We start from the raw sequence: 222,260 nt of genomic DNA on the forward strand, positions 1-222,260 counted from the left end.
TGTGCAACCTTTTTATGTCAAAAAAGACAATTAATTTAATACAAAAGCCTTTTTGTTCACATAACAAACAAAAACACCTTTTTTAGAGTGTTTTTTAATCAAGTCAAAACAAAAAAGCCCATTCCATGGACAGGAATGGGCTTAGCCAACCTTGAGAGTCTAGTTTTGGTTTCCCGATATTTCTCTACGTCGCTTCACTTCGTAGACAATAGCCAACAGCACGGTCACCGAGATCATCACTAAACCCAAAGCATTCACCGCAGGCGTCAATCCGGTTCGAACTTTAGAAGCAATGTAAACCGTCAAGGTTGTGTCATAGCCTTTTACGAACAAGGTTGTGTTGTAATTTTCAAAAGACTGTAAGAACGCGATACCCGCAGCGGAAATAATTGCCGGTTTCAAATAGGGTAAAAGTATGCGTCTAAAAGCTTGCCATTGAGTTGCTCCTAAACTTAACGCGGCATTTTCCAAGGTTCGGTCAAAGCGCTGCAATCTTGCTAATACCATGAGCATTACATAGGCAGCAATAAAAGTAGTTTGCGCCACAACCGTCAAGAATACTCCGCCGCTCACCGACAAGCTTTTCCAGAAAATCAGTGTAGAGATACCCACGATCACTCCTGGAGTTAGCAAGGGCGACATCATCAAAGTATAAAGGAAGGTTTTACCACGCCCTTGATAGGTTGAAAGTAATAGCGCACAACAGATACCAATGGGCACAGCAACCAACAAAACACCTAAAGCAACAATACCACTGGTCCATAGAGCCTTCCACATGGCGCCATCTTGAGCCAAGGCTTCAAACCACTTAAGTGTGCCCCCTTTCCAAGGAGAGACAGTGGGAAAGCGACTGTCATTAAATGTCGCCACACCCATGATAATAAGCGGTGTAAATAAATATAGAAAAAAGACACCTATATAGAAGCGTACCCCAATACGCATAATGGTTTCTGACTTCATTTGGCGATATCTCCTAATCCAACTTTAAAGACACGCATAACAAAAGCAATGAAACCAATACACATGACGAGCAACAAGAAGGCATAGGCCGCCCCTTGGTTCCAATTACCGCCTTCAAAGAACCAGTTGTAGATAATTTGCGTAAACCAACGACTACCCGGCGAGCCTAATAATGCTGGTACGGCGTAACTCCCTGCAGCCAACATAAAGGTCATGATGCAACCTGTGGCAATACCTGGCTTCGCATGAGGAATGACTACCCGCCAGTGTGTCCGAATCCAGCCAGCTCCTAAATTACGAGCCGCTTTGATTTGATTGGAATCTAAACTCTCGATAGCGTTATAAATTGGGAAAATCATAAACAAAATGTAGGCATAAACCATACCAATCAAAACACCACCATCACCAGACAAAAACCGAATTGGACGATCGATAAAACCTAAACCTAGCAGCAAGGCATTCAAAGGGCCTTTATAAGCAAGAATGATATACCAAGAAAATGTACGTAAAATTTCATTGATCCAAAAAGGAATAATTAACAAAAGCAAACACAGCGCCGCCTTTTGTGGCGTTGCAACTTTCGCTAAATAAAAAGCAATTGGATAGCTCACTAACAAGGTTAATACTGTTACTAAGACACTTGACCACAGTGTTTTAAAGAAAATCGCAAGGTGAATATCATTATTAAATAAGGTCTCATAGTTCACTAATGAAAACGTATCTTTTGGCCCACCTATCTCTGAAGGTAGTAAATTCGGTTTCAAAGAATAATCAATCATTAATATTTGAGGAAGTATCACTAAAATAATAAGCCATACAGCAACCATTCCCAGAATACCAAGCGCTAATCCACTACCAAAACGGGACTTAAGCTGATTAAACATGATCCTCTCCAGCAATAATGATGGCGTTTTCCTCATCATACGAAAGGCTAATAGGCGCACCAATTTTTAATGCATCAGAAAATTGATGAGTACCTAGCTGAATCGATAACGCTTGCTCAGCCGACGCATTAGCATGCAAAGTCAGGTATGCACCTTCAAAATTGACTTCATCAATATTAGCATGGACAGTGTGCATCCCCTCTTCAGACTGAAGTCTAAAATGTTCAGGACGAATAAATAAGGTTGCTTCACTACCCTCAACCAAGTTGCCATAAGACCGTCCAGCCAGTTTTCCCATCGGTCCACAATCTAATACAGCGACGCCAGAACTAGCCGACAAAACCTTACCCCTAATACCATTATTTTCCCCAACAAAAGAGGCAACAAAAGCTGTATGAGGGTCTCTATAAAGCGTAATAGGGTCCGCAACCTGCTGAATTCGACCAGCAGACATAACCGCCACACGATCAGACATCGTCAAAGCTTCACCCTGATCATGGGTGATATAGATAAAGGTAATACCCGTTTTACGTTGAATCTCTTTTAACTCTGTCCTCATATGTTGGCGTAGCTTTAAATCGAGGGCTGAAAGAGGTTCATCAAGTAATAACACTTGAGGCTCAACCGCTAAAGCTCGAGCAATAGCGATACGCTGCTTCTGACCACCAGACAGTTCTGAGACTCGCTTTGTCCCACTACCTTCTAAAGCCACCAACTCTAACAAACGATCTGATGTCTTTTTACGTTCGGCTTTGGGTACACCTCGGACTTCTAGGCCAAACTCGATATTTTCGGCCACTGTCATCAAAGGAAACAAAGCTAGATTTTGAAAAATCATAGAAGTGGGACGCTTGTTGGCCGGAACACCCTGCATGGATTGACCACCAATTTTCACATCACCTTTGGTTGGGTCTAGAAAACCACTAATCATATTCAAAATGGTCGTTTTACCACAGCCAGATGGACCTAGAAAACTAAAGAACTCGCCCGACTTAATCTGTAAGTCGGTAGGTTGAATGGCGGTAAAGTCACCAAACTGCATGACGACATTATTCAAATGAACACTGCTATCCATGAGACTCCTCGAAAATTAATAAATAAGAATAAAAAAGCCCCTCGCAGAGGCAAAGTCTGCGAGGGGCTTTTGAAACAAGTTAAGCAGACAAGAAACGGTCTTGGTACTCGTTACGAAGTGCCACATACCATGGTTCCTGAATTGGCCACCACCAAAGGTTTGCCAAGTCTTGCTCAGAATAAGAGTCTTGGAAGAATTGTTTTGTTTCAGCAGGCAACAAAGCGTCAGCACCTTTCGATGTAGAGTTATAACCTGTTGATTTAACAAACATCGCTCCGGCTTCTGGCGTGTAATACCAGTTAATGAACTCATATACAGAATCCACGTTGTTCGCGTTTTTCGGAATAACAAAGCCTTCCATCCAAGCCAACGCACCTTCTTTTGGCGCACCGTAGGCGATGGGCTCACCTTCAGATTTCAATTTAAAGGCTGTGCTATCCCAAGTTTGGCCGATTATCGCGCCATTGGTTCTGAAAGCACCTTGCGCTTCATTTTCAGTTGACCAGAACTGGGCGATAGACGCTTTGTTCTCTGCCGCTACTTTTAGAATCACATCGAAGTTAGCGCGCATGGCTTTTTCATTTTTGTAAGAATCTAATAATGGGTAAGGTAGTTTGCCTGCTTTCTCTAACCACAAACCGATGCCAACCAAAGATGAATGGCCACGTACAGTAACGCCACCAGCGTTTTCAGGTAGCCACAAGTCACCGTAGCTTAAATTCTTAGGATCAACTTTTGCGTATTCAGTGTTATAAGCAATCGCCTCTGTTCCCCAGTCAGCTGGAGCAAAGTAGCGCTTGCCATTCACAATCCCACCAACATCCGAGCCAGCCAACGCACTTTCTAAACAACCATCCCAATTCACTCTTTTTACGTCTAAAGGTTGGACTAAGTCGTAGTCAACATAACCAGGAACACGGTCAACAGTTGGCATAATGATATCAAATCCAGTGCCATCTGTAGCACGCAGCGAGTTCATTAGCTCATCATTGGTTCCGTAAGGCGTAAAAGTTGCATTAATACCTGTTTTTGCTTTGAAGTCAGACAGCATTTCATCCGTGATATAACCCGCCCACGCATAGATTCGCAGCTCTTTATTCGCTGCGATTGCACGGTTGATTGAAAACGGAGTTGCTGCAACAGCACCAGCTGCAGTGGCACCTTTTACAAATTGACGACGAGAAAGAGTCATTCTTGAGCTCCTGTATTTTTAAATGGTTGTGTTGCGTTAAGAAAGTAGCACTTAAATCTAATTACCTATAAAACATATTTTTATTAAACATGCTTTTAATAAAAAACCAATCTAATACAAGATAATGACCAATTTGTGACAGGGACAGCTTTTTTTTCACAGAAATGACATATTTGCACTAAAGACGTCGCTTTTAACAATCTTTACGTCGCAAATGATGCAAAATAAAAAATATCTCATTTATTGGAAAATATCGCCAATAAAGCCGAAGTAAGAGCACAAGAAGTGGCCACTTATGCTACCGATACGAATACTGAAATAACGCACAGTGCCGATCAAGCCACCTTACTCACCGCACTCTAATCAAATCACCATAGACAGACTCAATAGCAGTAAAAGAACACTAATTAATTTGGAGTCTTCCGTATCAAGCACCTCAACAGCAAAAATCAGTCTTACACAAGCACTTGGGCTATCGCTCTTGAAAAGCTGGAACAAGCTAATGAATCCGAAGAGCTCATGACTAGAATGGCAAGCAACATAAAAACTAAGATCCAAAATATCACGACAACCTTCGACATTAGTCGCTAGTTTCACATTAGATTTTAGACATAAAAAACCAGCCGATTTGGCTGGATTTTTTATTTGATAAACCCAAAACGTGAAAACTAGAACAAAAGTCTGGCTTTAATGGTGCCATCTACTTCTTTCATTTTCTCAAGGGCAAGTTCACCAGTTTCTACATCCACATCCATTACCATGTAGCCTAGTTTCTCCGTTGTACGAAGGTATTGACCAGTAATGTTAATATTGTATTCCGAAAAGATTCCATTGATCTTAGAAAGCACACCCGGACGGTTTTCATGAATATGCAAAATACGATGATTATCGGACTGAGCTGGCAACGCCACTTCAGGGAAGTTAACCGCTGCAATGGTTGTCCCAACATCAGAGAACTTAATTAGCTTCTCAGCCACTTCAACACCGATATTTTCCTGTGCTTCCATTGTACTACCGCCAATGTGTGGTGTAAGAATCACATTGTCTAAGCCGCGCAAAGGAGAAACGAACTCTTCATCATTGCCTTTTGGTTCAACAGGGAATACGTCTACGGCTGCACCACCTAAATCGCCCGCTTTAATCGCATTTGCAACAGCGTCCAAATCTGCAACTGTACCGCGTGAAGCATTAATGAAGATAGAGCCTTTCTTCATTTGTGATACTTCTTGTTCACCAATCATTAGTTTTGTAGAGTTTGTTTCAGGTACATGCAAACTAATAATATCACTGGTAGAAAGAAGCTCTTTCAAGCTTTTAATTTGGCGAGCATTACCTAATGGCAATTTAGTCACGATGTCATAAAAGCACACCTCCATACCCAAAGACTCAGCCAAAACACTCAACTGCGTTCCTATGCTACCGTAACCAATGATACCCAAACGCTTACCACGAGTTTCATAAGAACCCACTGCAGACTTAATCCAGCCACCTCGATGACATGCGGCGTTTTTAGCAGGAATACCACGAAGCAATAAAATCAACTGACCAAGAACAAGCTCAGCCACACTACGTGTGTTCGAGAAAGGTGCATTGAAGACTACAATGCCTTTTGCACTTGCCGCGTCTAAATCAACTTGGTTAGTACCAATACAGAAACACCCAATACCAACTAACTTGTTAGCGTGCTCTAGTACTTTTGCTGTTAGCTGAGTACGAGATCGAATGCCGATAAAATGCGCTTCCGAAATTTTCTCGATTAGCTCATCTTCTGCTAAGGCTGTTTTATGGTACTCAATATTAGTGTAACCAGCGTCATTCAATGCATCTAATGCAGATTGATGAACACCTTCTAATAGCAAGATTTTGATTTTATTTTTGTCTAGTGAGTTATTACTCATGGCTCGTTCGACTTCTCTATGGTTGTGGGGGGAAATTTTGCGCTTATCTTAACACAGAATAATTTGTAACCTAGTGTCGATTCTCTCATTAAAACAAGAGCAAGATTCATAGCAAACTCTATCCATAAAGCTTGCTACTTCACTCCTTTAAAGCTGCACTTTTCGTTGCAAATACACACCCGTTTCAACGTGATGTGTATAAGGAAACTGATCAAACATGGCATATCGAACCACTTCATGTGTGCTGGATAGCGTCTCTAAATTGGATTTTAGTGTTTCTGGATTGCAGGAAATATAAAGAATAGCATCAATTTTTCTCACTAATTCCACTGTTGCATCATCTAAACCAGCTCGCGGTGGGTCAACAAGAACAACGGAAGGAGACAATTCGCTTACACCAGCCTGAACCAAGGTCTTTGGTAGCTCTATATCACCGTTTAAAGCAGCGGAAACATCTTCACTGGCCATTTTCACAACTTGAATATTCTGCATGCCGTTTATGGCAATATTAAGCTGCGCGGAATTAACAGACACTTTTGAAATTTCTGTCGCAACCACTCGATCAAAACGTCGAGCCAAAGGAATTGAAAAATTACCATTGCCACAATACATTTCTAATAAGTCACCAGAAGCATTTTCGGTGACATCCAGCGCCCATTCCAACATTTTTTCACTGATACCTGCATTCGGCTGAGTAAAGCTATTCTCAACTTGTTGGTAATGGAATTTCTGGCCGTGAACCGTCAATGTCTCCATAACAAAGTCGCGGGTCAGAATTTGCTTCTTTTTGCGGCTTCGACCGATAAAGTGACAAGCAGGAAATGCAGCGTCCAAACCTTGGGCTGCAAGATTCCATTCTTCATCAATCGGCTTATGGTAAAGCAAGCTGATTAATGCTTCGCCTGTTGTGGTCGTTAAAAAATCCACTTGAAAAAGCTTGTGACGCAATACTGGAACATCTCGAACCGCATCAATTAGCTTTGGCATTAAATCATTAATAAGAGAAGACGCAGCGAGGAATTGGTCAGTACGAATTGGCGTGCGTGGATCGGCAGAATCAAACATGGCGTAGTACAAGTCATCGCCTTCATGCCAGATACGGAACTCGGCTCGCATACGGTAATGGGACGATTGACTTCCATACACTTCCATTTCCGGTAAGGACAAATCCGCCATTAACTCGGCCAATGCAACCTGTTTATCTTGCAGTTGCTGTTCATATAATTCTGGTTGGATTTGATCCGGTCTCATGGCTCATTCTCTTAAAAAGTACTAAGGTTCTTAAAACGTGGCATTATACGAATTCCCTCCACACAAATCTAATGACTTCCCGGCATGCGAGAAAAGAGGATCGAACAGTACTAGTTCAAATATTCTGGTCCAAGCAGAATCGCAAGAGATAAAGTCAATGAAAACACGCCTTCATAACCATCTTCCGCTTCATGAGTAAATTGCGGCTTTACCTGACCAATTAACCAGTCCTTGTATAAAAAACATTCATATTGGAGATTATATAGAAAGGAATCTGATGAGAGCTGACGCTCACCTGACTGAAGAAAACTCAGCTGATAATTGAGTCGATTACGATCATTAATCACATGATGAAGGAAAAGGTTTTCTCGTGCATAGAAAAGTCCTTCACTATCTAACCAGACCAAACTAAAGTCAGTACCATAATTCACCGACTCAGTCTGTTTATAATCCACGCCTAAAACATAGCGAACACCAACACCTTGAGAATAATAAGCGAATGCTTCCTGCTTTTGCCACCAACCAAGCCGAGCATTATCTTTTTCTTGTGTGAACCGCAGGCGTACAAAAGGGTCGAGCGGAAAGTCCAGCAAGACGCCGGCGTCAAAATCTGCTCCTAAATCAGAGCGTACAAACCTAACCGCCGCCGAAAGACTGGACTCTAATGCTGAACTAAGCACATTGTTTTGCTCTGATACTTCATTCCTCACATTTTCCGGTGTCAATGAATCACCGTTAGATTCAATAACTAAATGAAGACGATCTTTTGTATTCGGCAGTTCCCACTGAGCATGCAGATCAAAAAATCCGGTTGTTGATCCCTCTTCCAAAATCGAACCAAAACGTATCTGAACCTGACTTTCGGAAGAGGACAAGCTTGGCCTTCCGGATAAAAAAGCATCCATGTTGTTTGACCAACTGCCAATTGTCTTTGATACAGCACTATGGGTTGTTTGCCACCAAGGCAGATCTTTTATTTCGTCTTCAGCAAAGGAATCACTCTGTATCTCATTTTGCTTTAGAGGCTGTGCCTCTAAAGCATCTTCAGACCAAGCAGGACTGGACAAAAAAACGGTCATCCATGTCAATAAAGTGCATTCCTTGCAAGGCAGCATAAATTAATTGTCTTTTAACATTTCTTGAATAATCAAAGAGGAATTTTCCGCCGCCACTTTTAGGTACTCTTCAAAACTTTTTGATGACTCTTTGCCAGCGATATCCGATAACGAACGCACAACAATAAAAGGCACTTCAAATTTATGGCAAACCTGAGCAACGGCCGCGGCCTCCATTTCAACCGCCACCAATGACGGAAAGGTTTCTCTTACCTTCTCAACTCTCACAGGGTCGTTCATAAAACTGTCCCCTGTTCCAATCAAACCGACCTTGGCTTGTACATCAGTTACCGCTGAAAATGCCTTTTGGGTTTGGCTAATCAAAGAGGTATCAGCCGCATAGGTTTCTGGCATATTTGGCACCTGCCCCATTACGTAACCAAACGCAGTAACATCGACATCATGGTGAACAACCTGATCTGAAATGACCACGTCGCCTACTTGCAACTCTGGATCATAACCACCAGCAGAACCAATATTGATAACGTATTCTGGCTTAAACTGAGACAACAATAGTGTTGTAGACACGGCCGCATTTACCTTACCAATACCAGACTTTAATAGAACAACATCTTTTCCTTCAAAGTGCCCTATAAAAAAGTCGCAACCAGCAATGCTCTCTTCACGAACATCTGTCATCCATTCTTTAATAACAGCCACTTCTTCATCCATGGCGCCAATTAATCCAATTACACTCATTCTTTACTCCTAATGTTTAGACTTCCTGAGTCACGTACTCAGTAAATCGTCGTATCTGCTCACCCGAGTAAGGCTGCTTCATTTCAAAAATAGCCACATTATCCGGCATTTCATCCCACCTTTGTACTGAAAAGAAGCGCACATCAGGAAACGAGGTTTGAATCGCTTGTAACAACAAGCTTGGCTGAGACTCTAATAGCACTAGAGATGCCAGAGGATGATAAGAAAGCATGGCCGAGTAATTCGATAAATCGGCTAACCACTGCACACCTAAATCACAGGTCTCTAGTTCGGCATGCCAGATTGCTTTACTCACTCGACTGCCACCAACGATGACCCAAGAGTTCGTTTGATTGTTAGATTGAATCGGCATAATGCCTTCAAGCTGACTTGCTCCCAATAGAGCCTTATGTAGAACATAGTCCGAAGGGCATCCCACTAAACTAAAAACATCCGGATCTACACATTTGGGGAAAATACTATTAAGCCAAATAATCGGTAGCTTATCTCTTTGGTATTTAAGCTTGAGCGCCTCAGTCATATTTCTTTGCGAATCCATATCTTGATCACAACTAATAAGAACAACATCGAACTTCACTACTTCACTGGTTTGGGTAAAGAAACTATCCGTGGAAGCGTATTTCTCAACAGAGGCCCCCAGTTTGGCCAAAGACTCCTGAACCACACTTGCATTTGGGTAATCAGTCACGATCCAAGCAACAAGGAGTTCATTCGGCAAAACCTCCAACTCCTCAACCGATTCAGTTTCTTCCAGTCTTAAGTTCAGTTGCAATGCATTATAACGCAAGACTTTCTTCTCACCTTCCAAGGAGTCTAATACCGCCTTAATCATCCAGAAGAACAATGGTCTAGATGCCATGTCATGCATTACGACTAATTCAAATTCAGAGCCCCTAGTTTTAATACTTAAACGTCGTTCTTCCATGTCATTCGACATCACCATCATAAATAGAACACGCATTAAACTTCTTAAGTGGGTGTTCACTGCAACCACTCGAACACCAACCTCTAACGGACAGTCTAACAACATTCTATTGGCTTCAATTCCCATGACCTTAACAACATGAGCACTTTCTTGAGCAAGAAGCTCACCAAATGGTAAGTAAGCAACACCTTCATCTACATTGCCAATGTCATCCAACACAGACGTCAGCAAAGCAATCCAGCCCCTTAGTTGTGCGGCTGTTATATGTTGTGGCAATCGCGATAAGTAAGTTAGCTCACTCTGCATCGCCTCTGTATTCACTCTTTTCTCGGCGGCAACAGAAAGCGGTTGCAACTGTTCTAACTGCCAGATCAAGCTGATTTCTTTCGTCATATCTAGGCCAATTAATAACAGTCCTTGATAGCCACTTTCATTGACAAAAGAGTGGGCCTGCCATTTATAAATACATCTTTGATCCTCAGAAGTGATGTCAAACTTCACCCCTACTTCACCTTTTAATGCCGCTTGGATATTTTGATGACAAGAAATCGGCATAAAATCAAAAATAGTCCGAGCTTTCTTCGAGTCAGGGAACAGCTTTCTTGCTTCCGCATTAATCGTTTCTATTTCTGTCACTTCATTGCAAAAAATAATGGCGCAATGAACCGATTCCGTAAGAAGCTGGAAACGTTGCTCTTTCGACTCAAGAAAGGTTTTATCCGCTTCAGCTCTTTGCTGTAATGGAAGTAATTCTTTGTAGGGCAACAAATACTTATTGCTCCGATGAGCCATCTGCTCAATCGGCACAAAAACATACCGCCTGATTTGGTACATAAGTAAGAAATAGAACACCAGCATGACAAAGCCAACAGCCAGAACAAAAGGCAGCACTTTAATAGCAAAACCTGGTAGCGCTTTGTTTCTCTGACCCACTTCTAGCTCAAGATCAGCCTGAACAGAAGACATCAAAGGCCAACTGGAGAATAAAACTTTTCCAGTTGCATCCTGGTCTATTTTACTTTCTTCTAATAAAACTTTAGTTGTCCCGCTAGATTTATCAGAGATACGAACCGCAGCCACTTGGCCGCTACCCAGCAATACACTTGCAAAGGTGACGTTTTCCTTTAATGAAATAAAACCATACAAAAAGCCAATATTTCTTTTCTCATCAGAAACGATTTTTTTCTTATGCATCAAGAAGACCAAATTATCTTCCGTGGTAACCGACACCCATTTATTGATCAGCCCTTTTTGAAGCAAAGGCCGAAATTGCGCCTGGGTAAATAAACGCGCTCGTGGATCCATCGTATGCTGGCCGTGACTCCATTCAATATAAAAGAAATCCAATTCACCAAAAAACAACGCATCATGATGACCAAATAAAAGGTCCAGCTCTCGCCCTGATGTGTAATTATTCAAAGATAGGTCTTGGGTAATTAACCGCATTTCATCTTCGGCGTGATCTAGGTAATTATTAAAAGCTTGCTCTACAGATTTATGCCTTGAGGCAAAATTGTTTTCCAAGAAAGACTGATGTAGAACCACAGCCAAATAAAAAACAATCAGACACATACAAGCAAAGATCACAGACAATAAAGCGAAAGCTTTACTCTGCAAGCGATGCCGTAAACTAATCGGAACTACTTCTGCCATAACATCACCGAATATGGGTAAGCTTGACTCACCATCAAGCGTAAACTGTCAAAGTCTAATTCTGAAGGCACCAAAGTTGAACGAGCGACATAAAGATTTGGCATGTTTTTTCCTTCCAGATCCAATTTGATTGCCTCTGCGAGCGCAACGGATAGGTAATCTTTCATAAACAGTACACTGACTTTTATTCTTGGATTAGCGAGCCCTTTGACCCCCTCTCGAGTAAGCCCCCAACCATTGGTTTGCACTCTTTGATTGTCCGTTTCTTTTAAGGCCGCAAGTACGCCTTCGGAAATATGAGCCGAGCAACTAAAGATAAAATCGACCTCAGTCTCTGCCAATAAAGCCCTCGCTGATTCAGCCGCTTGCTCTCGCGAATTTTGAACAATATCAATCGTATGAATAGTGCGACCAAGCTGTGTTACCTCATCCAAAAAAGCGTCACAGCGCATGTGCCCAAGGTATTTATCCGGCAATACTAGCGCCGACATTTTCACCTGTTTAGGAAGTTGGCGATCTAAATAACTTGCTAGCTGCTTTGCCGCTTGTTTTTGATCAAACCCGATATACATGAGCGGAGATCGATCCACCCAATGTATCAAAGGTGTTGAAAAATCATACAGAAGCACTTTGGTTTTATTTCCATATAAAAAACGCTCCAAAAAACGTCGTTGCACAATCCCTAGTTTTGTCATCACAATATAATCTGGCGCACTTTTTTCAATTTTCATATAAGAACTGACATCACCATCATCTTCTAAATTAGAAATATAAATATCTAATCGATAGTCGATGTTTAACTCTCGCATCCTTTGCTTAAAAGACAGTAACAAAGCCTCATTCGCCAAGGTGTCTGCTTCACCAAATAGTAGCACCGCAATACTGATAGGCTTATTTTGAGTCCTTAGAATGGAAACCGGAGGAGAATGAACAATAGAAGTAAAAAGCTCTATCAAAGGGCCTTGTCTAGGCATCAGCCGTTGAAAGACGTCGTCGCTCATTAAATCACGCGTCAGATTCGAGGCTTGAACAGAAAACACAGAGAAAATAAATAAAACCAAAAACCACAGTCTTCGCATGAATCAATCCGATGAAGGCACATAAAGGTGTCATTCTAACCAAATTAGCGAAATTTCGTGAGGACGTGAATAACTAATTAAAAACAAATGTAAAAAACACTCGTTTAAAACGAATCCTGAGACTTAAAAAGCATAGAGACAAATTACAGACGAAAAAAAAGCTGACATAAAATCAGCTTTTTTAAATATGGTGCGGAAGGAGAGACTCGAACTCTCACGCCGTGAAGCACTGGAACCTAAATCCAGCGTGTCTACCAATTCCACCACTCCCGCAAGGAATGGCGAGCATTATAGGTAAATGAATTTTCTGGTCAATAGTTTTTTTACTTATTTATCAAAAAACTTAAAAAATATTGCCTTTCACCTTTGCTCGCACAATAACTAAACAATTTGCTTAGAAAATACGTCCGTTATTGTATTCACCACGCTCGTAACGAACTGCCATTTCTTCTAGATCGAACGTATGAATGCGAGAAGCCTGACCAGCAGAACCAAATGCTTCATAACGGTCAATACAAACAGCCTTCATTGCACGAATACTTTCTGTTAAATACTTACGAGGGTCAAAGTTACCTTTGTGCTCAGCCAAACTACGACGAATCGCACCAGTTGCTGCTAAACGTAAATCTGTATCAATATTCACTTTACGAACACCGTAACGAATGGCTTTCACGATTTCTTCAATCGGCACGCCATACGTTTCAGGAATATCGCCACCAAACTCGTTGATAATAGACAACCAATCCTGAGGAACAGAAGAAGAACCATGTAATACAATGTGTGTATTTGGGAGAAGCTCAACAATTTGGCTGATGCGTTCAATATCAAGAATGTCGCCAGTCGGTGGACGAGTGAATTTATAAGCGCCATGACTTGTACCGATCGCAACCGCAAGCGCATCAATGCCTGTTGCATTAACGAAGTCTACGGCTTCTTGAGGGTCGGTTAACATTTGATCGTGCGACAAAATACCTTCCGCACCAACACCATCTTCTTCGCCCGCTTGACCAGTCTCCAATGAACCAAGGCAACCCAATTCGCCTTCAACTGACACTCCACATGCGTGAGCAAACTCAACAGTACGACGAGTCACATCAACATTGTATTCATAGCTTGCAGGGGTTTTACCATCTGCTTCTAACGAGCCGTCCATCATGACAGACGAAAAACCAAGCTGAATCGAACGCTGACAGATAGCAGGAGACGTTCCATGATCCTGATGCATTACCACAGGAATGTGTGGGTAATCTTCAATAGCAGCAGCAATCAAATGACGTAAAAAGTGTGAGCCAGCATATTTACGAGCGCCAGCCGATGCTTGCATGATAACAGGTGAATTCACTTCATGGGCGGCTTCCATAATAGCCTTAACCTGTTCCATGTTATTCACATTAAAAGCTGGCAGACCGTAGCTGTGCTCAGCAGCATGATCCAGCAGTTGACGCATACTAATTAAAGGCATACAAGGTTTCCTCTGACTATTTGTCTTATATTGTATTTATAACAGGCGACGTTAGGGTGTTGGCTAACAGTTCATCCTGTTGCATGATCTGCTTCACAGCAGTCACGTGGCTTACGCCTTATTTCCATTCGATCTTAGCGTCGAATATGTCACTCTCTAGTTTTCATAATAGCTGGCCTTGTTTGCTTTTTTGGAGCAACAAACAAGGCCAGTAATTGGACTTTTCGCCCTTATAATATATTTAGAATGCTATTTTTGCATTTTGTAATACTAATTTTGCGCGCGTGACTCCAACATCGCAACAGCTGGAAGCACTTTTCCTTCAACAAACTCTAAAAAAGCACCGCCGCCCGTCGAAATATAAGAAATCTTATCCGCTAAACCATACTTATCAATCGCGGCCAAGGTATCACCGCCACCAGCAACAGAAAACGCATCGCTATCTGCAATGGCTTGAGCAACCACTTCTGTACCTTTAGAGAAGTTATCAAACTCAAATACGCCACATGGACCGTTCCATAAAATGGTTTTCGCGTTTTTCAAGATATCTGCCATAACTTGAGCAGAATCCGGACCTAAATCCATTATTTCCTCGTTGTCTTCAACTTGGTCAACAGGCTTAACTGTCGCAACTGCTGTTTCTGAGAATTCCGTACCAACACGAACGTCAGTCACTGCCGGAATATCCAGATCCGCCATTAGCTTTTGAGCCTGAGGAATAAGGTCTTTTTCGTACAAAGACATACCAACATTGTTACCGCGAGCAGCAACGAAAGTATTAGAAATACCGCCGCCTACAATCAATTGATCACAAACTTTAGACAGAGATTCTAAAACCGTTAACTTTGTTGATACTTTAGAACCACCAACTACAGCCACCAAAGGACGAGCTGGGTTATCAAGTGCTTTACCCAATGCATCAAGCTCTGCCGCTAATAAAGGGCCAGCACAAGCAATAGGTGCAAACTTCGCTACGCCATGAGTGGAAGCGTGTGCACGGTGCGCGGTACCAAATGCATCCATCACAAACACATCACATAATGCCGCCATTTTCTTAGACAAGGCTTCATCGTCTTTCTTTTCACCTAGGTTGAAACGTACGTTTTCAACTAAAACCAGCTGGCCGGCTTCAACTTCTACGCCATCCAACCAGTCTTTTACAAGAGGAACCTCTTGTCCTAGCAAATCAGATAAATACGCAGCTACAGGCTGGAGGGAAAACTCTTCCTCGTACAGACCTTCTGTCGGACGACCAAGGTGTGACATAACCATCACTTTAGCGCCTGCTTCTAATGCCAGCTTAATAGTTGGTAATGCCGCACGAATACGAGCATCGCTCATTACTTTTCCGCCTTTGACTGGCACGTTTAAATCTTCACGAATCAATACGCGCTTGTTCGTCAAATCTACATCTTTCATATTCATTACAGTCATGTACGATGTCCTCGTCATTTAATTTTTAATATTGTAATACAAATACTAGTCTTTAATCACATTTGCCCAGTATTTCGCTACATCCAGCATTCGATTAGCATAACCCCATTCATTATCAAACCAACACAGCAACTTAACCATACGCTTATCAATGACTTGGGTCTGTGTGCTGTCAATGATCACAGAACGTGGATCATGATTAAAATCAACAGAAGCATGCGCCTCTTTAGAAAAACCCATTAATTCGGCGTATTTACCATTAGAAGCTTGTTCTAATTGTTGGTTTATTTGCTCCACCGTTACATCTCGATCCGTACGTAATACAAGATCAATTACGGAAACATTTAACGTCGGCACACGCACTGCATTACATCCCATTTTCCCGCCAAGCTCTGGCATCATTCGAGTAATGCCTTTCGCCAAACCAGTATCAACAGGAATAATCGAGCTCAACGCGGCACGGGTTAAACGTAAATCTTTCGTGTGATAACCATCAATCACAGGCTGATCATTCATTGCAGAGTGAATCGTTTGAGTTGTGCCATGCACGACACCTGCAAACTGCTTAATAACATCCAATACTGGAATCAGGCAATTGGTTGTGCAAGACGCGGCGGAGACAATTCCGTGGCTCACTTGTATTTCTTCATGATTAAAGCCATACACAATCGTTGCATCCACATCTGATGCCGCAGGTTGGGAAAGCAGAATTCTTGGCGCGCCAGCGTTTAGATAAGCTTGTGCACCTTCTCTGTTCGAGAAACTTCCAGAGCATTCAAACACCATATCAAGATCAAGAGACGACCACTCTAGCTCTTCAGGTTGAGCGCAAGAAAAACAGGCGATTTCATCACCACCAATTAGAAGCGTATTGCCTTTTGTCGATACAGATTGAGGAAAGCGACCATGCGTTGTGTCATAGCGCGTAAGATAGCTGATTGTCTCAATATCAGACAATTCGTTGATTGCCACCACCTGAATGTGGTCGCGGAAACCGTTTTCATAAAGTGCTCTTAAGACCGAGCGCCCTATTCGGCCATAACCATTAATAGCGACTCGCAACATATTCTCACTACTTCATCGCAACGAAAACCGATTAAACACCGTTTTTCATCTTATAAAAAAGGAAAAAGAGGCGTACAAAATACCGCCTCTTTTTCTTATTAGCCATTCAATATTTAAACGGCTAGGATTTTTTCTGCTGTCGCGACAACATTATCAACCGTAAAGCCGAAGTGTTTCAGCAAATCACCGCCAGGGGCAGATTCACCAAAGGTTGTCATAGCAACCATAGCGCCATTAAAGCCAACATACTTGTACCAGTAATCTGCATGAGCCGCTTCAATAGCAACACGTTTGGTTACAGAATATGGTAAAACAGACTCTTTGTACGCAGCATCCTGAGCATCAAACACACTCGTTGACGGCATAGATACTACACGCACTTTTTTGCCTTTCTCTGTTAAAGCTTCTGCAGACGCAACGGCCAAACCAACTTCAGATCCAGTTGCCAACAGAATAAGATCTGGCGTGCCAGTGCAATCTTTCAAGACATAAGCGCCTTTTGCCACATTCGCTAATTGCTCAGCAGTACGCGCTTGCGCAGGCAAACCTTGGCGAGAGAAAACCAATGACGTAGGACCATCACGACGTTCGATAGCGGCCTTCCAAGCCACGGCTGTTTCCGCTGCATCACATGGGCGCCACACAGACATATTTGGTGTCATACGCAAGTTAGCAAGCTGTTCAACAGGCTGATGCGTTGGGCCATCTTCACCTTGTCCAATAGAGTCATGTGTATAGACAAAGATGTTTTGAATGCCCATTAAAGCCGACATACGAACGGCATTACGCGCATATTCCATAAACATCATGAAAGTCGCACCGTAGTTAATGAAACCGCCATGCAAAGACACGCCATTCATAATACCGCTCATACCGAATTCACGCACACCGTAGTAAACATAGTTACCAGCTGCGTCATCTTGGATACCTTTAGAACCAGACCATAATGTCAAGTTAGAGCCAGCAAGGTCAGCAGAGCCACCCAGCAATTCAGGTAAGATAGAACCAAAAGCACCAATCGCATTTTGTGACGCTTTACGGCTGGCAATGTTTTCACCTTTGTCTTGGCTTTCTTGAATAAAAGCTTGTGCTTTCGCTTCAAAGTCAGATGGCAATTCACCCTTGATCACGCGACGTTCAAATTCGGCAGCCAGTTCAGGGTAAGCCGCTTTGTATGACTCGAACTTCGCTGCCCATTCATCTTCATGAACAGAGCCTGCTTCTTTAGCATCCCAACCTGCATAAACGTCAGCCGGAATTTCAAAAGGTGCATGTGGCCACTCAAGGAATTCACGAGCCGCAGCAATCTCAGCGTCACCCAATGGCGCACCGTGACAATCATGACTACCAGATTTGTTCGGCGAACCAAAACCAATCACTGTTTTGCAGCAAATCAAGGTAGGTTTGCCAGTTTCCGCTTTAGCCGCTTCGATCGCTGCTTTAATCGCAACAGGATCATGGCCATCCACATCCGCAATTACATGCCAACCATAAGATTCAAAACGCTTAGGTGTATCGTCAGTAAACCAGCCTTCAACATGACCATCGATAGAAATACCATTGTCATCCCAAAACGCGACCAATTTACCAAGCCCCAAAGTGCCTGCTAATGAACAAGCTTCATGGGAAATACCTTCCATCAAACAACCATCACCAAGAAAACAATAGGTGTTGTGATCAACAACCTCATGGCCTTCACGGTTAAATTGAGCCGCTAATGTTTTCTCAGCGATCGCCATACCAACCGCATTGCTGATACCTGCTCCTAAAGGACCCGTTGTTGTTTCAACGCCATCGGTATAACCATATTCTGGATGACCTGGTGTTTTAGAATGCAATTGACGGAATTGCTGTAATTCTTCAATAGGTAGTTTGTAGCCAGATAAATGCAATAGAGAATAAATAAGCATGGAACCATGGCCGTTTGACAATATAAAGCGGTCACGATCAACCCATTTTGAATTGTTTGGGTTATGCTTTAAAAAATCATTCCATAACACTTCAGCAATATCGGCCATTCCCATTGGCGCGCCTGGATGACCTGAATTAGCTTTTTGCACTGCATCCATACTTAATGCGCGTATGGCGTTAGCAAGTTGTTTACGAGACGGCATGGTTATTCCACTCCTGATAGCTTAACAAACAATAGAAAAAACATTCTCTACAGAATAGAGCCACCATGCAATGCTGGCACCACCGTTATGCCCAAACAATGGGCAAAGAAAATGAAATGACATAAAACTGCACCATCGTAACAAAAAAACCACCTTTTGACTCACTAAAATCTAACGAATGGGTTGATATTTAAACAACTCTAGTCCATCATTCGCGACTTAACAGCGTCGATTTGTCTCGGCTTGCGGGCGCTATATAAACTCAGCTAAACAGATACGTAAGAACCTGTTTAGCATTTTTATGCAAAACAGGTTTTTTTATGCCTGTTTAGCAACCAACTCAGCTAAAGAGGAAGACTCATCATGTCAGAATATTCTTTATTTACTTCTGAATCCGTTTCAGAAGGTCATCCAGACAAAATCGCAGACCAAGTCTCTGACGCTATTCTTGATGCCATTCTTGCAGAAGACAAAGAGGCACGCGTTGCCTGCGAAACCCTAGTGAAAACCGGCATGGTATTGGTTGCGGGCGAAGTTCGTACAAATGCTTGGGTCGATATTGAAGAAATCGCGCGCGGTGTTATTCGTGAAATAGGCTACAACAGTTCAGACATGGGATTCGATTGGGAGTCTTGCGCGGTAATGAATGCCATCGGCAAACAATCTGCTGACATCGCAGTGGGTGTTGATGAAGCTAACGAAAAAGAACTCGGCGCTGGCGACCAAGGTTTGATGTTTGGTTTTGCGACTAATGAAACCGACGTATTAATGCCTGCACCTATCACTTACGCTCACCGTCTTGTGCAACGCCAAGCAGAAGTGCGTAAAAATGGCGCGCTTGATTTCCTTCGTCCAGACGCCAAAAGTCAAATTACTTTCCGCTATGATGAAAACGGCAAACCATGTGCAATTGATGCTGTGGTTCTATCCACTCAGCACAGCGCATCGGTAAAACAAGCCGACCTACGTGAAGCCGTGATGGAAGAAATCATCAAGCCTGTTCTACCGGCTGAGTGGCTATCAAAAGAGACCAAATACTTCATCAACCCAACAGGGCAGTTCATCATTGGTGGCCCTGTTGGAGACTGTGGTTTAACAGGCCGTAAAATCATAGTAGATACATATGGCGGTATGGCCCGTCACGGTGGCGGCGCTTTCTCGGGCAAAGATCCATCAAAGGTTGACCGTTCTGCGGCTTACGCTGGGCGTTATGTAGCCAAGAACATTGTCGCAGCGGGTTTAGCGGACAAATGTGAAATCCAAATTTCCTACGCGATCGGTGTGGCTGAACCAACGTCAATTAGTATCAATACGTTTGGCACAGGCCAAGTAAGCGACGCTGTCATTTCGCAATTGGTTCGTGAACATTTCGAATTACGACCAGCAGGCTTAATTGAAATGTTGGATCTAAAACGTCCTATTTACTTACCAACCGCTGCCTACGGCCACTTTGGTCGCAAAGGTGAGAACTTTACTTGGGAAAAAACCGACAAAGCCGACGCTTTACGTAAAGCCGCTGGTTTATAAGTTTTCTTTTTTCCGTTATAAAGCCCTCTGTGATGTTAAAGCGTCGCAGAGGGCTTTTTTATTTCTATCTTCTCAAACTTAGGACAAGGCATGCGTATTCCACGAATTTTTATTGATACAGACCTCAACGAGAATACTAAAATCAATTTACCTGATTCGACCTTTCAGCATGTTTGCAAAGTCCTTCGCCTCAAATCAGATCACCCGGTTCGTGTATTTAATGGCAAAGGTGGTCAATATCATGCCACTTTATGCGACGTAGAAAAACGTTCAGCTAGCCTGGCTATTTCTCATTTCGAGCCACTGCACAACGAATCCCCTATTCAAGTCACCATAGGTCAAACTCTCTCTCGTGGTGAGCGAATGGATTACGCCATTCAAAAATCAGTAGAAGCTGGCGTTTATGCAATCCAACCTTTATTCAGTGAACGATGCGAAGTAAAGCTACAAGACAACCGAGCAGAAAAGCGCCAACAACATTGGCAACAAGTAGCAATCAGTGCGGCAGAGCAATGTGGTAGAGGTATGGTTCCTATTGTCTATCCCCCTATAAATCTTGCGGATTGGCTAGACAATTGTAACGAAATGTTAAAGCTAACTCTGCATCACCACAGTGCAAAACCGATAAATCAGCTCCAATGCCCAGAAAATAAACAAGTCTGTTTACTTATTGGACCAGAAGGAGGCCTAACTGAAAACGAGGTTCAACTGTCTGAAAATAAAGGATTTAAAGCTATTACTTTAGGACCAAGAGTTTTAAGAACAGAAACCGCACCAATTGTTGCTTTGAGTGTAATAAACACACTTTGGGGGGATATTTAAAGCAATCTAGATAAAATATAAAAAAGCTGCTAACTCACATAACTACAACATATTCATGGTTTAAATGATTTTAAAATTTGGGCAGATACATTTATTAAAGGAACGATGGCTTTATGTTTTACCGACTTGCTCTGATTTCAACCTGTTATCTCAGTATTGCTTTACTATCTTCGACTGCTCATGCCATTACGCTTGAAGAAGCAGCTTACATCGCTATAGAAAATAGCCCTGAAGTCAGACAAGCTATTGCACAATATCGTGAGCTGAAAGAAGACGCAGAAGTGGCGCGCCGCACAGGCTACTACCCAAGCGTAGATCTGTCTGCTGGTATCGGACATGAAACAACTTACGCAGATGACTCCTCATCAGACGATGTAGACCTAACTCGACGAGAATTAACACTGGCATTAAACCAGCCTATTTTTAATGGATTCTCCACTCGCAACGAATTAAAACGACTCAGCAGTGAAGCCGAAGCTGACCGTTGGAACGCTCTTATTTCTGTTGAAAACACAGCGCTGGAAGTGGCTCAGGTGTTTGCAGATGTCTTACGCCACCGAGAACTTCTTGCGCTTGCCGACCTAAATTTAAAAGCCCATCAGCGCATTCATGAGCAGATTAAATTAAAAAGCGACACTGGCATTGGTCGTCAATCTGACTTTAGCCAGATCTCTGCACGCCTTTCGAAAGCGTACGCTAATAATTTAGCGGCAATTAATAACCTTAAAGACGCTGAAAGTAGTTATAAAAGCATCGTTGGAGAACTGCCTCCTGAAGAGATGATTTATCCAATTCCAGATCGCGCACTATTACCACAAGACCTTAACTCTGCGATCAGCGAAGCGCTTAAAAAAAATCCAGCAATTGAGGGCGCTTACTGGGATGTTCTTGCAACAGAAAGCCTGCAAGCTATAACTGATGCCGAGAAATACCCAACAATTAATTTCGTTTTAGAACGGACTTGGGACAACAATATAGACGGTGACGAAGGCCCTAGTGAAGACCTACTCGCCATGGTTCGACTTAATTACAACCTTTACAGTGGAGGCTCATCCAAACGCAAACAAGAAGCGGCTGTACAGCAAAACATCCAAGCTACAGAGATTCGTCGAAACACGATTCGTGACACAGAGTTAACCGTTCGATTGGCTTGGGCAGCTTATGAAGCAACTACAAAGCAGAAAGAACACATTCGACAATATGTTATTTCGACTAAAGAATCACAAGTCGCTTACGAAAAACAATTTCGTTTAGGTCGCCGCTCCTTATTGGATGTTTTAGACAGTGAAAATGAACTATTTGAAGCACGCCAAGACTACGTAAATGTTGACTACGATGAATTATTTTCTGAGTTTCGCTTATTCAACGCCAAAGGTGAGCTAATGAGAGCTCTTCGTATCTACCGTCCATCATTGCTCGGCTTTAATGACGAGTTTGATAAGAAAGGCTCTCTCACGGTAAAAAACAGTGTGGTTGAAGAACTAGTAGAGACCGAAAACTCGACAATTCAAAATGAGCCTAGTGCTGCGTCGCCAACCACTACTGACACAACAACGAAAACAGACCAAGAAAGTTTAGAAAACGAACTTTTCCTTGAGGCCAATGAAAACAGCAGTAGCTGGTAAATTTTATTAGAATTTATTTGTTAGAACCAAAAAGCTAGATGAGTGAAAGCCATTCACTCATCTAGCTTTTTTATCTCTCCATGCACCATCTATAAAAGCAACTATCTGCAAAACAATGGTGTTTTTTTCTTCTCAGCGTCCCCATATTTCTATAGCATCAATACTTATTAATATATTTTCAAAATACGAAGGTATTACTTCGTTTTAGGAATCACCCTATGACTATCAAACTCGGCATTGTTATGGATCCTATTTCATCCATAAACTACAAAAAAGACACCTCACTCGCCATGCTTTGGGCCGCTGCTGAAAAAGGCTGGCAGCTCATTTATATGGAGCAAAAAGATTTATTCATAGAAGAGGGAAAAGCATTCGCCATGACTCGCCCTCTCAATGTCTACAAAGACTCATCACACTTTTATGATCTAGGCGAAGAAACAAAAATACCGCTTGGCGACCTTGATGTCATTTTAATGCGCAAAGATCCACCGTTCGACAGTGAGTTTGTTTACAGCACCATGATTCTTGAGCAAGCAGAAAGAGATGGCGCATTGGTTGTGAATGACCCCAAAAGCCTTCGCGACTGCAACGAGAAACTCTTTGCAACCCAGTTCCCTCAATGTTGCCCACCAGTGTTAGTGACACGCCGTGCAGACTTACTAAAGTCCTTTCATAAAGAACACGGCGATGTGATTTTTAAACCTTTAGATGGCATGGGTGGAACCGCTATTTTTCGCCTCAAATCAGACGATTCAAACGTCAGTGTGATTATCGAAACCCTAACCAACATGGGTGCAGAACAAATCATGGCGCAGAAATTTATCCCTGAAATAAAGCAAGGCGATAAGCGCATCTTAATCGTCAATGGTGAGCCAGTTCCTTTCGCGTTGGCACGTATTCCAGCTTCAGGAGAAACTCGTGGTAATTTGGCAGCAGGCGGACGAGGCGAAGGCCGACCACTGAGCGACAGAGATCGTTGGATTTGCGAACAAGTTATTCCTTCTTTGAAAGAGAAAGGGCTAATGTTTGTTGGCTTAGACGTTATTGGCGATTACCTCACTGAAATAAATGTTACGAGCCCTACTTGTGTGAGAGAGCTAAACGACCAATTCGGTTTAGACATCGCCATGACATTAATTGAGGCAATCGAAGCACGCCTTCAGTAATATTAAATGATGCGAACACTCGATAAATTTTCCATCACGCTTTTCATTGCCATTAGCCTTCATGTGCTAATGGTGATGATTGTTGGCTTTGACTTCACACTTCCATCGCCCAAACCTAAAACCTTGGAAATCACTTTAGTTCAACACACAACAAAGGCACCTGTTGATGCAGACTTTATCGCCCAAGCTAACCAACAAGCCAGCGGTACAGAGTTACGCAAACAAAAGCTGACAACTACAGAAAACTCCCGTTTTTTATCAGATACTATTCAAGAAATATCACCACCGATTCAACCACAACTGGCCTCAGCTGAACCCATTGATGAGCCTAGAGTACTTGCTACAAGCAACCAAGAAGCGATTTTTGAAGTACTTGATGAGTCTGAACAAGAAGTAAAAACCTTAGAAGAAAGGTTTCGTGGTGAGACTCAACTCCCTAGTCATCTTTCTACTGACATAGCAACCTTAGAAGCGCTACTCGACCAGCAACGCCAATCTTATGCTAAGCGCCCACGTATTCGCCGTTTGACCTCTGTTTCAGCAAAAGCGGCAGTCGATGCTCAGTATCTAGATGACTGGCGACGCAGAATTGAACGAATAGGCAACATTCATTACCCAGAAGAAGCCAAGCGAAATCATTTATACGGGGAATTACGTTTGGCCGTCAGCCTACTTCCAAACGGCTACATTGATGATATTGAAATCTTACATTCATCAGGAAAAAGAGTATTAGATGACGCAGCTATGCGCATTGTTCGATTGGCAGAACCTTTCCAAGCCTTTCCAAGCGAACTCAAAAAGGAAGTAGATAAGCTCGAGATTATTCGGACCTGGCGCTTTGTGCCTGGCAACCAATTAAGAAGTCAGTGAGCACTCTCTTCTACGCCAAAAAGCGAACCTCACAACACACATTCTAAAAACAAAAAAGCCTTCTTTATGGTGATCACAAAGAAGGCTTTTTTTATCTCAAGAAAGAAAGATCAATCGAACTGACCTTCCCCCATTGCAACACGTATTTTTTTCATAGCGTTTTTTTCGAGCTGACGAATTCGCTCAGCTGAAACACCATATTCATCGGCCAAATCATGCAAAGTTGATTTGCCGTCTGACAACCAACGTTGCACTAGGATATTACGGCTACGTTCGTCCAAATCAGCCATTGCAACTTCAAGGCGCTGGTTAGAATCTTCTGTCCAGTCACCATTTTCAAGCAAAGTTGCTGGGTCGTATCTATGATCTTCTAAATACTGAGACGGCGCCTGAAATGCGCTTTCATCGTCGTCATCAGCAGAAGCATCAAAAGCCATATCAGAAGAACTTAAGCGCCCTTCCATCTGACGAACCACCTCAGGCGTTACGCCCAAATCACTCGCAACAGACTCAACTTCAGAATTACTGAACCAAGACAAGCTCTTCTTCGCGCTACGTAGGTTGAAAAACATTTTACGTTGAGCTTTGGTTGTCGCAACTTTTACGATGCGCCAGTTTTTCAGAATGAACTCATGAATCTCTGCTTTAATCCAATGCACAGCAAAAGAAACAAGGCGCACGCCCACTTCAGGGTTAAAGCGCTTAACAGCCTTCATTAGGCCAACATTGCCTTCTTGGATTAAGTCGCCTTGTGCTAAACCATATCCGGAATAACTTTTCGCGATATGAACAACAAATCTCAAATGCGACATTACCAATGTACGTGCTGCTTCGAGGTCTTCTTGATAGTAAAGACGCTCAGCCAATGCTTTTTCTTCATCAGCGGATAAAATCGGAATTCTACTAACGGCCTGTATGTAGGACTCAAGGTTTTGACCTGGAATCATCATGTCCGTAGGTTGGAGAGTTTTAGCCATCTCTATTTCCACCTTTTTAATTGCTCATACTGAGTATGAGAAAAATATTACCAAGTAAGTGCTTTCCATGTGTGACATAAATGTGAATAAACCATGGCTATTATCTAATGACTGATATTAGCCTTTTATGATCACTGCAATTCAATATTTGCTATATGACGATTCACTGCAATCCAAGAGCCAATCACGCCAACAAAAGCACTAATAGTTAAACACAAAACAATCTCATCTGCATTAAAAGACTGCAACTCAAAGCCACTTTGGTAGGAATCTATCAAACGCTCTGCAGGCGCACTAATCCACCAGCTGAGCAAGAGAACACATAGGCTGGCAAAGAGCCCGCCTAAGGCACCAAACCAAAATCCCATGTATAAAAATGGGCGACGAATATAACCATCTGTCGCACCGACTAATTTCATAACCAAAACTTCATCGCGACGACTTTCTACCGCCATTCGAATCGTATTACCGACAATTAAAAACACTGCCACCACCAATAAAACAGACAACGCATAAGAAAAACGCTGTCCAAAACTCAATATATTGGCAAGACGCTGTAACCATTGTGCATCTAATTCTGCGTATTCCACTTCTTGTTGACTAGCCAATTGATCACGTAATACCTGTAAGTTCGGCAAAGTCGTCACATCCACCATTTCGCGAGGGATAACTCGTAACACAATCGGCAAAGGGTTCTCTGGTAAAGAAGATAAGATCTGTTCGTAGCCACTGGATTGCTCGAAATATCTTAACCCCTCCTCCTTAGAAATATATTCCACCGATGCCACGTCCGCTTGTGCAGAAATACGATGAGACAAAGCAAGCGCCTGAGTGTCTTCTAAACCAGGGAACAAATACAAAGTAATGACTGACTGCTGCTCCCATTGATCTGTCACCGATTGCACGTTTTTCAACAAAACATACAAACCACTAGGCAAAGACAAAGCAATGGCAATCACCATCACCGTCATCACACTAGACAAAGGATAAGACACCAAACGCATGAAGCTTTCAGTCAATGTCGTTTGATGCTGTCTTAGATACTTACCAAGATTGAATGAAGAGCGAGCAGGCCAATGATGCTTTGTCGCCTTTATCGATTCTCTTGTAGCGCCACGCTGATTGGGTTTCTGTGCCATTTAGCCAAACCCTCCATCGTTAACCATTCGTCCTTGATTAAGAGTAAGCACTCGATGACGCATGCGAGCAACCAAAGCCAAATCGTGACTGGCAATCAACACTGTCACACCCACTCGGTTAAACTCTTGAAAAAGATTCATGATTTCAGCGGATAATTTAGGATCTAAGTTACCTGTAGGCTCATCGGCCAATAGAAGTTGCGGCTTATTGACGACTGCTCGAGCAATACCGACACGCTGCTGCTCACCACCAGACAATGCCATCGGATTATATTTTTCCTTATCCAACAATCCGACTTTGTCCAATGCAGCACGCACACGCTTCGCAATTTGTTGTGGATCTGCGCCGCTCACCTGCAAAGGCAAAGCAACATTATGGAAAACACTCCTATCAAATAAAAGCTGGTGATTTTGAAACACCACACCCACTCGACGTCTGTGCTGAGGAATCGCCCGTCGACTTAACGTTCGCAGATCAACACCATCGACAAGAATTTGCCCTGATGTCTGGCGCTCAATCATCATCATGAGTTTCATTAAGGTACTTTTACCTGCACCAGAATGCCCAGTAAGAAACGCCATTTCACCTTGGCGCAAATGAAAACTCACCTGCGACAATGCTTCCTGCCCGCTCTCGTACTTTTTACCCACTCGCTGAAATTCGATTTCCACCTTGATCCACTATCCTTAAATTAAAATAAGAAACGCCAGTTTATAAGGCGAATCGCTCAAAATTTTATTCACTTTCAAACAATGCGTCTACGAACTCTTGCGCAACGAAAGGACGTAAATCATCCGCCTGCTCACCCACGCCAATATAACGTATAGGCAAACCGAACTGTTTGGCAATCGCAAAGATAATCCCGCCTTTTGCTGTGCCATCCAATTTCGTCAAAGTAATACCACTTACGCCAACGGCTTCAGAGAAAAGCTTAGCTTGGCTAATCGCGTTTTGACCAGTGCCGGCATCAAGCACAAGCATGACTTCATGGGGTGCGTTTTCATCAAGCTTTTTCATTACTCGAACGACTTTCGACAACTCATTCATTAAGTTTTCTTTGTTTTGCAAACGACCCGCTGTGTCAGCAATAACAACATCAACACCTTTGGCTTTAGCGGATTCAAGCGCATCATAAATAACAGACGCAGAATCTGCACCTGTATGTTGTGCGACAACAGGAACATTATTACGTTCACCCCAAACCTGAAGCTGCTCAACCGCTGCGGCACGGAATGTATCGCCCGCCGCCAACATAACACTTTTGCCTTCTGCCTGATATTTTTTAGCCAACTTACCGATTGTGGTTGTTTTCCCAACACCATTCACGCCAACCATTAAAATAACGAAAGGACCTTCTTTACTCACAGGCTCAAGAGTTTTCTGTGAGTTGCTCAGAATATCGGCCATATCAGATTTAAGCGTTGTCAGTAACGTATCTGAGTCTTTCAACTCTTTACGATTCAACTTATCCGTCAGCCCATTCACCAACGCCTGAGTAGCATCAATGCCCACATCCGCCATCAGAAGCTGAGTTTCAAGCTCTTCTAACAGGTCATCATCAACTTTTTTGCTGCCCAAAATCACAGACGATAAACCGTTGCCTAATCCGCCGCGAGTACGAGACAAACCGGCTTTAATTCTTTGCGCCCAAGAAAGCGTCGGAGTTTTTGGCTCTTCTTTCACTTCTTCTGCTTGAGGCGCTTCGTCTTCCACCGTTTCAGCTTCGACTTCTTCTACAGGTTCAGCAACTTCTGGCTCTTCAGCAACAACAGGTTCTTCTACGATCGCTTCTGTCACATCTTTCGTAGCAATTGGTGCTTGCTCAACTTCAGGCGTTTCTGCCGTTAATTCTTTTTCAGAAACGGCCAACTCTTCCACTAAATCACTTTCTGCAATCGGTGCTTTTCCGGTCACAATGTCTGCTTCAACAACAGAAGGCTTATCAATAGGTTCGCTTACTGGCGCATCTTGAGCAGCTTGGTCTTTTCTTTTCGCTGCTTTAATTTCTGCATTCATCTTATTCACAAAACGACGACGAATAACAAAAGCAACGATCGCTAAACTTGTACCAATCGCAATTGGTACATAACGAGCGTATTCCTCACCAAGATAAGGCGTAAAAAAAGCAATAATTTGATTAACAATTTCCATTAAATTTGTCTCTTTATTTTGACTGATGCAGTAAACACCAGTGAAATGCTATGATTAGAAGCAACGCCACAAGATTGGGCGCGTAAAAATGAGTATTTTACCATCATTCTAGCTAGCAAACAGGTCTAGTTTCACGCAAAACGACATATAACACACACCTTAAGGTGCTTTATGCCCGATAATAGTAAACCTCTGTTCAGTCGACCTGTTTTAGCCATCATTATGGTTTTCTGTACATTAGCCGTTTGGGTGCTACAACTCACTGCGCCAAGCAGCAAACTCCCGACGCCGAATATAGAAACATCCGAAACGGATTCCGGTATTCCCATTATTTGGCTTGAGCAAAACAGTTGGGAAGGTGGTGACAAAGTTGAAATTCGCTTTACCTTCCGAACGCCAGTTTCTCAATCAGCACCAACAGACGCCAATCTGGCCCAAACAACACTTGCCATGCTAATGAGTGATTCCTTGCCACTTAGCACGGCATCCATAAACCAAAGGTTAGCGCCTTTAGCCGCGCAAGCCAGTAGCCATTATGACTATGAAAGTCAGGTCATTGGTTTAACGCTCAGCAGCCAAACAACTTATCTCATGCGCACGCTATCATTAGTGGACAACTGGTTGGCAGAACCTGCATTTAAGCATCGCACATTAGATAATTGGCAACGACGCCACACAGAAACGGAGCCATACAAAGCAGAAGAAAGACTGTTTCAGGATCAGGACAAGCAGGAAAATAACACCGATGTGGTAGCCGTCACATTGGAGCAAGTCAGCCAGTATTACAAAACAATACACTCAAATGCGTCTGCCATTTACGTGATCGGCAACTTAAATACAGAAGCAAAAGCCGCTATTGAAGAGGTTCTTAATAATGTCAGCGAAAACGATCAACTCGCTGTGGAATCAACGTCAATAGAAGAATATGAGCCTGCCTCTCACACAGTTGAATTTAACAAAAAGTCAGCATCAAATTATCTATGGCAAACTCAAAGCGCTGTTGCTTTGGAGCCTATTGCATCGGTCAAAGAATGGATCAGCTTACAAATATGGGGCGCAGATTTAGTCTCAACATTGAATAAACAAACCAATATGGATTTTGTACAGCTTGCCTTTACCTTATCGCCAAAACACCCTTGGGCTCGTTGGAACATTCAATATTCCGCTGCGCTAACTCAAGACGCCGAGAACCTAAACACAAAAATGCTCGATGCGAAAAGCTTCCTAACACAACACAACATCCCATCAGCTCAAAACCAAGCCACTTTTAACAGACTGTTTGATAGTTTTAAAACACAATTGGAAATACAAACTCAGTCTCCAACATGGTGGAGCTATATGGCGACCCAAGTCATCCATTTAGACGGGCAATTAACCTTGGAAGAATTTGTAAACTCCTATAAAAAAGCCATCGACACTTTTACCCAAACCGATTACCAGAACGCCTTAACAGGTTTATTAAAGGCATCGACTTACCAAGAGATTCAGGTTTACCAATGAGAAAGAAAACACCACAGCAAGCTTCCAAAAGCAGCAAAGCTAAGGCTTCTAAACTCCGAATAATTGCCGGTGAATGGCGCTCACGTCAGTTGCCTATTCCTAATATTGAAGGCTTAAGGCCCACACCAGACAGAGTGCGCGAAACCCTCTTCAATTGGATTAATCATTTCGTTCCCGGTGCGACATGCGGCGACTTTTTTTGTGGCTCTGGCGCATTAGGTCTAGAAGCCTTATCCCGCGGCGCCAAGCATCTTACCTTTGTTGATAACTCTCGTGTCGTTTCTCAACAAATGACGGCTAACCTCGCCACATTAGGCGCGACCAATGCCGAAGTCATCACACAAAATGCAGCAGCGTTTCTAGAAACAGCCACGCCTCAGCCATTAGACATCATCTTCTTAGATCCGCCTTTTCGCAAAGGTTGGTTGGCGCAAATCATTCCTCTACTAGAAAAAGGCTGGTTAGCAGAACGCGCTCTGGTCTACATCGAAATGGAAAAAGAAACCGCGATTCCTTCTTTACCGAACAACTGGACATTACAAAAAGAAAAAACAGCAGGTCAATTAGTCTATCGGCTCTTTGAGGTATCCAATCCACTGAGTGGAACTCATTAACACCACAATAAAACGCCCTACCCAAGATAGGGCATTTACATAAATCAACACCACTTCACGCACTAAAACCATACACCCAACGACAATGGACCAACCTCTTCCCTTGTAAAACGCTCGATCTAACGTGCTCCATTACTGGCGTAATGCTTGCTTAGCTCTCTTTGTCATATGCATATTTATGTGCATAGTTCGTCGATATTAAAAGGGAACCTCGTATGTTGGCAAATCTATCCTTTAAAGCGAAACTACTACTTTTACTTTTTATCGCCATCATAGGCTTTATCACCGTCACTTTTGTTGCGATGCAAAGTCTATCAGAAGAAAGAAGCGCTAATCAGGAACTTAGAACGCTTTCCAAAATTCAATCATCTAACGATCGTTTAAATATTCAAATGTTAGAAATCTCCGATGGTTTGAGATCTATTTCAGAAGACAGTTATTCTGATTACGTCAATGCAACAAACCAACAGATAGAAAAGAATGGCATTATCATTCATGAAAACATCGAAAAAGCTAAAAATTTAGAACTAAAACAAACATTAGAAGATAGTCTCATCACGATCAACGACTACAGTGAAGCACTGCTCGCTCTTATTGAAGAACGTCATCTCATGGGGTTTGACTCAGCTTCCGGCCTACGTGGAAAAATAAATAATATGGGCATAGAGATCAGTGAAGACATAAATCATCTTAGTCTATTAAACAGAGAATTCACTAATGTTCGTAAAGCAGAAGCAGGATACTTAGCCGATCCAACAGATGAGATCTTTGAAGAGCTCTCTAGCAGTTTTTCCCGTTACGAAAATCGTGTACTAAACTTCGGATTCGAGGATACTCATGGGGTAAAAGCCTATGCATATCGTGATGCTCTTATTCAATACGGGGAAGAGTTTAAAAGACTCAATCAAGTCGAAACTGAATTTGAATTGCAAAGAAAACGCTTCAATGAAAACCAACTACAATCTAGTCTGCTTATTGAAAGTGTCATATCGAAGGCCGAATTAAGTACTGAAAGCAGCGCCCAAAAAGCAAATATCATGCTCCTCAGCGTGAGCGCAGCCGTCATCCTCATCGCAACACTTTTAATGACCACTATTGGACGTAGTGTAAACAAGACTCTGCAAAGCATCATTACAGACTTGAACAAAGTGAAACAAGGCAATATGACAGCCAAAGCGCAAGTTAACAACAAACGTAACGATGAATTTGATCAATTAAGTCAATCGCTTAATGAAATGACGACAGGGTTAGGCGGGGTTTTACATGATGTAGTTTCCACCACTGATAGCGTTGGCACAATGTCGGTTGATTTGAATAATACGATTAACAACATAGCCAGCAGCAACCATCTAGTGAACCAACGTACTCATTCATTGGCTAGCGCTACTGACAACATATCCAATCGACTGACCGAATTATCCAGTACAACAGATTCTCTTCGTCTCCAATCTAACAACACATACCAGTCTGCTAAATCTGGTGCGGAGACGATAAAAGCAGTACTCAATAGTATTAGCGACACAGTTAATGTCGTAAATACCACCAGCGGTCAGCTAAATGAACTAGGTAAATTATCAAAAGACATTGATGACGTTATTGGTATGATCAACGATTTGGCAAACCAGACCAACCTACTAGCCTTAAACGCTGCCATTGAAGCAGCACGAGCAGGAGAAGCTGGACGAGGCTTTTCAGTGGTCGCCGACGAAGTTCGCGCCTTAGCTGAAAAAACAGTCGATGCAACATCCAAAATCACCGAAATCGTCAACACTATCCAAAGTTCGACTCAAACAGCAATCTCGACAATGCAAGGCGGGCAAGCCAACTTAAAAGTAATCAGTGCAAATGGTGGACATGCAGAAGAAGCTATGCGAGAAATCGAATCCAGTGCAATGACAGGTTCACAGTCTACCGATGAAATGGCTAATGCCATTCAGGACGTCGCCAGCACAGCAATACAAATGAGTTCAGAAATGGAAGAAATTGCACGACAATTGAATCAAGACACTGACTCAATCGATATATTGGCCGATAAGACAAAGCAAATTCAAAACCTATCTGATCAACTCGCTAATAAAACACAAGTGTTTACTCTGGCATAATCTCTCCATAAAGTGCTTCTTATTGCTCTAGCGACACTTCTGAGTAATAAGAAGCATTTTATCACCTTTTGATATCCGATTCTTCCATTCTCACAGATACGATCAAGCCTTGATGCTATGCAACGCAAACGCTAGACTGTGTGCCATTATTCATCAATAAAGTTTCCCATTTTTCTTCACGGGAATTCGAGCATTTTCATTAGGATTACCGAAAACTATGCCGGACGTTATTCCAGCCGACTCTGTAGGACTTGTTACGCCACAGATTGCAAAGTTTGAAACCTCACTGGACCTTTCCTGTGGGCAAACTTTGTCAAGTTACCAGCTTGTTTATGAAACCTACGGCACGCTCAATGAAGACGCTTCCAACGCGATTCTAATTTGCCATGCATTAAGCGGCGATCATCATGCGGCTGGCTTTCACTCTATGGATGATAAAAAGCCCGGTTGGTGGGATTCGGCTATTGGCCCAAACAAAGCCATTGATACGAATGAATTCTTTGTTATTGCCTTAAATAACTTAGGCGGTTGTTGTGGTTCTACTGGGCCAACCAGTATCAACCCAGACACGGGAAAACGCTGGGAAGCCGATTTCCCAATGGTTACTGTCGAAGACTGGGTAGAAAGCCAAGCTCGCCTAGCGGATTTATTAGGTATTCAAACCTTTGCTGCGATCATTGGCGGCAGCCTTGGTGGCATGCAAGTATTGGAATGGAGCATTCGTTATCCAGATCGCCTTAAATCAGCCGTTCTGATTGCCTCAGCGCCTAAATTGTCCACACAAAACATCGCCTTCAATGAAGTAGCGCGTCAATCTATTCGTCGCGATCCTGAGTTTTTCGATGGCAACTATCTTGGCAACGAGGCCATTCCAACCAATGGTTTAGGTTTGGCTCGCATGTTAGGACACATTACCTACTTGTCAGATGACGCCATGGGCGCGAAATTCGGTCGTCAAATGCGTAATGACACATATCAGTACAATTACGACATCGAATTTGAAGTAGAAAGCTACCTAAGATACCAAGGCGAAGCCTTCACTAAACGCTTTGATGCCAACACGTATATGTTGATGACAAAAGCCTTGGATTACTTCGACCCTGCATCAAAAACCGATAATGACTTAGCAAAAGCCCTCAGCCATACACGCTGTGAATTTTTACTGGTGTCTTTCACAACGGATTGGCGCTTTGCCCCAGAGCGCAGCGAAGAGATAGTCAACGCCTTAATCAAAGCAGGCAAACCTGTTTCGTATGCCAAGATCGAAGCGGCAGAAGGTCACGATGCTTTTTTATTCCCGATTCCTCGTTATATGGCCGTGTTGAATACGTTTCTAACACGTGTTTCCAATAACCTAACCACGGAGGCCAAATAATGCGCAGTGATTTAGAAATGATCGACGAATGGATTCAGCCCAAAACCCGTGTTTTAGATTTGGCGTGTGGCCCGGGTGAATTGCTTCACCATTTAATCCAGAACAAACAAGTCAGTGGTTATGGCTTAGAGATCCGTGACAAGGATCTAAACACTTGTATTGAAAAAGGCATTCCTGTTTTAGAGCAAAACATTGACGAAGGTTTGCAAAATTTCGACGACCAAAGCTTTGATGTGGTAATGATGACACACGCTTTGCAGCAATTCCGTCGCCCTGATTTATTGATCGACGAAATGCTCCGCATCGGCAAAGAGTGCATCATTACGTTCCCGAACTTTGGCCATTGGCGTAACCGCATACACCTTGCCATAAAAGGTCGCATGCCAGTGTCTGAGTTTTTGCCTTATAACTGGTACGACACTCCAAACATTCACTTCTTTACCTTTCAAGATTTTGAACGTTTATGTCGCGAAAAAAACATCAAAATTTTACGTTGGGCCGCCGTAGATGGCCAATTAAAAGACCACTGGTGGATACGCAGCATGCCTAACTTATTCAGTGAAACAGCGATCTTTCACATCAGCCGTTAAACCACACATTTCTATTAGCTTTAAAGGTATTCCCATGAGCCAAACCATTGTTTTAGCCAGTAACAACGCTGGAAAAATCAAAGAATTCAACGCACTACTCAGCAACATGGGGATTGATGTTAAGCCTCAAGGAGAGTTTCAAGTTGAAGAAGCAGATGAAACAGGTCTGAGCTTTATTGAAAATGCCATTTTAAAAGCGCGCCACGCTTGCGCGAAAACAGGCTTGCCAGCCTTGGCAGACGACTCCGGTATTGAAGTCGATTACCTTAACGGAGCCCCGGGCATTTACTCGGCGCGTTTTGCTGGCGAACATGGCAACAATGCCGCCAACAATGCTTTATTACTGGAAAAATTAGACGGCGTGCCAGACATTGAGCGTACCGCTCGTTTTCACTGCGTATTGGCTTACATGCGCCATGAAAATGACCCAACACCTCTCGTATTCCATGGCACATGGGAAGGTCGGATTTTAGAGTCGAGCGCAGGTCAAGAAGGCTTTGGTTACGACCCTATTTTCTATGTTCCAGAATGCGGTTGTAGTTCTGCCAGCTTACCAAAAGAAGTCAAAAATCAGATCAGCCATCGCGCGAAGGCCTTAAAACAATTGGTCGCAGCCTTTCAGCAAGGCAATGTATTGTGAACAAAGGCCTGCCTCCGTTAAGCCTATACATTCATTTACCTTGGTGTGTCAAAAAGTGCCCTTATTGTGATTTTAATTCACACCAAGCCGACCGCTTTTCGGACAATGGCGAATTACCAGAAGACGCTTATCTTGCTCAACTACTGGCGGATCTAGACACAGATTTGCCTTATGTTGCAGGTCGCCCAATTCAAAGTGCTTTTATTGGTGGCGGCACACCAAGCTTAATGAGCGAAGATTTCTACTATCGCCTTATGGACGCTCTCAGGGAAAAGCTTGTTTGGGTCGACGATGCAGAAATCACAATGGAAGCGAATCCAGGAACTTTTGAACAAGAAAAGTTTCGTCATTTTCGCCAAGCGGGCATCAATCGCCTCTCTATTGGTATCCAAAGTTTCCAGCCAAACCTGTTGAAAACCCTAGGAAGAATCCACAACCGCGACGAAGCCATTCACGCTGTGGATAAATCCAGAGCCGCTGGGTTTGATAATATCAACATAGATTTGATGCATGGTTTGCCAGAACAAAGCCAAGCCATGGCGATGGAAGATTTATCCATCGCGATAAATTTGAACCCTGAACACCTTTCTTGGTATCAGCTGACAATAGAGCCTAACACCGAGTTTTATCGTCGCCCTCCCACCTTGCCAGAAGACAACACCTTGTGGGATATCCAAGATGCAGGTCAAAAATTACTGCAACAACATGGCTACAAACAATATGAAGTATCTGCGAATTCGAAACTAGGTTGCCGTGCCTCACACAATTTGAATTACTGGCGCTTTGGCGATTACATTGGCATTGGTGCAGGCGCTCATGGAAAAATCACGTTAGTTAATGGTCAAATATTTCGAACTCGAAAGACTCGACACCCAAATCATTACCTCAACAATTTACCAGAAGCGCTAGTCATTAAAGAAGAAATAGCCAAGGAAGACTTACCACTTGAGTTTATGATGAATCGCTTACGCTTGTTCGAAACCTTTGACCTTAAAGATTATGAGCGTTTCACCTATCAAACCCTACCAGATTCGTTGATTAGAGCCTGTAAAACCGCCATAAAACAAGGCTTGTTAGACGCTGAAGAATGGAAAAAGCACCGAGTAAAAACCACCGAAAAAGGAAAATTATTCCTTAATGAATTGCTCGAATTCTTCCTTCCTTAGTCCCGTCACTTTGCTTACTATAATTTGACATCTAACTAAATTACTGTACTCTTTGCAACCTCGTAAAAAAGGCCTTATAGATGGCCTTTTTTCGTTCCATTGCTAACCACATTGAAAATACGAAATGTATCTACTCGTTTTACTTACGACTCAAACCTATAACAATTTATTGTGTTCACGACACGCGTTTGAACTATCTAAAGCAGCTTAAACAGACCGACACAGGTCGTATTAAGAACAATCAAATGATAAGAGTTCTTTTAGGATGACGTAACGAGATGGCATAACGATGTACGAATGCCAGTTTGTATTGATCAGTTTGGAACATGGTTTAGCAACATTTCACTCATTCAGGAGAATACTTATGAGCACGAAAGTGCCTGAAAATGGTCGGAAAGAATACAACACAGCTTACAAGGTAGGACAAGACAACGTTCAGTTTCTTGGCCTAGACGTACTGAATCCTGTATTCAGTACCAGTGCTGTTATCATTTTTGCTTTTATCCTCGGAAGCATCTTATTTCCTAATGACGCAAGCGAACTTCTATCGAGTGCCAAAAGCTGGTCTATAAATAACTTTGACTGGTTCTTCATGGTATCTGGCAACATTTTTGTGCTGTTCTGCTTAGCGTTAATCGCTCTTCCGTTTGGTAAAATTCGCCTTGGTGGAACGCAAGCAACCGCTGAACACTCGACCATCACTTGGTTCTCAATGCTTTTTGCCGCCGGCATGGGCATTGGCTTGATGTTTTGGAGTGTCGCAGAACCTGTGGCGTATTACACAGGCTGGTACGGCACACCGTTTGAGGTCATGAAAAACACGCCGGAAGCCAAAGACTTAGCTATGGGTGCAACCATGTTCCATTGGGGTCTTCACCCTTGGGCTATTTATGCAGTTGTTGGTCTTTCTCTTGCTTTCTTCGCTTACAACAAAGGTTTGCCGCTAACGATTCGTTCTGCGTTCTACCCTTTATTAGGTGAAAAAGTCTGGGGGAAAATCGGTCACTTGATCGATATTATTTCTGTTATCGCGACTATTTTTGGTTTGGCAACATCACTTGGTTTTGGTGCTCAGCAAGCAACCAGTGGTCTGAACTTCTTATTCGGTATTCCAAACACACTAACAACGCAAATCCTTGTTATTTGTGCTGTAACGGCCGTTGCCATTGTTTCGGTTGCTCGTGGTTTGGAAGGCGGTGTTAAGCTGCTGTCTAACGTCAATATGATCATTGCTGCGGTATTGGCTTTGTTTATTGTGATCGTTGGTAACACAGGCGCGATTTTCGCGGCGATGGGTTCTTTCTTCCTTGGTTACATTGAAAACATCATTCCACTAAGTAACTGGATTGGTCGTGAAGACGAAACCTTCTACCACGGCTGGACTGTGTTCTACTGGGCTTGGTGGATTTCCTGGTCACCATTTGTCGGCATGTTTATCGCACGCGTTTCTCGTGGTCGTACAGTGCGTGAGTTTGTTGTGGCTGTGTTACTTGTGCCAACAGCGGTTTCATTGGTTTGGATGTCTATCTTCGGCGGTTCCGCATTGGACCAAGTCGAAAATGGCGTAGGCGCTTTGGCAAACGGCATCAGTGATTCTTCACTGGCGATGTTCCAAATGTTTGCAAGCTTGCCATTAACCTCTTTGACTTCTTTTGTGGGCATTGTTCTTGTCTTGGTGTTCTTTGTCACCTCTTCTGACTCTGGTTCTTTGGTTATCGACGGTATTACAGCCGGCGGTAAAACAGATGCGCCAATGATCCAGCGCGTGTTCTGGGCGGTTCTTGAAGGTGTTATCGCCATTGCCTTGTTAATTGGTGGAGGTTCTGAAGCACTTGGCGCTATTCAGGCTGCAGCAATCACCATTGGCTTACCTTTCACTTTGCTGATGCTCATCATGTGTATCAGTTTGTGGAAAGGCTTACGCAGCGACATACACCTTTATAAATAGTCGAGTTTAATAAAGATCAATGTCACTTAAAGCAATGCGAGTGAGGGCTTAACCTTCCCTCGCATTGTTTTTTCTAAGTAAGTATTTTATTATCAGCGCCCTCTTAGGGGAGTAATCTTCTTTGCTTTTTGCAAAGATCCTTTGTCAACATAATCGAGCCTCAAGCTCGTGGCAAAGAAGTCCTGATTCTATATTTTTTGAACAGTCAGGATTGATGAGACTTAAGACAGTAACTTGGCTCTGGTGGGCACAAGTCTATTGTCTTTTGTTTATGCCCACCTAGGATTTTTTATATGGATGCGTTACTCACTTCTATTTCTACCGTTGCTCTTGCTGAGATGGGTGATAAAACCCAACTCCTAGCGCTCTTCCTCGCAACACGCTTCCCATCAAAAATATCGATTGCTCTAGGTATTTTAGTAGCAACACTGCTCAATCATGCGATTTCTACTTGGCTTGGTGTGGAAATCAGTCATTGGTTGCCAATGAGCGCGGTGAATTGGGTGGTTGGCATCAGCTTTATCGCCGTTGGTTTGTGGTTACTCATTCCTGACAAAGACAACATCGAAGACAACAAGATACTGAAATACGGCGCATTCGGTGCAAGTTTTATGCTGTTTTTCCTCGCCGAAATTGGCGATAAAACTCAAATAGCGACGGTTTTATTAGGCGCTCACTATGGTAATGTTTGGATGGTTCTCATCGGTTCTACCGTAGGAATGATGCTAGCCAATGTACCTGTGGTATTTGCTGGTCGCTGGATAATGGATTGCATCAACGCGAAACGCACTCGTCAGCTGGCTTGCTTGCTTTTCCTCATCATGGGCGTTGCGACTATTGTGTCTCCATTGCTCAACTCATAAGGCTTTCTGATGGACGTCGAATTAACCGAAATACTCGAAGCACTTTGTCAGCACGCACCGTTTAATGACATTGCAGATGACCTACAACTCCATGATATGGTTAAAGAAATTGAAATTCAGTATCTGCGATCAGGAGAATACATCATTGCCCCTGATACATTGAACGACACGCTGTTTTTTATTCGTAGTGGTGCGATAGAAAACCTCAGTAAAGAGCAAAAGCTTATTCGACGCATGAACGAAGGCGAACTTTTTGGCTACGCTTCCATCTTACGTGGCGGGAAGTCATCGCAATCAATGCGCACCATAGAAGACAGCTTGCTGTATCGCATCCCAGCACGCTGGTTCCTTAAGTTCTACGAAGAGAATGACAACTTTTCTGACTTTTTTGAACTTGAACGTCAAGCTCGCTTGCGTCTTGCGATGGATTCCCAAAGCTCAGACATTTCACTCATGACTTGCCCTGTGATTAGCCTGCTAAGACGCCCTCCCATTAGTATTCAAATGGATTCTGATATTCGTATGGCTGCGCAAACCATGTCCGAACATCGTGTCTCTAGCTTATTAATCACAGACAATGACGAGCTGATCGGCATTGTTACTGACCGAGATTTGCGCACCAGAGCCGTCGCTCAAGGCTTGGCTTATGAAACGCCGGTGTCCGCCATTATGACTCGCGACCCAATTATCATGGACAGCCGAGATTATGCCTCCGAAGCCGTCCTAAAAATGATGGAAAGAAACGTCCACCACATTCCTATTATTAAAAACGGCCGCCCGATTGGTGTGGTCAGTACTGGCGATATTGTTCAAAAAGAAAGCCATGGCAGCGTGTATTTAATCAGCGATATTTTTAAGCAAAACAGCATCGAAAGCTTACGCGCCATCAGTCAAAAAATGTCTCACACCTTCACGCAACTTGTCCTTGCCGATGCCAATACTCAAATGATTGGCAACGCCATGTCGTATATTGGGACGGCCTTTGTAAAGCGACTCTTGCAGCTTGGCGAGGAAAAGTTTGGTCCAGCGCCCGTTCCTTATTGCTTCGTGGCTTTGGGCTCACAAGCGAGAGAAGAGCAAACCATCAATACAGACCAAGACAACGCGCTTATTCTAAGCGACAAATACGACAAAGAACGACACGGAAAGTACTTCGAGAATTTAAGCGATTGGGTGTGCCAGAATTTAGACAAATGCGGCTATACGCTTTGTACGGGAGATATCATGGCGTCTAACCCTCGCTGGCGCCAACCTTTATCTGTGTGGAAAGATAACTTCAGCGACTGGATACAAAACCCAAAAGCAGAAGCTTTGTTACGCCTGTCGATTTTCTTTGATTTACGAGGAATCTACGGCGATAAAACCCTCGCTAAACAACTGAATCAGCATATTCGAAAAGAAGCTCAACAACACTCTGGCTTTTTAACCCTCATGGCTCGTAACGCTAACCAGAGAAAACCGCCTTTGGGCTTTTTTAGACAATTTGTTCTAGACGGCGAAGGTAAGCAATCGCGAACCTTTAACCTAAAAGAAAGAGGCATCGCCCCGATTATCGACATTGTTCGCGTACACGCACTCGCCTGCGGCAGTGACAAGCTGAACACTTTAGAACGCATAGAAGACATCGAAGCCGCTGGTTTGCTGCCTGATGGTCGAGCAAAAGATTTAGCCTTAGCGCTGGAAATGATCGGCATGGTACGAATCAAAAACCAAAAAGACCAAATCGAAGCCGGTGACAAACCAAATAATCACGTTAACCCAGAAAACCTCTCCTCTTTTGAAAAACGCCACCTAAGAGACGCTTTCAACATTGTTACCCGACAGCAAGAATTTATTAAATTCCGTTATGCAGGGAAGCGCAGCTAAATGGCTTTTTTTAAGAAGAAACCACCAGCCGAAATACAAGACTGGAAAAGTCTGTTTGCAGAGTGGGCAGAAGAAGCGCCGGAAGGCCCTTTGAAACGCTACTATCAAGCCGGCATAATTCCCTCAAATACTAAGCTGGAAGACACGCCATTGTTAGCATTGGATTTGGAAACAACAGGGCTGGATTCCGAAAAAGACGAGATTATCAGTTTAGGCTTAATTCCCTTAAGTACCAAAACCATTCGCTGCAAGGGCGCGCAATATTGGATGGCCAAACCAGAACATTTGTTGCATGCGGAATCCGTCACCATTCATGAAATTACGGACACAGAATTGGAGCAGGCGCCGCCACTGAAAGCCATACTTGATGAAATTTTAGAAGCCATGAGCAAACAGGTCGTTGTGGTGCATTGTGTGTCGATTGAGCGCCAGTTCCTTCTAAAAGCCGCCATGAAAATATACGGTTATCCGCTCTATTTTCCGGTGCTAGACACGATGGGGATTGAACACCAAGTCATCCATAAACCTTGGTGGCAGCGCTTTGGAAAACAACCTTCGTTGCGTTTAGATGCCTGTCGTCAGCGTTATCGCTTGCCTCGTTACAAAGCGCATCACGCATTAACTGACGCTTTGTCATCTGCGGAGTTACTGCAGGCTCAAATCGCTTATCATCTCGACCCAAGCGCCGACATATCCGATTACTGGGTATAAAAAAAGCCAACCACTACTTAATCGCAATGATTGGCTTGTTCATGCGCCGAATCTTAAAAACGACTTAATTGTGCTTCCGCTTCTGCCAATGATGGTAAAGATGGGTACGCGCCAAGTTTGGTGACAGCATCTGCGCCACATGCGGCCGCGAAACGCACGATATCAACCAAAGTTTGATTCGATAACGCAGCCAAAGAAGCTTGATCACCACCTTGTGCCGCCAATTTGTAAAGCAAGCCACCAACAAACGCATCGCCTGCGGCCGTTGTGTCTTTCACTTCTACTGTTGGCGTGACAACTGTATTTTCGCCCTGCTCAGCCGTGTAGAAACGAATCGCGTTACCGCCGTCAGTTAAGACAAACAATGTCACGCCTGCCGCCAATGATTGATCAATAAGAGCAAATGGGTCTTCCGCTAACACTTCCAGTTCTTCTAAGCTGGCTTTGACAACATCACCACTTTGCATCCAATCGATGACACGTTCTCTGTTTACTTGGCCGTTTGGCCAAAGGTTGGTGCGCAGATTCACATCGACACTCACGATCCAATTCGCCGCACGCGCCATACGAACACCAGCTAATGTTGCTTTAGTGATGTCAGCGTCTGTCAATGTGTTAGAGCAAGTGTGGAAAACACCTTGGCTTTGAGTGAACCAAGCGTCGTTGAAGTCTTCTTCACGGAATAAGATATCGGCAGAAGGGCTGCGGTAGAATTCAAAACTACGCTCGCCCGTTTGATCCAAGCTAACAAACGCCAAAGCGGTTTTGGCTTCTGTTGTCATCAGCATGTTGTCGGTATTCACGCCGTAGCTGTCTAAAGATGTTTTCAAAAACTGACCAAAGGCGTCATCGCCTACTTGCCCAACAAAATGGCTATTACCACCTAAACGCGCCACAGCAACGGCGACATTAGCTGGTGCACCACCAGGAAACTTCGTAAAAGATTCAAGCTCTCCGGCCTGAGTCGCGCCATTAGATAGGAAATCGATTAAGGCTTCGCCAAATGCCATCACTTTTGTTGTCATTGTTTTGCTCTCTGTTTGGTACACAGCCACATGCCGTGCAAGTATAAATAAGGTTAGGCTAAAAATTATGCAGGGCAAGAGGCTTTAAATCAATTTAATTTATTTAAAGTTTTGTGTCTTTTTAAAGCCATGAGCCACATTTTCGTAATGCAAACTATGAGGCATGTGGTTCACCCTCAGTTTCTTTATTGCTAGACTCAAAGACACATAATAATTAAAACTTTTTGAGAAAACGTATGACCCAATCCAAATGCATCTATGTTGTGGACGATGACGATGAGATTCGCTCTCTGCTCAAGACTTACCTAGAGAAACATCAATTCACGGTATTCACAGCCGATTCAGGCGAAGCGTTTTTAGAGAGCTTCAAAGCGTCGCAACAGATTGATTTGGTTATCCTAGACATAATGCTTCCGGGGCAAGATGGTTTTTCTGTATGTCATTCACTGCGCACACAATCCCAAGTTCCTGTGATTATGCTGACAGCAAACTCCGATGAAACCGACCGCATTATTGGTTTGGAAATTGGCGCAGACGACTATCTTGCCAAGCCTTTTAACCCTCGCGAATTATTGGCCAGAATCAAAGCCATTCTTAGACGCATGGAACACACGGAGATCATTGAAGCTCCTTCTGTTGCTCATCGCTTTTATCATTTCGCCCACTTCACGGTGGACACGATTTCCAGAGAATTGCATATAGATGATGAAAAAGAGTCCTTATCTGGTGCGGATTACAACTTGCTCATGTTGTTTTTAAGCCATCCGGGAGAAGTGCTGACACGAGAACACATCGCGGAAAATACCCGAGGAAGAGACAGCGCCCCACTCGACCGTTTTATTGATGTTCATGTCAGCCGACTACGCCAGCGTTTACGAGAAGACGCGCGCCACCCGCAATTAATTAAAACTGTTCGTGGCCAAGGTTATATTTTAACGTCTGATGTTGAAGCCATTAACCATGTCAGCTAACGGGCCAGAAAGCCAAATTTCGCGCATAAAGCGCTGGTCGCAGTCATTAACTGGCCAACTTCTCATCATCATGGCATTAGGTGTGGCCAGCGCGCAATTCATTAGCTCCACCATTTGGTTACGTCAATTAGAGTCCGACACTGAAGAAAATGTCCGAGAAGTGTCCAAGCACATGGCGTTTCGTATCGCGGCAACCGTCAGTTACTTTAAATCGTTACCCACCAACTATCGTCATATTGTTATTGATCAGCTGCAAGACATGGGTGGAACTCGCTTCTTTGTCACCCTAAACAAAGAAGAAATCTTAATTAATCCGATTCCAGACTCACCACTTAAAGACATTGTGAAAAACGAAGTTCAATCTACCTTGATCAAACAACTTGGTATTCAAAATGCGCAAATCGCCTTTTCGAGCCCAAGCGATTTGCACGTTATCAACAATCACACTCGCCTTGCGGATTTACCTGAACGATGGGGACATCACAGTTTATTGGTCAAACCGCTTACGCCGCCGATTATTGTGATTCAAATTCCCATCAATGAAACGGATTGGTTGTATCTTGCCAGCTTAATGCCCGACCCTTATTTTCTCGATGGTACGTCTGCCCTGAGTGGCGAACGCCTGTTTTCTATGGCCATGTCTGTCATCACGGTGTTATTGCTGAGCATTCTGATTTTACGTCGCGTCACTCGTCCATTGGCGTCTTTAGCTCGTGCGGCCGAGCGTTTTGGACAAGGGGATTCTGAGCCTATCCAAGAAGTCGGCAGTGTGGAAGTACGCAATACTGCGAAAGCCTTTAATGACATGCAGCGACGTATTCAGCGCTATTTAAACGACCGAGAAAGGTTATTTGCGTCTATTTCCCACGATCTCAAAACGCCTATCACGCGTTTACATCTGCGAGCCGAAATGCTCGATGACGATACCGTCCGAGAAGCCATGATTCGTGATTTAGAAGATTTGGATATGCTGGTAAAAGGGGCGCTGCAAAGCGTAAAAGAAACGGATATTCATGAAAACCGCATCGAAGTAAATATTTCGAGAATGCTGAAAGACATGCAATATGCAGTCAATATTAACGGAGAAAGGCTCACCGTTATTGGCGAATTGGAACACACCTTCATCGGCAAGCCTCTGGCAATTAAACGCTGCTTAGGCAACCTCGTGGATAATGCCTTGTATTACGGAAAAACCGCCACGGTATTCATTGAAGATAACGAAGATGAAGTGTGTATCCGAATTTGTGACCAAGGACCCGGCATCCCGAGCGACAAGATAGATAAGGTTTTCCAGCCTTATACGCGCCTCACGCCCGACCATTCCGGTCACCCTGGCGGCATGGGATTAGGACTGAGCATCGCACGCAACATTGCTCGCGCTCACGGCGGTGAAGTCACCTTAAGCAATCACCCTCAACAAGGTTTAGAAGCCACCATCAAGCTGCCTCGCCATTAAGGTTCTTTTGTAAAGTCTTGCATGAATACAACCAATGCAAGACTTCGTTACAATAGGTTGCTCTACTTTACCCCGTACCAATCAATCCTTTGCTAAATTCTGTAACTCGACTGTATGCTTATGTTGATATTCAACTTGCTGCATCGAAATGATTAACGCAACGTCAATGCACTCTATGTCATTGGCTAGACGACATAACAATAAAAAAGGTCACTATCATGAAAAAAATTGCTTTCGGTTTAAGCGCTGTTGCCCTTTCTATCGCTGCGTCAACAGGTCACGCAGGTGAAGTAGAAGTTCTACATTGGTGGACATCTGGTGGCGAAGCTGCTGCGATCAATGTACTTAAAGAAGAAATGGTGGATGCAGGCCACACTTGGAAAGACTTCGCAGTCGCAGGTGGTGGCGGTGAATCCGCAATGACAGTTCTTAAATCCCGCGCTATTGCTGGCAACCCTCCTTCTGCTGCTCAAATCAAAGGTCCAACTATTCAAGAGTGGGGCGACCTCGGTTTCCTAACCAACCTTGATGATGTTGCTAAAGCAAGCCAATGGGATCAAGTATTGCCTCGTGTTGTAAGCGACACCATGAAATACGACGGTCATTATGTTGCTGCGCCTGTCAACGTTCACCGCGTAAACTGGATGTGGGCAAACCCTGAAGTCTTCCGCAAGTCTGGCGCGTCTATCCCAACCTCTTGGGAACAATTTATCGTTGAAGCGAAGAAAATCAAAGCCGCTGGTTTCACTCCACTGGCTCACGGTGGCCAAGCTTGGCAAGACGCAACGCTTTTTGAAGCTATTGCTCTTTCCAAAGGCTCTAAGTTCTACCGCGATGCTTTCATTGATTTGACAGAAGACACTTTACGCAGCAAAGACATGGTCAATGTGTTTGATACCTTTAAGCAAATGCGTGAATTCGTTGACCCAGGTTTCTCTGGCCGTGATTGGAACATTGCAACATCAATGGTAATCAACGGTGATGCAGCCATCCAAATCATGGGCGATTGGGCGAAAGGCGAATTTACGGCTGCAGGCAAAAAAGCAGGCATCGACTATGTCTGTTTCCCAGCACCAGGCACCAGCGACGCCTTCACCTTTAACATAGATTCACTGGCTATGTTTCAGGTTGATGGAAAAGAAAAGCAAGCCGCTCAAAAAGACCTTGCTCGTTTGATTCTTGAACCTAAGTTCCAAGAAACCTTCAACTTGAACAAAGGCTCCATCCCGACTCGCTTAAACATGCCTCGCGATAAGTTCGATACTTGCGCTCATTCAGCAATGGATTCTTTCTTAGCAAGCTCTGCGACTGGCAATTTGGTGCCAAGTATGGCGCACGGCATGGCTGTAAACTCTATGGTTCAAGGCGCCATCTTTGACGTTGTGACGAACTTCTTCAACGATGAGTCCATGACATCTGAAGAAGCCGTAGACAAGCTAGCTCGCGCAATAAAAGCAAGCATGTAACTCGAAACCTGCAACATTAGCTTGCAGTAAGCTCATGAGGCTGGCCCTCTCGCCAGCCTCCTCGTTTCTCCCTGTAGTGAAGCATCGATTATGAATAGTAAAGCCACCCATTCTGAGCCGAATCAGACTAGGTCAGGACGCCCTGCGCGCCTAAGCTTAGCGGACTGGATGCCGAAAATTGTCATGGCACCGACGGTGATAATCACCCTAGTCTGCATGTACGGTTATATGATTTGGACTGCCATTCTTTCTTTCACCAACTCTCGTATGTTGCCGTCTTATAAATTCGTCGGTTTCGATCAATACGAGCGTTTATTCAACAACGACCGCTGGATAGTGGCACTGACCAACCTGGGTGTCTTCGGCGGTTTGTTTATTATCATTTGTTTGTTTCTTGGCGTTGTATTAGCCATTTTTCTCGATCAAAAAATTCGTGCCGAAGGTGCTATTCGAACCATTTACCTTTACCCAATGGCAATTTCCTTCATCGTGACGGGTACGGCATGGAAATGGCTATTAAACCCAACCAATGGCATCGAAAAAATGATGGTGGATTTGGGCTTCGAAGATTTCAAATTTAACTGGCTTGCAGATCCCGACATGGTGATTTACTGCTTGGTTATCGCAGCGGTTTGGCAAGCCTCTGGTTTTGTCATGGCGCTATTCCTTGCGGGATTACGCGGTGTAGATGGCGACTTAATTAAAGCTGCTCACCTTGATGGTGCGAGTATCTTTACGACCTATCGCCGAATTATTTTGCCATCACTGAAACCTGTCTTCTTCAGTGCTTTGGTGATTCTGTCGCATATTGCCATTAAGAGCTTCGATTTGGTCGCTGCGCTCACCAATGGCGGCCCAGGTTACTCCTCCGATTTACCGGCTAACTTTATGTACGCGCACACCTTTACTCGTAGCCAAGTGGGCTTAGGCTCAGCCTCGGCAATGGTGATGCTCGGATGCGTATTAGCGATATTGATTCCTTATTTGTACTCAGAATTACGAGGTGAACGCCATGAGTAAGGTTAATTCTGTGAATATAAAACCTATTGGCCGTAAAACATCGGCTCTGGATAAAGCATTACGTGTCGCCTTGTACACAGTATTAATCACGGTGGCAGCTTTCTATCTCGTACCTTTTATCGTCATGTTAATCACTTCATTAAAAGACGTGGAAGAAATTCGCACTGGCACCTTACTTTCCTTGCCAAGTTCCTTGAACTTCGACTCTTGGGTAAAAGCTTGGTCTGGTGCTTGTACTGGTAGCAGTTGTGGCGGTATTTCTCCTTATTTCTTGAACTCGTTCCAAATCGTTATTCCAGCAGTATTGATTTCAACTTTACTGGGTGCGATCAATGGTTACGTGATTTCCCTTTGGAAATTCCGTGGTAGCGACTTGTTCTTTGCTGCTTTATTAATTGGTTGCTTCATTCCTTTTCAAGTTATTCTGCTACCAATGGCACGCACATTAGGTTGGTTAGGAATTGCAAACACAACAACCGGCTTAGTATTTGTTCATGTGGTTTACGGTGTAGCCTTTACGACACTGTTTTTCCGTAACTTCTATCAATCCATTCCGGGCGAATTAATCAAAGCCGCTCGTCTGGATGGCGCAGGCTTCTTCACTATTTTCTATCGCATTATTTTGCCTATCTCGACGCCAATTATTGTCGTCACTGTGATTTGGCAGTTCACGCAAATCTGGAACGATTTCTTATTTGGTGTGGCTTTCTCTGGGTTTGAAACTCAGCCTGTCACCGTCGCGTTGAATAACTTGGTGAACACTAGCTTTGGTGGCAAGGAATATAACGTGGACATGGCCGCTGCCATTATCGCCGCACTACCAACCTTGCTCGTTTACATCTTTGCAGGAAAGTACTTTGTCCGTGGCTTAACAGCAGGCGCAGTGAAAGGTTAATTCCACCAACGAATAAGAATAATAAGTGCTTACGCCTTTTCACTTCCACAGCGTAAGCCAAAGACAAAATTTGGAGTAATAACATGGCAAACCTCGTCATTGAAAATGTTAAAAAAAGCTACGGCGACACAGAGATTTTGCAAGGCATCAATATCTCTATTAAAACCGGAGAGTTCTTGATTCTCGTCGGTCCATCAGGTTGTGGTAAATCCACCTTGATGAACTCAATCGCAGGGCTTGAAGATGTAACAGAAGGTCGCATTTTAATCGCCGATAAAGATGTGACTTATACAACGCCAAAAGATCGTGACATCGCCATGGTGTTTCAATCTTATGCCTTGTACCCAAACATGACGGTCGAGCAAAACATCTCATTTGGCTTGGAAATGCGCAAAGTACCAAAAGAAGAACGCCAAGCAGAAGTACAACGCGTTACTGAAATGCTGCAAATAAGCCATCTTCTAAATCGTAAACCAGCGCAATTATCTGGTGGTCAGCGCCAGCGTGTTGCCATGGGGCGCGCTTTAGCTCGCCGTCCTCAGCTTTATTTATTTGACGAACCACTTTCCAATCTTGATGCCAAATTACGCGTCGAGATGCGCACAGAGATCAAAAAGCTTCATCAAAAACTTGGTACAACCATCGTTTATGTCACCCATGATCAAATCGAAGCCATGACCTTGGCCGATCGTATTGCGGTTATGAAAGACGGTGAAGTTCAGCAATTAGGCACACCGCAGGAAATTTACGATAACCCTGTTAACTTGTTTGTTGCCGGCTTCATGGGGTCACCTGCGATGAACTTTATTCCTGCCAAAGTCATCTCTCAAGACGGAAAGCCAATGTTAGAACTGGCCACCACATCAAATGTGGCTTTGCCATTTCCAAAAGCCGAAGCATTGGAAGATTATGTCGGCAAAACGGTTTTATTGGGGTTACGCCCAGAAATGATTACCGAGCCTCAGCCACACAAGGAAGGTCAACTTTTTGTGACGACAACAGAGATCGAAGTGGAGGTTACAGAACCTATGGGCGCCGATACTATGATTTTGACTCGTGTCAGTGGCGCTGAAATTAACTGCCGCTCTAATCCTATGTACCCTGCCGAAGCTGGTACCATTATCAAAATGATGTTCGATACGTCTAAAGCGGTTGTGTTCGACCAGAGCACAGGACAGCGCCTTGATAAGTGATTAAGGCGCGCTTTTATAAAAGCACTTTTACGACACTTTAAATCAAAACAAAAGATGCCTGTTTATGACAATCATGTTGTAAACAGGCATTTTTTTACTCAAAAAAGCATATATTACTGCACAAATGGTCAAAATTTATGCACAGTCTCTCGAACTTGTAACAAATATAAGATACATTTCTATACAACTGCCGTTTACATGACTGTGAAAATGCCGCTATGGAACAGGCTAAACAAAAAGTTATCGATTTTTAGATACGATAAGGAACCCTAAATATGAAAGTAACAAAGCGTTTTATCACTAACCTTGCACTAACGGGCGTTGCCCTGTCTGTTACAGCTTGTTCGGTCATGGGACCTCAACAAGGCTGGGAAGAAGACAAAGAATACCGTGTGACAATTTTGCACACCAATGACCACCACGGTCGTTTCTGGCAAAACAGCAAAGGCGAATACGGCATGGCTGCTCGTAAAACCTTGATCGATAACATTCGTGAAGAAGTTGCATTAAATGATGGCAGCTCTTTATTACTTTCTGGTGGCGACATTAACACAGGTGTACCTGAGTCTGACCTTCAAGACGCAGAGCCAGATTTCCGCGGCATGAACATGCTTAAGTACGATGCAATGGCATTGGGTAACCACGAATTCGACAACCCTCTTTCTGTTCTTAAACAACAGCAAGAATGGGCTGGTTTCCCTTTCCTATCGGCAAACATTCTTGATGAAAAAACAGGTAAGCCATTATTTGATGCTTACAAGATTTTCCAAGTAGACGACCTAAAAGTAGCGGTTGTTGGTTTCACAACAGACGACACAGTAAAACTAGGTAATCCAGAATACCTAGAAGGCATCAAAATTGAATCTCCAATCGAAGTAGCTTCAACATTGGTTCCTGAACTACGCAAAAAAGCAGACCTTGTTATTGCGGTAACACATATGGGTCACTATGCAAATGGCAACCACGGTGGTAACGCGCCTGGTGATGTTGCGCTAGCCCGTGCTGTTCCTGGTATTGATGTGGTTGTTGGTGGTCACTCTCAAAACCCATTGTTCGAACCTGATGAGCAAAATGGCACGCTTATTTTACAAGCACACGAATGGGGTAAATATGTTGGCCGTTTAGACTTCGTCTACAAAAATGGTGACATCGTAGATTCTACTTACGAACTGATTCCAGTGAACTTGAAGAAAAAAGTAAAAGATGCTGAAGGCAACTCAGTTCGCGTTTATATTCAAGACGAAATCGCACAAGACGCTGAAATGCTAAAAATGCTAACGCCTTTCCAAGAAAAAGGTCAGGAAGAGCTTAACGTAGAAATTGGCTTCGCTAACGCAGATTTCATTGGTGAGCGTAGCATTGTTCGTAACCAAGAAACCAACCTAGGTAACTTGATTGCCGTTGCAATGCAGGAAAAAGTGAACGCTGATATCGGCATCATGAACTCTGGTGGTATCCGTGACGATATGCCAAAAGGTATCATCACTTATAAGAGTGTTCTGCAGGTACAACCTTTCGGCAACATGGTTTCTTATGTTGATTTCACAGCAGTTGAATTAACGGATTACCTTTCTGCCGTTGCAGCTAAACAAGCTGGCACAGGAGCATTCGCTCAATTCAGTGGTGTTTCACTCACATTGAAAGACGGAAAAGCGACAGACATCCTTGTTGGTGGAAGCCCACTAGAAGCAGCTAAAACTTACCGCATTGCGATCAACAGCTATGTAGCAACAGGTGGCGATGGTTACCCTAAAGTGGTCGATCACCCTAACTATGTAAACTCAGGTTATGTTGATGCAGACCTTTTGGTGGAATACATCAAAACTAACTACCCACTTGATGGCGCGAAATTTGCTCCTACAGGTGCTGTTAAGCGTTAATAGTAAACGAGCATTTCGCTCATAAAAATCCCCCAACAGAGGACGCTCTGTTGGGGGATTTTTATGTCTAGAAGAAAGTTAAACGCGTGGGTAACTTTTCAGGCTCTAACTGCACGGTATACAACAATTCATGATCTGAGACTTTCTACCAAGTACTCGTTCGTTTGCCGCGTTCCGACTCAAATACAATCACAATGACTGACATTTAGCGCCACAGAGTCGAACTATAAACTCGTTAAAGGGAAGCGAATATCCGCACCTAAGCACTGACTTACAGCGTCTTCTTTAAGAGGAACGGAGAAATAATAACCTTGATAACGAGAGCAACCTGTTTGATCGAGCAGGACTTTCTCTTCCAAACTTTCCACGCCTTCTGCCAGAACAGATAACTGCATGTGAGACGCCATAGAAACGATGGTATTAATAATGGAGCAGTTACTGCTGCTACCTGTGAGGTCTCGGACGAAAGATTGATCGATTTTCAATTGAGTAAGAGGGAAATGCTGAATATAACGCAATGACGAATAACCCGTGCCGAAATCATCGATAGAGAAACGAATATTCAGTGCCTTGAGCTGCCTCATTTTTTCCGTCACAGAAGACATATTTTCCACCAGCATGCCTTCAGTGATTTCGAGATCCAACAAGCTGGCATCGATCTGGTGTTTCTTGATGATGCTGCTTACCGTATCAACAAAGCTTTCTTTGGCGAATTGATAAGGGCTGATATTAATCGCAATGCTTTCAAACAACGGCGGTAAACCTTGTTCCTGCCATATTTTCAATTGCTGGCAAGCGCGATCTAAAACCCAACTACCGATTTCATCAATCGCACCGGTTTCTTCTGCGACAGGAATAAAGCGACTTGGTGACACTTGCCCAAGTTCATCATTAAACCAACGTAAAAGCGTCTCGAAGCCGATCAATTGCCCATTTGAGTTAACCTGCGGCTGATACACCAAATAGAACTCATTTTTACTAATCGCTCCGAGTAATGCTTTTTCAAGCGCCAGTTTTTCAGCCACTTCCTGTTGCATTTCTTGTCGATAAAAGCAGTACTGATTGCGCCCTTTTACCTTGGCGTCGTACATGGCGGTATCAGCTTGACGCAGTATGTGTGTATCGTTTTCATTTTCAGCAGGAAACAAACTGATACCAATACTCGCTGAAATAAACACATCGGTTTCGTCTAGATGGAATATCTGCGACAATTTAAAGAGTAAGGTTTCTGCCAGCTGCGAAACTTTATGCTGGGCTTCTCCATAGCTTTGCCCCAAAACAGGAAGTAAAAGAACAAACTCGTCTCCGCCAATTCGTACTGCTATTTCAGGCTCGGTTAGAGAGGAAACAATACGCTTGGCAACTTCCTCTAAGAGCGAGTCTCCAACATGATGTCCCATAGAATCATTAATGCTCTTAAAGCGATCTAAGTCGAGAAACATTAAGCCGCCAATATGGCCTTTTGTACGCGCATCGATAATCACTGCTTCTAAGTTCTGATTCAGAAATCGGCGATTTGGCAAGCTGGTCAACGTATCGTAATAGGCTAAAAACTTTACCTTCTCTTCGCTTTTTCGACGTAGTGTAATGTCCCTAAAAGACGCTAAAAAGCACTCTTCTTGATCCAAAATAATAATGTTGCCACACACTTCAACCGGGAAGCACTCTCCATTCTGTCTAAAGTAATCGGCTTCATAAGTGCTTGCTTCTTCGGTTGAGGATTCAGACCATTGCTTAAGCAAATCTGGCGTCTGCTTTGGATCAATGTCTTGAATATTAAGCGTGAGCAATGTGTCTGTGTCGTAACCTAATAAATGAGAAGCTTGCTCATTAGTGTCTAAAATCCTGCCCTTCAAGTCAGTAAGCAACATAGATTCACAGGATTGCTGCACAACCGCTTTAAAATACGCCTCGCTTTTCTCCAGCTCTACTTCCACTTTTCGCCGCTTATGCCACAAAGCCGTTATAGTTTGCGCCAAAAACCCCAACTCATCTTCTCGAGCAGCTTCTTTAAACTGGAAGTGTTCTGGCTCAACTTCAGCTTCATCCAGCACGCTAAGCTGATTAGTTAAACGGAATAAAGGACGGGAAAGTTGAAAATACACTAATAGAAAGATAATTCCGCCCAGTAAAATAGCCGAACAAAATGCCACTAAAGAGCCATGAATATTGCGCCGTACAAAGCCACTTACGAGCTCTGCTGTATCAACATGCACCACCAACCGACCCACCGAGTAATCATCAACAATCAAATCCATGGTAAAAACTTTTGGTAGACCTCTTAGGAGCGCATCGGATATCCAACGAGTAGAAACCTCAGCCAACGGACGATAAGTACTGGCTAAAATTTTGCCTTCCACGTTTTCTAGTTTGGTTTCATAATATCCGCTATGGGACATTAATCCTTTTAGAACATTTTCAGCCGCAGTGACATCGGAAGACATCACAGCTTCAGACGCAAAGTACTCAACACTGGACAGGGAAGACAAAATCTGCTTCTGCAAGGCAACTTTTCGCTTTTGCCAATCGCTTCCTATGGATAACCCGCTAATCGCTAAAATTATCAAACATAGAAACAACAAGGCCTTTTTAATTTGACTATAGAAAAGGCTTTTTCGATGTGCTGTCATAGTACTCCATTTATTTTTTGTAGAAGTAACTCGCCACCCTACTTAAATCTAGCATACCTCAGAAAAGTCGTTTGATTTAATATTCCTTCATAAGCAAAAAGCAAACCAACAGGCAAAAAAAATCTAGCCGAAGCTAGATTTTCTATATAATCTAATCAGTTAATGCTCTTTCTTACTTTTCAAACAAAGCCGCACGTTGTGCTTCAATGATTTCGGCAATGCCTTTACGTGCCACAGCCAGCATGCCCATCATGTGCTCGTCACTGAATGCTTCGCCTTCTGCAGTGCCTTGGATCTCGATGAAACCACCTTTGTCATTCATGATCACATTCATGTCTGTTTCAGCATTGGAATCTTCTGGGTAATCCAAATCCAATACTGGCTCACCTTTGTAAACGCCTACAGAAATCGCCGCGATTTGAGAAACGATTGGATTCGCTTTGATCTTCTTGTTCTCAACCAAAGTACGCATCGCATCTGCCAAGGCCACAAAACCACCCGTGATAGACGCCGTACGAGTACCGCCATCTGCCTGAATCACATCACAGTCAATCGTGATGGTATGCTCGCCCAACTTTTTAAGATCCACAGCCGCACGTAAAGAACGACCGATCAAACGCTGAATTTCAACCGTACGACCACCTTGCTTACCACGCGCCGCTTCACGATCCATTCGACTGCCAGTAGAACGGGGCAACATGCCGTACTCAGCCGTAATCCAACCTTGGCCTTTGCCTCTCAAAAAACGCGGTACACCAGGAACAACCGTCGCCGTACAAATCACCTTAGTGTCACCGCACTCAATAAGCACAGATCCTTCTGCGTGTTTGGTAAAGTTACGTGTGATTTTCAATGGACGTAATTGGTCGACCGCTCTTCCGCTTGGGCGCATAGTTCTTCTCTCTATTCATTAACCGAGTTGTAAAGGCGCCATTATAACGAAGCCACATAAAATTGCGCCCCCAGCCATAGGAAAAAATCACAATAAGGGAAAGTGTCACCACCGTATTCAATACGTTACAATATCGCTTATTTACTCTATTTAGGTACTCGATATGACTGCAAGTATGACCGCCTTTTCACGCCAAGAAGCCACTTACGACTGGGGCACCATTAGCTGGGAAGTCCGTTCAGTCAACCAGCGTTATTTAGAGCCAAACTTTCGTTTACCAGACAACTTCCGTGAGCTGGAATTCTCCTTTCGAGATGTACTACGCAAAAAGCTCAACCGAGGCAAACTAGAATGCCAACTGCGCTTCCAATCGGTAGACAAAGCCGCCACCAGTCTAAACATCAATGCAGAAAATACCCAAGCCCTTGCCAATGCAGTCAACACATTAGGCACTTGGTTTAAAGACCTCGACCCTGCAAATCCACTCGACATTTTAAAATGGCCCGGCGTATTAAGTGACACAAGCACAGACGCGGAAATCATGAAAAATGCCGTGAAAGACCTTTTCCAAAAGAGTGTTGATGAATTGATCGATATGCGTTTACGAGAAGGCGCACAGCTAAAAGACATCATCGAACAACGCTTAGACGCCATCGACGCCATTGTTGTAGAAGTTCAAGCCAAACTGCCTGAGATTATCGCGGCACAAAAGCAAAACCTCATCGAAAAACTTGAAGCCGCGAAAGTCGAACTCGACCCAATGCGCGTCGAAGCAGAAATCGTCTTACTGGCACAAAAAGCCGACGTAGCCGAAGAACTGGATCGCCTAGCCACACACACCAAAGAAGTCCGCCGACAGCTCAAGCAAAAAGGTCCAATAGGACGCCGCCTAGACTTCCTCATGCAAGAACTCAACCGCGAAGCCAACACCCTTTCATCCAAATCAATCGTCGTCGAAACCACACAAAGCGCCGTGGAATTGAAAGTATTGATCGAACAAATGAGAGAACAGATTCAGAATATTGAGTGATATTTGAAAACAAAGTAATAATATTGCATCAAAGAAAATTAATTCTAGTATTTATCTTACAACTAAGCCTTGTACGCAGCGATTAAGCTACGCTGGCTGTTAAGGCGAAAACGACATTATGTCGGTTTTTCAATCCCCCTGATTGATTGCTTCTTATAAGCAAGTTTATCTGAAAACCTCTATAAAAAGAGATCAGCATTTTCCTGTCTTCGTTCGGCCAGCGTTTTGTTTATTGCCTTTGTAGTGGTTTGGCTGATGCCTTGTTGTTGAGCATGATTGGTAAACTGGCTCAGTGCTTCCGATACTTCTTGGATGACGTGTTTTGCGTCATTCCAGTTTGTAAAGCCAGCACTGGCTGCGAGCTTTTGCATGACCTTAAGCGTGGGGGCTTTGCCATGGCCTGCAAAGGCTGTGGCATGTTCATTAAATGGGTGTGGGCTGTAGGTAATATCGTAGAATGGTGCTGGCTGCCATTGGCCGTCATCTGCTTGTAAAAACGCCCAGTTTTTACTGTGGTCGTCTTGGTTGGCAGCAAATAGATTAAATATAGCGCGACGAAATTGAAGTTGTCCCGCGGCTGGCGATTTACACAACTGGCGGCTCGCTTTAATCAGGTCGCTGTAGTCTAGGCTTGGACTACGAAAGTCAGCGTTCAAAAGGCCACAAGCACTGTGCATATGTAAACGGCCTGATCTTAGTTCATCACCCGAAGAGGCTTTTTCTGTCATGTAGTCAAAGCGTTTAATGGCAAGCCATGCACTGGCTCCGCTATGGCGAGGTGCTTCGATCAACTGCCAATCAGGCGTCTGGCACCCTGCCTGTTCAGCCATTTGCAAATATACCGCTTCACACAGGCCTTCTTCGTGCCCAAGCGCTAAGTTCTTCGAAGTAAACTTGACCAACCAAGCTTCGTCTCCGGGTTGTGCAAAGGTTCGACAATGCTTGGTGTCACAAGACGGCATGTAAATTTGTGCTTTTGGCCTCGCACCACCAGAACTACCACCAGCGACTAGTGCGGCTAAAATTTGCTGGGGGTGGCCTTCTAAATCATTCTGCTCAGCTTGAATGAACTCTTGATAGTCAGGCAAGGATTCATCAAAGAGCGTTTGCGCTTCGAGCCCCAGTGTTGCCAAGTCCATATCAACTCGGTTATCAGACACAAACTCTGACGCTGGGGAAAAAGACAAGGCGCCCATTCCCTTATTGCCAACAAAAGCCAATCTGTCCATCGCTGTTACTTGAGCGGGTAAAATGCCCTGCTGGCGAAAGATACGATCCTGTAACAGCATCCCCCAACCATCAGGAAGGCTATCACCGAATACCCCATGAATTCCTTGGTGTGGTTGCTTTGGTGCAGCTTGAAGCTGTGTATTAGCTTGTAAGGTAAAAGGCGATAAATTGCCAAACCGTTGAAGATAACTTTCATCGTATTGAAAGAATGCACCTTGGCGGTTCTGCGCTAATACACCTACCGACACACGTTCACCTGTACTCAAGGTGCGAGCCACGTTTAGTTTTTGAATGGGTTTAAAATTCATCTTTTAATACCTCATCAATGCTCGTTGGCAGCACGTCACGCTGGCTCGTTTTCGTTAGTTGGAGCAGTCGATCCAACGAGTCGAGTGTTTGCCACAACAACAGTAATTGGCGAAATGAAATTTGCCCTGTCAGTTCAAATTTTTTAATAGTGGCCGCTGGCACACAGCTACGCTCCGCAAGTGCAGCACGAGACAGTTTTGCTTGCTTACGCAACTCACGTAAGTAATCGGCATAGGCTTGACTAACATCGGTATCATCAAGTAATGAAAAACTCATAAAAGAAACCATAATGGATACAGTAATATCCATTATAGGCAAAAAATATAAATAATGGATAATATTGTATCCGTTATTTATAAATTCCCTAATAAGATTTCTCTAAAACAATTGCTCTAGTTCTTCGATCACTAGCTTTGTGTTGTGCTCGCGGTTTAACCGTTCTCTCATGCGTTTTGCGACTTGTTCCGCTTGTATTGGGCGGTAGCGTTTGATGATGGGGATGTACTGCAATACGGCGTATAAATTAATAGCCAGTTGTTCGCCGAATCTAGGGTTAGAGCGTTTTCCAGCAAGGAAGGAGGGTCGAACAATGGTGATGTGTTGCCAGTCTAATGCTTGTAGGTTTTGTTCCAGTTGGCCTTTTAGGCGCAGGTAAAAAGAGGCGGATTTGGGGTTCGCGCCAGCAGAGGATACAAGTGCGATTTTCTGTACGCCATTTTGGTTGGCGTATTGGGCAATGTCGGTGGGAATGTCGAGGTCCACTTTGCGTTGGGCCGATTGGCTGCCCGCTTGTTTCAATGTGGTGCCTATACAACAAAAGAGTTCATCCCCTTTGAGTAAGGTTTGCCATTGGGAAATGTCGTCGAAGTTCACCAGATGGGAATGCAGTTTATGCTCTGGGTCTTGATATTCATCCGCCACGATTTCTCGACGTACAAAAACATGCACGGCCTGATACTTTTCATCCATTAAAAGCTGTTGTGTGAGTGATTTACCCACCAGCCCTGTTGAGCCAATCACCAAGGCTATCTTTTGCTTCATAGTAAACTCTATATTTGATCGTTTTTAATATTAAGACAAAACAGTTAAATATCTAGCATTCCGCCTTTCTTTAATGAGACAGTGATTAACTCACATCTGCTGTTCGGCTTTCTACTAAGTCGTTATACTTGTTCGTATTTTACTAGATAGATTAGGTATTCATTTATTGTTGGTGGACATGTAATAAGATAAACCTTCAAACATTATAAATATTTTTTGAGACTTCTATGACAGAAAAACATTACCGTTATTTACAACAATACTTTCACGATTTAATTCTCAAAAAAAAAATGCCATATGAAACAAAACTTCCCTCCGAACGAGAGCTTGCAGAGCAATTCAAAGTGTCCCGTGTTACGGCTCGTCAAGCATTGCAGCATTTAGAAGCAGAAGGTTTGATATATAGATCGAATCGCCGTGGTTGGTTTGTGACTCCGCCAGCTGTTATTTATGATCCTGCTAATAATGTAAGTTTTAATTTGTATGTAACAGAGCAAGGTTATACGCCCCACACTGAAAAACTGATGCAACAAATTGAATCTGCCAACCATAAAATTGCACTATTAATGAACATCCCTCTTGGGGCTCCTGTGCTTTTTTTGCATCGCCGCCGCTACATTAACCAACGACCAGTATTGATTGAGAAGTTATATGTCAATGTGGATCTTTTGCCAGGCATTGAGCATGAAGATCTCACTCAGTCATTAGGACAAATATTACGGACTAAATATCAAAGTCCATATCGTGATATGGACCTCTCCTTTAAAGCGACAGCCTTGCCAGACAATGAGGCGAAAGATTTGTCCACCTCCACAGGCCAAGCTGGTTTGCAAATAGAGCGAGTTAACTTTTCAGATGACAAGAGTGTCTTATCAGTCGACTATGAATTTTGGCGTCATGATGCGGTGACCATAGAAATTTCCATCCGAAACTAATGTTGTTAGAGTTATATGCTAAAAACCATATATTCTTTTTAATTATCATTAACTTAGCTTAAATCCCTCCGATAAATTTTCTTTGCTGTTTTTATTCACTGTTACATGAATGAAATATTTGGCTGCTATTTTGCATAATTAAATCTGGTATATACCAGATTATCACCCTGATGCATGGAGAAAGAAAATGATACAGAAGACCCTTATGAAACGTCTGGCTGTTTTAGCAGGCATCACTAGTCTATCGATTGCTGCGCATGCAGCGAAAACAGAATTGACTGTCTACACAGCGGTAGAAGCTGAAGACCTTAAGAAATACGCAGCGCGTTTTAATGCTGATTATCCAGATATTAAAATCAACTGGGTTCGTGACTCTACAGGGATTGTCACAGCGAAATTGTTGGCGGAAAAAAACAATCCACAAGCCGATATGGTTTGGGGGTTGGCGGCGACCAGTTTAATGCTGTTGAAAAACGAAGGTGTACTAGAAGCTTATAAACCGGTTGGTTATGAGAAACTTTCTCCAAAATTCAAAGATACAAGTAGCGAACCTGTATGGACAGGAATGGATGCTTGGATCGCTGCGGTTTGTTACAACACGGTTGAAGCTGGCAAATTGGGGTTACCAAAACCCACCTCATGGGCAGACTTAACGAATCCTGTTTATAAAGATCACATTATCATGCCGAACCCTAATTCTTCAGGTACTGGCTTTTTGGATGTGAGTAGCTGGTTGCAAATCTTCGGTGAAGACGATGGCTGGCAGTTCATGGATGGCTTGCATAAGAACATCAATCGTTATACTCACTCAGGCTCAAAACCTTGCAAACTGGCGGCATCAGGTGAAATTCCAATCGGCATCTCCTTCGCTTTTCGTGCTGCGAAGTCTAAGAAACAAGGCGCACCATTGGACATTGTTTTCCCAACAGAAGGTTTAGGTTGGGATATGGAAGCCACGGCTATAGTAAAAGGCACAGACAAGTTAGAAGCGGCACAAACCCTAGCGAATTGGTCTGTTTCTCGAAAAGCTAACGAGATGTATAACGAAGGTTATGCGGTAGTGGCTATGCCAGGTGTGGCGAAATCAGTTGAGTTCTTCCCTGATAACGCTGAATCTTTGATGATTGATAACGATTTTGAATGGTCAGCACAAAACCGTTCAGCGATCTTAGCTGAATGGCAAAAACGTTACGACGGCAAGAGTGAAGCAAAATAAGATACCTTCAAAAATGGGAATAAAGCACCGCTTTATTCCCATTTTTATTAAAAGTCTATGATTGCGTTTTTTGTAATAAACACACCATAACACCGATTATTTTTTGTATTTATTACAAAAAGCGCCTTAATTCGAGGAAAGTTAACAGTGTCCAGCCCAACGTATTTAGAAATGAATAACATCGACCAAATGTTTGGCTCATATCAAGCACTTAAGAATGTGTCCCTTAACATCGCAGAAGGTGAGTTTGTGTGTTTTTTGGGGCCATCTGGTTGTGGTAAAACCAGTCTGTTACGCATTATTGCAGGCTTGGACACGCCGACCAGTGGATCCATTCTGCAAGTTGGTAAAGACATCACGTATGCCCCGATCAAGCAACGAGACTTTGGCATCGTGTTTCAATCATATGCGCTGTTCCCGAATTTAACCGTCAGTGACAACATTGCTTATGGTTTATCGGCAAAGCGTGCTGCTGAACGCATGACGGCAAATGATCGACGAGCTCGAGTGACTGAATTATTGGCTACAGTAGGTTTGTCTGGTAGTGAAGGCAAATACCCAGCGCAACTCTCAGGAGGCCAGCAACAGCGTGTTGCCCTTGCTCGTGCGTTAGCTACATCACCGGGTTTATTGTTGTTGGATGAGCCGTTATCGGCATTGGACGCACGCGTTCGTGCGCATTTACGTCAGGAAATAAAACAGCTGCAAGAGAAATTGGGTGTGACCACCATCATGGTAACGCATGACCAAGAAGAGGCTTTAACTATGGCCGATAAGATCGTTGTTATGAACCAAGGTGTGATTGAGCAAATCGGTTCGCCTCAAGAAGTATACACAAAACCAAATACACCTTTTGTTGCTGACTTTGTCGGAGAAATGAATTTTCTCAGTGCTAAAGTGAGCGGTGTGGGTGAGATGGCTTCTGGCGGTTTGACATTAAACTACAGCCAGACATCCGATTTGGCTATTGGCGACAACGCTCAATTGGCGATTCGTCCAGAAGATGTGCGTTTTCACACAGAAGGCGATCAAGACAATATTCTCAATGCAACGGTACTCCATTTAGAATTTCTTGGCTCTCGTATGCGCTCGTTATTGCAGCTTGAGAACCATGAGCGTCCTATTTTGGCAGACATCTCGATGAATGAAATGTCACGCTTAAACTTCACACAAGGGCAAAAGATCACATGTCAGCTGCCAGCGGATCGTTTGCATGTTTTTGGAGGTTCTGTATGAGTGAATCTTCCATAACGCCTGCCATGTCAATGGACGCAAAAAAAGCCGCTAAAAAACCTTGGTATGGCCACCGTAGTATGGATGAATGGTCTCTTGGCGGTGTTTTAATCATTGGCGTACTGGGGTTGCTTATTTGCGTCGTGATGCCAATTTACACCTTGTTATCGAAGAGTGTTGAAGACAAAGACGGCCATTTTATTGGATTGGCTAACTTTGCTAAATTCATTGAAACGCCAAGCTTGTACAGCTCAATTAGCAACTCTCTCTTTATCGCCTTGGTGTCAACGTTAATTGTGACGAGCCTGTCTTTTCTCACGGCTTATGCGATTTGCCGTACACGTATTCCATTAAAAGGGTTGTTTCGTGTAATTTTGGTGCTGCCTATCTTGGCACCCTCTCTATTGCCAGCCATCAGTTTGGTTTACCTTTTCGGTAATCAGGGAATCTTAAAAGAAGTGTTAATGGGAGAGAGCATCTATGGACCTATTGGCATTATTATCGGTTCGTGCTTTTGGACCTTTCCTCATGCTTTGATGATTATGTTAACGGCATTGGCAAACACTGATGCTCGTTTGTATGAGTCTGCCGAAGTGCTGGGCGCTTCCCCAATGCGTACATTTTTCACAGTAACATTGCCAGCCGCTAAATACGGCATTATCAGTGTTGCCTTTGTTATTTTCACGTTAGTGATTACCGATTTTGGTGTGCCCAAAGTGATTGGCGGCCAATTTAATGTTTTAGCAACGGACATTTACAAGCAAGTAATAGGCCAGCAGAATTTCGAAATGGGCGCGGCTGTCAGTGTGATTTTATTATTGCCTGCCATTTTGACATTCATTACTGACCGCTGGTTACAGCGTCGTCAGTCGGCACTTCTTACCTCGAAAGCCGTGCCTTGGGTTGCTCCTATCCGAAAACGCATTGATAGCCTATTTTTTGTGTTATTAACCTTAGTTTCAGGTGTGATTCTGGGCGTTATTGCCATGGCGGTTTACGCCTCGTTAGTGACGTTCTGGCCTTATAACTTGAGTTTGTCATTCAAAAATTACAATTTTGATCTAATGGACGGAGGTGGCTGGGATTCTTATTTTAATTCCATAGAGCTTGCGCTTTATACCGCTGTTATTGGTACGGTTTTTATTTTCTTTCAATCCTATTTGGTTGCGAAACTCGCTGGATTTAAACTGTTGAAGTGGTTTTTTCATCTGTTTGCTATTTTACCTTTGGCGGTACCAGGGTTAGTGCTCGGTCTTGCGTATATCTTTTTCTTTAATGCGCCTAATAATCCATTGAACGGCATATATGGCACCATGATTATTTTAGTGGTTTGTACGATTAGCCATTTCTATACGGTGTGTCATTTGACGGCAACGACGGCTTTAAAGCAGATTGATGCTGAGTTTGAAGCGGTTTCTGCCTCTTTAAAAGTCCCTCAAATAGTTACTTTTTGGCGAGTCTCTTTACCTGTCTGTATGCCAGCGGTATTAGACATTGCGAGCTATTTGTTTGTGAATGCGATGACAACTGTGTCTGCGGTGGTATTTTTATATTCTTACAACACAAGTTTGGCGTCTGTGGCTGTGCTAAATATGGACGATGCTGGCGACATTGCACCGGCGGCGGCCATGGCGGTAATGATTATGTTGACCTGTATGGTAGCGCGCTTAGTCCACTGGATATTGGGTAATGTTGTTTTGAAATATACTCAAAATTGGCGCCAACGTTAGGATGTTGTTTTTATGTCATTAACGGCGATAGTGCTGATCTTAATATCAACTTTTATGCACGCAGGTTGGAATTTTTTTGGTAAGAAGAGCAGTCCAACGTTAGGCTTTTTCTTCCTTACTATGATTGGTGGTGTGGTTGTTTTTTCTCCTCTTTTCATCATTCACCTTGATCTCTTGTTTGCATTAAACCGACAGATTCTAGTGTTATTACTGTGTTCAGGCTTTTTTCAAGCGGTGTACCTTTGGGGGTTAGCAGAAGCCTATCGTTCAGGCGATATGTCAATTGCTTATCCTATTGCTCGCTCTTCGCCTTTGATTATTGTGGGCATATCGAGCTTTTTTCTTGGACAGCAAGAAAGCATTTCTCTGCAAGCGGTCATTGGTATCGTCATGATTGTTGTTGGGTGTTTGTTCATCCCTTTACCTAACTTTAGGGATTTTAAACTTAACAATTACCGCAACCGAACAACGGTGTTTGCTATCGTCGCGGCCTTCGCCACTGCAGGGTATTCCTTAGTGGATAATCAGGCAACAGGGCTGATGCGTGGTTTGATTGGGGAAAATGGTTTACCTGTTGCCAGTGCTGGCGAAGTGGCGTTGGTGTATGTCACCTTGCAAAGTGCATTTGCTGTTATCTGGATGGTCTGGTTTGTGCTGCGCACTGCCAAACAACGTCGTGATTTTTTGTTGCTGACAAAAGAGCAATGGAGAGTGGGGTTGTTAACGGCTGCGCTGATGTTAGGGACTTATTCCTTGGTTATTCTCAGCATGGCGTTTGTTGATAATGTGAGTTATGTCGTTGCATTACGTCAGTTCAGTATTCCTTTAGGGGTTTTATTTGCCGTCATTGGTTTTGGGGAAAGTCTTAAAGCGCCCAAAATCATTGGTGTGATGGTTACTTTTACCGGCTTGATTGCCGTAGCACTTGGATAGATACGTCATCTTCCTTTTATATTTTTACATTGGATAAGCAGTTAAGGAGCCGTCATGGCACTGGCATTTTTTGATCTTGATAACACTTTAGTGAAAGGCGATACCGCGCAAGCTTTTTCTGAATATTTGGCTGCAAGCGCCTTGCCTACAGCGGATGATTTTTTGGCGGTGAATGAAAAATACATGGAAGAATACGATGATGGCACCCTCAATTTGGAGGCCTATATGCATTACACTTTGGCGCCATTATTTACTTTAGATCGTGTAAAAGTGGGCGCTCTTATCCGTGACTTTATTGATACAGTTGTTAGTACCATGATTCCTGATAGCACCCATACATTATTGGCAAAACACAAAGACGCTGGCGATGACATTGTCATTATTTCAGCGACGGGTATTCATTTGGTTGAACCGATCACCAAATATCTGGGTGTAGAGTACGCACTTGGTGTGAATATTGAAATCATTGATGATTACATAACAGGGAAATTGATTGGCATACCTACCTTTCGTGAGGGCAAGGTAATACATGCGGAGCAGTGGGCGAAAGATCATGGCTATAAACTAGAGGAAGCTTACTTTTACAGCGATTCGCACAATGACCTCCCATTACTGGAAAAAGTCGGTTATCCCGTAGCGGTTGGCCCTGACCCTGTGTTGAAAAAAGTCGCTGAAGAGAAAAATTGGCCAATTGTCAAAATTGGCTAGGCTGTTCTATCAGAAAAAACATAGTCATAAGATAATATTTTACATCTTGTCTTATGACATATATTAGGGGGATATGTGAAATTAGATATTGAGAGTTTAGATTCTTCCCTTGAAATTAGAACAACAGTGATTAAAAACAAAGAATCATTGTTAGAGATGTATATTTTTTTTCCAAAAGATATGTCTATACATGAGCGTGACATTCAAGCTAATACCTTATTGGAGTCGAAAGCATCTCGATATCATTACTCCATTTCTAAATCGAAATTTCCACTATTGAAATTAAAATCCAAAAAGCCTGAAAGAAAGAGTGATTTCCCTATATTCTTAAAGGCTTTTAAATTACAGCTTTCTAACTTGATTCGAGATGTAAAATCGAACCATATTAAATACATAGAGACCGCTAAATCATTATTATTAGAACTAAGAAGCACCCCTACGACAGAAACTAATATTAAAGATTTCAAAATTGCTGATGAACTCTGTTCTTACTATGCCGAACAAATGTCGCTGGTTTACTATGATAAGTCTCTTAAGAAAAGAAATAGTGCAATGAATCTTGATGATCTAGTTAAGTTTGCTAGTGAAGAGCGCACATATAGAAAACTGAAATATGGATTAAAGTCCAAAGAAGCTCAACATATACGTAGAAAAGAAGATCATTTCTATAAATCAATTAATATATCGCAACAAAATCGTAAATTAGGAGTCGTTCGAGAGCAAATTGCTTTTAGTATTAGTGCTTTTTTATCTATGTTATTAACTACATTAATTGTTTTTTATTTCCAAAGAGGCTACGGAACAGTCTCATTTGCCGTTTTTATAGCGCTTTGTGTTAGCTATATTTTTAAAGATCGCTTTAAAGAAATTTTTCGTAATTATATAGTGAAAAAAATGAACAAAGGAAAGTACAATTTAAAAAGTATTTTGACTGATAGTGATAATAATATTATTGGAAATTGTTATGAGCTATCTGAGTTTAAAATACCAAATGATGATATTTTAAAGATTAGAGGTAAAGGAAAGTTTACAAAGAAAGAGGAAAATGAAGTTGTTATATATTATAAGAAAAAATATGATCTAAATGATAATTTTATAAATGATTTCTCTCAGTTAAGAGATACTATGAATATCAATATCAACCATCTTCTAGAGCTTTTACCTGACATCACATTAAGATATATGAGCCTGGATAAAAATGGTTTGATGAAACGAAAATTCTCTATGCTACACGACCTTAATATTGTTGTTCGCCTAAATGAAAAAAAAGTAGAGCGCTATAGGGTAAAACTTTCTCACTCAAGTATCGAAAAGTTAGAGAGAGTAAAGCTATCCTGAGTTTGAAGATAACAACTGACTGCTTGAAATGAAAAGTGTCGCACTTCGGACTTAAACTCGCGGAGAAGCTAAACCGTATCATTGGTGAAGGAACTCTCAACCATTGCTTACACATGGAATTATATTAGATAAAACAGAGCGATACGCCCTGTTTTACTGATTAAGTTAGTACTTACCCAATTCTAGTACTGTTTGCTCAAGAACTTTGTTGTCACCCATCGCTTTAATCGTCACGTAATACGCATGATCTTTACCGCCAGAGCAAGGTGGCATATAAGCACCCGCTTTATCCCAACCTGGACCGCGATGCTCTGCAATCATTTTGAAAGGCGCTGGCAAAGCGTATGTGTGGCCTAAAACAGAAGGAATTTCTACTTCCGATACAGAAGACGCTAACGTGTAACTCATCTGCCCATGACCGCCATTATTCATATTCTGGGAGTCACGGTCGCTGTATTCCATAACGATGACATCCGTACCTTTTGGTAACTTGCTAAGCGTCAAAGCTGGCGTCGCAGGACTAGTCCCACCAAATTTTTGACATTGCTCAGCAGCTGGCACGGTTGAGCCGTCCCAAAATGCATCCGTTAACTTAGCATCAAACGCCAATGCGCCACTACTGATAGCCGATAAACCAAGTGATATAGCTAATACTTTAAGTTTCATAACTGTGATCCCTTTTGTTCCGTTTAAATGACATTATTGATTTAATAACGAAGTTGTTACGTTAGATTACAGAAAAAATATCACTTTATGGTGACAAAAAAGAAAGAAATACATTTTCAATCTCATTCTTCGTTTTTACTCGAGAACCTCTCCTCTCGTTTATCTAAGTTTGTGATATAATGGCGAGTCATATAAAAAATATTAAAATGGCGGGTTCAAAAAAGCTCATGGATAAACACAAAGGCAACTTATTCATTTTATCGGCTCCTTCTGGCGCGGGTAAGTCTACCTTGTACAAAGCCTTACTAAAGCAAGATCAACAAGTACGCATTTCCATTTCTCACACTACAAGAACGCCAAGAACAGGTGAAGAAGACGGTCGTGAGTACTTTTTCACAGACCCGGAATCTTTCTTGGACATGATTGCGGAAGACGCCTTTTTTGAACACGCTCAAGTATTCGATAATTACTACGGCACATCAAAAGCATCCATTTTTGATATGTTGGAGCAAGGCTTAGATGTGATCTTAGAAATTGATTGGCAAGGCGCTCGCCAAGTCCGTCAACTTTACCCTGAAGCCATAGGAATATTCATTCTTCCACCGTCATTACAAACCCTAGAAGAACGCTTAAAAGGTCGTGCAACTGACTCAGAAGAAGTAATTCAAAGGCGTATGGCGAAGGCCGTTAATGAAATGTCTCATTACAACGAATACGATTTCGTCATCGTTAATGATGATTTAAATGAAGCTCTTTCTCAAATGGGGGCGATTTTTAAGGCTATGCGCTCAAAAACCCCGATTATCGAGCAAAAACATGGCAATCTTATAAATGATCTCTTGTCATTGTAAGAAGCCGTTAAGTAGAATTACCCTTGGAAAAATAGATAACTGAATACAGAGGTCAAAATGGCTCGAGTTACCGTAGAAGATTGTTTAGAAAATGTTGATAACCGCTTTGAATTAGTGATGGTGTCATCAAAACGTGCACGCCAACTAGCAACTGGTGGTGAAGAATCGAAAGTGCCTTTAGAAGGCGACAAAGTGACGGTTATTGCATTACGTGAAATCGCTGAAAACTTGATTAACGCAGAAAACGTTGATCAACAAAAACGCCCAGTTCACGAGTTTTAATTCAATGGTGTCGCTCATAACACAACCGTCGCACTTCTACTTTACCTTTGTGAGGTGAGCGATGTATACCATTGAAGATTTAGCACTGACACTCAGTCAGTACTTGCCGTACGACCAAGTTGCCAAGGTAAAACGCGCTTACTATTACGCCGAGCAGGCTCATGATGGCCAACGGCGAAAAAGTGGCGAACCTTATGTCACCCATCCTCTCGCTGTCGCCGAAGTTCTCTCTGAGCTCCGAATGGATTGTGATGGACTGACGGCAGCACTTTTACATGATGTCATAGAAGATACTGGCATCAGCCGCGAAGCACTCACTGAACAATTTGGTGCAGGTGTCGCAAGCTTAGTAGATGGCGTCAGTAAATTGACTCACCTTGAGTTCAATAACCAGCTCGAAAAACAAGCTCATAACTTCCAAAAAATGGCCATGGCCATGGCAGATGACATTCGAGTGATCTTGGTTAAATTAGCAGACCGCTTACATAATATGCGCACATTGGACGCCATGCCGGCCAATAAAAAGCGTCGTATCGCCCGCGAAACTCTAGAGATTTATGCGCCAATTGCAAACCGTTTAGGTATGTACAATGTTCGTGTTGAGTTAGAGTCTCTTGCTTTTCAAGCTTATTACCCGATGCGTGCTCGCATGCTACAACGAGCCATCCATAAAATGTATGGTCAGCAACGCATCAAGGACACTCAAAAGATTGAAGATACGATTCGATCAGAGTTGGCAGCAGATTATATCGAAGCCAGCATAAGTGTTCGTGAAAAGCACATTTACAGTATTTACCAGAAAATGGATAAAAAGCGCCGTTCATTGAATGAAATCATGGACGTTAATGGTGTTCGTATCGTGACTGATCGTCACGATAGCTGTTACCGCATATTGGGCGTTATCCACTCTCTCTTCAAACCGATTGAAGGTCGCTTTAAAGATTACATCGCTGTACCTAAATCCAATGGTTACCAGTCGCTTCATACCACTGTTTTGGGTACGAATGGTATTCCAATGGAAGTGCAAATACGCACAGAAGAAATGGATCTAGTCGCTAATAATGGCATTGCAGCTCATTGGGCTTATAAAGCCAATGGCACATCCAATACGCCAAATAATCACGACCGTGCGACAAAATGGGTGAAAAGCCTACTCGAAATCCAGCAAAAAGCGCGTAACCCTGTCGAGTTTGTCGATAACGTAAAAAGCGACCTGTTCCCAGATGAAGTGTATGTGTTCACGCCAAACGGGCAAATCATTGAGCTTCCTTCTGGCGCTACTCCGGTGGACTTCGCTTACGGCGTTCACACCGAGATAGGCAACACTTGTATATCTTGTCGCATTAACCGACGCCTTGCGCCATTAAGTACTCAACTTGAAAGTGGCCAAACAGTTGAAATCATTACCGCCAATAATGCTCAGCCAAATGTGGCGTGGCTAAGCTTTGCGATTACAGGCAAAGCACGAACTAACATTCGTCATTACTTGAAAGACAAACAGCGTGAAAACGCCATTTCTATTGGTTGTCGCCTACTCACTCGTTCATTGAATGCTTTCAAAACCAATATTGACGAATTAACCTCGGAGCAAATTGCGCAAGTATTAGAAAACCACCAGCTGACGTCTATGGACGACTTATTAGAATCCATTGGTAAAGGCCGTCATGTTGGCTATTTAGTTGCCAGAGAGCTTTTCCCGAACTTTGATGAAGAAACCTTGGTAACGCCTAAATCCTTTAAGGTAAACGGTTCGGAAGGCATGCTTATTTCTTATGCAAAGTGCTGCGCACCGATACCAGGTGACCCGATTGTCGGTTACGTCCAAGTAGACAAAGGCATCATCATTCACCATTTGAATTGCCCGAATGTTCAAGATCACTTATCCAGCCCTGAGCGTTTTATTCACATGGCATGGGGCAAGGAAATCGAAGAAGAATTGCATATCAGCTTGATCGTGAGTTACATCAATGAGCGAGGCGCTGTCGCCAAGATTGCCAGCTCGATCAGTGATACCGATTTCCAAGTTTCAAACTTAGACATTATTGAACGTGGCCGAGTCAGCCGTTTACGCTTGAACATTACCATTTCCAGCCGTGTTGGTTTGGCAGATGTTATGCGTCGAATCAAAGCCGTACGTTGTGTCGAAAAAGTATCACGCGAGACGATAGTGGGGCGCTAAACAAGTCGCTCTTATTCAACATTTCAAAATAGGATATTGATTATGCCAAAACAAGTTGTTCATACAGAAAACGCACCTGCCGCCATCGGTCCATACTCTCAAGCCGTTCGCGCAGGAAACACAGTTTACCTTTCTGGCCAAATTCCTTTGGTACCAGAAACAATGGAAGTCATCAGTGAAGACATTGTTGAGCAAACCACGCAAGTTTTCAAAAACCTACAAGCAGTTTGTGAAGCAGCAGGTGGTTCATTGGAAAACGTGGTTAAGTTCAATATTTTCATGACAGACCTAGGTAACTTCGCAACAGTTAACGAAGTGATGACGCAATTTGTTAAACAGCCATACCCTGCTCGTGCGGCTATGGGTGTTCGCGCTTTACCAAAAGGCGTGCAAGTTGAAATCGAAGGGATCATGGTTCTGGAAGACTAATCTCTTCAATCTATTGAAAACCATAAAAAGAGGCCTTTTATCGGCCTCTTTTTTTATACGTATTAAGACAGATTGCTATCATTTTTATATTCAAGCAATAGACTTTGATAACCCGAAACATAACTAGGATAACGAGGTCGCCAACCTTGCGACAAAAGATACTGACCTTGAATTCGCTTCCCTGACGTTGGGATAAAATCTAGGCCATTTTTGATCTCTGGCGTAACACCTAAACAGGTTGCAAGCCATAACTTCACTTCCCACATAGAAACAGGTGTTTGATCTGTAACAATTACTTGATTAGGTAACGCTTTTCCAGCAACAGCACATTCAGTCAAAGTCACCAAAGCAGACACAACGTCATCGCGATGAATGCGATTCGTCCAACTATTCGCTCCCCAGTCTTCGCCACTTTCTATTTTCTGTAGCAATCGAAAACGTCCTGAGCCATAAATCCCTGAACAGCGAACAGCCACGGTCGGAAATACCGAAGTCAGCGCCGACTCAGTTTCTCGAAGAACGCTCGATGTCACTGACTTAGGCCACGCAGGCGTTGTTTCATCAATCCACTCACCTTGGCTTTCACCATAAACACTCGTACTGGAAATAAAAAATATTTGAGGCAGCTTGCTTTGTGATTGATATCTACGAATCAAAACTTGAGCCGTATTAAAATAGGCGGTCCGATACGCTTCTTCCGTTCGCCCTTTGGGCGTCATGATCAAGAAAATGATATCGGCATCAGGAAGAGCACTGTCTTCCATTGCTACCAAATCACCAGTAATACCAGCCACACCAGCAGGGAATTCCACGCCTGTTCGACGAATACCAATGACATTATAACCTTGCGGAACAAGCTCATGACCTAGCCCCGAACCCAAATCACCACAACCAGCGATCAGTATTGTTGCCATTTTATCCTCCAGAGGGGTGATTGATTGCTGCCTACGTGTAACATTTAATAACACGCGATGACTCAAGAAATGTTCTGCAATAACAGAATCAACGAGTATACTTTATTGAATGGTGTATTATCATAGCTATTAACAATGAATCAACCTACTTTAAAAAGGTGAGTTATGACATTAACGGAATTGAAATACATAGTAATGCTAGCGGAAAAAAAGCATTTTGGACAAGCTGCAGAAAGCTGCCATGTTTCGCAACCAACGCTTAGTGTTGCAGTAAAAAAGCTGGAAGATGAACTGGGTACTGCCATTTTCGAACGCAGTAAAAGTTCGGTGTATATCACGCCACTTGGTGAACAAATCATTACTCAGGCGAAGCGCGTTCTCGATCAAGCAAACATGATCAAAGAACTAGCCGCATCTGGTAAAAACCAGCTGAAAGGGCCATTAAAGGTCGGCGCTATTTTTACCATCGCCCCTTACCTTTTCCCTTTTATGATTCCTTCTTTGCATAAAATTGTGTCTGGTATGCCGTTGTCAATTGAAGAAGATTTAACCGAGAACCTTCGACCAAAACTGCGTAACGGCGAGTTAGACGCTATTATCGTAGCTTTGCCTTTCCGCGAACCTGATGTCGTAACACAGCCTATTTATGAAGAAGAGTTTGTTGTTCTCATGCCAAAAGGACACCCTTGGACGACATTAGAGAGTATAGAAACCGATCAGCTATCTACAGACAACCTTTTATTACTAGGCAAAGGCCATTGCTTCAGTGAGCAGGTTTTAGAGGCCTGTCCTATTGTGACAGAAAGCGAGTTCGATGATGGCCGAACTGTCGTCAATGGCAGCTCATTAGAAACCATCCGCTATATGGTGGCGTCTGGCTTAGGCGTCACCGTGTTGCCAAAATCCGCTGTCACCAATATCGATCATAATATGTTAGAAGTTCGCCCTTTCACTACACCTGCACCGAAACGTACGGTAGCACTTGCTTGGCGAGCAAGCTTCCCACGTCCAAAAGCCATTGAAGCAGTAAGCCAATCCATTCGTGATGCTTGCAAGCAATTAAATCTGTAGGAAGCTCAGATGATTGACGGCTTAGATGCACAGGATGTGCGAGAATTAAAAGGAGTGGGAGATGCAATGTCCGAAAAGCTGGCCAAATTGCATCTACACACAGTACAGGATTTACTGTTCCACTTGCCTATTCGTTATCAAGACCGAACTCGTGTGGTGCCAATCGGCCATTTACGTTTTGGCGACGAAGCCGTTATCGAAGGCCAAGTGACTGGCTGCGAAATCAAAATGGGCAAGCGCCGTAGTTTGCTCTGTCGAATAAAAGATCACACTGGCGCGCTTTGCTTACGCTTCTTCCACTTTTCTGCGGCGCAAAAAAAGCAGCTTGAAGCAGGTAAACGCATTCGCTGCTTTGGTGAAATTCGCCGAGGAAGCACAGGTTTTGAAATCTATCACCCTGAATACAAAGTCATTGGTGATGATGAAAAGTTGGAAGAGTCAGCGCAGCTCACGCCTATTTACCCTCTTACAGAAGGTTTGACCCAAACCAAAATTCGTCAACTCTGTGAGCAAGCGTTAGAACGCCTAACCCCTTACAATTTACGAGAATGGCTTCCTGAGGAAATTCGTTCACAATTCAGTTTGCCGCCACTGAGCGATGCGATCTTGTTTCTGCATCACCCGTCTCGCGAAGCTGACTTAGCACAACTACGCTCCGGCTCACACCCTGCTCAATATCGCTTATCTTTTGAAGAGCTCATGGCGCATCAACTCTCGCTCATCGGCAAACGCATCAAGGCAAAACAAGACTTTTCAATCAAGGTGCCGAATGCAGGCGAACTGAGCAAAGCTCTTTTGAATCAATTACCTTTTTCACCAACCAATGCCCAACGACGGGTTTTTCACGAAATATTGGCGGACTTAAATACAGGCCACCCGATGTTGCGCTTGGTTCAAGGCGACGTGGGTTCAGGCAAAACTTTAGTGGCAGCCTTAGCTGCCGCCTCCGTCGTGCAAGCCGGTTATCAAGTTGCCATTATGGCGCCAACCGAAATCCTCGCAGAACAGCATTACATAAACTTTTCCCAATGGTTTGAGCCTTTAGGTTTAAATGTGGCCTGGATGATTGGAAAACTAAAAGGAAAGGCGCGAGAAAAAGAGCTGGCAGACATTGCATCTGGCGAAGCGCAAATTGTTGTGGGAACACACGCTCTATTTCAAGACACTGTTGAGTTCGATCGTTTAGCCTTAGCGATTATTGATGAACAACATCGTTTTGGTGTCCATCAACGAATGGCATTGCGAGAAAAAGGCATGAAGCACGGATTTCAGCCTCATCAGTTAATCATGACAGCAACACCGATTCCTCGCACATTGGCCATGTCTGCTTATGCGGATTTGGATTGCTCAATCATTGATGAATTACCGCCCGGGCGAACACCTGTCAATACAATTGTGGTGTCAGACCAACGCCGGCAAGAAGTCATCGATCGAGTAAAAAGTGGCTGCGAGCAAGGCAAGCAAGCTTATTGGGTATGTACTTTGATCGAAGAGTCGGAAGCGCTGCAATGCCAAGCTGCCGAGGACACAGCATTATTGTTGCAAGAGCAATTACAAGGCTTGTCTATTGGATTGGTGCACGGAAGGCTAAAAGCACAAGAAAAGGCCGACATTATGGCCCAGTTCAAAGCGGGTGAAATTCAGCTTTTGGTGGCGACCACAGTTATTGAAGTAGGCGTTGATGTTCCAAATTCAAGCTTAATGGTCATAGAAAACCCTGAGCGTCTAGGTTTAGCGCAACTACATCAATTACGAGGACGTGTGGGTCGAGGTCAAGCTGCCAGCCATTGCGTTCTGCTCTATAAATCACCATTAGGGCAACAAGGGAAAGAACGCCTTTCTACCATGAGAGAAACCAGTGATGGATTCAAAATTGCTGAAAAAGACCTTGAATTACGTGGACCAGGAGAGCTTCTAGGCACGCGACAAACGGGCTTGTGGGAGTTCAAAGTAGCGGATTTGCAAAGAGATAAGAGTCTATTGGATGATGTGCAACGCGCCGCTTCGATTCTATACGCTCAATATCCTGAAAGTATTTCCCCGCTTCTGTCTAGGTGGCTACCCAATCACGACCAGTATTTAAACGTATAACATACACACTGAAATACACGCCTTCCTCCATCGTTGGCCTTGTCGCTATTGGCTTTATATTTGCTTAGATATGTTCATAAAATTTTTCGAACTGGGTAGTTTCTTATATTCTGTTCAAGCCAATTCATCTCAAGGAGCTGATATGTCTTTTTTAGAACAAATAAATCAAGGTGTAGAATTATCAATACAAGGATGCGGTTACAAAATAGAAAACGACCGAGTTATGATTTCTGCAGACTTTATTGGAAGCAATAGAGATGAACTGAACATGAGCGGCACAATTCAAATCGCCTTTAGTGCCCAGAACCAACAAAATAGAGAACCTCAAAACCTGCTTCTCGCTTCTACGACAATAGGAGAATTAAGAGGGCAACATTTTCTGAGCGACTGCTCTTACGACTTGCTCTTTCAACATCCACCCACGGGCACTTGGCAACTCTCATTACAATTAAGGGAATGGGATGGTTTAGAGTATGCACTAATTGATGAAGTGTTTTTCGACCTTCTCTACCAAACCCAAGCTATGTCTGATGCTGCAGCTATCTACAGCAATGAACATACCACTGACCTAAGAGAGCTTCAGACAACCTCTCCAAAAGAATCCATTACTCACACCGAGTCAGTAGGCTCAGGCGATGGACATCGCCTTATCAATAAAATAAAAAAAGCTGAATTAAGAGCCGTTAAAGGGATCCCCAAAAAAGCGCTAGAAAGGATTATTACGGAGCGCCCTTTTCAATCCGAAAGAGCTATTGTCAATGTCAAAGGAATGGGGCCCAAAATGCTGAAAAAACTACTAGAAAAACTATCAAACTAAAGCAAAAAAGTTCAATGAAATGCAAAGTACACACTCAGGATTATGGGATATTTACAACCGTCGTGCTTTTCACTTCTTCCATTGCAACATAAGTTCGAGACTCTCGAACGTGCGGCAGAGTCAGTAAAGTTTCACCTAAAAGTAGACGGTAAGAGTCCATATTTGAAACACGCGCTTTTAAAAGATATTCAAAGTCGCCCGCAATCAAATGGCATTCTAAAATTTCTGGAATTTCAGCAACCGCTGTTTTAAATTCATTAAAGCCTTCAGGTGATGTTGTTTTCAGTCGAATTTCAACAAAGACCAACAAACCAGCGTCCACCTTTTTCGGATTTACCAAAGCACAGTAACCCGTAATGTAACCTGTTCGCTCTAAACGACGAACACGTTCCAAACAAGGAGTGGCACTCAACCCAACACGGCTCGCTAGTTCTACATTCGATAAACGGCCATTTACCTGTAATTCACGAAGTATTTTTTTGTCTAAGCGATCGAGTGGTTTTACTGAGTTATCCATTTGACACGGATCTCCTTACGTAGCTTCAATTAATGCCTAAGTCTATCATGCAGATTGCAAATTATGGAAAGAGCTTTATTCAATATCTTTAGTAGGGGCATAGTAAAAAAACCAAGAACAAGCACCAGAATTAAGCAAAAAATCACCTCCGCTACAAAATGGAACATTTTAAAAAGAATTTCGCACCACTTATGAACAATAATTAAGCGGTCAGCCTAATTCCCCGAAAACTAACGCTTTACAGAAAAAATAAATATTAAAGATATAAAAGTCACACCCGGAGATACGGAAAAAAGTGCAGATCACGTATAACTTATAATCTTTTCTGCTTGACTATGGCGAAAAAGAGTAATTCTATAGATGTATGTAGTGTCCTTTGTAGAGGAATCATCTACATATATCTGACAATAAGAACAATAGAGTGTTGGCACTAAGTTTGCTTAATAAATACTACAGATAATATAAATCTGACGTTAAGTTCAACAATATAACAACATATGTAAAAAATGCCCGGGAGGCTTAATATAATGAAATCGAATGTTAGTAAAATACTATCTACTGCAGCTGTTGCAGCAACTCTAAGCACAGCAGTGACTGCAGCTACACTAGATGACGTTAAATCTAAAGGCTTTATCCAATGTGGTGTTAGCCAAGGTGTTCCAGGCTTCTCCAACGCAGATTCTGAAGGTAACTGGACTGGTATCGATGTTGACGCTTGTCGTGCAGCGGCTGCAGCCATTTTCGGTGATGCTCAAAAAGTAAAATTCACTCCTCTATCTGCTAAAGAACGCTTTACCGCTCTACAATCTGGCGAAATCGATGTTCTTTCTCGTAACACGACTTGGACTTACACTCGTGATTCTTCTCTGGGGTTAGACTTCACAGCTGTTAACTTCTATGACGGTCAAGGTTTCATGGCTCGTAAAGACCTAGGCGTTGAGTCTGCTTTGGACCTTGATGGTGCAACCGTTTGTACTGAACAAGGCACTACAACAGAATTGAACATGGCTGACTTCTTCCGTAAACACAAATTATCTTACGTTCCAGTTGTTGTTCAAAAAGCAGACGAAGCACTAGCTGCTTACGCTTCTGGCCGTTGTGATGTGTTCACTACAGATAAATCAGGCCTTGCTGCTCACCGTTCTAAGCTTGCAGACCCAAGCGCTCACGTAATCCTTCCAGAAACTATTTCTAAAGAGCCTCTAGGCCCTGTTGTTCGTCATGGCGACAACCAGTGGAAAGACATCGTAACTTGGGCAATGTTCGTTCAGGTTAACGCAGAAGAAATGGGTATCACTTCTGAAAACGTTGCGAAAATCAAAAGCGAAACGAATGATCCAGGCATCAAACGACTTCTAGGTTCTGAAGGTGATATGGGGGCTCAACTTGGCCTTCCAGCAGACTGGGCTTACAATGTTATTTCACAAGTAGGTAACTATGGTGAAGTCTTCGAGCGTAACGTTGGCCCATCTACTCCAGTTGGTCTTCCACGTGGTATTAACAATCTATGGACTGAAGGTGGTGTAATGTACGCGCCACCAGTACGTTAATTATTAATACCTAAAGCAACCTGCTTCGGGTATTTATTCAGCGGCGATTTTTCATCGCCGCTGAATTTCTCCCCCCTTTCTTACACATCTGACGAGCATTCCATTTGCCTGAATTAAGATGAGCGATAAAACGACTTCAAATAACAAAAGCCTTTTGCATGATGCAGGCACCCGTGCCTTGATCTTTCAAATAGTGCTTCTAGCCGTGGTAGTTTTCGTAGGTTATTACCTATTCAGTAACTTACAAGCCAACCTAGCTAATCAAGGTATTTCCACTGGTTTTACATTTCTAAATCAGCCAGCCGGATTTCCCATCCTTATTCATTTGATTGAGTACACAGAAGCAAACTCTTATGGTCGTGCTTTTGTAGTTGCCTTAATCAACACTGTTGTTATTTCCCTGATGGGGATTGTGTTAGCAACTGTCATTGGTGTCATCATGGGTGTTGCCCGACTGTCGAAAAACTGGCTAGTCGCACGTTTAGCAACTGTCTATGTTGAAACCTTGCGTAACATCCCATTACTACTACAAATGTTCTTTTGGTACTTTGCGGTACTAGCGGCGCTACCTGCGCCTCGTAATAGTTATGAGTTTGCAGACTTCCTATTAAATAAGCGCGGTATTTATTCTCCTAACCCTATTTTTCAAGATGGTTTTGGTCTTGTAATCTCTGGCTTTATTTTGTCTATTGTTGCTTCTATCGCCGTGATTACCTGGGCTAAGAAGCGTCAAACTAAAACAGGCGTTTGGTTCCCAGCCTATTGGACTTCTTTAGGATTGATAATCGGGATTACCTTTTTATCCCTTGCTGTTGCAGGCTTTCCAATAGAGTTCGATTTACCACAAAAGAGCCGCTTCAATATCACTGGTGGTATGGTTCTACCTCCCGAGTTTGTCGCTGTTCTTGTAGCTCTATCTACCTACACAGGCTCTTTCATTGCTGAAATTGTCCGTGCAGGTATTTTGTCTGTTAACTGGGGGCAAACAGAAGCGGCAAGATCGTTAGGCTTAAAAGACAATTTGACTCAGCGTTTGATTGTATTGCCTCAAGCATTACGAGTTATCATCCCACCATTAACTAGCCAATATTTGAACTTAGCGAAAAACTCTTCGTTAGGTGCTGCTATTGCCTACCCTGAACTGGTTGCTGTTGTTATGGGCACGACGCTAAACCAAACAGGTCAAGCAATAGAAACCATTGGTCTTTGTATGCTTGTTTACGGTTCATTGAGTTTATCTATCTCTATGTTCATGAACTGGTATAACAAAAAAATGTCATTAGTAGAGCGCTAGGAGGCTAATCATGGCTATTATATTTAAACCATCACCAAGCCTCCCACCACCAGTTAATTCGGTCGGTGCAGTGGCATGGGTTCGCCAAAATTTATTGTCGTCCCCTCTTAATATTTTTCTGACACTGTTTAGTGTTTATGTTTTATACCTATTGCTTCCACCAATTATTCAATGGGGCATTATTGATGCAACATGGACAGGCGAATCAAAAGCAGCTTGTACTGGCGGCGGTGCTTGTTGGGCATTTATAGGGGTTTACTTCGAACAGTTTATGTATGGGTTATACCCATCAGAAGAAACATGGCGTATTAATATTGCCTTGATTCTACTGGTGGTAATGGTTGGTGCTTTCGCCATTAAATCTGTCAATAAACTCTACTTGTCCATTGGGATTATTGTTGTCTACCCTATCATTGCCTACTTCTTGTTTGCTGGTGGAGTGTTTGGGTTAGAAGTTGTTGAGACTTCTCTATGGGGTGGCTTATTCCTAACGACTCTTTTGGGTGTTATTGGTATTGTTGCTTCACTTCCTCTGGGTGTCTTACTGGCTCTAGGCCGTCAATCAAACATGCCGATTGCTAAGTCTGTTTGTATTGTGTTCATCGAGACAATTCGAGCGGTTCCACTAATCACCATCTTATTCATGGCATCAGTTATGATTCCATTGTTCCTACCTGATGGTATGAACTTTAATAAGCTAATGCGTGTATTGATTGGTATTACCTTATTCTCTGCCGCTTACATGGCCGAGGTAATCCGTGGTGGCTTGCAAGCTATTCCAAAAGGTCAATATGAAGCCGCTGACGCAATGGGGCTATCCTACTGGCAGTCAATGGTTTTGGTTATCTTGCCACAAGCACTGAAACTCGTTATACCTGGCATAGTGAACACTTTTATTGGTTTGTTTAAAGATACAACCTTGGTTTATATCGTTGGTATGTTTGACTTACTTGGTAGGATTCAAGCAGCAACACATGACTCAAGCTGGTTAGGTACAACAATAGAAGGTTATGCCTTTGCTGGATTCATTTATTGGGCCGCCTGTTTTGGTATGTCTCGCTACAGTATGAGAATCGAGCGTAAGTTAGAAACAGGGCACAAGCGAAATTAGTTAAGAATTTGAGGTCTATATAATGTCAAATACAAATATGGCTCGTGCTCAACTTGCGCAGGGCGAAGAAGCAATCATCGAATTTAACGATGTAAACAAGTGGTACGGTGACTTCCACGTATTAAAGAACATCAATTTCAGCATTAAAAAGGGTGAGCGTATCGTTGTATGTGGCCCTTCTGGTTCTGGTAAATCAACTATGACGCGTTGTATCAACCGTCTAGAAGAACACCAAAAAGGAACCATTCTGGTTGATGGCGTTGAAATGAACGATAACCTGAAGAACATCGAAGCGATCCGCAAAGATGTTGGTATGGTTTTCCAGCACTTCAACCTGTTCCCACACCTAACCATTTTGGAAAACCTGACTTTGGCGCCAATTTGGGTACGTAAAACACCAAAGAAAGAAGCTGAAGAAATGGCAATGCATTACTTGGAGCGTGTAAAAATCGCTAACCAAGCATTGAAATACCCAGGTCAGCTTTCTGGTGGTCAGCAACAACGTGTGGCGATTGCTCGTGGTTTGTGTATGCAACCTCGTATCATGTTGTTTGATGAGCCAACCTCTGCACTTGACCCTGAAATGATCAAGGAAGTATTGGACGTTATGATCCAATTGGCAGAAGAAGGTATGACAATGGTATGTGTGACCCATGAAATGGGCTTTGCAAAAACCGTTGCCGACCGTGTTGTGTTTATGGATGCCGGCGAAATCGTTGAAGCCAATGAGCCAAATGAGTTTTTCAACAATCCTCAGCATGATCGTACTCAAAACTTCCTAAGCCAAATCCTAAATCATTAATTCGAAACTCGAAACTTCGTTTTAAAATCTGGTATATTGGAAAAAGCCCCGACGAGGGGCTTTTTTATGTCTGATAGTTTTAATCGAGAACCTTTATGGAAGTCTTACCAGACCACCAACAAAATCAGAGAATACGAGTGGTGCATTTAGCAGATCACTCTGGTCGTTTGCAGGTTCTTTTCCCTGAAAGCAACATGCTCGATATTGCTGCTGTATCACGCATCACAAAACGTCGTTTAGAGCCCGTTGCTCACTTTCATCCATCGGGCGATGCTCTTATAAAACCCAACAGTGTAATAACAATTATAGAAAACAGCATATTGGAAAATGACCAAGCTTTTCTTATCTGTACCAAAACCAACGGACAATACCGAGAGATCACAGGAAACCAATTAAAAGAGCTGTTTTCAGGCCCTCTAAATCGTTTTGAAAGCATTTCTATTCACACTTCTGCAATCAACAAACCGGCAGAAAACCACGAAAATGACGAAGAGCAAATTCTTCAAGCACTCGGTAAATTTCAGTCCATACGACTCAAGCAACGTTTGGAAGAAACATTAGAGGTTCCGCCTTTACCCGCTTCTTCCCATCGCATCATCAAACTGTCATCAGATAAGTCCGCAGGAACAGATGAACTATGTGAAGTCATTGCATTAGACCCAAGTTTATCTGCACAGGTTGTTAGCTGGGCGTCTTCTCCTTACTATGGAGCGCCGGGGTCGATTGAGTCTGTAGAGGATGCCATTATTCGCGTGCTCGGCTTTGAAATGGTGATGAATTTGGCGCTTGGATTATCAATGGGTAACGCTTTTAAAACGCCTGAAGAAGGACCTCGTCATTATGAAGACTTCTGGTTAGATTCTGTTTCAAATGCTGTACTTATGGAATCCTTAGTAAAAGCGATGCCAATTAAAAACCGTCCAAAGCTCGGACATGCTTACTTAGCAGGCTTGCTACACAACTTCGGATTTCTTGCGATCAACGCTATTTTGCCACCTCATTTTTCCATTCTATCTCGCTACCAAGAAGCTAACGCGCATCTGGCAGCAGAGTTTACTGAAATGCACATACTGCATTTTAGCAAGGAACAATTGGCATCTTGGCTACTGCGTTATTGGAGCTTGCCAGACAATATTTGGATGGCCATCAGATACAGCAAAAAGCCTCATTATTATGGAGAGCACGCTGTATTAGCCAAACTGCTCTACGTGACTTATCAGCTCCGTCACGAAGCTGATATTGAACCTGAAGTGCTCAATGGAATAGGCTTAACACTTGAAGAAGCCGAAAACTGCGAAAAAGAGGTTTTCAAAAAATCAGCCGAATTGCATAAAATGGCGTCTTTAATTAACAAGATAAATGCCTAGCTTATTATGACATTGATGAATCAATCCGCGACCTTGCAGTTTGGCTATCGATGGGCACCTGTACATAGAGTCAACAAGGTAAAAGTGCCAACCACTCTTTGGCCTTGGCTGACTACCAAAGCCTCTTTAACAGCCAAACTACAAACGCTGGGAACACTAACGGTTGAAGTACTTGAAGACACATGGGGAACACCAACGGCACGAGAAAGGCGTCGACTTGCTTTGCGCCCTCGTGAGGCAGCTCGAATTCGCACCGTTTTATTAAAGGTTGATGGTGTCAGTGTTATTTATGCGCGTTCAATTATTCCAGCCAAATCCTTAAAAGGTCATTGGCGACAAGTAAAACATCTTAAAAACAAACCGTTAGGCGGATATTTGTTTAAACACAGAGCGCTTGTTAGAAGCTGTGTCGAAGTCACTCAACTGCCTAAACAGATGTTTCCAGATCAATCCAATACCGTATGGGCGAGACGTTCTGTTTTCCAACAATACGGAGTGGGAATCTTGGTCAACGAAGCCTTCTTTGATGATATCAACCAACTAAAATCACCATTTGGTTTTATATGAATAAATTGAAAGTTTACCTAGAGCTAACGCGATTCGATCGCCCTATCGGGTCTTTGTTATTGATGTGGCCAACATTATGGGCACTATGGCTCGCCTCTGATGGTATGCCTGATTGGCGCCTCATTGTTATTTTCATTTTAGGCGTATTCAGTATGCGCTCTGCTGGTTGTGTGATTAATGATTATGCCGATAGAAATGTAGATGGCAGCGTTGAACGTACCAAGAACCGACCATTGCCCTCGGGTCGCGTATCCGCAAAAGAAGCTCTAGCGCTTTTCGCAACTCTTTGCGCAGTAAGCTTTATTTTAATTCTTTTCACTGACGTTCGAACCATTTTATTGTCATTTATCGGATTAGGTCTTGCTGCACTTTACCCCTTTATGAAGCGATATACCCACTTACCTCAGCTGTTCCTAGGTTTGGCTTTTTCTTGGGCAATACCCATGGCGTTCAGTGCTCAAGGCGGTGACTTAAGAGACCCTATACTTTGGATGCTGTTCATTGCCAACTGCTTCTGGACGATCGCATACGATACCTATTATGCGATGACAGACCGTGAAGATGACCTCAAAGTCGGTATCAAATCGACGGCTATCTTATTTGGGGAACACGATCTGCTTATCATTCTTTGCCTGCAAGGTCTGACTTTGTCTCTCTTAACTTGGGTGGGGATACTGGCTGGATTAGATTGGCCGTATTTTATTGCTCTTGTGTGTTGTGTCGGATTATTTTATTTACAATTTAAACAAGCTCGAAGCCGTGATAAAGCCGCCTGCTTTCGATCATTTCTAGATAATAACCGCATTGGCTTTTGTCTCTTCATTGGTCTAAATTTAAGCTATTTTCTGTAATATATGGCAAAGTTGTGACACTTTAACCAAACTGTCACATTTGACAGCTTTAATAAAACCGTTCCTGAGGTGAGGGTAGATCCTGTGACCGGTAAAAAAGTATTAATTATTGATGACGAGTCTTCAATACGCGAAATGATCGCGATTGCTCTAGAAATGGCAGGCTATGAATATTTAGAAGCCGAGAATATTCAGCAAGCCCACGAAATTATCGTCGACCACCGACCAGATTTAATTCTTGTTGATTGGATGATGCCGGGGGGCAGTGGCATTGAACTCACTCGTCGCTTGAAGAAAGACAACACAACGGCTGAAATTCCAGTCATCATGTTGACGGCAAAAAGTGAAGAAGACAACAAAATCCAAGGCTTAGAGGTTGGTGCGGATGACTACATAACCAAACCTTTCTCTCCTCGTGAATTAGTTGCGAGATTAAAAGCCGTATTGCGCAGAGCAACACCCCAAGGCATTGATGAACCGATTGAAATTGAAGGGCTAATGTTAGATCCTATCAGCCAACGAGTCACAATAGGGGCTCGACCTTTGGATATGGGACCAACGGAATACAGATTGCTAAAATTCTTAATGACGCACCAAGAACGCGCCTATTCTAGAGCACAACTTCTAGATCAGGTTTGGGGTGGTAATGTCTATGTAGAAGAACGCACCGTTGATGTTCATATTCGTCGTTTACGCAAAGCCATTGGCAGCTCTCACGACTCTTTGATACAAACCGTTCGAGGAACAGGCTACCGATTTTCAGCAAAAAGGTCCGCATGAAAAACATTTGGCGAAATACCATACTAAGTTGGCTGTCAGGTCTTGCAGCTTGTGTTGTCATTGGCCTGATCATAGGTCAGTTATTAGGGGTATTATTGCTGTATGTTTTAGGGTCTTTGTACTGGCAGCTGTACCAGCTTTACCAATTCCATAGCTGGCTACGCTATTCCAGTAAGGCGTCGCCTCCAGAAGCCAGTGGAATTTGGGGAGACGTTTTTGATGCCGTTTATCGTTTGCAGAAAAAACAACGTAAATCAAAACGTCGAATGCGCCAAGCATTAACGCGTATCGAAAGCTCGACAACCGCCTTAAAAGAAGGCGTAATTATGGCGGACAACCAAGGAAATTTAGAGTGGTGGAACAATTCTGCAGCTCACTTTTTTGGTCTGATGCGCCCTGTAGATCGAGGTCAGATAATCACCAACATCGTTCGCAGTCCGGAGTTTTTCCGCTATTTCTCACAGAAACGCTTTGGAGAACCGCTGGTTATTAAGTCCCCAGCAAAAGAAGGCGTTTATCTAGAAATACAAACAACGTTGTACGATAAAAACGATCACCTTATTTTTATCCGAGATGTCACTCGTCTGCATCTTCTCGAACAAATGCGAAAAGACTTTGTTGCCAACGCCTCTCACGAGCTCAAAACACCTTTGACAGTGATTAAAGGTTATCTAGAAACCCTCGATATGTTTAAAGACAGCCTGCCGAAAAGCATGCAGAAAGGCATAGTGAACATGTCTGAGCAGTCTGAGCGCATGGAACACCTTATTGAAGACTTGCTTCTTTTATCTCGTTTAGAAAGCGATGAAAAACGTGAAGAGAATCAGTGGTACAAAGTTTTAGACATTGTGAATTCTATTCAAAGTGCAGTGGAATCCATTGTGACTGAGCAACACATCATTTCTGTCAAAATTCCTGCTGAAGCTTATATTTACGGCTCTTACAAAGAGCTGTATAGCGCTTTCTCGAACCTAATCGTAAACGCCATCAAGTATTCACCGGATGGTGGCGAAGTGAAAATCAAATGGGAGTCTAGCCATCTAAATGGCGTTTTCTCTGTACAAGATACTGGTTTAGGAATAGACCCTAGACACATTCCTAGACTCACTGAGCGCTTCTTTAGGGTAGACAAGGGTAGAGGCTCCAAAACCGGAGGAACAGGCCTTGGGTTGGCCATTGTGAAGCACGTATTGTTACATCATGACGCTAAACTTCAAATCCGCAGCCAATCAGGTCATGGCAGTACTTTCTCCTGCTATTTTCCAGCCAACCGAACACAACATGAGTCTGTCTCGACCCTCATTTTCAAAGGCAATGAAAGCTAAGCGGTCCACAAAAAAAATAGGGAAGCCATTTGCTTCCCTATTTATTACCTAAACACCTTCACGCCCGTTTATAAGCTGTTAAACAGTTGTGCGATAAAATCTTCTTTTTCCTTGTCTTGGTCGATTAAGCTCAAGGTCACGGTTAAGAAGGTTGAATCATGCTTCTTCTCTGTCGTGGATACTGATTGCACATAATAGTTTAAACGGTTCACTGCGCCCTTATGCTCCAAATCCAGCACAGCTTGCCCTAATACCTGAGGCACTACATCGTCACTTTTAATCAACATAGTGGCTTCTTGCTTACTAAATTGGATCACCATGCAGCGAAATTGCTTTTCTTCGAATCGGACAATCGTCGGCAACTTCACATCTTTCACTGTCACGACGGGGGCATCAGAGTGAGTAAATTTCGTTGCTTGAATAGGCTGAGAAGATTTTCCTCCTTCCATTAAAACATCAATAGAAGCGGTTTCCACGCTTTGATTTCCTGCATCGGCTTTACGGGGCTTCTGAGATACTAAGCGGCCATCCAGTTTGTGTTTCTTCGCGGCAGAAAGAACTTTATTGATTAACTGTTCACTTGAAAAAGGCTTACCAAGATAATCCGTTACTCCCGCTTGCACCGCTTCAACAACATGACTTTTATCGCCACGACTGGTAATCATAACAAATGGTACGTCCGCTTTTTGATATTGCGGCTGTTCGCGGCACCATTTTAATAACTCAACGCCCGTCATCTCAGGCATTTCCCAATCACACAGCACCATATGAAATTGCATTTTTGCCAGTAGTTGCTGTGCTTTTCGACCATTAATTGCATCTTCAATCTCAATCGAAGGAAACTGCTTGCGCAAGGTTCTACGAATCAAATCTCGAGTAAAAGATGCGTCATCTACTACTAATATTTTCAAGGTCATTACAATATTCCATTAGCATTATCTAACAAAGCAGAAAAGTCGCCATGTTCTGCTCTAAAAGTGGAGAGCCATAATAAAGTTGCTGCAACAACCGCAATAGGCATCATAAATAAATTCAACAAAGGGATCGCCAAACCAACCATGACAACGCCGCCGAAAGTCCAACACAGCAAGGGTTTGGAGCGAAGAGCCTGTCTCATGTCACCAAATTTCACCTTGTTGTTATCAAAAGCATAATCCATAAACTGCAAAGCGAGCATCCAAGCAGAGAACAAAAGCAACAACACAGGAGCAATAACATTCACAATGGGTATAAAAGACAATAGCAGCAATAATAAAAAGCGCGGCAGAAAATATAAAATTTTCTGACATTCTCTCTGTAAACTGCGCCCTATAATTTTCATTATCACATTTGCTGTTAATTGTTCTTCAAAAACCTTACCCGTTTCTTTTTCTTCCACTTTTTCAGCTAAAAAAGCCATAAATGGAGAGGCCAAAATATTAATTCCAACAGAAAAGCTGTAAAAAAGCAGAACGCTAATAATGGCACCAAAGATCAAATAGAACAGCCAATTCAGAAAAGAAAACCAATCTGGCACATAGTTCATTGCCGAATCCAACAAGCTTTGGAAGTAACTAAACGCAAGTATGTAAATTAATCCCATTAAGGCAAAATTGGCCAGCAATGGAATCAAAATAAATAACCTCAAATCTCTCGAGAGAAGTAAAGGAACGGCTTTCAGAAAAGCACCTACGACTTTAAAGGGCTGGGTAATCAAAGTAAAATTTGCCTTTTGGTAAAGTAAAAAACACAGAATATCACGGAGACTTTCTGGTCTCCACAAACTACTTCATGATTCACTTGCTATGCCATATTTTGTGTCTTTTTAGACTGAACAAGCCGCTGTTTAACAACACAAGCACTCTTTTTTTGTCTATCATAGACAAATCATCATTTACAAAAGAATTAAGGTTTGCCATGGGCTTGTTAACGCGTTCTCTATTATTGCTTTCCTGCCTTCTCTCTCTTTCTGTTTATGCGTTAGAGAAACCTTCTCATAAAGTCGTTTTAACGATATCTGGAGCAATTCACGTGACGAATGTTGATCAAGAAGCGGCGTTCGATATGACAATGTTAAAAGCGCTCCCTCAGTACGTCATAACAACAAAGAATCCTTGGACGAAAGAGGTGCATACTTATCAAGGATTTTCAGCGATAGACTTACTCGACTCTTTGGGAAATAAAGGCAATTTACTCCAAGTTACCGCCTTAAATAAATACATGACGGAAATTCCGCTTTCTGACTTCGCGGAGAAAGGGGCAATTTTTGCCACACACCAAGATGGCATACTGATGAGTGTTCGTAATCTTGGCCCAATTATGGTGATTTACCCTTTTGATACCAACGAAGACTTAAAGTCAGAACTGTATTACAGTCGATCTATTTGGCAAGTAAGCAGCATTAAAACTCTTATTGTCGCGGAGTAAAAAATGCTTTTGCCCAAACAAAAAGCATGGCTATCGAACTTCCGTAAAACGGTTCTGTATGCTTTCATTACCCTTATCATCACAATTTCTGTTTCTCTATTTGGCATTATCACCTACACAAGCAGTAGCGCTAAAGACAATAGCCGAAAAACCTTTGAAAGCTCACTCTGGTGTGCACTACAACTGCAAATACAGTCTTATCGTTTATTGGATTATCTGGTTGAGTTGGACGAAAGCGCTTTTCCGTTAAAAGGCGATGCGTTCTTTGAATACGATTTGCTGATGAGTCGAATCGACTTACTCAGAGAAGGCGAAATCGGTTCGCTTATTCGCAACTTTGAGAAAGGACGAGTTGTAAAACAACTTAATCTAATCAATGGAGAATTAGAGCTTTTAAGCTTCAACATTTCCAAGTTAGAGCAAGGTGACATTTCTTATTTAACAAACATCATTGAGCGTATTCAGCGCCTTCAACCTAAGATTGATGAGTTTGTCTCTTTGGTGAATAAAGGCAGCACAGAATACATAAATAAAGGCCGTAAAGATTTTGAGCACAGTCTAAACGCGATTCAGTTTTTGTCTATGGTGCTATTAATCTGTTTATTGCTCTTATCTTTCTTTACAGTGAAAGCTTTGATTAAGTTACAAAAGTCACTAAGAGAAACCAATGAGCTAAAAACAGGCATGCAGGCCATTCATGAAGATAAAGCCAATATGCTGTCGTTTATTCATCAAGAACTTAGGTCACCAATCCACGCTATCCAGGGCATTGCTCAGACAGTCAAAAACACGCCTTCCGCTCAATCATCTAGCGAGCTTTCCGAGCATATTGAAGAAGCTGGCGATCAGTTGCTTCAAAGCATCGAAATGTTCTCTGACTTAGCGCAAATTGAGACAGACAGATTCTCTCTTTTGCATATAACCGACAATCTTCAAAAACATGTCGAAGCCTGCTTGATGCAGTTTGAGTCGCAAATGGCCAGAAAAGGCCTACAAAGTATTGCTTACATCGATCCTCTATTACCAAAAGACATCACCATCGATTTCAATCGCTTCAAAGAGATCATTATAAGCTTGCTGCAAAACACCTTGATTCATACGCCTTCTGGCAGCATCAGTGTGCAAATTCGCCCTTCTATTCTTGCTATCCCGTTGATGACAACGCCGCCAGCCTCCACACAAGAAACAAGAATGCTACAAATTGCTGTAAAGGACACAGGTTTAGGAATGCCAGATCAGTTACAAGAGAACCTGAGAATGAATCCACTGCTTCCTCAAAACGAAGAATCCATATTAAGAAGAATTGGCTTAAACTTAGCCTTATGCAATAAATTAGTAAAATGCATGAACGGCGAAATTCATTTTTATAATACGCCTAAAAAAGGTTGCGAATTCTGGGTTGATATTCCCTACTATGTTGAACGCGACGCCACTCAAATCGACAAGCCAAAGAAGGCTCCCAGCCATCAACCTTACGCGAATAGACATGTACTTCTTATCGAAGAAGATTCACACTTAGCAAAGGTTCTATCCAATCAATTAGCAACATTCGGCCTTAAGGCAACTCTTTTCAAAGAAGGAAGCAATCCATCAAAAGAAAAGCTGGACGCTGTCATTCTAGGTAACTCAACTTGGCTAGAAAGAGATGGACTCGATATGATGGAGCAATGGAAAAAGCAAGGAACGCCTATTCTTAGCTACAGTATCGATGCAGTTAAACAAGACGAGCAACACATTACGCAGCTGTCATTCCCGCTGCTACAGAGCCAGATAGAAAAGAGAATAACTCAACTTTTTAAGTAATAAATAAATTCTGACAAGGTACCTTAAATGATCGACTACTCTTATCTCGACTCACTTGTTGAACTACTTGGAAAAGTAGCCATTAACGAGATACGCTTAGTTTATATAAATGAAAGTGCTGAAAAGCTAGAAGACTTATTCGCAGCATGGGAAGCTAAAAACTTCACAGAACTGCAAGACATCAGTCATTCACTAAAGTCGTCCAGCTTAAGTATGTCAATGACAGACTTTGCAGAGCAATGCCGAATGATCGAAGAGCTATCACAAACAGCGGATGAACAAGGCATTAAACTGATCACCGAAAACTTGTCTGTTGTCTATAACAAGTCCTTAGAAGAACTCGCAGCCTACTTCAAAGGCTGATAGAAAATAAACAACCTGAATTCGCTTAAATTGCGAACCCCCAATTCATATCCGTTGCGGAAACAAAAGTCGCTACGAGAAATTCGATTCCCGTTTGATCAGCTTCAGTAAAACGCCCAACCTTTGGGCTGTCCATATCAAAAACGCCCATCAACTTACCCTGTGAAATAACAGGCACTACCAATTCAGAAGCAGAAGCGGCGTCGCAAGCTATGTGTCCATCAAAAGCATGAACATCTTCGATACGTTGTGTTTCTTGGGTTTTCGCCGCTTCACCACACACCCCTCGACCAAAAGGAATACGAGTACAAGCCACTTTTCCCATATAAGGTCCAAGCACCAATTCTTCATTACGAGCAAAGTAAAAGCCAGACCAGTTAAGATCAGGAACAGTCTGCATGACAAAAGCGGAAAATTGAGCAGCGTTACAGATGAAATCTCGCTCTCCACTGAGTAAAGCTGCTAGTTGAGCGTTTAATTCTTGATAGGTTTCTTGCAGAGAGGACGTTGTATTTACTTCTATTGTAAACATGAAGGTTATCACCAAAAAAGACAAAACCAGATGATAACAAAGTCTGTATAAAAGAGAGAAACAGAACAAAGGGATTGATTAAGAAGGTATCGATCTCATGCTAGTCTGGAACAATAGCATGAGACCGATTGACACTATTACACGCCTTTTACTTCATCGGCTAAATCATTCACGTTCACGTGACGCACATCGACACCTTTCACCATGAAGATCAAATGCTGACAAGTGTGACGGGCATGATCACCAATACGCTCAAGTGAACGAAGTACCCAAATGACATTGATCACGCTCGAAATACTGCGTGGATCTTCCATCATATAAGTCACTAAAGAACGTAAAGCTGCTTCGTATTCACGGTCTACTTCACGGTCTTTTTTCGCTACCTTAATCGCGGCTTCGATATCTAGTCGTGCGTAAGCGTCCAATGAGTCATGAATCATTCGTGACACCATTTGACCAATACGGCTGATCTCAACATAACCTCGTGGAGATTCACCACAGTCGATCAAATCAGAAGTCAATTTGGCGATCTTTTTCGCTTCATCACCTATTCGCTCTAATTCGCTCACGGCTTTACTGATCGACAAAATCATACGTAAGTCAGAGGCAGCTGGCTGACGCTTAGCAAGAATGCGAGTACATTCTTCGTCTATCAAGCCATCTAGTTCATTAACAGAAGCGTCTTTTTTTCTGACTTCTTCTGCTAGTTCGCCATTAGCGTCTAACAAAGCTTGAACTGAATCTTGAACCTGAGTCTCAACAATGCCACCCATGGTCAAAAAGTGTTGGCGTAACATTTCTAGCTCGTTATTAAACTGCTGAGAAATATGATCCGTTGTTAATTCTTTCATAATCCGTCCTCCGCCTAGCCGTAGCGACCTGTGATGTAATCTTCAGTTTGTTGCTTACTTGGATTAGTAAACAAAGAATTCGTATCGCCAAATTCAATCAAATCCCCCATATACATAAACGCAGTGTAATCAGACACACGCGCTGCCTGCTGCATGTTGTGAGTTACGATCGCAATGGTGAAGTCGTTTTTCAATTCGTGAATTAGCTCTTCAATTTTCAATGTTGAGATTGGGTCCAAGGCAGAAGCTGGCTCATCCAACAATAAAACTTCAGGTTTTACCGCTACCGTACGGGCAATAACCAAACGCTGCTGTTGACCACCAGACATACCTAACGCACTTTCGTGTAGACGGTCTTTTACTTCGTCCCACAAAGCGGCTGAGCGCAATGCCCATTCAACGGTTTCGTCGATCACACGCTTTTGGTTAATGCCTTGAATACGCAAGCCATAAGCCACATTTTCATAAATACTTTTTGGAAATGGATTTGGCTTTTGGAACACCATACCAACACGACGACGCAATTCTGCAACGTCGGTGCCTTTTTCATAAATATTGCTGTCATGCAGGTTGATCTCACCAGTAATACGGCAACTATCAACCAAGTCATTCATACGGTTGAAACAACGCAATAGCGTTGATTTACCACAACCAGAAGGACCGATAAAAGCCGTTACCTTCTTCTCAGGGATAATCATATCCACGCCTTTTAGCGCTTCTTTTTCCCCATAGTAAAGATGCAAATCTTTAACAGAAAGACAAACGGTTTCGTCTTCAATGCGCAAAGCTTGCTGGCTACGCTGCATTGCTGAAATATCAATTGAGTGTGTTTTTGCTTCGCTCATAATCTTTTCTTCTCCGCTTACATTTCTAGCGATTTGTATTTTTCACGTAGGTGATTTCGAATCGTTACTGCTGAGAAATTCAACAAGGCAATAACCATCACAAGTAATAACGCTGTTGCATAAACAAGTGGTCGCGCCGCTTCCACGTTCGGGCTTTGGAAACCCACATCATAGATATGGAAGCCTAAGTGCATGAACTTCTGATCTAAATGAATGAACGGATAATTTCCATCAAGTGGCAAGGTTGGAGCCAGTTTTACCACACCAACCAACATCAAAGGAGCCACCTCACCCGCGGCACGAGCAACAGCCAAAATAACGCCTGTCATGATCGCAGGACTCGCCATCGGCAAAACAACACGCCATAGTGTCTCGGCTTTTGTTGCACCTAACGCCAAGCTGCCTTCACGAACGTTACGCGGAATACGAGACAAACCTTCTTCTGTCGCCACGATAACCACAGGCACAGTTAACAATGCCAAAGTAATCGATGCCCACATCAAACCACCGGTACCAAAGGTTGGTGACGGCAAGGCTTCTGGGAAAAACGCTTCGTCGATTCCTGACCCCAAAAAGTAGATAAAGAAACCCAAGCCGAAGACACCGTAAACAATAGAAGGCACGCCTGCTAAGTTGTTTACCGCGATACGAATGACACGAGTAATAACCCCTTGCTTTGCGTATTCACGAAGGTAAACCGCCGCCACAACACCGAAAGGAGTAACCAACACCGTCATCAGCAATACCATCATTACGGTACCGAAGATCGCAGGGAAAACCCCACCTTCTGTGTTCGCTTCACGAGGATCATCCGTTAGGAATTCCCATACTTTATTAAAGTAAAAGCCCAATTTAGCAAACACACCCATCGCATTTGGACGGAAAGCGTGAACAATTTTCGATACTTGAATTTCATGTACCGTGCCGTCCATTACTTGAACGGTGAACGAGTCACGATTGATCTGCTGATAAAGCGCCGCCAGATTAGCCTGCAAGCCTTTATATTCTTCATCGTACTGTGAACGCTCTGCCGCAAGGTCTGCTTCTGCTGCTGGTGTTAAATCACCATTCAGCTCAAGACGACGTTGCTTAAGACGAATACGCTCAAGGGCATGGTTAATTTTACCAATGTCACCCTTTTCGATGTCTTTGATTTCATCGTGAATTTGAGACGCACGTTCAATACTTGCTTCAAAGGCCGCCCACGTTGCCAAGGCAGAATCCGTCGGCGTTAAATCTGTCGTTTCCGACACAACCTGTCCGTCTTCTTTTACCGACATAAGGTAACCGTAAAGGTTGCCCCATTCATGGCGTTCAGCCGCAAACAGCATCTCAGGTGTTTGAATGTCGCTTAAGTACTTATCCAGAACCCAACCGAAATCCGCACCGTACACATCGCGGTTACCCATTTTCAACAAAGTACGTTGCAAAATAGCGTCGCCATCGTCCGGGAGGTTTACACCCGCTTCACGAAGCTGAGCAGAGGTTACGTCAACGCTCTCTACGCGCTCAGCTGCAACCGTGTACGGTTTTTCACCCGGCAATGAATACGTCGCTTGCATGACATCCGCAGGCCAAAAATGCCCTAAACCACGAACCGCAATCAACAACAATAAACCCACAACCATGATGACTGAAATCGCCACAGCGCCTGCATTTAGCCACACCCATGGATCGCCAGATTTAAACCACTCGGATACGGACTTCTTTTCCATTTTAATTTCGCTACTCATTACAATGACCCGTATTTTTTGCGTAGGTGCTGACGCACGGTTTCAGCGATCGTATTCACTATAAAAGTGAAGATGAACAGAACAAACGCTGCCAAGAATAAGATACGGTAATGTGAACTTCCCACTTCAGATTCTGGTACTTCCACGGCAAGGTTCGCCGCCAAGGTACGCATACCTTCGAAGATATTGAAGTCCATAATTGGCGTGTTACCTGTCGCCATAAGAACAATCATGGTTTCACCTACCGCACGACCCATACCAATCATTACCGCCGAGAAAATACCTGGGCTTGCTGTTGGTAATACAACGCGAGTCATGGTTTGCCAATAAGTCGCACCCAAAGCTAAAGAACCTTGAGTTAATGCTTTTGGTACACTGAAAATGGCATCTTCCGTGATAGAGAAGATTGTCGGAATAACCGCGAAGCCCATAGCAAAGCCAACGACAAGAGCGTTACGCTGGTCGAACGTAATACCAAGATCATGAGTAATCCAGCCACGAATATTGCCGCCAAAGAAGTTCAACTCAATGACAGGGCTCATCGCCAAACAGAACCACGCCAAGAAAATGATCACAGGGATCAAGACCAATGGCTGCCAACCTTCAGGAACCAACCAACGAAGCTTCGTCGGTAAACGAGACCAAAGGTAAGCAAACAACAAAATACCAACTGGTAAGACAACCAAGATACTAAAGGTTGCTGCCAAGTTTTCTTCTAAGAAAGGCGCGAAGAATAAACCCGCTAAGAAACCAAGAATAACCGTTGGTAGCGCTTCCATTAGCTCGATCACAGGCTTGATCTTACGACGCAAGGCTGGTGCCATGAAGTAAGCCGTGTAGATCGCGCCACAAATCGCCAAAGGCACCGCCATCAACATGGCGTAGAAAGCGGCTTTTAAAGTACCAAATGCCAAAGGCATTAAGCTGTATTTTGGTTCAAAGTCGTTGTTCGCTGCAGAAGACTGCCAAGTGTATGTTGGCTCTGGGTAACTTTCGTACCAAACCTGTCCCCACAAAGACGACCAAGACACTTCTGGGTGTTCGTTATCCACATAGTAAAAGTGCATACCTTTACTATCTTCTAATAACAAACCATTGGCGCGAGGCGAGAAACTGATCAAACGCGCGGTTTCGTCACTTAATTGCTCATCAATCACTTTACGAGTCGAGGTCGCATTGTAGATGGCCACAACACCGTTATCGTCAAGTGTCGCGAAGCCTTTACGACGTTGTTCCATGGCCACATCAACCAAAGCATTGGGTTGTTGTACATCACGGATAAAATGCAGTTTTTCTTCGTTGGTTTCATCATCTCGAACGTTAAACCATTGGCTCACACGCCCAGAAGAATCTGCAACCATGACAGAAGTCTGACCCACCAAATAGTTCATGGAAACCAGTTCAGCATTCTCAGCCACTAATGACGCGCTGTCTTTTAGGCTGATGTTATCGAAGTCGCGTAGGTCAAACTCACTGAAATCACCTGAATGCGTCGCCACATACAAAGAACGCTGATTTCCGCTAATCAGTAAGCTTTTAATGTCGGCGATAAAAGGAAGGGGTTCACGTTGCTCAGTCAACTCCACTTCTTCTGTGATGAAGTTAACATCTTTAGTGACTTGCAAAATGGCGCTTTGCGTCGCACCCGATGCCGCGATGGTTAAACCGTCTTCACTGTCACGAACCGCCAATTTTTCAATCGAAAAATTAGCCACATCAATCGCTTCTTCACCATAAGGGTATTCAACAAAAGGCGTGATTAAACGTGTTCCATCAGGGTAAGAAATTCGGTAACCGTGTTTTTTAATAACCACTTTACCGTCAGCGTATCCAAACGCCAGCAAACGACTTGTGTCCGATTCAACCGCAAAACTCGTCACCGCTTGTGCGCGTGCGTTTTCAACGGTATCAATGACGGAACCATCTGCAATAGAAAAGAATACGATGCTGCCATTAGAGGCAACGCGCATACCAATTTCAGATTGTTCTTCCGTGGTTAAATAAAGGCTTTCACCTTCACTTTGCGCTGGCAAAGAATAGCTTGCCTTAGGGTCGATAGAAGCACCTGAAAATAATGGTGCAACTTCATAAAGGAGATAGAAACAGATCAACAGTACAGCAAGAATTACACTACTACCGCCGATAGCAATCCCCATTCCAGCCGCTTTGTCTTTCAGGGCTCGAAGTTTGCGATGACGCTTCAAAGCTGGCGTGTTGAAATCCAGCTCAGGCATCTGATGGTCAGTTGGTTTAGTCATCCGAATTCATCTTTTTTGTGTGACAATTTTATGACAACGAGAAAGTAGCAAAAAGCAGGAGAGCGTTATGCTGTCCTGCTTAGGGCTTATTCAATGTCGCTTAGCCTACTTATTTAATACCTAGCGTTTTAAGGTATTTGTCAGCCACTTTCGCTGGTAGAGGTACGTAACCGTCTTTTACAACAACCTCTTGACCCATTTTCGAAAGAACCATTTTAACGAATTCACGTTGTAGTGGTGCTAATGGCTTGTTCGGCGCTTTGTTTACGTAAACGTAAAGGAAGCGAGAAAGTGGGTATTTGCCAGTCGCTGCGTTTGCAGGCGTCGCTTCGATCAACTTGCCACCTTCTTTCTTAGAAAGAGGTAAGGCACGTACAGAAGACGTTTTGTAACCGATACCAGAGTAACCAATACCGTTAAGTGATGTAGAAACAGACTGTACAACAGACGCAGAACCAGGCTGCTCGTTTACAGAGTTTTTGAAGTCACCTTTGAAAAGTGCGTTTGATTTGAAGTAACCATAAGTACCAGACACTGAGTTACGACCAAACAATTGAACGTCACGGTTAGTCCAAGCGCCAGTTAAGCCCGCTTTACCCCAGTTAGTGATGTCTTCGCTGTGTCCACCTTTACGAGTAGAAGAGAAGATTGCATCTACTTCAGGAAGAGACAAACCTTTTACTGGGTTATCTTTGTGTACGAAAACCGCTAGCGCATCGATTGCTACTGGAATAGCAGTAGGCTTGTAGCCGAATTTTTTCTCGAATGCTGCAATTTCTTTGTCTTTCATTGTACGAGACATAGGGCCGAAGTTAGATGTGCCTTCAGTCAATGCTGGTGGCGCAGTAGAAGAACCAGCCGCTTGAATTTGAATGTTTACATTTGGGTATAAGCGCTTGAAGTCTTCTGCCCACAATGTCATAAGGTTGGCCAACGTATCAGAACCAACACTTGAAATGTTTCCAGATACACCACTTGCTTTCGAGTAAGAAATCAAACCTGCGTCTACATCTGCAACAGCGTTAACAGAAACGCCCATTGCTGCAGCTACTGCCAAACTTGCAACTAGTTTTTTCATCACATAAACCCCAATGGTTATAGTCAAAAATTAATGAGCGGCTGCTCATATCTCGTTCGATGTTGAGGACTATAGAAAAGATGTGTGACAGTAATGTTACATAGCGAAATATTTCAAAATTATTTTTCAACCCGACCAAGAAACGAGAATTAAAATCGCACCAGAACGCCACTTTTTTCTAGTGATATCATCTCGAAACAAGCAAAAGCGCAATTTTTCACTTATAAAGGCGTATTTTATTCATAAAATGCCGCGAACTGCCGCGAGTAAGTCCCTGAAATATTCCCATAAGTAGCGTTATCCAATAGACTAGCTGTCCGGATTTTACTGGTTAGGTTTTAACCCTATAAAAAAACCTAAAAAGCATCCGTTAATAACGATTAAAAAACTCTGTGGGTATTTCAATGTTAAACAAACTAGTCTGTTCAGCCGAAGCTGTCTCCCATTACACAGGACGATGTGTGGCTTGGCTTACTTTATTTATGATGCTGCTTACTTGCCTGGTCGTACTATTACGTTATGGCTTTGATATTGGCTCTATCGCACTGCAAGAATCGGTTCTGTATCTTCATGCGTTAGTGTTCATGTTAGGCGCAGCTTATACACTTAAAGACGACGAACATGTACGCGTAGATGTGTTCTACCGAGACTTCTCTGCTACAAAAAAAGCATGGGTAAACATTCTTGGTGGCATTTTCTTTCTTTTACCTTTCACGATTTACACCACTTATTTAAGTTTAGATTATGTGAGTGCGTCTTGGCGTGTATTAGAAACTTCCCCAGAGCCAGGTGGACTGCCTTTTGTCTATCTATTAAAAACACTGATTCCTATCATGATGGTATGCCTAATTATTCAGGGCTTAGCTGATATTGCAAAAAACATAGCCGTAGTTAAGGCAAGAAAAACTTCAAAAGGACGTAACTCATGATTGAATTTATCCCTTTATGGCTCTTTGCAGCCGTTTGTATCTGCTTGCTGTTTGGCTACCCCGTTGCCTTTTCATTAGGTGGAACCGCGTTAATATTCGCAGCTGTTGGGTCATTGGCTGGCACATTTGACAGCGTTTTCTTAGAAGCTTTGCCAAACCGCTTATTTGGCATTGTTGGCAATGGAACCCTCATCGCGGTACCACTCTTTGTCTTGATGGGTGTACTCTTAGAAAAGTCGAAGCTTGCTGAAAAGCTACTTGAGTCCATGGCGATGTTATTTGGCACCATGCGTGGAGGTCTTGGTATTTCTGTTATTTTGGTGGGTATGCTGTTAGCTGCGAGTACCGGCATTGTTGGTGCGACGGTTGTCACCATGGGCATGATCTCTTTGCCAACCATGTTGCGCCGTGGTTATGACCCTGCGCTAGCAACAGGAACCATTTGTGCAACAGGAACATTAGGGCAAATTATTCCACCGTCGATCGCCTTAGTTCTATTAGGTGATGTAATGTCGAATGCTTACCAAAAAGCTCAATTGGAAATGGGAGTTTTCTCGCCTAAAACCATCTCGGTTGGTGACTTATTTGTCGGCGCCTTGGTTCCTGGTTTAATTCTGGTTTGTATGTATATCTTTTACGTTGTAATGGTCGCTTGGTTACAGCCTCACAAAGCACCAGCGGTTCCTCGCGAAGAATTACGCAACGGATCAACAGAGTCTTTAGCAGTTCAGTTAATTAAAGGCTTAGTTCCTCCTCTTATTCTTATTTTTGCTGTATTGGGCTCTATTCTTAGCGGTATCGCAACTCCTACAGAAGCAGCTGGTGTTGGCGCATTAGGTGCCGCTATTTTGGCTTGGGCCAGCGGTAAACTAGACTTCCAGACACTAAAAGACACTGTCTATTCGACGACCAAAGTCACCTGCATGGTGTTTATGATTTTGATCGGTGCTTCTTTATTCTCGCTAGTTTTCCGAGGATTTGGTGGTGAAGAGCTGATTCATGATTTCTTCTCTCAGCTGCCTGGTGGCGTTGTAGGCGCAATGATTGTTGTTATGTTGCTGATGTTCTTACTTGGCTTCATCTTAGACTTCATTGAAATCACCTTCGTAGTTGTGCCAATCGTTGCACCAGTTTTATTGGCAATGGGCTTAGATCCTGTTTGGCTTGGCATCATGATGGCGATAAACCTGCAGACGTCTTTCTTAACTCCGCCATTTGGCTTCGCATTATTTTACCTACGTGGTGTAGCACCTCCGGAAATCAAAACTCAGTCTATTTATAAAGGTGTACTACCCTTTATTCTTATTCAGCTCTTTGTGCTGCTATTACTATCAATATGGCCAGAGCTTGCGACTTGGTTACCGGAAAAAGTTTATGCTGATTAATTAAGCTGCTTGAGAAACAACAAATATAAATATCTACAGTGAGGGTTAGAATATGAAAGCAATGCAAATAAATGCCTATGGCCCAGCGAGTGATTTATCATTAGTCAACGCCAAAACGCCAAGTATTCATGCTGATCAAATCCTTGTTCAAGTCGGCGCAGCCGGAGTGAACCCTGTCGATACTTATATTCGTTCTGGCACCAATAACTACTCCACCACCTTTCCCCATACTCCGGGTTTAGACGGAGCGGGGACTGTTGTGGAACTTGGCTCTCAGGTCACTGGCTTTGAAGTGGGTCAACGAGTGTACTTTAGCCGCAACCTGTCTGGCTCCTCCGCCGAATTTGCTGTTTGTGCAGCGACTCACACTTATCCATTAGCTGACGCCCTATCCTTTGAAGAAGGTGCTTGCTTAGGCATTCCTTACACCACAGCTCACCGAGCTTTGTTTGGTCGAGCGAATGCCAAAACCGGCGACAAAGTTCTAGTTCATGGCGCAACAGGCGCGGTTGGTATCGCAACGGTTCAATTGGCGTTATCAGCAGGTATGGACGTGGTCGCCAGTGCAGGAACAAAAGCAGGAGTAGATCTTCTGCGTGCACAAGGCGTCAGCACAGTGATTATGCACAATGAAGACAACCACCTCGAAGCTTTTCAGTCACTGGAAACAGGTTTTGATGTAATTATCGAAATGCTAGCGAATCATAACTTAGACCAAGACTTCAAAGCCTTAACGACTGGCGGTTGCGTCGCTGTCGTTGGTAACCGTGGCACAGTAGAAATTAACCCTCGTGATTTAATGGCACGAGACGCTTCTGTTGTAGGTGTTGCTCTTGCGAACATCAAGCCAGTCGAATTGGCTTTGATTGCCAAAGTCTTGCGACCTCTTTTTGAAGAAGGCGTGCTTAAACCTGTGATTCGTCATTGCTACGACTTAACTGAACTGGCACAAGCCCATGAAGATGTTTTGAAGTCTGGCGCTTTAGGCAACCTTGTGGTTCGTGTTAGCTAATACAAGATTAGCGACGACAAACGCTAAGCACTAACACAGTAAACACGCTGCTTTCACCTGAAACGTCGTGTTTATTTTTATCGCTAATGCTATAACGCGCTATACTTTTTATTTACTCTGTACAAAAGGTCTATTTTGACTCAGCCTGATTCTGACATTATCAGCTTGCCAAGTGAAGCGCATGCCCATGATCACGACTACCACCAGCTGGTGGTTGTGCTTGATGGCAATACAGACTTCGATATTCAAGGTAAAGGTAAACAGCTCCATATTGGTGAAGGCTGTGTTCTGCCCTCAGCAAATAGTCATGCCTTCGCTGGACTGGGAGACAATCAGATCATGGTGGTCAACCTGCCGATTCCACCACAAAAAAGCATCACAGATGAAGAATATGAAGTGGTTTCGCGCTTATTCGATCAAGCGGCTTATTTTCAACTAAACCCTCGTTTACAGGTATTGGCCTCTGCTTTATCTGGTGAGTTGCAGCAATACCCGAATGACTCCATTCTTGCTCGTGCCTGCGGTAACACCTTACTCAGTGCGATTCGCCACCAAATGAACAGCAAAGACGTTCGTACTCGTGGTAACCAACTGGATATCGACAAGCTAGATCAATTTATCGAACTTAATCTTTCTCGCCGTGTTCATATTGATCAACTCGCCAACTTCTGCTTCTTGAGTGTGAGCCAATTCCATGAGCGTTTTAAAGATAAAACAGGCATGACGCCGCATCAGTATTTAATGCGAAAACGCTTAGAACGGGCTCAAGATTTACTTCGAGATGGTTTCCCTCCTATCCAAGTGGCAGAAATGTGCGGTTTCTCAAGCCAAAGCGCCATGACCAATGTTTTCTCCCAAACGCTAAACATCACACCGCTCAAATACCAAAAGCAATTTGGCAATCGTTAGTCTTTTTCAATATCACTGAAACGCCCTATTTATAGGCATTCCCCTCTTTTTTATCTATTTTGTGCACAACAACAAAACACGCCCGATTTTATTCTTCTCAAGCCGGACTTTCTTATAAAAAAAGACGATTTTTTCGAAAGACAGCGAATCCCCTCTGTCACTAAAGTGTCAGCATTATCCATATACGCATTACGCCACCGTGATTGATCAATAAGTGGCCAAAAAAATGCTTAATGCTCTATAACAATATGCGACCTTGGTAAAAAGCAACTGTGCTTTTTATGCAGCTCGGGAGACCCAATCATGTTTAAAGCGATTGATGTGTTACAACCAGAATTCATTCAAAAACCACTCAATGAATTATGGACGCTCATTTCCCCTCTTTACAAAACGGACGAAGAAAGCTGGTTAAAGGAACTTTTGCCCTTAGCAAAACCAACAGAGCAAGAGCTCGCCAACCATACTAATGCGGCGTCTCAATTAATCGCTGAAGTGCGAAAAGACGACGACAGCATGTCGATGATCGACGCACTTTTGTTGGAATACAGTCTAGACACCAAAGAAGGCATTCTATTAATGTGCCTTGCAGAAGCCTTAATGCGTGTTCCAGACAAAGAAACGGCCGATGCTTTTATCAAGGATCGCTTAAGCGTGGCCGATTGGGCTTCCCACGCGAAAAATTCAGACTCTTTCTTCGTTAATGCCTCAACTTGGGGGTTATTGTTAACGGGAAAAATTGTCACCATGGACGAAAACAAAGACGGCACACCAGCCAACCTTGTTAATCGTATGGTAAACCGTGTTTCTGAGCCTGTAATTCGTAAAGCGATGAACCAAGCAATGAAAATTATGGGACACCAATTCGTCCTAGGTCGCGACATCAAAGAAGCTTTATCTCGTGGTAAAAGCTACCGAGACAAAGGTTACACCTACTCTTTTGACATGTTAGGTGAAGCCGCTCTAACGGCCGAAGATGCTGAAAAATATTTGAGCTCTTACGAGCAAGCCGTTGAATCGGTAGGCAAAGACACTTATTCAAAAGGTTACCGCCCAACGATTTCAATTAAGCTTTCGGCACTTCACCCACGTTATGAAGTTGGTTGTGAAGAGCGTGTCATGACAGAGCTTTTCGAAAGCGTAAAAGGCTTAATCACCAAAGCTCGCGCATTAAATGTTGGCATTACCATCGATGCAGAAGAAGCAGACCGTCTAGAACTTTCCTTAAACCTATTTGAAAAGCTATACCGCGACGAAGCCTCTCGCGGATGGGGATTATTCGGCTTAGTCGTTCAAGCTTATTCTAAGCGCGCTCTGCCTGTTTTAGTTTGGCTGGCCGCCTTAGCGAAGGAACAAGGTGATCTCATTCCTGTTCGTCTTGTAAAAGGCGCTTACTGGGATTCTGAAATCAAGCTTTGCCAGCAACGCGGTATCAATGGTTATCCTGTTTACACTCGCAAAGAAGCAACAGACGTTTCTTACCTTGCCTGTGCCAATTTCCTTTTGAGTGAACACACTCGCGCGAATATTTTCCCGCAGTTTGCCAGTCATAACGCCCACACGATAGCGACAATACATTGTTTAGCGAATCAGCTTGGCGCAACATCAGAAGAGTTCGAATTCCAGCGTTTACACGGTATGGGCGATGCACTTTATAACCATTTAATCAAAGAGAATGACATCTGTGTCCGTATTTACGCTCCAGTCGGTAGCCATAAAGACTTGCTTCCTTACTTGGTTCGTCGTCTTCTTGAAAACGGCGCTAACAGCTCGTTTGTCCATCGCTTGATTGATGCCAGTTACCCGATTGCTGACTTGGTCGATCACCCTGTCACCACATTGGAAAACCGTAAATCATTGGCAAACCCTCACATCAATTTGCCTGCGAACTTGTTTGATGATCGCAAAAATTCATTCGGCCCAAACATCGAAATAGACTCTGAGTGGACGCCATTCAAAGCCAAGATAAAGGCTTTCATGGAGCAAGACACACAATGGCACGCCTTCCCTATTGTTGGTGGCGAAAAAGTCGAAACGGGGCATTCACATTCTATTGTCAGCCCTTACGATCATAGCCAAGCAACTGGCCAAATTGATTGGGCGGACACCACAACCGTTACTAAAGCCATTGATCTTGCTGAAGCGGCGTTTCCTGCTTGGTCGTCACGCTCTGCAACAGAGCGTGCAGATTGCTTGGAACGCGCAGCAGATTTGATGGAAGAAAACTACGCTGAACTGATGGCACTTTGTCATCGTGAAGCAGGCAAAACCATTCAAGACAGCATTGACGAAGTGCGAGAAGCAGTAGACTTCTGCCGTTACTACGCTCAACAAGCGCGAAGCCACTTCGCAACACCAACAACCTATACAGATTTCTTAGGAAACCAAAAAAAGGCACAGTTAAAAGGTCGTGGGGTTTTCACCTGTATCAGCCCTTGGAACTTCCCACTGGCTATCTTTATGGGTCAAGTCGTTGCAGCGCTTGTCGTAGGTAATACCGTGGTTGCGAAGCCCGCAGAACAAACCAGTTTAATTGCTTTTCGTGCCATTGAATTGCTTCATCAAGCCGGTATCCCAACAGATGTGCTTCATCTTCTTCCAGGCGACGGTGCAACAGTCGGAGCACCGTTAACCAGTGATAAACGTATTGCGGGCTTGGCGTTTACTGGTTCAACTGGAACAGCACAATTGATCAACCGCACATTGGCTGCACGTGGTGTCGCTCCAGTTCCTGTGATTGCAGAAACCGGCGGCCAAAACGCTATGTTGGTTGACTCAACTTCTTTGCCAGAACAAGTGGTTCGTGATGCCGTTCGCTCTGCCTTTGCCTCAGCTGGTCAACGCTGTTCCGCTTTGCGTGTTTTGTTTGTCCAAGCCGACATTGCTGATCGAGTCATTCCGATGATTAAAGGCGCAATGCAAGAACAGACTGTAGGTTTGCCTTACTTACACAGCACAGACGTGGGCCCAGTGATCGATAAAAAAGCGCAAAACATGCTACTTGATCACATTGAAAACATGAAGGCTGCGGGTAAATTAATCGCTCAAGCGGCTTTACCTGAGTTCGCGGATAAAGGCACTTATGTTGCGCCAACGGCGTTTGAAATTGACAGTATTGACCAGTTAACTGATGAGAAATTCGGCCCGATTCTGCATGTGATTCGCTACAAGGCTAGCAATCTAAACAAGATCATCGACACGATTAACAACTCAGGCTTTGGTTTGACACTTGGCGTTCATAGCCGTAACGAAACAACCTGTGCCAACATCGCCAGCCGAGCACGTGTTGGTAACCTCTACATCAACCGCGACCAAGTTGGCGCTGTTGTTGGCGTGCAACCGTTTGGTGGCCAAGGTTTGTCAGGCACAGGGCCAAAAGCAGGCGGCCCACATTACTTACAACGCTTCGCCATTGAGCAAGACCTTTAAGGGGAGACAACATTATGACAATCGTACAACCTATCCAAATTCAGGTCGCTCAAAATGTCTTCGAAGCATGGGACAAACTTGGCGTCATTGGTCGTGCTGAAAAGCTAGAGAAAGCATTAGCGTCTTTTTCGGACGATCAAGATAAAATGGCACAATGGCAAATTGATAACGCAAAGCGAGAAATTGCTGAAACTCGCGTGATGCCAGGGCCAACAGGTGAACGTAACGAACTTTCTTGCCAAGGTCGAGGACCGTTTCTGTGTGTTTCTCTACTCAATAACAGTTCAACAGACAAGAAAACAGAGACCGTAGGTTTAGTAGGTCAGATTTTTACAGCGCTGATTGCTGGCAACCCAGTAATTACTGTCGGTCAAGCAGGCCAAGATATCATGGACAAAATCACACCATATGTTGCAGAAGGCGTGATCCAAAATATTGCAGATTCAGCTTTAGATTCCTTGATGGAAGCAAATCACCTTGCTGGTATTGCTACCTTGTGTGATGAGGCTCAAGCACAGCAGCTCAATCAACGACTTGCGGCAAAAGGCGGCTTAATCTGTCAATTGATCGAAGAAACCGACAGCGAGAGCCTGAACACCATTGCGAAGCCTCACTACTTATTGAGATTTGTGACAGAACGCACCATATCTAACAACACCACAGCCATCGGCGGAAACGCCACACTACTCGAGCTGGGCAGCATGGATGATTAAAAATACGCGATAACAAAGCCTATTTTTTAATTAAAACACTCGATACAAAAAAGCCCCTTGGATCTCTCATCAGAGCGATTCAAGGGGCTTTTTTCGTTCGTAGTGATTACTTACTCAACTTCACGTCCGTTGATGTAAGCTCGCTCAGAGATTTCGTGCCATGCTCTTACTTTCTCGCCGAAGTCTTTGAATGAATTGTAGACCTTTGTACTTAATGCATCTGCCGCTGCCACTTCTTCTAGTGTCTCTTCAGATGCTTTCTTCAACGCAGATAACACATCGTCTGGGAAAGGCTTTAAGATAACACCATGCTCGTTCACCAAGGTATTCAACGCTTCATTATTCAATGCCGTAAACTCATCCAGCATTTCTGCATTGGCTTGACGAACCGCCGCGCGAATAATCATTTGTAGATCATTTGGCAATGCTTCAAAAGCGTCTTTGTTAAAGATGGCTTCCATAGAAGAACCCGGCTCATGCCAGCCTGGGTAATAGTAATATTTCGCGGCTTTATGTAGGCCAAATGCTAGGTCATTATAAGGCCCGACAAATTCAGTCGCATCAATCGTACCAGTTTGTAATGCGGTAAAAATCTCTCCACCAGGAAGGTTAACCGACGTGCCGCCGACTTTTTTCAAGACTTCACCACCTAACCCCGGTATGCGCATTTTCAAACCTTGAAAGTCCGCTAACGAGTTGATTTCTTTGTTAAACCAACCACCCATTTGAACACCGGCATTACCGGTTGCCATAGGAATGAGATTGAAAGGCGCGTAGATTTCTTCCCACAATGCCAAGCCACCGCCTTGATGAATCCAAGCATTAATTTCTTGCGCGGTAAAACCAAAAGGGACAGCGGTAAAAAACTGTGCTGCAGGCACTTTACCTTTCCAATAATAAGATGCTCCGTGGCCTATTTCTGCGGTACCACGAGAAACCGCATCAAATATTTCAAGTGGCGGTACAAGCTCGCCTGCGGCGTAGACTTTAATGTTTAAGCGACCGCCAGACATAGCGGTAATGTTTTTCGCTAATGTCTCAGCACCTGTTCCTAAAACAGGGAAATTTTTTGGCCAAGTTGTCACCATTTTCCAATTGATGACATCGGCTTTGTTATCTATTTTTTGGCTGATTTTCTCTTCATCTGACCCGCCACAAGCGACCAATGCAACAGCCGCTAAGCCAGCCAAAGCAAACTTTCCCCATGTTTTTATCATTCTCATTCGTTATTCCTCAAAATACCATTCGGTATGTTGTGTGCTTATCTAACAAAAAGCCCTTTCATCTAAAGATGAAAGGGCTTCCATGTCTTCAGAGACTTACAGAACTCTGTAAATCACTCATCATCTATTACTTAGTCATCAGCACGAGCATTGATAAACGCTCGTTCAGATACATCGTGCCATTTAGAAACAGAGTCTAAGAACGCTTTAAATGCATCATAAACTTTTTGGCTTTGTGGATCGTTAGCCGCAACCTTTTCCAAAACTTCATCCGATGCTTCTTTCAATGCATCGATAACATCTTGTGGATAAGGCTTAAGATCAACATTATGTTCAGTCAACAATGTTTCCAACGCTGTATTATTACGTGCTGTAAATTCACTGATCATATCCAAGTTGGCTTGTCTTACAGCTGTGCGAACAATCGCTTGCAGATCGGCAGGAAGTGCATTGAAAGCATCTTTGTTAAAAATCGCTTCAACCGCAGAACCTGGCTCATGCCAGCCTGGGAAATAGTAATATTTCGTTGTTTTGTACAAACCAAATGCTAAGTCGTTATAAGGACCAACCCACTCAGTTGCATCAATCGTACCAGTCTGTAATGCTGTGAAAATTTCACCGCCAGGTAAGTTTAATGGTGTCGCGCCAAGCTTTTTAAGTACTTCGCCACCTAGACCAGGCATACGCATTTTCAAACCTTGGAAGTCAGCTAGAGAGTTAATCTCTTTATTAAACCAACCACCCATTTGCGAACCTGGGTTACCAGCTAGCATAGGAATCAAGTTGAATGGTTCGTAAACCTCTTCCCATAATTCCAAACCGCCGCCAAAGTAAATCCAAGCGTTCAACTCTTGTGCCGTTAGACCAAAAGGAACCGTTGTGAAAAACTGAGCCGCTGGCACTTTACCTTTCCAGTAATACGCCGCAGAGTGGCCCATTTCAGCCGTACCGCGAGAAACCGCATCAAATACTTCTAGCGCAGGAACCAACTCGCCTGACGCATAGACTTTAATATCCAAACGGCCATTAGACATAGCCTTAATGTTTTTCGCTAACGCTTCAGCGCCCGTACCTAAACCTGGGTAGTTTTTAGGCCAAGTTGTCACCATCTTCCAATGAATAGTTTCAGCGGCATCTGTCGATGCTGCTTTTCCTTCTGTGTTCTCTGATCCGCCACAAGCGACCAAGATCAAAGCTAACAAACCAACAACTGTCAATTTGCTTAACTCAATTAGTTTACGCATGATTTCCCCTCTGGGAGCTAGTTTTCATTCGATAATAAGCGTCATCTAAGCCAATGCAGAACATGAAAATAGAACACTTTCAGCCGCACACAATATGAAACAATGAATGACTCAGACAAACAAAATCTCCCTTCTCTATATATAAAATAGGAAAGGGGCCAAGATGATAAGAATTGTTGCTATTTTGCTCAACCTTTTTTTCAAAAAATAAGGAATTTTAAAACACTTTTCTGACATTAAGGCTCTATACGCTCTCAAGCGAACCCATACATGATGACATCAATGATCAAAAGTTGAACATTGTCTTCCAAAATAGGGGAGATAAACTACAGTGTAACAACTGTAAGACTGCAAGCTGATACTAAAAAGCATCTGGGAGCGCTCGCCAATAAGCTTCAACGCAGTAAACAATTATTACTGAAGTCATAACAAGCAAGATGAAAGAGAGGATTTATGCTGACGCGTTGAGCTTGCGAAACAAGCGCAAATAAATGCTCTCTTTCATCTAACAACCATTAATAACAACCAAAACCTAAATCACTTCCAATTTAGCGAACGACAAGACTAGCCATTTTGTACCTTCGTCATCAAAGTTCACTTGTACACGGGCTTGTGGGCCTTGGCCTTCATAGTTCACCACTAAGCCTTCACCAAACACAGGATGACTCACTCGATCGCCCATATTCACCGTCACTTCTGGGGCTTTATAGCTGTTCAAGACATTGCTGTTTTGCAGTTTGTTTTTTTCAAACTGATAGTCTGGACGTTGCATAGAAACGGGTCGACTCACTTGAGATCGCAGGCGAACTTCTTCCAAACATTCCGGTGGAATCTCTTTGATAAAACGAGAAGGACTGTTGAAGGATTCGCTACCAAATAAACGACGAGACTCCGCATAAGTAATGTAGAGTTTCTCCATTGCGCGAGTGATACCCACGTAGCAAAGTCGACGTTCTTCTTCAAGCCTGCCCGGCTCTTCAAAAGACATTTTGCTTGGGAAGAGGTTTTCTTCTACACCCGTTAAAAACACCAATGGGAATTCCAAGCCTTTGGCAGAGTGAAGCGTCATCAATTGTACTGCATCTTGGTATTCATCTGCTTGCGCATCGCCAGCGTCTAATACCGCTTTATCAAGGAAAGCCACCAGTGGTGAACTGAATTCTTCGTCTTCATCGTTCCAGCTGAATCCACCTGCGGCGCCGACAAGTTCTTTCAAGTTTTCGATTCGAGCTTCGCCTTTTTCACCCTTCTCTTTTTCATGAAAAGAAATCAAACCAGCTTCTTCAATAATTTGTTCAAAGATGTCATTCAAGTTCAAATCTGGCTGCTGAACAGTCGTACTCAAACCTTCAATAAGGTGTAAGAAGGACTTAATCGCATTAGTGGCTCTTGCAGGCATAAGTGACTGTCGAACCACTTCTTGAGCGGCATCCCACATAGAGCAGCCATTATCACGAGCAATCTCCCGTAACGTCCCAATGCTACGCTCACCAATACCACGAGGCGGCACATTGACGACTCGCTCCATCGCGCCATCATCTTTAGGATCAAGCGCCAAACGTGCATAAGCTAAGGCATTTTTGATTTCTAAGCGGTCGTAGAATCTGTGCCCACCATAAATTCTATAAGCAATCTGTTCCCTAACAAGGCATTCTTCTATCACTCGTGACTGAGCATTCGAGCGATATAGAACCGCCATATCCGACAAAGATGTACCTTTGTCTCGCCATTGTTTGATGATGCCAAGAATAAAGCGTGCTTCGTCTTGCTCATTGAAGCCAGCATAAAGGGAAATCGGATCGCCTTCTCCGCTGTCAGTCCAAAGCTCTTTACCAAGACGGTCATCGTTGTTTTTGATCAAGCCGTTAGCTGCATTCAAAATATGGCCTGTAGAACGGTAATTTTGCTCCAATCGAATGGTACCAACATCTTTAAAGTCTTTCGTGAAACTCTGGATGTTTTCTATCTTCGCACCACGCCAGCCATAAATAGATTGATCGTCATCACCTACAGCCGTAATCGTGCCCTGATCACCAACCATAATACGCAACCAAGCGTATTGAATCGTGTTGGTATCTTGAAATTCGTCCACCAGCACATGGCGGAAACGATCTTGATAATGGCGCAACAATGCTGGAGTACTTAGCATTAGTTCATGAGCGCGCAATAGCAGCTCACCAAAGTCTAATAGGCCACCACGTTCACAGGCTTCTTCGTAGTGGTAATAGAGTTCACGCATGCCTTTGGTAAAAGGGTCATGGCTGTCTGGCACATGTGCAGCTCGGCGTCCTTCGTCTTTCTGGGCATTAATAAACCAAGACACTTGCTTGGGCGGCCAGCGCGTATCATCGATTTGTAGTTCTCGCATGATGCGTTTGATCAGACGAAGTTGATCATCGCTGTCCATGATCTGAAAGTTTTCTTTCAATCCAGCATCACGCCAATGCGCGCGTAGCAAACGATGAGCCAAGCCGTGGAAAGTTCCAACCCACATACCTTGTGGCGGAACGCCAACCAATTCTTCGATACGCCCTTGCATTTCACGGGCCGCTTTGTTGGTAAAGGTTACGGCCATCAGACTATAAGGTGATAATTCATAAGCGTGCATTAGCCATGCAATTCTATGTACTAATACTCGAGTTTTTCCTGACCCAGCGCCCGCCAATACAAGGCTATTTTGCAACGGTGCCGCGACAGCTTCTCGTTGTTTGTCATTCAGTGAGTCTAGGATAAAAGAAACGTCCATTACATTCCGCCATGATTAATTAATTTTTTTGTCATAAAAAACGCGTAAAAAAGAGATTGATTTTTGATCGATTTCCGTTTTTTATTAAGTAGAAAATGAGTTGTCTGTCTATTTTGACTTTTTTCCACTGCTGATAACAGTGATCTATGCGTTTCATCTGTTATTACAAAGCTAAAAGGGTATTACGATGAGCAATTATTCTGAAACTTTAACCGAAGTAAAAACTGATATCATGCATGCGTCTATTAGCTTAGACAATGAAATGAAAAAGAATAACCAAAAAGAAGACGCTGCGCGTATGCTAAAGGCACGACGAGCTATTGAACAGCATTTAGAACTAAAGCGTCTGCAAGACAACACTTCAAACGGTTGGGATGAGTAAAGCTCTACTCTCTTAAAACCAAACAAGCACATTCTTCTGCCTAACGACTATGCTTAGGCAGCGTGTGTTTTTCACTAAAAAAACCACACCTTTTGTAAAAAAACGTGTTTAGTCGTAATAATATCCTTCTTCTGTCTTTCAATTTATAGCGGTCAATGGCGTCTTGGAGTAACATTGGCCTTGATTTTTATATCTTCTAATTCCTAATAAAAACAGACAATAACCCTCTTGGGGGAGTTACCATGTTTGAACATATCCAAGCGGCTCCTGCAGACCCTATTCTTGGTCTAAATGACGCTTATAAAAATGACACTAATCCTAACAAAATTAACTTGGGCGTTGGTGTTTACAAAGATGAGCAAGGCAATACGCCCATTCTGAAAGCGGTAAAACAAGCAGAAGAGCGCTTGTTAACCAAAGAAACAACCAAAAGTTACCTTAGCATCGAAGGCGCGCCAGCCTATCGAAGCGCAGTGCAAAAACTTTTGTTTGGCGAAGACCACAACATCATCACCAAACAGCTTGCTCAAACTGCCCATACTCCTGGCGGTACAGGCGCATTGCGTGTTGCAGCAGAATTCATTAAAAAGCATTTACCAGAAGCCACGATTTGGGTCAGTAACCCAACTTGGGCAAACCACCAGTCTGTTTTTCAATCCGTTGGTTTGGAAGTGGGCAGTTACGCTTATTACGACGCTAATAATAAATCGTTAGATTTTGAAGCGATGTTGGCAAGCTTGTCTCAAGTCCCTGAAGGAGACGTGGTGTTACTACATGGTTGCTGCCACAACCCAACAGGTGTCGATCCAACACCAGAGCAGTGGTATCAATTAGCTAAGCTTTGCAATAAACAAGGCTTCTTACCTTTGTTTGATTTTGCTTATCAAGGTTTTGGACAAAGTCTAACCGATGATGCAAAAGGCTTACGTACTTTCTTAGAACACGTTTCAGAGATGCTGATTGCCAGCTCTTTCTCGAAAAACTTTGGCCTGTACAACGAACGAGTCGGTGCGTTAACCATTGTTTGTGATACAACAGAGCAAGCTGAAACCACGTTTACTCAAGTAAAACGCTGTATTCGTACCAACTATTCTAATCCGCCTTCTCACGGTTCTGCGGTGGTTGCTGAGATTTTGAATGACCCAGAGCTGTATGCATTGTGGGAAAGTGAGTTAGCTGACATGCGCACACGCATTCATGAAATGCGTAGTTTGTTTGTTAATACATTGAGAGCCAAAGGCGTTAACCAAGACTTCTCCTTTATTTCTCAACAGCAAGGCATGTTCTCTTTCTCTGGATTAACACCAGATCAAGTAGCTCAGCTTCGCCAAGATTACGGTATTTATATCGTAGGTTCAGGACGAATCAGTGTTGCTGGTATGACACACGATAATATGGAACCACTTTGTGATGCCATTGCTGCAATCTTAAAAAACTAAGTTTAAATAGTTTTTCTAAAACGGCTAATGAATAACTTCATTAGCCGTTTTTTTATGTCTATTGCGCTCAGGCGTATTGTTTTATCACTAAATAGGCTGTTACCTTATGGATCACTTTTTTGTCGATATTGAGAATTGGAGCCATAAATGACGGCCACATTAATTTACTGTTACGACCCAATGTGCAGCTGGTGCTGGGGATTCAGTCCAACTTGGACGAAATTACAAAAATCCTTACAAGGTTTAATCGACTCGGATCAATTAACAATACAACCGCTATTGGGTGGCTTGGCAATTGATTCTGATCTTCCAATGCCAGAAGACATGAAATACAAACTAGAAAGCACTTGGAAGAACATCCAAATGACGCTGGGGACAGAATTTAACTTCGATTTCTGGCGCACGGCTTCTCCTCGTCGTTCTACTTATCCAGCTTGTCGAGCCTGCTACGTAGCAAGAGACACAGGTTTAGAAGAAGAAATGTACCATGCCATTCAAAAAGCCTATTACCTTGAAGCGAAAAACCCTTCAGACATAGACACTTTAACGGAATGCGCAGAGCACATAGGGCTTAAAGCAGACAGCTTCCAGAAAGCTATGTCACACGTTAAAAATGAAAAGCTTCTTGAAGAAGAAATCGAACAAGCAAGACACCTTGGCTTAAACTCTTTCCCTTCATTAGCACTGCTGATTGGAGATAGACTTATGCCTATCCCGCTGGATTACAAAGACCACACCAGCATGTTAGAAACAATAAAAAAGGCGCTTTCATAGCGCCTTTATTCATTCTACTTTCTAACTAGCCAAAGTCGTGATTGATGAGATCAAGCATGGGATTATAAAGCGGCTCAGTGCTGGCATTGCGTGATTTCTTATCACTGTCTTCTGTTGCTTTGTCAGAAGATTCGCTCTCTACACTCCCTTCTGTCGCTTTAGCTTCAGGCGCTACTTCTTCAGACTCAATTTTCTCAGGTACAATTTTTTCAGAATCGGGCTCTTCAACTGTGATTTCTTCTACAGCCAAGCCTTCCTTCTCATGCTGATTAATTGCCAAATGCTCCGACAAAGCGTTTGCCAATGGTTCAACATCATCTAATGTTACATTCACGGCTAACCAGTGATTCGCATCTGGCTCATGACTCACTAATGCACCAGGAACAATCGCATGCCTAAACATCGCTAATAACGAGGTTAAACTACTGACATCTAAAGGCTCAGATAAATGCATCCAAAGTGACATTCCACCTTTGCTTGTCGCAAAGCTAATATGCTCACCAAGACGAGCTTCTAAATGTGCTTTTACTCGTTCAGAGTTTGCCCAAACATCTCTTGCTCGGCGTGTTAATGAGCGCTTACTATTGGGCTGCAAAGCCTCACTTAATGCCGTTTGTTGGGCATCGCTAAGCGCCATATCCGCACCAAGAAACGCACCTTCCAGCAAAGCCTGATATCGACCCGATAAACACCAACTAGCTGAGCGGCCAAAGCCTTTTGATTCAACACCTCCGATATAAACAATGTGATCCGATTGATCTAAAGACTTATAAGTCAAAATCGGACCAGCACGATAGGCAAGGTGCGAACACAAATCCCATTCGATCACAGGCAATTTCATTTCTTCGATTATGGCAAGCCAGCGACGTAAGCTTAAGTTACTAATTAGCTGCCCTGCCGGAAAAGAAAACTGACCCGGTAACACAATTAAGCTAATGGATTCGTCTCGTAGACAACGAATAGCCAAGTCCAAATCGACACCTCGATCACCTGCGCTTATTGTAATCACTTGCCTTCCAAGGCTCTGCAATGTCGTTGTCAATCTTGGGTCACAAGGCTCCAATACAAGCACTGTGTCGTCTCGCTTGGTTAAAATTTGAACGCTCTGAGTAAAAACTGCTAACGGAGAATGACCAAGCCAAAGTTGCGAAGCATGAGCCTTGATACCTAACCCTTTCAAATAGTCACTCACAGACTCACGAGCCGTTAATTGTCCTTTTCCTAATACAGGTAAATGAAAATCGTCTTGACGAGTAGCAGGGTTCAAGAAGGCATCGCTTTGATCAACTAATGCGCCACGATGAGTAAGGCAAGACCACGCTGGTTTCACGCCTTCGCTGGAGAGTTTTTGGAGAGTTTCACCTGCCAGCAATAAAGCAGGTTTAGTGTTGCTTCGATGACAAACAAAATAGCCAGATTTAGGACGAGATTCAATCCAGCCATCTTTCGTTAAAAGCTCATAACCATGTATGACTGTGTTTAAGCTCAAGCCCAAGTCTTTTGATAAGACTCGTAAAGATGGCATACGATCGCCGGGCACAATGGACTCTTGTGACATTTGATCTAAAAACCAATCCACAACACCTTTGTATAAAAAATCTGCCACTGTCTTGTACCTTTTCTATTTGTCATTTTATGATCTGTTATCAATCATTATATCTGTACAAAAAAAACGCAAGTAAAAGACCAATAATTGGCGATTTTTATGGCAGTTAATATACAATTCCTGCGTTTTACTAGTGAGATACGCAACGAACATGGTTTTTGATCCTTTATCTATTCGCTCTTCTTTTCCAATTTTGAATCAAATGGCCCATGGCCATCCGCTTGTGTATCTGGATAATGCCGCGACCACTCAAAAGCCATTAGCGGTATTAAACGCCATTCAAAATTATTATATGAGCGCGAACGCTAACGTTCATCGTGGCGCACACTTTCTCAGTGACAAAGCCACTAATCAATTTGAAGCCTCTCGCCAGACAGTCGCAGAATTTATCCATGCGCCACAAGATAGCCATATCATCTGGACAAAAGGCACAACAGAAGCCATTAACATGGTGACTTATGGTGTAGAACATTTATTAGAGAAAGGCGATGAGATTGTCGTAACCAGCTTAGAACACCATGCCAATCTAGTTCCTTGGCAACAATTGGCATTAAGAACAGGGGCTGTATTACGTATTTTGCCGATGCCGTTGAATGCTCAATGGCACAGTGAGATGAGTGATTACTTTAATAAGAAAACCAAAATAGTCGTGGCGACTCAGGTATCGAACGCTATTGGTGTACAAACACCTTTGTCAGAGATTTTACGTCACGCCAAACAATATGGCGCGCTGACGTTGGTAGATGGCGCGCAAGCGGTGGCGCATTATTCTGTAGATGTAGAAACCCTAGATTGCGACTTCTATGTTTTTTCTGGACATAAAATGTATGGTCCAACGGGCATTGGTGTTTTGTATGGAAAAACGTCTGCATTAGGCACCTTATCGCCTTATCAAACAGGTGGAGAAATGGTGCGAAAAGTGTCTTATCAGACGGCAGAATTCAACGATTTACCTTATCGATTAGAAGCTGGAACACCAAATATCGAAGGCGCGATTGGCTTGGCGGCGGCCTGTGATTTCATAAAGCAACAAGATCGAGAGGCGTTATTAGATTGGGAACAATCCCTCGCCGCTCATGTTTATAAACGACTTTCTCATAACGAAAACATTAAGATTCATTCGCCTGAAAACAACACAACCTTGGTTTCCTTATCTGTACCCAATATTCATATTATAGATTTAAATTCTTACCTAGATAGCCAAGGCATCGGCGTTAGATCTGGATCACACTGTGCCCAACCTTTAATGTCAAAGCTTGGTGTCGAAGGCACATTACGCGCTTCTTTTGCTTGTTATAATACGATGAAAGAAGCTGATCGCTTCTGTGATGTATTAACAGAAGCCATCGACTTATTGGGCGAGGATTGAGTTTCCCATGGCAAATTACCTAGAAATCAAACAACAGCTTCAAGCTTGTCGTAGCAAAGAAGACACCTTTAAAACGCTTGTCACGTTAAGCAAAACTTTACCTAGACTCTCAGCCGAAGAGAAAACAGAACAACACAAGGTGAAAGGTTGTGAAAGTGCGGTTTGGCTGATCATGGAAGAAATAGACGGCATTCGTCACTTTAAAGCCGACAGCGACGCCAAACTCATGCGTGGCGTGTTGGTCGCCATTCTAAGTTTGGTGGAAGGAAAAACCTTTGGTGACATTCAATCTATGGATTTAAAAGCAGAGCTTACTGAACTCAATTTATCCAGTTACTTAACCAGCTCACGCACTAATGGTGTATTTGGGATTTTAGACAAGATTACAGTTTCCGCTTGAATCTTAAACATTTAAAGCTTAAAAAATTTTAAGACTTAAAAAAGAGCCACTTTAAGAATGCACTATGAATTCAGGCATCAAAGGCACAACGCTTTTAATCGTCTGAATGAAGTTATGCAGTGATTCATGAGGCTTTATGTTTGTCGGATACGCCATGCCATATGGATAAGCAATATTCGGCTCAAACTCTCTCACAATCACGCCTTTTCCCTTCCAAGCATTGGCTGCAAAAGGTTCTAAGATACCAACGGATAACCCTGATGCAATAATGGCATAAGCCGTATGAGAGGTGTCGATATGAATATTTTGATGAATTTGATCTTTTATTGGTTCAAGGACTTTTTCGAGCTGATTCCAATAACCAGGGTATGTATCTATCACGGAAAGTACCGACTCCCCAACCAAATCATTCACCGTAACCCGCTTTTTATCTTTTAGTCTATGTTGTGTGTGCATAGCAAAAACAAAGCGCGCATCACCAATAAATTTTCGCTCTATTCCTGCCAGTTGAGGAAGCTCCAGACCAAAGGCTAAATCAACCGCATTGGTTTGCAATTTCATCGCAATTTCCGCCATGGGTAAGGTTTGAATACTCACCCTTTCATCTGGGTAAAACTTTTTATGCTCTTTCAAAGCAAGCGGTAATAATGAACTGGATATCGCCGAAGTACAGGCAATTTTCAGTTCATTTGGTGCCCTATTACGAATTCTATCAGCCACCGATTCCAATTTTTGTATTCCCAAAAAGCTTTCTTCCACGGAACGAAAAAACTCCGCCGCTTCAAGCGTTGGGTATAAACGGCCTTTACGGCGGTCAAACAAGGTAAAACCCAGAGAGCTTTCTAAATCACTTAATAACCGACTTACAGCGGGTTGAGATATATACATTTTTTCGGCGGCCGCTGAAGTCGTGCCCTGCAACATAGTGTATCGAAATGCTTCAATCTGACGAAATTTCATACATCACCCATAATGTTTTGTTATCAACTATTCGTAAATATAAGTAGATATAATGGCATTAAGTTTTCATTATAGAAATAAGCAAAGTGCAAAAATGATTATATTACGTCTAAATCTTAACCCTTTGCTAAAGGAACAAACCCAATTCGTTAACCTAAAACTATATTAACAAGGGACGATTCACCGTGATAGAAGACGCAAACTCGACCATCCTGACTGTCAAAAACTTATCCGTTCAATTCTCAGATTCTAAAGTAATTGAAGAATTAAGTTTCAATGTTCAACAAGGTAGAACACTCGCCATTGTAGGTGAATCAGGCTCTGGCAAGTCTGTTACATCACAATCTATTATGCGTTTAGCTGAAACAATGGGCGCTCATTACCCCGAAGGAGAAATACTCTTCTCCACGGACGAAGGAAAAGTCGATCTTCTGTCTTTATCGCAAGAGAAAATGAGATCAATTCGTGGCAAAGACATTGCAATGATTTTTCAAGAGCCAATGACCTCATTGAATCCTGTCTATACCATTGGAGATCAAATCTCTGAATCTCTTTCTTTACACAAGAAGCTCAGCAAAATGGAAGCGCGTGAAGAAAGCATCAATTTGCTAAAAATGGTTCGCCTTCCTGACGCAGAAGACATGCTAAATCGTTATCCACATCAACTGTCCGGTGGTATGAGACAACGTGTGATGATCGCGATGGCGTTAGCTTGTCGTCCAAAAGTACTGATTGCTGATGAGCCAACAACGGCACTGGATGTGACGATTCAGGCACAAATATTAACCATACTGAGCGACTTACAAAAAGAGCTCAATATGGCGGTGATTTTCATTACTCATGATATGGGTGTTGTGGCAGAAATCGCAGACGATGTTGTGGTCATGCTAAAAGGGAAAAAAGTAGAAGAAGGCCCAGTCAAAGAAATCTTTACCAACCCTCAGCATCCTTATACTCAAGCTTTATTATCCGCTGTACCAAAACTCGGCAGTATGACGGGTGAAGCTTTTCCAAAGCGTTTTCCGATTAACTCCATTGAAAATGGCGAGCTGCGCTTAATTGGCGAGGAAAAAACACAAGACACCGCACGCTATGACAAGAAGCCTCTCCTGTCTGTTAAAAACCTCGTGACACGTTTCGATACTAAAAAAGATTTCTGGGGGCGTGCTACCCACCGAGTCCATGCGGTAGAAAAGGTCAGCTTTGATATTTACCCAGGCGAAACGCTCGCACTGGTTGGAGAATCGGGGTCTGGTAAATCGACCATTGGCCGTACGATTCAGCAACTACAAGAAGCCACCAGCGGCGAAATTAGCTTTGAAGGCAACCCGTTTTACAACATGATGAAGGCGGAACAACAAAAGCTACGCCAAGAAATTCAATACATTTTCCAAGACCCACTGGCGTCACTTGATCCAAGAAAAACGATTGGTTTTTCTATTGCCGAGCCGATCAAAACCCATAATCTCATTCAGGGTGAAGCCAATATCCAAAAGCGAGTTCATGAGCTGCTAGAACGCGTAGGATTAACCGCTGAGCACGCTAAACGTTATCCTCATCAATTCTCTGGTGGACAACGTCAGCGTATTTGTATCGCTCGGGCGCTCGCTTCTAACCCTAAACTCATCATTGCCGATGAAGCCCTTTCTGCTCTAGACGTCTCGATTCAAGCTCAAATCATCAATCTCTTTATGGAGCTTCAAGAAGAGCATGGCATTGCTTATTTATTCATTAGCCATGATATGGCAGTGGTTGAAAAAATGAGCCATCGTGTGGCGGTTTTGTATCTAGGTCAAATAGCGGAACTCGGTTCTCGCCAACAGGTACTTGAAACACCAACCCATTCATACACAAAGCGTTTGTTGAGTGCAGTCCCTGTAGCTGACCCAACCGTTGAACGAAGTTTAGGTCGCCTTACAGGTGAAATTCCAAGTCCTGTCAGGCATGTAAGCGATGAGCCTCTCATCGTATCTCATACAGAAGTTGCACCGGGTCATTTTGTCGCCGACGCATCTTAAAAAATAATAATTCCCTCATATCACAAAAAAACGGAGCACTATAAGAATGAACACCAAACAATATTTTTCGATGGCATTAAAGTCCATCGCGATGGCCACCAGCATCACAGCGGCAAGCTTGAGCTTCGCCAGCACGTTAACCGTCTCTTCTCCTCAAGATCCGGGTAGCTGGGATCCAATCGATACCTTTTTAATAAACTGGGCATCAGTTTCTACTAACATTTATGATGGTTTAACCTATCGTGGCCCAGATCTTAAATTACAACCTGGCCTTGCGACATCATGGCAGCAGCTTGATAACGGCACCCGTATTCGCTTTAACTTGCGCCAAGGCGTGACGTTTCATAATGGCGAGAAATTTGACGCTTCCTCGGTAAAATTTACTTTTGATCGCCTCATGGGAGACGAAGGTAAAAAAGGCCCTCAACGCTCGAACTATGCCGCCATTGAATCCGTTGAAGTAATTGACAGCAATACGGTCGATTTTCATTTGAAAGCCGCTGATCCAGTATTGCTAACCAAGCTAGCAGGCTATGGCGCGATGATTGTGCCACCTAAATACATTCAAGAAAAAGGCGAAGACTTCTTTAACACTCATCCTGTAGGAACAGGCCCATTCAAGTTTGTTTCGTACGAGCCTAAAGTGGACATCAAGCTAGAAGCTTATGACAAACATTGGGGTGGTGCACCGAAGTTGTCGAATCTAAACTATCGCTTTATCAGTGAACCTTCTACAGCGGTTGCGGAGCTGCAATCTGGTCGCGTTGACTTGGTGATTCCTCCGACTATTCCAATCGGTATGATCAGTACGATAGAAGAAAGCCCTGAATTAGATGTTGTTACCACAGTTAGCCCAAGTGTTTATGCTCTACGCTTTAATACTAAAAACGGCATCACTAAAGATGAACGTGTTCGAAAAGCATTAATCTACGGTGTTGACCGCCAAGCGATTATCGATTCGATTTTGGGTGGACAAGCTTCTGCGATAAGCAGCTTCCAAAGCCCTATTTCGTTTGGTAATGACCCTAAAATGTCCCCTCTTCCATATGATCCAGCGAAAGCAATGCAGCTTCTGAAAGCCGCTGGAATCAAACCAGGTACGAAAGTTCAAATCGACATTCGAGGCAATGATTCAACCTTCAATGAAGTGACTCAAGCCATTGCCAGTTACCTACAGATTATTGGTTTGAATGCGACGATTAAGCCTTATGAAACCAGCGTTCTTATCAATGACATTGTGCCTGCAGGGAAAACAGGAGAAATGTTCCAACAAGGTTGGGGTGGCTGGACGTTAGATTATGACAACACCGCTTACTTCATGTATCACACAGGTGAAAAATGGAACCCTTACGATAGCGACCCAGAGCTTGATAAGCTTTTGGAATCTCAACGCTCTCTTACTGATACTAAAAAACGTGAAGAGATCCTTAAATCTATTGCGAATTACACGGCTGATAGAGCGTTAGAAATGCCGCTTTATAATCTAAATGCCATTTTCGCTGTATCCAAAAAAGTAAAAGGCTTTGTTCCTGTACCTGATAGTCGTATGCGTTTAAATAATGTGACTGTCGAATAATCGAAGAAAACATGATTGCTTCGTCTCTAAGGCGAAGCAATCTCTATGATTAATAAGGGAACACTCATGGCTAATTTTTTAGTAAAAAGATTATTACAGGCAATATTTGTACTCTTTGCCATTACGCTACTGGTCGCCTTCGCAATTCGTCTAACAGGCGATCCCGCTCTCATGCTCACTCAAGGAGCAGGCAGTGTTACCGAGGCCGATTTAGTACTGATTCGTGAAGCATTAGGTATCAACAAACCTTTCTTCGCTCAATATTTTGAATTTATTGTCGGGTTATTTAGCTTTGATTTCGGCCGCAGCTTTTTAGGCGGCACGCCTGTCTCAGACCTGATCAGTACATCACTGCCAGCCACTCTTATACTGGCTGTGTCTGTTATGCTGATTTCTATCGTGATCTCTATTCCTCTTGGTATCAAAGCCGCCGTATCAAAAGGAAAATGGGCAGATCAGACGATTCGTATCGTGTCTTTAGTTGGCTTATCTTTCCCAAATTTCTGGCTAGCGTTGATGTTGGTGTTGGTGTTTTCCATCTGGCTGCAATGGCTACCGCCTAGTGGCATGTACGGCTTCACGAGCTTCTTAATGCCTGCTTTCACCATGGCCATCATATTAACAGCAACAAATGTTCGTTTAGTGCGTTCCTCTATGTTGGAAACCTTACAAGCGCAATACATTATGGTCGCTCGTGCAAAAGGCTTGAGCGAAAACACGGTTCTGTACAAACACGCTTTACGTAATTGTGCCATTCCTCTGATTACCTATTTCGGTTTGCAGTTTGGTGGGTTACTGGGCGGCATTGTTGTGATCGAACGCGTGTTTAATTGGCCCGGTTTGGGATCTTTAGCATTCGATGCGGTAAGTGGTCGCGATTACCCTGTACTGCAAGCTGTAATCACTATTCTGTCCATGCTTATCGTCAGCGTTAACCTTTTGGTTGATATTGCCTACGGCTTAATTGATCCACGTATTCGCACGGAGTAAAAGATGATGACTAATCGTTTTAGTTCAAGCTTATCCAGATATAACAGCTTAGAGTTTATTCTTGGCGCTCTTCTTACTGGTGGGATTTGTTTTCTTGTTATTTTTTCAGATCTGATCTTTCAAAGTGCCGATAAAATTAATTTATCCGCTAGACTATTAGCACCCTTTGCTGATCCTGAGCACATTTTCGGCACAGATCCTCTTGGTAGAGACATTCTTGCCCGAGTTGTTTCCGGTGGAACCGTTTCTTTACAGGTGGGCTTTTTGTCTGTCGCAGGGGCTGTCGTCTTTGGTGTGATTATGGGCCTTATCTCTGGCTATTACCGTGGTTTCTGGGATGTCATCGTTATGCGCTTTGCAGACATCCAATTAGCTATGCCCTTTATTCTTTTGGCTATTACTTTTATTGCCATTGTGGGTGGTGGTTTAGCAAATATGATCTTTTTGTTAATCATTTCCCAGTGGGTGCAGTACGCCAGACTCGTTCGTGGTTCTGTTTTATCTTTAAGAGATCGTGAGTTTATCCAATCTGCACAAGCCATTGGTGTAAGCAGTTTTAGTATTTTATTCCGCCATCTTTTACCGAATCTAATCGGACCGGTGATTGTCTTAATGACACTGAACGTTGCCAATAACATCTTGTTAGAAAGTAGTTTAACTTTCCTTGGGCTTGGTGTAGATCCTCTCACTCCTAGCTGGGGTGGTATGCTCGCTGATGGTCGTACTTATATTCAAAATGCTTGGTGGGTGAGTGTTTTCCCGGGTGTCGCTATTTTATTAACAGTACTTGGTCTAAACCTACTTGGAGATTGGCTACGAGATAGCTTGGATCCAACGGGTAAAACATCACGATGAGTTCTATTTTCTCCACGCACATTTCTCTCACAACGGATTGGCTGATCAAGGTATTTAGCCAATCCGAATACCAAAACTGTACCCTTGAAGCTTGGGTATTTGCTGACAAAACACACAGACAAAAGGCAGAAACAGCACTTCAAAAATTGGGTATAAAAGCCAAAATACGAAGCGCCTATAAACCATTAATTCATTTTTTTATGGAAGATCTTCCCTTCCCAAAAAACGATATTAAAGCGATACAAGTCACCTATCCGATTCATGATGCTGCACCAGAAAAACGTTTTTTATTAGAGGCTTACCCGTTATCTACTCTGATGGAAAAACAGACAGTTGAATTCATTGGCAGCCAAAAACATCAAGATCACTATGAAGTAGTTTTGATATTAGCCTCTGGTGAATCTCATAGTTTTAACGTGTTTGCGCCAAATCATGTGCACTCAACTTTAATCAATGAACAACATTTGTCCCCAACAGGCTGGATAAAAATCACTCATCCGAGTCGAGGTGTTTGTAAAAATGAGCAACTCATTACCGATTATGAGCAACTCTTTAATCAAACTATAAAGGCTATTAGCCAGCATTCATGGCAAGAAAAAGAGCCTTATTTTGAAGAACTAAAAATCACGGTTCATCTTCCTTATCAAGACCAAGATTTACCTTATGAGCATGAATCAATGAGCCTAAGAGAAGCTTTACATGAAGACCTTTATTTCTCTATTCTCGAATGGTTCAAGGTGAAAAGTGGTTATCTTGCCCATGGCAGAGAAGGACAAATAGGCCATATTGTTCCAGATATTCTTTATACAGAAGATCATCAAGCCAGTGTTCACATTGAGCTACAAACCTATCAAATACGGAATTCTAAAGGCTTTCAATCTCTTGAGAACGCCGCAAGAGCCATTAGCCAAGAGCAAATAGAAACAGAATTAAATAAGATTGAAGGAGAGTCATTTTTCACTCAAACCATTACTGGCAGACAAGTTAACGGACGTTATCATCAAGGTTCAGATCAACCTGTTATGATTAGTGGCGGCCAGCATGCGAATGAAACATCGGGTGTCATTGGTAGTCTAAAAGCCGCACAAGCTCTCGCTCAAAAAGCTTCCAGCCATTTCTGTATTTCTCCTTTAGAAAACCCTGACGGTTACGAGCTGCACCAGCGACTTATTCAGAATAACCCCAAACATATGCACCACGCTGCGCGCTATACAGCGCTCGGAGATGATTTAGATAACCGAAAACAAGAACCTCTATATGAAAAAAATATTCGCCAACAGGCAAAGCAAATGAGTCAGGCTTGTTTACATATTAACCTTCATGGTTATCCGTCCCATGAATGGATACGACCATTATCAGGTTATATTCCTTATGGCTTTGATATGTGGACAATTCCCAAGGGCTTCTTTTTAATGCTGCGCCACAATGGCGAAGAAAAATGGCTAAACTACACAGAAAAATTTCTGCAATTTGTGACAGCTAAACTGAATCAGGTTCCAGGCCTTATCTCTTTTAATAAAAAGCAAATCGACCTCTACACCCAATACGCTGGTGAGGTTAACTTCCGTTTTATTAATGGTATTCCATGTCTAATTAATCAGGTGCAAAATCCTGATGTGCCAGTGCAACTTGTCACAGAGTTTCCCGATGAAACCCTTTATGAGGACGCTTTTATTCTTGCTCATCAAGCGCAGACAGCAACCGTACTAGCAGCCTATGAAGCCCATCAGCTATTCGCTTAACCTTTAATTCTAACTTCACTTTAAGCAAACGCAGAAACGAGCCTGCGTTTGCTTATCTAATATATCCCATTGATGTTCAGTCGTTATTCGCTTTGCTCGCCAACTTATCCAAGACTCTAGAAACTGCCACAAAACCAAAGGTCGCGGTCACTGCTGTGCTGGCGCCAAAGCCTGTATCACAGTTCATTTTTGTTTCTGTATCCCCTTTTAATCTCTGTTTAGATACAGTCCCATCTCCTTGTGGATAGCTAAGCTGTTCCATGGAATAAACACATTCAATATCAAAACGACGTTTCATGTTCCGGCTAAAGTTGTAATAGCGACGAAGAAAATTACGTAATTTTGAAGCCAGCGGATCTTTCTCTGTTCGCGATAAATCGGCGATTTGTATTCGAGTTGGATCCGTTTGACCACCAGCGCCACCAACTGTTATGAGCTTACGCTTGTTGCGCTTACACCAAGCCACTAGAGCAGCTTTTGGTTTAATACTGTCAATGCAATCAATAATGTAATCAAACGGCTCAGAAAGAAGCTCAGGGATGTTATCAGGGGTTATAAAGTCTTCTATACAATCAATCTGACAATGTGGATTGATTAATTGAATACGCTCTTTCATTGCATCGACTTTCGCTTTACCTATGTTGCCATCCAATGCATGAATTTGGCGGTTGGTATTGGTAATGCATACATCGTCCATATCCACTAAGGTTATGGTGCCAATACCAGAGCGAGCCAGAGCTTCAGCGGCCCATGAACCGACACCACCAATACCAATCACACACACATTCGCTTGAGTAAAAGCCTGATAAGCCTTGTCGCCATATAAGCGCCGAATGCCTCCAAAGCGTTGTTCATCTGTCACTCTTATTTCCTCACTTTTCTCTGATCTATTTATCATGCTGCGTTTTTAAGAAGAATCCGTGTATTCTTATGTCTGTCATTCGCCAATTTTTTGTGAGAACTATGATTCAGCAAGCTTTAGAGCAACTTGGTTTAACACCAAGGGAAACACAACTTTATCAAACTCTTCTAAAACTTGGCCCTTCTTCTATTCGAGACATTGCTGAGCATAGTGGCATTAATCGAGGCAGTGCTTATGAATCTTTAAAGCAATTACAAACCAAAGGCATTGTCAGCTATTTCCCAAAGGGGAAGCGTCGTTTTTTTACAGCGGAAAACCCTGATATTTTGCTCAACTTAGCAGAAGAAAAACGCACTCGCCTTGATAAGACTATTGAATCATTAAAGAACACAATTATTCCCAACCTACATCAACAGCAGCCAGATTATCACCACACAAATGTACGTTACTATGAAGGCGATGACGGTATTGAATGGGTCTTGCGGGATATTTTAAACGTGGTTTCAGCACAAGACCATAAAGAATATTGCGTGTTTTCTTCTAAGCCTATTCGACCTTACTTGTATCGCCCTTTTCCAAACTACACAAAGCAGCGAGTGAAACTAGGTATCAATGTAAAAGTCATTGCCTTGGGTGATGGTGGTGAAGAAGCGGAATTATCTGAACGTAAGTGGATAAAAACCGAAGGCTCTGTGGATGCCAGCTATATTGCGATTTACCCACCAAAATGTGCCATCATTTCTTTAGCCAGCAATAACTTCCCTTCTGCTGTGGTATTAGAGTCAAAAGACATAGCTAAAGCACAACAAATTATTTTCGATACTCTATGGAAGATGCTTTAAGTCTTTTTATCTAAATACCTAAATAACAAACAATAAAAAAGCAGCCATTAGGCTGCTTTTTTAACTCATCATTCTAAGTAACCGTTAATTATGATCACGGAACTGTTGAATAGTACGCAAGCGGGCCATAGCTTCGGCTAATTCCGCTGTCGCACGAGTGTAGTCGACGTCAGGTTTTTGCTCAGCTAAAAGCTCAAGAGCATGCTTTTTCGCTTGTTGCGCTGCGTCTTCGTCCAGATCTCTTGCACGAATAGCTGTATTAGCTAAAACAGTGATACGGTGAGGTTGAACTTCTAGGAAGCCACCTGACACGAAGATATTCTCTTCATCACCATTTTCTTTAATCACACGAACAGGACCTGGTTGCAGAGTTGTTAACAACTGAGCGTGGCCAGGCATAATGCCTAGGTCACCATAGCTGCCTGCAGCCACAAGAGATTGAACTGCACCAGAAAAAATCTCTTGTTCAGCGCTTACGATATCGCAGTGTACTGTGATAGCCATAAGTTGCCTCTCTTAAGTCATACTTAGCAAAGCGTTTTTCAACGCCTTGCTATGCGTGATGGTTAAAGTTTCTTAGCTTTCTCGACAGCTTCGTCGATGCTACCAATCATGTAGAACGCTTGCTCTGGAAGATCGTCATACTCGCCATCCAAGATGCCTTTAAAGCCACGAATAGTTTCTTTTAAAGGAACATATTTACCTGGAGCGCCTGTGAAGACTTCAGCTACGAAGAAAGGTTGAGACAAGAAACGCTGGATTTTACGAGAACGGTTAACCGTTTGCTTATCTTCTTCAGATAACTCGTCCATACCCAAAATTGCGATAATGTCTTTCAATTCTTTGTAACGCTGCAATACCATTTGTACGCCACGTGCTACGTCGTAGTGCTCTTGACCAATAACTAACGGATCAAGCTGACGTGAAGTAGAATCAAGTGGGTCGATCGCTGGGTAAATACCCAAAGAAGCGATGTCACGAGACAATACAACGGTTGCGTCCAAGTGAGAGAAGGTTGTTGCTGGAGAAGGGTCAGTCAAATCATCTGCAGGTACATATACCGCTTGTACAGATGTGATAGAGCCTGTCTTAGTAGAGGTGATACGTTCTTGAAGAACACCCATCTCTTCAGCAAGTGTAGGCTGGTAACCTACCGCAGACGGCATACGACCTAGCAATGCAGATACTTCGGTACCCGCAAGCGTGTAACGATATATGTTATCTACGAAGAAAAGCACGTCACGACCTTCGTCACGGAATTTCTCAGCCATAGTCAAACCAGTCAAAGCAACACGTAAACGGTTACCTGGTGGCTCATTCATCTGACCGTATACAAGAGATACCTTATCGATTACGTTCGAATCAGTCATCTCATGGTAGAAGTCGTTACCTTCACGAGTACGCTCACCAACACCAGCGAATACAGAGTAACCACTGTGCTCAATAGCGATGTTACGGATAAGCTCCATCATGTTTACGGTTTTACCTACACCGGCACCACCAAAAAGACCAACTTTACCACCCTTAGCGAAAGGACAAACAAGGTCGATTACCTTGATGCCTGTTTCTAGCAATTCATTACTAGAAGACTGCTCAGAATAAGAAGGCGCTTCACGGTGAATAGACCAACGCTCTTCTTCACCAATAGGCCCTTTTTCATCAATAGGGTTACCTAGAACGTCCATAATACGTCCTAGAGTTTGAGTACCTACAGGAACAGAAACCGGATTACTTGTATTTGTTACAACCAAACCACGCTTCATACCATCTGTAGAACCCATAGCGATAGTACGAACTACACCATCACCTAGTTGCTGTTGAACTTCCAACACCAACTCTTTACCCTCAATTGTGAGAGCATCATATACTTTTGGCACGTCATCACGTGGGAATTCCACATCGATAACAGCACCGATAATCTGTACGATTTGTCCGCTACTCATGTTCGGATCCTCTTAAAATACCTAAATACCTTAAACCGCTGCCGCGCCGCTAACTATCTCAGATATTTCCTGAGTAATCGCTGCTTGACGAGCCTTGTTGTACACCAGTTGTAATTCATCAATGATATCACCAGCGTTGTCTGTTGCGTTCTTCATAGCAAGCATACGAGCTGCTTGTTCACACGCAATATTCTCAACAACTGATTGATATACTTGAGATTCAATATAACGAACCAATAACTCGTCTAAAATTTCGACAGGTTCAGGCTCATAAATGTAATCCCAATGGTGCTTTAATTTTGCATTCTCTTCTGCTTTTAATGGCAAAAGTTGCTCAATCGCTGGCTTCTGAGTCATGGTATTCACAAACTCATTTGAAACCACAAAAAGACGATCGATACGACCTTCGTCAAACGCATCTAACATCACCTTTACACTACCAACTAAGTCGTCTGCTTGAGGTGCATCACCTAAACCAGTAAAAGCTGATGTTACATTTCCGCCGTAGTTTTTGAAGAAAGAAACCGCTTTAGAACCGATTGTACAAATGTCGATTTCAACACCTTCATCAGTAAACTGCTTCATTTCCTTGATGGCTTTTTTGAACACGTTAACGTTCAAACCACCACATAAACCACGATCAGAAGAGATCACGATATAACCAACACGCTTCGCCTCACGCTCGGTAAGGTAACGGTGTTTATACTCAGGATTCGCGTTAGCCAAATGGCCAACTACTTGGCGAATTCGTTCCGCATACGGACGAGAAGCGGCCATACGATCCTGAGCTTTACGCGTTTTACTTGCTGCTACTTTTTCCATAGCACGAGTAATTTTACGCGTATTATTAATGCTCGAAATCTGAGTACGTATCTCTTTTCCGACTGCCATAATAGAACTGCCCTTGTGAGAATGTTATTTCACAAACTGCAAGAAAATAATGACAAACTAGGTAACCCTAGTCTGTCATCAAGCTCATTACCAAGTTTGCGTCGCTTTGAACTTCTCGATTGCCGCTTTAAATGTCGCTTCAATCTCGCCGTTAAAATTACCAGTTTTGTTAATGTCAGCCATTAGATCAGTGTATTCACTATTCATATAACTCAACAAAGAAGTTTCAAAACTACCAATTTTGCTTGTTTCAACATCTTCAAGGAAGCCATCATTAGCAGCGTAAAGAACTACGCCCATATCAGCTACAGACATAGGAGAGAACTGCTTCTGTTTCATCAGTTCAGTAACCTGTTTACCGTGCTCTAGCTGTTTACGAGTCGCTTCATCTAGGTCAGATGCGAACTGAGCGAAAGCCGCCAATTCACGGTACTGAGCCAATGCAAGACGAATACCACCGCCAAGTTTTTTGACAATCTTAGTTTGTGCAGCACCACCAACACGAGAAACAGATACACCCGCATTCATCGCAGGACGAATACCAGAGTTAAATGCACTTGTTTCTAAGAATATCTGGCCATCTGTGATGGAGATAACGTTAGTTGGTACGAATGCAGATACGTCACCACCTTGGGTTTCAATGATAGGAAGCGCAGTCAAAGAACCCGTCTTACCTTTCACTTCACCGTTAGTGAATTTTTCTACATAGTCAACGTTTACACGAGACGCACGCTCAAGAAGACGAGAGTGAAGATAGAAAACATCACCTGGGTAGGCTTCACGACCTGGCGGACGACGAAGAAGCAAAGATATTTGACGGTAAGCCCAAGCTTGTTTCGTCAAATCATCATAAATGATTAACGCATCTTCACCGCGATCACGGAAATATTCACCCATAGTACAGCCAGTGTATGGCGCTAAATAAAGCATAGACGCTGGATCAGATGCACCTGCTGCAACAACAGTGGTGTATTCCATTGCGCCAGCTTCTTCAAGCTTACGTACTACGTTTGCAATCGTAGATTGTTTTTGGCCAATCGCAACGTACACACATTTAATACCACTGCTTTTTTGAGCAATGATGGTGTCAATTGCCAATGCTGTTTTACCAATTTGACGGTCACCGATGATCAACTCACGTTGACCACGACCGATTGGCACCATGGCATCGATTGCTTTATAACCGGTTTGAATTGGTTGATCTACTGACTGACGTTCGATAACGCCTGGAGCCACTTTTTCAACTTTATCAGTAAGTTTTGCATTGATATCGCCTTTGCCGTCGATTGGGTTACCCAATGCATCAACAACGCGACCTAGCAATTCAGGACCGATTGGAACTTCCAAAATACGGCCTGTACATTTAACTTTTTGACCTTCAACAAGGTCTTGGTAATTACCTAGTACAACAGCACCTACAGAGTCACGCTCTAGGTTCAATGCCATACCGTAAATACCGCCAGGGAATTCAATCATTTCCCCGTACATAACATCTGCCAAGCCATGGATCAGAACGATACCGTCTGCCACGCTGACAATTGTGCCCTCATTCTGGGCATCAGAAGTAACATCGAGGTTGTCGATGCGCTTCTTAATAATCTCGCTGATCTCAGATGGATTCAGTTGCTGCATGCTAAATTCCTCAACCCTGGTTTCGATTTAACGAAACGCTAGGAGTTTATCGCCTCGGACAGTTTCGCTAATTTACCGCGTACTGAACCGTCGATGATTAAGTCACCTGTACGTATAACCACGCCACCAATCAGGCTCGCGTCAGTTTCATTGGTCAAGTTAACCTTACGGTCCAACTTTTTACTCAATGAATCGGCTAATGCTTGTGCTTGCTCAGCTGATAATTCGAAGGCAGACGTAAAGTTTACATTTACGGCTTTTTCAAAATTCAGTTTAAACTGTAAAAACAAATCAGAGATTGCTGGAATAAGTGATAAACGCTTATTTTCAGCAAGGGTTAGTAAAAAAGCTTTCCCTTGTTCTGTTGTTGTTTCTGCACAGACATCAGCCAGAGCGTTTGCCTTCTCTTCCGCACTAAAAGCTGGGTTCTCAAGCGCTTTCTTAAGTTTAGGCTCTAAAGTAACAGCGGCTAATGTGTTTAACATCTCAGCCCATTCTGCTACTTGGCCTTTCTCTCGAGCAACTTCGAAAACCGCTTTCGCGTACGGTCGCGCGACTGTTTTTAATTCAGCCATTAGACCCTCGCTTAAAGCTCTTTAGCGAGCTGTTCAACGATCTCGCTATGTGCTTTCTCGTCAATGGTGGTTCCTAAGATTTTCTCGGCGCCAGCAAAGGCAAGAACGGAAACTTGAGCACGCAATGCTTCTTTAGCACGCAATACATCTTGTTCAATTTCTGCTTGAGCTGCTTGACGCAAGCGTTTGCCATCAGCAATCACTTGTTCTTTCGCCTCTTCAATCATTTGGTTCGCACGTTTATTGGCTTGTTCAATTATATCGGCCGCATTATCTTTGCTTTCACGTAGTAATTGATTGGCTTGTTCTTGTGCCAATTCAAGATCACGTGAAGCACGATTTGCTGCTTCTAAACCGTCTGCGATTTTTTTGCTACGCTCTTCGAGCGCTGCAATCACTGGAGGCCACACGAACTTTATGCAGAACCAGACAAAAAAAGCAAACGAGATAGCTTGGCCTATAAGTGTGAGATTTAAATTCACGCTAATATCCTCGCTCTAAGTCGTTTAAAAAAGTTTTCCATTTAATTCGAAAACTTAGCCAGCAACCTGAGCAAGGAAAGGGTTCGCGAATGTAAAGAACAAAGCGATACCAACACCGATCATAGATACAGCATCCAAAAGACCTGCAACGATGAACATTTTCGTTTGTAACATTGGTGCAAGTTCTGGCTGACGCGCACTTGCTTCAAGGAATTTACCACCTAAGATGGCAAAACCAATTGCTGTTCCCAATGCAGCAAAACCAATTAGCATTGCTACTGCGATTGCGGTCATACTTACTACTAGTTCCATTTTAACTCCTAACTTTACAGTTTAATTTAAAGGTTTAAAAAACAAGGGTATTACAAAATCATTAGTGTTCTTCGTGCGCCATACTTAGATAAACAATGGTAAGCATCATAAAGATAAAGGCTTGCAAAGTAATAACTAAGATATGGAAGATTGCCCATGGTACAGAGAGCGCCCATTGTGCGAACCAAGGTAGCACAGCAATCAAAATAAAAATCAATTCACCTGCATAAAGGTTACCGAATAAACGTAACGCTAAAGACACAGGTTTTGCTAGCAATCCAACCATTTCCAACACAAAGTTAAATGGAATCATGATTGGCGTATTAAAAGGCTGTAATGTCAGCTCTTTTATAAAACCGCCCACACCTTTAATGCTAATGCTATAGAAGATAATCAAGGCAAAGACAGATAAAGACATACCCAACGCAGCGTTAATATCCGTCGTCGGTACAATCTTAAAGTAAGCTAAGCCAAATACGTCATGAGCGATTCTTGGTACAAAATCGACAGGAATTAAATCCATTAAGTTCATCAAGAAAATCCACACAAAAATCGTCAATGCTAATGGCGCAATGACCTTACTTTTGCCATGAAAACTTTCTTTTACTGAGGTATCAACGAACTCAACCATCATTTCCACAAAGTTTTGAAGACCACCAGGTGTTTCTGTTGACGCTTTTTTCGCAGCCATACGGAACAACCATATAAATAAAACACCAAGACCAATAGAGAACCCCATTGTATCTAAATGAATCGCCCAAAAGCCCATGTCCGCTGCTTGTTGAGATGTTTCCGCAATACCCCAGCTACCATCAGGATGCTGACCAAAGGTCAAATTCTGAAGGTGATGCTTTATGTATTCGGAAGCATTTGGATTTTCGCTCGCCATATTTACATCCACGCTTTCAATTATTAAAACTGTATTCCTTTCTGCTAACTAGTGTTTTAGCAGAACAGGACTGAGCCAATGGCTCAAAATTGCAAAACCGAAACCTGCAAAAAAATACTCTGCAGATAAAGGCGTTATCAGAAGAAAAACCAGCGACAATAAAACCGCTGTCATCACCAACTTACCGGCTTCTCCACGATAAAATGATCTAACGACACTTTTTGCTGAACGAACACCTTTATACCCAAAAACACGCCATACCATATAAAAGCTAGGTAAAACGCTGCATAAACTCCCGAGTAAAAAAGAATAGCCTCTCAGACCACCCGTTATGTAAAAAATTCCCAATGATATAAAAATAGTGAGTAAGAACTGCAATAACACAAAGCGGAATATAGCTCGCTTTCTTGCGCTTAGAATTGCGCTTGTACTGAGCGGCTTATTTGCTTCCATTATCCAACTCTCTATCTCGCACCGTAAAAGTGCAATCAATGTGATAATTTATAAAATTCGAGGCATTATATGGGTAATAGCTGTCGTGTTCAACTTAAAGTGAGCGGCAAAATGACTTTCTAGAAATCTCTTAAAAATACAAAAAATAACTTGTGAAAATAATTTATTTTACTTCTAAAAGCTCGCTAATCAAGAGTTCTAGATGTTCTGGGTTTCGATATTCAATCACCAACTTACCTTTTCCTTTAGCTGAAGGTTGGATCTTTACTGCAGCGTTGATCTTCTGACTGATTTTTTCAGCCTCTGCACTTAAATCAGGCAGAGAAGGTTTATTATTTTCAACTTTATCAGTGACTTGAAAGTTCTTAACAAGCCTTTCTGTTTCACGAACAGATAAGGATTTCGTCACCACTTGAGAAGCGGCTTGGATTTGTTTGTCATGCTCCAAAGGCAAAAGCGCTCTGGCATGCCCCATCTCAATATCACCATGCTCTAACAAACGGCGAACTTCTGGAGTTAAACCTAATAAACGCAGCAAATTCGCTACTGTAGAGCGAGATTTACCCACTGTATCAGCAACTTCTTGCTGAGTTAAATTAAAGTCTTCAATCAATCTTTGCAACGCTAATGCTTCTTCAACAGGGTTTAAATCTTCCCTTTGGATGTTTTCGATTAGTGCTAATACTACAGCGTCTGCGTCTTCAACATGACGAATAATAACGGGAACTTGTGTTAAATCGGCTAATTTTGCCGCGCGCCAACGGCGTTCACCGGCAATAATTTCATACTGATTATGACCATTTGGGCGCACCACAATAGGCTGCATAATACCTTGAGTTCGAATAGAAGATGCTAAGTCTTCCAGTTGTGCGGAATTCATATCACGACGAGGTTGAAACTTACCTTTTGACAACCAATCAACAGGCAAATAGGTTAACCCCTTAATTTGATCGTCAGAACCATTCTCCACTTCTTTTGTTGCAGTGGCTTGTGGTGCTAATAAGGCATCTAAGCCGCGACCTAGACCTCTTTTTTTCATCGTCATTTCATTAACCTTAATTGATATGAAAATATGCCGTTAAGGCAATCATCAAACTACACACTTTCTGATAAATTCACCGGCTAATGCTAAGTAAGCAATTGCACCACGAGATTGCTTTTCGTAATGCAAAACAGGTAAACCATAACTTGGAGACTCGGCTAAGCGAATGTTTCTTGGTATGACTGTGTCATATACTTTTTCGCCAAAATATTTATGAAGCTGGCTAGAAACATCGTGAGTCAGACTAGGGCGAGGATCATACATGGTTCGTAAAATACCTTCGACCTCCAATGATGGATTTAATGCTTGAGTAATACGTTCAATGGTTTGTAATAGCGCAGTTAAACCTTCCAAAGCGTAATACTCACACTGAACAGGAATCAATACCCCTTGAGACGCAGCTAAAGCATTAACCGTCAACATATTCAAAGATGGCGGGCAATCGAGCAGAATATAATCAAAGTCATTATCGACTTCATACAGCCCTGCTCTCAAGCGCGTTTCCTTACTTGGTAGATCTAACAAAGCCACTTCTGCACCAGTTAGATCACCGTTTGCAGGCAGTACCCAATATTCACTTGGAGTACTTTTTTTCATCACTTCTTTTACGCCATGCGTTCCAACTAAGACATCAAATACACTTGTCTCTAATTCTTCTTTTGTTAGCCCGCTTCCGGTCGTAGCGTTACCTTGAGGGTCAAGATCAATAAGCAAAACTCGACGCTTCATTGCGGCAAGAGAAGCCGCCAAATTAACACAGGTAGTGGTTTTTCCCACACCACCTTTTTGATTGGTAACTGCGATGATCTTAGCCATTCTTTATCCTTTACGTGTCATCACTACCATATGACGCTCCGCTTGAATATTTGGCACATTGAGAGGTTCTGTCAAAATAACATCAACCTCTTTTGGTAATGCCGCGATTTCATCACTAGGATAAACCCCTTTCATGGCTAAAAAATTACCAGTTTCTTTAGGCAGAGGTAAAGTCCAGTTAATCATGTCTTGTAACGAAGCAAAGGCTCGAGAAATGACGTGATCATACTCACCTTGATGAGGATATTTTTCAACTCTTTCATTCGCTACTATGGCGTTATTGATACCTAACTCCATTTTCACTTGAGTTAAAAAACGAGTCTTTTTTCCGTTACTGTCTAACAAGGTAAATTGTTTGTCAGGATAACATATTGCAAGGACCATACCGGGTAAACCAGGCCCAGTACCAACATCGATAATTTTTTCACCTGTTATGTAGGGTAAAGTCGCTAAACTATCCAATAGATGCAATGTGATCATTTGCTCGGTATCACGAATCGCGGTCAGGTTGTAAGCCTTATTCCACTTTTCAAGCATGGCCAAATAATGAACAAGTGTCTGAATTGTTTCATCAGATAAAGAAGCGCCCATTTCTAGGGCGCCTTTTTGAATGGTGTCAAAATGTGTCACTGTCGATCCATTTCTACAAATTATTAACGGACGATGATTCTAGGCAGTTTTTTGTGCAATGGCACGTTTTTTCAAATGAATCAAAAGTAAAGAAACTGCAGCTGGAGTGACACCCTGAATACGAGATGCCGCAGCTAACGTTTCTGGTCGAACTTGGTTCAGCTTCTGCTTCACCTCATTCGACAAGCCTTCCATACTGCTGTAATCCAAATCAACAGGCAACGGAGTGCTTTCTTGTCGACGTAAACGATCAATATCTTCTGCTTGACGGGCAATATAACCTGCGTATTTCACGGCAATTTGAACTTGTTCAGAAACTTGCTCATCAACCGCTTCTTCAGGAGCATTTTTCAAATTAACCACATCGGAATAAACAATATTTGGACGCTTAAGTAAATCCAACAAGCTGTATTCATGAGTAATAGGCGTTTCAAGCTTTGGATTGATGATCTCTGCCTCTGGTGATTTAGGCACAATCCAGCTGGATTTAAGACGCTGAGTTTCAACTTCTATTGCTTCACGCTTTTTGCAAAACGCTGCCCAACGCTCATCAGAAACCAAGCCAAGTTCGCGTCCTTTTTCAGTTAAACGCATGTCGGCATTGTCTTCTCGAAGAATCAAACGATATTCCGCACGACTAGTAAACATACGATAAGGTTCTTTCGTTCCCATAGTAATAAGATCGTCCACCAGCACACCAAGGTACGCTTCATCACGTCTAGGCGTCCAAGCGTCTTTGTCTTGAGCCAGTAATGCTGCGTTCATTCCGGCTAATAAACCTTGGGCGCCAGCTTCTTCATAACCTGTCGTACCGTTGATTTGTCCCGCAAAAAACAAACCTGGCATGTGTTTGGTTTCTAACGAATATTTTAGATCTTGAGGGTTGAAATAGTCGTACTCAATAGCGTATCCAGGGCGAATAATATGAGCATTTTCCATACCTTTCATTGAGCGAACAAGTTCAATTTGCACGTCAAACGGTAAAGACGTCGAAATACCATTTGGGTAAAGTTCGTGTGTGGTTAAACCTTCCGGTTCAATGAAGATTTGATGTGAATTTTTATCGGCAAAGCGAACAATTTTATCTTCAATTGAAGGACAGTAACGAGGGCCAACACCTTCAATCACACCCGTGTACATAGGAGATCTATCCATTCCAGAACGAATAATGTCATGAGTACGTTCATTGGTATGAGTGATAAAACATTCGATTTGGCGCGGGTGCATTACACGGTTGCCCATGTAAGACATAACTGGCGTTATATCATCACCTGGTTGTGCCTGCATTTGAGAAAAATCAACAGAACGAGCATCAATTCGAGGTGGTGTGCCTGTTTTTAAGCGATCAACTCGAAATGGTAAAGCACGTAGCTTTTCTGCTAAACCAATAGATGGAGGGTCACCTGCTCGGCCACCAGAATGATTTTCTAAACCTATATGTATAATGCCGCCTAAAAAAGTGCCTGCCGTTAATACAACGGTTTTACTGTTAAAGCGTATTCCAGTTTGAGTAATAACACCACGAGCAGCGCCATCTTCAACAATCAGATCTTCAGCAGATTGTTGGAAAAGCCACAAGTTTTCTTGGTTCTCTAATTTATGACGAATCGCAGCTTTATATAGAATACGGTCAGCTTGAGCACGAGTTGCTCGAACAGCAGGGCCTTTTCGAGAGTTTAAGGTTCTAAATTGAATGCCAGCTTGATCTGTGGCTAAAGCCATAGCGCCATCTAACGCATCTATTTCTTTTACAAGATGTGATTTTCCTATACCCCCAATAGCAGGGTTACAAGACATTTGCCCTAAAGTTTCAATGTTGTGGGAAAGTAATAATGTTTTGACGCCCATGCGAGCAGCAGCTAAAGCCGCTTCTGTACCAGCATGTCCACCACCAACCACAATTACATCAAAACGACTTGGGAAATCCACAGGAACCTCGGTATTACTATATAAACAGGAAAAATGAATAAAAAACGATCAACGCTTGATTAGGCCGCTTAGTATATAGGCAAATTTTTAAAAAGAAAGCGATCGAATTCTCGAGCTCCGGTCATCAATATTAATATATATAAGTAAATATATAAGATCTTTTATGTCTGTTATGTTTATATAGCAAGATAAAATCTGTATATAACTCTTATTTTATCTTATATATCATTACTCTATGTGAATAATATCTTGTTAATCAAACCCTTCTCTTCCTGTGTTGTGGATAACCTATTCCTGTGTATAAAATTACTACTTATACACTCTGTGAATTTTCTTTCTAAGTTGTTAAAAACTGTGCAAAACTTCTTATCAATCTATTACCGTATTTATCAACAGATAGAATAAAATGTTTTATAAAATTTAACTTTTTGTTTTTTATAGACTTTATGTATATTTTAGAAGGTTTTATCGGGAGGAATTCAAAAAAATAATCCACAAGTAAAAAAATAAAAAAATTTGCTATTGGAACGAAGTAAGTAACTTAATGAAAGTGGATAATGTTAAGAAACGCTGATTTGTATGGCTTTTTCGTCATGTGCGCAAAAAGAGAGATTCTTTCTACTGTCTTTTTTTATTATGAGTAACTTGGATCTTATTGGGAGACGGTTAAAAAATTAGATTGGACACACATGATGTAGTCAGCACTTCTCAATAAATCTAGATCCAAATTTGATTTTATTAGACGACTGGTCTAAATTTCTTTGATCTAACTTTTTCCCGATAGGTTATTTTATTGTCCAATTTAGTTGATGAGACACAGATCATGAGTGGTTTGCCAAGTAAACCGCGCCGTGGTCGTCCAAAAAAGCAATCAAGCGGTACATTTGATACTCGCGAGTCTTTATTACGAGCTGGTATGCAAATTTTGACTGAAACAGGCTTTATAAACAGTGGGATTGATCCCATTCTAAAATCAGTTGGTGTTCCAAAAGGTTCTTTTTACCACTACTTTTCCAGTAAAGAAGCTTTCGGTATTGCTGTGCTTGAACGATACAGCCGCTATTTTGAAAACAAGTTAGATAAATTTTTACTGGATGATGCTTTTACGCCTTTGGAGCGGCTACGAAATTTTGCTCAAGACGCTGAAAATGGGATTATTCGTCATGATTTTAAGCGAGGCTGCTTAGTCGGAAATTTAGAACAAGAGTCCATTTTATTGTCGGATATTTTTCGTCAGCGCTTACAAGAAACCTATTTAAGTTGGCAAAATCGCGTCGCGGATTGCTTAGCAGAAGGCCAAAAGCAAAAAGAAGTGACGAGTGAGCAGACTACAGAAGGTATGTCACAAATTTTCTGGATTGGTTGGGAAGGTGCCGTTCATCGTGCTCGATTGGTGAAAAGTACTCAGCCATTATCCGCTTTCTTAGATTTTTTCATACATACAATACAGCAAGGTAAGTAACATTTTTTAGAAGCTAAGTTATCACTTAGCTTTTTTTGATAATTAAATAGACGATCGGTCTAAAATTAGAGGTTTTTATGTTTAAAGGTTTATTAATAACTCAAAAAGACAAACCACAATTATCTCAAGTCGTTGATATAAATGAAGATCAACTGCCTGAAGGCGACGTATTGGTTGATGTTCATTACAGCACATTAAATTATAAAGATGGTTTGGCAATCACAGGTAAAGCGCCTGTTGTACGTTCTTTTCCTATGGTTCCTGGTATTGATTTAGTTGGTCAGGTGAATCATTGCTATTCTACTGCTTTTAACCAAGGTGATTGGGTTTTACTAAATGGGTTTGGTGTCGGTGAAGCCCATTGGGGCGGATTGGCTGAAAAAGCCAAACTCAAAAGTGATTGGTTGATTCCTTTGCCTAAAGGTATAGATCCAAAGCAAGCTATGATGATAGGTACAGCAGGTTATACCGCGATGCTTTCTGTTTTAGCACTTGAAAAACAAGATGTTACACCTGATTTAGGTGAGATATTAGTAACGGGAGCTAATGGTGGTGTGGGAAGTTTTGCGATTCGCTTACTGCATAGACTAGGTTATCGCGTTGTCGCTTCAACTGGGCGAATGGAACAAACAGATTATCTGACGTTTTTAGGAGCCAATGAAATCATCGATCGAGCGACATTATCTGAACCGGGTAAACCGCTTCAAAAAGAGCGTTGGGCTGGCGTTATTGATTGTGTTGGTAGTCATACTCTTGCTAATGCTTGTGCGAGCACTAAATATGGCGGTGTTGTCATTTCTTGCGGACTTGCACAAGGAATGGACTTCCCTGCTTCTGTCGCGCCTTTTATTCTTAGAGGTGTGCGTTTAATTGGTATCGACAGTGTTATGCGACCAAAAGCAGATCGTATTGAAGCATGGCAAAGATTAAGCGAATTACTAACAGTACAAGATTATGATGCCATTAGTACAGAGATCGAATTGGACGATGTCGTAGAAACGGCCTATAAATTGCTTGATGGTAAAGTACGTGGCCGAGTTTTAGTGAAGATTAAAAATTAATAAACGACTTGGCTTCTTCTCTTTAATTGCCGAGAAAAGGACGAATATGAAAATTATTATTGCGCCAGACTCTTTTAAAGAAAGCCTAACGGCTTTAGAAGTTGCTAAGGCTATTGAAATCGGCTTTCGCTATATTTTCCCGGATGGAGAATACATTAAAGTACCTATGGCTGACGGCGGTGAAGGAACCGTTCAATCTATGGTTGATGCCACTCAAGGTTATTTTGTTGATCTTGAAGTGACTGGGCCATTGGGTAATAAAGTCATGGCGCAATACGGTATTTTAGGAGTCAAAGAAGGAGGATTGGCAACCACAGCCGTGATTGAAATGGCTTCGGCTTCTGGTTTGCACTTGGTGCCAAGAGAGCAAAGAAATCCTCTTTACACCACCAGCTTTGGTACAGGTGAACTGATCAAAGACGCGTTAGATCGAGGGATTAAACACATCGTTCTCGGGCTCGGTGGTAGTGCAACGAATGATGCTGGTGCAGGATTAGCACAAGCACTCGGTGTCCAGTTTAAAGATGCTAAAGGTCAAGAACTTGCTTTTGGTGGTGAAGCACTTGCCCAACTCAAGACCATTGATACCTCTCAAATTCACCCTTTATTGTCCCAATGTCAGATAGATGTTGCTTGTGATGTAGATAACCCTTTATGTGGCGGGCGTGGTGCATCTGCTATTTTTGGCCCTCAAAAAGGGGCTACGCCAGAAATTGTCGCTTTGTTAGATAATACTTTGGGATATTTTGCTGATGTTATCGCGGAATCAGGTTTTGAAGATCATCGTTTAGAATCTGGTGCTGGTGCAGCAGGCGGCATGGGGTTAGGTGTAAAAACCTTCTTAAATGCTACCTTAAAACCTGGCATCGAAATTGTCATGGAAACCGTTGGATTCGCGGATACATTAGAAGGCGCGGATTTAGTAATTACAGGTGAAGGGCGAATTGATGGGCAAACGGTTTTTGGTAAAACCCCAATGGGCGTTTTAAAACAAGCCAACCTGAAAAACGTCTCGACCATTGGGATTGCAGGCAGTTTAGGTAAAGACGCTGATGCGATCTTAAGTCATGGAATGTTAGCCATTTTTCCCATTATTCCGGCTTTAGACAGCCTAGATAATGTGTTGGCTCAAGCTGAAGTGAACTTGATTAACTCATCACGAAATATTGCATCCATGCTAAAGCTAGGGCAAAACCTCAGCTAATGGTCATTAACTGAGGTTTTCCAAGTTATTTCCCGATACAGAATGAACCAAAAATGCGCCCAAGCAAATCATCACTGGTGAATGCACCGGTGATTTCGCTTAATGCTTGTTGTGCTTCTTTTAGGTCTTCAGCCAATAACTCCCCTGCTCCGTAGCCATGTAATTGCTCATCACCAGCATCAAGGAATCGCTTCGCTTTGTTAAGCGCTTCTATGTGTCGACGACGGGCAATAAAACCACCTTCTGTGGTGCTGTCGAAGCCCATAACAGCTTTTAAATGTTCCGTCAGATCAGAAACACCCTCACCTGTTTTTGCTGATAGAGAGACCACAGAGACGTCTTGAACAGTTTCTATACCAGTACTTTCTTTGGTCAAATCTACTTTATTACGTACCAGTGTTAAATGGCTGGTATCACCAAGTTTTTCCATAAACTCAGGCCAGATTTCATTTGGGTCTTTCGAATCAATGGATTGGCTGTCGAGCATCATCAAAATGCGATCGGCTTTATTGATTTCGTCCCATGCGCGCTGAATACCAATGCGCTCCACTTCGTCTGGACTATCTCGTAAACCTGCAGTATCTATGATGTGCAAAGGCATGCCATCAAGGTGAATATGTTCACGTAAAACATCACGAGTTGTGCCTTCAATGTTAGTGACAATGGCAGATTCTTTACCTGATAAAGCATTCAATAAGCTGGATTTACCAGCATTTGGGCGGCCAGCGATAACAACGTTCATACCTTCACGAATCAAAGCGCCTTGATTGGCTTCTTTCAGGACGGTTTGTAACTTTGCTTGAATACCAGAAAGTTCGCTGGCGACTTTGCCGTCGCCAATAAAATCGATTTCTTCTTCAGGAAAATCAATTGCCGCTTCTACGTAAATTCGTAGATGAATTAAGGCTTCAACCAATTCTTCGACACGCTTAGAGAAGGCTCCTTGTAAAGAACGTAAAGCACATTTTGCGGCTTGCTCTGAAGTACTGTCGATTAAATCTGCAATGGCTTCTGCTTGGGTTAAGTCCATTTTGTCGTTCATGAAAGCTCGTTCAGAGAATTCACCTGGACGCGCCAAACGGGCACCAAGCGCCACACAATGGCTTAACAGCATGTCCATAATAACGGGGCCGCCATGACCTTGAAGTTCAAAAACGTCTTCACCCGTAAAGGAGTTTGGCCCTGGGAAATACAAAGCCAATCCCATATCAAGCTGCTCGCTATTTGCGTCTCTAAATGGCATATAATGGGCATAACGAGGAGTTGGTTCAAAGCCAACAATTTGTTTCGCGATTGCTAGGCTTTTTGGCCCTGATAAACGAATTATCCCTACGCCACCTCGGCCAGGAGCGGTGGCTTGCGCGGCAATAGTGTCTTGGTCTGTGGCGTATTGGAAATCAGTCATAATTAAACTCTGTGCGGTAAAACAGGAATATTAGCCATTGTCCGTTAGCAAGGAAGTGATGGCAATCTAAACGTAAAAAAGGCCTCCTAAAGGAAGCCTTTTCTTATCAAAACTTAATGTCACTCTTTGGTGTATTAGGCTTCTTTTTCAATGCGTTTGGTAATGATGTACTGCTGTACAATCGACAAAGTATTGTTACATACCCAGTACAGAACCAAACCAGATGGGAACCATAAAAAGAAGAAAGTAAATGCGATTGGCATGATCTTCATGATTCTAGCTTGCATTGGATCTGGCGGTGTTGGGTTCAGCATTTGTTGTCCCAACATACTCACACCCATCAAAATAGGCAGTACAAAGAATGGGTCCATTGCTGACAAGTCATTAATCCATAAGAAGAATGGTGCATGACGTAGTTCAACCGACTCCATTAATACCCAGTATAGAGAAAGGAAAACTGGCATTTGTACTAAGATAGGTAAGCAGCCACCCAACGGATTAATTTTTTCTTTCTTATACAAAGACATCATTTCTTGCGACATTTTCTGACGGTCATCGCCATACTGTTCTTTCAGCTTGGCAATTTCAGGTCCGAATTTACGCATTTTGGCCATAGAGCGGTAACTTGCTGCAGAAAGCTTGAAGAAGATGGCTTTCACACATACTACGATCAAGATGATAGCCACACCCCAGTTGATCACAACAGATTGAATTGCTGTTAGTAACCAGAATAAAGGCTTAGCCAACCACCATAACCAACCGTAATCTACGGTTAAGTCTAGGTTTTCAGCTGTCTCTTCAAGTTGATCTTGTAGTTTTGGACCAACGTAAAACGTAGATGCCAAAGTACCTTGTTTACCTGGTGCAATTTCAACTGCTGAACCTGTAAAGCCAATAATGTTGAAACCATTATTTGTACGAGCTTGCAGTGTTACTTTTTGGCCTTGCTCAGGAACCCAAGCAGAAACAAAGTAATGTTGTAAGATAGCGACCCAACCCTGAGTAGTTGATTTCTTAACAGGATCTTCTTCCATGTCAGAAAAAGAGATCTTGTTGTACTTATTTTCTTCATCAGAAATCGCGCCACCAAGGTAAGGCTGTAACCCCATACCACTTGCTTGGCTTGGATCTTCTGAATTATCACGTTTAATTTGAGCAAATAAGTTACCAATCCAAACATCGGAAGAAGCATTATCAACGGTAATTAGCTGACGAATACGGTATTTACCTTTCGTGAAGCGGAAGGTTTTGGTGTATTTCACGCCTTTTACGTCTGTGTAATACAGGTTCACATCAAGAGAATCTTCACCATCCATCAAACTATAGGATGTTTGCTCTGATTGATAAACCGGGCGACCTTCTGTTGAAGCGTCTGGACCGTTTTTACCAATCAAACCACTTTGCGTAATATAAGTACGTTCAGTGTTGTCTTCTAAGATGACGAAAGAGTCGGGCTGGCCTAATTCTTTTTTGTAATTCAGCAATGCTGCTTTAACAAGGTCACCACCAATCGGGTTAATAGCAACACGAAGCATATCGGTTGTTACTTCAATGAGCTTTCCTGGTGCAACAGTGGTTACATTCTGAGGAATTTCGGCATTGGTGTCGGTTGTGCTTTGAGATGCTAAAGGCAAATCATCGCTAACTTGAGAGTTTGTTTCGGTTTGAGTGCTTTGAGCTACGCTTTGAGTCGACTGAGGACCATAATCTTGGCTCCACTGTAAAAACAGCAGGTAGCCACTGATAAAAAGCGCACCCCATAAAAAGTAACGTCTGAAATCCATGGTATTCAACTAATTTGTTTGGTTGGACAATAGGTTCAGAGAACCCTGATTAAAATCACGCGTTATTAAAACAGCCTTTGGCAGTTTTTTCAGCCTATTTTTGCTTAGAGTGCTCGCGTTTTTTATTTTGAGATGGTTTTAGCGCTTTTTTTGCTAGTTGGCTCCATGCTTTATCGAGTCGACTGTGCAAATTAGGGTTATCCAGCTCTTTGATTCCTTGGCGCGCCAAGAAAACAATATCGAGACCTGCAAGAGGGTTTTTATGGTGACGAAAAGAATCACGCACCAAACGTTTGATACGATTCCTGCCTACAGCGCGTTTATCCGTTTTTTTAGGCACAATAAGACCTAACCGAGTTTGGTTATCATCTCTTTTTCGTGCTAACAAAAGGAATTCGCCTGCAAAGACTTTTGCGGAGGTGTTATTAAAGACTGATTGATAATCCCCGGCATTCAGAAGTCTGACATGCCGGGGAAAACAATAATCATCGGTCATCAGCGTGTTTATGCGCTTAATACCTTACGGCCGCGAGCACGACGACGAGCGACGATTTGACGTCCGCTTTTAGTAGCCATACGAGCACGGAATCCGTGGTTACGTTTGCGTTTTAAAACGCTAGGTTGGAAAGTTCTTTTCATCGTTCTTCTCTCACTGAAGCAGTGTTTCAGTTTTGAGGGTTAGCGGTCGCCAAGCCTCTACATTTGATTGTTAAATCAGGGCGCGGATTTTAGAGCCTTTCCCCAGTAAATTCAATGCTTAACCTCGTTATTTTGTTAAATAAATAGGCACACAATCCATTACATGCTTATGCACAGACTTTTACCCCTTTAGTGGATAAAAAATTTTAAAAATCAAAAATATATCCACAGCTTCCGTTTTTTTTGAATTAATATGTATAAAAATCAGAGGGTTATTTTTAATATTTTTTGTGAGTAAGTTAAAAATAACAAAATTTTAAGTGTGCATAACCTAGTGCTTTATGCACAAAATATATTTTTTATCTACTGATGTGTATAACTTTAGGTGTTATAAACATTTTCTCGTGGAAGAAGTGTTTTGCTTTTATTCCATTTATATGTGGATAACTTAAATTGTCCGATGTAAAATCCGCTTCTTATCTGCCATTCAACTCAAGGAGTACGTCTACAGTGTCTTTGGAGCATTGGGATCTTTGTCTGCAGCGTTTGCAGGGGGAGTTTTCCACATCTCAGTTCAACACCTGGATTCGTCCATTACAGGCTGAAATGATGCCTAACGGAGAGTTGTGCCTAAGTGCGCCGAACCGATTTGTGTTGGATTGGGTGAGCAATAAATATCAAACGCGCATTAAAGAGCTATTGTCCGAATTTGCTGGCGATGGTCTTGCCCCTACATTAAAGCTTGAAGTCAAAGCGCAAAGTTTTGCACAAGCAGGCTCTATGTCACCGCCTCCTCCACCTGCTTCGAATGAACCCAGCCCTAGCCCTTTAAATAATGAAGTGGCGAGAGAGTCTGGCTATCGTCCTGGTTTTGGTTTAATGGATGATGAAGAAGGTACGCCTCACGCGGACCTTGAGTTTGAAGCACCGCTTACTCTTTCACCAACAGGCAAAGGACTCAGTGGTGATCTTGAACCTTATGAGCAAGGACAGCTGCCTTTGTCAGCGCCGAAGCGTAAGGTACAAGTAGAAGGTGGTATTAATCACGGAGCCAACCTGAATAACTCATTTACCTTTGATAACTTTGTTGAAGGTAAATCGAACCAGCTAGCTCATGCTGCCGCATTGCAAGTAGCAGAAAATCCAGGTGGTGCTTATAACCCACTCTTTATTTACGGTGGCGTTGGTCTGGGTAAAACTCACTTAATGCAAGCCGTTGGTACAGAGCTAATGCGCCATAACCCGAATGCGAAAGTGGTTTATCTGCATTCGGAGCGTTTTGTGGCGGACATGGTTAAAGCGTTGCAATTAAACGCCATTAATGACTTTAAACGTTACTATCGTTCAGTTGATGCTTTATTGATTGATGATATCCAGTTTTTTGCGGGTAAAGACCGAACACAAGAAGAATTTTTCCATACCTTCAACGCTTTGCTAGAAGGTGGTCAGCAAATGATTCTGACTTGTGACCGCTACCCGAAAGAAATTCAAGGTTTAGAAGACCGTTTGAAATCCCGCTTTGGTTGGGGATTAACGGTTGCTATTGAGCCGCCAGAACTGGAAACACGAGTTGCAATCTTAATGCGCAAAGCAGATGAAAGTGGTATTAAGTTATCCTATGATTCTGCTTTCTTTATCGCGCAGAAAATACGTTCTAATGTGCGAGAATTAGAAGGTGCTTTGAAACGTGTAATTGCCAACTCTCATTTTACGGGAAGAGCAATTACGCCAGATTTTGTCCGTGAATCATTAAAAGATCTTTTGGCCTTGCAAGATAAGTTGGTGAACATTGATAATATCCAACGAATTGTGGCGGAATATTACAAAATTAAGATCAGTGATTTGCTGTCTAAACGTCGAAGTCGTTCAGTTGCTCGCCCTCGCCAAGTGGCCATGTCATTAGCGAAAGAGCTTACGAATCACAGTTTGCCAGAAATTGGTGATGCATTTGGTGGTCGTGACCATACGACAGCCTTGCATGCGATTCGTAAAATTAAAGAACTGCAAGATACCGATTCCGATATCCGTGAAGATTACAAACAATTAATGCGAATTCTGACCACTTGATGGTCTAAGACTTTGAGTTTACGAGGAAAATAATGAAATTTTCAGTCGTCCGCGAGACACTTCTCAAGCCACTACAACTCGTAGCAGGTGTGGTAGAGCGCAAACAAACAATGCCAGTCTTGGCCAATGTTTTGGTAGAAGTTAAAGACCAAGTACTGACTTTAACTGGCTCAGATTTAGAAGTAGAGTTGATTGGCCATGTGCCACTAGATGAGTGTGAAGAAGGTCGTATTACGGTTCCTGCTCGTAAGCTAATGGATATTTGCAAAAGCCTACCAGACAGTGCTGTGATTGAGTTTACATTGGATGACCAAAAAGCCGTCATTCGTTCTGGCCGTTCACGTTTTAGTTTATCTACATTGCCCGCTGATGAATTCCCGAACATTCAAGACATGCAAGGTGACTTAACGGTTGCGATTGCACAAAACAGCGTACGCCGTTTAATCGACCGTACGGGTTTTGCTATGGCGAACCAAGACGTTCGTTATTACCTAAATGGCATGTTGCTAGAAGTAGCAGATGGCCAATTGCGCGTTGTTGCAACTGACGGACACCGCTTAGCAACAGCGGTTGAAGATGCTCAAGTATCTGGTGATTTGACGCAAGTTATTATGCCTCGTAAAGGCGTTTTAGAATTGAATCGCTTATTAAGCGATACAGATGATGTTGTTGAGTTATCAATAGGTACAAATCACATTCGTGCAAAAGTAGCGGATTATATTTTCACCTCTAAGCTGGTGGACGGTAAATTCCCTGATTATCATCGAGTGATTCCACGTAATAATGAGAAAATCGTCATTGCGGATCGTTTAGAGCTTCGCCAAGTATTCCTACGCGCTTCTATTTTATCGAATGAGAAATACCGCGGTGTTCGTCTGATTCTTTCCAATGGCATGTTGCAAGTGTTTGCGAACAACCCAGAGCAAGAAGAAGCAGAAGAATCCGTATTGGTTCAATATCAAGGCGATAACATCGAAGTAGGTTTTAATGTCGGTTACTTGCTTGATGTTCTTGGCGTTGTCGATACGCAAGAAGTACGCTTGTCATTAAACGATGCAAACAGCAGTGCTTTGATCGAAGAAGCTCAAAGCCATGCAGCACAATACGTTGTGATGCCAATGCGTCTCTAATAAGATGAATGAGCCCCCCCCGTTTGGCGTTTTATAACGTTAAAAGCCAAACGGGTCTTCCCTATCCTGATTAAGGTTTAAGCGTTATGCCACTGGTGCGTCTGGACATTTCTCATGTTCGCAACCTTTCAAGTGTGCGTTTTGAACCTTCACCTCAAGTAAATGTGATTGTTGGCAAAAATGGCAGTGGAAAAACTTCCATATTAGAAGCGATTCATCTGTTGTCTTTCGGCCGTTCTTTCCGTAGTCACAAACATAAAACCTACATTCAGCATGAAACAGAACATTGTTTGGTGTTTGCTCAGTTACATCAAGAGCATGGCAGTCCAATCCCCGTTGGTTTGCAGCGTCACCGTGATGGTCAAATTGATGTGCGTATTCAAGGTCAACGGGCGCAATCGGTTGTTGAGCTTGCCGAACGTCTTCCAGTACAGCTAATTAATCCTGATACTTTCCAATTATTAGAAGGTTCACCCAGCATCCGACGCCAATTTATCGACTGGGGAGCCTTCCATTTCGATAAAGATTTCATTCAGGCGTGGCGAGGGTGGCAAAAAGCATTAAAACAGCGGAATACCTTGCTCAGACGTGGTAAAATGTCGGACAGTTTATTAGCGGCATTCGATCAAGAATTAATTCGTCTTGGCGAGCAAGTGAACGAGTCTCGAAAAGCCTACGTTGAAAAGCTAATACCGCATTTTGTTCAGGTATTATCTTTATTAACAACTGAGCTCTCAGTCGATTTACAGTTTTTTCAAGGCTGGGATTCGCAGAAAAGCTTACAAATGGCAGTTGAGGCTGGACGTAGCCGAGATATTGAACTTGGTTACACTCATACTGGCCCGCAAAGAGCTGATTTAAGAGTAAAAACCCCAACGGGTGATGCGTTAGATACGCTGTCTCGTGGACAGCTTAAACTTGTGGTTTCAGCACTCAAAATTGCCCAAGGGCAATTGCTGATCGACATGGGGCGTCCTTTGGTGTTTTTGGTCGATGATTTGCCCGCTGAGTTAGACGCTAATCACAGACAGAAGCTCTGTCAGTTGTTGGAGTCGTTAGAGAGTCAAATTTTTATTACCAGTGTTGAGCCTGATACAACCGATTTTACTTGGGCCAACACAACAGACGTTCGCCAGTTTTTAATGAATAATGGCGAGCTGTCTTTATTGAGCAATGGTTTGCAGGAGAGTTAAATGAGTGAAAATAATTACGATTCGTCCAGTATCAAGGTGCTCAAAGGGCTAGATGCCGTACGTAAACGACCAGGAATGTACATTGGTGATACAGACGACGGTACTGGTTTGCACCACATGGTATTCGAAGTAGTCGATAATTCCATTGACGAAGCGTTAGCAGGTCACTGTGACACCATTACTGTTCTCATTCATCCAGACGAATCGATTTCTGTATCTGATAACGGCCGTGGTATCCCAGTCGATATGCATGAAGAAGAAGGCGTTTCCGCCGCCGAAGTTATCATGACGGTATTGCATGCCGGCGGTAAATTTGACGATAACTCTTATAAAGTATCTGGCGGTTTGCACGGTGTAGGTGTTTCGGTTGTAAATGCCCTATCTGAAAGTTTGACTCTGACTATTCGTAAGAATGGCAAAATCTACGAACAAAATTATGTACATGGTGTGCCACAAGCGCCATTGGCGATCGTTGGCGATACTGACGGCGCTGGTACAACGGTTCACTTCAAACCTTCAGCTGAGACCTTCAGCAATATTCTTTTCATCTACGATATTTTGGCGAAACGTCTTCGTGAACTATCATTCCTAAACTCTGGTGTGGCGATTCACTTGAAAGATGAGCGCAGCGGCAAAGAAGAATTCTTTAACTATGAAGGTGGTTTGCGTTCGTTTGTTGAGCATTTGAACACCAACAAAACGCCGATCAATGACATTTTTCACTTCATTTGCCAACGTGATGACCTAGAAGACGGTATCGCAGTAGAAGTGGCATTGCAGTGGAACGAAGGCTTCCAAGAAAACATTTATTGTTACACCAACAACATTCCTCAGCGCGATGGTGGAACACACTTAGCCGGCTTTCGTGGTGCTTTGACGCGTACTCTAAACAACTTCATTGAAAGTGAAGGCTTGGCGAAGAAGCAAAAAGTTGCAACAACAGGTGATGACAGCCGTGAAGGTTTAACAGCCATTGTGTCTGTGAAAGTACCAGATCCTAAATTCTCTTCTCAAACTAAAGACAAGCTGGTTTCCTCTGAAGTGAAAACCGCCGTTGAGCAAGAAATGGCGAAACGTTTTGCTGAATATCTTCTTGAGAAGCCAAACGAAGCGAAAATCATCGTCAACAAAATGATCGATGCCGCTCGTGCTCGTGAAGCCGCGCGTCGTGCTCGAGATATGACGCGTCGTAAAGGCGCATTGGACATTGCTGGTTTACCAGGTAAATTGGCCGACTGCCAGGAAAAAGACCCAGCGCTTTCTGAAATCTACCTAGTGGAGGGTGATTCCGCTGGAGGTTCTGCTAAGCAAGGTCGTGATCGTCGTACGCAAGCGATTTTGCCACTTAAAGGTAAAATCCTAAACGTCGAGAAGGCACGTTTTGACAAGATGTTATCTTCAGCAGAAGTCGGCACGCTGATTACCGCTTTAGGTTGCGGTATTGGCCGTGATGAATTCAACGCAGACAAACTTCGTTACCACAGCATCGTTATCATGACCGATGCCGATGTGGATGGATCGCACATTCGTACCCTACTTTTGACTTTCTTCTTCCGTCAAATGCCAGAGATCATCGAACGTGGTCATATCTTCATTGCTCAACCGCCTTTGTTCAAAATCAAACGTGGTAAGCAAGAGCAGTACATCAAAGATGAAGCGGCCTTGGATCAACACCTGATCGAAGTGGCTTTGGATGGGGCTCACATGCACGTAAACGAAGATGCTCCAGGCATTCAGGGTGAACCATTAGCGAAACTGGTTCGCGATTACATCAAAATTGAAGCAGACCTAGAACGTTTGGCTCGTGTGTATCCAAAAGATGTTATGAGTAAACTTCTGTATTGCAAACCACTTACTCAAGAAGATTTAGTGAAAGAAGATTTTGTTGCAGAATGGGTTGAAGCGATTCGTAGCCAAATGCCACAAGATGCGCGTACAGGCTTCCGTTTTGACTTCTCTGTTGAGAAAGACGAAGAGCGTAATATCTTCTTACCCGTTGTCGATATCATGTCTCACGGCGTATCAAACCGTTACCGCTTTGAAGGCACTTTCTTCAACTCGCCGGAGTACAAGCGCATCGTGACCATGGCAGAAACTGTTGAAGAATTGTTTGGTGATGAGTCTTATATTCAACGTGGTGAACGTCGTGAGCCAGTTAGCACAATCAGTGATATGAAAGCCTGGTTGATGAAAGAAGCGTCTCGTGGCATGACCATCCAACGATATAAAGGATTAGGTGAGATGAACCCAGAGCAACTTTGGGAAACCACAATGGACCCAGATGCTCGTCGTATGCTTCGCGTTACCATCGACGATGCTGTTGCCGCTGACCAAATGTTCACCACATTAATGGGTGACGAAGTGGAACCACGCCGTAACTTCATCCAAGACAACGCTTTAAGCGTCGCCAACCTAGACGTTTAATCGCCTTAAGGTTGAATCAAAAAAGCGGTTAGAGTGAAGACTCTAACCTCTTTTTTTGTGTCTTAAGATTATAAATACATCACTTTCATGTAGGGCAGATTACGGTCGTTCCTCCCTCATCTGTCCTACGTATTTAGGCCTCAACGATTCTCTAAGTATTTGAACGTGTCTACTAAAGTGTCGTGTGGTGTTTTAGGCTGGTAGCCGAGTTCTTTTTTGGCTTTTGAGATGTCATATTCTTGTTTCACGTTGAAGAACATGGTGACTTGGCTGGCGATCAGTTCGGCAGGCTTGCCGGTAATTTTTGCGCCTAACCCCAATACTCCTGATAAAACGTATAACAACCACTTCGGAAAAAAAGGTGGAGTTTTAACTTTAAGGCCAATGGATTTCGCGGCCGTTAGAATTTCCTCTAAAGAAGAGGAATGATCGTTGGCGAGAATATAGCGTTCGCCAGATGTGCCCTTTTCGGTCGCGGCCATCATGCCTTTTGCGACGTCACTAGGATCAACGAAGTTAAAAAAGAAGCTCGGGTTCATCGCCAGTTTATTGGTACGGATATTATCAATAAATTGCATGGTATCAGTTAAACGGCCGATGTTTGCGCCAACCATGGCAGAAGGCAGCACGGAAACCATCCACAGGTTATATTGTTTCGCTAGCTGCCATGCTCTTTTCTCAGATTCAATTTTGGAACGATAATAAGGATTAGATAAATCGTCATTCCAATTCTTTTCGGTTAATAATGTACCGTCGTGGCCAATAGCGGCAACAGAGCTCACATAAATTACTTTCTTTACTTTAGCTTTTGCAGCAGCTGCGAGCACAATTTCTGTACCTCGAATGTTTGCCTGAACAATTTCTTCTTCAGGATCTTTCGCCCAATGTTTAAACACCGCGGCGACATGATAAAGCACATCCACACCAAGTAAGGCCTTCTCCATGGAATCTTGATCTAGCATGTTGGCTTCAACGAGCTGGCAGTCTAAACCTGAAAAGATGCCTGCAGTTTTGCTGTCTCGTACGCCTGCACGAACCGTGTCACCTTTTTTAAGAAGTTCTCGTACGAGGTTGTTGCCTAAGTGGCCGTTTGCGCCTGTTACTAAGCTGATATTTGCCATTGTATTTATCCTTTATAAGTTACGATAAATAGAATGGTAAACCCGACCCTGAAGGGACGAGTCAACCTAGGTTTCAATATATTTTTTGTTTGGAATGATGGGGGTTGTAATTTAAGTGCCTGAGAAGACTTTTTGTAGCTCTGCTTGGAGGGATTTTAGTCCGCTGTCTTTTGCTCTTAAGGCTTGTTGTTCTGCTTTGATTTGATCTCTTTTACTGGTTATCAAATCATTGGCGAGATCAAGAGGAAAGCTCTGTTGTGCTTCTTTAGCAATGACCAAGGGCATTAATTCAGCCAGTTTAATCCCTAAACTTTGAGCCCGTTTTATGAGGGATATGACGACGATATGGTTTTGATCGTAAACTCGATAACTTCCAGATCGCTTAACATGGCGCAGCAATCCGATGTCTTCGTAGTGAAGAATGGCTTTTCTTGATGCGCCCGTTAATTGGCTTACCTTTCCTATATACATACTCGATCGCCTCAAATACAGAGACTTTCATGTTATGGCTAAGTATTTATTAACTCAAGACTTCTGGTTATTCATATTATATTTGCTCAGAATTATTTGGATCAGACAAAATGATGTATTCGCCATTTTTAGGGTCAGGTAAGGATGATAAATCATTGAGCGGTGTGGATTTATAGTAGGCGACAGCGGCTTTGATGGCGATCCAATGGGATACAATCAATATGTTCTTTCCCTTCTCTTTTGAAAAAATCGCCTGTAATTCAGAGACGACTCGCTCTTGTAGTTGTTGGTAGGTTTCTGCGCCGGCTAAATTGAATTTGTCTTGTTCTTGCCAAAAGTAATGGTATTGCTGAGGGTCAGATAACAAGGTTTCTGTCTTTGTTTTTCCTTCCCAAGGCCCAAGATTGATTTCTTTTAAGTTGTTTGAAATAACGACATCTATATCTTGTTGATCAATGATGAGTGCGAGAGTGTCTTGAGCTCGCTGTAAAGGGCTAACATAGGCTTTATGTATCTCATAGTCTTTTAAAGCTTGTCTCGCCTTTATCGCTTGTTCTTGGCCTTCTTTTGTTAGAGGTGAATTCTTATGGCCTTGCAGGCGATGCTCTTTATTCCACTCGGTTTGGCCGTGTCTAACTAGGAATATATTGGTAACTGCTGACATTTTTGTTCTGCTTTCTATTGGCTAGTAAAGGTAAAACGGCGCTCTTAGGCGCCGTTTTGTCTGCTCGTAATATCATGCTAAGTGATGATTATATTAACTTAAAAACTTTCATAGTAAATAGAGGATCGTTTTGCTCCGAGAGCTTCCAGTTCAGAGGTTAAATGATTCAAGAAGCTTGTTGGGCCGCAAAGATAGAAGTCTGCATTCAGATCGGGAACATAATGTTTAATCAGCTCTGCATTTATTCGGCCTTCTCGGTCGTAGTCTTTGCCAAGAATATCTTGTTCATTCGGCTGACTAAAAACAACATCCAATTGCAGGGCTTGATGCTGGTGCTGACAGGCTCTTACTTCATTGAGCAAAGGGACATTTTTGCCATTACGTGCTCCATAAAGAAAGAACACTGGCCATGACTTCTGTGTTTGAGTTAGCGAGTACAACATACTCATTAGTGGTGTGATACCAATGCCTGCGCTGATCAACATGATTGGTCTAGCAGGATATTTTAGAGTGAAATCACCACTGGGCTTTCGAGCTTCAATAATATCACCGACTTTAATGGTGTCATGTAAGTAGCTGGAACCTATGCCTTTTTCTTCCCGTTTCACACTGATGCGGTAGTGATCATCCATTGGTGAGTTAGAAAGGGAGTAAGTGCGTTCTATGGAAGACTTCCCTTCAAATACAGGCAGTGTTATTGGCAAATGCTGTCCTGCGTAAAAGCGAGGCAATGTATTCTCAGTAAGATGGAATGCAGTCAATTCAAATGAAGTAACAGATTCACTTTCAATTACTTTATTGGATACACGCAGACCACCTTTGATGTTATTAGCCAAACTCCAGCGTAAGGGCAAGATGGCTTTTAATTCGACGATCTCATCTATTTCAATGTTTAGCAGACGATGAGCGCCAGGGTGTTCTTGAATCTTATCAGAGTCCCAATCCACTTCGGCTCGCCCTGTTATTTGCAACATATTGCCTTTTTCAAAATCCAGAAACAGCAAACCGACTAAAGGGTTGAGAATAAGGTTTCCGATGGTATTGAAAAAGTTATTGCCTGAATAATCGGGCAGTACTAATTGGCGTTCATTGAGTACTTTCATAAAACCGGGCGAGCCACCTCGATGGGAAGCGTCCATACCATTTGATCTATGCTCGCCTTCTTCCTTGTAACCACTGCCAATAAACAAAGTATCGGCACAAGCAATCCACTTTTGCATGGATTCGGTTAATACGCTGTGACGCGTTGAGCTCATATCATCAACATTCGTTTCAGCATATTTCCAGGTACGCTCTGAAATATATTGAGGACAATTACCAAAGGATTGAGAAACTTCAAAGGTAATGCCTTTGCCATCATTTTTGGCGATAGAGCCAGTTGCCCTATTACGACGACGATTACCCAACTCAATACCAATAAGACCAATATCGGCACCTTCTACAAATGCCTCTTCTAAGGCATCGCCTTGAATTGGTTGCGTAGCAAAATGCAATGTTTTGTCATCGGGGAAATGCATAAAACCTTGTTTACCTGCTAATAACGTAACCCAAGGTTTGCCTTGTGAATCTAGTGCAGACACCACGGCAAAAGGCAACTCACTGAAAAAGAGTCTATGTTGCTCAATAAAGAAAGGACGAACAACTTTGGCTCCCCAATGAGCCATTTCTTCATACATTCCGACATGCTTCTGCACTTGTATTTCGCCTTTGTGGAAAGCAGAAGTCGTTTTTTTGGGGAGCGTCATATGAGTTTCCTTTATAACTTGATCAATTCAAGACGAATGTTTCCAGGAATACGGCACATCATGTGTTGTATTCCAGTATTACCAAGTGGCTCAGGTTCAAATTCAATGGTCACGTCATCACGAGCTACAAATTGTTCATGTAATTTAGCTAATTCGGTTGTTTCTGCAACACGTAAAGCAAAGTGATGTAAACCAAGATTCGCTTTACGATCAAATGGCGTAGCTGTTGCCGGATCTTCTGCCTGCCAAAGTGTCAGCATAATAGTCCCATCACTCACAAAAATAGCAGGATAAGCAGGTCTTTCATCGACCTTATTAAAACCGAGCGCTTCGATAAAAAAAGTACTTGCCGCTTTTACATCAGAAACAGTAAGACCAAGATGATGGATGCCTTGAGTATGTGCCATAGAGATACTTCCTATCTTTCAATAATTGGAGTTTTCAAAATATAACCATTAAAAACATAACCGTTATAAACTGCATTTAATGGTTATATTATAAATCCTTTTATAACCTGTAAAGATTATTTATAATGGTTAGTATGAATAATCACAAACCTTCCTTTATCTATCTCGGCAATAGCCTTGCTATGGATTTTATCAATACACAATTTGCGTCTCACGAAGAGATCGTGGAGCGATTGACGTGCTTTGGTGATATTCATCAATGGGCAGCTCAAACTGGGATTGAATTAGACGCTTGTCAGTGCGACTCAGAAATTGAGGCAGTCTGGGAGCTGAGGGGGGCAATAAAAACCTTGATGGGAAACAAAGTTAATCAACAGACATTTTCTCAAGAAGCAGTAAAAGTTGTGAACTCTTACCTTTGTCATGCGCCTAATCAGCAGCAGCTATTAGTTGTTAATGACGGCATGACACTACAGCCGTTATGTAAGAAATTAACGCTTAATCAACTACTTGGTAAAATTTCCCATGAGGCAGCAGAGCTGCTGACCTCATCGAAAAGTGAACAAATCAAAGCCTGCTCGAACGAAAGGTGCATCCTCATGTTTTTGGACACATCCCGTTCCAAAAAACGCCGCTGGTGCAGTATGGAGAGATGTGGCAACCGCGCCAAAGCCGCTAACTTTTATCATGCTCATAAAGCTAATGGCTAACGTTTCTGCGATTTTTGAGTAAAATTAGAATAAAGTACGCACCACCAATAATCGCTACCATGGTGCCAGCTGCGAGCTGATTTGGGTGAATAATAGTTTGTCCTAGCCAATCTGAAAATTGCAGTAGGATTGCGCCAAGTAAAGCAGAAACAGACAGTTGTGATAGGACTGTTCGAGCGCCCAAAAGGCTAGCTAAATGAGGCGCGACAATGCTGATAAAGACGATGGGGCCAAGTAAGGCGGTGACAGACGCACACAAAGCAGCGGCCAGCATGAGTAATAATATGAAGCTTGGTTGCACTGCAACGCCACGAGCGGCGGCGGTGACTTTTCCCATAGACATGAGAGTCAGCAGTTTATGGAAACTAAGACTCAATAGAATCAGCACACTACTCACAATACCTAATAGAATGGCTTGATCTGGTGTAACGCGGTAAGTTGATCCAGCAAGCCAACGTAAAATGTCGTAAACCTCATCTGTACCCTTCATCAAGCTAAACTGAACCAGTGTTTCTATTAAGGCAGATAATGCCACGCCAGTAAGTATCATAGGTGCGGCCGCGAAACGGAAACGACGACTTAAGAGAAGCAAAATAATCAAAGCGGCCATACTGCCAATAAAGGCAATCAGCGGGCCCAGTTGCCCCATACGAATACCAAAGTAAGTACTAAACCCTACCATGGCTAATACGGCGCCAGCGGAGAGGCCAAGCAAATCAGGGCTTGCCAATGGGTTGTGTATCAACCTTTGCATAATCACGCCAGATACGGCCATGGCAGCGCCAGCGGATAAAGCGGACAGTAAACGCGGCCACTTGAGTTCCCAGCTAAATTCACTGGGCAGCTGAAAGACAAATTGGTTGATCTTAAAGTGAGAAAAAACACCCAATAGAATAATCGTAATAAGTAAGGCAAAGACAAAAAATAAGCCTTTTCTACTCAGTTGCGATTGTCCGCGCATTGTCTGAAAGCTGGTATTCGCTTCTTGGTTTTTCTGACGCTGTATGAGCCAGATCAGCATAGGCGCGCCGAGTAATGCGGTAGCGAGTCCCGTTGGTACGATATCGAAACTAAATGTGCTGATTAGTAAGGCAAGATTATCGGCCATAACAAGTATTAAGGCACCAATTAGGCTTGACCAATATAACTCAGAAGTAGCCGTTCGAGCGCCAATTAAACGAGCTAAGTTTGGCGATACCAAACCTAAGAAGCCAATAATTCCCACCATCGTAATCGCGGCGGATAACATCCAAAGACCACATAACATTAGCACCAAGAAAAGAGCCGTTACATTCAAGCCTCGGCCTTTGGCACCACTTTGTCCTAGACGCAATAACGTCAACGGCTTTCCTGCGTAAAGTAAAATAAAAATACCAATCAAACAGTGTGGCCACAACCAATGAAACTTATCCCAGCCATTTTGGCTAAGATCCCCTGCTCCCCAGATAAAGAGGTTTTGGGCGTACTCTTGATTTAATAAAATGAGCGCAATGGTAATGGCGCCAAATAACAAATTAACAGCCATACCAGATAGAACAATAGATAAGCCTGTTAATTGGTGAATACCGCTAATTAAGAGCACCAAAGAAAGCGCCAGTATGGAACCTGTCATAGCGGCCATTGCTTGATAATGAGTTTGGCCTTCTGGCCAAGCAATAGACAAAACAATCAAACCTAACCAAGCGCCACCAGATGTACCAAGAGTGGAAGGAGACAGCAGTGGATTACGTGTGAGTTGTTGAATGACGCTGCCAATCAAGCCAATACTGCTTCCTACTAACAATGCCATTGCTAATCTTGGCAAGCGTGAAAAAGCCCAATCAATTTGGTCGAAGTCTTGTTCTACATGGCCCTGAAGTATTTGCCACTGCGTCATCAGGCTAAGATTTGAATCAATTTGCAAAAAACTAAAAGCAAACAAACACAGAGCAATAACCGCTCCGTATTTTGATCTATTACTCATGGTGCTCATATTTACCAGTACTGTTTTAGTTGGGGAGTGACAGCAATGCGTCTGTCATGGCTTCAGCTAAGTATTGGAGCGACATAGCGCCACCATATGTCCAAGTGGATGCAATTGAGGCTACTTTGCCTTGCTGTACAAACGGCATGGCCTTCCATAATGGTGACATTTTGAGTTTGTCTTCTTCATAGAAAGGTTGGAAATACAAAAGCACATTGTCATCAACAGAACGTAAGAATTTAATTTTCTTTTGCGTCACGCCCCATTGTGTATTTTTAAGTGACAAAGCATTGTCGATACCGAGAGCATTAAGCGCATATTCCGGCATGGCATTTTTGCCATAGACATAAGCCGATGTGGTATTGGCAAATCGCATACTCGCTACTTTTGGCAGACCTTCTGGGTATTTTGCTTGCAGTTTTGCTTTAAGTTGACTCAGTACTTTTGTGCGATTTTCCAGTTTTTGAATGGCTATATTTTGTTTATCTAATAAAGTCGCAATGGTCAGGAAAACTTGATCAGCTGCTTCTGCGTTATTGTGGCCTTTTTGATAAGTATTAAAAAAGACAACTGGCGCGATCTTTTCTAATCTTGATTTCATACCTTCCAATGCGGCACCGATTAGAATCACATCTGGTTTAAGTTGCGCTAGTTTTTCCAAATTAGGTTCTGCTCGATCTCCTACATCTTGACTAGAACTGGGCAAAGCGGGTTTTACTACCCATTCTTGATAGCCTTTCATATCCGTTATAGCAATAGGTTCGACACCGAGTTCAATGACATTTTCAGTCAGTTCCCAACTTAAACTTGCTACTCGGCTGGGTGTTTCGGTAAAGGTCTTTTCGCCAAGGCTGTCTTCAATACGGATGTCAGCATACAACGCAGTGCTGACACAGCAGAGAATGCAAAGAACTGCTTTCTTTATATGAGGTAAAGCTGAAGTAAGTACTAACATACAATGGCCACCTTAGAATCATGTTGTGGATGTGGAATCAGAGACATTGGTACGCCATATAAGGCTTCCAATTGTTTGGCTTCCATCAGTGCATCTGGCGCACCTTGGAAAAGTACTTTGCCTTGTTTAATGGCCAATATGTGATCGGCATAGCGGGCTGCAAGATTGACGTCGTGAAGAATGAGTACCATTCCTTGGCCGGTTTCACGGTTTAGGGTTTGTAACAAATTCATCAATTCATATTGATGCGCCACGTCTAACGCAGAAGTGGGTTCGTCTAATAACAACACGGGCGACTGCTGAGCAAGCAACATGGCAATCCAAGCTCGTTGGCGCTCTCCGCCAGATAAGTCTTCTATCAATTGCTTGCTGTAAGTTTCTATTCCAACTTGTTGAATGGCATGACGCACAATCTCTTTGTCTTCGTTTTGTTGTTTCCCCCATGTTCCGCGCCAAGGGAAGCGCCCTAATTGAACAAGCTCTTCTACTGTGAGGCCAGACGAACTGGGTAAATGCTGAGGTAAAAAAGCGATCTGCTGAGCCAAGGTTCTCTGTGAAAAATGGGTCAAAGGTTGGTTATTAAAATGAACCTGACCGCTATCGGCTGTCATTTGGCGCGCTAGGCATTGCATCAAGGTGGTTTTGCCAGAGCCGTTATGACCTAAAATAACAGTAACTTTGTCGCTGGGAAGCGCTAATTGGGGAATGTCCAAAATTCGTCTTTGGTTTCTTTCTATCAAAATTTTGGTTAATTCAAACATAGGGTTTCCTGAGAATTTTTATCCTGACATTGTTTATGTTGTGATTGTTTATGTTGCCGAGGGCAATTAGAACAAATTTCTCCATCATTACGGCGAAAATGCAAACAACAGGTTCGTCGTATGAAACTTACCTTTTCGGCTTTTTTCTGTAGTCTGTTTAGTGGTGCTATGGGTAAATCTAAATGCTTGGCCCAAAGCGTGTATTCATGACTTATTGTCTCTATAGAAGCGAAAGGGTCAGCCAATAATACTGTGTCCATAATTTGATCAGCCAATAACGCTCTATAGAGCGTTTTTCTGCCTCCGTATAGAGCCAAGTGAGCTGCTTCATAAGCTTCAAAAAGAACGGCTAATTTTCTGGCGGTATAAGCAACAAGTTCGTGATGTTCAGCATGAAACCACTTACCTTCTGGTAACGCGTATCCTGCAATGTAATTGTGTTGCTGATCTTGGTGCAATTGATCTAAAGTCTGAGGTGTTTTCTTCAAATGATAAACACAAATTAGTGCCAAATAGATCGGCTGCCAACAGGATAGCCCCCAAGATCGTACACGCCAATAAGGCGCACCCGCTTCCGGGTGCACCTCTTGTAATACGAGAGATAAATGCTTCAGGAAAGGCTGAGTAGATGAAGCGGATAATACGTTATCAGTTCCATCGAACTCTTCCAGTCGCCGCCCTTCTAAAGCAGTTATGTAGCCTTTACTCTCAATGAAAAGGTCATTTAATAAATGCCCTTTCATATTATGGCTTTTAATCATTTAGAACTCATAACGACCTTTCAGCTCAAAAGAGCGATCAGCACCGTACCAACAAACATCTGTGCTGTAACAGCTGAAATAGGTTTCATCAAAAGCATTTGAGACAGCAAATTGAACACTAGCGCCTTCCCATTTTGGAGACAGTTGAGCTAAATCGTATCCAATAGAAAGGTCCACTAATGTATAAGACGGTACAGTGTCTGTATTCGCCGCATCCATTTGCATTTCTCCTATATAACGAATACCTGCTCCAAACGACGAACCGACTAATGCTCCTTGATTTGGTAGATAAGATAACCAAGTACTAAACTGCTGTTCTGGTATCTGGATCGGTGTATTACCCTCTATACCAGTTACATCCTTGGTAACTTCTACATCTTGGATACTTGCAGCAATTGATATTTGCACCTCTTGAGATAATGCAATAGAAGCGTCTAGTTCTATGCCTCGAGAGCGAATCTCACCCACTTGAAGTTCATTGTATAAATCATTTGGGTCCGCCGTTAAAACGTCTTTCTTTGTTATTTCATAGGCTGCAATACTGGCGGCTAAACCGCTTCCTAGGTATTTAACACCGGTTTCCCATTGCTCGGATGTTGTTGGGACATACGAGTTGCCAGAAGTGTCTTTACCCGCTTGAGGCTCAAAGCTTTGGGAGTAGCTAACAAATGGGGATAAGCCATTATCTAATTCATAAAGAGCCGCTAAACGTCCACTAAAGTTATTCTGGCTGCTGTTTTCTGTTGCGGCATTGTAGTAGAGCGTACCGCTTTCTTTGTAATCGTATTGATCGTAACGTCCACCTGCGATGAGAACCCATTGATCTAAACGAATTTGATCTTGTAGATAAAATCCTAATGTTGTTGTTTCGTAATCATGGTCGCTACCTTGGATTAGGCTAGCTTTTAATGCATTGGCATCAATTTGATTATTGTCTGGATTGTATATATTGATAGTCGGCACATTCAGGTAGGAACCAGTAGTGGTGTCCCATGCTGAGTCGAAGTCGCTGTAATTGGAATCTATATTTGAGTAGTCAATACCTACAAGAATATTGTGTTCTGCATCTCCTATATCAACGAATCCTGAAAGTTGGTTGTCAATAACCAAAGCAGTAGATTCTTCGTCTGTTGCATAAGCATAACGGTAGCCCGTTCCATCGTCACCAACGCCATAGACAAAAGCAGTTTCTTGGTAAATGTCAGCTGTTGTAAAGCGAGCATTCTGAAGGAAGTTCCAAGAGTCATTAAGCTGGTGGCTTAGTTTATAACCAAAGAACAGCACTTCACGTTCGGATGTTTCAAAGTTCTCATCACCTAAAAAAGTGTCAGAATCAAGTTGGCCATAGGTATCATTAACATAGACTGTACCAACACCAGGCAATGGAGCGTATACCCCCATACTTGGGTCATTTTGGTAGTACATATTAATGTTCAAAAGAGTGTTTTCACTAAGAGTTATATCCAGTGAAGGAGCAATCATAATCCGCTCTTCCGTCGACGTATTTGCTTGGCCGTCTTTGTTTCTAACCAAACCTAGAACGCGATAATTGATATTGTCAGATAGGGCTCCAGTAGAATCGAAAGAAACTTCTTTTTTACTATCACTGCCTAAGCCGATTTCAACCGAGCTTTTGCTTTCTTTTTGAGGGGCTTTACTGATTAAGTTAACCATCCCACCAGGTGGCATACTCCCATATAAAGTAGAAGCTGGGCCTTTAAATACTTCTATTTGCTCTACAGCAGTGGCATCGACTTGAGCTTGCAAGAACTGTTGGTTGTAGAGTAATGGGAGACCATCGTAATAAACTAAGTCGTTATCAAAGCCGCGAGTATTAAATTGATCCAACCTAGTTATAGCACCACCGCGTAGTTCAGTATTAATTGCTGCAGTATAGCGAAGTGCCTGATTAAGGCTTTCTACACTGCGTTCTTCTAGTTCTTCACTAGAGACAATCGAAATCACTTGAGGTGTTTCTTCTGGGTCAAGCTGAGTTTTTGTTGCTGTGTTGCGATACATTTGGCCTTTTACTTCAAGTGTATCTAGTGTATCAAGGCTTTCAGTATCTGTATTTGTTTCTTCTGAGTAAGCCAAGGAAGTAGATGTGGCAATTGCCACAGCCAGCAAAGTGGGTCTAAATGGTAAAGAAGGTTTCATTTTTGCTCCAATAATGAGAAACATTGGTGAGAATGATTGTCATTTTATTACTGTGTATGGAGTAAAACTTAACTTTTTGGTGCATAAGTCACTTAATGTTTACGTGACTTTGACGTAATACGAGGTTCGATCGGCAGCCAATATTCCATATAACTGTTTTTGCAGTCTGGTTTATAGTTCGGTGAATAGACTTCCAGTTCAAAGCCTGGGACATTGCAGTAATCGGATTCAGGCAACCAGTGAAAGAAGAACCACTCTACTGCGGACTCTAAAGCACTGACTTCACCGTGAACTGGAATCACGGCGTATTCCTGTTCAGGGATGAGAAGCGTGTTGTCTTGTAGAGCGTCATCGGTTGGGTACCCCGCCCAATATAAAAGCTCGTCTGGACGGTCGGCTCTTTCTCTTGTATCGATTACACCCATTGGCTTTTGAATCAGTTGGTCGATATGAGAGGGATGCTTTTCTGCGAATCCTTTCCAAACGGTTGGCACTTGCTCTATGAAGTTTGGAGTATTTGAGAACGGCCCGAATATCCAATCACAGTGCCCCATAAGTGTGAATGCAGGACGAGTTTCAATGCGAATTTGGGTGAAAGGAGTTGGTGCTACCCAGCTTCGTTTAGGGGTGCAGTATTTAAGCGGCGTTCGCAGCCCGACTCTTTTGCCACGTTGACGATATTCACGAGGTGAACATTGGAACATTTGTTTGAATGCTCGGCTGAAGCTAATTTCAGATTCGAAGCCACACAGAATTGCAATATCAATATGCTTACTTTGTGTATTAAGTAGCAGCTCAGCCGCGTTGCTCAAACGCAACTCTCTAACATACTGAGCAACCGTAAGCCCTGTCGCACTTCCAAAAACTCGCTGAAACTGCCAACGAGACCAGCAGCTTTTTTCAGCTAAATTGATGACATTAATAGGTTCATCAAGATGCTCATGAATGTATTCGAGCACTTTTTCAATGCGAATTAATGTAGTGGAGTTAGGCATAAAAGGTAACTTTTCATTTAACAATGATTATCATTTGATTGTAGCATGATCGATTCTGATATTTGACTACTAAGATCACTTTTTAACCAAAATAATGAGCAATGTGTTTTTATTGTGAGTAAGACTTTTTTATTAATAAATTTGGAAAAGACACTGGGTTAGTCATTGATTAGTAAAAAACACATAGAATGTGTGTACTTACTAACTTTATTTTGTTCTTCTTTAATTATGAATACTTAAACAAGGTTGCGATACTGAAGGCGGCTAAGTCTGTATAAATAGTGAATGGGAAATCTATTTTCTTATATTGAGTTTCACGGCCTTTTCCGGTTAATACCAACACAGGCGCACAACCACGAGCTTCGCCTGCCTGAAGATCCCTTAGAGAGTCTCCAACCATAATCGCTGGGTATTCTTGAAAAGATAAACCAAGCTGCATTTCGATCGCTTCTATCATGCCGCTTTTTGGTTTGCGACAAGTGCAATTGTCATCTGGGCCATGAGGGCAATATTCTATTCCAGAGATTTTGCCGCCCTCTTTTTCCACTAAACTGATCATCTTATCGTGCATAGCGTGTAATGTTGCTTCGTCATAATAACCACGAGCAATCCCCGACTGGTTTGTGACAACAAAGATTTGAAAGCCTGCTTTCGATAACGCCGCGATGGATTTAATGCTGCCTGGAAGAGGTATCCACTCTTCAACGGATTTTACATATTGATCTGAATCTTGATTAATCACGCCATCACGGTCTAGCAGAATAATGGGCTTAGTTTGTGCCATAAGAAATTGCCTTGATATAAATATGAATGAAATAGAGAGCAGCTTGTTAAAAGATTAAACTTGGCCAATGTCAGCGAATATTGCATTACGGCAAGTTTTACTGAGGTCTTGAGGAGATAAGCCAATATCTAATCCTCGTTGCCCTCCGCTCACATAGACTTTTGAAATGTTTTGCGCACTTTGGTCTATGCAAGTAATGAGGCTTTTCTTTTGTCCTATTGGGCTGATCCCACCAACCAAATACCCCGTTAAGCGTTCTGCTTCTTTCACATCGGCCATACGTAACTTTTTTACCTTGAATGCACTGGCGGCACGTTTCAAATTCAAGGTTCCAGTAACGGGAACAATAGAGACAAAGAATTGCTTGTCATCAGTAACTAATAAAGTTTTAAACACAGATACTGGGTCTAGGCCAAGTTTCTGAGCGGCCTCTTCTCCAAAATTTGAGCAGTTAGCATCGTGCTCATATTCATGAATACTGAATGGTACTTTTTGCTTTTTCAGTTGGTTTATTGCTGGTGTCATGTGCTCTTGTCCACTTCTTAGAGATTACCTTTGTCTTGTTTATTTTTGCCAAAACATTGGCGTAAATAATACCAACAAAGTGAATACTTCCAGACGGCCTAACAGCATAGAGAAACACAACATCCATTTTGCAGGGTCGCCAATGCTTTCAAAGCTTGCTGCAACGTCACCCAAACCAGGCCCAAGGTTATTTAGCGTGGCTGCCACCGCAGACCAAGCTGTTACTTGGTCTAATCCTGTTGCCATCAAACCTATCATCAAACTGATATAGACCAGCAAGTAAGCAGAGAAAAAGCCCCATACGGCAGAAACGACTCGTTCTTGAATTGCCTTACCTCCAACCTTAACTGGAATAACGGCGTTAGGGTGAATCAAACGTTGAATTTCACGCATGCCCTGCTTAAGAATCAACAGAATACGAATAACCTTCATACCGCCACCAGTTGAGCTGGCACAGCCGCCAACAAAGGAGGTAACAATTAATAAGAAAGGTAAAAAGTGTGGCCAGCTTGAGAAGTCGGATGTGCTGAATCCAGAGGTTGTTGCAATGGAAACACTTTCAAATACCGCATAGCGTAAAGAGGTTCCCCAATCAAAAGTGGCTGTCATTGCCAATACTAAAGTAGACAGCAAGACTGTGCTTGATAGAAGGAATAAGAAGAATCGTGCTTCAGGGTCTTTGAAATAATGCCAAACGCTTTTATGTCTCCAAGCGAAAAAATGCAGTGCAAAGTTAAATGCGGAAACAATCATGAAGAATGTACAAATAAGCTCAATAGCGACGCTATCAAAATAACCGATACTGGCATCGTGAGTTGAGAAACCACCAATAGCCACAGTTGAAAAACTGTGGCAAATGGCATCAAACAAGCTCATTCCAGCAATCCAATAACCTAAAGCACATACGCTAGTGAGGGTTGCATAAATGTACCAAAGCGCTTTTGCGGTTTCGGCAATGCGTGGCGTGAGTTTAGTATCTTTTACTGGGCCAGGTGTTTCTGCTCGATAAAGCTGCATACCCCCGATGCCTAACATCGGCATGATAGCCACAGCTAAAACGATGATACCCATACCACCTAACCAAGTAATCCATTGGCGATAAAATAGGATGGATTTCGGTAAATCATCAATCCCTGTCAAAATGGTCGCCCCCGTTGTTGTGAAGCCAGACATGGATTCAAACAAGGAGTCAGTAAAAGAAAGGTCTGGGTTTTCAGATAGGAAAAACGGCACTGAGCCGAAAAGACCAAGTACTGTCCAGAAAAGAACGGTGACCAAAAAGCCATCTCGAATCTTTAATTCCCCTCTCGCCTTTCGAACAGGAAACCAAAGTAAAAAGCCACCTAATAAGTTGACTGCCAGCGCATACAAAAAAGCATCTAGCGCGCCATCGTTATAAATCAGAGAAACAATAATGGGAGGAATCAGTGAGATACTGAAAACCATAACCAATAAACCAATGACACGGGTGATGACACTAAAATGCATATTTGTTTCCTAGAGCCTAATAACATTGATTAGGCGCCCGTTAAGATTCCAACAAACTTTGGCTTCCTATTCTTTTTCTGGCAGAAAAAGAATGTACTTAAATACCACTATTAAAAGAAAGTTAACCCTACTTGGAAAAGTTGCTCCACAGCAGGGATTTGCTTTTTATTGGTGACGAAAAGAATAACGTGATCTTCTGCTTGAATAACCAACTCGCTGGTGGCAGTGATAAGGTCGTCTTCTCGAACGATAGCACCAATGGTTGCACCTTCAGGCAGGTTAAGATTAGCAATGCTTCGCCCTACTACTTTAGAAGAACGATAATCGCCATGAGCAACGGCTTCTAACGCTTCCGCAGCGCCTTTGCGCATAGAGTGAACGTTTACAACGTCACCACGGCGAATGTAACTTAAAAGAGAGCTGATCGTCGTTTGCTGAGGTGAAATGGCGATATCTATCATGCCTTCTTGAACAATATCCACATACGCTGGGTTATTGATAATGGTCATAACAGTACGAACACCGAGTACTTTTGCCAGCATAGAAGACATGATATTGGCTTCGTCATTGTTGGTTAGAGCACAGAACACATCCGTTGATTCAATGTTCTCCTCAAGCAAAAGTTCTTGCTTAGAAGCGTCTCCATTCAGCACGATCGTGTTATCTAATGTCTCTGATAGATAGCGACAACGCTCGGCATCTCGTTCAATGATCTTAACGCGATATTCTTTTTCTAAGCTCTGAGCCAAACGCTCACCGATGTTACCACCGCCCGCGATAATGATTCGACGATAAGGAATATCAAGCGGACGTAATTCACTCATAACATCGAGAACATCACGCTGAGCCGTAAGAAAGAAAACCTCATCATTAGCGCGAATGTAAGTATTGCCGTCAGGAGAAATAGATTTTCCGTCTCTATAGATTGCGGCGATTCGGGTCTGAATTGATGGCATGTGTTCTTTGAGAAAGCTGATTTGCTGGTCAATCAGAGGACCACCTTTTTCCGCTTTTACAACCACGAGCTGAACTTTACCTTCTGCAAACTCCATTACTTGCAATGCGCCAGGGTAACGAATCAATCTGCTTAAATGCTTGGTTACTTCTTTTTCTGGACTGATGCGAACGTCCATTGGCATTGCTTGGTCGCAGAATAGCTCAGGACATTTTGAATAAGCGCTGGAGCGGATACGGCCAATCTTTGTTGGTGTTTTAAATAAAGTATGAGCAACCTGACATGCCACCATATTGGTTTCATCTTGGTTACTAACGGCAATGAGCATGTCTGCATCATTACAGCCTGCTTGATCAAGCACATCTGGGTGTGATCCGTTGCCTTGCACTGTTTGAATGTCTAGCCTGTCTTGTAGCTCTCTAAGGCGATCTAAATCTTTATCAACAACTGTAATGTCGTTATCTTCACTTGCTAGGTTTTCTGCAAGCGTGGCACCAACCTGCCCCGCGCCTATAATAATGATTTTCATATTCTGCCTTAGAGCCGGATGTGTTTTGAGACTCTGCGTTTGGTGTTCTTGTTTATCTAGGCTCTTGCGGTTAATGGAATCACACCACAAGGCTTTTAATTAAGGTAGGCTAAGTTTAACTACTTCAGCGGAAATATTTAACTTGATCTTGGAAAATACTTGTAATTATTTTGGCTTATTTTCTATGGCCTTCGATTCTTAATATTTATTGTTGTTAAGCATTTTAAATCGGTTTGAAAGTTGTTGGTTTGAAGTTTTTTGCTGTTACAAGCGGATAAAAAACACCCTGCCAACTGTGTTCCATGTGAAACAGTTAGCCGGGCTATGCTTAAAAACAAAATATTTATCAATAACTTGCCTGTACCTGATAAGGTACTTTACTTATCTATCTTTTGTAGCAAACAATAATAGAAACCATCATGACCTTCTAAACTAGGAAATAGTTGGCGGCCGTGACTGACAGGAATCCCCCATTCTAACTCAAAATCTTGATTAAGCGTGTTGAGTGAAACCTCTCTAGCATCGGGATGTTCTTTTAGAAACTGATGCACTTGCTGTTCATTTTCTTCTGGCATCAGTGAGCAAGTTGCATAAAGCATAAAGCCATTTGGTTTAAGTGTTTTCCAGACTTGGCTTACTATCTCTTTTTGTATTTCAACAAGTTCAGTGATGTCTGCAGGTTTGCGATTAATTTTAATATCTGGGTTTCTACGAATCACTCCTGTAGCAGAACAAGGAACATCCAATAGAATTTTGTCGAATTGTTCTCCGTCCCACCAAGCATCTAGATCACCAGCGTCTGCACAGATCAAATGAGCAGAATAGCCCAGACGCTCAAGGTTGGATTCTATTTTTTCCATTCGCCAAGGCTCTAGTTCAACAGCGGTTAATTCAATGTCGGTTGCTTTTTCTAAAAGGTGCCCTGTTTTTCCTCCAGGTGCTGCGCAAGCATCAAGCACTTTTTCTTCAGGGTTAGGAGAAAGGATATGTGCAGATAGCTGAGCTGCTTCGTCTTGTACGCTAGAGAAACCTTCTTCAAAGTTTGGTAACTCAGCCACTTTTACTGCCTTTCTTAGGTACAAAGATGATGGAGAAAAGAGACCTGTATCTGATTTTATGCCTAACTCTAGTAATTGTGCTTGGTATGTTTCACGTGAAACCGAACTTTCATTTATTCGAATACACATTGGGGGATGCGTATTACTCGCTTCTATTATTTGCTCAAGATGGTCTGGCCAATGCTTATTAAAACGTTTTACTAACCATTTTGGATGGTTATATTCAACAGATGGCATAGATTCCAAGTTTGCTGTTATTTCATCACCTTCTCTTTGGTAGCGACGTAAAACAGCATTTATTAGTTTTGTCGCCCAATCTTTCTTAAGTATTCGACAAGCTTCTACTGATTCATTCACTGCTGCGTGATCAGGAGTATTCATATAGTTAAGTTGATATAGGCCCAAAAGTAAGGTTGCGTATAAATCTGTATCCTTTTCATCAAAAGGATGTGAAAGCAAATTTAGTGCAATACTATTCAGCTTCGGATACTGACGGCAAACACCAAAACAGAGTTCTTTTAACAAAGGGATATGTTCGCTTGCCACGCTAGTTTGATGGCGAGCGAGTTGGGTACTCAAAGAGCCTTGCTGAAGAAGAATATTAGCAATGATCTCTATGGCAACTTGCCGAGCACTGTGCTGAATTGATGTTGTATCAGATGCTTTCATTATAATGCTTGCTCATCTTTGTTTATGCCTAAGCATTGACCGATTTCCAAAGCCGATTTATGTTTGCCATTTAATGCGTCTTGAACCTTTATTCGTTTCCCGCCTGCAAATTGGACTTCAGTAATCAATAAACTTCCTTGGCCGGTTGCAACCGCAATTCCCTGTTTATTAGACTCTAGAATCTCACCAGGTTTTTTAGCATTTTGATTACCATCTCCTGCCATTTTAGCGCTATGTATTTTCATCACGCCTTCACTGTTTGTTGTATAAGCAGAAGGCCAAGGCGATAGACCGCGGATTTGGCGTTCGATCAAGTCGGCAGGTTCAGACCAAACAATATCCCCTTCCTGCTTTGTTAGTTTCGATGCATAACAGGTTTGGCTTTCATCCTGTTGTTCTGGGACGAGCTCATCACGTCTAAGCTTTTCTAGGGAAGCAACTAACGCTTCGCCACCCAAAGGTGCGAGTCGATCATGAAGCGAAGCGTAAGTGTCTGTGGGAAGGATGTCGCAATAGTTTTTTAGTAGCATGTCTCCTGTGTCTAATCCCACATCCATTTGCATTATGGTAATGCCTGTTTGCTTGTCATCTGCGATCAAGGCGCGATGGATAGGAGCCGCTCCACGCCAACGAGGCAGGATAGAAGCATGCACATTGATGCAACCCAGTTTGGGTGTGTCTAAAACCGCTTTAGGTAAGATGATGCCGTAAGCCGCTACGATCATGATGTCAGCATTTAGGTTTGCTAGAACTTGTTTATCTTCATCCAGCTTAAAGTTGGTAGGCTGAAAAACCTCAATGTTGTGAGTAATAGCCAATTGCTTTACTGGGCTTTGCACCAGTTTCTTACCTCGCCCTGCTGGACGATCTGGCTGAGTGTAAACGCCGACTAATTCATAGTGATTAGCGTTTTGATGATCAAGCAATGCTTGTAAACTTGCTGCTGCGAATTCCGGTGTTCCAGCAAAAACAATGCGAAGTTTTGTTTGTGACATAGATTGTTCCTTAATAAAAAAATCAGGCCTTGGCCTGATTTTCAAAACAGATAAGAATAGTGAAAGTCTGTTTAGCCTCTGTTTTTAAGAGCCTGCTTTTGAGCCTTTTCAAGTTTGCTCTTAATGCGATTTCTTTTTAGAGGTGATAAGTAATCCACCATAAGTTTTCCATCTAAGTGATCGACTTCATGCTGTACACACACAGCCATCAATTCATCGACTTCCAATTCAAATGGCTTGCCATGACGATCCAATGCTTTCACCTTTACTTTGGCAGCACGATAGATGTGTTCATAAAAACCAGGTACAGATAAACAGCCTTCTTGGAATTCATTCGCGGCTTCATCAAGAATTTCAAACTCTGGATTGATAAAGACAATCGGCTCATTACGTTCTTCTGAGAAATCCATAACAACCAAACGGTGGTGATAGTCGACTTGAGTTGCCGCTAATCCGAGTCCATTTTCGTCATACATGGTATCAAGCATGTCATCGATTTGAACTTGAAGCGCATCAGTAAACTCAGTGATGGGTTGGGCGACTTTGCGTAAACGTTTGTCTGGGTATTCTAGTACGGGTAAAACGGCCATGATCTTTTTCCAACAATATCTCTATTCGTGAGTGAAGACGATCTCTTCTACTCTTTTAATGGGGTTATTGTAACGCAACTCTTTCCATTGATCAGTCTTCTCATGGCGGTTTTTTGGTCAATATGATTGAATGGGTTTATAGTCAAAGTTAATTTGCACCTAGTTAGATTATTTTAGGCAAGGAATGCCTATGTGTTTTAGTGAATCGCAAGGAAGCCGTCTTATGGAAAATTCTCGTTTAGCGGGTTTAACAAAAGCCGATTGGCTGTGCTTTAGCTTCTTAGAAGGTATTGGCCCCGCACGTTTATCTCGTCTCTATACTTACCTGAATCAACTTCAAAAGCACTCTTCAGATCAAGAGCTCATGACTCAATTGTTATTTGAAGACGATCAAGAATCTGGAAGAGCTTTATCTTATGAGTTATTAAGGGCTTTAAAGTGGCCCGAAATTACGGCTCGGCAAGCGATGGATTATCTTTCAAGCGGAACTCTTTCAAATGAGCAAAAGCAAAAATGTGATGACACGCTGGCTTGGCTCGAAGCAGAGAATCACCATTTGATTCTGCAAGAAGACAATGATTACCCCGAAGAGTTAAAAGAGATCAATGTTGCTCCTGCATTTCTTTATCTTGAAGGAAACAGAGATGTTCTAACGCACCCTAAAATTGGCATTGTTGGTGCCCGAAAATGCACTCGCTATGGTCGTGATGTGACTTTCCAGTTTGCAAAAAAGTTATCCGATTATAGAGTCTGCGTCGTAAGTGGAGGCGCTATGGGAATCGATACTGCTGCTCATCAAGGTGCATTAGAGAGTCAAAAAACACCAACTATTGTTGTAGCGGGGACAGGGTTATTGCATAGATATCCGAATCGTAATCTGCCTCTCTTTGAGCAAGTATTAAAACAAGGTGGTGCAATAATAAGTGAATACCCACTAACAACTTCTCCTAGACCTCACCTATTTCCGCCTCGTAATCGAATTATCAGTGGTTTGAGTATGGGGGTTCTTGTTGCGGAAGCTTCAATAAAAAGTGGTTCTTTGATCAGTGCCAGCTATGCAGTACAGCAAAATCGTGAAGTGTTCGCTTTGCCCGGTCGTTTGTCTGATCCGCAATCAGAAGGTTGTCATCAATTATTACGACAGGGAGCGACCTTAGTGCGTTCTGTAGAAGATATCTTAGATGAATGCTCTCTTATTCGTCTTGTGGCTCCCTCTACTTGCAAAAGGGAAAGTAACAAATCCAGCGAAAAACGCGAGATTAAAAAAGAGCATACGCCCGCTTTGGTTATCCCCTCTTTGAAACCTTTATCGGATAAGGTGTCCGATGAAGCAAGGTTTGTGGCTGCGCTATTGGAAAAGGAAGCTGAGGCTATGGATTTTGATATGCTCATACGGCAAACAAAGCTAAATGCTGGAATCATGATGCAGGTATTGATGGAGCTTGAATTGTTAGGCTGTATTGATAACCGTGAAGGTTTGTATAGCCGGTGTTAGATTGATAATAGCCTTGCACGATTGAGGCATTTAACATCGTGCAAGGGAATAACAAGAGAGCTTAATCTCTGTCGCTGAAAATATCTTTCTTGAGCTGCTTGATATCACGACGCTCTTTTTTGTTTGGTTTATGGTCTGCCATGATACGACCACCATAAGATTTATTTTCCAAAGCGCGACGTTCTCGCTTCTCAATAGACTCTTTGGTTTCTTCATAAAGTAGTTGTGCTTCAGGTGCGCCACGCCGCTGTCCACTGATCGCTTTAATCTCAATGACCTTTTCATCCCAACCCACTCGAATACCGATTAAGGCACCCACTTCAACATTACGACTCGCTTTACCTTTGCTGCCGTTGTAAGTCACCTTTCCTCCATCAATCGCATCTTTGCAAAGAGAGCGTGTCTTGTAAAATCGTGCGGCCCAAAGCCACTTATCTAAACGAACAGCTTGTGGTGTAGACTGCTTTTCTGCTTTACTCATAAGTCTGTTTTACTCATAAAATATGTTGACCGTATTTATTGTCATAGAGGCTGTCATGAAGGACGTTAGTTCACACCCTATTTTTCAAGCTCTTCAAAAAATAATACACGATGCCGCTGATGTGATCATGGATATTTATCAACGTGCAGATTTAGGTGTAGAGCAAAAATCGGATGATAGCCCTGTGACAGCAGCTGACCTAGCTGCCCATAATGTCATATTAGCTGGATTGAAAACACTCACATCTGATATCCCTGTTTTATCCGAAGAAAGTACGGGTGCCGCGGTGACTTTTGAAGAGCGATCTAAATGGTCGATATTGTGGGTTGTCGATCCACTAGACGGTACGAAAGAATTTATTAAGCGAAACGGCGAGTTCAGTATCAACATCGCGCTTGTTGAAAACGGCGAACCTATTGTCGGAATGGTATATTTACCAACGACAGCAGAAGGCTACTTTGGTGTTACTCGATCATGGAAAGATTTGCCAACAGGAGCGATAAAATGGCAAGGAAACGAATACGAAAGTATTAATGTTCGAGAACCTCGAGAACCAATCATTGCTATGACCAGTCGCAGCCATGGCCCTGCTCTACCGAAAGACCTGAAAGAAACCCTAAAGCTAACTTACGAACAAGTGAGAGAGTTGCCAAAAGGGAGTTCAATAAAAGGCTGTCGTATTGCCGAAGGTATTGCGGATTTGCATCTTCGTCGAGGCCCGACAAGTGAATGGGACACGGCTGCTCAACAAGCCATCATAGAAGCAGCAGGTGGTATGCTAGTGACACCTACTGGAAAACCTTTCCGCTATAATCAACGTAAGACACTTCTTAATGGCCACTTCTTTGTTTCTGGCCCTGAAATAGCACCGAGTATCATTGATTGGTACAAGAAAGATTAAAAAGCCTTGGCCCTATCTGTAACCACTTAAAAATCTACAAAGTCTGTAAAATGTTTCACGTGAAATAATTTGGTAGGAATTCATAAACAAAACAATCAAATAGCCTTTTTCACTAGTGAAAAAAGACGGATTAACCTGTCACCTTGAGGCTATTGTTTAGGCGATGAAATATGCGTGTTTGAGCTCTATTTAAAAAGTCTTTTTGTAATGACTGAGTGAAAGAGCGTGCAATAGCAACGGTTCCCACAAGAGAGACGACAGTTTCTTCAGCCAATTCTTCTGCTTCCTGACTTCCTCGTTTTCTTAAAATTCCTGCAAGTCGTTCCACTAGATCATCAAAACAGTCCTGATACGCCTGACGAACTTTTTCATCTTTATGAGCGGCATCGGTCACAAGAAACTCTAGAGGTGAAGGATGCTCTTTATCCGTTCTCCCCCAACTTAAATAACGAGATACCAAGGCTTTTAGGTGAGTCTCTTTTTCTTCTGTATTTTTATGATCTCTTGCCCAAAAAGCATGGGAGCTGGCAAAAGCCATAGCGGCTTCATACAAACTACTTTTACCTGAAAAATGAGCGTAAAAAGCGCCATGAGTCATGTCTGCTTTTTTCATGATTTGTGTCAGCGTGACACGATCAAAACCATAGGAACAAAACAGCTTTGCAGCCGCTTGTAAGATGCGTTGACGGGTTTGTTCTTTGTGCTCGGGTGTGTAAGGCATATTTAGTCTCCTAAATATTATCTTGATCATATAAAGACTCACTCTAGCATGGGTGTTTTCGTAATGTCGAATTCTAGCTTGGGGTGTTCTTATGTTATCGAAACAACGTATTGTTATTACAGGAATGGGATTAGTATCTCCTTTAGGTTTGGGAGTCGAATCAGTCTGGAAACGTTTAATTAGTGGTGAGTCTGGTATTAACAAACTTCCTACGGATTTATCAGATGGATTAAATACGCACATTGCCGGGCAAGTGCCGAGTCATACAGAGCAAGAAAATGGTTTGAATGAAGCGGATTATTTATCTCCTAAAGAAAGGAAGCGAGTCGATTTGTTTACGCTGTTTGCATTGGCGGCAGCCGATGAAGCCTTAACTCAGGCGAATTGGTTCCCTGAAGATAAAGCGGACAAAGAGGCAACGGCGACTATTATTGCTACTGGCATTGGTGGCTTGCCGACCATTACTCATGCGCAATCAGTTTTAACGGAACAAGGTGCACGACGCTTATCCCCTTTTACGGTTCCTGCTTTTCTTGCCAATCTTGCGGCGGGTAATGTCTCCATCAAATATGGGTTCCAAGGGCCAATTGGTACACCTGTCACGGCCTGCGCAGCGGGTGTGCAAGCCATTGGAGATGCGATGAGAATGTTGCGTACTGGAGAAGCCAAAGTTGCCTTAGCAGGTGGCACAGAAGCGTGTATTGACCCATTGTCTCTTGCTGGCTTTGGAGCTTTAAAGGCATTATCGACGAACAATGCTGAACCTGAAAAAGCTTCTAGACCTTTTGATAAAGACAGAGAAGGTTTTGTGATGGGAGAAGGCGCTGGGTTGATTGTGCTAGAAACGCTTGAACACGCTTTGGCTCGTGGTGCGACACCGCTAGTTGAAATCGTGGGTTATGGCACCAGTGGCGATGCGTATCATTTAACATCAGGTCCAGAAAGTGGAGAAGGTGCGGCCCGCGCTATGTCGGCAGCACTTACTATGGCGGAAGTATCGGCTAATCAAATTGGTTATGTGAATGCTCACGCCACTTCTACTCCTGTGGGTGACCGAGGAGAAATCAATGCGCTTCGTAGTCTCTTTGATGAGAACATTTCCAACGTACCTATCTCTTCAACCAAATCGGCAACGGGACACCTTCTCGGTGCAGCTGGTGGTGTGGAAACCATTTTTAGTGCTCAGTCATTAATCTGTGGCGTTCTACCGCCTACGCTAAATCTAGAGGAGCCAGAAGAGACCATGGCAGATCTGGATTTGATTCCCAAAGTGGCTCGTAATAAGCAAGTAGATTATGTCTTGTGTAATGGTTTTGGCTTTGGTGGCGTGAATGCCGCTATTATTTTGAAGCGCTATGTTTAAAAGCTAAGATGAATCACTGTGAGTGATTTGGAAAGGGCTAAGTCTAAGCCCTTTTCTGTCCGTTGTGTTTTACTTCGTCCATTAGCCAATTTACAAAGGCTTCAATTCTTTCTTTTCGGGAAGAGTTCTTGGCGTAGTTTACGTAAAACTCTATGCGGTTCTTTAATCCATTTGGAAAGATTTGTAAGAGAGAGCCTTGGTCCAGCTCCTCTTGCACCATAAATCTAGGGCACAAGAAAACACCGTGCCCTGCTTTTACAGCATTGATTCCCATATACCAAGAGCTTACTTCAGCGCATAAAATGTCATTGTCCAAGGTAGGGATTTTTTGTTCTTCAAACCAAGTGTTCCAACGATAAATAGAAGTGTCCACTTGTATTAACCAACATTGGAATAAATCCGAAGGAGATTCAAGTCGCCTTCTGACGGCCAACTCTGGTGAACAAACAGGAATCACTTCAGAAGATAAAAGTAAGCTTTGTACCGTATTGTCTTGATGGTTTACTTTGTTATCGATGGTTACATCGACTGAACCAGAATGAATGTCTTCTCTTTCATCCGATGAAAAAAGTTTAATGCTTACTTCTTGGTGTAAATCGGAAAAACGCCACAATTTCGGCATGAGCCAGAGTGATACGAAGCTTTGCAGTCCAGAGACTTGGAGTGTTCCTCCAATTGGCTCAAGTTTGACGCTTTCCAGCCCTCTTTTTATGTGATCAAACGCCAGCGATAAATGCTCGGACAATGTTTGTCCTTGGCTCGTTAGTCGCATTTCTCTACCAGAACGATAAAAAAGTGCTACCCCTAGATACTCCTCTAATAGGCGAATTTGCTGGCTGACTGCGGCTTGTGAAACATGCAGTTGTTCTGCTGCTTTGGTATAGCTCAATGTTTTACATGCGACAGAGAAATAATGAGTGGCTTTTAAGTGGGTGACGCGAGTACTCATAATGCATTCCTAACAAATGACAATCCATAAGGTTTTCTAATTTTATCTGTTAGAAAACATCATTCGTTTTTACCCCTTTTGGACCACAAAATAAAGTTCTTATGAAACGGAGGTAGTTATGTGGACTTTATTGGTTTGGGTGAATGACAAAATTATTAGCGGCTATCAGTCTTTAGAAAAATGCTATCTAGAACATAAAGCGAAAAAGAAACATGGCCAACAAATGATACGCTCTCGTCAACTTCCTGAGTATTTACGCCGAGATATGGGGCTTCCCCCTTACAATACGCACTCACAAGAAGAGAAGAATACCTAAGAGCTTAATAAGGGTTATGTGACAAATTACAGAAGGTCTCCCGTTGGTAAGGCATATTCTTGCGCAATACCAGTGTGAGAGCGCAATGGTATTTTCTTTAATGCAAAATACGTTATTAGATAATCTTAATTTATGAGCATGAGTTTTGTGGCCAATATTAAACTCAAAAGCCGTGATGTTATCGCTTCACGGCTTTTTTGTTTGGCAAATCTGTGATGGTTCCTGCACCCAGCTCTGCAGCGAGTCCAACACTTTCATGTAAGCTTGGGTGAGCGTGGATGGTTAGGGCGATGTCTTCGAGTGTGGAGCCAAATTCAATGGCTAGAGTCAATTCTCCTAATAATTCGCCAGCGTGAGCACCAACGACACCTGCGCCTAGAACTCGCTCTGTTGTTTCGTCATAAATGAGTTTGGTTTTGCCTTGCGTCATGCCAGAAGCAATTGCTCGTCCGCTGGCGCTCCATGGAAAAACGGCGGTTTTCACAGGTCGTTTTTGTTTCTTCGCTTCAGTTTCTGTTAAGCCAACCCAAGCGACTTCTGGGAAGGTGTAAGCGATGGAAGGAATCGCCAAAGGTTGAAAGGCGACATTATGTCCAGCAATGACTTCGGCCGCTATGTGACCTTCGTGAGCGGCTTTATGGGCAAGCATTGGGCCATGAGTGACATCGCCAATGGCAAAGATATTAGGTACAGATGTTTTGCATTGATCATCTGTCAGTACAAACCCTCTTTCATCTATTTTGACGCCTATTTCTGGAATACCGGCGTTGCGTCCATTTGGAGATCGGCCAACCGCCACCAATACTGAATCAACCGCTAGGTTTCGCTCACCGTCTTTGTCTTTCAGTGTGATGTTTAACGCTTCTGGTGTGGCTTGAATGTCAGTGACTTGGGTTTGTGTCAGAAACGTCATGCGATCTTTATTGGTTTGTTCGAAAACGCGGACAAGGTCTTTATCGGCGCCCGTCATAATCTGATCGCCTAATTCCGCCACGGTGATTTTTGCCCCTAGCGCTTGATACACAGTCGCCATCTCTAAGCCAATGATGCCGCCACCAAGAATCAATAAATGCTCAGGAATATGCTCAAGTTGCAGTGCACTAGTAGCATCAAGAATGCGTGGGTCATCGTAAGGAACGAAAGGTAATTTAATGGCACGAGAGCCAACGGCGATAATGGCTTGTTTAAATGAGAGTGTTTGAACGTCATTGCCTTTTGTGACGGTTAAAGAAGTCGTCGAATCAAAATGCCCTTCACCTTGTAACACATCTACCTTGCGACTTTTTGCCATGAGAGCGAGATTGCTGGTTAAGGTGTCGACGGTAGATTGACGGTGATGGCGAATAGCGTCTAGATCAATGGTTGGCTTGGCATATAGGACGCCGTGGGCGTCTTCGTCTGCCATGCGTATTTTACCTGCCACATGCAATAATGCTTTAGATGGTATGCAACCAACATTCAAGCAAACACCACCAATGGTTGGATGGCGTTCTACCATAGCGACTTTTAAGCCTAAATCGGCTGCTCGAAAAGCGGCCGCATAACCACCTGGCCCGCTACCTAATACTAAAAGGTCGTATGTCATTTAAAATTCTCCTGTGAAGCACTTTAGAATTTATCTATCTATCACTTGATAGGTGAAATATAACTTGTAGATAAAAGCGAAGTCAATAAAATATCTATCACTAGATAGATGGTCATATAGGTAGAGAGCTGATGACGTTATGAAGGACACAAAAGTAGATACTAAATCTAAAATAATGGACGTAACCGAAGCGTTTATTTCTCAAGGAGGTTATGGCGCTTTTAGTTTTCGAGACATAGCAGAAGCAGTAGGTATAAAGAGTGCGAGTGTTCACTATCACTTTCCAACCAAAGGCGACTTAGTCGCGGCTGTAATGGCTCGATACACCCATGCATTTTCCTTAATGTTACCAGACCCTTGTAGTGCAAGGGTTAATACTAAAGACCTGATACATGGATTCATTGATGGCTTCAAAGCTAAAGTGGTAGATCAAATGAACATGAGTCTATGTACCATGCTGACGTCTGATAAATCGTCTTTACCGGACGCTGTATGTCAGGAACTGGCTATTTTTTATAAATTAAAACTAGATTGGCTGACGCAAGTCTTTATGCGTATAGAGCAAACTCATGAGGAAGAAGCCTTAACGAAAGCAAGCCAACTTCTCGCCTGCTTACATGGCGCTTCTATTTTAGTGCAAGGCGCAAACGATTCTGCCTTTTTTGATCGTGCTTTGTCGCATTGGCGAACGGCTTATAATTAACTTGTTGAATTTTCAAAATCAGAGACGCTAACTCACATTATTACTTCATTGAAGTTGCTTCATTAAGGTAAAGTTAGCACTCTTGATATTAGATTCACCTATTAAATAAACGAAATAACATCTATGACCCCAACAGATAAAAATTTACACAACCCTACTTTCAAATGGTCTTTTTTAGCTCCACGCTTTTGGGGGGCTTGGTTGTTAATCCTTCTAGTACTCGCTTTGGCTTATGTTCCTTTCCGTATACGAGATAATCTGGCGAAAAAACTTGTCCCTTTAATGATGAAGAAAAAAACGGGCGCACTAAAACGTGCACGTATTAACCTTCAATATTGTTTTCCTGAAAAGACATTTGAAGAGCGGGAAACCATGTTACGACACAGCTTGGAAACCGCCGCTCAATTCTGTTTGGCTTATGGAGAGCTGTTTGTTCGCAGCGAAAAATATAAAAAGAGCCGTAATGAAATTATTGGTGGAGAACACCTCTTCCCTCTTCTCGATAAAGGTGAAAATGTCATTACCCTTGTCCCGCACTGTTGGGCTATTGATTACACAGGCTCACTTATTGCGTCTTTAGGTTACACATTAACGACCATTATGAACCCACAAAAAGATCCTTTAATGGATTGGTTAATGCATGTTCAGCGAAATCAATATGGTAATGGTGTTGTGTATCCAAGAAGTGCTGGTGTGAAGCCGTTTTTACAATCTGTAAGAAAAGGTTGTGTTGGCTATTACCTACCAGATGAAGATTTGGGCCTGAAGCATTCAGAGTTCGTCCCTTTTTTGGGCACTGAAAAAGCAACCATTAAAGGGTTAGGAAAATTAGCAAAACTATCAAAAGCACATGTCGTTCCTATGTTCCAAGCATACAACGCGAAATCAGGAAAGTATGAGTTACATATATTTCCTGAGCTAGAAAACTTCCCTACTGGTGATGATAAAGAAGACGCCATTCTAATGAATAAAGCATTGGAAGCGATGATTGAGCCGCATACAGAGCAATACATGTGGATCTTAAGTTTGCTGCGTAGTCGCCCAGATGGCAGCAAGGTATATCATGAAGATGTACGTGAATCATAACTCGTTATTTTTATAAGGCTTTTTATGTCTACTAACTCCATGATGTCAGATGTTCAAACCGTCAAAGCGTATTTATTGTCATTACAAGATAGTATTTGTGCTTCACTGGAAACCTTGGAGCCGAATACTCGTTTTCATGAAGACACTTGGGATAGACCCAATGGTGGTGGCGGCCGAACACGCGTTATCGCTGGCGGTGATGTGATTGAAAAAGGTGGTGTGAATTTTTCACACGTAATGGGCGATAACCTCCCTCCTTCTGCTACGGTAGATCGCCCAGAATTAGCTGGTGGCCGTTTTGAAGCCATGGGCGTTTCTTTAGTGATTCATCCTAACAACCCTCTTGCTCCAACGTCTCATGCTAACGTGCGTTTGTTTGTTGTTTATAAAGAGGATATGGAGCCTGTTTGGTGGTTTGGAGGCGGTTTTGATCTGACGCCTTATTATGGTTTTGAAGAAGACTGTATCCATTGGCATCAAGTATCGCGAGATGCAGTTGAACCATTTGGCGAAGGTTATTATTCACGCTTCAAAAAATGGTGTGATGAGTATTTCTATTTGAAGCACCGTGGTGAGCCTAGAGGCATAGGCGGTTTATTTTTTGATGATTTTAACGAAGGCCGCTTTGAAGATTGCTTCGCCATGATGCAATCGGTTGGAAACAGTTTTACCCCAGCTTACATGCCGATTTTAGAACGCCGTAAAGACTTACCTTTCACAGAGCAACAACGAGACTTTCAGCTACATCGACGTGGGCGTTATGTGGAATTTAACTTGGTCTTTGACCGTGGCACACATTTTGGTTTACAGAGTGGTTTGGGCCGCACAGAATCGATTTTAATGTCATTGCCGCCAGAGGTTCGTTGGACATACGAATACCAAATTAAACCGGACAGTGATGAAGCCAAATTGACGGATTATTACCTAACATCAAGAGATTGGTTGTAATTCCATAGACAATAAAAAAAGAGGAAATGTTTTGGATCAATACGCTGTATTTGGAAACCCTATTGCTCACAGTAAATCACCTGACATTCATATGCATTTTGCCGACCAAACGCAACAAAATATCAGCTATACGCGTATTTTAGGCGACGATGTTGAATTTGAGAATCAGGTTAAAGACTTTTTCAAACAAGGCGGACATGGTTTAAATGTCACTTCTCCTTTTAAAGATCGCGCTTACGCCATGTGTGATGTACTGAGTCAGCGTGCGCAAAAAGCCGGTGCTGTGAATACCTTGATGATGGGCAAAAACGGCGAATTATTTGGCGATACAACCGATGGCGTTGGCATGGTTCGGGACATTGTTGAGTGCCATAGCAAAGCCATCAAAGGCAAACGCGTTTTGATTATTGGCGCGGGTGGTGCGGTGCAAGGCATTCTAGATAATGTTCTGGCAGAGAATCCCTCCTCTGTAACCATTGCTAACCGCACAGTTGAAAAAGCACAAGCGCTTGCTGAGAAGTTTAGTTGCCTTGCGTCTTCATTTGAAGCCTTAGAAGGTACGTTCGATTTGATCATCAACGGCACATCAGCAAGCCGTTCGAGTAGCTTACCGCCTTTAAAAGACGAATTAGCGAATGAGAATACCTGGTGTTATGACATGACCTATGGAAAAGGCACCACTGTCTTTTTGCAATGGGCTATTGATCATGGCGCAACCGGTGCTGACGGTTTGGGCATGTTGGTTGGCCAAGCAGCGGAGTCTTTTTACATCTGGCGACAAGTCCGACCGGATATGGCGAGTTTATTAAATGTTATGCGCCAACAATTGGAAGAATCCTAAAAATGAAAGCGCAATGGTTTAATTCGGTGGATCAAATAGGCGAAGCCAAGTGGCAAGCGGCGATTGGTGACACTCAATACCCTTTTGCGCAATACGCTTTCCATAAAGCACTAGAGCAAAGTAACAGCGTTGGCGATGGCACAGGCTGGTATCCTGAATACCTGTTCGTCATAGACGATGATGACGAACCATTGGCGATCGCCCCAACCTATTTGAAAACACATTCTCAAGGTGAATTTGTGTTTGATTGGTCTTGGGCCGATGCTTACCAACAATATGGTATGCGATATTACCCAAAGCGCATCTGGGCCATTCCTTTTTCTCCTGTCACAGGACCTCGAACCTTTTCTCACCTTGACCCAAAAGGCGAGGATTTAGGCTTTTCTCATCTGTACCCAGCGTTAGCGGAACTCATGACTCAAGCAAATCAAGAGCGGCATTTTTCCAGCTGGCATTTGTTATTTGCCAAAGAAGAGCATGCCAATTTGCTTGCTGCAAACCAAAACCTCCTGCATCGAATTTCCTGTCAGTTTCATTGGTTCAACCGTGATTATCAGAACATGGAGCATTACTTTTCTCACTTCTCTAGTCGTAAGCGTAAGGCAGCGCGGAAAGAGCGAGAGAAAGTCATAGCTCAAGGCGTTACTCTAGATCGTAAATTAGGCTGTGAACTGATTACAGAAGAGATCGATTTCTTCTACATGTGTTATCAATCGACCTACGCTAAGCGAGGCCAGCAAGGTTACTTAACAAGAGAGTTCTTTGCTTTATTAGCAGAAACCATGGGAGAGCAAATTCTTTTAGTACAAGCGTATAAAGATGGCGAACCGATTGCGGTTTCTTGGTGTTTCTTCGACGATCATTCACTTTATGGTCGTTATTGGGGTTGTATGGAAGAAATTGACAGTCTGCACTTTGAAGCTTGCTATTATCAAGGAATCGAATTCTGTTTGGAAAAAGGGTTACAGCATTTTGATCCAGGCACTCAAGGGGAACACAAAATAGCGAGAGGTTTCGAACCTGTATTTAGCCACAGTATTCATAATATTGAGCATGAAGGCTTTCGTGAAGCGATTGGGCGTTTCTGTGAAGAAGAAGCGGAAGCGGTACGCGGATATCATCAAGATACCCGCACATTATTGCCGTTTAAACAAGACGACTCGCGCAAAGAGGATTAAATCGTCTTGATCAAACGAATAGCAAATTAGACGTTAGGCTTTACAACGGTTTTCAAGGTAAATCCTGTTACCTTCATAGTACCAATAATGACTAAAACAGTGCCGATAAGCGTATGCCAACCCACTGTTTCATCTAAGAAAATGACGCCCCAGAAGACACCAAAAATAGGGATCAAGAAGGTCACAGTTAATGTGGATGGCATGCCGATATCATCCACCAGTTTGTAGAAAATCAAAAAGGCGACGCCAGTACAAATAACGCCTAGAACGATAACTGAAGCTACCACAGCCCAATTAATGTCTTCCACCGAGTTTGGTGGAATAAAGAATAACAATGGCGCAATGAACAAGGTTGCCATCAACATGGAGCCATAAGAGTTGGTAATAGGGTCTATTTTTTTTGCTTTTTGGGTGTAAACACTGACAATGCCGTAACAAATCGGAGCACACATCACCACAAATACAGCCAAGAGATTGTTTTCTTTGACGATTTCTGGATCGAATCCGACAATGACTGCAACGCCAATTAATCCAAGTAACAAGCCAAATACTTTGTTTGCCTCCAACGCTTTACGAAAATAAAGAGCACTGATCGCCGTACCAAAAATCGGTGTTAATGCATTCACTACAGACATTAATGAAGCGGATAAATACTGGGCGGCATAGCCATAACAAAGAAATGGCAGGGCAGCGCTTAATAGGCCAATAATGGCGTAATGTTTTCCGTTTTCTCTTAAATGAGAGCGTTTTTTTAAGAACGCCATGACTAAGAAAAGAAAGACGGCACCAAAACCCACACGGCCTTCAATAAGCCATGCGCCACCTAATGAAGGTGCGCCAATCCGCATAAAGAGAAACGAGGCTCCCCAAATCGCGGCTAAAGAAACAAGGTAATACGCGCTTTTTAAACCCATTTCGGAGTCCTTTCAGGAGTGAGCATCTTTTGCGGATGACGGTGATTAAAGGTTGTGCTTTGCGGCACTGACCTGACGAATACGTTCAGCGGGAAATTCTAGCTGAGGCAATAAATACCCTTTTAGTTCTTCTGAATACTTGAGTTCATCTAATGCAGCGGCCATGCAATTTAGCCACATGGCCTTTTCTTTTTCAGTGACGATTAAATGAGCATGGGCTTGGGGAAGGTGAAGGCTACCGTATTTCTTGGAATATAAACGCTCTCCGCCCATCCAGCCAGATAAGAAGGAGGTTAACTTATCAATCGTTGTTTCTAGATCGCCAGGGTGCATATCAAACAAAGGTCGAAACTCTGTCGTGTTTTCCATGATGCGATAAAAGGTTTCTACCAAGGTCCGTAAGCCAGTTAATCCACCAACCGCCTGCAATGTGCTGTCACCTTCACCGTATTTGATTAAGGGAGGCTGTGACGAATTAGACTTGGTCATATTATTCGGAATCTCTCGGGCCATTTTGAGCTTTCTTCGCGGCTTTTTCATTATCCATTTTAATGGAATTTCGGTAGCCACCTAAAGCCGCCAATGCACCAATGATAAAACTCATATAAAGCGGAATTTCAAACAGCATCGTAATACTAATGAAGACACAACCTACAGCTAAACCTTCAATAAAAGGCTTCGCTTTTTGACTGATAAACTTAGGCATACTGTTTCTCCGAAAGATAAAAATAAGCGCGAGTTTAGCAAATTTACTGAACGATGTGCGCTAAATTGTGGAAAAAACCACCACTTATCCAATATTTTTGGCCTCATAAAAAAATGCTTTAGAAAGGGCTAATATGTGCACAACTTACTCAAAAGTGAAAGAAATGGTCAACCAAATCCCATCTTGGTATGAAATTCGCACATAAACATGAAAAACTGCCGCTAAATGTGAATAACTGCTATGATTTTCCACAAAGATAAACAAACTGCATAAATCGGCTTGGTTGATTTTTATCCACAGCGAACAACATACCCACAAGAGAGACAGCCTTGCCTAAATTCTCCGTAGATTCCCTTTCTAGCGCCTATCGAACAAACATCGTGCTGAACACTAAAATCTGGCGTATGGCTTGGCCACCAATGGTATCGAACATCACTACGCCACTATTAGGTTTAGTGGACACTGCCGTTGTTGGGCATCTAGGAACCGCCACACATTTAGGTGCCGTCGCAATCGGTGCGAGCATCTTCAGTTTTCTGTTTTGGGCATTTGGCTTCTTGCGTATGGGTTCAACCGGATTAACCGCACAAGCTTTAGGGCAAGACGACGACAGACGAGTGCGAGAGCTTTTATTACAGTCTATTTTAATGGGCGTTCTTATTGGCTTAATACTGATTTTATTTCGGGCGCCGTTAATTGATCTAGCCATACATTTAATGCAACCCAGCATGGATGTAGAGCCTTGGGCGAGAGTCTATTGCGAGGCGCGGATTTTCAGTGCTCCCGCAGTATTGGCGGGTTACGCCTTAATGGGATGGTTCTTCGGTGTGCAATATTCTAAGGGCGCTTTATGGATGCTTTTGGTTATTAATATTGCCAACATGGTGTTGGATTATTTTGCGGTGTATGGTCTTGGAATGGCCAGTGATGGTGTTGCTTGGGCGACGGTTTTCGCCCATTACATCGGTGTTTCTGTGGCGGGTTTATTGGCATGGAAAAAGCTAAAAGGCTTTTCCGGTCATGTACCCATGAAAGCGCTGGCGAAGTGGCGGGAATATGTGGCTTTGGTACAGGTAAATCGCTATCTGTTTGTACGTACGATTCTACTGTTATTGGTCATGTTGTTTTTCACAGCTCAAGGCGCGCGTCAAGGAGACTCTATTCTTGCTGCAAACGCTGTACTACTGACATTTTTGATGATTATCTCTAATGCTTTAGATGGTTTTGCCTTTTCTGTGGAAGCCTTATGTGGCGAGTATTACGGACGTAAAGACAAACAGAACTTCCGTAAAGTGGTTCGCCTCTCAACTTATTGGGCATTGATTGCTGCGTTTGTTTTGATGCTGATTTTTTGGCTTTTTGGTAGTCAAATCATCAGCTTATTAACCAATGTCGAAAGCGTTCAAGAAGAAGCAAAACTGTACCTACCTTGGCTCATTTTCTTTCCTCTGTTGGGTATTTGGTCTTTTATGTTGGACGGCGTTTTCATCGGCACAACCAGCGTAAAGCAAATGCAAAACACCATGATTATCTGTGTGTTAGGTGTTTTCTTTCCGGTTTGGTTTATGACTCAAGGCTTAGGGAATCATGGTTTATGGCTCAGCCAAGCCGTGCTATTCCTTGCTCGAGGCGCTACTTTGTATTGGTGTTATCTGAGAAACCTCAAACAAGGCGTTTGGTTTAAAAATTCTGAACCATAGTAAGTGCGGTTAGGCGATCCGATTCAAAACAAAGCCTAACGCCTTCTGCCTAAATTACCTTGCGGCGCTAAAACGAAAACGTCCATTACCTGTTTTCCTGTGCTCCCGTTTGCATAATAAGGTCAATACCAAGCGTATGTTTGTGCTTTAGCACGGAAGCGAGCTATTGACCTTGTTAAGCCTAAAATCGCTTGTATCCTTTTATTTCTAAGAGTAAAAACTGAACCCTTTTTAGATTATAGAGCCAAGCTGGTATAAATCCCAAACACACAAACGATGAGTAATGCGGCGCCGATGAATCGGAAGAATACGGCGGTTTCTGCTTCTTGGATGCGGTTGTAGAATTTTTGCCCGCAAATATGTCCAATGAAGGCACAAGGCAGTAACCACAGCTGATGAATGAGTTGTAGATCCACGCCAGCGATGAGAAACGAAGACATCTTGATTAAGACGAGGATAAACCACAAAACAAATAAGGTGTCGCGGAGTTGGTAACGAGACACTTTCGTCGCAAAGACCGAGACAATTAGCGGTGCGCCAATTAATGAGGTTCCGCTAACGTAGCCGCCTAGCATCAGGAAAATGGTATCGAGTATTTTATTGTTGCTGTAGAAAGGCTTGTTCAAAATGTAAGAAACGGCGAAAACGGCGACGATTATGAAAATGACGCCTGTGACTATGTCACTTGGTAAGGTTAATAAACCAAATACGCCGATGAGCTTAGGAACAATCATGATGCCGAGTGCTTTTTTAAGGTAGCGCCAATCAATGTTACTCGGTGCTTCTGTCGCTGCTAATTTCGCTTTTGCCTTTGCGTCTCTTGAGCCTTGCCATGCAATCCAGCTGGAAAACACCAGTAAATGAATTGAAATAATAGGTAAGAAAATCAATGGTGAGTTTTCGACTAACAATAGAAAAGGCAGTGAGAGAACGGCTCCGCCGAACCCCAACCCGCTACGAACAAAGCCACTCCAAATAAAAATGAAGCCGATTAAGGCAAACTGCCACCATAGTAAATGTTCCATGTTTATCCTTTGCTGAAAAGAGGTATTTTTAAGGAAAAAATAAAGAGGGTGTAGTGTATCGAGAATGGTACTTGTAAGCTAAGGTATAAATGTTCGTCTAGAATGACAAAACCTCTTATTTGCTGACTTGGTATTTTAACCAGAGGTGTTTTTTTAAGGATAAATAATGAAGTTTCGAGTTATTTTTGCAATTTTGATGTCTGGTATTATGTCTTTAATGATGTCTGGTTGGATTACGATTATTAATATCGGTATTACGTCTGAGTTTGTGTTTTTGTGGATGAAGGCTTGGTGTTTAGCATGGCCGGTTGCTGGAACAGTTGCCTTTATTTTTGGTCCAGTTGTACAAAAGCTCAGTGCTCGATTATCAGGGAGATCTTAATTTCCTATACAAATATAAAAATGACGAGTAAATGAATAAAATACTTAAAAGAAAGCCTTTATATCAAACAGCGATATAGAGGCTTTTTAACGGCTAAAAGGCTTCTGGAGGCCTTGCTGCTGGATAAATGTTATCTTGTTTCGGATCTGTTTGAGCTCCTCCCCAAGTGCGTTCCATTGGGATTACGCCAGCCCAAACTGGCCAGTTGTAATCTTCTGGATCGTCAATTGGCGGTTCACCACGAAATTTCACAGAAGCTTCTTCGATCTTGATTCTTACTAAGCCCGTTGCTTTGATTTCATTGTCGTTGATAGGTCTTAATTGCTCCCAACGACCGGAGCTGATTTTGTCTAAGAAAATCTTAAACTGACGGACTTTTTCGTCTTTATCTTCAATTAGTTCCGGCATACCAAAGAGGGTTACGGAACGATAGTTTACCGAGTGATGCATGGCTGATCGCGCTAGCACCAATCCATCTAATAAGCTGATGTTAATGCAGACTTTTTGTGGCTCATCGATTGGCCCTTTTACATTGCGAGCTTTGGAATGCGCGTGCCAGTAAAAGTAGTCTCCTTCTCGCCAATGACAGGTTGGTGTGACGAAAGCTTGTCCATTTTTGGTTTGAGCAATGTGACACATCAACGCCGCATCTATGATTTCCAAGGCGGTTTTTTTATCGTATTGCGCACGGTTTGGCCCACGTTTTACTTTGCTTAGAGGGGTTTCAAGTGTATCACTCATAATATTCATCCTACTTTTTTGTTATACATCTGACTCTATCCAGAGTAAGTGTAAAAATCCCAATGGCTTTGGTTTGTGTTCATTGAGTCGTAAAGCCTTTTTGCGGCACTGTTTTCTGGCGCAGTCACCCACTGCAGTCTCGCCGAGTCATTGTTTTGGGCGTAATGCCAGCAGTGATTAATAAGTTTTCTGGCAATCCCTTTGCCACGACAATCGGGTATAGTGAATAGATCATTCAGCACTGCCACTTTTGACACTATGCTAGAAGCGTAAGAAAAATAGACTGTGGCAAATGCGACGATTTGATCGTTTTCTCGGTAAATAAACTGGCACCCTTTTGAGCTTTCTTCATTAAATTGTTCGAAGAATTTCTTGTTTTTTGAATCTGAAATATTGTTAATTTTATAAAACTCTTGATAAGACCTAATCAAAGGTAGAACTTCTTCAAGGTTATTCTTAGATACGCTTTCGATCATTTTATGTCTCTCTAACACTAAGTAAGTTGACCCATAGTAAAAGCATCTGGCACTCTTAAAAATATCCAGAATTCATATAAAAAAGCAGGCCAGATATGAAATATGCCGTTGGCAGTTTGCGTTTCTCTTTAGACGAAGATGGCGCGCCTTATTACCAGCAGTTGATCACCCAAATTCAGCAAGGCATTGTCTCGGGTAAATTATCGGTTGGGGATAAATTGCCCTCGACACGCTTCCTGGCGGAGTCTTTGGGTGTTTCAAGAAGCACAACCTCACGAGCGTACGATCAGCTTCTTGCGGAAGGCGTTTTAATAAGCAAGGAAAAACGAGGTGTGTTTGTCTCTTCTTTGCCTATGGTTGGCCGTAGGAAACCTTTTTCGGATGATAAAAAGGCAATCCAATCTAAAAGGCAGTGCCAACAGGCGAATAAATTAAGCTTTGATGCCGGTGTAGATGTTTCTGTCTTCCCTACGAAAGAATGGGCGGCGAGCATGCGGCGCAGTTGGTTGAACCCAGATTTGGACTTGTTGCAAGGTGGTTATCCAACGGGTTATCCGGACTTAAAAGAAGCGATCGTCGATTATTTGTATCGCGTGCGTGGTTTGGAATGTACGGCAGAACAAGTTGTCGTCACCGCGGGCAATCGAGATTCATTGATTTTATTGCAACACGCGATAACATCTTTACTTGAGTTTCAACCATCAGAAACGGCTGAAAAGAGAGCGGTCACTTGGTGGCTTGAATCCCCTACTTATCCTCCAATGCGTGAAGTACTCTCGCCAAAAAATAATATTCATAATATTGCTATCGATGAAGACGGCCCTTGTTTGCCAAAAGATACTGCAATGAATGTAGGCATAATCACTCCTAATCGTCAGTATCCTTTGGGAACAAATATCAGTTCGAAACGTCGGCAAGAATGGCTGAAAAAGCTTCAGCAGTCGTCTTCTGCATGGTGGCTGGTGGAAGATGACTATGATAATGAATTTGTTTACCAAGGTCGCAGTGATGTGCCCTTTATGCAAACAGCGAGTATTCATGAGACAGCACGAGATCGTGTGTTTTTCGTCGGGAGCTTTTCAAAAGTCATGTTTCGCGGTTTGCGGCTGGGTTTTATTGTTGCGCCTTTAAAGCACGTTGATTTGGTTCGACAAAGCCAAGTGAATCTTGGTTCTTCCTCTTCTTTGCCGATACAACCAGTGGTCGCAGACTTTATGCTGCAAGGCAGTTTTGATCGTCATATCAATCGAATGCGCCGACATTATCGAATCAAACGGGATTTTCTTCTGGCTTTATTAGATGACAAATTAAGCGAGTGGTTTGATTGGGGAAAGCCTCGCGGCGGTATGCATATTCTCATTGAATTCAAAACGGATGTGCTGAGTGCTTTTCCTGAAATCCGCCTTGATGCACGTATCGCCTCGGAGTTGCGACTAAGAAATGTATGCTTCCTTACACTATCTTCCCACTATATTGAGCAACCCTCCCCACGGCAAGGTTTCTTGCTTGGTTTTAGTGGGGCAAGCGAATTTACTATGTCAAAAATGATTGATGAGTTAGAAAATTGGTTACGGAATAGCCTCTGATAAGGTTTTAACTTTTAGTTTAAATAAATGACCTAGATCAAGCTTTTCAGGAAACGTACTGGAATAGCTCTTCAATGGACAGGGCTTTCAATAGTTTTTTAAGGTTGCGTAGTGTAATATTCATCCGAAAAATATTGATCTAAATTATTAAGCTGAGCGTAATAACCAACTAGTGAATTGTGCAAACAATCGACTAGGAGGGATTTATACGCCCTGACTATTGTAAAAGCCCTAGTGCAAAAATATAATTGTCAGGCTTAACCTAATTCCGCAAATTGTCTGTGGTTATTAGGTGGTATCTACAAGATGCTCATAATTTAACTTTATTAAGCATTTAATCGGGTTTTCTTAACCACTGATTTAATGTTTATGAATTCTATGAGTTTACATTAAGCGCCTAGTCCACTCGCAACACTTGCTCTAGGACATTCTGAGGTTACAGATGAAGAAAAGACTGTTCCAATCAACCATGCTATTTTCACTTGCGCTGCTTTTAAGTGGTTGTGACTTAGCTTTGTTCGATTCTAGTGGTGTTACAGGGAAACAAATTGGTGACACCATTCTACTTACTGTAGGGCTGATGCTTATCGTGGTTATACCAACCTTGATAATGTCAGTTTGGATTCCCTATAAATATCATACTAGCAAATCCGATGAGTCTTATGACCCAGAATGGGAACATTCTAGTAAGATAGAATTTTTTGCATGGGGTGTCCCAATTGTGATTATCGCTATTCTAGCAACAATTACATATCTGACATCTTATTCACTTGACCCTAGAAAAGAACTTGCCTCAGATAAAGAACCTTTAACGATCCAAGTAGTTGCTATGGATTGGAAATGGCTTTTCTTATTCCCAGAAGAAAAAATAGCTGTCGTTAATGAGGTTGCATTCCCTGTTGATAGACCTGTTGAATTTTTGGTTACCTCTCAATCTACAATGAATTCATTTTTTATTCCTAAGCTTGGTGGGCAAATCTATGCCATGGCTGGTATGGAAAACCGTATGAATTTAATGGGTTATGAGATCGGTGAGTACCGAGGTATATCTTCAAACTATAGTGGCTTTGGTTTCGCTGGTATGCGCTTCAAAGCCAAAGTGACATCAGAAGAAGACTTCGATAAATGGGTAGAAGGTGTTAAGGCTTCTGATAAGGTGTTAACTGGCGTTGAATATGATCGCTTAATTGAAAAGACACGCGATCATAAAGTGGAGTATTTTTCATCAATAGATCCACTGCAATTTAAGAATATTATCGAGTCTTTCATTGGAGCCCAAAATGGTTCAAACTGATTTAATTAAAGATCCTCATGTGTTAACTGGAAAGTTGCATTGGGGGGTTATTCCATTTCATGATCCTGTTGTTGCGCCTGTAATGTTTGCCGCTATCTTGGGTGGCTTGGCGCTTGTTGGTCTTATTACCTACAAAAAATGGTGGGGCTACCTGTGGAATGAATGGTTTACTTCTGTAGACCATAAAAAAATAGGCATAATGTACTGTATTGTCGCATTGGTAATGTTGGTGCGTGGTTTTTCTGATGCGGTTCTTATGCGAACACATCAAGCACTTGCAACCTCGGATACGTTTGGCGAAGGGTATTTGCCACCTGAGCATTATGACCAAATTTTCACGGCCCATGGTGTGATAATGATTTTCTTCGTGGCTACCCCTTTTATGGTGGGTATCATGAACGTGATTATGCCATTGCAAATAGGCGCCAGAGATGTTGCTTTCCCTTTCCTTAACTCATTAAGTTTTTACTTATTTTTTGTTGGGGCAATGCTGGTAAATATTTCTCTTTTCGTTGGTGAGTTTGCTGCCGTCGGCTGGTTAGCTTATACACCTCTTTCTGGTATTGAGTACAGTCCTGGTGTCGGGGTGGATTACTGGATTTGGGCGCTGCAAATATCCGGTATTGGTACAACGTTAACTGCTGTAAACTTTATTGCTACGATTCTAAAAATGCGTGCTCCAGGCATGACAATGATGAAAATGCCTGTTTTTACATGGACAACATTTTGTGCCAACGTTATTGCTGTAATCATTTTCCCAATCTTAACAGTGGCTATCGCTCAATTAACGCTAGATCGTTATTTAGACTTCAATTTCTTTACTAATGACGACGGCGGAAACCAAATGATGTGGGTGAACTTGGTGTGGGCTTGGGGTCACCCTGAAGTTTACTTCTTAGTTTTACCTGCTTTCGGCATGATTTCTGAAGTGACTGCAACATTCTCTAGGAAAAGGTTGTTTGGTTATACCTCTCTTATTTGGGCTACGATTGCGATTATGGGATTATCTTTCCTTGTATGGTTGCATCACTTTTTTACCATGGGGTCCGGCGCAAGTGTAAATGCGTTCTTCGGAATCATGACAATGATTATAGGTATTCCTACAGGTGTGAAACTCTATAATTGGATCTTTACCATGTATAAAGGTCGTGTGGAGCTAACAGCATCTATGTGGTGGGTAATAGCAATGCTAATTACTTTCACAATAGGTGGTATGACTGGGGTTATGTTATCTATTCCTGCAAACGACTTTGTACTACATAACAGTATGTTTGTTCCTGCTCACTTCCACAATGTAATCATTGGTGGTGCTGTGTATGGTTACTTTGCTGGTTTCACGTATTGGTTCCCTAAAGCAACTGGTGTGAAATTAAATGAGACATTAGGTAAGTGGTCTGTAAGTCTTTGGTTCTTTGGTTACTTCTTTGCGTGGGTACCACTTTATTATACTGGCTTTGATGGAATGACTCGTCGTTTACAATATGTAGACAATCCAGAATGGCAGCAAGCAATGTACATCGCTCTTATTGGTGTGGTTTTAATTGCTGCAGGTGTTGGTACACAAGTTGTTAACATTGCTTGGAGTCTATACAAGCGTAACGATCCTCAATACAAAGATGTTACTGGTGATCCATGGGATGCTCATACTTTAGAGTGGTACACAACGTCACCACCACAATTCTATAATTTTGGTGATGTTCCATACATTAAAGATCGTGATCCACTGCTTAATATGAAGCAGGAAGGTATTGCCTATAAGCGTCCAGAGAAATATTCACGCATTCATATGCCAAAAAATACTTGGGCGGGTCCAGTATTAGGTATGCTAACACTGCCTATGGGTTTTGGTTTTGTATGGCATATCTGGTGGATGGTTATTGCGTCAGTTGCAGCCATTTTCGCTTGCTGGGTCAAATTAAACTTCGAGCGTGATAAAGATTATTATGTTGAAGTTCCTGAAGTTGAAGGTATTGAAGGTGAGTTCTTGAAGAGTAATGAAGGTCGTAGCTTCTACTTCGAGAAAAATGCTAAATACTACAAAAAATGGAAACCAGCAAATCAAAATGACAGCTCGATTGTTGCTAAGTAACCAATAAACCGTAGTGATCAGGCTAAGTATCTAGCTTGATCACTAGGATATTAATTTTGGAAGAGATTTATGACTGCATTAACTAACGATCATGATACTCATGACCATGATGATCACCATCACCACGAGGCGGAAGCCGCTGACCGCTATGTGTTTGGCTTTTGGCTATACATAATTAGTGACTGTCTGCTTTTTAGTACTTTATTTGCTACTTACGCAGTAATGGGGCAAAGCTTTGCGAACGGTGTGAAACCAGATGAGTTGTTTAATTTAAGCTTTGTTGCTGTTGAAACTGCATTGCTATTATTGAGTAGTTTTACATTTGGCATGGCAATGTTAGGTGCTAATGTTGAAAACATGGCAAAAACAAAATTCTGGTTAATGATTACTGCATTGCTAGGCCTTAGTTTTCTTGGTATGGAAATTTATGAGTTTGTTCATTTCAGCCATGAAGGTGCAACACCACAAACAAGTGGTTACTGGACATCTTTCTATAGTCTTGTTGCGACTCACGGTCTGCACGTAACAGCAGGTTTGATTTGGATGTTTTTCCTCTTCATTCATTTTAATCGTGATGGTTTTTCTAATGAAAATAAAATTCGTTTATCTTGCTTAAGCTTATTCTGGCATTTCTTAGATATTATCTGGATTTGCGTATTTAGCTTTGTATATTTAAGAGGAGCTATGTAATGTCATCATCTGAAACTGGTCCTGGCGGGCAAGCTCACGGTAGTGTTAAAGAATATGTAATAGGGCTTATCTTATCTGTTGTATTGACAGTGATCCCTTTTTATTTAGTCATGTCTGGTGTTGGAAGTGATACTTTCACTGTTATCGCAATTGTTGTTGCAGCGATCGCTCAAGTTTTAGTTCAAATGGTATTTTTTCTTCATATGAATGGCTCTTCCGAGCAAACTTGGTTAACTGTTTCTGCTGTATATTCAGTGTTTATTTTGCTTTTTGTTATTATTGGTTCTTTGTGGATATTTGAGCATTTGAATCATAATATGCTGATGGGACACTAATCTAGTCGAGATGATTATGTTTAAAGACTATGTTTCCCTAACAAAGCCAGGCATCATCTACGGAAATCTTATAGCCGCTGCAAGCGGCTTTTTCCTTGCTGCTAAAGGAAATATTGATTGGTATCTATTGCTTATTATGTTGCTTGCAACAGCTTGCATTGTTGCGGCTGGGTGTATTGTTAATAATTATGTCGATCGTGATATTGATTTAAAGATGAGCCGCACGAAAAACCGAGCTCTAGCTCAAGGTCGTGTTAGTGTTGCCTCTGCGCTTATTATGGCGCTTGCTCTTGGTATCGCCGGATTTACTCTCTTACATATATATACAACAGCTTATGCAGTCTTATTCGGTGTTATTGGTATCCTGGTTTATGTTGGCCTCTATACATTGAAGTACAAGCGTAACTCTGTCTATGGAACGCTTGTTGGCAGCTTATCTGGTGCTTGTCCTCCTGTTATGGGTTACGTCAGTATTAGCAATGGTTTTGATGTTGGTGCTGCTATCCTCTTATTAACCTTTTGTTTCTGGCAAATACCTCATTCTTACGCCATTGCTATATGCCGATTTGATGATTATAAAGCTGCCAATATACCTGTTTTGCCTGTGAAGTATGGTGTACAAATGGCAAGGTATCATATGTATGTTTATATTGTTGCTTTTGCCATTGCAGCTTTATTACTTGCAGAAAGAGGCATAGTAGGAAATGTATATGCTTTGATTATGAGTTTAATGAGTATTTATTGGATATATCTGGTTAAAATCGGCTATAAGGTTGAGAACGAAAAAGTTTGGGGACGAAAGTTATTTGTTTTTTCCATTCTTATTATTACAGTGTTCAGTGTCCTAATCTCTGTTGATTATGTTAACCACGGACAAGTAGAAATTGTTTCGCTGCAACCTTCTCAACTGGCAATGCAATCATGAATGAATCCAAAATTGTAAAAATCTCAGTCTTCGCGGCTCTTTTTCTCTCTATTTCTATCATTGTTTTCTATGTAACAACAACGACTCGCCCGATTGGAGAGAAATACAAACCATTGAGTGAATTAGGCGGACCTTTTACTTTGGAAACAAAGCAAGGCCCTTTTTCACTGTCTGATATCGAAGGCAAAGTTGGCGTTGTGTATTTTGGATTCTTAAGTTGCACTGAAGCATGTCCTGCTTCTATTGGCGTAGTTCAAGCCGCCTACAAACAACTGAATGATGAAGAGCGAGGCAATGTTCAGTTCTTATTTGTTAGTGTTGACCCTGAGAGAGATTCTTTAGAGGATCTTTATGATTTTGGTGACTATTACGATAATGATCTTTTGGCACTTACTGGAACAAAAAAAGAAATCGATAAAGTTACCTCTGATTATGGTGTGTTTTTCGAGTTAACAGACCTAGAAGGCTCTGCACTTGGCTACACTGTAGATCACTCATCTCGCTTTTATATGATAGATAAGCAAGGCAAATTGTTTACAACAATGAGCCATAGTACGACTCCGAGTGAGCTGGCTGCTCGAATCAAACAGCTTCAAAATATGGAAAGCACTTCTTCCTAACTGTCTATCCATTGTCACACCTAAATGAAAGGATGTGTTATGTATATTACTCGTCATTTGTTTTTGATTTTTAGTATTATTTCTTTGTTCACTGTATCTCTAAATACGCATGCAAAAACTTCTATGTCTGTTATAGCGGAGGAGCATGAAATCGAACAATGTAAGCAGCCTTTAATCGCTATTGCCGATGAACTGATTGGCAAAAATGAACACAGGCTTTATGTGGATCAGCCTAAGCATCATGCGAATAAATACCCATTCACAGTCATTGGTGTTATTTCTTATAACGATCAGGATGCTCAGGTGCAGTTTAATGCGTCACCTATGGTAAACGGTGAATGTGAAGTGTCCTATCAAGAAGTGTTTGCTTTACCTGAGACTTGTTTAGCTGTACGTGAGCAAGTTTTTAAGAAATGGGAATACGTTGGTCGATTAAGCCAAAATAGCTTTTTCTTACGACACAAAGAGCGTTTTACTAAGAACGCGACATTAACAAGTATAAAGTCTGGTTCTGAGTGTTTAGTTACTCGACGTCATAGTGGTATATAACAGGTAATCCAATGAAAAAAACAATAGCGCTAGTGTTGATGGCCTTAAGCCCATTTGCTTTTTCTGCACAGCTAGAAGTAAGTAGAACCAATGTCAGAGCCAACGTGCCTGGAAGTGATAACACAACGGCTTATATGCTGATTGAAAACCTCACTAAAAAAGATGTTCGTATTGTTGGTGCAGAATCAGATGTTTCTGCATTTACTGAGCTTCATAGTCATAAAATGGATGGCGATACCATGATTATGCGCCATGAAAAGTACATTGACGTCGACGCAGGCGAAAGTGTTCGTTTCGCACCAAACGGTTACCATATTATGTTGATTGGATTGGACAAACGCGTAAAACACGGTGAGAAGGCCACAATCACATTAAAATACGATGATGGCACATCTCAAGCGTTCAAATTTGATGTCATCGATCCAAGAAAAGCCGCTAAATAGCCGACGGATTAGTCAGAGTATTTAGGTCTTCTCGTGTTGGTGTTTTGCTAACAAGGCTTCTATTCCTTCAATGGTTACCTTGCCATGCAGAACATCAACAATGTCTCCGTCCGGAGATAAGAGATAAGTGGTAGGCAATACCGCAGGCAATCCCATTGGCAGCGACTCAAGGGAAGACGTCTTCAGCACAGGGAGCTGAATCCCATAACGTGCTTTTAAATCCAGAATTTCTTGATCCGATAAGCTGTCATAGCTGATCCCAAAGACACGTAACTCTCCCGCTTGTGCGAGCGCATTCAATTCAGGCAGCTCTTCCAAACAAGGCTTACACCATTCTGCAAAGTAATTAATCAGAGTCCATTGATCACTTTTCCAGTCGTACGATTTTCCTGATACAGCATCAAAAGAAGGGGCTTTTTGTAGTCCTAAAATAATCGCTAAGGTGAATACAGGAAGTAATGCGCAGGCTAAAAGCTTGATGAAGAGTGACTTATTTTTTATAAGCATAAAGAAGCTCTAATGAATTAAATTAAATGTTATTATCGCAAAACAAACTTATTAAGAAAATGTCATCCTCGCTTTGAGCTAAGGTATTCTTTTTTATTTCGTTTTCCGCTTTAGTGAAACTTTCTATTTATCTCATTATTCGTTATTTTGATTGTTTGCTTGTTGAATCTCTTACGCGGCAGTATTTACTGGAAACTTTTGCGGTTATTTCAAAAATTAGTTGGATTCGACACTCGAACCAAAAAGGACGATGTACATGAAAACGCTTTTAAGCTCGGCAATTATGGCCAGCGTTGCTTTTATTTTTGGAGCCAACCCCGTTTATGCGGATGAGCTTCGTTGTCAAGCACTCTTAACTCATGGACTCGAAGGCGTTGAGATTAAAAGTGCCATGCATCAATCTGATAAAGAAGTCCGAAGCCCTTATTGTTTGGCTTCGGGTGTAATGTCTCAGTATCTTGGGACTGATGGCAGGTTCTATTCAATCAAGTTTGAGCTGCGACTCCCTGACTTTTGGCAAGGGCGTTTTGCTTATCAATTTAATAGTGGATATGGCGGTGAAGTGAAGTCTGCGTTAGGGGCAATCACTGGCCTTTTACCTTCCGAGTATGCAATCAACCAAGGCTTTGCCGTCATTACCAGCGATGGCGGCCATGATGCCAGTGCGTACCCTGAAGCGGGCCTGGCTGCAACGGAGGCTTTTGCTCACAACCCTCAAGCGCGTCGTAGTTATGCATACGAAGCGGTAGAATACTTAAATCCAGTCGCTCGTTTCTTAGTCGAGCTTTATTATGAAAAGCCCATTCGATATTCATATGGCATCGGGCATTCGGACGGCGGACGCTTAGCCATGATCGCGGCAACTCGTTTCCCCAATATGTTTAATGGATTGTTAGTCGGTTCTCCCGGTTTTAATGCCCCACGAGCGGCATTACAACATGCGTGGGATGTTCAAGCTCTGCATCGAGTTAACGACGACATCAGCCAATCTTTAACACAGCGTGACCTCGACTTCTTCGCTCAAAATGTTTTGAACACGTGTGATGGTTTGGATGGCATAAACGACGACATGATTTTTGCCTCTGATGCTTGCCAGCAAGTGTTTAAACCAACTGCTTTAGTGTGCAAAAGCAATTTTGACCGAGACTGCCTGCCGTTAGAAAAAGTCTCTGCGCTTATGAAAATGCATCAAGGGCCACACAATTCAAAGAACCAAGCTTTGTACACTAGTTGGGTTTATGACTCCGGCATCCGTTCAGATAATTGGCGTGTATGGAAAGTAAAAAGTGATGTTTCAGCTTGGAACCATCAACCAGCAGGTTTGGTAAAAGGCGGCGCATCATTAGCGCACATTTACACCACGTCTTATGCCGAAATTAAAGGTGATGTGTTTTCCCTAAAAGAGTATTTATTAGCGTTCGACTTTGATCAAGATGCTCCTAAAATATATGCCACGAATCGTGAATTCACAGATTCTGCCATGACATTAATGACGCCTCCTGATGCGGCGAAGCCTAAATTAACAGGCTTTAAGCAGAATGGCGGTAAAATGATGGTGTTTCATGGTAACAGTGATCCTGTTTTCTCAGTAAAGGATACAGTTAGGTGGTATGACTTCTTAGACTTTGGCTTAAGTGGCCAAGCTGATGGATTCGTGAAGTTTTATCGTATTCCTGGTATGCCTCATGGCCAAGGTGGCGCTTCGACAGATCAATTTAATATGCTACGACCTTTGATTAATTGGGTGGAAAGACAAAAGGCACCACAAGACGTTATTGCAGCAACGCGGTTAGATAATCCAGAAATTACATCTCGTATGGCAGGGTTAACTCGTCCTTTGTGTCCTTATCCGTCTTACGCTAAGTATCAGAGCGGTAACCACCGTGATGCCAAATCCTTTGTTTGTGCTACTAACCAATAGAACCTACCCGTGCTTTGGAAGAGAAACTGAGCTGGCACTGCCTAAGGTCAAAGGCTATCATGCGTGTCATTCTAATTGTCTCATGAATGACAGCTTGCTTGGAGGCGAATATGAGCTCATCAGATCGACATTTTATTTTAGGCTACGGTAGTTTGATTAGTAGCGAAAGTCGTGCGAAAACCGGTGAAACGGGTCAGGTTTGGCCGGTTAAATTGCATGGTTTTGAGCGTCATTGGTCGGTCATGAGTGATGAGTTTGGTATGAGCTCGGTCGCTGTCATTAAAGCGTCGGATAAAGCCTGTAACGGTGTGCTGGTTGAAGTGCCTTTTGATCAGTTTCCTTTGTTTGATGAGCGTGAGCGAGGTTATCACCGAGCAATGATCCAAGCGGATCAGTTAAGCTCTTATCAAGCCACGTCTTTACCGGAAGGAACCTACTGGATTTATTATACGGACGATATTGTTGAACCAACTCAAGGTTGCCCTATAACGCTTAGTTACCTTGATGTTATTTTGTCTGGTTGCCTAGAGTATGGTGATGCTTTCACTCAAGATTTTTTGATGTTGACGAAAGGTTGGACATCATCGCCTTTATTGAATGACAGAAAAGCGCCACGTTATCCGAGAGTACAACCTGATATTGAGACAGAGCGTTTAAATACTTTATTAGCGCCTGTAACCACCCTTTCTATAAAAGAGCTATCTGTAACTTATGAATCTTAACTCAACGAGCCAATTGCTGGTGCGTAATGAAAATGAACTCTCAGGCAAGGTTTTGTTTGCCAACCCAGAAGACACTTATCCTTTGGATATCAGTCGGCAGGCCGATGTGTATGTTTGGTGCCAATCTAAAACTTCTTATGATGCATTAGATCGTGTTGGTTTTGCCGAAGAAAAACTGCTGCTGTCTGAGCAATGGACTATTGAAAATGGCACAGATTTCGACTACATCATTGTTTATCAGCCTAAAGCCAAAGAGCTGTTGGATTATTTATTGGCTGCGGTTTTGCCACTTCTAAAAGACGGCGGACAAATTTGGTTAGTGGGTGACAATAAAAGTGGCGTCAAATCCTCTGCCAAGCGTTTAGAAGCTGGTTTAGACGAAGTTGGTAAGCTAGACAGTGCGAAACATTGCTTGCTCTATGCGGGCTACAAACGCCGCCCAGCGAAGCCTTTTGTATTTGAAGATTGGATTGTCTCTTGGCAACAAGAAGTGGCAGGACAGACACTTACTTTATGCAGTTTGCCCGGTGTATTTGGTCACGGGAAACTGGATAAAGGAACAGAGCTATTATTGAACCAGTTAAACGAACACCGCTTTATGAGCGATGCCGCCAATGCTCGAATTCTCGACTTTGGTTGTGGCGATGGCATCATTGCGCTTTGGTTGTACAACAAAACTGGCGCGCGCATAACGGCGTTGGATGACAGTGCATTGGCTCTCAAAGCAACGGAGCTAACTTTCGCAGCAAACCAAGCCTGCGATGCTCTGACAACGTTGGCTTCGAATGGGCTAAATGAAGTGAAAGGTCGATTCAATTACGTTGTAACAAATCCGCCTTTCCATACTGGAATTAATACAGATTATAGTATCGCAGAAAGCTTTTTCATGACGGTTAAGCAGCATTTAACTTTGAACGGTGAACTGTTTGTTGTAGCGAATGATTTTTTACGATACCCACCGATTTTGGATGCGGCGCTGGGTTCACATACTCGCCTTTTCCGAGATAAAGGCTTTGCTATTTATCATGGACGTCAGCCGAAAAAACGCTAATTACTAGCGTAATTTGATGATATTAAAAACGCGCAGACTTCTTCAGAAGACGCGCGTTTTTTTATGTTTAGTTCATCATCATTTTCGCGATGGTTTTAATCACAGTAATCAAATGCCTCATCTGTTAAACTGGCGCCTTATAAATCTTTAAACCCATTATATTGATGGCGCTAACCCTAACACTAGGAATCCATTTTGAATAACAACGATGTTCTACGACGCCTTCGCTACACCTTTGACTTAAAAGAATTAGCGATCGTGGAGATATTTTCTGCGGCAGATTCTTCTGTGTCTCAAACTCAGGTTTCGGCTTGGTTAAAGAAAGAAGAGGATACTGGCTATGTTGAGATGATCGATGTCGAAATGGCGAGTTTTCTTAACGGTTTTATTAATACCAAACGTGGTAAGCGAGAAGGCCCTCAACCTATTCCGGAAACGCGTTTAACAAATAATGCTATTTTTATGAAATTGCGCATTGCTTTGAATCTTCAGGCTGAAGCGATTCTAGATATCATGTCATTGGCTGAATTTAACCTAAGTAAACATGAGCTTAGCTCTTTTTTTCGCAAGCCAGATAATCGCCATTATTGTGAATGCAAAGACCAAATCCTACGTAATTTTCTGATGGGGCTGCAAAAGCATTATCGCCCTTGATATTGGAAAACAGGCATAAAAAAAGAGACGGCAAGCCGTCTCTTTTTTGTTTGTGCTGAACAATCTAATTAATGTAAATCAGACTCGTATTCAGCTTCTACTTTTTGTTCTGCTTGTTTTGCTGCACCGCTCAACAAGTTAAACCACTTGTCACCGTCTTCAATGCTTTCTTTAAACCAACTGTATACAGGTTCAGCCGCTTTAGCGAACTGTGCCTTTTCTTCTGGAGTTGGAACGTATAGATCTCCGCCTGATTTGTTAAACGCCTCATAAGCCGCAATCGATTTACGTTTTGGTGAAGCAAAGGTTGCTTGCTGTAGCGCGGAGAAACCATCGACAACAACACGACGAAGTTCTTCAGGCATATCCAAGAAAGTATCGTTATTCATGTACCACAAAGCAGACATATAAGCATGGCCATCAAGTGTCACATATTTTAGGCCGGCGTCTGTGAACTTCATGCCCATAATATCCGTGATACCGTTTTTAGAACCTTCAACGACACCCGTTTGGAAAGAGGTGAAAAGGTCTCCCCATGGAATTGGCGTTGGGCTAGCACCCAAAGAGCGAACCAATTCTTGAGGTAAGTCTGAAACCACGGTACGGATTTTTAAACCTTCCAAATCTTCAGGAGACTTAACCGTACGTTTTGTGTTGGCAAAGTTACGCCAGCCGCCAGTGTTACCTATAGTCATTAGACGAACAACATTGTCTGAATCTTCTAGGATTTGCTTGCGCAACTCGCGAGTAAAGTCGCCAGTGAGCACTTCCTCTGCAATGCGGTCATCACGTAATACATAAGGCAGATCCAAAACTTGTACGTAAGGATACATAGCAGAAGCGCCACCTGACGTAGAAATGTAAATATCAATTGCACCGTCTTCTAGGGCTTCAAGACACTCTACACCGTTGCCGCAAAGCTGAGTGCCCATAAAGATATCGACAGCGATTTCGCCATTAGAATGAGCTTCTACGAAGTCTTTAAAGACAACCAAGCCATCATAGTCTTCATCGTTTTCATTTGAGTTTGCAACAGCACGAATATTAAATTCAGCCGCCTGAGCGACATTGCCAAACATGACGCTCGCGCCAATAAAACTTGCTGCAATCACACTATTTATTTTTGTTTTTGTGAACATGAAAAAAATCCTCTTTTATGGTTTTTCTTTGCATTTCAAACTATCCAGATACCAGCCCGAGTAGCCTTGGTAACGTCATGGATAGAGATGGGAAAAAGGTAATCAAAAAGATCACTGCCACTTCAACAGCCAAGAATGGCAATATAGCTTTAGAGATGCTTTCGATACGTTCGCCAGAGACACTGGAGGCGACAAAGAGCACCAACCCCATGGGCGGTGTTGCTAGGCCGACGGTCAAGTTAACACTCATAATGATGGCAAAATGGATTGGATCAACGCCAATGTTGATAAAGATAGGCCCTAAGATGGGGCCCAAGATAATGATGGCTGGGCCCGCATCCAAGAACATACCAACAACGAACAATAAAATGTTGATCAAGAACAACAACATCAATGGGTTTTCACTGATCGTCAGTACCCAGCTCGCTAAAATTTCTGCACTGTGAGACAAACTAACAACCGTCTTAAACGCAATCGCAGAACCTACGAGTAGAAGTACCACAGCGGATGCTTGCGCACCTTTGATGAAAATATGCGGCAAGTCTCTTAATTTAACTGTCTTCATTACCCAGACACTGATAATCAGCGCATAAGCGGTAGCGACAGCAGAAGCTTCAGTCGGTGTGAAGATACCACCGATGATGCCACCTAAAATGATAACGGGAGCAAACAAAGGGAAGATGGCATTTTTAGTTGCTTGGCCGCGCTCTGTCCAAGTGGATTTAGGACCAGCAACAGGGAAGTCATACTTCTTCGCCATTAAGGCAACCATGGACATTAAGCCAACACCGATCAATATACCTGGCACAATGCCGGCTGCGAATAAGGCGGCGACAGACACTTCCATTGTGTATGCATAAATAATCATAATGCCGGACGGTGGGATGATTGGACCGATTACAGACGACGCCGCCGTAATTGCTGCGGCGAACTTTCGGCTATAGCCATTCTTTTCCATCGCAGGAATCATCATAGAACCGATCGCAGACGTATCCGCAACAGCAGAGCCTGACAAGCCTGCAAACAACATGCTCGACATGATATTCACGTGAGCCAAACCACCGCGAACGTGGCCGATAAATGATTGGGAAAATTGGACCAAATTCATGGTGATGCCACCGCGGTTCATCAGCTCACCTGCGAGCATGAAGAAAGGGATCGCCATCAATGGAAAGGAATCAACTCCGTTATAAATATTACGAAACAACAAGCCGACATCACGTTCCATTCCGGTGGCATAAAGCATTAAACCCGGCGCCATAAGCATGGCAAAGAATACGGGCATACCAACCAGTAACAGAACGAGGAATAAAGGTAAAAATAGAGCTAGCATATTTTCGTTTCTCTTTTTTATTATTATTTTCTGCCTTGCTGTTTAAGATGCGAGGCAATTCGCGAACATCAGAGGTTAGTCTGGATTCGCATCGGCACGAACTTCCATAGCAATCTGAAACTCTTTTTTATGTCCCAAGAAGCAACCCAACTCGCGTAAGCAGAGTTCAATATTGACCAGTAACATAGTGAAAAAGCACACAGGCATCGCCAGATAAATCCAAGCACGAGAAATATGAATAGAAGCGGCGCGGCTACGAAAGCCACGTTCAAAGAAGTCTATTCCCATTGACGTCAGCTTCACTAACGCGATGCCAGCCATCAATAATAAAGCCAACTTCAATAAGCTAGAAGCCTTTTCAGGCAAGGCTTGTAAAAACATATCGATAGCAACGAAAGAACCACGACGATAGGCTTCACCAGAAACCATCGCCATCATCCAAATCATCAGTGCTCTTGCTGCTTCTTCTGGCCAAGGCAGTGCGTCGCCAATAACGTAGCGGCAAAACACCTGCAGTAAGATCACAGAAATCATTGCAGTTACTAACATCCAAGCAACACTTCGGCCGATACGGCTTAACAGAAAATTGATGGTCGCTATGCCAGTAACCAAGGTTCTAAGAATGACCATTTTCTTCTCCCTCAATAAACATTGTTATTATTTTTTCTTGTTTAAAGGGTAACGAATTAAGGCACTTCTTGGCCTGCAGCGGCAGTCCAAAGTTCGAACCAAGTTTCACGGTCTATTGAGATATCTAAGATTTTAGACAAGTCTTTAATGCGCTGTGTATTGTTTGTTCCTACAACAGGCAGAATATTTGCAGGGTGCGCCAATAACCAAGCAAGTGCAATATGGTCAGATGATGCGCCTTGTTCTTTGGCTAGACGTTCAAATAATGGTGCTAAGCGACGAGTTTCTGGTGTGTCGGCAAACAATGCGCCGCCAGCAAGTGGTGACCACGCCATTGGTGTGAGTGAATCCAGTTGCATTGCGCTTAAGTTTCCATTAGTGAACGCGTTTCTTTCTAACAGGCTCATTTCCACCTGATTGACGACCAAAGGATGCTTCATGTTGTTTTGCAGTAAGCGCCAATCCCAAACTTCGAAGTTAGATACACCAACCGCGCGAACTTTACCGCTGTCGATCAGAGCATCAAGTGCTGCGCCTGTTTCTGCTGCGTTCATGAATGGATCCGGACGGTGAATGAGTAGCAAATCTAGGTAATCTGTAGAAAGGTTTTGTAAGCTCTTTTTAACGCTCGCATTAATGTAAGTGGCACTTGTATCGTAAAGCTTCACACGACGAGTTGGGAATTTATCTGAGATAAGTCCGATGTCGCATTTGGAAATAAGTTGCATTTTAGAGCGTAAAGAAGGGTCTTGAGCAAGCGCTTGACCAAATAATTGCTCACATTCGTAATCACCGTAAATATCGGCGTGATCAAAAGAAGTAATGCCTTGATCTAGGCACAAATCAATTTTTCCTCGTACGTGCTGCGTTGAAGCATCTGCTGCATCCGCAAGACGCCACACTCCATAAACTAAACGGCTTAGTTGTACGTCTGATTTTCCGAGTTGAATCATTTGCATTGTATTTTCCCTAAGACTGTAACCTTCATTCTTTGATGTAGGTTGTCTGTATCTTATTATTGTTTTGATTTACTGGTTCAACGGAGAGATTTCGTTGTTAATACCAGTAGTTGTATATTCACATTATCAGTGTATTCTAATGATGTAAATCAATGGTGAATGAATTTTTGTGAAAAGTATCGCTAAATGAAAAAATAAGCCTAACAATAGGAAAAATAGGTATTTCAAATGCGAATGATTAACAGAAAAGCTCAGGAGACAGAGTGGAAAAACAACACTTGGAAAAAAAGAAGCAAGCGAAGCAATTGCCTTTGTTTATTCAGATTAGTGAACTGTTGAACAGAGAGATTGCGGCAGGGCAATGGCTTCCTGGTGACCGTTTGCCTATTGAAGCTGAGTTAGCCACGACGCTTGGAGTTGCCATTGGTACATTACGGAAAGCTTTAAAAAAGCTTGAAGAGGATGGTCTATTAGAACGTAGACAAGGCTCGGGAAACTATGTGAAACGAGCGCCAAGTGGACGTGCTGTTTATCAGTTCTTTCACTTAGAAACCCTCACTGGCGGCGGTATTCCTACAGCGGATATTTTGTCGGTTACGGCCGATGATGATGCCTTTGTTAAACTGCAGTTAAAAGTTGAAGGTGATGGAAAGCTCTGGTGTGTTAAGCGGGCAAGATATTTGAACCGAGAACTGGTTGCGATGGAGCAGATTTGGTTCCGTCATGATCATGACCCAAAGCTCAAACCAAAAGATCTACATGAATCTCTTTATCTCCACTATCGAGAGCAATTCTCTTTTTGGATTAGCCGAGTAGAAGACGAAGTGGATTGTGGCGAGTCGCCTGAATGGGTTTCTGAGGCGTTGGGCTTAGAAAATAAAGCCATCATGCCGAAGGTACATCGTCGTAGTTGGTCAAACGAAGGTAAAGTCGAAGAATTTTCATTTACTTGGTATGACCCAAGAAAATGTCGATATGTTGCGCGTTGGCATTAAAAAATAATTAAAAAAACAAAACTAACATAAATAAAAACAAGAGGTTAGATATGGAAAAGCGTGTTCGTTATGGCATTCTTGGCTGTGGAATGATGGGACAAGAGCATTTGAGAAATCTTGCGCTTATTGATGGCGCTGAGGTAGTTGCAATCACAGAGCCAAATAAAGAAATGCAAAAACGTTGTGCGGAATTGGTCTCTGATGCGCACTTCTTCAATAATCTAGATGACATGCTGAATGCTAACCTTGAGCTTGAAGCCCTTGTTATTACAACACCAAACTACCAACATGCCGATCAGCTATTACAGCTTTTTGAGCAAACCTCGCTGCCAATTCTTGTCGAAAAGCCAGTTGTCACCAGCCTAGAGCAAGTCGCTAAAATTCGAGCTGCTGCCGCGAAGCACCCAGCACCAATTTGGGTTGCAATGGAATATCGTTATATGCCGCCTGTTGCTCAATTTAAAAAGCAAATTGTGAATGGCGACATTGGCAAATTCACCATGCTGAATATTCGAGAGCACCGCTTTCCATTTCTAGAAAAAGTGGATGATTGGAATCGCTTTAACAGTAAGACTGGCGGCACTTTAGTTGAAAAATGCTGTCACTTCTTTGATCTAATGCGTTTGCTAACAAAGAGCGAAGTGAAGCGTGTTTATGCATCCACTGGACAAGACTGTAATCACCTTGATGAAAGTTATGACGGACAAGCTCCTGATATCATTGATAATGCGTTTGTGATCGCGGACTTTGAAAATGGTCAGCGTGCTTGTTTGGATCTAAATATGTTCGCAGAAGGTTCGCGCTACCAAGAAGAAATTTGTGCCATTGGCTCAGATGCGAAACTTGAGTGCTTTGTGCCAGGCCCAGGCCGCTTTTGGCCAAAAGAAACTTTAGGTCCTGCTCCTATTCCTAAAGTTGTATTAAGCCCACGCGCTCCTAAAGGGCCGATTGAGGCTGACATTCCTGTAGACGATAAGTTGTTAGACGCTGGTGATCATAATGGTTCCACTTTTTATCAACATCTTGGTTTCTTCAAAGCCATCACAGAAGGTGCACCTGTAGATGTTTCTCTTGAAGACGGTTTGAAAGCGGTTGTGATTGGTTTAGCAGCTCAACATTCCTCAAAAATGGGGCAGGCTATTTCTTTGACAGGTGAAGGTTTTAGCTTTTCTGAATAAAAAATATAAGTATTGTAAATCAATGTCTTAAATGATTTTGTGGGATTTTCTAACCTAAATTCATTCACTATTGATTTACTTAATGCTTAAATCGGATTAGAGTGGCTTAATAATTCATCTACCATTGATTCATGCCATGGTAGAAATTCATTAAACACTATTACTTTCATTAGGAGTAAATAATGAGTGTCGTAATTTCCAAACTAGAAGAACAAAAACAAGTAAATGGGTTGGATTTTCCTTTGCTAGTAACGCCTCATAATGACGAAGTGAAAAAGGATGCGTCTACCTTTTTTCATTGGGTCGAAGAGAACAAAGCGGAATTGCACGAAAAATTGATTAAGCATGGTGCGGTTTTGTTCCGAGACTTTCCAGTTGTTAATTCTGATGATTTTGAGCAAATGCTTAATGAGACGAATTACAAAAACATGCCTTATGTTGGTGGCGCGGCACCGCGTTCACAGGTGACAGAATCCCGAATTGTGACGGCGAATGAGTCTCCAGCTTCAGAAAAAATTCCTTTTCACCACGAGATGGCACAAGTACCAACACCTCCTGGTTACATTTTTTTCTATTGTGAGACGGCAGCAGAGAAAGGAGGCGCAACGTCTATTTTGCATTCAGGAGAAATCTGCAAGACTTTCTTCGACATTGCTCCTGAATTCGCGAAAAAAATTGAAGACCAAGGTGTGCGTTATATTCGCGTGATGCCTGAAGTAACAGACATAACGTCTGCGATTGGTCGTTCTTGGAAAGACACTTTCTTGGTGCAAACTCGTGAAGAAGCAGAAGAAAAAATGCGCGAAGCGGGAATGACTTGGGAGTGGTTAGATAATGGTAATGTTCGTACAGAAACTCGAGTGCTTTCTGCCATTCGCTATGATGAAGAAACTCAACAGAAGGTTTTCTTTAACTCCATTGTGGCTGTATTTACAGGTTGGAATGATAGCCGTAATGAAGGTAAAAAAGCGGTTGCCACAGCGAATGGCGAATTCATGGATGAAGAACAGCTTAATAAGCTAGTGTCTGCTATGGATGAACAATGTGTGAATTTCAAGTGGAAAGATGGCGATGTATTGTGGGTTAATAATCACACAGTACTTCATGCTCGTCAGCCGTTTGAGGGTGATCGACGTATTCTTGCTTCTATCTCATTCAAAGAGTAGGCGGAAACGAATTGAAGAAAATCACTGCTTTTATATGAAGGTTCATGGTCATTCCTATACGAAAGACCGATTGCTTTGTTCTCCTTAGTGTTAACTGCTTTCTCTGTGTACACGGCACTTAGATTTAATGAGAAGAAAGAAGCTTCTGTTGAAAGCTAATTGATCTACAAAAAAGATCAATGAAAAAGGTGAGATAAGATAAGCCATTTAAAATGACTTTCTTTCTCGCCTTTTTTGTTTGCGATTATAGAGGGTTAGGTTGAGGTAAAAAAAAGCGCCCTTGCGGACGCTAAAAGGCTCTCTGTGAGCAATTCTTTTTAAGCAACATTCTGCGTGTAGTTTTCTGTACGATTCTCTTCTACCGCATGACACGCAATTAGATGGCCTTGTTCTTGGCTATCATTACTGTCTAATCTCAATATTGGTGTTTCGCTTTTACAGCGATCATTGGCATAACTGCAACGACCATGAAAAGCACACCCAGAAGGTGGATTCAAAGGAGAAGGCAGTTCGCCTTCTAATTTGATTCGCGTGCGACGCTTTTCTGGAGACAGCTGCGGCGTACTGGAAAGCAATGCCAAGGTATAAGGGTGCTTTGGATTCTCGAACAATTGTGTACGGGAACCTTGTTCAACCACTTTACCAAGGTACATAACCATTACGTCATCGGCGATGTGTTCGACCACAGACAAGTCGTGAGAGATGAACACATAGCTCAAGCCGAACTCTTCTTGAAGATCCATCATCAAGTTCAATACCTGTGCTTGCACGGACACGTCGAGGGCTGAAACGGGTTCATCGGCGACAATCACATTAGGGTCGAGCATCAAACCACGGGCAATCGCAATTCGTTGGCGCTGACCGCCAGAAAACATATGCGGATAACGATCATAATGTTCTGCCTTCAAGCCAACCTTAGCCATAATAGAGATGGCTTTTTCTTTACGCTCTGCTTTTGACAAATTGGTGTTAATAACCAGAGGCTCTTCTAAAATCGCGCCAATTTTCTTACGCGGATTCAAAGAACCATAAGGATTCTGAAAGATGATCTGAATCTTCTGGCGAAGTTTCTTTTGAGCATCTTTTGTTAAGGTTAATAAGTCTTCACCTAGATGTGCCAAGCTACCACTGGTTGGCGTTTCAATCATGGTCAGCATACGGCCTAGAGTTGATTTACCACAACCAGATTCACCAACAACCGCCAGCGTTTTGCCTTTTTCAAGCTGAAAGCTGATGCCGTCAACGGCTTTTACCACAGCGTTTGGTTTCAGTAAGCCTTGTTTTACCTGATAGTGCTGTTTTAAGTCATCCGCTTTTAGAATGAGTTCGATGTCTTGTTGATTCATGCGGCTGGTCTCCCTTCGCTGTTCAATGGCGTGTGGCACTTTACTTGACGGTTAAGGTCGCCTTGGTTTTCAGGTTCCACTTTACGGCAATGATCTGTGGCATAAGGGCAGCGAGGGCTTAACAAGCAGCCAAGAGGTCGGTCATATTGACCTGGCACCACGCCAGGAAGCGCTTCAAGGCGAGATTTACCAGCGGCTGACTCGGGCAAAGAGGCCAGCAAAGCTTGAGTATATGGGTGTCTTGGTGTGCTAAAGACTTCTGATGCCGGGCCGGACTCAACAATTTGTCCTGCGTACATCACGATAACGCGATGCGCTACTTCCGCCACAAGTGCCAAATCGTGCGTAATCAGTACTAAACCCATTTGCTTTTTGCGTTGTAGGTCAATTAGCAGATCAATGATTTGAGCTTGTATTGTGACGTCTAAAGCCGTTGTCGGCTCATCAGCGATCAAAAGTCGTGGGTTACACGCGATAGAAATTGCGATCATCACACGTTGGCTCATGCCGCCAGAAAGCTGATGAGGGTAATTGTCCAAACGAGATTCAGGGGCCGGAATGCCGACTTGGGTAAGCAGCTCAATAGCGCGAACTTTTAGCTCTTTTTTGCTGCCACCTTGGTGCGTTTTTAGCGCTTCAATGATTTGATAACCCACGGTAAAGCATGGATTCAAACTCGTCATTGGGTCTTGGAAGATCATTGCAATGTCTGAGCCTGTTAGCTTTCGACGTTGCTTTTCTGGTATGGCTTGTAGGTCTTGGTTATCAAAAGTGAGTTGGTTTGCACTCACCTTGCCCGGGAAGTCAATTAATCCCATGATAGACAAAGAGCTGACACTTTTCCCTGAACCAGACTCCCCAACGATGCCAAGAACTTCCCCTTCTTCAACCTTATAACTGATATTATCCACGGCGCGAAAATGGCCGAAGGTAACGCTTAAATTTTCCAACTGTAACAGTGACATCTGAACCTCTCCTACTGCTTCAATTTAGGGTCAAGAGCGTCGCGTAAGCCATCGCCCATGAGGTTAAACGCCAATACGGTGATCAAAATCATCAAACCTGGGAAGGTTACAACCCACCATGCGCGTTGTACGAACTGCAGAGCGTTAGCCAGCATTGACCCCCATTCAGGGGTTGGTGGTTGTGCGCCAAGACCAAGAAAACCTAATGCGGCCATATCAAGAATTGCCGTTGAGAATCCCAGTGTGGCTTGCACGATTAAAGGTGCTAAACAGTTTGGCAAAATACACATAAACATCAGGCGCAATGGACTAGCACCAATAACCCGTGAAGAGGTTACATAGTCACGAGACATTTCAGCCATGGTTGCAGCGCGGGTTAAGCGCACGTAATGAGGCAATGAGACGATGGAAATCGCCAACGCAGCATTTACAATACTTGGCCCCAAAATCGCCACAATCGCAATCGCTAGCAACAAACTTGGCATGGCCAGCATGATGTCGACGATGCGCATGATTGCTGTGTCTATCATGCCTTTGAAATACCCAGCCACAAGGCCAAGTAAAATCCCCATCACCAAAGAGGCGGTCACTGCCACAATACCCACAGCGATAGAGAGTCGAGAGCCATGAATAAGGCGTGACAAAATATCGCGACCAACATCGTCGGTTCCTAAAATGAATGACCAATTTCCACCTTCTAACCAAGCGGGTGGTAAGAGTAAAGCGTCACGATATTGATCAGACGGTGAGTGGGGCGCAACGAAGTTGGCAAAAATCGCCATAAAGAAAATCAGTGCGATGACAATCAGGCCGACAAGCGCACCTCGGTTGCTGCTGAAGTAGTGCCAAAACTCTTGCAGCGGTGTCATAGGAATAGGTGCGGTAAGTTCGTGGTTTTCTGTGGACGTTTCGATAGATGTAGTCATAAACGCCTCCTTATCGGCTATGTCGAATACGTGGGTTTACAATGCCGTAAGTAATATCAACAAGAAGATTTACGACAATAATAATGCAAGCGACAATTAAGATACCGCCTTGTACAACTGGATAATCACGGCGTCCTATGGATTCGATCAGCCATTTGCCAATACCAGGCCAAGCAAATACTGTTTCGGTCAGAATGGCTCCTGATAACAAAATACCAACCTGTAAACCAATGACGGTAATAACGGGAATCAACGCATTGCGCAAAGCATGAATAACAATGACTCGCCAAGGCGCGATGCCTTTTGCTCGAGCGGTACGTATGTAATCTTCGCTTAGTACTTCCAACATGGAAGAACGCGTCATACGAGCAATAACAGCCATTGGTATGGTGCCAAGTACGATACTTGGCAGGATAAGATGAGACACGGCAGAAGAGAAAGCACCCTCCTCATCAGATAAAAACGTGTCGATCAGCATAAAGCCTGTAATGTCTTCAATCCAATAAGTGACGTCGATCCGCCCAGAAACAGGTGTCCATCCAAGATTGACTGAAAATATCAGCATCAATAGTAAAGCCCACCAGAAAATGGGCATTGAATAGCCTGTCAGAGAAAAGGTCATGACAGAATGGTCCACAATGGTTCCGCGCTTTACTGCCGCAAAAATACCGGCAGGTAAGCCAACGAGTATGGCAAAAATAGCGGCGCAGGTTGCTAATTCTATAGTGGCAGGGAATAGGGTTAAGAATTCACTCATGACAGGCTCTTTTGTAACCAAAGAGTTACCTAAGTCACCTTGTAGAACGCCCACCACATAACGAAAGTATTGAATATATAATGGTTTATCAAAGCCGAGTTGAGCGCTTAATTCAGCGTGGCGCTCTGCACTGACACCACGTTCACCGGCCATAACATCAATAGGGTCACCCGGTATTAGGCGAATAAGGGTAAAGGTCAATAAGGTTATTCCGAGGAACGTCGGAATAACGAGACTTAAGCGACGAAAAATAAATTGAAACATAAAGGACTGATTCTCTTACCGTGTTATAGGAGCACATCACTGGGATTCGAACAGTGGTTTGATTAAAGATAGGTTTAATCTGGTTTGCTCTATGAACAAAATGCCTACTCACGTCCCAGCGAGTAGGCATTTTCTATGTTGTCCAATTAAGGACGATTTCCTAAACGCGTGTTATTTGCTCACGCTGTGGAAATAGTGGCCGCCAAGTGGGTCCACTTTGTAGCCTTTTACTTCTTTACGAATTGGTTCGTAAACAACAGAGTGAGCCGTCGTGATCCAAGGCGCTTCACGTTTGAAGACAACTTGAGCTTCTTCATATAACTTAGTACGTTCAGCTTTGTCTGAAGTGCGTTTTGCTGCTAGTAATAAGTTGTTGAATTCGTCGTTACACCATTGTGCGCGGTTGGAGCCACCAACGCCTTCACAACTTAAAAGTACTGCTAAGAAGTTATCTGGATCACCATTATCTCCCGTCCAACCTAATAGAACCGTGTCGTGTTCACCTTTCTTAGAACGATCTAGGTATTCACCCCATTCATAAGAAACGATCTCAGCTTTTACGCCAATTTTTGACCAATCTTCCTGCATAACTTCGGCCATACGGCGAGCATTTGGATTGTATGGGCGTTGTACTGGCATTGCCCAAATGTTGGTAGAGAAACCATCTGGGTAACCTGCTTCAGCCAGTAGTTTTTTCGCTTTTACTGGGTCGTATGGATAATCTACAACGTTATCGTTGTAAGACCACATAGTTGGTGGAATAGGGTTTTTCGCTACTTTACCAGCACCTTGGAAAACCGTGTCAATGATGGCATTTTTATCTATCGCTAGGCTCAATGCTTGACGAACTCGAATATCATTGAAAGGCTTTTTCGTTGTATTAAACGCTAGGTAACCAACGTTCAAACCTTCTTGGCTTAACAAATTGATGTTTGGATCTGCTGCCATTTGCTGAATATCAGCAGGGTTTGGATAAGGCATTACATCACATTCACCTGCTTTTAATTTCGCATAACGAACAGACGCATCTGGTGTAATAGAGAAAACAAGACGATCTACTTTCGCTTTGCCTTTCCAGTAATCTTCGAAGGCTGTGTAGCGAATCAAAGAATCTTTGCGGTACTGAACTTTTTGGAAAGGACCTGTGCCAACTGGATCACTGTCTAGTTTTTCAGGTGTGCCAGCTTTTAATAACGCATCTGCTTGCTCTTTAGAGAAGATAGACGCAAAGTCCATTGCCATGTTTGCAACGAAAGGTGCTTCTTGTTTGTTAAGCACAAACTTCACCGTGTAGTCATCGACTTTCACGATTTCTTTTATCAACGTGTCCATACCCATTGCTGTGAAGTACTCGTAAGAGCCACCAGAAACCATGTGGTAAGGGTTGTTTTTATTGCCTTGACGATCGAATGAGAAAATAACGTCATCGGCGTTGAAATCACGCGTAGGTTTGAAATCTTTTGTCGAATGGAATTTTACGCCTTTGCGTAAATGGAAAGTGTATTCAAGGCCATCGCTTGATACATCGTAGCTTTCCGCCAAACCTGCTTCTGTTTCCGTTGTACCCAGTTTGAACTCAAGCAAACGGTTAAACATGTTTTTAGAAGACGCGTCGAACGTTGTACCAGAAGTGTAAAGTGAAGCATTAAAGCCTTCAGGGCTACCTTCTGAACAGTAAACTAATGTGGTTGCTGCATGAGCAGATGTACTGATTGCTCCAGCGGCTATGAGTGCAAGCGTCAGTTTTCCTAACCCTTTTTTCATTGTAACTCTCCAATTAACATAATTATTTATCGTGCGAACACGTGGGAAGTCGAATCAAGGTATTCGTTACTTTTGTGATTTTTAATAGTAGGGAAAGTGTCTATGATGTACTTATTAGAAATACAGCCTAGCTTAAATACTTGTTTAAACTGGGTTGTTCTATCTCATCCTTGAGCCCCATTTAGCCACTTAAACGCCTTTGAATAATCAAGGTCGTCCGAAAGTTGCCTCCCTAAAGATTACGGAAGCGTTATTAAATGACCAATCGAAATAACGATATGCGCTATGCATCTAATGAATAAAGAATGTGCGTGAAATGTGTAGGACGTTGTTATAAAAGGATTTTTTTTCTCTTATACAGAGTAATGATGGAGGTTAAGAGTATGCTTTTTTTATAAAATGAAAAATAAGATAGACAAAAGTAAGGTCTTGTTACGCTCTGCTTAGTTGTTGAAACACAGAATAGAGAGCTTGCTCGTGGAAGAATGATGTTAGACAACAAAGCTGAATTACACCTAAAAAAAGCCCATTAAGTGAGAGTCAGTGGGCTTTGAATCATAACCAGAAAGCTTCAATATTAAGCTTTCTTATCGAATGCTTTCACTAATACAGAAGTGTCTTGGCGACCTCGACCTTCTTGTATTAAGTCTTGGTAATCCTGATCAATTGCTTCTGTTAGAGGTAAAGTGATATCCATTTTTTCGGCTTGAGTTAAGCAGAGGCTCAAATCTTTATGCATCCATTCTATAGCGAAGCCAAAATCAAACTCGTCTTTCGCCATGGTTTCGCCACGGTTTTCCAGTTGCCAAGAGCCTGCTGCACCATACTTTAATGTGTCGACCAAGGTTGCGATGTCTAAATTGGCCTTCTGTGCGAAACGAATACCTTCTGATAAACCGGATAAAACACCACCGATCAGGATCTGGTTTACCATTTTTGCTAGTTGGCCATTACCGACTGGTCCCATCAGAGTGGTAGCTTTTGCATAGCAATCTAATACTGATTGAGCTTTGTCTAAGTTGCTTTGCTCTCCACCGATCATGACGGTTAATACACCATTTTCCGCACCTGCTTGGCCGCCAGAAACCGGCGCATCCATAAATAAGAAGCCTCGCTCGTGTGCTGCTTGCTCTAGCTCTTTGGCGATTTCTGCAGAAGCGGTTGTGTGATCGATAAATAAGGTGCCTTTTTGAGCATTTTGAAACGCACCGTCATCGCCTAAATATACGGCGCGTAAATCATTGTCATTACCAACACAAGTTAGGACAATGTCTGCTTCTTGGGCTGCTAATGCAGGTGTTGATGCAGGTGTTGATGCAGACGTTCCTGAATACTGTTCACACCAAGTTTGGGCTTTTTGGTTTGAGCGATTATATACAGTGACATCATGGCCGGCTTTGCTGACATGGCCTGCCATTGGGTAGCCCATTGTTCCTAATCCGATGAAGCTGACTTTCATTGCATTCTCCTCGTTGCTTTGCTCAATATGTTGCTTTTTGATCACTCAATAATACGTACTTGTTAATGAATTACGAGGTACAAAAAGCACTGAAATCGAGCATACAGAAAGAAAAACGCAGAATATTCTTAGAAATTAGTTGGTTACCTTATAAGGTAACACTGCACTCACATCCTGTGGATAACTTTGTGTAAGAAAATTTGTACTCAAGCTTATTTCGAAAAAATAGAGGTGTTTTTAAATAATCGTGCATATTTTATACAATTTTGGCTTTTTTACTTTTGAGCTTCAATTTCTTCTTTACAAAGTCAAGAGCGATACAGGCTTTTATTTTATAAAAATGACTTTTTAGATTCCCATAATTAATATTAATTCTTAATCTATGATCATATTTTTCATTAAGAAATTCAAATAAACCTATTATAAAACAATATCCTAAGAACAAATTATGGGTTTATTCTAAATAAAGCAAAGTGCGAGCTAATTGCTCGTTTTCAGAGGAATCCAAGTGTATGTCATCGGCTTCGCTTGGTTGCAAAATACCAGCATAATTTAGGAAAAGATAATTTTTGTGAATGGCAATACCTTGGTAGTGTTGGTGAAAATGTTGAGACTTTTCAATGGTTACGTCGAAATTGGTGGCCAAAGTCTCCATTGGGGATAAAAGATTTGGTGCTGCGATGGTGACAGGTGCTGGATTTGGAAATCCGTGAGAATTTGGCATTCTAGACCTTTCTACCAACTTCTCGATGCCTTTTTTAGCTTCGTAGGCGCCAACGAGGCTGTAGAATTACTCATTCCCAGCCGATTTAATTAATATAAATCCACCATATTTCACATCCAACTAAAACTCAACAGGCCATTCTATTT

The 222,260-nt window shown here is 42.7% G+C and carries 201 protein-coding genes and 1 tRNA gene; 102 read left to right on the top strand and 100 right to left on the bottom strand.

Going from position 1 to position 222,260, the window contains the following annotated elements:
• Positions 1-159: 159 nt before the first annotated feature.
• The 16 genes from ABFY09_RS06775 to tkt form a co-directional block, all read right to left on the bottom strand.
• Entirely contained in the window at positions 160-960 is an 801-nt protein-coding gene (locus tag ABFY09_RS06775) for an ABC transporter permease (protein ID WP_347983544.1), read from the bottom strand.
• Complete coding sequence (locus tag ABFY09_RS06780; RefSeq protein WP_347983545.1) at positions 957-1,844, bottom strand: ABC transporter permease; 888 nt, start codon at positions 1,842-1,844, stop codon at positions 957-959. Before ABFY09_RS06780 ends, ABFY09_RS06775 begins: the two co-directional genes overlap by 4 nt.
• The gene (locus ABFY09_RS06785; RefSeq protein WP_347983546.1) at positions 1,837-2,919 is read right to left on the bottom strand and encodes an ABC transporter ATP-binding protein; all 1,083 of its coding nucleotides are present in this window, start codon (positions 2,917-2,919) and stop codon (positions 1,837-1,839) included. The genes ABFY09_RS06780 and ABFY09_RS06785 overlap by 8 nt, the downstream gene beginning before the upstream one ends.
• Positions 2,920-2,998: 79 nt before the next feature.
• A complete protein-coding gene (locus ABFY09_RS06790; RefSeq protein WP_347983547.1) occupies positions 2,999-4,111 on the bottom strand; it encodes an extracellular solute-binding protein in 1,113 nt (370 codons plus the stop codon).
• Positions 4,112-4,474: 363 nt separating this feature from the next.
• Positions 4,475-4,708: a hypothetical protein gene (locus ABFY09_RS06795; protein WP_347983548.1), complete on the bottom strand. Its 234-nt coding sequence runs from the start codon at positions 4,706-4,708 to the stop codon at positions 4,475-4,477.
• 71 nt (positions 4,709-4,779) lie between these two features.
• On the bottom strand, positions 4,780-6,009 hold the full coding sequence (gene serA / locus ABFY09_RS06800; protein WP_347983549.1) for a phosphoglycerate dehydrogenase: 1,230 nt from the start codon (positions 6,007-6,009) through the stop codon (positions 4,780-4,782).
• Positions 6,010-6,156: 147 nt separating this feature from the next.
• A complete protein-coding gene (gene trmA, locus ABFY09_RS06805; RefSeq protein WP_347983550.1) occupies positions 6,157-7,260 on the bottom strand; it encodes a tRNA (uridine(54)-C5)-methyltransferase TrmA in 1,104 nt (367 codons plus the stop codon).
• A gap of 110 nt (positions 7,261-7,370) precedes the next feature.
• Positions 7,371-8,339 (bottom strand): hypothetical protein, encoded by a 969-nt coding sequence (locus ABFY09_RS06810; RefSeq protein ID WP_347983737.1) that lies wholly within the window; start codon positions 8,337-8,339, stop codon positions 7,371-7,373.
• Between the two features lie 39 nt (positions 8,340-8,378).
• On the bottom strand, positions 8,379-9,074 hold the full coding sequence (gene mtnN, locus ABFY09_RS06815; RefSeq protein ID WP_347983551.1) for a 5'-methylthioadenosine/S-adenosylhomocysteine nucleosidase: 696 nt from the start codon (positions 9,072-9,074) through the stop codon (positions 8,379-8,381).
• Positions 9,075-9,090: 16 nt separating this feature from the next.
• Entirely contained in the window at positions 9,091-11,673 is a 2,583-nt protein-coding gene (locus ABFY09_RS06820; RefSeq protein WP_347983552.1) for a hypothetical protein, read from the bottom strand.
• Positions 11,661-12,752, bottom strand: a complete 1,092-nt coding sequence (locus tag ABFY09_RS06825; RefSeq protein WP_347983553.1) for a substrate-binding domain-containing protein — start codon at positions 12,750-12,752, stop codon at positions 11,661-11,663. Before ABFY09_RS06825 ends, ABFY09_RS06820 begins: the two co-directional genes overlap by 13 nt.
• Positions 12,753-12,940: 188 nt before the next feature.
• Positions 12,941-13,025: transfer RNA gene (locus ABFY09_RS06830), tRNA-Leu, on the bottom strand.
• 121 nt (positions 13,026-13,146) lie between these two features.
• A complete protein-coding gene (gene fba / locus ABFY09_RS06835) occupies positions 13,147-14,214 on the bottom strand; it encodes a class II fructose-bisphosphate aldolase (RefSeq protein WP_347983554.1) in 1,068 nt (355 codons plus the stop codon).
• A 270-nt stretch (positions 14,215-14,484) separates the two neighbouring features.
• The gene (locus ABFY09_RS06840) at positions 14,485-15,648 is read right to left on the bottom strand and encodes a phosphoglycerate kinase (RefSeq protein ID WP_347983555.1); all 1,164 of its coding nucleotides are present in this window, start codon (positions 15,646-15,648) and stop codon (positions 14,485-14,487) included.
• A gap of 45 nt (positions 15,649-15,693) precedes the next feature.
• Positions 15,694-16,713: a glyceraldehyde 3-phosphate dehydrogenase NAD-binding domain-containing protein gene (locus ABFY09_RS06845; protein WP_347983556.1), complete on the bottom strand. Its 1,020-nt coding sequence runs from the start codon at positions 16,711-16,713 to the stop codon at positions 15,694-15,696.
• Positions 16,714-16,826: 113 nt separating this feature from the next.
• Complete coding sequence (gene tkt / locus ABFY09_RS06850) at positions 16,827-18,827, bottom strand: transketolase (RefSeq protein ID WP_347983557.1); 2,001 nt, start codon at positions 18,825-18,827, stop codon at positions 16,827-16,829.
• A gap of 363 nt (positions 18,828-19,190) precedes the next feature.
• On the opposite strand from tkt, the gene metK reads away from it, so the two are divergent.
• The 5 genes from metK to ABFY09_RS06875 all read left to right on the top strand — a co-directional run bounded on the left by metK (position 19,191) and on the right by ABFY09_RS06875 (position 24,837).
• Positions 19,191-20,354 (top strand): methionine adenosyltransferase, encoded by a 1,164-nt coding sequence (metK, locus tag ABFY09_RS06855; protein WP_347983558.1) that lies wholly within the window; start codon positions 19,191-19,193, stop codon positions 20,352-20,354.
• 90 nt (positions 20,355-20,444) lie between these two features.
• Positions 20,445-21,176, top strand: coding sequence for a 16S rRNA (uracil(1498)-N(3))-methyltransferase (locus ABFY09_RS06860; RefSeq protein ID WP_347983559.1), 732 nt, complete (start codon positions 20,445-20,447; stop codon positions 21,174-21,176).
• Between the two features lie 113 nt (positions 21,177-21,289).
• Positions 21,290-22,801, top strand: coding sequence for a TolC family outer membrane protein (locus ABFY09_RS06865; RefSeq protein ID WP_347983560.1), 1,512 nt, complete (start codon positions 21,290-21,292; stop codon positions 22,799-22,801).
• A gap of 218 nt (positions 22,802-23,019) precedes the next feature.
• Positions 23,020-23,967, top strand: coding sequence for a glutathione synthase (gshB, locus tag ABFY09_RS06870; protein WP_347983561.1), 948 nt, complete (start codon positions 23,020-23,022; stop codon positions 23,965-23,967).
• Between the two features lie 6 nt (positions 23,968-23,973).
• Positions 23,974-24,837: an energy transducer TonB gene (locus tag ABFY09_RS06875; protein WP_347983562.1), complete on the top strand. Its 864-nt coding sequence runs from the start codon at positions 23,974-23,976 to the stop codon at positions 24,835-24,837.
• Positions 24,838-24,947: 110 nt separating this feature from the next.
• Here ABFY09_RS06875 and rpoH read toward each other — a convergent pair whose 3' ends face one another.
• The 4 genes from rpoH to ftsY form a co-directional block, all read right to left on the bottom strand.
• Complete coding sequence (gene rpoH / locus ABFY09_RS06880; RefSeq protein WP_347983563.1) at positions 24,948-25,814, bottom strand: RNA polymerase sigma factor RpoH; 867 nt, start codon at positions 25,812-25,814, stop codon at positions 24,948-24,950.
• Positions 25,815-25,945: 131 nt separating this feature from the next.
• Positions 25,946-26,953 carry a permease-like cell division protein FtsX gene (gene ftsX / locus ABFY09_RS06885; RefSeq protein ID WP_347983564.1) on the bottom strand — a complete coding sequence of 336 codons (1,008 nt, stop codon included), beginning with the start codon at positions 26,951-26,953 and terminating at the stop codon, positions 25,946-25,948.
• On the bottom strand, positions 26,954-27,625 hold the full coding sequence (ftsE, locus tag ABFY09_RS06890) for a cell division ATP-binding protein FtsE (RefSeq protein ID WP_347983565.1): 672 nt from the start codon (positions 27,623-27,625) through the stop codon (positions 26,954-26,956).
• Between the two features lie 64 nt (positions 27,626-27,689).
• Positions 27,690-29,105 (bottom strand): signal recognition particle-docking protein FtsY, encoded by a 1,416-nt coding sequence (gene ftsY, locus ABFY09_RS06895; protein ID WP_347983566.1) that lies wholly within the window; start codon positions 29,103-29,105, stop codon positions 27,690-27,692.
• A gap of 171 nt (positions 29,106-29,276) precedes the next feature.
• Between ftsY and ABFY09_RS06900 the strand changes: the two genes are divergently transcribed.
• The 11 genes from ABFY09_RS06900 to ABFY09_RS06950 all read left to right on the top strand — a co-directional run bounded on the left by ABFY09_RS06900 (position 29,277) and on the right by ABFY09_RS06950 (position 42,480).
• Positions 29,277-30,605 carry an insulinase family protein gene (locus tag ABFY09_RS06900; RefSeq protein WP_347983567.1) on the top strand — a complete coding sequence of 443 codons (1,329 nt, stop codon included), beginning with the start codon at positions 29,277-29,279 and terminating at the stop codon, positions 30,603-30,605.
• Complete coding sequence (gene rsmD / locus ABFY09_RS06905; protein WP_347983568.1) at positions 30,602-31,219, top strand: 16S rRNA (guanine(966)-N(2))-methyltransferase RsmD; 618 nt, start codon at positions 30,602-30,604, stop codon at positions 31,217-31,219. The genes ABFY09_RS06900 and rsmD overlap by 4 nt, the downstream gene beginning before the upstream one ends.
• Positions 31,220-31,434: 215 nt before the next feature.
• Positions 31,435-33,321 carry a methyl-accepting chemotaxis protein gene (locus tag ABFY09_RS06910; protein WP_347983569.1) on the top strand — a complete coding sequence of 629 codons (1,887 nt, stop codon included), beginning with the start codon at positions 31,435-31,437 and terminating at the stop codon, positions 33,319-33,321.
• Between the two features lie 217 nt (positions 33,322-33,538).
• The gene (locus ABFY09_RS06915; RefSeq protein ID WP_347983570.1) at positions 33,539-34,696 is read left to right on the top strand and encodes a homoserine O-acetyltransferase; all 1,158 of its coding nucleotides are present in this window, start codon (positions 33,539-33,541) and stop codon (positions 34,694-34,696) included.
• A complete protein-coding gene (metW, locus tag ABFY09_RS06920; protein ID WP_347983571.1) occupies positions 34,696-35,286 on the top strand; it encodes a methionine biosynthesis protein MetW in 591 nt (196 codons plus the stop codon). The genes ABFY09_RS06915 and metW overlap by 1 nt, the downstream gene beginning before the upstream one ends.
• Before the next feature lie 34 nt (positions 35,287-35,320).
• Positions 35,321-35,926, top strand: a complete 606-nt coding sequence (rdgB, locus tag ABFY09_RS06925) for an RdgB/HAM1 family non-canonical purine NTP pyrophosphatase (RefSeq protein WP_347983572.1) — start codon at positions 35,321-35,323, stop codon at positions 35,924-35,926.
• Positions 35,923-37,092 (top strand): radical SAM family heme chaperone HemW, encoded by a 1,170-nt coding sequence (gene hemW / locus ABFY09_RS06930; RefSeq protein ID WP_347983573.1) that lies wholly within the window; start codon positions 35,923-35,925, stop codon positions 37,090-37,092. Before rdgB ends, hemW begins: the two co-directional genes overlap by 4 nt.
• Positions 37,093-37,456: 364 nt before the next feature.
• Positions 37,457-39,040: a BCCT family transporter gene (locus tag ABFY09_RS06935; RefSeq protein ID WP_347983574.1), complete on the top strand. Its 1,584-nt coding sequence runs from the start codon at positions 37,457-37,459 to the stop codon at positions 39,038-39,040.
• A gap of 293 nt (positions 39,041-39,333) precedes the next feature.
• Positions 39,334-39,903, top strand: coding sequence for a TMEM165/GDT1 family protein (locus tag ABFY09_RS06940; protein WP_347983575.1), 570 nt, complete (start codon positions 39,334-39,336; stop codon positions 39,901-39,903).
• 9 nt (positions 39,904-39,912) lie between these two features.
• Entirely contained in the window at positions 39,913-41,769 is a 1,857-nt protein-coding gene (locus tag ABFY09_RS06945) for a DUF294 nucleotidyltransferase-like domain-containing protein (protein WP_347983576.1), read from the top strand.
• Entirely contained in the window at positions 41,770-42,480 is a 711-nt protein-coding gene (locus tag ABFY09_RS06950) for a 3'-5' exonuclease (RefSeq protein WP_347983577.1), read from the top strand. It abuts the gene before it with no gap.
• Positions 42,481-42,533: 53 nt separating this feature from the next.
• Here ABFY09_RS06950 and ABFY09_RS06955 read toward each other — a convergent pair whose 3' ends face one another.
• Positions 42,534-43,505 carry a carbohydrate kinase gene (locus ABFY09_RS06955; RefSeq protein WP_347983578.1) on the bottom strand — a complete coding sequence of 324 codons (972 nt, stop codon included), beginning with the start codon at positions 43,503-43,505 and terminating at the stop codon, positions 42,534-42,536.
• Between the two features lie 236 nt (positions 43,506-43,741).
• On the opposite strand from ABFY09_RS06955, the gene ABFY09_RS06960 reads away from it, so the two are divergent.
• From ABFY09_RS06960 to ushA, 7 genes are all read left to right on the top strand, one after another.
• Positions 43,742-44,476 (top strand): response regulator transcription factor, encoded by a 735-nt coding sequence (locus ABFY09_RS06960; RefSeq protein ID WP_347983579.1) that lies wholly within the window; start codon positions 43,742-43,744, stop codon positions 44,474-44,476.
• On the top strand, positions 44,466-45,932 hold the full coding sequence (locus ABFY09_RS06965; RefSeq protein WP_347983580.1) for an ATP-binding protein: 1,467 nt from the start codon (positions 44,466-44,468) through the stop codon (positions 45,930-45,932). The genes ABFY09_RS06960 and ABFY09_RS06965 overlap by 11 nt, the downstream gene beginning before the upstream one ends.
• A gap of 218 nt (positions 45,933-46,150) precedes the next feature.
• Positions 46,151-47,398, top strand: a complete 1,248-nt coding sequence (locus ABFY09_RS06970) for an ABC transporter substrate-binding protein (protein WP_347983581.1) — start codon at positions 46,151-46,153, stop codon at positions 47,396-47,398.
• 90 nt (positions 47,399-47,488) lie between these two features.
• Positions 47,489-48,418 carry a sugar ABC transporter permease gene (locus tag ABFY09_RS06975; protein ID WP_347983582.1) on the top strand — a complete coding sequence of 310 codons (930 nt, stop codon included), beginning with the start codon at positions 47,489-47,491 and terminating at the stop codon, positions 48,416-48,418.
• Complete coding sequence (locus ABFY09_RS06980) at positions 48,411-49,313, top strand: carbohydrate ABC transporter permease (protein ID WP_347983583.1); 903 nt, start codon at positions 48,411-48,413, stop codon at positions 49,311-49,313. The genes ABFY09_RS06975 and ABFY09_RS06980 overlap by 8 nt, the downstream gene beginning before the upstream one ends.
• Before the next feature lie 83 nt (positions 49,314-49,396).
• The gene (locus ABFY09_RS06985) at positions 49,397-50,506 is read left to right on the top strand and encodes an ABC transporter ATP-binding protein (RefSeq protein WP_347983584.1); all 1,110 of its coding nucleotides are present in this window, start codon (positions 49,397-49,399) and stop codon (positions 50,504-50,506) included.
• Between the two features lie 275 nt (positions 50,507-50,781).
• Positions 50,782-52,386 (top strand): bifunctional UDP-sugar hydrolase/5'-nucleotidase UshA, encoded by a 1,605-nt coding sequence (gene ushA / locus ABFY09_RS06990; RefSeq protein ID WP_347983585.1) that lies wholly within the window; start codon positions 50,782-50,784, stop codon positions 52,384-52,386.
• A gap of 224 nt (positions 52,387-52,610) precedes the next feature.
• Here the strand turns inward: ushA and ABFY09_RS06995 are convergent, their stop codons facing one another.
• Together ABFY09_RS06995 and rph are read right to left on the bottom strand one after the other, a co-directional pair.
• Complete coding sequence (locus ABFY09_RS06995; protein WP_347983586.1) at positions 52,611-55,016, bottom strand: EAL domain-containing protein; 2,406 nt, start codon at positions 55,014-55,016, stop codon at positions 52,611-52,613.
• A gap of 172 nt (positions 55,017-55,188) precedes the next feature.
• Positions 55,189-55,908 carry a ribonuclease PH gene (gene rph, locus ABFY09_RS07000; RefSeq protein ID WP_347983587.1) on the bottom strand — a complete coding sequence of 240 codons (720 nt, stop codon included), beginning with the start codon at positions 55,906-55,908 and terminating at the stop codon, positions 55,189-55,191.
• A gap of 163 nt (positions 55,909-56,071) precedes the next feature.
• Here rph and ABFY09_RS07005 point away from each other — a divergent pair, with 163 nt between their 5' ends.
• A complete protein-coding gene (locus ABFY09_RS07005) occupies positions 56,072-56,938 on the top strand; it encodes a YicC/YloC family endoribonuclease (protein WP_347983588.1) in 867 nt (288 codons plus the stop codon).
• Between the two features lie 179 nt (positions 56,939-57,117).
• On the opposite strand, the gene ABFY09_RS07010 is transcribed toward ABFY09_RS07005, so the two are convergent.
• The 3 genes from ABFY09_RS07010 to ABFY09_RS07020 all read right to left on the bottom strand — a co-directional run bounded on the left by ABFY09_RS07010 (position 57,118) and on the right by ABFY09_RS07020 (position 59,518).
• Entirely contained in the window at positions 57,118-58,476 is a 1,359-nt protein-coding gene (locus ABFY09_RS07010) for a type II toxin-antitoxin system HipA family toxin (protein WP_347983589.1), read from the bottom strand.
• Positions 58,466-58,753, bottom strand: a complete 288-nt coding sequence (locus ABFY09_RS07015; protein ID WP_347983590.1) for a helix-turn-helix transcriptional regulator — start codon at positions 58,751-58,753, stop codon at positions 58,466-58,468. Before ABFY09_RS07015 ends, ABFY09_RS07010 begins: the two co-directional genes overlap by 11 nt.
• Positions 58,754-58,855: 102 nt before the next feature.
• On the bottom strand, positions 58,856-59,518 hold the full coding sequence (locus tag ABFY09_RS07020) for an NAD(P)H-binding protein (RefSeq protein ID WP_347983591.1): 663 nt from the start codon (positions 59,516-59,518) through the stop codon (positions 58,856-58,858).
• A 227-nt stretch (positions 59,519-59,745) separates the two neighbouring features.
• On the opposite strand from ABFY09_RS07020, the gene ABFY09_RS07025 reads away from it, so the two are divergent.
• From ABFY09_RS07025 to ABFY09_RS07055, 7 genes are all read left to right on the top strand, one after another.
• Positions 59,746-60,453, top strand: a complete 708-nt coding sequence (locus ABFY09_RS07025) for a UTRA domain-containing protein (RefSeq protein WP_347983592.1) — start codon at positions 59,746-59,748, stop codon at positions 60,451-60,453.
• 187 nt (positions 60,454-60,640) lie between these two features.
• Positions 60,641-61,669, top strand: coding sequence for a putative 2-aminoethylphosphonate ABC transporter substrate-binding protein (locus ABFY09_RS07030; RefSeq protein ID WP_347983593.1), 1,029 nt, complete (start codon positions 60,641-60,643; stop codon positions 61,667-61,669).
• A 147-nt stretch (positions 61,670-61,816) separates the two neighbouring features.
• Positions 61,817-62,905: a putative 2-aminoethylphosphonate ABC transporter ATP-binding protein gene (locus ABFY09_RS07035; protein WP_347983594.1), complete on the top strand. Its 1,089-nt coding sequence runs from the start codon at positions 61,817-61,819 to the stop codon at positions 62,903-62,905.
• Entirely contained in the window at positions 62,902-64,632 is a 1,731-nt protein-coding gene (locus ABFY09_RS07040) for a putative 2-aminoethylphosphonate ABC transporter permease subunit (protein ID WP_347983595.1), read from the top strand. Before ABFY09_RS07035 ends, ABFY09_RS07040 begins: the two co-directional genes overlap by 4 nt.
• Positions 64,633-64,644: 12 nt before the next feature.
• Positions 64,645-65,565 carry an EamA family transporter gene (locus ABFY09_RS07045; RefSeq protein WP_347983596.1) on the top strand — a complete coding sequence of 307 codons (921 nt, stop codon included), beginning with the start codon at positions 64,645-64,647 and terminating at the stop codon, positions 65,563-65,565.
• Positions 65,566-65,619: 54 nt separating this feature from the next.
• Positions 65,620-66,273 (top strand): HAD family phosphatase, encoded by a 654-nt coding sequence (locus ABFY09_RS07050; RefSeq protein ID WP_347983597.1) that lies wholly within the window; start codon positions 65,620-65,622, stop codon positions 66,271-66,273.
• Between the two features lie 75 nt (positions 66,274-66,348).
• Positions 66,349-67,611, top strand: coding sequence for a hypothetical protein (locus tag ABFY09_RS07055; protein ID WP_347983598.1), 1,263 nt, complete (start codon positions 66,349-66,351; stop codon positions 67,609-67,611).
• A gap of 165 nt (positions 67,612-67,776) precedes the next feature.
• Here the strand turns inward: ABFY09_RS07055 and ABFY09_RS07060 are convergent, their stop codons facing one another.
• Positions 67,777-68,277, bottom strand: a complete 501-nt coding sequence (locus tag ABFY09_RS07060) for a hypothetical protein (RefSeq protein WP_347983599.1) — start codon at positions 68,275-68,277, stop codon at positions 67,777-67,779.
• A 227-nt stretch (positions 68,278-68,504) separates the two neighbouring features.
• Between ABFY09_RS07060 and gmk the strand changes: the two genes are divergently transcribed.
• From gmk to ABFY09_RS07080, 4 genes are all read left to right on the top strand, one after another.
• Positions 68,505-69,128 (top strand): guanylate kinase, encoded by a 624-nt coding sequence (gmk, locus tag ABFY09_RS07065; protein WP_347983738.1) that lies wholly within the window; start codon positions 68,505-68,507, stop codon positions 69,126-69,128.
• 57 nt (positions 69,129-69,185) lie between these two features.
• Positions 69,186-69,410: a DNA-directed RNA polymerase subunit omega gene (rpoZ, locus tag ABFY09_RS07070; protein WP_347983600.1), complete on the top strand. Its 225-nt coding sequence runs from the start codon at positions 69,186-69,188 to the stop codon at positions 69,408-69,410.
• Between the two features lie 61 nt (positions 69,411-69,471).
• Positions 69,472-71,589 (top strand): bifunctional (p)ppGpp synthetase/guanosine-3',5'-bis(diphosphate) 3'-pyrophosphohydrolase, encoded by a 2,118-nt coding sequence (locus ABFY09_RS07075; RefSeq protein WP_347983601.1) that lies wholly within the window; start codon positions 69,472-69,474, stop codon positions 71,587-71,589.
• A gap of 42 nt (positions 71,590-71,631) precedes the next feature.
• A complete protein-coding gene (locus ABFY09_RS07080; RefSeq protein WP_347983602.1) occupies positions 71,632-72,018 on the top strand; it encodes a RidA family protein in 387 nt (128 codons plus the stop codon).
• 62 nt (positions 72,019-72,080) lie between these two features.
• Here the strand turns inward: ABFY09_RS07080 and ABFY09_RS07085 are convergent, their stop codons facing one another.
• Positions 72,081-72,932, bottom strand: coding sequence for an epimerase (locus ABFY09_RS07085; RefSeq protein WP_347983603.1), 852 nt, complete (start codon positions 72,930-72,932; stop codon positions 72,081-72,083).
• 165 nt (positions 72,933-73,097) lie between these two features.
• On the opposite strand from ABFY09_RS07085, the gene ABFY09_RS07090 reads away from it, so the two are divergent.
• From ABFY09_RS07090 to ABFY09_RS07100, 3 genes are all read left to right on the top strand, one after another.
• The gene (locus ABFY09_RS07090) at positions 73,098-74,003 is read left to right on the top strand and encodes a hydrogen peroxide-inducible genes activator (protein WP_347983604.1); all 906 of its coding nucleotides are present in this window, start codon (positions 73,098-73,100) and stop codon (positions 74,001-74,003) included.
• 9 nt (positions 74,004-74,012) lie between these two features.
• Positions 74,013-76,094, top strand: a complete 2,082-nt coding sequence (recG, locus tag ABFY09_RS07095; protein ID WP_347983605.1) for an ATP-dependent DNA helicase RecG — start codon at positions 74,013-74,015, stop codon at positions 76,092-76,094.
• A 142-nt stretch (positions 76,095-76,236) separates the two neighbouring features.
• Entirely contained in the window at positions 76,237-76,911 is a 675-nt protein-coding gene (locus tag ABFY09_RS07100) for a helix-hairpin-helix domain-containing protein (protein ID WP_347983606.1), read from the top strand.
• A gap of 40 nt (positions 76,912-76,951) precedes the next feature.
• Here the strand turns inward: ABFY09_RS07100 and lrp are convergent, their stop codons facing one another.
• A complete protein-coding gene (gene lrp, locus ABFY09_RS07105; RefSeq protein WP_347983607.1) occupies positions 76,952-77,428 on the bottom strand; it encodes a leucine-responsive transcriptional regulator Lrp in 477 nt (158 codons plus the stop codon).
• Positions 77,429-77,955: 527 nt separating this feature from the next.
• Here lrp and ABFY09_RS07110 point away from each other — a divergent pair.
• The 9 genes from ABFY09_RS07110 to phoR all read left to right on the top strand — a co-directional run bounded on the left by ABFY09_RS07110 (position 77,956) and on the right by phoR (position 87,075).
• Positions 77,956-78,978: an amino acid ABC transporter substrate-binding protein gene (locus ABFY09_RS07110; protein ID WP_347983608.1), complete on the top strand. Its 1,023-nt coding sequence runs from the start codon at positions 77,956-77,958 to the stop codon at positions 78,976-78,978.
• A 118-nt stretch (positions 78,979-79,096) separates the two neighbouring features.
• The gene (locus tag ABFY09_RS07115; RefSeq protein WP_347983609.1) at positions 79,097-80,272 is read left to right on the top strand and encodes an amino acid ABC transporter permease; all 1,176 of its coding nucleotides are present in this window, start codon (positions 79,097-79,099) and stop codon (positions 80,270-80,272) included.
• A gap of 10 nt (positions 80,273-80,282) precedes the next feature.
• Positions 80,283-81,383 carry an amino acid ABC transporter permease gene (locus ABFY09_RS07120; RefSeq protein WP_347983610.1) on the top strand — a complete coding sequence of 367 codons (1,101 nt, stop codon included), beginning with the start codon at positions 80,283-80,285 and terminating at the stop codon, positions 81,381-81,383.
• Positions 81,384-81,405: 22 nt separating this feature from the next.
• Positions 81,406-82,185 carry an amino acid ABC transporter ATP-binding protein gene (locus ABFY09_RS07125; protein ID WP_347983611.1) on the top strand — a complete coding sequence of 260 codons (780 nt, stop codon included), beginning with the start codon at positions 81,406-81,408 and terminating at the stop codon, positions 82,183-82,185.
• Positions 82,186-82,280: 95 nt separating this feature from the next.
• The gene (locus ABFY09_RS07130) at positions 82,281-83,552 is read left to right on the top strand and encodes an HDOD domain-containing protein (RefSeq protein ID WP_347983612.1); all 1,272 of its coding nucleotides are present in this window, start codon (positions 82,281-82,283) and stop codon (positions 83,550-83,552) included.
• A gap of 6 nt (positions 83,553-83,558) precedes the next feature.
• Positions 83,559-84,119, top strand: coding sequence for a chorismate lyase (locus tag ABFY09_RS07135; RefSeq protein ID WP_347983613.1), 561 nt, complete (start codon positions 83,559-83,561; stop codon positions 84,117-84,119).
• Positions 84,116-84,970, top strand: coding sequence for a 4-hydroxybenzoate octaprenyltransferase (gene ubiA, locus ABFY09_RS07140; RefSeq protein WP_347983614.1), 855 nt, complete (start codon positions 84,116-84,118; stop codon positions 84,968-84,970). The genes ABFY09_RS07135 and ubiA overlap by 4 nt, the downstream gene beginning before the upstream one ends.
• A gap of 84 nt (positions 84,971-85,054) precedes the next feature.
• Positions 85,055-85,750, top strand: coding sequence for a phosphate regulon transcriptional regulator PhoB (phoB, locus tag ABFY09_RS07145; RefSeq protein WP_347983615.1), 696 nt, complete (start codon positions 85,055-85,057; stop codon positions 85,748-85,750).
• Complete coding sequence (gene phoR, locus ABFY09_RS07150) at positions 85,747-87,075, top strand: phosphate regulon sensor histidine kinase PhoR (RefSeq protein WP_347983616.1); 1,329 nt, start codon at positions 85,747-85,749, stop codon at positions 87,073-87,075. The genes phoB and phoR overlap by 4 nt, the downstream gene beginning before the upstream one ends.
• Positions 87,076-87,143: 68 nt before the next feature.
• Here phoR and ABFY09_RS07155 read toward each other — a convergent pair whose 3' ends face one another.
• Complete coding sequence (locus ABFY09_RS07155; RefSeq protein ID WP_347983617.1) at positions 87,144-87,992, bottom strand: response regulator; 849 nt, start codon at positions 87,990-87,992, stop codon at positions 87,144-87,146.
• Positions 87,992-88,771: a sulfate transporter CysZ gene (gene cysZ, locus ABFY09_RS07160; protein WP_347983618.1), complete on the bottom strand. Its 780-nt coding sequence runs from the start codon at positions 88,769-88,771 to the stop codon at positions 87,992-87,994. Before cysZ ends, ABFY09_RS07155 begins: the two co-directional genes overlap by 1 nt.
• Positions 88,772-88,971: 200 nt before the next feature.
• Between cysZ and ABFY09_RS07165 the strand changes: the two genes are divergently transcribed.
• The 3 genes from ABFY09_RS07165 to ABFY09_RS07175 are packed head-to-tail and all read left to right on the top strand — an operon-like array spanning position 88,972 to position 91,647.
• Entirely contained in the window at positions 88,972-89,481 is a 510-nt protein-coding gene (locus ABFY09_RS07165) for a hypothetical protein (protein ID WP_347983619.1), read from the top strand.
• 3 nt (positions 89,482-89,484) lie between these two features.
• Positions 89,485-91,284 (top strand): ATP-binding protein, encoded by a 1,800-nt coding sequence (locus ABFY09_RS07170; RefSeq protein WP_347983620.1) that lies wholly within the window; start codon positions 89,485-89,487, stop codon positions 91,282-91,284.
• Positions 91,285-91,311: 27 nt separating this feature from the next.
• A complete protein-coding gene (locus tag ABFY09_RS07175) occupies positions 91,312-91,647 on the top strand; it encodes an Hpt domain-containing protein (protein ID WP_347983621.1) in 336 nt (111 codons plus the stop codon).
• Positions 91,648-91,672: 25 nt separating this feature from the next.
• Here the strand turns inward: ABFY09_RS07175 and ABFY09_RS07180 are convergent, their stop codons facing one another.
• The 6 genes from ABFY09_RS07180 to ABFY09_RS07205 form a co-directional block, all read right to left on the bottom strand.
• Positions 91,673-92,179, bottom strand: coding sequence for a GAF domain-containing protein (locus ABFY09_RS07180; RefSeq protein WP_347983622.1), 507 nt, complete (start codon positions 92,177-92,179; stop codon positions 91,673-91,675).
• A 137-nt stretch (positions 92,180-92,316) separates the two neighbouring features.
• Positions 92,317-93,030 carry a phosphate signaling complex protein PhoU gene (phoU, locus tag ABFY09_RS07185; RefSeq protein ID WP_347983623.1) on the bottom strand — a complete coding sequence of 238 codons (714 nt, stop codon included), beginning with the start codon at positions 93,028-93,030 and terminating at the stop codon, positions 92,317-92,319.
• 14 nt (positions 93,031-93,044) lie between these two features.
• Complete coding sequence (pstB, locus tag ABFY09_RS07190; RefSeq protein ID WP_317005526.1) at positions 93,045-93,875, bottom strand: phosphate ABC transporter ATP-binding protein PstB; 831 nt, start codon at positions 93,873-93,875, stop codon at positions 93,045-93,047.
• A gap of 17 nt (positions 93,876-93,892) precedes the next feature.
• Positions 93,893-95,608: a phosphate ABC transporter permease PstA gene (gene pstA / locus ABFY09_RS07195; RefSeq protein ID WP_347983624.1), complete on the bottom strand. Its 1,716-nt coding sequence runs from the start codon at positions 95,606-95,608 to the stop codon at positions 93,893-93,895.
• The gene (locus ABFY09_RS07200) at positions 95,608-97,866 is read right to left on the bottom strand and encodes an ABC transporter permease subunit (RefSeq protein ID WP_347983625.1); all 2,259 of its coding nucleotides are present in this window, start codon (positions 97,864-97,866) and stop codon (positions 95,608-95,610) included. Before ABFY09_RS07200 ends, pstA begins: the two co-directional genes overlap by 1 nt.
• Before the next feature lie 109 nt (positions 97,867-97,975).
• Positions 97,976-98,944, bottom strand: coding sequence for a phosphate ABC transporter substrate-binding protein PstS family protein (locus tag ABFY09_RS07205; RefSeq protein WP_347983626.1), 969 nt, complete (start codon positions 98,942-98,944; stop codon positions 97,976-97,978).
• A gap of 404 nt (positions 98,945-99,348) precedes the next feature.
• Between ABFY09_RS07205 and ABFY09_RS07210 the strand changes: the two genes are divergently transcribed.
• The 6 genes from ABFY09_RS07210 (at position 99,349) to ABFY09_RS07235 (ending at position 107,318) form a co-directional block, all read left to right on the top strand.
• Positions 99,349-99,873, top strand: coding sequence for a TRAP transporter small permease subunit (locus tag ABFY09_RS07210; protein ID WP_347983627.1), 525 nt, complete (start codon positions 99,349-99,351; stop codon positions 99,871-99,873).
• Positions 99,870-101,258 carry a TRAP transporter large permease subunit gene (locus ABFY09_RS07215; RefSeq protein ID WP_347983628.1) on the top strand — a complete coding sequence of 463 codons (1,389 nt, stop codon included), beginning with the start codon at positions 99,870-99,872 and terminating at the stop codon, positions 101,256-101,258. The genes ABFY09_RS07210 and ABFY09_RS07215 overlap by 4 nt, the downstream gene beginning before the upstream one ends.
• A 52-nt stretch (positions 101,259-101,310) precedes the next feature.
• Entirely contained in the window at positions 101,311-102,270 is a 960-nt protein-coding gene (locus ABFY09_RS07220) for an NADPH:quinone reductase (RefSeq protein ID WP_347983629.1), read from the top strand.
• A gap of 135 nt (positions 102,271-102,405) precedes the next feature.
• Positions 102,406-103,179, top strand: coding sequence for an AraC family transcriptional regulator (locus ABFY09_RS07225; protein ID WP_347983630.1), 774 nt, complete (start codon positions 102,406-102,408; stop codon positions 103,177-103,179).
• A gap of 303 nt (positions 103,180-103,482) precedes the next feature.
• Positions 103,483-106,605 carry a bifunctional proline dehydrogenase/L-glutamate gamma-semialdehyde dehydrogenase PutA gene (gene putA, locus ABFY09_RS07230; RefSeq protein ID WP_347983631.1) on the top strand — a complete coding sequence of 1,041 codons (3,123 nt, stop codon included), beginning with the start codon at positions 103,483-103,485 and terminating at the stop codon, positions 106,603-106,605.
• A gap of 14 nt (positions 106,606-106,619) precedes the next feature.
• Positions 106,620-107,318, top strand: coding sequence for a 1-pyrroline-5-carboxylate dehydrogenase (locus ABFY09_RS07235; RefSeq protein WP_347983632.1), 699 nt, complete (start codon positions 106,620-106,622; stop codon positions 107,316-107,318).
• 110 nt (positions 107,319-107,428) lie between these two features.
• Here ABFY09_RS07235 and dctP (ABFY09_RS07240) read toward each other — a convergent pair whose 3' ends face one another.
• From dctP (ABFY09_RS07240) to uvrD, 3 genes are all read right to left on the bottom strand, one after another.
• A complete protein-coding gene (gene dctP, locus ABFY09_RS07240) occupies positions 107,429-108,541 on the bottom strand; it encodes a TRAP transporter substrate-binding protein DctP (protein WP_347983633.1) in 1,113 nt (370 codons plus the stop codon).
• Positions 108,542-108,672: 131 nt separating this feature from the next.
• On the bottom strand, positions 108,673-109,785 hold the full coding sequence (locus tag ABFY09_RS07245) for a TRAP transporter substrate-binding protein (protein WP_347983634.1): 1,113 nt from the start codon (positions 109,783-109,785) through the stop codon (positions 108,673-108,675).
• A gap of 532 nt (positions 109,786-110,317) precedes the next feature.
• Entirely contained in the window at positions 110,318-112,531 is a 2,214-nt protein-coding gene (gene uvrD / locus ABFY09_RS07250) for a DNA helicase II (RefSeq protein WP_347983635.1), read from the bottom strand.
• A 187-nt stretch (positions 112,532-112,718) separates the two neighbouring features.
• Here uvrD and ABFY09_RS07255 point away from each other — a divergent pair, with 187 nt between their 5' ends.
• The 3 genes from ABFY09_RS07255 to ABFY09_RS07265 all read left to right on the top strand — a co-directional run bounded on the left by ABFY09_RS07255 (position 112,719) and on the right by ABFY09_RS07265 (position 115,126).
• Entirely contained in the window at positions 112,719-112,913 is a 195-nt protein-coding gene (locus ABFY09_RS07255) for a hypothetical protein (RefSeq protein ID WP_347983636.1), read from the top strand.
• A gap of 242 nt (positions 112,914-113,155) precedes the next feature.
• Complete coding sequence (locus ABFY09_RS07260; RefSeq protein ID WP_347983637.1) at positions 113,156-114,352, top strand: amino acid aminotransferase; 1,197 nt, start codon at positions 113,156-113,158, stop codon at positions 114,350-114,352.
• 147 nt (positions 114,353-114,499) lie between these two features.
• Positions 114,500-115,126 carry a DsbA family protein gene (locus ABFY09_RS07265; protein ID WP_347983638.1) on the top strand — a complete coding sequence of 209 codons (627 nt, stop codon included), beginning with the start codon at positions 114,500-114,502 and terminating at the stop codon, positions 115,124-115,126.
• A 25-nt stretch (positions 115,127-115,151) separates the two neighbouring features.
• Here ABFY09_RS07265 and ABFY09_RS07270 read toward each other — a convergent pair whose 3' ends face one another.
• A complete protein-coding gene (locus ABFY09_RS07270; protein ID WP_347983639.1) occupies positions 115,152-116,732 on the bottom strand; it encodes an aminotransferase class I/II-fold pyridoxal phosphate-dependent enzyme in 1,581 nt (526 codons plus the stop codon).
• 151 nt (positions 116,733-116,883) lie between these two features.
• On the opposite strand from ABFY09_RS07270, the gene ABFY09_RS07275 reads away from it, so the two are divergent.
• Both ABFY09_RS07275 and ABFY09_RS07280 read left to right on the top strand, forming a co-directional pair.
• Positions 116,884-118,101 (top strand): cysteine desulfurase, encoded by a 1,218-nt coding sequence (locus ABFY09_RS07275; RefSeq protein WP_347983640.1) that lies wholly within the window; start codon positions 116,884-116,886, stop codon positions 118,099-118,101.
• A 7-nt stretch (positions 118,102-118,108) separates the two neighbouring features.
• Positions 118,109-118,501: a SufE family protein gene (locus tag ABFY09_RS07280; protein WP_347983641.1), complete on the top strand. Its 393-nt coding sequence runs from the start codon at positions 118,109-118,111 to the stop codon at positions 118,499-118,501.
• Positions 118,502-118,552: 51 nt separating this feature from the next.
• Here ABFY09_RS07280 and ABFY09_RS07285 read toward each other — a convergent pair whose 3' ends face one another.
• Complete coding sequence (locus ABFY09_RS07285) at positions 118,553-119,461, bottom strand: LysR substrate-binding domain-containing protein (protein WP_347983642.1); 909 nt, start codon at positions 119,459-119,461, stop codon at positions 118,553-118,555.
• 185 nt (positions 119,462-119,646) lie between these two features.
• Between ABFY09_RS07285 and ABFY09_RS07290 the strand changes: the two genes are divergently transcribed.
• The 5 genes from ABFY09_RS07290 to ABFY09_RS07310 all read left to right on the top strand — a co-directional run bounded on the left by ABFY09_RS07290 (position 119,647) and on the right by ABFY09_RS07310 (position 126,642).
• Positions 119,647-121,479 carry an ABC transporter ATP-binding protein gene (locus ABFY09_RS07290; protein ID WP_347983643.1) on the top strand — a complete coding sequence of 611 codons (1,833 nt, stop codon included), beginning with the start codon at positions 119,647-119,649 and terminating at the stop codon, positions 121,477-121,479.
• Between the two features lie 46 nt (positions 121,480-121,525).
• Positions 121,526-123,055 carry an ABC transporter substrate-binding protein gene (locus tag ABFY09_RS07295; protein WP_347983644.1) on the top strand — a complete coding sequence of 510 codons (1,530 nt, stop codon included), beginning with the start codon at positions 121,526-121,528 and terminating at the stop codon, positions 123,053-123,055.
• Positions 123,056-123,121: 66 nt separating this feature from the next.
• Complete coding sequence (locus ABFY09_RS07300) at positions 123,122-124,045, top strand: ABC transporter permease (RefSeq protein ID WP_347983645.1); 924 nt, start codon at positions 123,122-123,124, stop codon at positions 124,043-124,045.
• A gap of 3 nt (positions 124,046-124,048) precedes the next feature.
• Positions 124,049-124,900: an ABC transporter permease gene (locus ABFY09_RS07305; RefSeq protein WP_347983646.1), complete on the top strand. Its 852-nt coding sequence runs from the start codon at positions 124,049-124,051 to the stop codon at positions 124,898-124,900.
• Positions 124,897-126,642, top strand: a complete 1,746-nt coding sequence (locus ABFY09_RS07310; RefSeq protein ID WP_347983647.1) for a peptidase M14 — start codon at positions 124,897-124,899, stop codon at positions 126,640-126,642. The genes ABFY09_RS07305 and ABFY09_RS07310 overlap by 4 nt, the downstream gene beginning before the upstream one ends.
• A gap of 76 nt (positions 126,643-126,718) precedes the next feature.
• On the opposite strand, the gene tcdA is transcribed toward ABFY09_RS07310, so the two are convergent.
• Positions 126,719-127,510, bottom strand: coding sequence for a tRNA cyclic N6-threonylcarbamoyladenosine(37) synthase TcdA (gene tcdA / locus ABFY09_RS07315; protein ID WP_347983739.1), 792 nt, complete (start codon positions 127,508-127,510; stop codon positions 126,719-126,721).
• Positions 127,511-127,605: 95 nt separating this feature from the next.
• Between tcdA and ABFY09_RS07320 the strand changes: the two genes are divergently transcribed.
• Entirely contained in the window at positions 127,606-128,346 is a 741-nt protein-coding gene (locus tag ABFY09_RS07320) for a helix-turn-helix domain-containing protein (protein ID WP_347983648.1), read from the top strand.
• An 84-nt stretch (positions 128,347-128,430) separates the two neighbouring features.
• On the opposite strand, the gene ABFY09_RS07325 is transcribed toward ABFY09_RS07320, so the two are convergent.
• The 13 genes from ABFY09_RS07325 to mnmG all read right to left on the bottom strand — a co-directional run bounded on the left by ABFY09_RS07325 (position 128,431) and on the right by mnmG (position 139,940).
• Positions 128,431-128,850, bottom strand: a complete 420-nt coding sequence (locus ABFY09_RS07325; RefSeq protein ID WP_347983649.1) for a F0F1 ATP synthase subunit epsilon — start codon at positions 128,848-128,850, stop codon at positions 128,431-128,433.
• 62 nt (positions 128,851-128,912) lie between these two features.
• On the bottom strand, positions 128,913-130,289 hold the full coding sequence (gene atpD, locus ABFY09_RS07330) for a F0F1 ATP synthase subunit beta (protein WP_347983650.1): 1,377 nt from the start codon (positions 130,287-130,289) through the stop codon (positions 128,913-128,915).
• Between the two features lie 30 nt (positions 130,290-130,319).
• The gene (gene atpG, locus ABFY09_RS07335; protein WP_347983651.1) at positions 130,320-131,180 is read right to left on the bottom strand and encodes a F0F1 ATP synthase subunit gamma; all 861 of its coding nucleotides are present in this window, start codon (positions 131,178-131,180) and stop codon (positions 130,320-130,322) included.
• 87 nt (positions 131,181-131,267) lie between these two features.
• Positions 131,268-132,812, bottom strand: a complete 1,545-nt coding sequence (gene atpA, locus ABFY09_RS07340) for a F0F1 ATP synthase subunit alpha (protein ID WP_347983652.1) — start codon at positions 132,810-132,812, stop codon at positions 131,268-131,270.
• Positions 132,813-132,850: 38 nt separating this feature from the next.
• Entirely contained in the window at positions 132,851-133,387 is a 537-nt protein-coding gene (locus ABFY09_RS07345; RefSeq protein ID WP_347983653.1) for a F0F1 ATP synthase subunit delta, read from the bottom strand.
• A gap of 11 nt (positions 133,388-133,398) precedes the next feature.
• Positions 133,399-133,869, bottom strand: coding sequence for a F0F1 ATP synthase subunit B (locus tag ABFY09_RS07350; protein ID WP_347983654.1), 471 nt, complete (start codon positions 133,867-133,869; stop codon positions 133,399-133,401).
• A 54-nt stretch (positions 133,870-133,923) separates the two neighbouring features.
• Positions 133,924-134,181, bottom strand: coding sequence for a F0F1 ATP synthase subunit C (atpE, locus tag ABFY09_RS07355; protein ID WP_347983655.1), 258 nt, complete (start codon positions 134,179-134,181; stop codon positions 133,924-133,926).
• Between the two features lie 61 nt (positions 134,182-134,242).
• Positions 134,243-135,070: a F0F1 ATP synthase subunit A gene (gene atpB, locus ABFY09_RS07360; RefSeq protein WP_347983656.1), complete on the bottom strand. Its 828-nt coding sequence runs from the start codon at positions 135,068-135,070 to the stop codon at positions 134,243-134,245.
• Between the two features lie 48 nt (positions 135,071-135,118).
• Entirely contained in the window at positions 135,119-135,523 is a 405-nt protein-coding gene (locus ABFY09_RS07365; protein ID WP_347983657.1) for an ATP synthase subunit I, read from the bottom strand.
• A 163-nt stretch (positions 135,524-135,686) separates the two neighbouring features.
• Positions 135,687-136,568: a ParB/RepB/Spo0J family partition protein gene (locus ABFY09_RS07370; protein WP_347983658.1), complete on the bottom strand. Its 882-nt coding sequence runs from the start codon at positions 136,566-136,568 to the stop codon at positions 135,687-135,689.
• Positions 136,569-136,613: 45 nt separating this feature from the next.
• Positions 136,614-137,381 carry a ParA family protein gene (locus tag ABFY09_RS07375; protein WP_347983659.1) on the bottom strand — a complete coding sequence of 256 codons (768 nt, stop codon included), beginning with the start codon at positions 137,379-137,381 and terminating at the stop codon, positions 136,614-136,616.
• Positions 137,382-137,384: 3 nt separating this feature from the next.
• The gene (rsmG, locus tag ABFY09_RS07380) at positions 137,385-138,011 is read right to left on the bottom strand and encodes a 16S rRNA (guanine(527)-N(7))-methyltransferase RsmG (RefSeq protein ID WP_347983660.1); all 627 of its coding nucleotides are present in this window, start codon (positions 138,009-138,011) and stop codon (positions 137,385-137,387) included.
• A 39-nt stretch (positions 138,012-138,050) separates the two neighbouring features.
• Positions 138,051-139,940 (bottom strand): tRNA uridine-5-carboxymethylaminomethyl(34) synthesis enzyme MnmG, encoded by a 1,890-nt coding sequence (gene mnmG / locus ABFY09_RS07385; RefSeq protein WP_347983661.1) that lies wholly within the window; start codon positions 139,938-139,940, stop codon positions 138,051-138,053.
• A 793-nt stretch (positions 139,941-140,733) separates the two neighbouring features.
• Here mnmG and ABFY09_RS07390 point away from each other — a divergent pair.
• The 3 genes from ABFY09_RS07390 (at position 140,734) to ABFY09_RS07400 (ending at position 143,667) form a co-directional block, all read left to right on the top strand.
• Positions 140,734-141,402, top strand: coding sequence for a TetR/AcrR family transcriptional regulator (locus ABFY09_RS07390; protein WP_347983662.1), 669 nt, complete (start codon positions 140,734-140,736; stop codon positions 141,400-141,402).
• A gap of 77 nt (positions 141,403-141,479) precedes the next feature.
• Positions 141,480-142,463 carry an MDR family oxidoreductase gene (locus ABFY09_RS07395; protein WP_347983663.1) on the top strand — a complete coding sequence of 328 codons (984 nt, stop codon included), beginning with the start codon at positions 141,480-141,482 and terminating at the stop codon, positions 142,461-142,463.
• A gap of 46 nt (positions 142,464-142,509) precedes the next feature.
• Entirely contained in the window at positions 142,510-143,667 is a 1,158-nt protein-coding gene (locus tag ABFY09_RS07400; RefSeq protein WP_347983664.1) for a glycerate kinase, read from the top strand.
• Positions 143,668-143,692: 25 nt separating this feature from the next.
• On the opposite strand, the gene mnmE is transcribed toward ABFY09_RS07400, so the two are convergent.
• The 4 genes from mnmE to rpmH form a co-directional block, all read right to left on the bottom strand.
• Positions 143,693-145,072, bottom strand: a complete 1,380-nt coding sequence (gene mnmE / locus ABFY09_RS07405) for a tRNA uridine-5-carboxymethylaminomethyl(34) synthesis GTPase MnmE (protein WP_347983665.1) — start codon at positions 145,070-145,072, stop codon at positions 143,693-143,695.
• A gap of 134 nt (positions 145,073-145,206) precedes the next feature.
• Entirely contained in the window at positions 145,207-146,856 is a 1,650-nt protein-coding gene (gene yidC / locus ABFY09_RS07410) for a membrane protein insertase YidC (protein WP_347983666.1), read from the bottom strand.
• Positions 146,857-146,950: 94 nt separating this feature from the next.
• The gene (rnpA, locus tag ABFY09_RS07415) at positions 146,951-147,352 is read right to left on the bottom strand and encodes a ribonuclease P protein component (protein WP_347983667.1); all 402 of its coding nucleotides are present in this window, start codon (positions 147,350-147,352) and stop codon (positions 146,951-146,953) included.
• Between the two features lie 8 nt (positions 147,353-147,360).
• Positions 147,361-147,495, bottom strand: coding sequence for a 50S ribosomal protein L34 (rpmH, locus tag ABFY09_RS07420; RefSeq protein ID WP_084035504.1), 135 nt, complete (start codon positions 147,493-147,495; stop codon positions 147,361-147,363).
• 510 nt (positions 147,496-148,005) lie between these two features.
• Between rpmH and dnaA the strand changes: the two genes are divergently transcribed.
• The 4 genes from dnaA (at position 148,006) to gyrB (ending at position 154,309) form a co-directional block, all read left to right on the top strand.
• Positions 148,006-149,562, top strand: a complete 1,557-nt coding sequence (dnaA, locus tag ABFY09_RS07425) for a chromosomal replication initiator protein DnaA (protein ID WP_347983740.1) — start codon at positions 148,006-148,008, stop codon at positions 149,560-149,562.
• 32 nt (positions 149,563-149,594) lie between these two features.
• Positions 149,595-150,692, top strand: coding sequence for a DNA polymerase III subunit beta (dnaN, locus tag ABFY09_RS07430; RefSeq protein ID WP_347983668.1), 1,098 nt, complete (start codon positions 149,595-149,597; stop codon positions 150,690-150,692).
• A gap of 86 nt (positions 150,693-150,778) precedes the next feature.
• Positions 150,779-151,885 (top strand): DNA replication/repair protein RecF, encoded by a 1,107-nt coding sequence (gene recF, locus ABFY09_RS07435; protein ID WP_347983669.1) that lies wholly within the window; start codon positions 150,779-150,781, stop codon positions 151,883-151,885.
• A complete protein-coding gene (gene gyrB, locus ABFY09_RS07440) occupies positions 151,886-154,309 on the top strand; it encodes a DNA topoisomerase (ATP-hydrolyzing) subunit B (RefSeq protein ID WP_347983670.1) in 2,424 nt (807 codons plus the stop codon).
• Positions 154,310-154,449: 140 nt separating this feature from the next.
• Here the strand turns inward: gyrB and ABFY09_RS07445 are convergent, their stop codons facing one another.
• From ABFY09_RS07445 to ABFY09_RS07465, 5 genes are all read right to left on the bottom strand, one after another.
• Positions 154,450-155,430 carry an NAD-dependent epimerase/dehydratase family protein gene (locus tag ABFY09_RS07445; protein ID WP_347983671.1) on the bottom strand — a complete coding sequence of 327 codons (981 nt, stop codon included), beginning with the start codon at positions 155,428-155,430 and terminating at the stop codon, positions 154,450-154,452.
• Positions 155,431-155,541: 111 nt separating this feature from the next.
• Positions 155,542-155,901 carry a MerR family transcriptional regulator gene (locus tag ABFY09_RS07450; RefSeq protein ID WP_347983672.1) on the bottom strand — a complete coding sequence of 120 codons (360 nt, stop codon included), beginning with the start codon at positions 155,899-155,901 and terminating at the stop codon, positions 155,542-155,544.
• 76 nt (positions 155,902-155,977) lie between these two features.
• Entirely contained in the window at positions 155,978-156,565 is a 588-nt protein-coding gene (locus ABFY09_RS07455) for a histidine phosphatase family protein (RefSeq protein ID WP_347983673.1), read from the bottom strand.
• Between the two features lie 98 nt (positions 156,566-156,663).
• On the bottom strand, positions 156,664-158,310 hold the full coding sequence (locus tag ABFY09_RS07460; RefSeq protein WP_347983674.1) for a pyridoxamine 5'-phosphate oxidase family protein: 1,647 nt from the start codon (positions 158,308-158,310) through the stop codon (positions 156,664-156,666).
• A gap of 11 nt (positions 158,311-158,321) precedes the next feature.
• The gene (locus ABFY09_RS07465) at positions 158,322-158,717 is read right to left on the bottom strand and encodes a VOC family protein (protein WP_347983675.1); all 396 of its coding nucleotides are present in this window, start codon (positions 158,715-158,717) and stop codon (positions 158,322-158,324) included.
• A 134-nt stretch (positions 158,718-158,851) separates the two neighbouring features.
• Between ABFY09_RS07465 and ABFY09_RS07470 the strand changes: the two genes are divergently transcribed.
• Positions 158,852-159,427 carry a CGNR zinc finger domain-containing protein gene (locus tag ABFY09_RS07470; RefSeq protein WP_347983676.1) on the top strand — a complete coding sequence of 192 codons (576 nt, stop codon included), beginning with the start codon at positions 158,852-158,854 and terminating at the stop codon, positions 159,425-159,427.
• On the opposite strand, the gene fhuB is transcribed toward ABFY09_RS07470, so the two are convergent.
• The 13 genes from fhuB to def form a co-directional block, all read right to left on the bottom strand.
• Positions 159,417-161,390 (bottom strand): Fe(3+)-hydroxamate ABC transporter permease FhuB, encoded by a 1,974-nt coding sequence (fhuB, locus tag ABFY09_RS07475; RefSeq protein WP_347983677.1) that lies wholly within the window; start codon positions 161,388-161,390, stop codon positions 159,417-159,419. The genes ABFY09_RS07470 and fhuB overlap by 11 nt on opposite strands.
• Positions 161,391-161,415: 25 nt before the next feature.
• Positions 161,416-162,345, bottom strand: coding sequence for an iron-siderophore ABC transporter substrate-binding protein (locus tag ABFY09_RS07480; RefSeq protein ID WP_347983678.1), 930 nt, complete (start codon positions 162,343-162,345; stop codon positions 161,416-161,418).
• A complete protein-coding gene (locus tag ABFY09_RS07485) occupies positions 162,339-163,106 on the bottom strand; it encodes an ABC transporter ATP-binding protein (protein ID WP_347983679.1) in 768 nt (255 codons plus the stop codon). Before ABFY09_RS07485 ends, ABFY09_RS07480 begins: the two co-directional genes overlap by 7 nt.
• On the bottom strand, positions 163,094-163,867 hold the full coding sequence (locus tag ABFY09_RS07490) for a siderophore ferric iron reductase (protein ID WP_347983680.1): 774 nt from the start codon (positions 163,865-163,867) through the stop codon (positions 163,094-163,096). The genes ABFY09_RS07485 and ABFY09_RS07490 overlap by 13 nt, the downstream gene beginning before the upstream one ends.
• A complete protein-coding gene (locus ABFY09_RS07495) occupies positions 163,868-166,024 on the bottom strand; it encodes a TonB-dependent siderophore receptor (protein WP_347983681.1) in 2,157 nt (718 codons plus the stop codon). It abuts the gene before it with no gap.
• Positions 166,025-166,116: 92 nt separating this feature from the next.
• On the bottom strand, positions 166,117-167,019 hold the full coding sequence (locus tag ABFY09_RS07500; RefSeq protein ID WP_347983682.1) for an AraC family transcriptional regulator: 903 nt from the start codon (positions 167,017-167,019) through the stop codon (positions 166,117-166,119).
• 226 nt (positions 167,020-167,245) lie between these two features.
• Positions 167,246-167,803, bottom strand: a complete 558-nt coding sequence (gene gmhB / locus ABFY09_RS07505) for a D-glycero-beta-D-manno-heptose 1,7-bisphosphate 7-phosphatase (protein WP_347983683.1) — start codon at positions 167,801-167,803, stop codon at positions 167,246-167,248.
• Positions 167,804-167,857: 54 nt separating this feature from the next.
• Complete coding sequence (ybaK, locus tag ABFY09_RS07510) at positions 167,858-168,328, bottom strand: Cys-tRNA(Pro) deacylase (protein WP_347983684.1); 471 nt, start codon at positions 168,326-168,328, stop codon at positions 167,858-167,860.
• A gap of 39 nt (positions 168,329-168,367) precedes the next feature.
• Positions 168,368-169,816 carry a TrkH family potassium uptake protein gene (locus ABFY09_RS07515; RefSeq protein ID WP_347983685.1) on the bottom strand — a complete coding sequence of 483 codons (1,449 nt, stop codon included), beginning with the start codon at positions 169,814-169,816 and terminating at the stop codon, positions 168,368-168,370.
• Positions 169,817-169,926: 110 nt separating this feature from the next.
• Positions 169,927-171,300 carry a Trk system potassium transporter TrkA gene (trkA, locus tag ABFY09_RS07520; RefSeq protein WP_347983686.1) on the bottom strand — a complete coding sequence of 458 codons (1,374 nt, stop codon included), beginning with the start codon at positions 171,298-171,300 and terminating at the stop codon, positions 169,927-169,929.
• Between the two features lie 377 nt (positions 171,301-171,677).
• On the bottom strand, positions 171,678-173,027 hold the full coding sequence (rsmB, locus tag ABFY09_RS07525; protein ID WP_347983687.1) for a 16S rRNA (cytosine(967)-C(5))-methyltransferase RsmB: 1,350 nt from the start codon (positions 173,025-173,027) through the stop codon (positions 171,678-171,680).
• Positions 173,027-174,022, bottom strand: coding sequence for a methionyl-tRNA formyltransferase (fmt, locus tag ABFY09_RS07530; RefSeq protein ID WP_347983688.1), 996 nt, complete (start codon positions 174,020-174,022; stop codon positions 173,027-173,029). Before fmt ends, rsmB begins: the two co-directional genes overlap by 1 nt.
• A 71-nt stretch (positions 174,023-174,093) precedes the next feature.
• Entirely contained in the window at positions 174,094-174,612 is a 519-nt protein-coding gene (gene def, locus ABFY09_RS07535) for a peptide deformylase (protein WP_347983689.1), read from the bottom strand.
• A gap of 223 nt (positions 174,613-174,835) precedes the next feature.
• On the opposite strand from def, the gene dprA reads away from it, so the two are divergent.
• Positions 174,836-176,107 (top strand): DNA-processing protein DprA, encoded by a 1,272-nt coding sequence (gene dprA, locus ABFY09_RS07540; protein WP_347983690.1) that lies wholly within the window; start codon positions 174,836-174,838, stop codon positions 176,105-176,107.
• A gap of 61 nt (positions 176,108-176,168) precedes the next feature.
• Here dprA and ABFY09_RS07545 read toward each other — a convergent pair whose 3' ends face one another.
• Positions 176,169-176,588: a S4 domain-containing protein gene (locus ABFY09_RS07545; protein ID WP_347983691.1), complete on the bottom strand. Its 420-nt coding sequence runs from the start codon at positions 176,586-176,588 to the stop codon at positions 176,169-176,171.
• Positions 176,589-176,643: 55 nt separating this feature from the next.
• Between ABFY09_RS07545 and cysQ the strand changes: the two genes are divergently transcribed.
• Positions 176,644-177,489, top strand: a complete 846-nt coding sequence (cysQ, locus tag ABFY09_RS07550) for a 3'(2'),5'-bisphosphate nucleotidase CysQ (protein WP_347983692.1) — start codon at positions 176,644-176,646, stop codon at positions 177,487-177,489.
• Positions 177,490-177,619: 130 nt separating this feature from the next.
• Here the strand turns inward: cysQ and ABFY09_RS07555 are convergent, their stop codons facing one another.
• The gene (locus ABFY09_RS07555) at positions 177,620-178,210 is read right to left on the bottom strand and encodes a TetR/AcrR family transcriptional regulator (RefSeq protein ID WP_347983693.1); all 591 of its coding nucleotides are present in this window, start codon (positions 178,208-178,210) and stop codon (positions 177,620-177,622) included.
• A gap of 91 nt (positions 178,211-178,301) precedes the next feature.
• Here ABFY09_RS07555 and fabF point away from each other — a divergent pair, with 91 nt between their 5' ends.
• The gene (fabF, locus tag ABFY09_RS07560; protein WP_347983694.1) at positions 178,302-179,573 is read left to right on the top strand and encodes a beta-ketoacyl-ACP synthase II; all 1,272 of its coding nucleotides are present in this window, start codon (positions 178,302-178,304) and stop codon (positions 179,571-179,573) included.
• 43 nt (positions 179,574-179,616) lie between these two features.
• Here the strand turns inward: fabF and ABFY09_RS07565 are convergent, their stop codons facing one another.
• Positions 179,617-180,522: a LysR substrate-binding domain-containing protein gene (locus ABFY09_RS07565; RefSeq protein ID WP_347983695.1), complete on the bottom strand. Its 906-nt coding sequence runs from the start codon at positions 180,520-180,522 to the stop codon at positions 179,617-179,619.
• A gap of 118 nt (positions 180,523-180,640) precedes the next feature.
• Here ABFY09_RS07565 and ABFY09_RS07570 point away from each other — a divergent pair, with 118 nt between their 5' ends.
• Positions 180,641-180,838 (top strand): hypothetical protein, encoded by a 198-nt coding sequence (locus ABFY09_RS07570; protein WP_347983696.1) that lies wholly within the window; start codon positions 180,641-180,643, stop codon positions 180,836-180,838.
• Between the two features lie 178 nt (positions 180,839-181,016).
• Here ABFY09_RS07570 and lpdA read toward each other — a convergent pair whose 3' ends face one another.
• Positions 181,017-182,423, bottom strand: a complete 1,407-nt coding sequence (gene lpdA / locus ABFY09_RS07575; RefSeq protein ID WP_347983697.1) for a dihydrolipoyl dehydrogenase — start codon at positions 182,421-182,423, stop codon at positions 181,017-181,019.
• 139 nt (positions 182,424-182,562) lie between these two features.
• On the opposite strand from lpdA, the gene ABFY09_RS07580 reads away from it, so the two are divergent.
• From ABFY09_RS07580 to ABFY09_RS07600, 5 genes are all read left to right on the top strand, one after another.
• Complete coding sequence (locus tag ABFY09_RS07580) at positions 182,563-183,126, top strand: TetR/AcrR family transcriptional regulator (protein ID WP_347983698.1); 564 nt, start codon at positions 182,563-182,565, stop codon at positions 183,124-183,126.
• A gap of 123 nt (positions 183,127-183,249) precedes the next feature.
• Positions 183,250-184,212, top strand: a complete 963-nt coding sequence (gene lpxM, locus ABFY09_RS07585; RefSeq protein ID WP_347983699.1) for a lauroyl-Kdo(2)-lipid IV(A) myristoyltransferase — start codon at positions 183,250-183,252, stop codon at positions 184,210-184,212.
• Positions 184,213-184,251: 39 nt separating this feature from the next.
• Positions 184,252-185,160, top strand: a complete 909-nt coding sequence (gene hemF, locus ABFY09_RS07590) for an oxygen-dependent coproporphyrinogen oxidase (protein ID WP_347983741.1) — start codon at positions 184,252-184,254, stop codon at positions 185,158-185,160.
• Between the two features lie 31 nt (positions 185,161-185,191).
• Entirely contained in the window at positions 185,192-186,001 is an 810-nt protein-coding gene (gene aroE, locus ABFY09_RS07595) for a shikimate dehydrogenase (protein ID WP_347983700.1), read from the top strand.
• Positions 186,002-186,003: 2 nt separating this feature from the next.
• On the top strand, positions 186,004-187,179 hold the full coding sequence (locus ABFY09_RS07600; RefSeq protein WP_347983701.1) for a GNAT family N-acetyltransferase: 1,176 nt from the start codon (positions 186,004-186,006) through the stop codon (positions 187,177-187,179).
• A 26-nt stretch (positions 187,180-187,205) separates the two neighbouring features.
• On the opposite strand, the gene ABFY09_RS07605 is transcribed toward ABFY09_RS07600, so the two are convergent.
• Genes ABFY09_RS07605 through ABFY09_RS07615 form a run of 3 tightly spaced genes read right to left on the bottom strand, consistent with a single transcriptional unit; the run spans position 187,206 to position 188,799 of the window.
• A complete protein-coding gene (locus ABFY09_RS07605; RefSeq protein ID WP_347983702.1) occupies positions 187,206-188,093 on the bottom strand; it encodes a DMT family transporter in 888 nt (295 codons plus the stop codon).
• 45 nt (positions 188,094-188,138) lie between these two features.
• A complete protein-coding gene (locus ABFY09_RS07610; protein WP_347983703.1) occupies positions 188,139-188,582 on the bottom strand; it encodes a group II truncated hemoglobin in 444 nt (147 codons plus the stop codon).
• Position 188,583: 1 nt separating this feature from the next.
• A complete protein-coding gene (locus ABFY09_RS07615; RefSeq protein ID WP_347983704.1) occupies positions 188,584-188,799 on the bottom strand; it encodes a hypothetical protein in 216 nt (71 codons plus the stop codon).
• Positions 188,800-189,128: 329 nt separating this feature from the next.
• On the opposite strand from ABFY09_RS07615, the gene ABFY09_RS07620 reads away from it, so the two are divergent.
• On the top strand, positions 189,129-190,499 hold the full coding sequence (locus ABFY09_RS07620) for an MATE family efflux transporter (RefSeq protein WP_347983705.1): 1,371 nt from the start codon (positions 189,129-189,131) through the stop codon (positions 190,497-190,499).
• Positions 190,500-190,735: 236 nt separating this feature from the next.
• On the opposite strand, the gene ABFY09_RS07625 is transcribed toward ABFY09_RS07620, so the two are convergent.
• On the bottom strand, positions 190,736-191,524 hold the full coding sequence (locus tag ABFY09_RS07625) for a sulfite exporter TauE/SafE family protein (protein ID WP_347983706.1): 789 nt from the start codon (positions 191,522-191,524) through the stop codon (positions 190,736-190,738).
• Between the two features lie 166 nt (positions 191,525-191,690).
• On the opposite strand from ABFY09_RS07625, the gene ABFY09_RS07630 reads away from it, so the two are divergent.
• Positions 191,691-191,906, top strand: a complete 216-nt coding sequence (locus tag ABFY09_RS07630) for a DUF2798 domain-containing protein (protein ID WP_347983707.1) — start codon at positions 191,691-191,693, stop codon at positions 191,904-191,906.
• Between the two features lie 93 nt (positions 191,907-191,999).
• Here ABFY09_RS07630 and ABFY09_RS07635 read toward each other — a convergent pair whose 3' ends face one another.
• Both ABFY09_RS07635 and ABFY09_RS07640 read right to left on the bottom strand, forming a co-directional pair.
• Positions 192,000-192,647, bottom strand: coding sequence for a pyridoxamine 5'-phosphate oxidase family protein (locus ABFY09_RS07635; RefSeq protein WP_347983708.1), 648 nt, complete (start codon positions 192,645-192,647; stop codon positions 192,000-192,002).
• Between the two features lie 35 nt (positions 192,648-192,682).
• Complete coding sequence (locus ABFY09_RS07640) at positions 192,683-193,123, bottom strand: GNAT family N-acetyltransferase (protein ID WP_347983709.1); 441 nt, start codon at positions 193,121-193,123, stop codon at positions 192,683-192,685.
• A gap of 95 nt (positions 193,124-193,218) precedes the next feature.
• Here ABFY09_RS07640 and ABFY09_RS07645 point away from each other — a divergent pair, with 95 nt between their 5' ends.
• From ABFY09_RS07645 to ABFY09_RS07685, 9 genes are all read left to right on the top strand, one after another.
• Positions 193,219-194,709, top strand: a complete 1,491-nt coding sequence (locus ABFY09_RS07645; RefSeq protein ID WP_347983710.1) for a PLP-dependent aminotransferase family protein — start codon at positions 193,219-193,221, stop codon at positions 194,707-194,709.
• 442 nt (positions 194,710-195,151) lie between these two features.
• Positions 195,152-196,003, top strand: a complete 852-nt coding sequence (gene cyoA, locus ABFY09_RS07650) for a ubiquinol oxidase subunit II (RefSeq protein ID WP_347983711.1) — start codon at positions 195,152-195,154, stop codon at positions 196,001-196,003.
• Between the two features lie 82 nt (positions 196,004-196,085).
• Positions 196,086-198,092 (top strand): cbb3-type cytochrome c oxidase subunit I, encoded by a 2,007-nt coding sequence (locus tag ABFY09_RS07655; protein ID WP_347983742.1) that lies wholly within the window; start codon positions 196,086-196,088, stop codon positions 198,090-198,092.
• A gap of 69 nt (positions 198,093-198,161) precedes the next feature.
• Complete coding sequence (cyoC, locus tag ABFY09_RS07660) at positions 198,162-198,782, top strand: cytochrome o ubiquinol oxidase subunit III (RefSeq protein ID WP_347983712.1); 621 nt, start codon at positions 198,162-198,164, stop codon at positions 198,780-198,782.
• The gene (gene cyoD, locus ABFY09_RS07665) at positions 198,782-199,117 is read left to right on the top strand and encodes a cytochrome o ubiquinol oxidase subunit IV (protein WP_347983713.1); all 336 of its coding nucleotides are present in this window, start codon (positions 198,782-198,784) and stop codon (positions 199,115-199,117) included. Before cyoC ends, cyoD begins: the two co-directional genes overlap by 1 nt.
• 16 nt (positions 199,118-199,133) lie before the next feature.
• The gene (gene cyoE / locus ABFY09_RS07670; protein WP_347983714.1) at positions 199,134-200,042 is read left to right on the top strand and encodes a heme o synthase; all 909 of its coding nucleotides are present in this window, start codon (positions 199,134-199,136) and stop codon (positions 200,040-200,042) included.
• The gene (locus ABFY09_RS07675; RefSeq protein ID WP_347983715.1) at positions 200,039-200,662 is read left to right on the top strand and encodes an SCO family protein; all 624 of its coding nucleotides are present in this window, start codon (positions 200,039-200,041) and stop codon (positions 200,660-200,662) included. Before cyoE ends, ABFY09_RS07675 begins: the two co-directional genes overlap by 4 nt.
• Before the next feature lie 39 nt (positions 200,663-200,701).
• Positions 200,702-201,211, top strand: coding sequence for a hypothetical protein (locus ABFY09_RS07680; protein WP_347983716.1), 510 nt, complete (start codon positions 200,702-200,704; stop codon positions 201,209-201,211).
• A gap of 11 nt (positions 201,212-201,222) precedes the next feature.
• Positions 201,223-201,654, top strand: coding sequence for a copper chaperone PCu(A)C (locus ABFY09_RS07685; protein WP_347983717.1), 432 nt, complete (start codon positions 201,223-201,225; stop codon positions 201,652-201,654).
• A gap of 21 nt (positions 201,655-201,675) precedes the next feature.
• On the opposite strand, the gene ABFY09_RS07690 is transcribed toward ABFY09_RS07685, so the two are convergent.
• Positions 201,676-202,161 carry a TlpA disulfide reductase family protein gene (locus tag ABFY09_RS07690; RefSeq protein WP_347983718.1) on the bottom strand — a complete coding sequence of 162 codons (486 nt, stop codon included), beginning with the start codon at positions 202,159-202,161 and terminating at the stop codon, positions 201,676-201,678.
• A gap of 256 nt (positions 202,162-202,417) precedes the next feature.
• On the opposite strand from ABFY09_RS07690, the gene ABFY09_RS07695 reads away from it, so the two are divergent.
• The 4 genes from ABFY09_RS07695 to ABFY09_RS07710 all read left to right on the top strand — a co-directional run bounded on the left by ABFY09_RS07695 (position 202,418) and on the right by ABFY09_RS07710 (position 206,509).
• Positions 202,418-204,082 carry a tannase/feruloyl esterase family alpha/beta hydrolase gene (locus ABFY09_RS07695; RefSeq protein WP_347983719.1) on the top strand — a complete coding sequence of 555 codons (1,665 nt, stop codon included), beginning with the start codon at positions 202,418-202,420 and terminating at the stop codon, positions 204,080-204,082.
• A gap of 110 nt (positions 204,083-204,192) precedes the next feature.
• Positions 204,193-204,804, top strand: coding sequence for a gamma-glutamylcyclotransferase family protein (locus tag ABFY09_RS07700; protein WP_347983720.1), 612 nt, complete (start codon positions 204,193-204,195; stop codon positions 204,802-204,804).
• Complete coding sequence (locus tag ABFY09_RS07705; RefSeq protein ID WP_347983721.1) at positions 204,794-205,855, top strand: class I SAM-dependent methyltransferase; 1,062 nt, start codon at positions 204,794-204,796, stop codon at positions 205,853-205,855. Before ABFY09_RS07700 ends, ABFY09_RS07705 begins: the two co-directional genes overlap by 11 nt.
• 195 nt (positions 205,856-206,050) lie before the next feature.
• Complete coding sequence (locus ABFY09_RS07710) at positions 206,051-206,509, top strand: DUF1456 family protein (protein ID WP_347983722.1); 459 nt, start codon at positions 206,051-206,053, stop codon at positions 206,507-206,509.
• A gap of 68 nt (positions 206,510-206,577) precedes the next feature.
• On the opposite strand, the gene dctP (ABFY09_RS07715) is transcribed toward ABFY09_RS07710, so the two are convergent.
• The 4 genes from dctP (ABFY09_RS07715) to ABFY09_RS07730 all read right to left on the bottom strand — a co-directional run bounded on the left by dctP (ABFY09_RS07715) (position 206,578) and on the right by ABFY09_RS07730 (position 210,570).
• Complete coding sequence (dctP, locus tag ABFY09_RS07715; RefSeq protein WP_347983723.1) at positions 206,578-207,648, bottom strand: TRAP transporter substrate-binding protein DctP; 1,071 nt, start codon at positions 207,646-207,648, stop codon at positions 206,578-206,580.
• 40 nt (positions 207,649-207,688) lie between these two features.
• Positions 207,689-208,981: a TRAP transporter large permease gene (locus ABFY09_RS07720; RefSeq protein ID WP_347983724.1), complete on the bottom strand. Its 1,293-nt coding sequence runs from the start codon at positions 208,979-208,981 to the stop codon at positions 207,689-207,691.
• 75 nt (positions 208,982-209,056) lie between these two features.
• Positions 209,057-209,611: a TRAP transporter small permease subunit gene (locus ABFY09_RS07725; RefSeq protein ID WP_347983725.1), complete on the bottom strand. Its 555-nt coding sequence runs from the start codon at positions 209,609-209,611 to the stop codon at positions 209,057-209,059.
• Positions 209,612-209,667: 56 nt separating this feature from the next.
• Positions 209,668-210,570 carry an aldo/keto reductase gene (locus ABFY09_RS07730; RefSeq protein ID WP_347983726.1) on the bottom strand — a complete coding sequence of 301 codons (903 nt, stop codon included), beginning with the start codon at positions 210,568-210,570 and terminating at the stop codon, positions 209,668-209,670.
• Between the two features lie 263 nt (positions 210,571-210,833).
• Here ABFY09_RS07730 and ABFY09_RS07735 point away from each other — a divergent pair, with 263 nt between their 5' ends.
• The 3 genes from ABFY09_RS07735 to ABFY09_RS07745 all read left to right on the top strand — a co-directional run bounded on the left by ABFY09_RS07735 (position 210,834) and on the right by ABFY09_RS07745 (position 213,909).
• The gene (locus tag ABFY09_RS07735; RefSeq protein ID WP_347983727.1) at positions 210,834-211,565 is read left to right on the top strand and encodes a GntR family transcriptional regulator; all 732 of its coding nucleotides are present in this window, start codon (positions 210,834-210,836) and stop codon (positions 211,563-211,565) included.
• A 50-nt stretch (positions 211,566-211,615) separates the two neighbouring features.
• Entirely contained in the window at positions 211,616-212,743 is a 1,128-nt protein-coding gene (locus ABFY09_RS07740) for a Gfo/Idh/MocA family oxidoreductase (RefSeq protein WP_347983728.1), read from the top strand.
• 182 nt (positions 212,744-212,925) lie between these two features.
• Positions 212,926-213,909 carry a TauD/TfdA family dioxygenase gene (locus tag ABFY09_RS07745; RefSeq protein WP_347983729.1) on the top strand — a complete coding sequence of 328 codons (984 nt, stop codon included), beginning with the start codon at positions 212,926-212,928 and terminating at the stop codon, positions 213,907-213,909.
• A 317-nt stretch (positions 213,910-214,226) separates the two neighbouring features.
• Here the strand turns inward: ABFY09_RS07745 and ABFY09_RS07750 are convergent, their stop codons facing one another.
• The 7 genes from ABFY09_RS07750 to ABFY09_RS07780 all read right to left on the bottom strand — a co-directional run bounded on the left by ABFY09_RS07750 (position 214,227) and on the right by ABFY09_RS07780 (position 222,114).
• Positions 214,227-215,255: a peptide ABC transporter ATP-binding protein gene (locus ABFY09_RS07750; protein ID WP_347983730.1), complete on the bottom strand. Its 1,029-nt coding sequence runs from the start codon at positions 215,253-215,255 to the stop codon at positions 214,227-214,229.
• Positions 215,252-216,220, bottom strand: a complete 969-nt coding sequence (gene dppD, locus ABFY09_RS07755; protein WP_347983731.1) for a dipeptide ABC transporter ATP-binding protein — start codon at positions 216,218-216,220, stop codon at positions 215,252-215,254. The genes ABFY09_RS07750 and dppD overlap by 4 nt, the downstream gene beginning before the upstream one ends.
• A gap of 11 nt (positions 216,221-216,231) precedes the next feature.
• Positions 216,232-217,146 (bottom strand): dipeptide ABC transporter permease DppC, encoded by a 915-nt coding sequence (gene dppC / locus ABFY09_RS07760; RefSeq protein WP_347983732.1) that lies wholly within the window; start codon positions 217,144-217,146, stop codon positions 216,232-216,234.
• 10 nt (positions 217,147-217,156) lie between these two features.
• The gene (locus ABFY09_RS07765; RefSeq protein WP_347983733.1) at positions 217,157-218,167 is read right to left on the bottom strand and encodes an ABC transporter permease subunit; all 1,011 of its coding nucleotides are present in this window, start codon (positions 218,165-218,167) and stop codon (positions 217,157-217,159) included.
• Positions 218,168-218,338: 171 nt separating this feature from the next.
• Complete coding sequence (locus ABFY09_RS07770) at positions 218,339-219,931, bottom strand: ABC transporter substrate-binding protein (protein WP_347983734.1); 1,593 nt, start codon at positions 219,929-219,931, stop codon at positions 218,339-218,341.
• Positions 219,932-220,508: 577 nt separating this feature from the next.
• On the bottom strand, positions 220,509-221,390 hold the full coding sequence (locus ABFY09_RS07775; protein WP_347983735.1) for an NAD(P)-dependent oxidoreductase: 882 nt from the start codon (positions 221,388-221,390) through the stop codon (positions 220,509-220,511).
• 454 nt (positions 221,391-221,844) lie between these two features.
• Entirely contained in the window at positions 221,845-222,114 is a 270-nt protein-coding gene (locus tag ABFY09_RS07780; protein WP_347983736.1) for a hypothetical protein, read from the bottom strand.
• Between the last annotated feature and the right edge of the window lie 146 nt (positions 222,115-222,260).

Source organism: Marinomonas sp. 5E14-1 (genome assembly GCF_039939215.1).
In the GTDB taxonomy this organism is placed as follows: Bacteria; Pseudomonadota; Gammaproteobacteria; order Pseudomonadales; family Marinomonadaceae; genus Marinomonas.

Bases quoted from the DNA above. Each gene is read 5' to 3' on its own strand.
- ABFY09_RS06775 (WP_347983544.1), bottom strand. From the start codon at position 960: ATGAAGTCAGAAACCATTATGCGTATTGGGGTACGCTTCTATATAGGT.
- ABFY09_RS06780 (WP_347983545.1), bottom strand. From the start codon at position 1,844: ATGTTTAATCAGCTTAAGTCCCGTTTTGGTAGTGGATTAGCGCTTGGT.
- ABFY09_RS06785 (WP_347983546.1), bottom strand. From the start codon at position 2,919: ATGGATAGCAGTGTTCATTTGAATAATGTCGTCATGCAGTTTGGTGAC.
- ABFY09_RS06790 (WP_347983547.1), bottom strand. From the start codon at position 4,111: ATGACTCTTTCTCGTCGTCAATTTGTAAAAGGTGCCACTGCAGCTGGT.
- serA (WP_347983549.1), bottom strand. From the start codon at position 6,009: ATGAGTAATAACTCACTAGACAAAAATAAAATCAAAATCTTGCTATTA.
- trmA (WP_347983550.1), bottom strand. From the start codon at position 7,260: ATGAGACCGGATCAAATCCAACCAGAATTATATGAACAGCAACTGCAA.
- ABFY09_RS06810 (WP_347983737.1), bottom strand. From the start codon at position 8,339: ATGACCGTTTTTTTGTCCAGTCCTGCTTGGTCTGAAGATGCTTTAGAG.
- mtnN (WP_347983551.1), bottom strand. From the start codon at position 9,074: ATGAGTGTAATTGGATTAATTGGCGCCATGGATGAAGAAGTGGCTGTT.
- ABFY09_RS06820 (WP_347983552.1), bottom strand. From the start codon at position 11,673: ATGGCAGAAGTAGTTCCGATTAGTTTACGGCATCGCTTGCAGAGTAAA.
- ABFY09_RS06825 (WP_347983553.1), bottom strand. From the start codon at position 12,752: ATGCGAAGACTGTGGTTTTTGGTTTTATTTATTTTCTCTGTGTTTTCT.
- fba (WP_347983554.1), bottom strand. From the start codon at position 14,214: ATGCCTTTAATTAGTATGCGTCAACTGCTGGATCATGCTGCTGAGCAC.
- ABFY09_RS06840 (WP_347983555.1), bottom strand. From the start codon at position 15,648: ATGACTGTAATGAATATGAAAGATGTAGATTTGACGAACAAGCGCGTA.
- ABFY09_RS06845 (WP_347983556.1), bottom strand. From the start codon at position 16,713: ATGTTGCGAGTCGCTATTAATGGTTATGGCCGAATAGGGCGCTCGGTC.
- tkt (WP_347983557.1), bottom strand. From the start codon at position 18,827: ATGCCGTCTCGTAAACAACTTGCTAACGCCATACGCGCATTAAGTATG.
- metK (WP_347983558.1), top strand. From the start codon at position 19,191: ATGTCAGAATATTCTTTATTTACTTCTGAATCCGTTTCAGAAGGTCAT.
- ABFY09_RS06860 (WP_347983559.1), top strand. From the start codon at position 20,445: ATGCGTATTCCACGAATTTTTATTGATACAGACCTCAACGAGAATACT.
- ABFY09_RS06865 (WP_347983560.1), top strand. From the start codon at position 21,290: ATGTTTTACCGACTTGCTCTGATTTCAACCTGTTATCTCAGTATTGCT.
- gshB (WP_347983561.1), top strand. From the start codon at position 23,020: ATGACTATCAAACTCGGCATTGTTATGGATCCTATTTCATCCATAAAC.
- ABFY09_RS06875 (WP_347983562.1), top strand. From the start codon at position 23,974: ATGATGCGAACACTCGATAAATTTTCCATCACGCTTTTCATTGCCATT.
- rpoH (WP_347983563.1), bottom strand. From the start codon at position 25,814: ATGGCTAAAACTCTCCAACCTACGGACATGATGATTCCAGGTCAAAAC.
- ftsX (WP_347983564.1), bottom strand. From the start codon at position 26,953: ATGGCACAGAAACCCAATCAGCGTGGCGCTACAAGAGAATCGATAAAG.
- ftsY (WP_347983566.1), bottom strand. From the start codon at position 29,105: ATGGAAATTGTTAATCAAATTATTGCTTTTTTTACGCCTTATCTTGGT.
- ABFY09_RS06900 (WP_347983567.1), top strand. From the start codon at position 29,277: ATGCCCGATAATAGTAAACCTCTGTTCAGTCGACCTGTTTTAGCCATC.
- rsmD (WP_347983568.1), top strand. From the start codon at position 30,602: ATGAGAAAGAAAACACCACAGCAAGCTTCCAAAAGCAGCAAAGCTAAG.
- ABFY09_RS06910 (WP_347983569.1), top strand. From the start codon at position 31,435: ATGTTGGCAAATCTATCCTTTAAAGCGAAACTACTACTTTTACTTTTT.
- ABFY09_RS06915 (WP_347983570.1), top strand. From the start codon at position 33,539: ATGCCGGACGTTATTCCAGCCGACTCTGTAGGACTTGTTACGCCACAG.
- metW (WP_347983571.1), top strand. From the start codon at position 34,696: ATGCGCAGTGATTTAGAAATGATCGACGAATGGATTCAGCCCAAAACC.
- rdgB (WP_347983572.1), top strand. From the start codon at position 35,321: ATGAGCCAAACCATTGTTTTAGCCAGTAACAACGCTGGAAAAATCAAA.
- ABFY09_RS06935 (WP_347983574.1), top strand. From the start codon at position 37,457: ATGAGCACGAAAGTGCCTGAAAATGGTCGGAAAGAATACAACACAGCT.
- ABFY09_RS06940 (WP_347983575.1), top strand. From the start codon at position 39,334: ATGGATGCGTTACTCACTTCTATTTCTACCGTTGCTCTTGCTGAGATG.
- ABFY09_RS06945 (WP_347983576.1), top strand. From the start codon at position 39,913: ATGGACGTCGAATTAACCGAAATACTCGAAGCACTTTGTCAGCACGCA.
- ABFY09_RS06950 (WP_347983577.1), top strand. From the start codon at position 41,770: ATGGCTTTTTTTAAGAAGAAACCACCAGCCGAAATACAAGACTGGAAA.
- ABFY09_RS06955 (WP_347983578.1), bottom strand. From the start codon at position 43,505: ATGACAACAAAAGTGATGGCATTTGGCGAAGCCTTAATCGATTTCCTA.
- ABFY09_RS06960 (WP_347983579.1), top strand. From the start codon at position 43,742: ATGACCCAATCCAAATGCATCTATGTTGTGGACGATGACGATGAGATT.
- ABFY09_RS06965 (WP_347983580.1), top strand. From the start codon at position 44,466: ATGTCAGCTAACGGGCCAGAAAGCCAAATTTCGCGCATAAAGCGCTGG.
- ABFY09_RS06970 (WP_347983581.1), top strand. From the start codon at position 46,151: ATGAAAAAAATTGCTTTCGGTTTAAGCGCTGTTGCCCTTTCTATCGCT.
- ABFY09_RS06975 (WP_347983582.1), top strand. From the start codon at position 47,489: ATGAATAGTAAAGCCACCCATTCTGAGCCGAATCAGACTAGGTCAGGA.
- ABFY09_RS06980 (WP_347983583.1), top strand. From the start codon at position 48,411: ATGAGTAAGGTTAATTCTGTGAATATAAAACCTATTGGCCGTAAAACA.
- ABFY09_RS06985 (WP_347983584.1), top strand. From the start codon at position 49,397: ATGGCAAACCTCGTCATTGAAAATGTTAAAAAAAGCTACGGCGACACA.
- ushA (WP_347983585.1), top strand. From the start codon at position 50,782: ATGAAAGTAACAAAGCGTTTTATCACTAACCTTGCACTAACGGGCGTT.
- ABFY09_RS06995 (WP_347983586.1), bottom strand. From the start codon at position 55,016: ATGACAGCACATCGAAAAAGCCTTTTCTATAGTCAAATTAAAAAGGCC.
- rph (WP_347983587.1), bottom strand. From the start codon at position 55,908: ATGCGCCCAAGCGGAAGAGCGGTCGACCAATTACGTCCATTGAAAATC.
- ABFY09_RS07005 (WP_347983588.1), top strand. From the start codon at position 56,072: ATGACTGCAAGTATGACCGCCTTTTCACGCCAAGAAGCCACTTACGAC.
- ABFY09_RS07010 (WP_347983589.1), bottom strand. From the start codon at position 58,476: ATGAATTTTAAACCCATTCAAAAACTAAACGTGGCTCGCACCTTGAGT.
- ABFY09_RS07015 (WP_347983590.1), bottom strand. From the start codon at position 58,753: ATGAGTTTTTCATTACTTGATGATACCGATGTTAGTCAAGCCTATGCC.
- ABFY09_RS07020 (WP_347983591.1), bottom strand. From the start codon at position 59,518: ATGAAGCAAAAGATAGCCTTGGTGATTGGCTCAACAGGGCTGGTGGGT.
- ABFY09_RS07025 (WP_347983592.1), top strand. From the start codon at position 59,746: ATGACAGAAAAACATTACCGTTATTTACAACAATACTTTCACGATTTA.
- ABFY09_RS07030 (WP_347983593.1), top strand. From the start codon at position 60,641: ATGATACAGAAGACCCTTATGAAACGTCTGGCTGTTTTAGCAGGCATC.
- ABFY09_RS07040 (WP_347983595.1), top strand. From the start codon at position 62,902: ATGAGTGAATCTTCCATAACGCCTGCCATGTCAATGGACGCAAAAAAA.
- ABFY09_RS07045 (WP_347983596.1), top strand. From the start codon at position 64,645: ATGTCATTAACGGCGATAGTGCTGATCTTAATATCAACTTTTATGCAC.
- ABFY09_RS07050 (WP_347983597.1), top strand. From the start codon at position 65,620: ATGGCACTGGCATTTTTTGATCTTGATAACACTTTAGTGAAAGGCGAT.
- ABFY09_RS07060 (WP_347983599.1), bottom strand. From the start codon at position 68,277: ATGAAACTTAAAGTATTAGCTATATCACTTGGTTTATCGGCTATCAGT.
- gmk (WP_347983738.1), top strand. From the start codon at position 68,505: ATGGATAAACACAAAGGCAACTTATTCATTTTATCGGCTCCTTCTGGC.
- rpoZ (WP_347983600.1), top strand. From the start codon at position 69,186: ATGGCTCGAGTTACCGTAGAAGATTGTTTAGAAAATGTTGATAACCGC.
- ABFY09_RS07075 (WP_347983601.1), top strand. From the start codon at position 69,472: ATGTATACCATTGAAGATTTAGCACTGACACTCAGTCAGTACTTGCCG.
- ABFY09_RS07080 (WP_347983602.1), top strand. From the start codon at position 71,632: ATGCCAAAACAAGTTGTTCATACAGAAAACGCACCTGCCGCCATCGGT.
- ABFY09_RS07085 (WP_347983603.1), bottom strand. From the start codon at position 72,932: ATGGCAACAATACTGATCGCTGGTTGTGGTGATTTGGGTTCGGGGCTA.
- ABFY09_RS07090 (WP_347983604.1), top strand. From the start codon at position 73,098: ATGACATTAACGGAATTGAAATACATAGTAATGCTAGCGGAAAAAAAG.
- recG (WP_347983605.1), top strand. From the start codon at position 74,013: ATGATTGACGGCTTAGATGCACAGGATGTGCGAGAATTAAAAGGAGTG.
- ABFY09_RS07100 (WP_347983606.1), top strand. From the start codon at position 76,237: ATGTCTTTTTTAGAACAAATAAATCAAGGTGTAGAATTATCAATACAA.
- lrp (WP_347983607.1), bottom strand. From the start codon at position 77,428: ATGGATAACTCAGTAAAACCACTCGATCGCTTAGACAAAAAAATACTT.
- ABFY09_RS07110 (WP_347983608.1), top strand. From the start codon at position 77,956: ATGAAATCGAATGTTAGTAAAATACTATCTACTGCAGCTGTTGCAGCA.
- ABFY09_RS07115 (WP_347983609.1), top strand. From the start codon at position 79,097: ATGAGCGATAAAACGACTTCAAATAACAAAAGCCTTTTGCATGATGCA.
- ABFY09_RS07120 (WP_347983610.1), top strand. From the start codon at position 80,283: ATGGCTATTATATTTAAACCATCACCAAGCCTCCCACCACCAGTTAAT.
- ABFY09_RS07125 (WP_347983611.1), top strand. From the start codon at position 81,406: ATGTCAAATACAAATATGGCTCGTGCTCAACTTGCGCAGGGCGAAGAA.
- ABFY09_RS07130 (WP_347983612.1), top strand. From the start codon at position 82,281: ATGGAAGTCTTACCAGACCACCAACAAAATCAGAGAATACGAGTGGTG.
- ABFY09_RS07135 (WP_347983613.1), top strand. From the start codon at position 83,559: ATGACATTGATGAATCAATCCGCGACCTTGCAGTTTGGCTATCGATGG.
- ubiA (WP_347983614.1), top strand. From the start codon at position 84,116: ATGAATAAATTGAAAGTTTACCTAGAGCTAACGCGATTCGATCGCCCT.
- phoR (WP_347983616.1), top strand. From the start codon at position 85,747: ATGAAAAACATTTGGCGAAATACCATACTAAGTTGGCTGTCAGGTCTT.
- ABFY09_RS07155 (WP_347983617.1), bottom strand. From the start codon at position 87,992: ATGACCTTGAAAATATTAGTAGTAGATGACGCATCTTTTACTCGAGAT.
- ABFY09_RS07165 (WP_347983619.1), top strand. From the start codon at position 88,972: ATGGGCTTGTTAACGCGTTCTCTATTATTGCTTTCCTGCCTTCTCTCT.
- ABFY09_RS07170 (WP_347983620.1), top strand. From the start codon at position 89,485: ATGCTTTTGCCCAAACAAAAAGCATGGCTATCGAACTTCCGTAAAACG.
- ABFY09_RS07175 (WP_347983621.1), top strand. From the start codon at position 91,312: ATGATCGACTACTCTTATCTCGACTCACTTGTTGAACTACTTGGAAAA.
- ABFY09_RS07180 (WP_347983622.1), bottom strand. From the start codon at position 92,179: ATGTTTACAATAGAAGTAAATACAACGTCCTCTCTGCAAGAAACCTAT.
- phoU (WP_347983623.1), bottom strand. From the start codon at position 93,030: ATGAAAGAATTAACAACGGATCATATTTCTCAGCAGTTTAATAACGAG.
- pstB (WP_317005526.1), bottom strand. From the start codon at position 93,875: ATGAGCGAAGCAAAAACACACTCAATTGATATTTCAGCAATGCAGCGT.
- pstA (WP_347983624.1), bottom strand. From the start codon at position 95,608: ATGAGTAGCGAAATTAAAATGGAAAAGAAGTCCGTATCCGAGTGGTTT.
- ABFY09_RS07200 (WP_347983625.1), bottom strand. From the start codon at position 97,866: ATGACTAAACCAACTGACCATCAGATGCCTGAGCTGGATTTCAACACG.
- ABFY09_RS07205 (WP_347983626.1), bottom strand. From the start codon at position 98,944: ATGAAAAAACTAGTTGCAAGTTTGGCAGTAGCTGCAGCAATGGGCGTT.
- ABFY09_RS07210 (WP_347983627.1), top strand. From the start codon at position 99,349: ATGTTAAACAAACTAGTCTGTTCAGCCGAAGCTGTCTCCCATTACACA.
- ABFY09_RS07215 (WP_347983628.1), top strand. From the start codon at position 99,870: ATGATTGAATTTATCCCTTTATGGCTCTTTGCAGCCGTTTGTATCTGC.
- ABFY09_RS07220 (WP_347983629.1), top strand. From the start codon at position 101,311: ATGAAAGCAATGCAAATAAATGCCTATGGCCCAGCGAGTGATTTATCA.
- putA (WP_347983631.1), top strand. From the start codon at position 103,483: ATGTTTAAAGCGATTGATGTGTTACAACCAGAATTCATTCAAAAACCA.
- ABFY09_RS07235 (WP_347983632.1), top strand. From the start codon at position 106,620: ATGACAATCGTACAACCTATCCAAATTCAGGTCGCTCAAAATGTCTTC.
- dctP (WP_347983633.1), bottom strand. From the start codon at position 108,541: ATGAGAATGATAAAAACATGGGGAAAGTTTGCTTTGGCTGGCTTAGCG.
- ABFY09_RS07245 (WP_347983634.1), bottom strand. From the start codon at position 109,785: ATGCGTAAACTAATTGAGTTAAGCAAATTGACAGTTGTTGGTTTGTTA.
- uvrD (WP_347983635.1), bottom strand. From the start codon at position 112,531: ATGGACGTTTCTTTTATCCTAGACTCACTGAATGACAAACAACGAGAA.
- ABFY09_RS07255 (WP_347983636.1), top strand. From the start codon at position 112,719: ATGAGCAATTATTCTGAAACTTTAACCGAAGTAAAAACTGATATCATG.
- ABFY09_RS07260 (WP_347983637.1), top strand. From the start codon at position 113,156: ATGTTTGAACATATCCAAGCGGCTCCTGCAGACCCTATTCTTGGTCTA.
- ABFY09_RS07265 (WP_347983638.1), top strand. From the start codon at position 114,500: ATGACGGCCACATTAATTTACTGTTACGACCCAATGTGCAGCTGGTGC.
- ABFY09_RS07275 (WP_347983640.1), top strand. From the start codon at position 116,884: ATGGTTTTTGATCCTTTATCTATTCGCTCTTCTTTTCCAATTTTGAAT.
- ABFY09_RS07280 (WP_347983641.1), top strand. From the start codon at position 118,109: ATGGCAAATTACCTAGAAATCAAACAACAGCTTCAAGCTTGTCGTAGC.
- ABFY09_RS07285 (WP_347983642.1), bottom strand. From the start codon at position 119,461: ATGAAATTTCGTCAGATTGAAGCATTTCGATACACTATGTTGCAGGGC.
- ABFY09_RS07295 (WP_347983644.1), top strand. From the start codon at position 121,526: ATGAACACCAAACAATATTTTTCGATGGCATTAAAGTCCATCGCGATG.
- ABFY09_RS07300 (WP_347983645.1), top strand. From the start codon at position 123,122: ATGGCTAATTTTTTAGTAAAAAGATTATTACAGGCAATATTTGTACTC.
- ABFY09_RS07305 (WP_347983646.1), top strand. From the start codon at position 124,049: ATGATGACTAATCGTTTTAGTTCAAGCTTATCCAGATATAACAGCTTA.
- ABFY09_RS07310 (WP_347983647.1), top strand. From the start codon at position 124,897: ATGAGTTCTATTTTCTCCACGCACATTTCTCTCACAACGGATTGGCTG.
- ABFY09_RS07320 (WP_347983648.1), top strand. From the start codon at position 127,606: ATGATTCAGCAAGCTTTAGAGCAACTTGGTTTAACACCAAGGGAAACA.
- ABFY09_RS07325 (WP_347983649.1), bottom strand. From the start codon at position 128,850: ATGGCTATCACAGTACACTGCGATATCGTAAGCGCTGAACAAGAGATT.
- atpD (WP_347983650.1), bottom strand. From the start codon at position 130,289: ATGAGTAGCGGACAAATCGTACAGATTATCGGTGCTGTTATCGATGTG.
- atpG (WP_347983651.1), bottom strand. From the start codon at position 131,180: ATGGCAGTCGGAAAAGAGATACGTACTCAGATTTCGAGCATTAATAAT.
- atpA (WP_347983652.1), bottom strand. From the start codon at position 132,812: ATGCAGCAACTGAATCCATCTGAGATCAGCGAGATTATTAAGAAGCGC.
- ABFY09_RS07345 (WP_347983653.1), bottom strand. From the start codon at position 133,387: ATGGCTGAATTAAAAACAGTCGCGCGACCGTACGCGAAAGCGGTTTTC.
- atpE (WP_347983655.1), bottom strand. From the start codon at position 134,181: ATGGAACTAGTAGTAAGTATGACCGCAATCGCAGTAGCAATGCTAATT.
- atpB (WP_347983656.1), bottom strand. From the start codon at position 135,070: ATGGCGAGCGAAAATCCAAATGCTTCCGAATACATAAAGCATCACCTT.
- ABFY09_RS07365 (WP_347983657.1), bottom strand. From the start codon at position 135,523: ATGGAAGCAAATAAGCCGCTCAGTACAAGCGCAATTCTAAGCGCAAGA.
- ABFY09_RS07370 (WP_347983658.1), bottom strand. From the start codon at position 136,568: ATGACGATGAAAAAAAGAGGTCTAGGTCGCGGCTTAGATGCCTTATTA.
- ABFY09_RS07375 (WP_347983659.1), bottom strand. From the start codon at position 137,381: ATGGCTAAGATCATCGCAGTTACCAATCAAAAAGGTGGTGTGGGAAAA.
- ABFY09_RS07395 (WP_347983663.1), top strand. From the start codon at position 141,480: ATGTTTAAAGGTTTATTAATAACTCAAAAAGACAAACCACAATTATCT.
- ABFY09_RS07400 (WP_347983664.1), top strand. From the start codon at position 142,510: ATGAAAATTATTATTGCGCCAGACTCTTTTAAAGAAAGCCTAACGGCT.
- mnmE (WP_347983665.1), bottom strand. From the start codon at position 145,072: ATGACTGATTTCCAATACGCCACAGACCAAGACACTATTGCCGCGCAA.
- yidC (WP_347983666.1), bottom strand. From the start codon at position 146,856: ATGGATTTCAGACGTTACTTTTTATGGGGTGCGCTTTTTATCAGTGGC.
- rnpA (WP_347983667.1), bottom strand. From the start codon at position 147,352: ATGACCGATGATTATTGTTTTCCCCGGCATGTCAGACTTCTGAATGCC.
- rpmH (WP_084035504.1), bottom strand. From the start codon at position 147,495: ATGAAAAGAACTTTCCAACCTAGCGTTTTAAAACGCAAACGTAACCAC.
- dnaN (WP_347983668.1), top strand. From the start codon at position 149,595: ATGAAATTTTCAGTCGTCCGCGAGACACTTCTCAAGCCACTACAACTC.
- recF (WP_347983669.1), top strand. From the start codon at position 150,779: ATGCCACTGGTGCGTCTGGACATTTCTCATGTTCGCAACCTTTCAAGT.
- gyrB (WP_347983670.1), top strand. From the start codon at position 151,886: ATGAGTGAAAATAATTACGATTCGTCCAGTATCAAGGTGCTCAAAGGG.
- ABFY09_RS07445 (WP_347983671.1), bottom strand. From the start codon at position 155,430: ATGGCAAATATCAGCTTAGTAACAGGCGCAAACGGCCACTTAGGCAAC.
- ABFY09_RS07450 (WP_347983672.1), bottom strand. From the start codon at position 155,901: ATGTATATAGGAAAGGTAAGCCAATTAACGGGCGCATCAAGAAAAGCC.
- ABFY09_RS07455 (WP_347983673.1), bottom strand. From the start codon at position 156,565: ATGTCAGCAGTTACCAATATATTCCTAGTTAGACACGGCCAAACCGAG.
- ABFY09_RS07460 (WP_347983674.1), bottom strand. From the start codon at position 158,310: ATGACGCTCCCCAAAAAAACGACTTCTGCTTTCCACAAAGGCGAAATA.
- ABFY09_RS07465 (WP_347983675.1), bottom strand. From the start codon at position 158,717: ATGGCACATACTCAAGGCATCCATCATCTTGGTCTTACTGTTTCTGAT.
- ABFY09_RS07470 (WP_347983676.1), top strand. From the start codon at position 158,852: ATGAATAATCACAAACCTTCCTTTATCTATCTCGGCAATAGCCTTGCT.
- fhuB (WP_347983677.1), bottom strand. From the start codon at position 161,390: ATGAGTAATAGATCAAAATACGGAGCGGTTATTGCTCTGTGTTTGTTT.
- ABFY09_RS07480 (WP_347983678.1), bottom strand. From the start codon at position 162,345: ATGTTAGTACTTACTTCAGCTTTACCTCATATAAAGAAAGCAGTTCTT.
- ABFY09_RS07485 (WP_347983679.1), bottom strand. From the start codon at position 163,106: ATGTTTGAATTAACCAAAATTTTGATAGAAAGAAACCAAAGACGAATT.
- ABFY09_RS07490 (WP_347983680.1), bottom strand. From the start codon at position 163,867: ATGATTAAAAGCCATAATATGAAAGGGCATTTATTAAATGACCTTTTC.
- ABFY09_RS07495 (WP_347983681.1), bottom strand. From the start codon at position 166,024: ATGAAACCTTCTTTACCATTTAGACCCACTTTGCTGGCTGTGGCAATT.
- ABFY09_RS07500 (WP_347983682.1), bottom strand. From the start codon at position 167,019: ATGCCTAACTCCACTACATTAATTCGCATTGAAAAAGTGCTCGAATAC.
- gmhB (WP_347983683.1), bottom strand. From the start codon at position 167,803: ATGGCACAAACTAAGCCCATTATTCTGCTAGACCGTGATGGCGTGATT.
- ybaK (WP_347983684.1), bottom strand. From the start codon at position 168,328: ATGACACCAGCAATAAACCAACTGAAAAAGCAAAAAGTACCATTCAGT.
- ABFY09_RS07515 (WP_347983685.1), bottom strand. From the start codon at position 169,816: ATGCATTTTAGTGTCATCACCCGTGTCATTGGTTTATTGGTTATGGTT.
- trkA (WP_347983686.1), bottom strand. From the start codon at position 171,300: ATGAAAATCATTATTATAGGCGCGGGGCAGGTTGGTGCCACGCTTGCA.
- rsmB (WP_347983687.1), bottom strand. From the start codon at position 173,027: ATGAAAGCATCTGATACAACATCAATTCAGCACAGTGCTCGGCAAGTT.
- fmt (WP_347983688.1), bottom strand. From the start codon at position 174,022: ATGTCACAAACAAAACTTCGCATTGTTTTTGCTGGAACACCGGAATTC.
- def (WP_347983689.1), bottom strand. From the start codon at position 174,612: ATGGCCGTTTTACCCGTACTAGAATACCCAGACAAACGTTTACGCAAA.
- dprA (WP_347983690.1), top strand. From the start codon at position 174,836: ATGGAAAATTCTCGTTTAGCGGGTTTAACAAAAGCCGATTGGCTGTGC.
- ABFY09_RS07545 (WP_347983691.1), bottom strand. From the start codon at position 176,588: ATGAGTAAAGCAGAAAAGCAGTCTACACCACAAGCTGTTCGTTTAGAT.
- cysQ (WP_347983692.1), top strand. From the start codon at position 176,644: ATGAAGGACGTTAGTTCACACCCTATTTTTCAAGCTCTTCAAAAAATA.
- ABFY09_RS07555 (WP_347983693.1), bottom strand. From the start codon at position 178,210: ATGCCTTACACACCCGAGCACAAAGAACAAACCCGTCAACGCATCTTA.
- fabF (WP_347983694.1), top strand. From the start codon at position 178,302: ATGTTATCGAAACAACGTATTGTTATTACAGGAATGGGATTAGTATCT.
- ABFY09_RS07565 (WP_347983695.1), bottom strand. From the start codon at position 180,522: ATGAGTACTCGCGTCACCCACTTAAAAGCCACTCATTATTTCTCTGTC.
- ABFY09_RS07570 (WP_347983696.1), top strand. From the start codon at position 180,641: ATGTGGACTTTATTGGTTTGGGTGAATGACAAAATTATTAGCGGCTAT.
- lpdA (WP_347983697.1), bottom strand. From the start codon at position 182,423: ATGACATACGACCTTTTAGTATTAGGTAGCGGGCCAGGTGGTTATGCG.
- ABFY09_RS07580 (WP_347983698.1), top strand. From the start codon at position 182,563: ATGAAGGACACAAAAGTAGATACTAAATCTAAAATAATGGACGTAACC.
- lpxM (WP_347983699.1), top strand. From the start codon at position 183,250: ATGACCCCAACAGATAAAAATTTACACAACCCTACTTTCAAATGGTCT.
- hemF (WP_347983741.1), top strand. From the start codon at position 184,252: ATGATGTCAGATGTTCAAACCGTCAAAGCGTATTTATTGTCATTACAA.
- ABFY09_RS07600 (WP_347983701.1), top strand. From the start codon at position 186,004: ATGAAAGCGCAATGGTTTAATTCGGTGGATCAAATAGGCGAAGCCAAG.
- ABFY09_RS07605 (WP_347983702.1), bottom strand. From the start codon at position 188,093: ATGGGTTTAAAAAGCGCGTATTACCTTGTTTCTTTAGCCGCGATTTGG.
- ABFY09_RS07610 (WP_347983703.1), bottom strand. From the start codon at position 188,582: ATGACCAAGTCTAATTCGTCACAGCCTCCCTTAATCAAATACGGTGAA.
- ABFY09_RS07615 (WP_347983704.1), bottom strand. From the start codon at position 188,799: ATGCCTAAGTTTATCAGTCAAAAAGCGAAGCCTTTTATTGAAGGTTTA.
- ABFY09_RS07625 (WP_347983706.1), bottom strand. From the start codon at position 191,524: ATGGAACATTTACTATGGTGGCAGTTTGCCTTAATCGGCTTCATTTTT.
- ABFY09_RS07630 (WP_347983707.1), top strand. From the start codon at position 191,691: ATGAAGTTTCGAGTTATTTTTGCAATTTTGATGTCTGGTATTATGTCT.
- ABFY09_RS07635 (WP_347983708.1), bottom strand. From the start codon at position 192,647: ATGAGTGATACACTTGAAACCCCTCTAAGCAAAGTAAAACGTGGGCCA.
- ABFY09_RS07640 (WP_347983709.1), bottom strand. From the start codon at position 193,123: ATGATCGAAAGCGTATCTAAGAATAACCTTGAAGAAGTTCTACCTTTG.
- ABFY09_RS07645 (WP_347983710.1), top strand. From the start codon at position 193,219: ATGAAATATGCCGTTGGCAGTTTGCGTTTCTCTTTAGACGAAGATGGC.
- cyoA (WP_347983711.1), top strand. From the start codon at position 195,152: ATGAAGAAAAGACTGTTCCAATCAACCATGCTATTTTCACTTGCGCTG.
- ABFY09_RS07655 (WP_347983742.1), top strand. From the start codon at position 196,086: ATGTTTGCCGCTATCTTGGGTGGCTTGGCGCTTGTTGGTCTTATTACC.
- cyoC (WP_347983712.1), top strand. From the start codon at position 198,162: ATGACTGCATTAACTAACGATCATGATACTCATGACCATGATGATCAC.
- cyoD (WP_347983713.1), top strand. From the start codon at position 198,782: ATGTCATCATCTGAAACTGGTCCTGGCGGGCAAGCTCACGGTAGTGTT.
- cyoE (WP_347983714.1), top strand. From the start codon at position 199,134: ATGTTTAAAGACTATGTTTCCCTAACAAAGCCAGGCATCATCTACGGA.
- ABFY09_RS07675 (WP_347983715.1), top strand. From the start codon at position 200,039: ATGAATGAATCCAAAATTGTAAAAATCTCAGTCTTCGCGGCTCTTTTT.
- ABFY09_RS07680 (WP_347983716.1), top strand. From the start codon at position 200,702: ATGTATATTACTCGTCATTTGTTTTTGATTTTTAGTATTATTTCTTTG.
- ABFY09_RS07685 (WP_347983717.1), top strand. From the start codon at position 201,223: ATGAAAAAAACAATAGCGCTAGTGTTGATGGCCTTAAGCCCATTTGCT.
- ABFY09_RS07690 (WP_347983718.1), bottom strand. From the start codon at position 202,161: ATGCTTATAAAAAATAAGTCACTCTTCATCAAGCTTTTAGCCTGCGCA.
- ABFY09_RS07695 (WP_347983719.1), top strand. From the start codon at position 202,418: ATGAAAACGCTTTTAAGCTCGGCAATTATGGCCAGCGTTGCTTTTATT.
- ABFY09_RS07700 (WP_347983720.1), top strand. From the start codon at position 204,193: ATGAGCTCATCAGATCGACATTTTATTTTAGGCTACGGTAGTTTGATT.
- ABFY09_RS07705 (WP_347983721.1), top strand. From the start codon at position 204,794: ATGAATCTTAACTCAACGAGCCAATTGCTGGTGCGTAATGAAAATGAA.
- dctP (WP_347983723.1), bottom strand. From the start codon at position 207,648: ATGTTCACAAAAACAAAAATAAATAGTGTGATTGCAGCAAGTTTTATT.
- ABFY09_RS07720 (WP_347983724.1), bottom strand. From the start codon at position 208,981: ATGCTAGCTCTATTTTTACCTTTATTCCTCGTTCTGTTACTGGTTGGT.
- ABFY09_RS07725 (WP_347983725.1), bottom strand. From the start codon at position 209,611: ATGGTCATTCTTAGAACCTTGGTTACTGGCATAGCGACCATCAATTTT.
- ABFY09_RS07730 (WP_347983726.1), bottom strand. From the start codon at position 210,570: ATGCAAATGATTCAACTCGGAAAATCAGACGTACAACTAAGCCGTTTA.
- ABFY09_RS07740 (WP_347983728.1), top strand. From the start codon at position 211,616: ATGGAAAAGCGTGTTCGTTATGGCATTCTTGGCTGTGGAATGATGGGA.
- ABFY09_RS07745 (WP_347983729.1), top strand. From the start codon at position 212,926: ATGAGTGTCGTAATTTCCAAACTAGAAGAACAAAAACAAGTAAATGGG.
- ABFY09_RS07750 (WP_347983730.1), bottom strand. From the start codon at position 215,255: ATGAATCAACAAGACATCGAACTCATTCTAAAAGCGGATGACTTAAAA.
- dppD (WP_347983731.1), bottom strand. From the start codon at position 216,220: ATGTCACTGTTACAGTTGGAAAATTTAAGCGTTACCTTCGGCCATTTT.
- dppC (WP_347983732.1), bottom strand. From the start codon at position 217,146: ATGACTACATCTATCGAAACGTCCACAGAAAACCACGAACTTACCGCA.
- ABFY09_RS07765 (WP_347983733.1), bottom strand. From the start codon at position 218,167: ATGTTTCAATTTATTTTTCGTCGCTTAAGTCTCGTTATTCCGACGTTC.
- ABFY09_RS07770 (WP_347983734.1), bottom strand. From the start codon at position 219,931: ATGAAAAAAGGGTTAGGAAAACTGACGCTTGCACTCATAGCCGCTGGA.
- ABFY09_RS07775 (WP_347983735.1), bottom strand. From the start codon at position 221,390: ATGAAAGTCAGCTTCATCGGATTAGGAACAATGGGCTACCCAATGGCA.
- ABFY09_RS07780 (WP_347983736.1), bottom strand. From the start codon at position 222,114: ATGCCAAATTCTCACGGATTTCCAAATCCAGCACCTGTCACCATCGCA.